This window comes from Arthrobacter sp. S2(2024), assembly GCF_036662515.1.
Taxonomy (GTDB): Bacteria; Actinomycetota; Actinomycetes; order Actinomycetales; family Micrococcaceae; genus Arthrobacter.
The window spans coordinates 337,506-510,819 of sequence record NZ_JAYKZI010000004.1 but is presented as its reverse complement, the minus strand read 5'-3'; the positions used below and the strand labels follow the sequence as shown (position 1 = coordinate 510,819).

Annotated in this window: 157 protein-coding genes, 1 tRNA gene and 1 pseudogene (1 of these 159 running past the window's edge); 105 read left to right on the top strand and 54 right to left on the bottom strand. The window is 64.7% G+C overall.

The window, feature by feature from the left end; all coding sequences use genetic code 11:
- Positions 1–86 precede the first annotated feature (86 nt).
- From VLA65_RS11815 to VLA65_RS11805, 3 genes are all read left to right on the top strand, one after another.
- Positions 87–1,553, top strand: coding sequence for a GntP family transporter (locus VLA65_RS11815; RefSeq protein ID WP_059388381.1), 1,467 nt, complete (start codon positions 87–89; stop codon positions 1,551–1,553).
- Positions 1,553–2,413: a class II fructose-bisphosphate aldolase gene (locus VLA65_RS11810; RefSeq protein ID WP_332602602.1), complete on the top strand. Its 861-nt coding sequence runs from the start codon at positions 1,553–1,555 to the stop codon at positions 2,411–2,413. The genes VLA65_RS11815 and VLA65_RS11810 overlap by 1 nt, the downstream gene beginning before the upstream one ends.
- Before the next feature lie 65 nt (positions 2,414–2,478).
- Entirely contained in the window at positions 2,479–2,871 is a 393-nt protein-coding gene (locus VLA65_RS11805; protein ID WP_284990807.1) for a DUF1304 domain-containing protein, read from the top strand.
- 104 nt (positions 2,872–2,975) lie between these two features.
- On the opposite strand, the gene VLA65_RS11800 is transcribed toward VLA65_RS11805, so the two are convergent.
- A complete protein-coding gene (locus tag VLA65_RS11800; protein ID WP_442880288.1) occupies positions 2,976–5,867 on the bottom strand; it encodes an aminotransferase class I/II-fold pyridoxal phosphate-dependent enzyme in 2,892 nt (963 codons plus the stop codon).
- A 205-nt stretch (positions 5,868–6,072) separates the two neighbouring features.
- Positions 6,073–7,074 carry an Lrp/AsnC family transcriptional regulator gene (locus VLA65_RS11795; RefSeq protein WP_332602601.1) on the bottom strand — a complete coding sequence of 334 codons (1,002 nt, stop codon included), beginning with the start codon at positions 7,072–7,074 and terminating at the stop codon, positions 6,073–6,075.
- A gap of 147 nt (positions 7,075–7,221) precedes the next feature.
- On the opposite strand from VLA65_RS11795, the gene VLA65_RS11790 reads away from it, so the two are divergent.
- The 4 genes from VLA65_RS11790 (at position 7,222) to VLA65_RS11775 (ending at position 11,803) form a co-directional block, all read left to right on the top strand.
- Positions 7,222–8,652, top strand: coding sequence for an MFS transporter (locus tag VLA65_RS11790; RefSeq protein WP_332602600.1), 1,431 nt, complete (start codon positions 7,222–7,224; stop codon positions 8,650–8,652).
- Positions 8,649–9,863: an amidohydrolase gene (locus VLA65_RS11785; RefSeq protein WP_332602599.1), complete on the top strand. Its 1,215-nt coding sequence runs from the start codon at positions 8,649–8,651 to the stop codon at positions 9,861–9,863. The genes VLA65_RS11790 and VLA65_RS11785 overlap by 4 nt, the downstream gene beginning before the upstream one ends.
- Positions 9,864–10,139: 276 nt before the next feature.
- The gene (locus tag VLA65_RS11780) at positions 10,140–11,450 is read left to right on the top strand and encodes an acyltransferase family protein (protein ID WP_332602598.1); all 1,311 of its coding nucleotides are present in this window, start codon (positions 10,140–10,142) and stop codon (positions 11,448–11,450) included.
- A complete protein-coding gene (locus VLA65_RS11775) occupies positions 11,447–11,803 on the top strand; it encodes a GNAT family N-acetyltransferase (RefSeq protein ID WP_059388386.1) in 357 nt (118 codons plus the stop codon). Before VLA65_RS11780 ends, VLA65_RS11775 begins: the two co-directional genes overlap by 4 nt.
- A gap of 208 nt (positions 11,804–12,011) precedes the next feature.
- Here the strand turns inward: VLA65_RS11775 and VLA65_RS11770 are convergent, their stop codons facing one another.
- Entirely contained in the window at positions 12,012–12,350 is a 339-nt protein-coding gene (locus tag VLA65_RS11770; RefSeq protein WP_284990799.1) for a hypothetical protein, read from the bottom strand.
- Positions 12,351–12,521: 171 nt separating this feature from the next.
- Here VLA65_RS11770 and VLA65_RS11765 point away from each other — a divergent pair, with 171 nt between their 5' ends.
- A complete protein-coding gene (locus VLA65_RS11765; RefSeq protein ID WP_332602597.1) occupies positions 12,522–13,316 on the top strand; it encodes an SDR family NAD(P)-dependent oxidoreductase in 795 nt (264 codons plus the stop codon).
- Here VLA65_RS11765 and VLA65_RS11760 read toward each other — a convergent pair.
- Positions 13,264–14,358 (bottom strand): FUSC family protein, encoded by a 1,095-nt coding sequence (locus VLA65_RS11760; protein WP_332602596.1) that lies wholly within the window; start codon positions 14,356–14,358, stop codon positions 13,264–13,266. The two genes, VLA65_RS11765 and VLA65_RS11760, sit on opposite strands and share 53 nt — an antisense overlap.
- 181 nt (positions 14,359–14,539) lie before the next feature.
- Positions 14,540–15,400 (bottom strand): sugar phosphate isomerase/epimerase family protein, encoded by an 861-nt coding sequence (locus tag VLA65_RS11755; RefSeq protein ID WP_332602595.1) that lies wholly within the window; start codon positions 15,398–15,400, stop codon positions 14,540–14,542.
- A 256-nt stretch (positions 15,401–15,656) separates the two neighbouring features.
- On the opposite strand from VLA65_RS11755, the gene VLA65_RS11750 reads away from it, so the two are divergent.
- The 20 genes from VLA65_RS11750 (at position 15,657) to VLA65_RS11655 (ending at position 36,100) form a co-directional block, all read left to right on the top strand.
- Positions 15,657–16,652, top strand: coding sequence for a substrate-binding domain-containing protein (locus tag VLA65_RS11750; RefSeq protein WP_284754399.1), 996 nt, complete (start codon positions 15,657–15,659; stop codon positions 16,650–16,652).
- 70 nt (positions 16,653–16,722) lie between these two features.
- Positions 16,723–17,772 (top strand): ABC transporter permease, encoded by a 1,050-nt coding sequence (locus VLA65_RS11745; protein ID WP_332602594.1) that lies wholly within the window; start codon positions 16,723–16,725, stop codon positions 17,770–17,772.
- Positions 17,773–17,785: 13 nt separating this feature from the next.
- Positions 17,786–18,727 carry an ATP-binding cassette domain-containing protein gene (locus VLA65_RS11740; RefSeq protein WP_332602593.1) on the top strand — a complete coding sequence of 314 codons (942 nt, stop codon included), beginning with the start codon at positions 17,786–17,788 and terminating at the stop codon, positions 18,725–18,727.
- 31 nt (positions 18,728–18,758) lie between these two features.
- Positions 18,759–20,189 carry an aldehyde dehydrogenase family protein gene (locus VLA65_RS11735; protein ID WP_332602592.1) on the top strand — a complete coding sequence of 477 codons (1,431 nt, stop codon included), beginning with the start codon at positions 18,759–18,761 and terminating at the stop codon, positions 20,187–20,189.
- A 22-nt stretch (positions 20,190–20,211) separates the two neighbouring features.
- Positions 20,212–22,161 carry a 3D-(3,5/4)-trihydroxycyclohexane-1,2-dione acylhydrolase (decyclizing) gene (gene iolD, locus VLA65_RS11730; RefSeq protein ID WP_332602591.1) on the top strand — a complete coding sequence of 650 codons (1,950 nt, stop codon included), beginning with the start codon at positions 20,212–20,214 and terminating at the stop codon, positions 22,159–22,161.
- Complete coding sequence (locus VLA65_RS11725; RefSeq protein ID WP_332602590.1) at positions 22,158–22,955, top strand: HpcH/HpaI aldolase family protein; 798 nt, start codon at positions 22,158–22,160, stop codon at positions 22,953–22,955. The genes iolD and VLA65_RS11725 overlap by 4 nt, the downstream gene beginning before the upstream one ends.
- A gap of 23 nt (positions 22,956–22,978) precedes the next feature.
- A complete protein-coding gene (locus VLA65_RS11720) occupies positions 22,979–24,196 on the top strand; it encodes a Gfo/Idh/MocA family protein (RefSeq protein WP_306964423.1) in 1,218 nt (405 codons plus the stop codon).
- A gap of 2 nt (positions 24,197–24,198) precedes the next feature.
- The gene (locus tag VLA65_RS11715; protein ID WP_306964426.1) at positions 24,199–25,215 is read left to right on the top strand and encodes a LacI family DNA-binding transcriptional regulator; all 1,017 of its coding nucleotides are present in this window, start codon (positions 24,199–24,201) and stop codon (positions 25,213–25,215) included.
- 75 nt (positions 25,216–25,290) lie between these two features.
- Complete coding sequence (locus VLA65_RS11710) at positions 25,291–26,223, top strand: hydroxyacid dehydrogenase (RefSeq protein ID WP_306964428.1); 933 nt, start codon at positions 25,291–25,293, stop codon at positions 26,221–26,223.
- 95 nt (positions 26,224–26,318) lie between these two features.
- Complete coding sequence (iolG, locus tag VLA65_RS11705; RefSeq protein WP_306964430.1) at positions 26,319–27,368, top strand: inositol 2-dehydrogenase; 1,050 nt, start codon at positions 26,319–26,321, stop codon at positions 27,366–27,368.
- 2 nt (positions 27,369–27,370) lie between these two features.
- Positions 27,371–28,150, top strand: coding sequence for an SDR family oxidoreductase (locus tag VLA65_RS11700; protein WP_332602589.1), 780 nt, complete (start codon positions 27,371–27,373; stop codon positions 28,148–28,150).
- Entirely contained in the window at positions 28,147–29,034 is an 888-nt protein-coding gene (locus VLA65_RS11695; protein WP_332602588.1) for a sugar phosphate isomerase/epimerase family protein, read from the top strand. Before VLA65_RS11700 ends, VLA65_RS11695 begins: the two co-directional genes overlap by 4 nt.
- On the top strand, positions 29,031–30,056 hold the full coding sequence (locus tag VLA65_RS11690) for a Gfo/Idh/MocA family protein (protein WP_306964437.1): 1,026 nt from the start codon (positions 29,031–29,033) through the stop codon (positions 30,054–30,056). The genes VLA65_RS11695 and VLA65_RS11690 overlap by 4 nt, the downstream gene beginning before the upstream one ends.
- Positions 30,056–31,549, top strand: a complete 1,494-nt coding sequence (locus VLA65_RS11685; protein WP_306964439.1) for a CoA-acylating methylmalonate-semialdehyde dehydrogenase — start codon at positions 30,056–30,058, stop codon at positions 31,547–31,549. Before VLA65_RS11690 ends, VLA65_RS11685 begins: the two co-directional genes overlap by 1 nt.
- 108 nt (positions 31,550–31,657) lie before the next feature.
- Positions 31,658–32,113 carry an SRPBCC family protein gene (locus VLA65_RS11680; protein ID WP_332602587.1) on the top strand — a complete coding sequence of 152 codons (456 nt, stop codon included), beginning with the start codon at positions 31,658–31,660 and terminating at the stop codon, positions 32,111–32,113.
- Positions 32,110–32,652 carry a GNAT family N-acetyltransferase gene (locus VLA65_RS11675; RefSeq protein ID WP_059388390.1) on the top strand — a complete coding sequence of 181 codons (543 nt, stop codon included), beginning with the start codon at positions 32,110–32,112 and terminating at the stop codon, positions 32,650–32,652. Before VLA65_RS11680 ends, VLA65_RS11675 begins: the two co-directional genes overlap by 4 nt.
- A 31-nt stretch (positions 32,653–32,683) precedes the next feature.
- Positions 32,684–32,887, top strand: coding sequence for a hypothetical protein (locus VLA65_RS11670; protein ID WP_284990792.1), 204 nt, complete (start codon positions 32,684–32,686; stop codon positions 32,885–32,887).
- A gap of 7 nt (positions 32,888–32,894) precedes the next feature.
- A complete protein-coding gene (locus VLA65_RS11665; RefSeq protein ID WP_332602586.1) occupies positions 32,895–33,368 on the top strand; it encodes a Clp protease N-terminal domain-containing protein in 474 nt (157 codons plus the stop codon).
- A gap of 115 nt (positions 33,369–33,483) precedes the next feature.
- On the top strand, positions 33,484–34,737 hold the full coding sequence (locus tag VLA65_RS11660; RefSeq protein WP_306964448.1) for an acyltransferase family protein: 1,254 nt from the start codon (positions 33,484–33,486) through the stop codon (positions 34,735–34,737).
- A gap of 49 nt (positions 34,738–34,786) precedes the next feature.
- Positions 34,787–36,100, top strand: coding sequence for a hypothetical protein (locus tag VLA65_RS11655; protein WP_284990788.1), 1,314 nt, complete (start codon positions 34,787–34,789; stop codon positions 36,098–36,100).
- Positions 36,101–36,121: 21 nt separating this feature from the next.
- On the opposite strand, the gene VLA65_RS11650 is transcribed toward VLA65_RS11655, so the two are convergent.
- Positions 36,122–37,690, bottom strand: coding sequence for a DUF2142 domain-containing protein (locus tag VLA65_RS11650; RefSeq protein WP_332602585.1), 1,569 nt, complete (start codon positions 37,688–37,690; stop codon positions 36,122–36,124).
- A gap of 284 nt (positions 37,691–37,974) precedes the next feature.
- On the opposite strand from VLA65_RS11650, the gene VLA65_RS11645 reads away from it, so the two are divergent.
- Positions 37,975–38,394 carry a GtrA family protein gene (locus tag VLA65_RS11645; protein ID WP_284990786.1) on the top strand — a complete coding sequence of 140 codons (420 nt, stop codon included), beginning with the start codon at positions 37,975–37,977 and terminating at the stop codon, positions 38,392–38,394.
- Here VLA65_RS11645 and VLA65_RS11640 read toward each other — a convergent pair whose 3' ends face one another.
- The gene (locus VLA65_RS11640; protein ID WP_332602584.1) at positions 38,395–38,538 is read right to left on the bottom strand and encodes a hypothetical protein; all 144 of its coding nucleotides are present in this window, start codon (positions 38,536–38,538) and stop codon (positions 38,395–38,397) included.
- 138 nt (positions 38,539–38,676) lie between these two features.
- Here VLA65_RS11640 and VLA65_RS11635 point away from each other — a divergent pair.
- Positions 38,677–40,334, top strand: a pseudogene (locus VLA65_RS11635) (IS1634 family transposase).
- Between the two features lie 14 nt (positions 40,335–40,348).
- On the opposite strand, the gene VLA65_RS11630 reads toward VLA65_RS11635, so the two are convergent.
- Genes VLA65_RS11630 through VLA65_RS11620 form a run of 3 tightly spaced genes read right to left on the bottom strand, consistent with a single transcriptional unit; the run spans position 40,349 to position 42,744 of the window.
- Positions 40,349–40,651 carry a VOC family protein gene (locus tag VLA65_RS11630; protein WP_332602583.1) on the bottom strand — a complete coding sequence of 101 codons (303 nt, stop codon included), beginning with the start codon at positions 40,649–40,651 and terminating at the stop codon, positions 40,349–40,351.
- A 9-nt stretch (positions 40,652–40,660) separates the two neighbouring features.
- The gene (locus VLA65_RS11625) at positions 40,661–42,028 is read right to left on the bottom strand and encodes a sensor histidine kinase (protein ID WP_332602582.1); all 1,368 of its coding nucleotides are present in this window, start codon (positions 42,026–42,028) and stop codon (positions 40,661–40,663) included.
- Positions 42,025–42,744 (bottom strand): response regulator transcription factor, encoded by a 720-nt coding sequence (locus VLA65_RS11620; RefSeq protein WP_059388398.1) that lies wholly within the window; start codon positions 42,742–42,744, stop codon positions 42,025–42,027. Before VLA65_RS11620 ends, VLA65_RS11625 begins: the two co-directional genes overlap by 4 nt.
- Before the next feature lie 168 nt (positions 42,745–42,912).
- Here VLA65_RS11620 and VLA65_RS11615 point away from each other — a divergent pair, with 168 nt between their 5' ends.
- Positions 42,913–43,437, top strand: coding sequence for a hypothetical protein (locus VLA65_RS11615; RefSeq protein ID WP_332602581.1), 525 nt, complete (start codon positions 42,913–42,915; stop codon positions 43,435–43,437).
- A gap of 112 nt (positions 43,438–43,549) precedes the next feature.
- Here VLA65_RS11615 and VLA65_RS11610 read toward each other — a convergent pair whose 3' ends face one another.
- Positions 43,550–45,136: an MFS transporter gene (locus VLA65_RS11610; RefSeq protein WP_332602580.1), complete on the bottom strand. Its 1,587-nt coding sequence runs from the start codon at positions 45,134–45,136 to the stop codon at positions 43,550–43,552.
- 255 nt (positions 45,137–45,391) lie between these two features.
- Complete coding sequence (locus VLA65_RS11605) at positions 45,392–46,195, bottom strand: putative protein N(5)-glutamine methyltransferase (RefSeq protein ID WP_332602579.1); 804 nt, start codon at positions 46,193–46,195, stop codon at positions 45,392–45,394.
- A 320-nt stretch (positions 46,196–46,515) separates the two neighbouring features.
- Here VLA65_RS11605 and VLA65_RS11600 point away from each other — a divergent pair, with 320 nt between their 5' ends.
- Both VLA65_RS11600 and VLA65_RS11595 read left to right on the top strand, forming a co-directional pair.
- A complete protein-coding gene (locus VLA65_RS11600) occupies positions 46,516–46,743 on the top strand; it encodes a hypothetical protein (protein ID WP_059388400.1) in 228 nt (75 codons plus the stop codon).
- Between the two features lie 72 nt (positions 46,744–46,815).
- Positions 46,816–47,076, top strand: coding sequence for a hypothetical protein (locus VLA65_RS11595; RefSeq protein ID WP_284990778.1), 261 nt, complete (start codon positions 46,816–46,818; stop codon positions 47,074–47,076).
- A gap of 122 nt (positions 47,077–47,198) precedes the next feature.
- Here VLA65_RS11595 and VLA65_RS11590 read toward each other — a convergent pair whose 3' ends face one another.
- On the bottom strand, positions 47,199–49,748 hold the full coding sequence (locus VLA65_RS11590; RefSeq protein WP_332602578.1) for an ATP-dependent DNA ligase: 2,550 nt from the start codon (positions 49,746–49,748) through the stop codon (positions 47,199–47,201).
- 38 nt (positions 49,749–49,786) lie between these two features.
- Between VLA65_RS11590 and ku the strand changes: the two genes are divergently transcribed.
- Positions 49,787–50,677 carry a non-homologous end joining protein Ku gene (gene ku, locus VLA65_RS11585; protein WP_059388401.1) on the top strand — a complete coding sequence of 297 codons (891 nt, stop codon included), beginning with the start codon at positions 49,787–49,789 and terminating at the stop codon, positions 50,675–50,677.
- 83 nt (positions 50,678–50,760) lie between these two features.
- Here the strand turns inward: ku and VLA65_RS11580 are convergent, their stop codons facing one another.
- The 4 genes from VLA65_RS11580 to VLA65_RS11565 form a co-directional block, all read right to left on the bottom strand.
- Positions 50,761–51,027, bottom strand: a complete 267-nt coding sequence (locus VLA65_RS11580; RefSeq protein ID WP_284990774.1) for a DUF7218 family protein — start codon at positions 51,025–51,027, stop codon at positions 50,761–50,763.
- A gap of 27 nt (positions 51,028–51,054) precedes the next feature.
- Entirely contained in the window at positions 51,055–51,483 is a 429-nt protein-coding gene (locus tag VLA65_RS11575) for a hypothetical protein (RefSeq protein ID WP_059388402.1), read from the bottom strand.
- A gap of 66 nt (positions 51,484–51,549) precedes the next feature.
- The gene (locus tag VLA65_RS11570; RefSeq protein ID WP_059388403.1) at positions 51,550–51,726 is read right to left on the bottom strand and encodes a CsbD family protein; all 177 of its coding nucleotides are present in this window, start codon (positions 51,724–51,726) and stop codon (positions 51,550–51,552) included.
- 96 nt (positions 51,727–51,822) lie between these two features.
- A complete protein-coding gene (locus VLA65_RS11565) occupies positions 51,823–51,993 on the bottom strand; it encodes a DUF2207 domain-containing protein (RefSeq protein WP_139359614.1) in 171 nt (56 codons plus the stop codon).
- A gap of 330 nt (positions 51,994–52,323) precedes the next feature.
- On the opposite strand from VLA65_RS11565, the gene VLA65_RS11560 reads away from it, so the two are divergent.
- The gene (locus tag VLA65_RS11560; protein ID WP_332602577.1) at positions 52,324–52,803 is read left to right on the top strand and encodes a Dps family protein; all 480 of its coding nucleotides are present in this window, start codon (positions 52,324–52,326) and stop codon (positions 52,801–52,803) included.
- A gap of 24 nt (positions 52,804–52,827) precedes the next feature.
- Positions 52,828–53,781, top strand: a complete 954-nt coding sequence (locus VLA65_RS11555; RefSeq protein WP_307053866.1) for a DNA topoisomerase IB — start codon at positions 52,828–52,830, stop codon at positions 53,779–53,781.
- A gap of 109 nt (positions 53,782–53,890) precedes the next feature.
- On the opposite strand, the gene VLA65_RS11550 is transcribed toward VLA65_RS11555, so the two are convergent.
- From VLA65_RS11550 to VLA65_RS11525, 6 genes are all read right to left on the bottom strand, one after another.
- Positions 53,891–54,169: an HPr family phosphocarrier protein gene (locus VLA65_RS11550; RefSeq protein WP_059388405.1), complete on the bottom strand. Its 279-nt coding sequence runs from the start codon at positions 54,167–54,169 to the stop codon at positions 53,891–53,893.
- Between the two features lie 33 nt (positions 54,170–54,202).
- Positions 54,203–55,912, bottom strand: a complete 1,710-nt coding sequence (gene ptsP, locus VLA65_RS11545) for a phosphoenolpyruvate--protein phosphotransferase (RefSeq protein ID WP_332602576.1) — start codon at positions 55,910–55,912, stop codon at positions 54,203–54,205.
- 34 nt (positions 55,913–55,946) lie between these two features.
- Positions 55,947–57,998 (bottom strand): PTS fructose transporter subunit IIABC, encoded by a 2,052-nt coding sequence (locus VLA65_RS11540; protein WP_332602575.1) that lies wholly within the window; start codon positions 57,996–57,998, stop codon positions 55,947–55,949.
- A 2-nt stretch (positions 57,999–58,000) separates the two neighbouring features.
- Positions 58,001–58,993, bottom strand: coding sequence for a 1-phosphofructokinase family hexose kinase (locus tag VLA65_RS11535; protein WP_284990768.1), 993 nt, complete (start codon positions 58,991–58,993; stop codon positions 58,001–58,003).
- Positions 58,990–59,802 carry a DeoR/GlpR family DNA-binding transcription regulator gene (locus VLA65_RS11530; protein WP_284990903.1) on the bottom strand — a complete coding sequence of 271 codons (813 nt, stop codon included), beginning with the start codon at positions 59,800–59,802 and terminating at the stop codon, positions 58,990–58,992. Before VLA65_RS11530 ends, VLA65_RS11535 begins: the two co-directional genes overlap by 4 nt.
- Before the next feature lie 183 nt (positions 59,803–59,985).
- Positions 59,986–60,177, bottom strand: coding sequence for a hypothetical protein (locus VLA65_RS11525; RefSeq protein ID WP_332602574.1), 192 nt, complete (start codon positions 60,175–60,177; stop codon positions 59,986–59,988).
- 719 nt (positions 60,178–60,896) lie between these two features.
- Between VLA65_RS11525 and VLA65_RS11520 the strand changes: the two genes are divergently transcribed.
- Positions 60,897–61,634, top strand: a complete 738-nt coding sequence (locus tag VLA65_RS11520; RefSeq protein ID WP_059388409.1) for a GAF and ANTAR domain-containing protein — start codon at positions 60,897–60,899, stop codon at positions 61,632–61,634.
- Between the two features lie 9 nt (positions 61,635–61,643).
- Here VLA65_RS11520 and VLA65_RS11515 read toward each other — a convergent pair whose 3' ends face one another.
- Entirely contained in the window at positions 61,644–62,075 is a 432-nt protein-coding gene (locus VLA65_RS11515) for an SRPBCC domain-containing protein (protein ID WP_332602573.1), read from the bottom strand.
- A 317-nt stretch (positions 62,076–62,392) separates the two neighbouring features.
- Between VLA65_RS11515 and VLA65_RS11510 the strand changes: the two genes are divergently transcribed.
- The 15 genes from VLA65_RS11510 (at position 62,393) to VLA65_RS11440 (ending at position 82,996) form a co-directional block, all read left to right on the top strand.
- Positions 62,393–64,444, top strand: a complete 2,052-nt coding sequence (locus VLA65_RS11510) for a hydantoinase/oxoprolinase family protein (protein WP_284990765.1) — start codon at positions 62,393–62,395, stop codon at positions 64,442–64,444.
- A 10-nt stretch (positions 64,445–64,454) separates the two neighbouring features.
- Positions 64,455–66,128, top strand: a complete 1,674-nt coding sequence (locus VLA65_RS11505) for a hydantoinase B/oxoprolinase family protein (RefSeq protein ID WP_332602572.1) — start codon at positions 64,455–64,457, stop codon at positions 66,126–66,128.
- Between the two features lie 24 nt (positions 66,129–66,152).
- A complete protein-coding gene (locus tag VLA65_RS11500) occupies positions 66,153–67,175 on the top strand; it encodes a sugar ABC transporter substrate-binding protein (protein WP_059388412.1) in 1,023 nt (340 codons plus the stop codon).
- Between the two features lie 132 nt (positions 67,176–67,307).
- The gene (locus tag VLA65_RS11495) at positions 67,308–68,819 is read left to right on the top strand and encodes a sugar ABC transporter ATP-binding protein (RefSeq protein WP_332602571.1); all 1,512 of its coding nucleotides are present in this window, start codon (positions 67,308–67,310) and stop codon (positions 68,817–68,819) included.
- A gap of 9 nt (positions 68,820–68,828) precedes the next feature.
- A complete protein-coding gene (locus VLA65_RS11490) occupies positions 68,829–69,812 on the top strand; it encodes an ABC transporter permease (protein WP_059388414.1) in 984 nt (327 codons plus the stop codon).
- Between the two features lie 83 nt (positions 69,813–69,895).
- A complete protein-coding gene (locus tag VLA65_RS11485) occupies positions 69,896–71,248 on the top strand; it encodes a methylhydantoinase (RefSeq protein WP_284990761.1) in 1,353 nt (450 codons plus the stop codon).
- The gene (locus VLA65_RS11480; RefSeq protein ID WP_284990760.1) at positions 71,245–72,327 is read left to right on the top strand and encodes a DUF917 domain-containing protein; all 1,083 of its coding nucleotides are present in this window, start codon (positions 71,245–71,247) and stop codon (positions 72,325–72,327) included. Before VLA65_RS11485 ends, VLA65_RS11480 begins: the two co-directional genes overlap by 4 nt.
- A complete protein-coding gene (locus VLA65_RS11475; protein WP_332602570.1) occupies positions 72,320–73,855 on the top strand; it encodes a helix-turn-helix domain-containing protein in 1,536 nt (511 codons plus the stop codon). The genes VLA65_RS11480 and VLA65_RS11475 overlap by 8 nt, the downstream gene beginning before the upstream one ends.
- Complete coding sequence (locus tag VLA65_RS11470) at positions 73,852–74,307, top strand: hypothetical protein (RefSeq protein WP_059388418.1); 456 nt, start codon at positions 73,852–73,854, stop codon at positions 74,305–74,307. Before VLA65_RS11475 ends, VLA65_RS11470 begins: the two co-directional genes overlap by 4 nt.
- Positions 74,308–74,324: 17 nt before the next feature.
- Complete coding sequence (locus VLA65_RS11465; protein ID WP_059388419.1) at positions 74,325–75,539, top strand: metal-dependent hydrolase family protein; 1,215 nt, start codon at positions 74,325–74,327, stop codon at positions 75,537–75,539.
- Between the two features lie 75 nt (positions 75,540–75,614).
- Positions 75,615–76,232 carry an alpha/beta hydrolase gene (locus tag VLA65_RS11460; RefSeq protein ID WP_059388420.1) on the top strand — a complete coding sequence of 206 codons (618 nt, stop codon included), beginning with the start codon at positions 75,615–75,617 and terminating at the stop codon, positions 76,230–76,232.
- Positions 76,233–76,386: 154 nt separating this feature from the next.
- Complete coding sequence (locus VLA65_RS11455) at positions 76,387–77,397, top strand: LacI family DNA-binding transcriptional regulator (RefSeq protein WP_253257245.1); 1,011 nt, start codon at positions 76,387–76,389, stop codon at positions 77,395–77,397.
- A 17-nt stretch (positions 77,398–77,414) separates the two neighbouring features.
- Positions 77,415–78,152, top strand: coding sequence for an HAD family hydrolase (locus tag VLA65_RS11450; RefSeq protein WP_284764054.1), 738 nt, complete (start codon positions 77,415–77,417; stop codon positions 78,150–78,152).
- Positions 78,153–78,192: 40 nt separating this feature from the next.
- Entirely contained in the window at positions 78,193–80,583 is a 2,391-nt protein-coding gene (locus VLA65_RS11445; RefSeq protein WP_332602569.1) for a glycoside hydrolase family 65 protein, read from the top strand.
- A 256-nt stretch (positions 80,584–80,839) separates the two neighbouring features.
- Entirely contained in the window at positions 80,840–82,996 is a 2,157-nt protein-coding gene (locus VLA65_RS11440; protein ID WP_332602568.1) for a hypothetical protein, read from the top strand.
- A 54-nt stretch (positions 82,997–83,050) separates the two neighbouring features.
- On the opposite strand, the gene VLA65_RS11435 is transcribed toward VLA65_RS11440, so the two are convergent.
- The gene (locus tag VLA65_RS11435) at positions 83,051–84,295 is read right to left on the bottom strand and encodes an FAD-dependent oxidoreductase (protein ID WP_332602567.1); all 1,245 of its coding nucleotides are present in this window, start codon (positions 84,293–84,295) and stop codon (positions 83,051–83,053) included.
- Between the two features lie 107 nt (positions 84,296–84,402).
- Here VLA65_RS11435 and VLA65_RS11430 point away from each other — a divergent pair, with 107 nt between their 5' ends.
- On the top strand, positions 84,403–84,879 hold the full coding sequence (locus VLA65_RS11430; RefSeq protein ID WP_332602566.1) for a MarR family winged helix-turn-helix transcriptional regulator: 477 nt from the start codon (positions 84,403–84,405) through the stop codon (positions 84,877–84,879).
- Positions 84,880–84,945: 66 nt separating this feature from the next.
- Here the strand turns inward: VLA65_RS11430 and VLA65_RS11425 are convergent, their stop codons facing one another.
- On the bottom strand, positions 84,946–85,356 hold the full coding sequence (locus VLA65_RS11425) for a DUF6855 family protein (RefSeq protein WP_332602565.1): 411 nt from the start codon (positions 85,354–85,356) through the stop codon (positions 84,946–84,948).
- 304 nt (positions 85,357–85,660) lie between these two features.
- On the opposite strand from VLA65_RS11425, the gene VLA65_RS11420 reads away from it, so the two are divergent.
- The 5 genes from VLA65_RS11420 (at position 85,661) to VLA65_RS11405 (ending at position 89,825) form a co-directional block, all read left to right on the top strand.
- A complete protein-coding gene (locus VLA65_RS11420; RefSeq protein WP_332602564.1) occupies positions 85,661–86,098 on the top strand; it encodes a barstar family protein in 438 nt (145 codons plus the stop codon).
- Between the two features lie 69 nt (positions 86,099–86,167).
- Positions 86,168–86,419 carry an EndoU domain-containing protein gene (locus tag VLA65_RS22005; RefSeq protein ID WP_442880294.1) on the top strand — a complete coding sequence of 84 codons (252 nt, stop codon included), beginning with the start codon at positions 86,168–86,170 and terminating at the stop codon, positions 86,417–86,419.
- Positions 86,420–86,466: 47 nt separating this feature from the next.
- Entirely contained in the window at positions 86,467–86,691 is a 225-nt protein-coding gene (locus tag VLA65_RS11415; RefSeq protein WP_332602563.1) for a MafI family immunity protein, read from the top strand.
- Positions 86,692–87,159: 468 nt separating this feature from the next.
- A complete protein-coding gene (locus VLA65_RS11410) occupies positions 87,160–88,965 on the top strand; it encodes an RHS repeat-associated core domain-containing protein (protein WP_332602562.1) in 1,806 nt (601 codons plus the stop codon).
- A 14-nt stretch (positions 88,966–88,979) separates the two neighbouring features.
- The gene (locus tag VLA65_RS11405) at positions 88,980–89,825 is read left to right on the top strand and encodes a hypothetical protein (protein ID WP_332602561.1); all 846 of its coding nucleotides are present in this window, start codon (positions 88,980–88,982) and stop codon (positions 89,823–89,825) included.
- 160 nt (positions 89,826–89,985) lie between these two features.
- Here the strand turns inward: VLA65_RS11405 and VLA65_RS11400 are convergent, their stop codons facing one another.
- Positions 89,986–90,270, bottom strand: a complete 285-nt coding sequence (locus VLA65_RS11400; protein ID WP_332602560.1) for a GIY-YIG nuclease family protein — start codon at positions 90,268–90,270, stop codon at positions 89,986–89,988.
- A 52-nt stretch (positions 90,271–90,322) separates the two neighbouring features.
- Between VLA65_RS11400 and VLA65_RS11395 the strand changes: the two genes are divergently transcribed.
- The 4 genes from VLA65_RS11395 (at position 90,323) to VLA65_RS11380 (ending at position 94,292) form a co-directional block, all read left to right on the top strand.
- Complete coding sequence (locus tag VLA65_RS11395) at positions 90,323–90,541, top strand: T6SS immunity protein Tdi1 domain-containing protein (protein WP_306960256.1); 219 nt, start codon at positions 90,323–90,325, stop codon at positions 90,539–90,541.
- Between the two features lie 157 nt (positions 90,542–90,698).
- The gene (locus VLA65_RS11390) at positions 90,699–93,233 is read left to right on the top strand and encodes an RHS repeat-associated core domain-containing protein (protein WP_332602559.1); all 2,535 of its coding nucleotides are present in this window, start codon (positions 90,699–90,701) and stop codon (positions 93,231–93,233) included.
- Complete coding sequence (locus VLA65_RS11385; RefSeq protein WP_332602558.1) at positions 93,209–93,724, top strand: Imm26 family immunity protein; 516 nt, start codon at positions 93,209–93,211, stop codon at positions 93,722–93,724. The genes VLA65_RS11390 and VLA65_RS11385 overlap by 25 nt, the downstream gene beginning before the upstream one ends.
- Positions 93,725–93,902: 178 nt before the next feature.
- The gene (locus VLA65_RS11380; protein ID WP_332602557.1) at positions 93,903–94,292 is read left to right on the top strand and encodes a recombinase family protein; all 390 of its coding nucleotides are present in this window, start codon (positions 93,903–93,905) and stop codon (positions 94,290–94,292) included.
- Between the two features lie 62 nt (positions 94,293–94,354).
- Here VLA65_RS11380 and VLA65_RS11375 read toward each other — a convergent pair whose 3' ends face one another.
- The 4 genes from VLA65_RS11375 to VLA65_RS11360 form a co-directional block, all read right to left on the bottom strand.
- On the bottom strand, positions 94,355–95,596 hold the full coding sequence (locus VLA65_RS11375; RefSeq protein WP_332602556.1) for a UPF0158 family protein: 1,242 nt from the start codon (positions 95,594–95,596) through the stop codon (positions 94,355–94,357).
- Between the two features lie 255 nt (positions 95,597–95,851).
- Positions 95,852–97,147, bottom strand: coding sequence for a macrolide family glycosyltransferase (locus VLA65_RS11370; RefSeq protein ID WP_332602555.1), 1,296 nt, complete (start codon positions 97,145–97,147; stop codon positions 95,852–95,854).
- Positions 97,148–97,175: 28 nt separating this feature from the next.
- Positions 97,176–97,889 (bottom strand): DNA alkylation repair protein, encoded by a 714-nt coding sequence (locus tag VLA65_RS11365; protein WP_148667512.1) that lies wholly within the window; start codon positions 97,887–97,889, stop codon positions 97,176–97,178.
- A gap of 33 nt (positions 97,890–97,922) precedes the next feature.
- A complete protein-coding gene (locus tag VLA65_RS11360) occupies positions 97,923–98,069 on the bottom strand; it encodes a hypothetical protein (protein WP_306960266.1) in 147 nt (48 codons plus the stop codon).
- Between the two features lie 132 nt (positions 98,070–98,201).
- Between VLA65_RS11360 and VLA65_RS11355 the strand changes: the two genes are divergently transcribed.
- The 4 genes from VLA65_RS11355 to VLA65_RS11340 are packed head-to-tail and all read left to right on the top strand — an operon-like array spanning position 98,202 to position 101,262.
- Positions 98,202–99,005, top strand: coding sequence for a hypothetical protein (locus VLA65_RS11355; RefSeq protein WP_284991101.1), 804 nt, complete (start codon positions 98,202–98,204; stop codon positions 99,003–99,005).
- A complete protein-coding gene (locus VLA65_RS11350; protein ID WP_284991100.1) occupies positions 98,989–99,738 on the top strand; it encodes a LamB/YcsF family protein in 750 nt (249 codons plus the stop codon). Before VLA65_RS11355 ends, VLA65_RS11350 begins: the two co-directional genes overlap by 17 nt.
- Positions 99,722–100,369 carry a 5-oxoprolinase subunit PxpB gene (gene pxpB / locus VLA65_RS11345; protein ID WP_332602554.1) on the top strand — a complete coding sequence of 216 codons (648 nt, stop codon included), beginning with the start codon at positions 99,722–99,724 and terminating at the stop codon, positions 100,367–100,369. The genes VLA65_RS11350 and pxpB overlap by 17 nt, the downstream gene beginning before the upstream one ends.
- Positions 100,369–101,262 (top strand): biotin-dependent carboxyltransferase family protein, encoded by an 894-nt coding sequence (locus VLA65_RS11340; protein WP_332602553.1) that lies wholly within the window; start codon positions 100,369–100,371, stop codon positions 101,260–101,262. Before pxpB ends, VLA65_RS11340 begins: the two co-directional genes overlap by 1 nt.
- Before the next feature lie 22 nt (positions 101,263–101,284).
- Here VLA65_RS11340 and VLA65_RS11335 read toward each other — a convergent pair whose 3' ends face one another.
- A complete protein-coding gene (locus VLA65_RS11335) occupies positions 101,285–102,490 on the bottom strand; it encodes a DUF445 domain-containing protein (protein ID WP_441433402.1) in 1,206 nt (401 codons plus the stop codon).
- Between the two features lie 206 nt (positions 102,491–102,696).
- On the opposite strand from VLA65_RS11335, the gene VLA65_RS11330 reads away from it, so the two are divergent.
- Positions 102,697–103,596: a glycerophosphodiester phosphodiesterase gene (locus VLA65_RS11330; protein WP_306960278.1), complete on the top strand. Its 900-nt coding sequence runs from the start codon at positions 102,697–102,699 to the stop codon at positions 103,594–103,596.
- A gap of 69 nt (positions 103,597–103,665) precedes the next feature.
- Here VLA65_RS11330 and VLA65_RS11325 read toward each other — a convergent pair whose 3' ends face one another.
- Positions 103,666–104,403, bottom strand: coding sequence for a fumarylacetoacetate hydrolase family protein (locus VLA65_RS11325; protein ID WP_059388434.1), 738 nt, complete (start codon positions 104,401–104,403; stop codon positions 103,666–103,668).
- Positions 104,404–104,574: 171 nt separating this feature from the next.
- Between VLA65_RS11325 and VLA65_RS11320 the strand changes: the two genes are divergently transcribed.
- Genes VLA65_RS11320 through VLA65_RS11310 form a run of 3 tightly spaced genes read left to right on the top strand, consistent with a single transcriptional unit; the run spans position 104,575 to position 106,120 of the window.
- Positions 104,575–105,063: a DoxX family protein gene (locus VLA65_RS11320; RefSeq protein WP_332602551.1), complete on the top strand. Its 489-nt coding sequence runs from the start codon at positions 104,575–104,577 to the stop codon at positions 105,061–105,063.
- The gene (locus VLA65_RS11315; protein ID WP_059388436.1) at positions 105,060–105,812 is read left to right on the top strand and encodes an AzlC family ABC transporter permease; all 753 of its coding nucleotides are present in this window, start codon (positions 105,060–105,062) and stop codon (positions 105,810–105,812) included. Before VLA65_RS11320 ends, VLA65_RS11315 begins: the two co-directional genes overlap by 4 nt.
- Positions 105,809–106,120, top strand: a complete 312-nt coding sequence (locus tag VLA65_RS11310) for an AzlD domain-containing protein (RefSeq protein WP_332602550.1) — start codon at positions 105,809–105,811, stop codon at positions 106,118–106,120. Before VLA65_RS11315 ends, VLA65_RS11310 begins: the two co-directional genes overlap by 4 nt.
- Positions 106,121–106,175: 55 nt before the next feature.
- Here VLA65_RS11310 and VLA65_RS11305 read toward each other — a convergent pair whose 3' ends face one another.
- On the bottom strand, positions 106,176–106,796 hold the full coding sequence (locus VLA65_RS11305; RefSeq protein ID WP_284991092.1) for a TetR/AcrR family transcriptional regulator: 621 nt from the start codon (positions 106,794–106,796) through the stop codon (positions 106,176–106,178).
- A 70-nt stretch (positions 106,797–106,866) separates the two neighbouring features.
- Here VLA65_RS11305 and VLA65_RS11300 point away from each other — a divergent pair, with 70 nt between their 5' ends.
- The 5 genes from VLA65_RS11300 (at position 106,867) to VLA65_RS11280 (ending at position 110,798) form a co-directional block, all read left to right on the top strand.
- The gene (locus VLA65_RS11300; protein WP_284991091.1) at positions 106,867–107,190 is read left to right on the top strand and encodes a thiamine-binding protein; all 324 of its coding nucleotides are present in this window, start codon (positions 106,867–106,869) and stop codon (positions 107,188–107,190) included.
- Between the two features lie 191 nt (positions 107,191–107,381).
- Positions 107,382–108,557, top strand: coding sequence for an ATP-binding protein (locus tag VLA65_RS11295; RefSeq protein WP_059388440.1), 1,176 nt, complete (start codon positions 107,382–107,384; stop codon positions 108,555–108,557).
- A gap of 57 nt (positions 108,558–108,614) precedes the next feature.
- Positions 108,615–109,298, top strand: coding sequence for an O-methyltransferase (locus tag VLA65_RS11290; protein ID WP_284991089.1), 684 nt, complete (start codon positions 108,615–108,617; stop codon positions 109,296–109,298).
- Between the two features lie 15 nt (positions 109,299–109,313).
- Complete coding sequence (locus VLA65_RS11285) at positions 109,314–109,817, top strand: GNAT family N-acetyltransferase (protein WP_332602549.1); 504 nt, start codon at positions 109,314–109,316, stop codon at positions 109,815–109,817.
- A gap of 90 nt (positions 109,818–109,907) precedes the next feature.
- Positions 109,908–110,798, top strand: a complete 891-nt coding sequence (locus VLA65_RS11280; protein ID WP_442880287.1) for a spermidine synthase — start codon at positions 109,908–109,910, stop codon at positions 110,796–110,798.
- Positions 110,799–110,887: 89 nt separating this feature from the next.
- Here the strand turns inward: VLA65_RS11280 and VLA65_RS11275 are convergent, their stop codons facing one another.
- On the bottom strand, positions 110,888–111,784 hold the full coding sequence (locus VLA65_RS11275; protein WP_332602548.1) for a LysR family transcriptional regulator: 897 nt from the start codon (positions 111,782–111,784) through the stop codon (positions 110,888–110,890).
- 129 nt (positions 111,785–111,913) lie between these two features.
- On the opposite strand from VLA65_RS11275, the gene VLA65_RS11270 reads away from it, so the two are divergent.
- The 8 genes from VLA65_RS11270 (at position 111,914) to VLA65_RS11235 (ending at position 121,179) form a co-directional block, all read left to right on the top strand.
- On the top strand, positions 111,914–113,290 hold the full coding sequence (locus tag VLA65_RS11270) for an MFS transporter (protein WP_332602547.1): 1,377 nt from the start codon (positions 111,914–111,916) through the stop codon (positions 113,288–113,290).
- On the top strand, positions 113,287–114,030 hold the full coding sequence (locus VLA65_RS11265; protein ID WP_306960732.1) for a 3-hydroxybutyrate dehydrogenase: 744 nt from the start codon (positions 113,287–113,289) through the stop codon (positions 114,028–114,030). The genes VLA65_RS11270 and VLA65_RS11265 overlap by 4 nt, the downstream gene beginning before the upstream one ends.
- Positions 114,031–114,075: 45 nt before the next feature.
- Positions 114,076–115,218 (top strand): GGDEF domain-containing protein, encoded by a 1,143-nt coding sequence (locus tag VLA65_RS11260; protein WP_332602546.1) that lies wholly within the window; start codon positions 114,076–114,078, stop codon positions 115,216–115,218.
- 166 nt (positions 115,219–115,384) lie between these two features.
- The gene (locus VLA65_RS11255; protein ID WP_307052923.1) at positions 115,385–116,821 is read left to right on the top strand and encodes a GH32 C-terminal domain-containing protein; all 1,437 of its coding nucleotides are present in this window, start codon (positions 115,385–115,387) and stop codon (positions 116,819–116,821) included.
- A gap of 46 nt (positions 116,822–116,867) precedes the next feature.
- The gene (locus VLA65_RS11250) at positions 116,868–118,202 is read left to right on the top strand and encodes an ABC transporter substrate-binding protein (protein ID WP_332602545.1); all 1,335 of its coding nucleotides are present in this window, start codon (positions 116,868–116,870) and stop codon (positions 118,200–118,202) included.
- 46 nt (positions 118,203–118,248) lie between these two features.
- The gene (locus VLA65_RS11245) at positions 118,249–119,130 is read left to right on the top strand and encodes a carbohydrate ABC transporter permease (protein ID WP_059388447.1); all 882 of its coding nucleotides are present in this window, start codon (positions 118,249–118,251) and stop codon (positions 119,128–119,130) included.
- Positions 119,127–120,050, top strand: coding sequence for a carbohydrate ABC transporter permease (locus VLA65_RS11240; protein ID WP_332602544.1), 924 nt, complete (start codon positions 119,127–119,129; stop codon positions 120,048–120,050). The genes VLA65_RS11245 and VLA65_RS11240 overlap by 4 nt, the downstream gene beginning before the upstream one ends.
- A gap of 118 nt (positions 120,051–120,168) precedes the next feature.
- On the top strand, positions 120,169–121,179 hold the full coding sequence (locus tag VLA65_RS11235; protein ID WP_442880293.1) for a LacI family DNA-binding transcriptional regulator: 1,011 nt from the start codon (positions 120,169–120,171) through the stop codon (positions 121,177–121,179).
- On the opposite strand, the gene VLA65_RS11230 is transcribed toward VLA65_RS11235, so the two are convergent.
- Together VLA65_RS11230 and VLA65_RS11225 are read right to left on the bottom strand one after the other, a co-directional pair.
- On the bottom strand, positions 121,157–121,378 hold the full coding sequence (locus tag VLA65_RS11230) for a helix-turn-helix domain-containing protein (protein WP_059388450.1): 222 nt from the start codon (positions 121,376–121,378) through the stop codon (positions 121,157–121,159). The genes VLA65_RS11235 and VLA65_RS11230 overlap by 23 nt on opposite strands.
- A gap of 2 nt (positions 121,379–121,380) precedes the next feature.
- Positions 121,381–121,632, bottom strand: a complete 252-nt coding sequence (locus tag VLA65_RS11225; RefSeq protein WP_084784450.1) for a hypothetical protein — start codon at positions 121,630–121,632, stop codon at positions 121,381–121,383.
- A 289-nt stretch (positions 121,633–121,921) separates the two neighbouring features.
- Here VLA65_RS11225 and VLA65_RS11220 point away from each other — a divergent pair, with 289 nt between their 5' ends.
- Entirely contained in the window at positions 121,922–122,572 is a 651-nt protein-coding gene (locus VLA65_RS11220) for a hypothetical protein (protein ID WP_332602542.1), read from the top strand.
- 28 nt (positions 122,573–122,600) lie between these two features.
- Here the strand turns inward: VLA65_RS11220 and VLA65_RS11215 are convergent, their stop codons facing one another.
- Together VLA65_RS11215 and VLA65_RS11210 are read right to left on the bottom strand one after the other, a co-directional pair.
- The gene (locus VLA65_RS11215) at positions 122,601–123,236 is read right to left on the bottom strand and encodes a LysE family translocator (RefSeq protein ID WP_284991077.1); all 636 of its coding nucleotides are present in this window, start codon (positions 123,234–123,236) and stop codon (positions 122,601–122,603) included.
- A gap of 78 nt (positions 123,237–123,314) precedes the next feature.
- Positions 123,315–124,796 (bottom strand): amino acid permease, encoded by a 1,482-nt coding sequence (locus VLA65_RS11210; protein ID WP_332602541.1) that lies wholly within the window; start codon positions 124,794–124,796, stop codon positions 123,315–123,317.
- 288 nt (positions 124,797–125,084) lie between these two features.
- On the opposite strand from VLA65_RS11210, the gene VLA65_RS11205 reads away from it, so the two are divergent.
- From VLA65_RS11205 to VLA65_RS11190, 4 genes are all read left to right on the top strand, one after another.
- Entirely contained in the window at positions 125,085–125,888 is an 804-nt protein-coding gene (locus VLA65_RS11205; RefSeq protein ID WP_059388453.1) for an IclR family transcriptional regulator, read from the top strand.
- Positions 125,889–126,113: 225 nt separating this feature from the next.
- Positions 126,114–127,844 (top strand): urocanate hydratase, encoded by a 1,731-nt coding sequence (locus VLA65_RS11200; RefSeq protein WP_332602540.1) that lies wholly within the window; start codon positions 126,114–126,116, stop codon positions 127,842–127,844.
- Positions 127,845–127,854: 10 nt separating this feature from the next.
- Positions 127,855–129,447 carry a histidine ammonia-lyase gene (gene hutH / locus VLA65_RS11195; RefSeq protein ID WP_306960746.1) on the top strand — a complete coding sequence of 531 codons (1,593 nt, stop codon included), beginning with the start codon at positions 127,855–127,857 and terminating at the stop codon, positions 129,445–129,447.
- A gap of 194 nt (positions 129,448–129,641) precedes the next feature.
- Positions 129,642–129,890 (top strand): hypothetical protein, encoded by a 249-nt coding sequence (locus VLA65_RS11190; RefSeq protein WP_059388455.1) that lies wholly within the window; start codon positions 129,642–129,644, stop codon positions 129,888–129,890.
- 118 nt (positions 129,891–130,008) lie between these two features.
- Here VLA65_RS11190 and VLA65_RS11185 read toward each other — a convergent pair whose 3' ends face one another.
- From VLA65_RS11185 to VLA65_RS11150, 8 genes are all read right to left on the bottom strand, one after another.
- Positions 130,009–130,230 (bottom strand): hypothetical protein, encoded by a 222-nt coding sequence (locus tag VLA65_RS11185; protein ID WP_059388456.1) that lies wholly within the window; start codon positions 130,228–130,230, stop codon positions 130,009–130,011.
- Positions 130,231–130,328: 98 nt separating this feature from the next.
- Complete coding sequence (locus VLA65_RS11180) at positions 130,329–135,233, bottom strand: NAD-glutamate dehydrogenase (protein ID WP_332602539.1); 4,905 nt, start codon at positions 135,231–135,233, stop codon at positions 130,329–130,331.
- Between the two features lie 177 nt (positions 135,234–135,410).
- A complete protein-coding gene (locus VLA65_RS11175) occupies positions 135,411–136,271 on the bottom strand; it encodes a phosphogluconate dehydrogenase C-terminal domain-containing protein (RefSeq protein WP_332602538.1) in 861 nt (286 codons plus the stop codon).
- A 1-nt stretch (position 136,272) separates the two neighbouring features.
- On the bottom strand, positions 136,273–137,073 hold the full coding sequence (locus VLA65_RS11170; RefSeq protein WP_307052916.1) for a sugar phosphate isomerase/epimerase family protein: 801 nt from the start codon (positions 137,071–137,073) through the stop codon (positions 136,273–136,275).
- Positions 137,070–137,891, bottom strand: a complete 822-nt coding sequence (locus tag VLA65_RS11165; RefSeq protein WP_284990434.1) for a triose-phosphate isomerase family protein — start codon at positions 137,889–137,891, stop codon at positions 137,070–137,072. Before VLA65_RS11165 ends, VLA65_RS11170 begins: the two co-directional genes overlap by 4 nt.
- Positions 137,875–138,345: a ribose-5-phosphate isomerase gene (locus VLA65_RS11160; protein WP_284990433.1), complete on the bottom strand. Its 471-nt coding sequence runs from the start codon at positions 138,343–138,345 to the stop codon at positions 137,875–137,877. Before VLA65_RS11160 ends, VLA65_RS11165 begins: the two co-directional genes overlap by 17 nt.
- Entirely contained in the window at positions 138,342–140,096 is a 1,755-nt protein-coding gene (locus VLA65_RS11155) for a dihydroxyacetone kinase family protein (protein ID WP_332602537.1), read from the bottom strand. Before VLA65_RS11155 ends, VLA65_RS11160 begins: the two co-directional genes overlap by 4 nt.
- 73 nt (positions 140,097–140,169) lie before the next feature.
- Complete coding sequence (locus tag VLA65_RS11150; RefSeq protein ID WP_332602536.1) at positions 140,170–141,537, bottom strand: MFS transporter; 1,368 nt, start codon at positions 141,535–141,537, stop codon at positions 140,170–140,172.
- A gap of 250 nt (positions 141,538–141,787) precedes the next feature.
- Here VLA65_RS11150 and VLA65_RS11145 point away from each other — a divergent pair, with 250 nt between their 5' ends.
- The gene (locus VLA65_RS11145; RefSeq protein ID WP_332602535.1) at positions 141,788–142,531 is read left to right on the top strand and encodes a FadR/GntR family transcriptional regulator; all 744 of its coding nucleotides are present in this window, start codon (positions 141,788–141,790) and stop codon (positions 142,529–142,531) included.
- A gap of 39 nt (positions 142,532–142,570) precedes the next feature.
- Here VLA65_RS11145 and VLA65_RS11140 read toward each other — a convergent pair.
- Positions 142,571–142,641, bottom strand: a tRNA-Cys gene (locus VLA65_RS11140).
- 212 nt (positions 142,642–142,853) lie between these two features.
- Between VLA65_RS11140 and VLA65_RS11135 the strand changes: the two genes are divergently transcribed.
- Both VLA65_RS11135 and VLA65_RS11130 read left to right on the top strand, forming a co-directional pair.
- Positions 142,854–144,587, top strand: coding sequence for a hypothetical protein (locus VLA65_RS11135; protein ID WP_332602534.1), 1,734 nt, complete (start codon positions 142,854–142,856; stop codon positions 144,585–144,587).
- An 18-nt stretch (positions 144,588–144,605) separates the two neighbouring features.
- Positions 144,606–145,361, top strand: coding sequence for an SDR family NAD(P)-dependent oxidoreductase (locus VLA65_RS11130; protein WP_332602533.1), 756 nt, complete (start codon positions 144,606–144,608; stop codon positions 145,359–145,361).
- Positions 145,362–145,446: 85 nt separating this feature from the next.
- Here the strand turns inward: VLA65_RS11130 and VLA65_RS11125 are convergent, their stop codons facing one another.
- On the bottom strand, positions 145,447–146,082 hold the full coding sequence (locus VLA65_RS11125; RefSeq protein ID WP_306960756.1) for a TetR/AcrR family transcriptional regulator: 636 nt from the start codon (positions 146,080–146,082) through the stop codon (positions 145,447–145,449).
- 185 nt (positions 146,083–146,267) lie between these two features.
- Here VLA65_RS11125 and VLA65_RS11120 point away from each other — a divergent pair, with 185 nt between their 5' ends.
- The 9 genes from VLA65_RS11120 (at position 146,268) to VLA65_RS11080 (ending at position 161,818) form a co-directional block, all read left to right on the top strand.
- The gene (locus VLA65_RS11120) at positions 146,268–147,791 is read left to right on the top strand and encodes an ABC transporter substrate-binding protein (RefSeq protein ID WP_059388462.1); all 1,524 of its coding nucleotides are present in this window, start codon (positions 146,268–146,270) and stop codon (positions 147,789–147,791) included.
- Between the two features lie 87 nt (positions 147,792–147,878).
- The gene (locus tag VLA65_RS11115; RefSeq protein ID WP_059388463.1) at positions 147,879–148,820 is read left to right on the top strand and encodes an ABC transporter permease; all 942 of its coding nucleotides are present in this window, start codon (positions 147,879–147,881) and stop codon (positions 148,818–148,820) included.
- The gene (locus tag VLA65_RS11110; RefSeq protein ID WP_332602532.1) at positions 148,817–150,667 is read left to right on the top strand and encodes a dipeptide/oligopeptide/nickel ABC transporter permease/ATP-binding protein; all 1,851 of its coding nucleotides are present in this window, start codon (positions 148,817–148,819) and stop codon (positions 150,665–150,667) included. Before VLA65_RS11115 ends, VLA65_RS11110 begins: the two co-directional genes overlap by 4 nt.
- Positions 150,664–151,524 (top strand): ATP-binding cassette domain-containing protein, encoded by an 861-nt coding sequence (locus VLA65_RS11105; protein WP_284991948.1) that lies wholly within the window; start codon positions 150,664–150,666, stop codon positions 151,522–151,524. Before VLA65_RS11110 ends, VLA65_RS11105 begins: the two co-directional genes overlap by 4 nt.
- 53 nt (positions 151,525–151,577) lie before the next feature.
- Positions 151,578–153,014, top strand: a complete 1,437-nt coding sequence (locus VLA65_RS11100) for a GH1 family beta-glucosidase (protein ID WP_332602531.1) — start codon at positions 151,578–151,580, stop codon at positions 153,012–153,014.
- Between the two features lie 41 nt (positions 153,015–153,055).
- A complete protein-coding gene (locus tag VLA65_RS11095) occupies positions 153,056–155,527 on the top strand; it encodes a beta-glucosidase family protein (RefSeq protein WP_442880292.1) in 2,472 nt (823 codons plus the stop codon).
- Positions 155,524–157,053, top strand: coding sequence for a glycoside hydrolase family 43 protein (locus tag VLA65_RS11090; RefSeq protein ID WP_332602529.1), 1,530 nt, complete (start codon positions 155,524–155,526; stop codon positions 157,051–157,053). The genes VLA65_RS11095 and VLA65_RS11090 overlap by 4 nt, the downstream gene beginning before the upstream one ends.
- Positions 157,054–157,097: 44 nt before the next feature.
- Complete coding sequence (locus tag VLA65_RS11085) at positions 157,098–160,016, top strand: family 78 glycoside hydrolase catalytic domain (RefSeq protein ID WP_332602528.1); 2,919 nt, start codon at positions 157,098–157,100, stop codon at positions 160,014–160,016.
- Between the two features lie 29 nt (positions 160,017–160,045).
- The gene (locus VLA65_RS11080) at positions 160,046–161,818 is read left to right on the top strand and encodes a DUF5605 domain-containing protein (RefSeq protein ID WP_332602527.1); all 1,773 of its coding nucleotides are present in this window, start codon (positions 160,046–160,048) and stop codon (positions 161,816–161,818) included.
- A gap of 6 nt (positions 161,819–161,824) precedes the next feature.
- Here VLA65_RS11080 and hutG read toward each other — a convergent pair whose 3' ends face one another.
- Positions 161,825–162,805 carry a formimidoylglutamase gene (hutG, locus tag VLA65_RS11075; protein WP_332602526.1) on the bottom strand — a complete coding sequence of 327 codons (981 nt, stop codon included), beginning with the start codon at positions 162,803–162,805 and terminating at the stop codon, positions 161,825–161,827.
- Between the two features lie 74 nt (positions 162,806–162,879).
- Positions 162,880–164,322 carry an NCS2 family permease gene (locus VLA65_RS11070; RefSeq protein WP_059388467.1) on the bottom strand — a complete coding sequence of 481 codons (1,443 nt, stop codon included), beginning with the start codon at positions 164,320–164,322 and terminating at the stop codon, positions 162,880–162,882.
- A 114-nt stretch (positions 164,323–164,436) separates the two neighbouring features.
- Between VLA65_RS11070 and VLA65_RS11065 the strand changes: the two genes are divergently transcribed.
- Positions 164,437–165,135, top strand: a complete 699-nt coding sequence (locus VLA65_RS11065) for a copper resistance CopC family protein (protein WP_332602525.1) — start codon at positions 164,437–164,439, stop codon at positions 165,133–165,135.
- On the opposite strand, the gene VLA65_RS11060 is transcribed toward VLA65_RS11065, so the two are convergent.
- The gene (locus tag VLA65_RS11060; RefSeq protein ID WP_059388469.1) at positions 165,132–165,800 is read right to left on the bottom strand and encodes an FAD-binding protein; all 669 of its coding nucleotides are present in this window, start codon (positions 165,798–165,800) and stop codon (positions 165,132–165,134) included. The two genes, VLA65_RS11065 and VLA65_RS11060, sit on opposite strands and share 4 nt — an antisense overlap.
- Positions 165,801–166,197: 397 nt before the next feature.
- Here VLA65_RS11060 and VLA65_RS11055 point away from each other — a divergent pair, with 397 nt between their 5' ends.
- The gene (locus VLA65_RS11055; protein WP_284991875.1) at positions 166,198–167,250 is read left to right on the top strand and encodes a universal stress protein; all 1,053 of its coding nucleotides are present in this window, start codon (positions 166,198–166,200) and stop codon (positions 167,248–167,250) included.
- Positions 167,251–167,292: 42 nt separating this feature from the next.
- Positions 167,293–170,031 (top strand): PEP/pyruvate-binding domain-containing protein, encoded by a 2,739-nt coding sequence (locus VLA65_RS11050; RefSeq protein WP_332602645.1) that lies wholly within the window; start codon positions 167,293–167,295, stop codon positions 170,029–170,031.
- A 1-nt stretch (position 170,032) separates the two neighbouring features.
- Here the strand turns inward: VLA65_RS11050 and VLA65_RS11045 are convergent, their stop codons facing one another.
- The gene (locus tag VLA65_RS11045; protein WP_284991873.1) at positions 170,033–170,542 is read right to left on the bottom strand and encodes a metallopeptidase family protein; all 510 of its coding nucleotides are present in this window, start codon (positions 170,540–170,542) and stop codon (positions 170,033–170,035) included.
- Between the two features lie 159 nt (positions 170,543–170,701).
- Between VLA65_RS11045 and VLA65_RS11040 the strand changes: the two genes are divergently transcribed.
- Both VLA65_RS11040 and VLA65_RS11035 read left to right on the top strand, forming a co-directional pair.
- Entirely contained in the window at positions 170,702–171,754 is a 1,053-nt protein-coding gene (locus VLA65_RS11040) for a LacI family DNA-binding transcriptional regulator (RefSeq protein ID WP_332602524.1), read from the top strand.
- A gap of 48 nt (positions 171,755–171,802) precedes the next feature.
- Entirely contained in the window at positions 171,803–172,723 is a 921-nt protein-coding gene (locus VLA65_RS11035; protein WP_284991870.1) for a carbohydrate kinase family protein, read from the top strand.
- 57 nt (positions 172,724–172,780) lie between these two features.
- On the opposite strand, the gene VLA65_RS11030 is transcribed toward VLA65_RS11035, so the two are convergent.
- Positions 172,781–173,314: the 3' portion of a DMT family transporter gene (locus tag VLA65_RS11030; protein WP_332602523.1), read on the bottom strand. It continues 390 nt past the right edge of the window; the window shows 534 of its 924 coding nt (coding positions 391–924); its start codon lies off the right edge, out of view; the stop codon is at positions 172,781–172,783.

Here is a 173,314-nt window from a genome sequence, read left to right as displayed (position 1 = left end):
GCGACGACGGCGGTCCCCCCTCCGCCGTCGTCGCCCCTCTCGCCGGCCTCGAGTCCAGGCCGGCTCTGTCAAAGGAGACACCCCTGATGATTCCCCTCATCAATTCCTTGGCGGTCCGGGCAGCTGATGCCCCCGCCATCAAACCGTCCGTAGCCCTTGGGACCCCGCTGCTGCTGACCATTGCAGTTGCGGGCGTCGCGCTGCTGTTGCTCATGATCATCCGCTTCAAGATCCAGGCCTTCGTGGCATTGCTGGCCGTGAGCATCCTGGTGGCCGTTGCCGCGCAGATCCCCTTGGCGGACGTATTCACCGTCGTGGCCAACGGCGTGGGCGGAACCATGGGCAAAGTCGCATTGCTGATTGCCCTCGGCGCCGTGTTGGGCCGCATGATCGAGGTGTCCGGCGGCGTGCAATCGCTGGCCAACCACTTCACCGAGAAGCTCGGTGCCAAGCGCGTCGCCGTGGCACTGACCGCCGTCGGCTTCCTCGTTGCCATTCCGGTGTTCTTCGAAGTAGGCATCATCGTCCTGGTGCCGATCGTCTACGCCTTCGCGAAGATCGCCAAGCTGCACCCCATCAAGTTCGGCCTTCCCATGGCCGGCATTATGCTCTCGATCCACGTCGCCGTTCCTCCCCACCCGGGCATCGTTGCCGGGGCAGGCGTCATGGGTGCCGACATCGGACTGATCGCGATGATTTCGCTCATCATCTGCGTGCCGCTCGGTTTCCTGTCCTACTGGGTTGCCAGCATCATGAACCGCAAGGACTACGAACTGCTCCCGGGCGTCCGCGACCAGATCGAAGAATTCGGCTCCGATTCCTTGGTGCGCGTCGGCCACGACGGTCCCGGTGCCAGCGCAGTCGCTCCGCCGCGTCCGGGCCTGATCATGTTCCTCATCGCCGCCCCGATCGTCCAGATCCTGCTCGGCACAGCCGGTACCCTCCTGATCAACAAGAAGGACTACTGGTACGGCGTCGCGTCTTTCGTGGGCAACCCGTTCTTCGCCCTGCTGGTGGCCGTTGCGCTCGCGTTCTTCCTGCTGGCGGTCCGCCGCCAGTGGTCACTCAAGGAAACCGGCGAAATCTTCGAAGGCGCGCTGCCTCCCATCGCCTCGATCCTCATGGTGGTTGCTGCCGGCGGCGTGTTCGGCGGCGTCCTGCAGGTCTCCGGCATCGGCGCGGCCTTGTCCCAGACGCTGGACTCCCTGGGCGTGCCGATCATCCTCCTCGGCTTCATCATTTCCCTGGCACTGCGTGCCGCACAGGGATCGGCCACGGTCGCCATCGTCACCACCACCGGCCTCCTCTCGGCTGCCGTCGCCCAAGGCGGCTACACCCCCGCGCAGATCGCCGTCATCGTGATCGCGATCGGCTTCGGCGGACTGGGCCTGTCCCACGTGACCGACGCCGGTTTCTGGGTGGTGGTGCGCTACTACGGCCTCACGGTGTCCGACGGCCTCAAGACCTGGACCGTGCTCACCACCATCCTGGGCGTCGCGGGCTTCCTGCTCAGCTATGTCGCCTGGATCCTGGTGGGAGGCCTGGCCCACTGATGCGTGTACGCCTTGACGAGCTTGTAGGCTCCGCGCTGGAGCGAGGAGCCGCGGTTCCGGCCTTCACCACCGCCCTCGCGGTGGTGGCCGCAGCAGAGGAGTCCGGCCGCGGAATCATTCTGCTGGTTGCTCCGAAGACCGCGGCCACCCCGTCCGGCTTGCGGCTCATTGGGGCATTGCGCGCCTTGGCCGACGACGCCCGCGTGCCGGTCTCGGTGCAGCTGGACCACGCCTCGGACCTCGAGGTCATCCGTGATTCGGTGGCAGCCGGTGCCGACGCCGTCCTGGCCGACGGTTCCTCCCTCCCATTCGAGGAAAACATCGCTTTGGTCCGCTCCGTACATGAGGTCGTGCTAGACGCCGGTGCTTCGGACATCGTCATCGAAGCGGAACTTGGCGGGCCGGCGGGCGACGAGGACAAGGCCTTCGGTGCTGACGTTCACGCTCATCCGGCCAGTGTCCATCCGGCGGGCCTGACCGACCCGGGCCAGGTACTGGAATTCGTATACCGCACTGGTGCCCAGCTCCTGGCCGTTGCCGTGGGGAATGCGCATGGCCGTTACACCGGCGAGCCCAGGCTGCACTGGGATGTGCTGGAGGACATTGCATCGCGCACTGAGCTTCCGCTCGTGCTCCACGGCGCGTCAGGCATTCCCGCGGCAGACCTGGTCAAGGCCACGTCAATGCGCGTGGGCAAGGTGAACTTCAACACGGAGCTCCGCACCGGCATCCTCGCCACGCTCGAAGCCGAGACAACCCCGCACCGGGCCGACGGCGAGAACCTCCAGGGCCTGCTGGGGCGCTGGGGTTCCTCGGCAGGGGCGTTCACCGGAGCAACACTGGACATGCTGAGTCGCTAGGCGCGGCTCGCGGGGTGGCCACGCCGCCGCGCCTCCGCGTAACGCAGGGAGGCTAGGATCAGCACATGATCGTAGCCTCCCTGATTTTTGCCCTCCTTGCCGGCTTGCTGCACGTCTACATCTTCAGCATGGAGTCCATCACCTGGACCCGTCCGGCCACGTGGAAGCGCTTTAGCGTCGCTTCCCAGTCCGAGGCGGAAACCACCAAGGGCCTCGCCTACAACCAGGGTTTCTACAACCTCTTCCTTGCCATCGGGGCGATCGCCGGGATCGTCTTCGTCGCTCTTGGTCATCCGCAGGTGGGCTGGACCCTCGTCTTCAGCTCGTGCGGCTCCATGCTGCTGGCGGCAATCGTGCTCGCCTTGAGCGGCAAGAAGTACCTCCGCCCCGCGGTTCTTCAGGGCACGACTCCGCTGCTCGCCGTCGTGCTCGGCATCCTGGCCGTGGCGCTCGGCTAAAGATGTGAGCGAGCGTTGGCGAAAATGGCGTGAGATGTGAGCGAGCGTCCTACGAGGCAAACGCTCGCTCACATATGTGCCCTCCAGGCCAGTCGCTCGCTCGCTTATGCAGGCTTTTGGCGTGACGCTAGCTCACCCGTCAACACCCTGAACCCCAATTCAGGGTTGAACCCGTGGATCTCCCGCGTGTCCAGCGCCGACATGAAAGCCAGGATCTCCTCCGTGATCACTTGCCCGGGAACCAAGACAGGGAATCCCGGCGGGTAGGGGGTGACGAAGGAGGCAGACACCATTTCCTCTCCCGCGGCGACCCTTCGCATAAGTTCGGCCGCACTGAAGTATTCGCAGGATCCGGCTTTGTAGCTCTCGAAATAGGCGTCCCGCATGTTGCCGTCCGGCGTCTGCGCATCTACCCGGAATCGTTCGGCGAAGCGGCTGAAATCCGGCAAGGGTGGCGGTGTGCTGGTCAGCGCAGTGACACGGGCAAGGCGCGCTCGCTGACCCAGACCGCTCAGGCCGGATTGCTCATCTTCAAAGGTTTCGGCCAGCTTGACCAGGACCTCAACGAGGTAGGCGACGGCACTCCGCGAGGTGCCGATGTTGGTCATGAAGAGAACGCTGTTCCTCGACGTCTTGTTGACCTGGATCCCGTACTTGTCCATCAGGAAGTCGTGCTTGAAGGTATCGCCGTCCACGCCGGTGAGGCCGATATGCAGGGTCAAACGGCTCGGATCAACAACGAATTCGTCGCGCTCCCAGGCTTCCGACATGGCCGCCAGCCCGTCGCGGAGCGGCATTTGCCGGCTCGTTTCGCGGTACTGAGGCGGTATGAGGTCCTTGGTGCCGAGGACGCGGAAGTACTTCTTCAACAAGGGATGCCTCGCCACGGCCTGGGCGATGCTGACCGCGAGATCTGCCTGCCGTTGCACCAGTTCGTATCCTTCGAACTCGACCTGCCGCCGTCCCATGTCCAAGGAAGCCAGGATCTGGTAGTTGGGGGACGTGGAGGTGTGCGTCATGTACGCCTCCCGGAAGCTCTCCTCGTTCAACTGGCCGAAGTCCTGGTCATGGATATGGATCATGGACCCCTGCCGGAGCGACGTCAGGGTCTTGTGCGTCGACTGCGTTGAGTAGACCCTCACGCGGGCCTTCGCCGGATCGGGCAGCAGTCGTGTCTTCAGGAGCAGCTCATCGCTGACGTGCCCGACGCCGGAACCCGGCCCGCCGTCGTCGGGCTCGCTGGCCGCTTGGCCACCGCCGCCCGCAGCCCCGCCCAGCGCGCCCAGCGCGCGAAGCTGTTCGGCGTGCCGCCGGGCGTACGCTGGATCCGCGAACTTTGCCTCGAGAGACCGGGCCGAAGCCATGGCCGTACGGCGGCGGTAGATGTGGTGGAAGCCCGCGAAGGCGAACCAGGCCTCGTCCCACAGGAACACCAGGTCCGGCTTGATGGCGAGGCACTCCTCCATCACTCGTTCGACGTCGTACACGATGCCGTCGAACGTGCAGTTGGTGAGGGCGAGCATCTTGACCTCGTGGAGCCGGCCTGCCCGGCGGTAATCCAGGAGCATCCGCTTGATGCTTTCCAAAGGAACGGCGCCGTAGAAGGAGAAATCGTCCAGAGGGTAGGCGTCCAAATACGAGACCTGCGCGCCGGCCAGCATGAGGGCGTAGTGGTGCGATTTGTGGCAGTTTCGGTCCACCAGAACCACGTCGCCGGGAGCCAGGATCGATTGGTGCACGATCTTGTTGGCTGTTGACGTTCCATTGGTGACAAAGAGCGATTTCTGGGCGCCGAATGCCCGGGCCGCCAGCTTCTGGGCCTGCTTGAGGGAGCCGTGCGGATCCAGGAGCGAATCGAGCCCGCCGGACGTGGCCGAGGTTTCCGCGAGGAGCAGGTTGAGGCCATAGAACTCGCCCAGATCGTTGATCCACTTGGAATGGATGACCGATCCGCCCCGGGACACCGGCAGGGCATGGAAAACCCCGGCAGGTTTGCGGCTGTATTGCTGGACCGCGTGGAAGAACGGCGCCTCATACCGTTCCGCGATGCCGGCGAGCAAGGACAAATGGAGCTCCAGCCCATCCTGGCGGCGGAAGATCCGGCGGAATTGGCGGGTCAAGGAACCGGCGAGTTCTTCGATCCCCACCCCCGCCACGAGGTAGAGATCAAGCTCGGGCCGGAGTTGGCCCAGCTTCTCCGCCAAGCTCAGGATGCGGTCCAAGGGTCGCTGGGGGAGCGACTTCCCCAGGAACCTGTCCAGGAAGCCACGCACATCCCGGCCCAGGCGCTGCGCGCTGTTGGGGACGAAGCCCGGCCGCAGTACGCACGCCTGGATGTCGGGGTTGAGCAGGGCAGCTACGATGGCGTCCTCGAAGCTCGGCACGAACACGAGCTCGTAGTTGAAGGAGTCGGCGGGACGGCGCTGGCTATGCAGTTCTGTTTGAAGGGCTTCACGGTCGGCGCTGGAGACGTCATCGATCACGAGGACCTCGAACCGCTTGCGCGACTCGGCGGGTTCTTCCACCCGTTCCGATTCGCGTTCCGGGTCCTGTGCGGGTTCCTGGGCGTGGTGGTTGTGGCCGGCAACTCGTCGCGCGACCGGTTCGATGAGGCTTAGCGCCTCAAGGTATTCTCCAGCCTCCAGGATTCGCCGCATTTCCGTGACATATTGCTGCCCCGGAGACGCCCAATACATTTCGAGGGATTCCAGCAGCGGCAACAACCTTCGGACGTCCCTTGGCAGTTCCCGCGGCGGCCGGCCGGCGCCCGTGAGAGACCGGGCGGCGGCCAGCTGTTTGACGGCGTAGCCAAGGAACTCCCAAGCGTCGGCGCGCACCCGCCACGCGCTGCTGGGGACCTCGCCGCCGGACCCGGAATCGTCGTCGGCGTTTGGCCTCGTCGCCGAACCGGGGCCAAGCGCTTGGCCGCTGGCAAGGCCGGCTGGAGCGAAGGGAAATGGGGCTGACTGCACTGTCGCGAAATCGGCGCGTGCCACGATGACTCCTTTGTCATGGATTGATAGCACTCTCTACTAAACGCCGCGAGCCGTCGCGGTGTACGGCAAATGTTCGGGTTGCCGTCTGGGTTTCCAGATGGGAGCCGCACTTCCCGTCATACGTGAGCGAGCGTTGGGGGATTTGCCGTCATACGTGAGCGAGCGTCGGGGGATTTGGCGTCATACGTGAGTGAGGGTTGGGCGGCTAGCCTTCGCGCCACAGGGGCAAGGGGACCACGCTGCGGCTGCGTCCGGACTCGTCCAACACGTGCCCGAGGCGTTTGTAGTTGCGGACCACGGCTTGCCGGGAGATGACGGCGCTTCCTGGCGCTCGCTCCGCCAGTTCGCGCTCGTGGCTTTGGACTTCGAGGTAGTCGCGCACCCACAGCGTCACGAGCAGATTCTGGGCGCCCAGAACCTGGGCGCTGAGCCTGCAATTCGGGAGGGCCGCGAAATAGCGCCCGACGGCGTCAACGTGGTGGGCGGGCACGTTGAGGATCAGGCTCACTTCCCTTAGTCCTTGTTGGGCTGAAGCGGACGTATCGCACCTCAGCGTTATGTAGCCGGACGCGAGGAACCGCTCCACCCGCCGTCGTGCCGTTTGCGGAGCGACGCCGCAGGCGGCGCCCAGTTCCGCCCAACTGGCCCGCCCGTCCCGTGCTAGTTCCTCCAAGAGGGATGCGTCGAGCCGGTCGGGAGCGTAGGCGGTCGGGGCGGGCAGCGGTTCCGCCGACATGAGCCGGGCCCGCGCCGGTTCGAGGGTGCCGCTGCGCCAGTCGGAGGCCTGCCGGTACAGCTTGGTGACGAAAACGACCTCCCGGTGGGTCACTCCGGGGAGGCCTGCAAAAGAGCCGGTGACGATCTCCATGAGCTCTTCGTGGCTTGAGGCGAAGCAGTCGATGAAGAGATCGTGCGAGCCGGACACCAGCGAAACGGTGCCGAAGGCCGGCTCCGCGCACAGCTTGTGGACCAGGGCTTCGTTCTCGCTTGGCAGCGACGAAAGGCTGATGAACGCAGACCACCCCGCGCTCAGGTAGCGCGGACCCGGGGCCGGGGTGATCCATGCCAGTCCCTGCTCCGCAAGAGAGTTCCAGCGGCGCGCGACGGTTGGCCCGGACAAGCCCAGGACATCCCCCACGCGGCTCCAGTCGGCACGGGGATTGATCTGAAGGGCATTGACGATTTCAAGGTCAGTTTCGGAGATCATGGCTGATTCCTTCAAAATTCGCGGTTCTCAGATGATTTCAAACAAATTCCTAGCCAGTGTAGACGGCGGACCTAACGTTGTGACTCGCATCACCCGCTCGCATCCGAAGACCCAGGCAACGAAGCCCCCCAACACTCAAGGAAGCACATGGCAAGCAAGACAGCACCTCCGGCGACTGCGGCCGTCGCCCGCCGGACGATCACCGGCATGATCGTGGCGATGGCCCTGATCGAATCCCTCAGCGGAGTCACCCAGGGATACCTGAACCCCATCCTCCCCGCCTTGGGGCCGGCCTTTTCGATCGACGACCCCACCATCAACGGTATTTTCCTCATCTCGAACGTGAGCTTCGCGGTGCTCACGCCGATCATCTCGCGGCTCGGCGACAGCTACGGCTACAGGCTCGTCCTGCGCTGGTCGACGGCGGTAGTCGCGGCCGGCGTCGTCATGATGGCGATGTGGCCGTCGCTGTGGACGGTGACGATCGGCGTCGTCATGCTCACGTGCGTGGTTGGTTTCATCCCTCTAATGATGGGCATCCTGCGCGTGAGCAGCCCGGCGCAGACCCGCACCGGGGTCAGCGTGATGATCGGCATGCTCATGATCATGGTCGGCGCAGGCGGCCTGCTTGCCGGGATTATCGGCGTCGACGATCCCACCCTCGGTTTCTGGGTTGCGGTGCCGTTCGCGGTTGCCGGGCTGCTTTGCTCCTTCGTCCTGCCCGACGCCGGAACCCCCACGGGCGAGGGACTCGCCCTGGTGCCGCTCATGGCATGTTCCCTGGGACTCATCGGCTTCGTGGTGGCGCTTTCGATGGGCCCGGACTGGGGCTGGTTGGATGCCAAGACCCTGGGATCCGGAATCATCGGACTCGCGCTGTTGGCTTATTGGGTGGTCCTGGACGCTCGACGCGTCAACGGGAAGCGCTTCATGGACCTGCGGATGCTTGCCATCCCGCGGATCCGGACGGTCTCGCTGGCCACCTTCTTCTTCGGCTTTGCCTCCATCAGCTACTTCGGCACCAACGGGATCTTCCTGTACTCAAACCCGGACAAGACCGGCTACGGCTTCGCGCTGAGCCCCCTCATCATCGCAATCGTCCTGGCTGCCGCATCAGTGCTCTCGCTGTTCTCCTCGCTTCTGACCTCAAAGGCGCTCAGTCTGTTTGGCGAACGGGCCACCCTGGTGTTCGCCGGTCTCCTCCTGGCGGGCGGCTTCCTGGTCATGGCGGCTGCGCACGGCTCCCTGGCCGGCTACTGCACCGGATTCGCCATGTTCAACTTGAGCCTTGGCATGTACCAGGCAGGAACCCGGGCACTGTCTGTTGAGGGTGTTCCGCTGGAGGAAACTTCGACGGCGGCCGGCCTCAACGAACTGGCGCTGTCCGTTGGCATCGCGGTGGGCGCCGCCGTCGTGAAGCTCAGCTCCTCGTCTTCAGTCCAGTCCGGGCACATCAGCGAGGGCGGGCTCCTGTCGATCTGGATTGCCCTGGCCATCGCGGCCTTGGTCGCCGCGGCAGCTGCCGCCCGCTACCCGAAGCGCAAAGCCGCGGCGACAACTGCAGGGGTCGCCGTATGAAAGCCGCGGCTGTGAAAGCCGCCTCCCTCGAAACCGCAACGCCCGTCACGACCTCTTCGGCCGCCGTCGGGCGCTCCATCTCCGCAGCGCTGGAACGCTGGGAGCCGGAAATCCTCGGCCTGAGCCACGCGATCCACGCCGATCCCGAGCTCAGCGGGCAGGAGTTCCGGGCCGCCAAGCGGGTTAGCCGGCTGCTCCGGAGCGCGGGCTTCAGCTTTGACGATCCGCAGCCTGTGCTCCCGGCTTCTTTCAGCGCGAGGTTCGGGACGGGTGAGCTGGTGGTCGCGCTGTGCGTCGAATACGACGCCTTGCCGACCATCGGGCATGCCTGCGGACACAATGTGAACGCCGCCTGCGCCGTGGGGGCCGCACTCGCGCTCGCTTCCGTCGCCGACGAGCTCGGGATCACAGTCAAGGTCCTCGGCACTCCGGCAGAAGAGACGAGCGGCGGCAAAGTCGATCTCATAGGCGAGGGCTTCTTCGAGGACGTGTCCCTGGCGATGATGGCCCACGCCGGCGCCGAGGACGTCGTCGGCGGCTCGTCCTTGGCCATGGGAATGTGGGACGTGCTTTACGAAGGGCGGCCTGCGCACGCCGCCGCCGCTCCGTCAGAGGGTGTCAATGCCCTCGACGCCCTCGTGATCGCACAGACGGCGATTGCCTTGGCCCGGCAGCAACTTCCGCCCGGCTCGGTTGTTTCGCTGATCGTGACCGAAGGCGGGAGCGCCGTCAACGTCATACCCGAGCGGGCACGGGCGAGCGTCGAAATGCGCTCACCCAGCATCAAGAATCTGCGTGTCATCGAGGAACGCGTGCGGCGCTGCCTGGAAGCGGGTGCACTTGCCAGCGGAAGCACGCTCAAGGTCACCCCCACGGGCAATGCCTACGCTGAACTCAGGCAGGACCGGTACCTTTCCGAGGCGTACCGGACAGCAATGTCCACCCGGGGGAGGGCTGTTGAGTTCAACGAAGATCCAGTAGCTTCCACAGATATGGGCAACGTCTCGCAACTGGTCCCGAGCATCCATCCGCTGCTCGGCTACGACGTCGGCGGGGCCGCCCACCACACCGCCGAGTTCGCTGCCCACGGCTCGTCGGCCTCCGCGGACCGGGCGGTCTTGGACGGCGCGTTCGGCCTGGCCTTGGCAGCCTGCGCGGCGGCCAGCGATCCGCGGCAACGGGAACGGCTGCTAACCCGCCGAACCAACTGAACTCCCCTGCAGGGACGCTCGCTCACTTATGATGCCAAAATCGGGATCCCTCGCTCAGATCATCTGAGCGAGGGCCGCAGGGCTTTCAGTCATAGGTGAGCGAGCGTCGGGGATATTCGGTTCATAGGTGAGCGAGCGTCGGGGAGGGCGGGCCGCACCCACGAATTCACCCCGTCGCCCGCTCTGGTTCCCGCCGTCAAGCGGGCGGACAATGATCTCAGCAGTTCGCAGAGGAGCGCAATGGGATTCTCGAGGCAACAAAAGATGGCGCCGGGCATGGCCGCATTTGGCCGCCCTCGTGATCCCGTGATCGATCTCGCCCGGTTCTTCTGCCTCGTTCTGGTGGTGCTCTCGCATTGCATGATGGTCAGCCCGGTCCTGCACCCGGACGGCACCGTCACCACCGAAAACACACTCATGGAACAGCACTGGTTTGAACCTGTCCTGTGGGTGTTCCAGGTGATGCCGCTGTTCTTCGTCCTTGGCGGGATCACGGGACTGGAATCGTGGCGTCGCTTGCGTGCGCGCGGAGGATCCGGCATCGACTACGCGCAACTGCGGCTCCTGCGCCTCATCCGTCCGGCAACTGCGCTGCTGGCGTCGATGTTCGTGGGGCTCTGGGCCGCGAGCCTGCTTGGCGTCGACCCGGAAGTGGTCCAGCTCATCGCGACCGGCGCGGGCATGCCCTTGTGGTTCCTGGCCGCCTACCTCGCCACCCAACTGAGCGTTCCCGTGCTGGCCCGGCTGCACGGACATTCCCCGTGGTTGACCCTCGGCGGGCTCGTTGCCGCCGTGATCACCCTGGACTCCTTGCGCGGGGCATTCCCGATGCTCGCCTTCGTCAACATGCTCTTCGTGTGGTGCGCGGTCCAGCAATTCGGCTTCTTCATCGCTGACGGCATCTTCGCTGGACGCAGCCGGGGCTGGTTCGCGGGGTTGATCGTGGGCAGCAACCTGCTCTTGGGGTTCGTGACTGGAATCGGGGTCTACTCAGGAAACATGATCGTGGACCTGAACCCGCCCAACTTCTGCATGCTGCTTCTGGGTTTGTCCCAGGCTGCAACCCTCCAATTGCTCCGCCCCGCTCTTGCCTGGGCGGCCGGCGTGCGCTGGATCCGTTGGATGGTGGCCGTGGCGGGCCGGCGGTCCATGACGGTCTACTTGTGGCATTTGCCGCTGCTCGCAGCCATGTCCGGGCTGCTTCTGCTTACGGACTTCCCCAAGCCAGCGGCAGGTACGGCCGAATGGTGGTGGGCCCGCCCGCTGGTGCTGCTGGGCGTCCTCCTGCTCTTGCTTCCGGTCCTGCTGCTGTGCGGAAGGCTTGAAGAGCGCCCGACGGCGGCCAGCCACGCGCGCGGCAGGACGCACGTCGCGGTGGTGACTGCCGGCGTCGTGGTCTTCATTCCGGTGGTGGACGCCGCGTTCAACGGACTCACGCTGGCCCTTCTGGGTGGGGGAGCGGCGTGCTTCGCGCTGGGAGTGTTGCTCCTGGGACGGATACCCGCCGGACTCCCGTCCGCGGCCGTTCCCGATGCCCCTGCGGGGCCATTGCCAGAGCCCGGTTTACGTGCGAATCTCGACTCATGACTGAGTTCACGGATTCAACCGCAGAGTCGTTCAGCCCGGACGTGACAACGGTCAGGAACGACAAATTCCACCGCTACGAGCTTCTTGTCGATGGTGAAGTAGCCGTGATCTCGCAGTTTATGGACAAACCCGGCCACATCGATTTCCTCCACACTGAGACGCGCCCGCAGTTCAAGGGCCGCGGGCTGGCGAAGGTCCTGGCGCATTTTGCCTTGGACGACGTCGTCGCCTCCGGCAAGCGGATCATCCCGCATTGCCCGTTCATCGCCGCCTATCTGCGCAGGCACGAGGGCTACGAGCTCGACGTCGATTGGCCGCCGGAACCGCCGGTGGGGGAACCGGACAACGATTAGCCAGACGCGGTTTTGCCTTAGAAAACGCCGGAAGACCACCCTGCTGACTAAGTCATGGCCCCGGCATTGAGCCAGCCGATCTCTGATTCGGAAACAATTTGCGAAGTTCGCGACACGATTCACACCCCCAGCCGCACGCCACTTTCCGTCTTTGCTGTAATCGGGCCGAACTGCCGCCCCGGGCGGGCCACCGTCGCGGTGTAGGTGCCTACTTTTGTGCCTTCCTTTTCTGCCATTGCCAGGCGTGCCAGAACAGAAGCGTCGCCAGGATCAGAGCGGTGGCTTGGAGAAGCTGCGGGGTCATGTTCATCAGGATGAACGGGAACGGCATCGTATTTCCCGGAGTGGGGGTGAGCGGGGCCATCGCCTCATTGATGATCACCATGATGCCTATGACGAGCGGCAGCTCGAGCACCCATAGCCCGATGATGAACGGATTCACCGCGGCCCTCCGCTGAGGTACCTCGACCGCGCCTAGGTGATGCTCCAGCGCATTCCCGTGCTCGTCGATTTCGCGGAATTCAATCCTGCCATGAGCCTCGTCCATGGTCTGTTCCTCCCGGTTGGTGTGCCGTGGCCCCCACAGAGGCTCGAAAGGCGCACTTTTGAGGCAAACTACCGCGAGCACCGAAAACGTACGAGTACCGCCGTCGAGATGGCATTTGACGGCCGGGACGTGCATCACCACACGGAGCGTCAACGGGACTAGTCTGGGCGCATGACAACTCGTGCCAACGAACTCACCGCCCTGGTCACCGGTGCTACTGCCGGGCTCGGTGCGCAATTCGCCCGTCAGCTGGCCGAATCCGGCCACCACCTGGTCCTCGTGGCCCGCGACGAAACCCGGCTGAGGTCAAGCGCCGAGGTGCTTGAACGGGACTTCAGTATCTCTGTGGAGGTGCTGCCCGCCGACTTGACCTCCGACGTCGGGGTTGCGGCTGTCGTGGCCAGGCTGCGGGACGCTTCGCGGCCGGTGGACGTGCTGGTCAACAATGCCGGAATCGGTTTGCTGAATTCTTTCGAGAAGAACGATGTGGAAGACGAAAAGCGGCATTTGCGGCTGCATGTCCAGACGCCCATGGAGCTGTGCCACGCGGCGTTGGGGGTCATGTTGGCGCGAAAGTCGGGCCGGATCATCAACGTCGCCAGCGTTGCGGCGTTCGCGAACCGGGGTAGCTATTCGGCAGCCAAGGCTTGGCAGGTCAGCTTCAGCCGTTGGGCGAACACTGCGTACGCGGACAGCGGTGTGAAGGTTACCGCGGTGTGCCCGGGCTTCACCCACACGGAGTTCCACGATCGCATGGGCATGGACAAGTCGGTGGCTCCGCGCTTTTTGTGGCTGAAGGCTGAGCGCGTTGTCCGGGAAGGCTTGGAAGACAACGCCAAGGGCAAAGGGATTTCCATTCCGTCGAAGCGCTACAAAGCGATCACCGCCGTCATGCGCTTCCTGCCGGCGAAGCTTACGTCGGGTCCGCCCCGCCTCGCCGCGAAGCAATCCGGGCCCGCGAAGTAAGCCGGGGCGCCTGGACCAGCACCGCCACCGCGATCCCGATCACGGCTCCCACGAACGTCTCCACCCCGCGTTCCAGGACGAGCACGCCGGGATCCGCGGGCGCCGCCAACTGAGTCATGAGCAAAATGACCGGAGTGAAGAACACCATGGCCCAGCCGTAATGCCGGGCCATGAACAACTCGGTGGGGAACTGGAACCCGATCACCAGCAGGGCAAGGATGAGGGTGGTTTGCCCGGGGAAATAGTGCAGCGGGGACAGCGGTCCTGGAAAGAGCACGACGGCGACAATCGCCAATCCGAGGAACGTCCCCACGATACGGTGAATGCCGCGGTGCAGGCGGCTCGGCACATCGGCTCCGGCCAGCGGAACGGCGGCCGCGGCCATCGCCCAGTGCGGATGCCCGCTGCCCGTGAGCACTCCGCAAGCACCTGCCGCGCCGACGGCGAGCACATACCGGGCCGCGTGGAGTCCGGCTGCTTGGCGCAGCCGCGCCGAGGATGCCGGAATGTCCCGGACGGCGCCACGTTCCCACACCCGGTACCGGAGCCACCCGGCGAAACCCACCACCATCGAAAACGCTGCCGATGCCGCGCAGATCAGGACCGCGGCAAGGAACGGGACGTGCGCGGGGATGGACGCGCATGCTCCAAGGGCCAGGATCCCGAAGAACGGGCCATTGGGTTTGAGTCGAACCTTGTCCGAGAACAGCGAGCCAACACCCGCCAGGAGCGCCTCGACTACCACCAATCCCCATGAATGGATATGGGAGACGGACAAGAACGTGCCCACCGAGACGCCGGCCAGGAGCACGGCGGCGGCCTGGGCCTGGTGCTTGAGCCGCAGTTGGTGCGATTCGGTGCGACCGTACATGCCGGTCAGGGCGCCGAACACGGCGTAGATGATGAGGTCCGCCCGGCCAATCGCAAGAAGCACAAGTGCCGGCACGGCGACGCTCAGTGCGACGCGGACGGCAGCCAGGTGATCGTTGCTTGCCGGTGGAACGGTATGAAGCGCACGGGCATGGGCAATGATTGATCGCAACGGGACACCACCAATCAACTCAGCCGATCATTGGGAAGTTATCAGCACCCCAGGATCCGCGCCATTAGCTGGGTCACAACGTTTCCTTGTGCGTCCCCACCCAACTAGCTCGCAGTTGTTGTCGTTTTGGGGCGCGGAAACGACAACTACTGCGAGTCAGTTGGGTGTGGCGGGAGGCGAGTCAGGCCGGGAAGCATCGCAATGCCGTCGAGCGGGCGGATTCCAGCGCTTCGCGAACGGGACGTTTGCGGTGTTGTTCGGAGAGGATTTCCACACCCCACGGCCCGTTGAAGCCGATGGCCTGGAGCGTTGTGATGAACCCCGCGACGTCTTGGTCGCCCTCTCCGCAAAGGCGGCGATTGTCGCGGGTGTCCTCGAAGAGTGTCCCCTTGATTTCCGCATCAGCGTCATTGAGCTCGACGCCGAAAATCTGTTCGGCGGTGAGGCTGCGGGACAGCTCATCCAAGCTTGTTCCCGCCCGGAAGACATGCCAGTAATCAACCACCAAACCGCAGTCCGACATATCGACAGATCGCATGAGCTCGGCCGCCGCCGGCATCGAACCGACCATCGAAAACGGCATTGGCTCGAGCGCAATGCGGGTCCCTCGTTGCGAGGCTTCCGTTGTCAGGTGCCGCAGCGGTTCCACCAGGAATTCGAGATCATCCAGGGGCTCACCGAACGCCGTTCCTATCTTGATGAAGCGCGCGCCCAGTGTTTCGGCCGCCTCGAGCAGCAGTTCGAATTGCGGCTTCCATTCGTGGGAGCGGGATTCGTCCCACCAGTTGCTGAGAAGTTCGACTTCAACGTGGCGGAGGCCTGCTTGATCGATGAGTTTCCTGAGCCCGGAGAAGCCGATGGTGTCGCTTGCGGCCACCAGGTCGTCGTACGCCAATCCGAACCCTGCCCATCCGGTAGAGGCGATGGCTTCCAGTCGCTCGCCCAGGGGGACCGGGCTTGTCTCGGGGTTGGTCAAAGGCGCAACGTCTCCTGCGCTGGTCCAGCAGGTCGCGATTAGTTCGGGTGTGCTTGAGTACATCATCGTTCTCCTCGCGACAGTGCGCGGCTAGTTACGGCAGGTGAGGGCGTGGATACCCAGTCACAATCTAATTGGAACGCTCCATTGACAATTGGTCAAGCCTTGATTTAGCGTTGGAGCGTTCCACAAAGCGATCTGAATCACATTGCGAAAAGTGGATCACATCCGTTCATAGCTCGATGGTTCCGGCGTCCCCTGCCTTCGACGGCACAGATACGGGGTCGACGGTCGAAGTACGCGACATCAAAGGAGATTTCACGTGGCAAAGCTCAATTGGCGGCGGGGCGCAGTGGCGCTGGCCGTAGTACCGCTTCTGGCCCTGGCAGCATGTTCCAGCGGAGGCGGGAAGCCGGCTGACACCGCCAACGCCGCCGGTGGCGGACAAGCCGCCAGCACTCCCCGGATCAAGGTAGCGCTCATCACCCACGCCGAGGCTGGGGACACGTTCTGGGACATCGTCCGCAAAGGCGCGGAGGCGGCGGCCGCGAAGGACAACGTCGAGGTTCTTTATACGAGCGACGCCGACGCGGGGCGCCAGTCCCAGTTGGTGCAGCAGGCCATCGACCAGAAGGTTGACGGCATCGCCGTCACCATCGCCAACCCGGGCGCCATGAAGGACGTGCTGAAGAAGGCCACCGACGCCGGCATCCCGGTGGTGAGCTTCAACGCCGGCGGTGACGTCTCCGCGCAGATGGGCGCGTTCACCCACTTCGGTTCCAATGAGACCCTGGCTGGCGAAGCGGTGGGCGCCAAGCTGGCTTCGCAGGGCTACAAGCACCCCATCTGCGTGATCATGTCACAGGGACAGGTGCAACTCGAACAGCGGTGCGCAGGCGTGAAGACGAAGGTGCCCGGGACCGAGATCCTCTATGTCAACGGGGCCGATATGACGGCAGTGCAGTCCACTGCGACGGCGAAACTGCAGGCCAGCAAGGATGCAGACGTGATCATCGGGTTGGGCGCTCCCTTCACCTTGACCATTCTCAAAGCCGTGGCAGATGCCAACAGCCCCATCAAGGTGGCCAGCTTCGACCTGAACCCCGCACTGGCGCAGGCGATCAACGATGGCAAGGTCCTGTTCACGGTGGACCAGCAGCCGTGGCTCCAGGGCTACTTGTCCATTGACTCGATCTGGCAGAACAAGCTTGGTGGTTTCAAGGTCGGTGGCGGGCAGCCTGTCCTCACGGGCCCGACGATCGTGGACAAGTCCAACATTTCCGACGTTCTGAAGTTCGTTCAGCAGGGCATCCGCTAATCCGATGACCGCTCGGCTCGCGCGGCACGATTTGCTTGCCGCGCGAGCTGATCGAGAAGAAAGGTATTTCATGGCTTTAGTTACTGCCCCGGCACCCAAAACTGCCGCGGATGAGCGGGTCGCGAAGCGGAGCCCGTTGAGCAAGTTGATGGCCCGTCCTGAAGTCGGCGCCCTCGTGGGGGCCGTTGTTCTCTTCATTTTCTTCGCTTCGGTGTCCGGGACATTCACCCAGCCGAATGCTTTGGCAACGATCCTGTATGGGTCTTCCACGATCGGGATCATGGCGGTGGGGGTGTCGCTGTTGATGATCGGCGGCGAGTTCGACCTTTCCACCGGTGTAGCCGTGATCTCATCGGCGCTCACCGCTTCCCTGTTCAGCTGGTATTTCTCGATGAACGCATGGGTCGGAGTGGTGATTGCACTGCTGGTGTCCCTGACGATCGGCTTCATCAACGGGTGGATCCTGGTCAAGACGAAGCTGCCGTCCTTCATCGTGACGCTCGCGACGTTCCTGATGCTCACGGGCCTGAACCTGGCCCTGACCCGGCTGATCGGCGGGTCCGTGTCCTCCCCGTCGATTTCCAAGCTGGACGGGTTCGAGTCGGCGCACGCGGTGTTCGCGTCCTCGGTCAGCATCGGCGGGGTCGAGGTGAAGATCACGGTGTTCTTCTGGATCATCCTGGTCGCGATCGCGTCCTGGGTGCTGCTGCGCACGAAGGTGGGCAACTGGATCTTCGCCGCCGGCGGTGACGCGAACGCCGCCCGCGCCGTGGGAGTGCCGGTCACCAAGACCAAGATCGGCCTGTTCATGGCGGTCGGCTTCTGCGGCTGGTTCCTGGGCATGCACAACCTCTTCGCCTTCGACTCCGTGCAGTCCGGTGAAGGCGTGGGCAACGAGTTCCTCTACATCATCGCCGCGGTCATCGGCGGCTGCCTCCTGACCGGTGGCTATGGTTCGGCGGTCGGCGGGGCCATCGGTGCCTTCATCTTCGGCATGGCCAACAAGGGCATCGTCTACGCACAATGGAACCCGGACTGGTTCAAGTTCTTCCTGGGCCTGATGCTGCTGCTAGCCACCATCGTGAACCTCATCGTCAAACGCCGCGCAGAGCTCAAGTAAAGGGGCCGGAGAAATGAATGCCAAACAGATCGACCAGCAGACCCTGCTCAAGGATGAAAAGGACCCGCTGACCCACACCCCCGTCCACCTGCTCTCCCTGGACGGCGTCGGCAAGCACTACGGGAACATCATCGCCCTGCGCGACGTGACCATGGCCGTGGACAACGGCCGCGTCACCTGCGTCCTGGGCGACAACGGCGCGGGCAAGTCCACGCTGATCAAGATCATCGCCGGCCTCCACCAGCACGACGAAGGCGTGCTGCACATCATGGGCGATGAGCGGAAGTTCAATTCCCCCAGGGACGCGCTGGACGTCGGCATCGCCACGGTCTACCAGGACCTGGCCGTTGTCCCGCTGATGCCGATCTGGCGGAACTTCTTCCTCGGCTCGGAACTGACCACCGGGTTCGGCCCGTTCAAGTCCATGGATGTCCAGAAAATGAAGGACATCACGCTCAAGGAACTGGCCGAGATGGGCATCGACCTGCGCGATGTGGAACAGCCCATCGGCCAGCTCTCCGGCGGTGAACGCCAATGCGTCGCGATCGCCCGCGCCGTGTACTTCGGGGCGAAGGTGTTGATCCTGGACGAACCGACGGCCGCGCTGGGCGTCAAGCAGTCCGGCGTCGTGCTCCGCTACATCCTGCAGGCCCGCGACCGCGGACTGGGCGTCATCTTCATCACCCACAACCCGCACCACGCCTTCCCGGTCGGTGACCGGTTCCTGCTGCTCAAGCGCGGCAAGTCCATCGGCTACTACGACAAGAAGGACATCACCCTGGACGAACTGACCGCGCAGATGGCCGGCGGCGCCGAACTGGCCGAACTCGCCCACGAACTCGAACAGCTCGGCGGACACACCGAGGCCCTCAAGGAAGTCCAAGCCGAAGTCGCCGAGGTGACCGAGGTGACCGAAGTCGCCGAGATGACAGATAGCAACAGCAAGCGCCACTAAGCGCGAACGTTTACAACCTGATGGAGCAACCATGGAAATGCTAATAGCCGGAAACTGGCGCGGCGCTGCCGACGGCAGGACCGAGGAAGTCCGCTCGCCCTTCGACGGTAGGACGATCGACACAGTCCCCGTAGCGACGGTCCAGGACGCCCAAACCGCTCTTGACCGGGCCGAGATCGGCGCCCACCTGCAAAGGACCACGCCGGCCCACGTGCGCGTCGATATCCTCCTGCGGGCAGCCGCCTTGGCGGATGAACGTGCCGAGGACATCGCGCAGACCATCAGCGCCGAAACCGGGAAGCCCATCACCGAGGCACGGGGTGAGGCCAGCCGCTCCGGGAACATCATCCGCTTGGCCGCCTACGAAGGGAGCCAGCTGTACGGCTCCACCCTTCCGTTGGACGCGAACGCCGGGACGGGTTTGGACAAGATCGGGTTCACGCTCCGGCAACCGTGCGGCATCGTCGTGGCCATCACACCGTTCAACTACCCCGCCCTGCTCGTGCTGCACAAGATCGCACCCGCGCTGGCGGCCGGTAACGCCGTCGTACTTAAACCGGCCCGCGCAACGCCGCTGACGGCGCTGAAGCTGGCCCAGTGCTTCGTCGACGCCGGCCTGCCGCCTGAGGCGCTGTCTGTGATCACCGGACCCGGCAGCTCCCTGGGCGACGTGCTGGTGACGGACCCGCGCGTCCGCAAGGTGTCCTTCACAGGGTCCACCAGCATCGGAACGCACATCAGCTCGATCGCAGGCGTGAAGAAGCTGTCCCTCGAGTTGGGCGCTTCGTGCCCGGTGATCATCCTGCCGGACGCCGACCTCGAACTCGCCGCCACCGCCGTGGCGGCCGGCGGCTACGTCAACGCCGGTCAGGTGTGCATTTCCGTGCAGCGTGTCATCGTTGACCACCGCGTCGAGAAGGACTTCCTGGATGCGCTGGTCCCGAAGGTCGAAGCGATTGCTGTGGGCAACCCCAAGGAAGATGCCACACGGCTTGGTTCGCTGATTTCCGTGGAGGAAGCATCACGCGTCCACGCATCGATCCTTGAGGCACGCCATTCCGGCGCGAGGGTCCTCACCGGTGGTGAGCGCGACGGCGCCGTGGTGACTCCCGCCGTCGTCGCCGGCGTCGATCCGCGATCGCCGCTGAGCCGGAACGAACTGTTCGGACCCGCCGTCGCCGTCTCCTCCGCGCAGGACATGGAATCCGCCATCGCCATGGCCAACGACAACGAGTACGGCCTCGGTGCAGGCATTTTCACGAACGACATCGCCGGAGCGGTGCAGGCCATGCGGCAGATCGACGCCGGCAACATCCACATCAATTGGTCGCCGCTGTGGCGGGCCGACCTCATGCCCTACGGCGGCTTGAAAGGCAGCGGGATCGGCAAGGAAGGCGTCCGTTCTGCTGTCCAGGAAATGACCGAAGAGAAGACGGTCGTCCTGCACGGACGCCCCTGGTAACCACGACAACTGGAATAAGGCAATGACCACACCATCGCAGACCATCAGGCTCACCACCGCCCAAGCGGTCATCAAGTATCTCTCGGCACAGTATTCGCTGGCCGACGGTGTCCGCCGCCGCCTGGTTCCGGCAGCACTCGGAATCTTCGGCCACGGCAACGTGGCCGGACTGGGACAGGCATTGGACGAGTTGGCCGACGATATGCCGTTCATCCAAGGCCGGCACGAGCAGTACCTGGCCCACATCTCCACCGCGTATGCCAAGGCGAGCCGCCGCCACGCAGTCCTCGCCGTCACGGCATCCATTGGCCCGGGTGCCCTCAACCTCGTGACCGCCGCCGGCCTGGCAACGGTAAACAGGATCCCCCTGCTGCTCCTGCCGGGCGATACCTACGCCACCCGGCATCAGGGCCCGGTGCTGCAGCAACTGGAGCACCCCACCGAGGCTGATGCCACGGTCAACGACGCGTTCCGGCCCGTATCCCGCTTCTTCGACAGGATCAACCGCCCGGAGCAGCTCCTGACCGCCCTTCCGCAGGCAATGCGCGTACTCACCAGCCCCACTGATACCGGCGCTGTGGTCATTTCGCTTCCCCAGGACGTGCAGTCCCACGCCTACGACTTCCCGGCCGAGTTCTTCGAGCCGCGCGATTGGAAGATCCGGCGTCCGCTGCCGGACCTGGAAGAGGTCGACGACGTTGCCCGGCTCATCCGCTCGGCTGACCGTCCGGTGATTATCGCCGGCGGCGGCATCCACTACTCCGACGCCCACGCGGCCCTTGAGGCCCTGGCAGGACAGACCGGAATTCCCGTCGTCGAGACCTTCGGCGGCAAGGGCGCCGTGACCAAAGCTGAATGGTGGCAAGTGGGCGGCGTCGGACTCGAGGGCAACTTCGCGTCCAACACCCTGGTCAAGCAAGCCGACCTGGTCCTCAGCGTCGGCACGCGCCTCACCGACTTCGCTACCGGCTCCCAGTCGATCTTCGAAAACCCGGACGTCCGGTTCGCGTCCTTGAACATCGTGGACGCCGATACCCGCAAGCAAGGCGCCACCGGGATCCTGGCGGACGCCCGCTTGGGGCTGGAAGCACTTGCCCACGCTCTGGAGGGCCACAACACCAGCGAGGCGTGGCAGGAAACCGTCCACTCCGAGAAGGCAAAGTGGGAGCCCATCCGGACCCAATGGCTCGACGCCGACACTCCCTACCGCGCGGAGGACCACCCGGACGCGCCGGTCACCGGCGCGGTCCTGACCCAGCCGCAACTGATCCGACTGATGCAGGAGCACGCCCGCTCGGGCGACACCATCATCGCCGCGGCCGGGGGACCTCCCGGTGACCTGCAAAAGGTCTGGGATGCTACGGGCAACCGGAATTGCCATTTGGAATTCGGATTCTCCTGCATGGGTTACGAAATCGCAGCCGGCATGGGCGTCCGCTTGGCCGAGGGCAATAACGACAACCGCGTGGTCACCTTCATCGGCGACGGCACGTTCCTCATGGCACCCACGGAAATCCTCACCGCGGCCCAGGAAGGCCTCAACGTCACGGTGGTCGTTTCCGAGAACCACGGCTACCAGGTCATCCACCGCCTGCAGATGAACCGCAGCGGCAAGGAATTCGGAAACGAGTTCCGGTACCGCACCACAGGAGGCAGCGTCGCCGCAGAGGACGCTCCCAAGGCGCGGCTGGACGGCGACTACCTCAAGGTGGACCTGAGGCAGATCGCCGAGGGGCTGGGCGCCCTCGCCATCCGCGCCACCACCGCGGCAGAGGTCCGGGAAGCACTGGCCTCCACGCGCGATACCCAAGGACCCGTCGTGATCGTGGTGCCCACTGTTCCCCACGTGGACCTGCCTGGCGGCGACGTCTGGTGGGACGTAGCTCCCGCGGAAGTGTCCGGACAGGAATGGGTCCGTTCATTGCGCTCGGACTACGAGAAGGCAAAGAGCCGCCAGCGGTGGTTCGGATGAGCGACTCGGGTGGCCGCAACTACGACGGCGGACCGCTCGACGGCGGCCGGCTGCGGCGCCGCTTGGCGGCCGGAGAGGTGACCCTGGGAACCTTTGTTGGCATGGCATCCGCAACCGCGGTGGAAGTGTGCGCCGCTGCCGGCGCGGACTGGGTGCTCGTCGATCTTGAGCACGGTTCCGGCGGTGAGGATGCGGTCCGCGACGGTGTCCTTGCGGCCGCAAGCTACGGCGTCCCCACCCTTGTTCGAGTGGAGAGCGGAGAACGGATACGCATCGGCCGGGTCCTGGACCAAGGCGCGGCAGGCATCATGGTGCCCCGCCTGAATTCGGTGGAGGAAGCCGGCCAAACCGTGAAGCACATGCTGTATCCGCCGTACGGCGACCGCGGCGTGGCAACGTACAACCGCGCGTGCCGCTGGGGCATGGACCGGGCTCCGCTGACCGCAGACCAGCAATCAGCCGTGGGAATCGTCCAGATCGAAACCCTGGACGCACTGGAGAACGTGGAGGAGATCGCGGCGCAGGACGGCGTGGATGTCCTTTTCGTCGGACCGATGGACATGTCCTTCGCTTTGGGTGTCCCGATGCAACTGGACAGCAATGTCTTCCAAGAGGCACTCCAGCGGGTAGTCGCGGCCGCGCAACTGCACAACAAAGCTGCCGGCATCCTCGCGGTGGACGGCATGGCGGCGGCCAAGTACGTCCGCCAAGGCTTCCGGTTCGTGGCCATCGGCTCGGACTCCACCATCATGGCGGCGGCGTTCCGGGACGCCTTCGACACAGCCCGCAACTGACAAGAATTTTCAACGAGAAAGGCATGAACGTGAGCCCAGAATCCCGCACAGTCGGTGTAGGCCTTATCAGCGTCGGATGGATGGGAAAGCTCCACTCGCGCGCCTACCAGACGGTCCCCTACGCCTACCCCGAGCTTGGCTTGACCACCAAGCTCGTCATCGCGGCGGACACAGCGCCGGACCGGGTGGACTACGCCCGCGATGTCCTCGGCTTCGCGGAAGGAACCACCGACTACCACGATGTCCTGAACCACCCGGACGTCGATGTCGTTTCCATCTGCGCCCCCAACTTCCTGCATGCCGAAATCGGCATCGCGGCTGCCAAAGCCGGCAAGCACTTCTGGATCGAAAAGCCTGTTGGACGCGGCTACGAAGAAACCGTAGCCGTGCAGGAAGCCGCCGTGGAGGCCGGCGTCGTGACCTCCATCGGCTACAACTACCGCCACGCCCCGGCCGTGGAGCACGCCAGGAAGCTCATCGCGGACGGGCGCCTTGGGCGCATCACGAACGTCCGCGCAGTGTTCTTCTCCGGATACGCTTCCGAGCCCAACGGCGCTTTGTCCTGGCGCTTTGACCGGAAACTCGCCGGCACCGGCGTGCTGGCGGACTTGTTCAGCCACGCAACCGACCTGTGCCAATATGTAGTTGGGCCCATCGCCGAGGTAACCGCGCTCACAAGCACGGTCTACACGCAGCGCCCCAAGCTGGCGATGGGGTCAGGGACGCACTTCGCGGTGATCGAAAACGGTGAAATGGGAGAGGTCGAGAATGAGGATTACGCTGCAGCGCTGGTCCGCTTCGGCCCGTCCGCCCGCGGGGCAGGCGCCGTCGGCACCATCGAATCCTCGCGCGTTGCCGTGGGACCCGAATGCGGTTACCAGATCGAAGTCTACGGGACCGAAGGCTCGCTCAAATGGGACTTCGAGCGCATGAACGAACTCAAGGTCTGCCTGGGCCGCAACAACGACGAGCAAGGCTACACCACGGTCAACGCCAGTCCCCGTCACGGCGATTACGCTCACTTCCAGCCCGGGCCCGGCAACAGCATGGGTTTTGACGACCTCAAGGTCATCGAAGCCAAGAAGTTCCTCGTCGCCGTCACTGGAGGAGCACAGGAAAACTCCAACATCCACGACGCCGCATCGGCCGCTGCCATTGTCAGCGCCGCCGAAGCGTCCTCGCTGTCAGGTCAATGGCAGAAGATCGAGGAAATCCACGGCACCACGGCAGCGCGGGCATAACCATGGCACCTCCATCCGCCCGGCGGCCGACGATCATGGACGTGGCAGAACGCGCCGGCGTTTCCAAGTCCTTGGTCTCCCTCGTGCTGCGCGACTCACCGCGCGTCAGCGACGAACGCCGCCAGCGGGTGCTCAAGGCTGTTGAAGAGATGGGCTTCGAGTTGAACCTCGCAGCCCGGTCCCTGGCAACACGGGACAGCGGAACCATCGGTGTGCTGGTCAGCGACATGCACAACCCGTGGGCCTTTGACGTCGCAGACGCCGCACGGACCGTACTTGAAGAGGCCGGGCACACCGTCCTCTTCAGTGCGGTCACCGCGGCGGGCAGGGGAGTGGACCAGTCCATCCTCCAGGCCTTCCGGGACTTGCGGGTCGCGGGCCTGCTCGTCGTCGGAACCGTGCCTGACAAAGCACCGTTCAGCCGTGCCGTTTCCGGCGGGGCTGTGGTCTTTGCAGGTGGCGGACCGGACTACATCGATACCGCCGATATCGTGCGGAGCGACGATGCCCTCGGCATGTCCATGGTTGTTGAGCACCTGATCGCCCAGGGACACGAGAACATCGTGCACCTTGGCGGCCTGGGTGGCTCGGTTGGCCGCGAACGCGTGGACGGGTATTCGGCGGCAATGGAAGAGCACGGTCTGGCCCGTTATATCCGCGTGGTCGACGCCGACTTCTTCCAGGAGTCCGGCTATGTTGCCGCCCAAAGGGCGCTTGGTTCCCGCTCCACGCACCAGCGCCCCACGGCGCTGGCCTGCATCAACGACCTCGCCGCTTTTGGTGCCATGACCGCTGCCGATGAACGCGGCGTCGAAATAGCCGTCACCGGTTATGACAACATCGCGCTCGGTGCAATGCCGCGCCTGGGACTGACCACCGTTGACCCGGACAGCTCCACCATTGGCGTCACAGGGGCCAAGACCCTCCTGGAACGCATCCATGGTGAAGGCAGCGGCTTCGTCCACCATTCCGTCACGCCCCACTTGGTCGTGCGGAAGTCCAGCCTCCTGGGCCTTTAAAACCGAGGCCTCTAACACCTCGTAACTACGCCGTTTTCGGCGCAGCCCCATACCTCCACATCTTCAAGGATGACGATGGCTTCCATAACCACACCCCAAATCTTCGTCGCTCTCGGCAGCGTTGAACCCGACCTGGTGGAACCGCTCCTCTCTGAACACCAGCGACTCATTCAGGACCCCACCGACGAGGACCTGGCCAACGCCGATGCAGCAATTGTCAGGGCCGCCTACCGCGTGGACCGGGAACTGTTGGACCGCATGCCGGCGCTCAAAGTCATCGCCCGGACCGGCGTCGGAACCGAGCTCGTGGACGTCGCCGAGGCCAATCGACGGGGAATTCCGGTGGTCATCACGCCCGGGAGCAACACCGCCTCGGTGGCCGAAGGCGTGTTCGCCCACTTGCTCGCCCTGGTCAAGAAGCTCTCTCCGCTGACCGCGCTGGTCCGTGAGGGACGCTGGGAGCAGCGGGCCGCCGTCGGCGTCGGAGACCTCGAGGGATTCACGCTCGGCATCATCGGATACGGCCGCATTGGCCGCCGGGTGGCGCGGATCGCCGAAGCCTTCGAGCTCAAGGTCCTCGCCTATGATCCGTTCGCGGAGGTTCCCCCGGAAATCCGGTGCGACACCGTAGAGGAGCTCCTTGAGGGCAGTGACTTCACTACCCTCCACGTGCCCCTGACACCCGAAAACCAGAACCTCATCAACGCGGACCGCCTCAAAGCCATGAGGCCCGGAGCGGTCCTCATCAACTGCAGCCGTGGAGGCCTCATCGACCTCGACGCCGCCCACGAGGCGCTGCAGTCGGGACACCTGTCCGGTCTAGGCCTGGATGTGTACGATCCCGAGCCACCCGCGCACCACCCGCTGTTCGACCACGAAAACGTGGTCCTGACTCCGCACTTGATGGGCTTCACACGTCAAGGCATGGCGCACACCGTCAGGGACGCCGCCCAGGGTGCGGTTGACGTCCTCGCAGGGCGCACGCCCGCGGCGGTGGCCGGGCCATGACCGGTCCCTCAGTTGAGCATGTCCCCTTCAACTCTCCAGAACCAAGCCAAGGCCCCGGTCTTCTCCGGGCAGCCCACTAGAAAGGACCACTGCACATGTCCACTGATCGACCCCTCAAAGTCGCGCTGTTCGGATCGGGCCGTATCGGGCAAGTCCACGCCCGGAACATCGCTGCCCACCCGGACCTGGAATTGGCCTGGATCGCCGACCCCTTCATCGAAGGGGCCCGCACGTTGGCGGCCGGGACCGGAGCCATCGCCGTCGAGACTGCCGACGAGGTCTTCGCGAACGGTGACCTTGACGCCGTCGTGATCGGCTCGCCCACCAGCACGCACGTCGAGCTGATCTCGCGTGCCATGGCGCAAGGCGTGGCGGCCCTCTGCGAGAAGCCAATCGACCTCGACATCGACCGTGCGCTCGCATGCCGCGACGTGATCAAGGGAAACAACACTCCCCTTATGCTCGGGTTCAACAGGCGCTTCGATCCCAACTTCGCGGCCATCCAGCGCCGTGTTGTGGCGGGCGAGATCGGCCGCCTCGAACAGCTGACCATCATCAGCCGCGACCCCGCGCCGGCCCCGGCCGCCTACATTGCCACCTCGGGAGGGATCTTCCGGGACATGAGCATCCACGACCTGGACATGGCCAGGTTCTTCGTGCCGGACATCGTCGAGGTGTCGGCCGCGGGCGCCAACGTGTTCTGCGACTACATCGAGGAAGCCGGTGACTTCGACTCCGTGGTCATCACCCTGAGGGGTCGCGACGGCGAACTTGTCACCATCACCAACTCCCGCCACAGCGCCTACGGCTACGACCAGCGACTGGAGGCGTTCGGCAGCGAAGGGATGCTCAACGCGAACAACGTGGCCCCGACGACGGTGCGCAAGTATGGTGCGGCCGGCGCCGAAGAGGCGGACGCCTACCTGCCGTTCTTCCTTGAGCGTTACGCCGAGGCCTACCGGAACGAGTTGGACAGTTTCGCCAGGGCCATCCGCTCGGGCACTGCCTGCAGTCCAGGATTCGACGACGGCCTGCAGGCGCTAGCCCTGGCCAACGCGGCCGAGGAGTCCGCCCGTTCGGGCCGCGCAGTCAGGATCGAGAACTCAGTCAAGGTCGAGAACGCAGTCAAGATCGGGCAGCCGTAGCCATGCCACTTCTCCAAGACAAAGTGATCCTCATCAGCGGAGGTACCCAAGGTTTGGGGGCCGGCGTCGCACGACGCGCAGCTGCCGAAGGTGCGGCCGGCATCGCGGTCACCGGGCGGAACGCGGACTCAGGTGAACGGCTCGCCGCGGAGCTCACAGCTTCCGGCATCGAGACCCGGTTCATCAAGACCGACCTCGCCAACGTCGAACAGGCCCGGAACTCGGTGCTTGAGACGATCAACGTCTTCGGGCAACTCGACTGCGCGGTCAATGCGGCCGGCCTGACCACCCGCGGCACCATGCTGGACACCACGCCCGAGCTTTTTGACGCGCACATCGCGGTGAACCTGAAATCGCCATTCTTCATCATGGCCGAAACCATCAAGCATCTTTGTAGCAGGGGTGTGCCAGGAAGCATCGTGAACGTCATCTCCATCGCTGAACTTGGCGGGCAGCCGTATTTGGCGCCGTATGTGGCCGCCAAGGCCGGCCTGGCCGGGGCGACCCGCAATGCGGCGCATGCGCACCGTTGGGACAAGATCCGCATCAACGGGCTGGACATCGGCTGGACCGCCACGGACGGCGAAGCCGAAACCCAGAAGAAATTCCACGGCGCAGGGGAGGACTGGCTCGAAAAGGCCAACGCATCCGTCCCCATGGGAAAGCTCGGGCAAGTGGACGAGATCGCCGAATTCATTGTCTTTCTCCTCTCCGACAGGAGCGGTGTTGTCACAGGCTCGGTCATCGACTGGGACCAAAACGTATACGGAGGATCAGATTGAGCACCATCACCAAGCGCCTTGCCGCAGCACCCATCTCCTGGGGCGTCTGTGAAGTCCCCGGATGGGGCCACCAGCTCGAGGCCGACAGGGTCTTGTCCGAAATGACCGCCCTGGGCATCAGCGCCACCGAGTTCGGCCCCGCCGGCTTCCTCCCCGAGCAGGCCACCCAACGCGCGGAGGTGCTGAAGCGGCACAACCTCCAGGCCATCGGCGGATTCTTCCCAGTCATCCTGCACGATCCGTCCAAGAACCCCTTGGATGTCGTGTCGGCTGAGCTGGACGCGTACGAAGCAGCCGGGGCCAGCGTCATGGTCCTCGCCGCGGAGACCGGCGTCGCAGGCTACGACCAGCGCCACGAGCTCGACGCCGAAGGCTGGGAGCTGTTCGGCAGGAACCTCGACGCCGTGGTCAAAGCCGCCGCTGACAAAGGCATCCAGGCGGTGGTCCACCCGCACGTGGGAACCATGATCGAAAGCACCTCGGATGTTGACCGGGTTTTGAACGACACCGCGGCAAACCTGTGCCTCGACACGGGCCACCTGCTCATCGGCGGCACCGATCCGGCCTTGCTCGTCCGCGGCTACGCTGCCCGCATCGGCCACACCCACCTGAAGGACGTGCGAACCGCCTTCGCGCAGCGGGTCCAGGCCGGGGAGATTTCGTACACCGACGGCGTCAAGGCAGGGATGTACGTACCGCTGGGTCAAGGCGACGTCGGCATTGCCGGAATCGTCCGGGACCTGCTGGATGCCGGCTACGAAGGCTGGTTCACCATGGAGCAAGACACCATCCTCGAAACCGAACCCACCGACGACGGCCCGGTCCGGGATGTCCGGCAGTCCGTGGCCTTCCTGCGTCAACTCGAAACGGAAATCGAGCGATGAGCGCGGTCCGCTGGGGAGTGCTGACCACGGCACGGATCGCCCAGGGCAGGTTCCTGCCCGCCATGAGCCGCGCCCGGAACGCCGTGGCGTCGGCCATCAGCAGCCCGAACGGAAAGGCCGCCGAAGTCGCAGAGCGCTTCGGTATCCCCGCCGCCTATTCTTCCCACGAGGAATTGCTCGCCGATCCAAGCATCGAAGCCGTCTACCTGCCCTTCCCCAACTCGCTGCACGCCGACTGGATTGTTGCGGCCGCCGAGGCTGGAAAGGACATCCTTTGCGAGAAGCCGCTCGTCGCCAACACCCACGACTACCGCCGGGTGCTGGAAGCCTGCGAACGCAACGGGGTGAACCTGATGGAAGCGTTCATGTACCGCTTCCACCCCCAGCACCAGAAGGTCCGTGAGTTCATCGACTCGGGCAAGATCGGCGAGTTGGTGTCCATGCACGCCCGCTTCCATTTCGTCATGGACCGAAGCGAAGGCGAGGTCCGCCTCCAGCCGGGAATGGACGGAGGTGCGCTCAACGACGTCGGATGCTACGCCGTCGACATCATGAACATGGTCATGGGCCGCGCGCCGCAAACCGTCTACGGCAAAGGCACAAGCCGCACGGACCCGGTGGAAACGACCATGGCCGCGATCCTGGACTATGGGGACGTCCTGGGAACACTGGACTGCGGCTTCGAAGGCCCGCGCACCAACACGTTCCAGATCATCGGCACGAAAGGCCACATCACCCTGGACAAGGCCTTCGACCCAGATCCGGGCGAAATTGCCCGCGTTACCGTGTCCTTCCGCGATGGCCGGAGCGAGTCTGTCGACATCGGGGAAGACCCGTTCAAGACCGAAATCGAGCGGTTCAGTGCGTGGGTGCGTAACTCCGGACCCGAACTCGTCCAGAGGGAATTGACCGAACAGAACCTGGCCGTCCGCCTGGCGCTCCAGGAATCACTCGCCACCGGCTTGCCGCGGGATGTCAACGACGTACATGCCGTGGAGCACCACCTACTACAGGAGCAGTAATGACCATCATCAACCACTTCATCAGCGGAGCCGAGACTGCGGGCAGCGGAACGGGTACCAAGCCCGTCTACAACCCGGCCACAGGTGCCGTGACGGCCGAGCTTCGCCTGGCCAACCTGGCTGATTTGGACGCCACCGTCGCCGCCGCAAAGAAGGCTGCTGCAAGCTGGGGCGACATTTCGCTGGCCAAGCGCACTGCCGTGCTGTTCAAGTTCCGCGAGCTCGTCGCTTCCCACGTGGACGAACTCGCGGCCCTGATCACCGCCGAACACGGCAAGGTCCTCAACGACGCCAAGGGCGAGATCGGCCGTGGCTTGGAGGTTATCGAGTTCGCTTGCGGCATCCCGCAGTTGCTCAAGGGTGAGTACTCGGACCAGGTCTCCACCGGGATTGATGTTTTCTCCTTCCGCGAGCCAGTCGGCGTCGTCGCGGGCATTACGCCCTTCAACTTCCCGGTCATGGTGCCGCTCTGGATGGCGCCGATGGCGATCGCGACAGGCAACGCGTTCATCCTCAAGCCTTCGCACCGCGTTCCTTCGGCCGCGATGCTGCTGGCCAAGCTGTTCCAGGACGCCGGGCTGCCGGACGGCGTCTTCCAGGTCCTCCACGGAGACCGCGATGTCATCTCCGGGCTCCTGACGCACCCGGACGTGGACGCCATCTCCTTCGTGGGTTCCACCCCCGTTGCCAAGCACATCCTTGAAGTGGCGACGGCGCACGGCAAGCGGGTCCAGGCTTTGGGCGGGGCGAAGAACCACGCAATCATCATGCCCGACGCCGACCTCGACAACGCCGCCGACCACCTGGCCGCAGCCGCGTTCGGTTCCGCCGGTCAGCGGTGCATGGCAATCTCTGTTGCGGTGGCCGTCGGCGATGCCGCCGATCTGCTGGTCAAGAAGGTCGAAGAGCGTGCCCTCGACGTCAAGGTCAAGAACGGCACCGACGCAGACGCGGACATGGGTCCCGTGATCAGCCCCGAATCCCGTGAGTTCATCGTCAAGACGGTGACAGAAGCAGAGCAGGCCGGCGCCGCGATGGTCGTGGACGGCAGGGACTTGGTGGTTCCCGGGCATGAGGAAGGCTTCTGGGTTGGCCCCACCGTGATCGACCACGTCAAGACCGAAATGAGCGCTTACCAGGAGGAGATCTTCGGGCCTGTCCTGGTGGTTGTGCGCGTGGAGGACCTAGATGAAGGCATCAGGCTCATCAACGCCAATCCCTATGGCAACGGCACCGCGATCTTCACCTCCTCGGGAGCGTCCGCCAGGAAGTTCCAACGTTCAGTGGACGTTGGAATGATCGGCATCAATGTGCCTCTGCCCGTTCCGGTGGCGTACTACTCCTTCGGCGGCTGGAAGGCATCGCTCTTCGGGGACAAGCACATCTACGGACCCGAAGGCGTGTCCTTCTACACCCGCGGCAAGGTCATCACCTCCCGCTGGCCCGAATCGACCCACGCCTCAGGAGCTTCGTACAACTTCCCGTCCAACTAGTCGCCACTCAACTGACTCGCAGTAGATGTCGTTTTGAGCCTTCATAGCGGCATTAACTGCGAGCTAGTCGGGTCGACGGGTGTTTCGAAACGATGGCAGGATCGAAGCATGACTGTGTCGTTCACATGCCACACGCGTATCGGGATGGAACCGGGGGAGCTCTTCGACCTCGCCCGCAATGTCGACGCGCACGTCGGCTCCATGGCCAAGTCCCGGGAACGTGCGGTTGCCGGCGTCGTGTCCGGACTGCTCTCGGAAGGCGACGAGGTCACCTGGCAGGCCTGGCATTTCGCTGTACCTCTGCGAATGAGCAGCCGCATCACGCGGTTTCGATTCCCTGAATCGTTTACGGACGAGCAAGTGCGTGGCCCCTTTCGCTTCTTCCGGCACATGCACGAGTTCATTCCCGACGACGGCGGCACGCTCATGATCGATCGCGTCGAGTTCGCGGCGCCTTTCGGCGTTATGGGCCGGATTGCGGAGAAGGCTTTCCTCGGGCGATACCTGCGGAACCTCATCGAACAGCGCAACGAATACCTTGCCCGCAACGGTGCCGCCGCATGATCAGGACGGCCCGCGCGGACGAACTGGAACGGCTCCGGGGGATCGAGTTCGCCGCGGGGGAGATCTTCCGCTCCTGTGGAATGGACGCCATCGCAGATGACGAGCCATTGACCGTCACGGAAATGGCTCTCTACCAGGCGCGCGGTGGCGCCTTGGTCTTTGCCGACACGTCAGATGTTCCCGTGGCCTATCTTCTGATTGAGCACCTCGACGGCAATGCGCACGTGGAGCAATTGAGCGTCCATCCGTCGCATGCGCGGCAAGGTCTGGGGAGCGAGCTGCTCGATGTTGCCGAAAAGTGGGCTCAGGCCCAGGGCTTGGAGTGGCTGACCCTGACCACTTTCCGGGATGTTCCGTGGAATGCGCCCTACTATCGCAGGCTGGGTTTCGAGGAGCTGGGCCCGGAGCTGTTGGACGATGGACTCCGGGGCATCCTCGAATGCGAGGGCTTGGTGGGCCTGAGCCGTTGGCCCAGGATCGCCATGCGGCGGCGCGTCAGGCCGATCCGCGGACAGGAAGATTCTGTCAGTCTGTATTGACAGGCCTGTGCCGTCAGTCCAAACTGACAGCATGAATGGTGATGAGCTGACTTCCCACATCCCGGCGACGGACCCGGCAATCGGGCTCCGCGCCGTTGGTGCCCTGCATCGCTTGGCTGAGAAGGTGGAGGCCACCAACGTGGCCCTCGCGCGGGAGCACGGTTGGTCCTGGGAGCAAATAGGTGATGCCTTGGGCGTCTCCAAGCAGTCGGTCCACGCCAAATACGGAAAGTGAGTCTGCCATGTTTGAACGATTTGCCGGCGAAGCCAGGACCGCTGTCCATGCCGGCGCCGAGGAAGCCAAACGCCGTGGAGACCGGAGAATCGGCACGGACCATTTGCTGCTGGGATTGCTTCACGACCCCGGGAGCTGCCGGACGTTGGAAACGGACCTCGAATCCGCCCGCGCCCAGCTCGATGCCCTCGACCAGCAGGCGCTGGAAGCCGTTGGCGTGACGCTGGGGGACTTCGGCCCGCTGAATGCGCCGAAGGGAAGCAGCCGGACTACCTTCACCTCGGCCGCCCGCTCAGTCATTCAGGACTCACTGATGCTGACCACGCGGGAGAAGGCCCCCAGGATCAGCACGCGGCACCTCTTGCTCGCACTGCTGGAGCGGCGCGAACCGGATCCGGCCGCCGTCCTGCTCCATAACCTGGGCGTGGATACCGCGGCACTCAAGGACAGGCTGCAGAACCCAGGTCCGGGAACTGAGTGAGGCGGCCCGAACCTGATTGTTTTGCGCGGCAATATTCCGCTCGAGTGAACCACAGCTGAGTGAATCCTGTAAGCTCCCACAGGATCACGCAGCCGCCTTTTGAGGGGAACCGCCCGTGCAGGACACCATTACCGTACGTCCATCGTGGGGTCGTCGCCTTGCCGGAATCGAAGGCCTCCGAGGCATTGCGGCCCTATCGGTGATGGTTTACCACCTTGCTTTGACGACCTCATTCCAAGTGCAGACCGGGCCGTTGGAAATTCTCTTTTCGCTTTGCAACCAGGGCCTCACCCTGTTCTTCGTCCTCTCCGGCTTCCTGTTGTACAGACCCTTCGTTTCCGCGATCGTGCAGGGCAGGCAGCTGCCGTCCATCCGCCGCTATGCATACAACAGGCTGCTGCGGATTTATCCCGCGTACATCGTGATCTTCGTTGTCACCGGACTCTTCGTCGGTTCCGTGTACCTTCATGGCAGCACTCACGGGTTCGGCCCGGAAAACATCGGCAGGCTCACGGATCCCCTCAAGATCGCAGCCAACGTACTTCTTGTTCACATGTTCATTCCGGAGTACGTCATGAGCGGCCTGCCGGTGTCGTGGTCATTGACGGCTGAGATCACCTTCTATTTTGTCCTGCCCTTGGTGGCCTTTCTTGCCCTGTGGAGGATTCGAAAAGGATCGAGGAAGACTGCCGCCTTGGTGTGCGCGCCGCTTGCCATGGTCATCGTCGGCCTGGGCATTACGCTTTGGGCCAGTGACGCGGCAAGCCGAATGAGCCCGATCGATGCGGCGAACTTCGGCTTCGGGCAGACTGGCAGTGCAGTCTTCCTTCGGAGCTTCCTTGCGCAGGCGGATCTCTTTGGATACGGAATGCTCGCCGCCGTGGCAGTGGTCGTGATCCACGAACGCGGCGTGGAGCGGGTGCAGACCCGGGTCAAGGCAGCACTAGTCCTGGTCGCGGCGCTGATCGAGCTCCTGGCCCTTGAATTCGCCCGACCCGTAATTTCCACGGTCTCCGGGGTGGCTGCGGCGTTGGTATTGCTCGCAGTCGTATTACCGTCATCCCGGGGAGACGACCTGAATCGGACGGCCCGTGTTCTCGAATGGTTGCCATTCCGCTTCACGGGCGTCATGAGTTACAGCATCTATCTCTGGCATCTGCCCGTCATTTTTTGGCTAATGGGGCATCACCGGACGTTCGGCCAAAACACTCTCGCCTTGCCGCTGAACGGGCTCCTCGTCCTGGCCATCACACTGTCCTTGTCCACTTTGACTTACTACTTTGTAGAGCGCCCGGCGATGAAGCTGAAGAGGCCGGCGTTGAAGGTACAACAACCCGAACCTCAACAGGAACTAAGCGTTAAGCGCTGAGGATGTAGAATCGGCCTCCTGTCTGCAATTTTCTTTTGGGGGTCCCCGCTTGGCTGTCCTGACCGTGCGCCGTCGCGCCTTTTTCGCTCCTACTGTCCGCTCGCGGAACCCTGTGGTGTACGCGTCGATCGTCCTGGTCTCGACACTGATTTCGCTGGCGCGGCTCCCGGGCCCGGCTATCGGAACCCTGTGGGCCGAAGATGGCGGGATCTTCATCAATGACGTGCTCAAGGACGCAGGCCTCCGGGGCATCTTCGCCCCCTACCAAGGCTACCTCCACGTCGTGCCCCGCGGGGTGGCGTGGCTGGTCGTAAGACTGCTTCCTGTGGACGCGTGGGCGATCGCGGTGACCGTGGCGGCGTGCCTGATCGTGGGCGGCGTGGCCGCGCTCGTGTTCCACTGCTCGTCCGCGCTGTCCAGTAATACCTGGGTCCGGCTTGGGTTCGCAGCGGTGCCCGTCTTGGTCGCTGCCAGCCCGGAGGAGGCCCTCGGAAACCTCGCAAACCTGCATTGGTACTTCCTGTACTTGGCGCCGTGGCTCCTTTTGAAACGGCCCCGGACATGGGCCGAGGGCGTCCTTCTGACGGTTGCGGCGCTGCTCGTGGGCCTTACCGAAATACAGGCCGCAGTGTTCGTCCCCCTGTTTCTCTACAGGCTGCGGGACGCACGCCTTTGGGGTCCGAGGCTAGCCCTCCTCGTTGGCGTTGGGGCGCAGGTTTTCACGACGCTGGCGTTCCCACGCGAAAACCCGGCCGCACCGCCGGTGAATTGGCTATCGGTCGTATACGGGTGGTTCGTCGACGGCCCGTCCGCCGTAATGTTCGGTACCGCCGGACAGATATCTCGCGTGGTAGTCCGTTTCGGTTGGGTGCCCGTGGTGCTGGCGGGGGTCCTCTTCCTTGCAGCGACCGCGCTCATCCTTGTTCGGGGTGGAACGCGCGAGAGGGTTGCCGCAGGCGCGTTCCTGGGCGGCTCGGTCGTCATAGCGTGCGCAGCCGTGGCCCTGAACTTCCGGCCGTTCCTCGACTACGCCGCTTTCGACGACGCCGGCTGGAACGCCTTGCACCTCGGGCGGTACGCTGTTGCGCCGTCCATGTTCCTGCTCGCACTCTTGCCGCTTCTGGGGGAGGTTCTGGGGCGCTCTGCACGGCCGGCGGTGCTCGGCGTTTTGGCCGTGCTGATGCTCGTCTACTTCTTCCCCGTGGCCGTGGGGCGCGAGTTCGGACCAATCTGGGCGGACCATCTCGAGCAGGCCCGAGCGGCATGCCGGACGCCCGGGGCCGAACCGGAGCAGATCGTTCCGATCGCCCCGACGGATTGGTCGATCAAAGGCGTCAAGCTCCCCTGTCGCATCCTCGACTGACCCGGATGGGGGGTCCGTGCGCTAGGTAGTGATGAGTTCGGCTTCGCTGCGCTCAACATTCCGGGGAAAACGCGGGATGCGCGGAAAGAGGATCCTGTGTGAGATGACTGCACCCGCAACAAGTACCAGGAGGTATGCGGTTGTCAGCCCTTCCCAAGTGAAGGGCGGCTGCCACAGCGGATCGAACATTTCCGTCCAGTTCGTATGGGTTTGGAGGCCTATCGTGTACCGCCGGAGGACAAACACAAAGAGGTAAACGTGTACGCCAACGGCTCCGGCAAAGAGCCACGGAGACAGGGAACGCGCCCATGGTCCCCGTGGTGTCGGGCGCATGCGCATGGCCACTCCGCAGGTGAGCAGAAGCAAGACAAACAGGGCCAGCAGGTATCTGCCCTGCCAGATGTAGCCAATTTGCTGTATTACCTGGGCCTGAAGGATGGGCGGCAGGATCAATACAGCGACAAGCAGGATCCAGACTGCGGGCCGGGCCCGCAGAGGCCGTGCGGTGAGGCCGCCGATGATGACGGCCGCAAAGGCAAAGTGCCAGAAGGCGTAGACCGCGGCGGGTGCGCCGGTGTCCAGCCAGCCCATGATTCCGATATAGCCGGACGCATAGTCGAATGAGCGGTCCAGCATCGTGACGAAGGCCTGGTCCGGTGTCACATCACTGGGGGTACCCGTCAGGCTGCTCAGGCTATTGGCCGCGACCAGCCAGGCGAGACTGGCAGCGCAACCAAGGCCGATGAGCGCGGTCATGGCCAGGCCCAATCGGTTCTTCACGACGGCGACCATCGGCTTTATTCCGAAAATCAACACGGCTGAAACTACCGCCACCGCCAGCCAGAGCAACGAAAGAGCGCGGGTATTGGCCAAAACGGCTCCGGAAATCCCGACAATAACGATGCTCGTCCGAACGTTCTTGAGATTCCGGTAATTCTCGAGAACGACGCATAGGTTGAGAAACAAGGCAGAAGTCGTAACCACTTCAAGCGCGTTGGGATTGATCGAGCCGTTGAGAAAAAGCACCATCGGCGTGATGGAAACCAGGCAGCTCGCCATTGGCCAGAAGCGACGGCGCAATGACGCCGCAGCGCCGATGGTGGCCGCAAGGAACACTGAGCAGATCAGGGCACTGATCAGGCGCATCAGGTAGATCGCGGGCTCGCCCGCCATGAACCGTGAGGGAAGGCCGACCATCGCGTAGTACATCGGGTTGTAATTGCCGGCGCTCGTTTGGGCTTGCACGAGGTCCCGCGCTGCGGGGTCGAGTGGAGGTGCGCACGCAGGCGTCATGGCGATTTTGAAAGCGAAGCAACCTTGGGCGCTGATGGTGGAAATGTATCTCGGAACCGTGACAATAGTCTGCTCGCCCTGCTTGCCTGTTGAGCTTCCCGTGAGCTCACCACGGGCGACTGCCGCGGCTTTGATGGTGTGGGCCGGCTCGTCGGGCACTGACATCAGGGGTGAGGCGAACACCCAAATCATGGAAAGCACGGCAATGATGGGGAACGCAATGAACGTGAACCGCAGTGTGGGCAGTGCGCCCGGCCTGCGTGCTGCGCGTGGCAGGGCTGGAGAAGTGGTAACCATCGTCCTGATACGTTATCGCACCCGATCGCCAACAACCCGGCTGGACGAGACCGCCTGAAGCCGGTCGAAACAGGCCATCGGCACGGTCTGGCGGTTCGATGCGCGGCGTTTCGCTGGAACCGGAGCCGTTATGATTGATCGAGCCTTGCGGTCGCTGAGGCGAGGCTGTCTCCGCCGGAAGCCGCAGTTTATATGACATTGACGATTTTGGGGTGCTAACAGTGGCGCTAGACCCGCGTGCTCAAGTGACGCGCTTGGTGGGCTTTGTCCACCGTAGCCACCTCTTGAAATTCTTGATCGTGGGAGGGCTCTCCTTCGCCATTGATCTTGGCCTGCTGGTTCTGTTGCACGAAGGCTTTGGGGTTGACTTGTGGTTTGCCACGCCAGCTGCTTTCCTCGCGAGCCTCGTCTTCAACTATTTCGTCCAGCGCTCATATACTTTCCAGTCCAATAACCGGCAGCACGTCAGCATGTTCCGGTACGGCCTCCTAGTCGTTTTCAACGTCTTCGCAACGGACATCATCGTCAATCTTTTCGATAGCCTCGCCCTCACCTATGCGGGTGGAAAAGTAGTGGCCACGGTTTCGACAATGACCTGGAATTTCTTCCTCTACAAATACTGGATTTTCCGCACCGATGCCCGTAACTCCGGGAAAGATCAACAAGACGATTCCGAATTCAGCCCCACTGCCGCAGACGGCTGATCAGCCGGCTACCAGCTCTACCTCGTAGCCGTCGGTATTCACCAGATAGGCGGCGTAGTGGCCCGGCCCGCCGGCGTGGGGATATTTGCTCTCGAACATCTCGTACCAGCCCGAGTCCGCGCCGAGCTCCCGGAGCCGGTCCACGTTCTCCCTGGTGCCGGCATGGACCTGACTTGGCTCACGGGTCGCGGCATCGCGGTCGACCGGGGCTCTGACCTGCGGTGATGTGTTCGGATTGGTGCTTTTTCACGCACTAACAGGATTTGTTCTAGTGTCGCCGGTGTGGTGTTCATCAGGCGGGTTCGGACAGCTTCCGGGGCGACGGCAGTGCAGATCGCCGAGTATGTGCGCGGTCGTCAGCGGATCGTGGAGCACGCGGTCGTCAGCGGATCGTGGAGCACGTGGGCTCGGCGCATACGGAAGCCGAGCTCGGCGTGCTGCTCCAGCGGGCCCGCGAGTTGCTGGAGAACCCTGCCCAGGGCGTCCTCGAGCTCGGCGTCGAGCCCGAGCCTCCGGTGAAGCACCTGGTCGTGCCTGCCGGGCCGGAATTGTTCGACATTGCGGGCACGGTGGCACCTCTGGGGCGTGACGGTCCCGGACGCGTGGTGGGCACGGACTCGCGGATCCTTTTCGGCGCGTTGGCCGGGGTATTCACGGCGTTGGGATTCGACGGGCTCGGCGACGAGGTGTTCCGCGACCTGGTGATCGCCCGGGTCGTCGAACCCGCATCGCTGCTGGATACCGGCAGAATCCTGCGGGACCTGGGCCAGGCACCGGCCAGCTACGCCACGATGAAACGCACTCTCGGCCGGGCTGCTGCGGGCAAGTACCGGGACCGGATCGCGACCTGGTGCTTCGAGCACGCCAGCACCAGCGGGGACGTCTCCCTGGTGCTTTACGACGTCACCACGCTCTATTTCGAGGCCGAGAAGGAAGACGAGCTGCGCAAGGTCGGGTATTCCAAGGAACGCCGCGTCGACCCGCAGATCGTCGTCGGTCTGCTCGTGGATCGCGGCGGATTCCCTCTGGAGATCGGCTGCTTCGAAGGCAACAAGGCCGAGACCGCGACCATCGTCCCGGTCATCAAGCAGTTCCAGGCCCGCCACGGCCTGGCCGACATGGTTGTCGTGGCCGATGCGGGAATGCTCTCGGCGTCCAACCTGCGCGAGCTGGATGACGCGAACCTGCGCTTCATCGTTGGCTCCCGGATGACGAAGGCCCCGAACGACCTGGCCTCGCACTTCCGCTGGCATGGCGACGCGTTCACCGACGGGCAGCTGATCGACACGATCACTCCCAGGACAGGGCACCGGAACGAGAACAACCCGGACCTGCGCGCCGAACCCGTCTGGGATCCCGCCACGCACCACGGATCATGGCGGGCCGTGTGGGCCTATTCCCGCAAGAGAGCGGTCCGCGACGCCGCCACCCTCACGGCCCAGGAGAACCGGGCCCGCGAGGTCATCGAGGGACAGAAGGCGGCCCGGACCCCGCGCTTCGTCAAGACCACCGGCGGGAAACGCAGCCTCGATGAGGCGTCACTGACACGCGCAAGGCAGCTGGCAGGCCTCAAGGGCTACGTGACGAACATCCCCGCGACGGTCATGGCCGCAGGAGAGGTGATCGGCTCGTACCACGAGCTCTGGCACGTGGAGCAGTCCTTCCGGATGAGCAAGACAGACCTGCGCGCCAGACCCATGTTCCACCGCACCCGCGACGCGATCGAAGCACACCTGACCATCGTCTTCACCGCGCTGGCCGTCTCCAGGACCGTCCAGAACAGGACCGGGCTCGCGGTGGCTAACGTCATCAAACAACTCCGGCCCCTGCGCTCAGCGACCCTCGCGATCAACGGCACCACCCAGACCTTCGCCCCCGAGATCCCCGCCGAACAGCAAACCATCCTCGAGGCCATCAACCACCAAAAATTCACGCACTAAGCAAATGAGCCAAGTCAGGACCAGCCCGAGTCCGCGCCGAGCTCCCGGAGCCGGTCCACGTTCGCCCTGGTGCCGGCATGGAAGGCGAGGTGGTTGAGCCCTGGCTCCGTCCTGCGGTGCGTGCTTCCCGTGAGGGCCGCGGACTGCTCGATTACGATGTACGTGCCTCCGAGTTTCCAACTGCAGCCCTCGGGCCACTCCTGGAATTGTTCGTAGCCCAGTTCGGCCAGCAGCCAGCCCCATTCTTCCTGCGCCCGGCTGATGTGGGGTACCCAAATTTCTACGTGGTGCAGCGAACCCACCGGAACATCAGCCATGCGCAGAGTCTACGTTTGACGGGGGCCCGCGGGAATGCCGGGCAACTCCACGACAAATGCCGCGCCGCCCTCACGCGCCGCGCGCACACTGATGCGGCCGCCCATCCGCTGCACGATCCTTGCCGCGATGGACAAACCGAGTCCGCTTCCAACCGGCCGTTCTCCGCTGTATCTGGCAAAGAGCGCACCGCGTTCGAACGCGACGGAGGCATCCGCCTCCGTGAGGCCAGGGCCGCCGTCGCGCACTTCAACGGTGAGTCCGTTGCCGGAAAGGTAAGCGGCGAGCACAACGGGAGCGCTTTCAGGGGTCACGCGCAGCGCGTTTTCCAGCAAGCCGTCCACCACTTGGCGCAGGCGCTGGCCATCGCTGCGGACCGGCAATGGCCCGGAAGGCAGTTCGAGCCGACCGGCAATTCCGTTCTGGACGCAGACCGCTTGCCAGGCCTGCCAACTCTCGCGCAGGATCAAGGATGTGTCCACAGGCTGGAGTTCCACGCGGAAATCATCGGACTCAAGCCGTGCCAATTCCAGGAGATCGCGGACAAAACGGTCCAGGCGGTTGGTTTCGGCCACGAGCGTCCGTCCGACCCCGCTCACGTCGTCTCCGCTGACAACGCCATCGGCAAGCGCTTCGGCGTAGCCCCGCAGCGCGGTAAGTGGTGTCCGGATTTCGTGCGAAATGGAGAGCAGGAACTCGCGTTGGCGGCCCTCGCTGGTCCGGAGCGCTGCATCGAGGGCCGCCAGCGCCTGCGACACCTCCACCACTTCGGCCGGGCCGCCGGGTGCTACGGCCACGGATCGTTCTCCGGCTGCGAGCCGATGGGCCGAATGCGCCGTACGCACCAGCGGCCGGCTCAACCATTGCGCCAACAGGCCACCGGCGACGATGGCGAACACCAGGCAGACCGCGAGGGCAATCAGCATGCGGCTCAGGAGGGGAGCGGCGGCCGCGCGGATTTCGGACACGGGCTGCGCCAGCACCACGCCTCCGCCGGCCGCCAAGGGCCGGGCCTCGAGGACCACGGTGTTCTGTGGACCGTTCACCGACGTCGAGACCGACTTTCCGGTCAATACCTCCGCGACGGTCTTCGCATCCACCAGCCTCGCCCCGCCGCCTGTCACGCGGCCGTCGGTGCTGATTTGCGCGAGCCTCGCGCCGTGCGTGAGCAAATCTGTGCGCAGGTCCTGCAGGCTCCCAAGGCTTGACTGCTTGCTGAGGGAATCGGCCTCGACCGCGAGGTACTTCTTGGCTTCGTCCACCGCCGTGGCGTTGACCAGCTGCGCCGCCAGAAGGCCGGCAAGTACGACGGCGACGGTCGCGACGGCGGCGATCACCGCCGTCGTGCGTCCGGCCAGTGTGCCGAACCAGCGCCTCACGTGGCTCCTCCGGCGCCGGGACGGAGCACGGACGAATGGGGAGGCGCGGCCGAATAGCCGACGCCGCGGCTCGTCGCGATGGGGGAGTGCTCGCCGAGCTTGGCACGGAGCTGCGCGATGTGCACATCCACTGTCCGCCCGGCGGCATAACTGGCCTGCCCCCACACGGCGGACAGGAGCTGCTCCCGGGAAAAGACCCGGCCAGGCTGCGCCATGAGGTACGCGAGGAGGTCGAATTCGGTGGCCGTCAGGGTGAGTTCCTCGGTTCCCGCGCGTGCGGTCCGGTTGAGCGGATCCAGTTCGACGCTGCCCAGCACGAGCGGTTTGGAACGTGGGGTTCCTTCGGTCCGGCGCAGGACCGCCTTGACCCGCGCCACTAGTTCGGAGGGCGAAAACGGCTTGGTGAGATAGTCGTCCGCGCCCAATTCCAGGCCAAGGACGCGGTCCACCTCCTCATCCCGGGCCGTGACGAACAGTACCGGCGTCCAGTCCTCTGCCTGCCGCAGTTGCCTGCAAAGCTCGATCCCGTCCAGACCGGGCAGGCCGACGTCGAGAATCACCGCGACCGGTTTGAGCCGCTTGATCTGTGCCAGCGCGGATACCCCGTCCCGCTCAACGTGTACGCCGAAACCCGCGCGGCCCAGATAGAGGCGTTGGATATCGGCAATTGCCCGTTCATCCTCGGCAATCAGCACCAATCCGCGGCTGTCTTCCATGCGTCCATTCAACAGCAAGGATCAAGCCTGTGGAGCGTCCTCGTCGGCCGCCGGGGACGGTTTTACATTCCTCGAACATTGGCCGAACAATCAATTCATGCGGCCGGACCAGAGTGTGGTGAAGAGCGCCGGCGGATCGACCACCGGCCGGAACAAAGGACACGGACCATGAACAACAGCATCCCGAGCTCCAGCACTCCCGTTGAGGGCCGCAAGCGTACCAAAGCGCGCACCGCCGTCGTCAGCGTCCTCGCAGCAGGCCTCCTGCTGGGCGGCGGCGTGATCGCCGCCAACGCTGCTACCTCAAGTAGCCCGAGCACGACGGCGGCAGCCACCTCCCAGCCCACCGCGACGGCCGGGACTGCAACAGCGGCGGCGGCCAAGACGGCGCTCGCGCGGCATCCGCTCGCGGCGGCCCTGCGGTTCTTCGTGAACGGTGACAGCAGCAAACCGAACTACGGCCAACGCGCCGCGAAGATCGCCACGTTCATCCTGGACAAGCGCCCGAAACTGGCCGCGAAGCTTCCAGCCGCGCTGCAAGCGGACCTGAAAGCGCTGAAGGACGCAGCCGACGGCGACCGGGTGGCCAAGGCAACCCACATCAGGGACACAGCCCTGAACGGCGGCTACGGCCCGAAGATCCAGGCGCAGGCAAAGCGGATGCAGGAGCAGAAAGCCGACCGCAAGGCTTAAATGGCGGCAAGGCTGGTTATTTGTGGCGGGACCGCCACAAATAACCAGCCTTGTTGTGCAGACGCGGGCCGCCCGCAGCCCCGTCCGCCCTGTGTCTGGACCGGCAGTGTGCCTAGGCCGGAACGGGGTCCCGGTCCGGATCCGCCGCTACGAGGGGACCGTCGTCGAACGGCATTTCGTCGAGGTCGATCAACGGGTTGGTGTCCTGGGTGGCAACCAGCTCGCGGGCTTCGGCCTGCGTGTCCACGCTTGGCATGGAGCCCGGAAGTGGCCGCTGTGCGGATTCGCGCAGGAAGTAGATGGCGATTGCGCCAACCACGGACGTTCCCATGAGGTAATACGCGGGCATCATGTCGTTGCCGGTGCCTTGGATCAAGGCGGCGACAATGAATGGCGTGGTGCCGCCGAAGATCGCTACGGAGAAGTTGTAGGCGATGCCCATTCCCCCGTAACGGCTCGAGGTCGGGAACAGCGCCGGAAGCGCGGAGGCGAGGTTGGCTATATAGAACGTGACCGGGAAGGCGATCAGGGCCAGGCCGGCAAGCGTGGACCAAATGTCGCCGATGCCGATCAGCAGGAAGGCCGGAACAGCGAACACGACCGTGCTGACGGCCCCGATCCACAGGACGGGCCGGCGGCCGATCCGGTCGGAGAGCTTGCCCGTCAACGGGATGCAGACTGACATGACGACCAAAACGGGGATGGTCAGCAGCGTGCCATGAATAGGGTCGTAGCCCTTGGACTCGGTCAGGTACGTGGGCATGTAGGAAGTCAGCATGTAGCCCACCGTGTTGGCGGCTGCGGCTAGGATCATGGCGAGGATGATCTGGCGCCAGTAAGCCTTCACGATGCCGATGGGACCCTTGGCTACCGCGGCGTCGCCCGCTGCGGCGTCCGCGGCGAGGGCTTCCTGGGCATCCAAAGTGGCTTGGAACTGGGGTGATTCCTCGATCTTGCTACGGAAGTACACGGCGATGACGCCGAGCGGACCCGCAATGAGGAAGGGCAGTCGCCAGCCCCAGTCCTCCATGGCCGATTGGCCGATGGTGAGCTGCAGGACGGACACGAGCGCCGCGCCAAGGGCGAAGCCGATGTAGGAGCCCATGTCCAGGAAGCTCGCGAAGAAACCGCGGCGCTTATCCGGAGCGTACTCGCTCACGAACGTGGTGGCGCCGGCGTACTCGCCGCCGGTGGAGAAACCCTGGACAAGCTTCAGGATGACGAGCAGTGCCGCTGCCCAGATACCGATTTGTGCGTAACCGGGCAGGAGTCCGACGGCGAAGGTGCTTGCCGCCATCAGCAAGAGTGTTGTGGCGAGCACCTTCTGGCGGCCCACCTTGTCGCCCAACCACCCGAAGACAACGCCGCCGAGGGGGCGTGCCACGAAGGTTGCGGCGAATGTTCCCAGCAGGAACAGGGTCTGCACGGACTTGTCCGCCTCGGGCAGGAAGACCGGCCCCATCGTGGTGATGAGGTAGCCGAACACGCCGACGTCGTACCATTCCATCGTGTTGCCGACGATCGTGCCGCCGAGTGCTTTTTTCAGCATGGGCTGGTCAACGACGTTGACGTCGGATACTTTGAGTCGACGGCGTGTTGGAAGTTTCAATTTTGAGGCACCGCGTGGTGCGTTCTTGCTCGTTGCAGCGGCGTTCCTAGCGCCTGCTGAAGAGTCGGTGATGCTTCGGTCTGTGGGCATTTGTGTTTCTCCTAGGGAGATCATTTGCTTGCGACATACAGCTGCTCCGCTCTGGGCAGGGTTTCAATTTTACGCGAGATTCGCCCAATCTTAGAGTTGGGCTCCGAATTTCGGGGCCATTCCGGACCCTTTCGGGCACAAATGTCTGACATCCGCGGACCCCCTGCAGCCCCGGAATCACGCGGATTTTGGCGTGCTCCGGAGGTGCGTTACCAAATCGTTTGATTCAGGGCCCCGGAACGCACAGTTTGCTGATCATTTCCGGTGGATTGCCCGTTGTTTTCCCAACACCACCGTGGCATCGAATTCTCCAGAATGGACCACCCGCGCGGACAGCCCGGCGTCCTCGAACAGGGCCGCCGTCGTCGCGGCCTGCCGGACGCTCGTTTCGATCAGCAGCCGACCGCCGGGAGCCAGCCACAACGGAGCCTCCCCAGCGATCCTGCGCTGCACATCCAAACCATCCGAGCCGCCGTCGAGCGCCACCCGCGGTTCATGCAGCCGGGCCTCTGGCGGCATCATCCCGATCGAGTCCGTGGGGACGTAGGGAGCGTTGGCCACCAGGACGTCAACCCGGCCGCGAAGAGCGTCCGGCAGCGCCGAATAGAGATCGCCTTCGTGCACCTGGCCGCCCACCGGGCCGAGGTTACGGCGGGCGCAGCGGACCGCAGAGGGGTCGACGTCGGCCGCGTGAAGCTCGATGCCGCCCGCCGCGGCAAGCAAAGCGGCGCCGACGGCACCCGAACCACAGCAAAGATCGACGACGACGGCGCCCGGCCGGGCGAGGCGGGCCGCCGCCTGGACGAGGTACTCCGTGCGGCGCCGGGGGACGAAAACGCCAGGGTCCACGGCGATGTGTTGGCCGCAGAACTCTGCCCAGCCCAGGAGGTATTCAAGGGGTAAACCCGAGATGCGTTGTTCTACCAGGCAGTCAAGCTCCTCGGGAGCGTGCGCCGCGGCGATCAGGAGCCGGGCCTCTTCTTCGGCGAAGACGCAACCGGCAGAACGGAGCCGTGCCGTGACGGCGGAATGGGACGGCTGGAACGTGGGTGCTGACATAGGAGAGCCTTTCGGGATACCGAGGGGTGCTCTCCGGGCCATGCTAGCCGAGGGTGGAGGCGGGAACCACGCCTGAAACGGCTTCGACGAAAGCCGGGGTTCACAAACACAGCCCGGAGTGTCTAGGGTGGGTGCATGGGAACACTGATTTTTGAATAGGCCAGCGGGTCACCGCTGAGTTTGAACCGACAAAAATCCATGCCTGTTGAGGCTTCGCCTCCGCGCCGTTCCTGTTGCTTTCACTAGACCCAGGGTCTCGCAGCGGACGTCGCGTCCCGATACCTCCTCCGGCACATCAAGAGCTTTAAGGAGTCCGCTGCATGACACCGAACACACCCGAAACCGACGCCGGGCAGGAACCAGAAGCGCAGGAAACCGTCGCCCCGGCTGCCGGTGTCAGATCGAAACTGACTGACGCCCAGAAGGAGATGCTAGCCAGCAAGTCCCGTGGCGGGGCAGGGAACGGCTGGCAAAGCACCGGAAAAGGACACAAACCCACTCAGGCGAGTGGCAAGCTGGCCAAGTCCGAGAAGAAAGTCCGCTGGTAGATCCTGCAGACAAGCGGACCGCTCCCACCTAGTATGGAAAATCCCTTCGTTTCAATGCAGAAAGGAAGAACAATGGCTGCGAAGCACGTTGAGCAACAAATCAACTCCGAGGTGGCCAGCCACTTGGTCGAGTCCATGGATAAAGCGCCCATGCCAGCCCCGGCAACGGTGGCCATGGCCCTCGGCTCGACCCAAGGACCGGCCTGGCCGGACGTCAGCGGCAAGGCCAAGCACCCCAAGGACCGCGGCGCAAGCCACGGCCGCGTAGGCCAGCAGGCGGCAGTCACCGCGGTCCACCGCACCAGCCGTCCGCAGATGCCGCACTCCTCCTAGGAACCCACCCTCCTCAGCCCAACTGACTCGCACTTAATGTCGTTCTGAGCCCTCATAACGACATCTGCTGCCAGTTAGTTGGGCTGAGTTACGTGCGGGAGGCGTAAGCGTGCGGGCCTGGGTTATGCGCGCTCGACGTCGTCGGGAGACTTGTCGGGGCGCCAGCCCCGCCAGACGGGATGGCGCATTCTCTCGGTGCCGGTCCAATCGCCGAACGTCACCTCTCCCACGAGCTCGGGGGAAACCCAGTGCGCCGTGGCGGCGTCCTCGGCCGGGATGTCGTGGAAGGGAGAGTCCGGGCGATCGAGACCTTGCAGGCGCTTCAGGATGTCGCGCAGTTGCCAGTCCTTGAACCCTGTGCCCACCCGGCCCGCGTAGCGCAGCTTGTCGCCGTCGGGAATCCCCACCAGCAACGCGCCAATGGTCCCCAGCCTCGTCCCGGAGCCGGGCCGCCAGCCACCCACCACCACTTCCTGCGTGCGTTCCAACTTGAGCTTGATCCAGGACCTGCTGCGCCGCCCCGGCTGGTACCGGCTATCCGCGCGCTTGGCCATGACGCCCTCCAAGCCAAGCTCGCCGGCGCTGGCCAGGATGTCGTCGAGGTCATGTTCCAGGATCTCGGACACATGGATAGGGGAGCCCTGGGCCGGCAGCTTGGCGCGGAACTCCGCCAGCTTTTCCCGGCGCTCGCTGAGCGGCAGGGACGTGAGGTCGGCACCGCCTTGGGACCCGGCGTCGTACAGGAGATCGAACACCATGAGCTGCACGGGGACCGCGGCCCGGGCACGTTCGACGTCGCCGGGCTTGAAGAGGTTCATCCGCTTCTGGAGCAGCTCGAAGCTGGGCCGGCCGTTCTTGCTGAGTGCGACGATTTCGCCATCTGCCACGAAGTCGTGGTCAGGCCAATAGCGCGGATCCGCCAGTTCGGGGTAGGTGGGTGTCATGTCGATCCCCGAGCGGCTGGTCAACCTGATCTTGCCGCCCGAGCCTGAAACGATCGCCCGGAAACCGTCCCACTTGAGCTCAAACAGCCAGTCGCCGGAGGAGACATCGGCGGTTGTCCCGGAGGTTGCGAGCATGGGCGCGTAGCTGGGGGTCCCGATCGGTTGGGGCCGGGAGTCAGGCAACAGCACCGTCCGATGGCCCGGTTTGTCCTTCATCAGGTGGATCAGCCATTGCGACGGCGACTCCCCGGTGTGGATGAGCGCGAAGCGGCGGGTCCCGTGCAATCCGCCGCCGGGCTTTCCGGTGAGGGTAGCGATGACTTCCTTGCCGTCGCGCCATTTTTCGCACTCGAACTCGCCGCTGTCCCAGATGCTGACCGTCCCGGCACCGTATTCGCCCTTCGGAATGATGCCCGCGAATTGCGCATACTCCATCGGGTGGTCCTCCGTGCGCACCGCGAGGTGGTTCTTGTCCGGAGTGTCGGGCACGCCCCGCGGCAAGGCCCACGACGCCAGGACGCCGTTGTGCTCCAGCCGGAAATCCAGGTGGAAACGGCGGGCATGGTGCTCCTGGATGACGAAAATTCCGCCGGGCGGGTTGGGTTCCGCGTCGGACTGGAGGGGGCGCGAACCGGCTTGGTGCTCGACGGCGGGAAACGGTTCGGGGGTCCGCTGCGGATCGCGCTTGTCCACGTAGCTGGCCAGCCGAGGGTTCAAGGCCGCGCCCCCGACGGCGGTGCTGACGCCGGCCGCGCCGGTGCCCGCGCGGTGCGAGTGGGGCGGGCCGCCGTCGTCGTTCTTGGTTCTGGAACCGCCGTTCGAGTGCGAAGTGGCGTGCCCGCCCGCCACCGCGGCGAAGGGGTCCTTTCCCTCTTTGACGCGCGCCATGACGGCCGTGAAGTCCAGATGCTCGAGCTTGGGCGATGCGAGTTCGCGCCACGTCCTCGGGGCGGCGACCATGGGGTGGGCCCGACCGCGGAGGGAGTACGGCACGATGGTGGTCTTGTTCCCGCTGTTCTGGCTCCAATCCACCAGCACCTTGCCGTTGCGCAGGGTTTTCTTCATGTCGCTGACCACGAGGTCCGGATGGTCGGCCTCAAGCGAGCGCGCCAATTCGTGCGCGAACGCGGAGACCTGCTCCCATTTGCGGGTGCCATCCAGTCCGGCGTAGAGATGGATCCCTTTGCTGCCGCTCGTCACAGGAACCGGATCGAGGCCGATGTCCTGCAGGATGCTGCGGGCCAACTTGGCGACTTCGACGCATTCGGAAAGGCCGGTGCCGGGACCGGGGTCGAGGTCCAGGACAAGGCGGTCCGGCGGCAGCATGGTCCCGTCGGCGTCCACTTGCCATTGCGGCACGTGGATTTCCAAGGCTGCAATCTGGGCCAGCCAGGTGAGCGTGGCGAGGTTGTTGACGAGCGGATAAACGTTGCTGTGTTCCCTGTGCTGGATGGTGACCCGGGGAACCCATGACGGCGTGGAGTCGTCCAGGTTCTTCTGGAAGAACATAGGCCCGGGATCCGACGTGGTCCCTACTCCGTGGACCCAGCGCTTCCGTGTGGCGGGCCGGTTGGCGGCAGCCGGGATCAGGAACGGGGCAACGGCGGCATAGTATTCGAGCACTTCGGCCTTGGTGGTGCCAGTCTCCGGGTAGATGATTTTGCCCAGGTTGGTGAGCGTCAGTTCATGGCCTTCAACGTTGACGCGTTCCTTCTGGCTGGTTGCCACCTCTTCACCTCCGCCGTGTTGTGATGTTCACTTAGTGCATGAGGGCCATATGGAAGGGTTCTATCGCGTTCGGGCTGGTCAACGTACCCGTCAAGCTCTACAGCGCCACCGAGGACCACGATGTCAGTCTCCACCAGGTCCACAACAAGGACGGGGGCCGAATCCGTTACCAGCGGAAGTGCGAAATCTGCGCCTCTGTTGTGGATTACGAGGATATCGACAAGGCCTACGAAGAGGAAGGCCGCACCGTGGTGCTGTCGGCGGCCGATTTGAAGTCGCTGCCTGCGGAGAGCAGCCGCGAAATCGAGGTTGTGGAGTTCGTTCCAGCTGAGCAGTTGGACCCCATCATGTACGAGCGGCCCTATTATCTCGAGCCGGATTCCAAGTCGCCCAAGGCCTACATGCTTCTTCTGCGCACTTTGCAGGACACCGAACGCGTGGCCATTGTGCAGTACGCCCTCCGGCAGAAGACCAGGCTGGGCGCACTGCGGGTACGGGGCGATGTGCTGATGCTGCAATCCCTGCTCTGGGACGACGAAGTCCGCGAAGCAAACTTCCCTTCGCTGGAAACCGACGTCAAGATCTCGGACAAGGAACTTGAGATGTCCTCGGCCCTGGTGGATTCCATGGCGCGCGACTTCGAGCCCGAGCAATACACCGACAACTACCAAGTTCAATTGCGCCAACTCATCGCGGCCAAACTCGAAAAGGGCGACTCCATCGACACCGAGGAGACGTTCGGTGTGGCAGCCAGCGAAGGGGAAGGTGGCGAGGTCATCGACCTCATGGAAGCCCTCAAACGGAGTCTCGACAAGAAGCGCGGCAAAGCGTCTGCCGGCTCGTCCGACGAGTCCTCCGCTGAAGGGTCCGACGACGGCGCCACAGCCAAGGCGGCCAGCAAGCCGAGGGCGAGGGTCAAGAAAGCCTGACGCGCCGCCGTCGTGCGCTTCGTGAACGCTGGGCATGCTCCCAGTGGCCTGCGCCGGAGCAAGGCACATGTCCCATGGATGGCCTAGTGGTTTCGCAACGCAGAGATCAGCTCGGATTTCTTCTTGCTTGAGTACCCTGTGAGCCCCAGTTCCTTCGCCCGGGACTTCAATTGGGGCACAGTCCAGTCTTCATAGTCGCCCGAGGTGCCGCCGCGCCGGCCGATTTCCTTGCGGCCCTCCTTGGCAGCGGCATTCGAGATCCTCGCGGCCTTTTCCTTCGAGGCGCCATCCTCACGAAGGCTTTCGTAGAGTTCCGGATCCTTGAGGCTGGGATTCTTCTTGTTTGGCATGCGATCCTCCTTTGGTCAGGATCCGGGCTAGGACGGAAGCTCCATCCGGAACCCGCAGCGGCATTGCAGCACCTTTGTGGCCAGGTACACGTCGAGAAGGTCGACGGCGGGGTCTTCGGTGGACACCGGTGCATACACGCTGTGGAATCCGGTTCCTGAGATCTTCATGGGTTCGCCGCAGTGGATGTATTCGCCGCCGAATTGCAGCACACCTGACACCGTGCCTCGCTGGTTCAGGATGGCGGCGACGTCCTGGAATGTTGCGGCATGCGCGTAGAACATATCGCATTCCACGCAGGTGTAGGCGACATCCACGAACTCTGCCGACGGTGGCTTCAGGGGCTCGATGGAATCGAGAATCACGTACTCGGCGGTGCCGCAATGGCCGCACCAGATTCGTTCCCCTTTGGGGAGGGGCGCGCCGTTGGGAACAAGCGGGTCAGAGATAGTCGGCATCGACTTAACTCCTTGAACCAGGAAGTGCGGCTCCCGCGCGAGGCGGAAGCCGCACTTCGAGCGGATTTAATCCTTCTTGAAAGCGTCCTTGACCTTTTCACCGGCCGATTTCAGGTCGCTCTTGCTCTGATCCATCTTGCCTTCGGCTTCGAGTCTCTCGTTACCCGTCAGCTTTCCAGCCGCTTCCTTGGATTTGCCTGCAAGCTTTTCTCCGGCGTTCTGGATCTTGTCATCTGCACCCATGGACGTACTCCTTTGCTGGTAAAGGGACTTTCTTCGATTCGCCAAACGGTGTGGGGCCTGGCCGACAGGGCCAGGCGTCCTCACTGCAGTTGCCGGTCAAACTCCGTGTGACCTGCGGCCGGACATGAAGCTAAGGAGCCAGCCGATGGCCGCGACAATCAGGAGGACCACGCCGACCCAAAGGAGCCAGCTCACGGCCTGCGAGAAGCCGCCGACGAGCAGAAGAACGATTGCCACAACGCCTGCAATGATCAGAAGAGTGTTCACAATGACACATTCCTTACTTCAGCGGGACCGCTGGCAAGCGCCCGGGTCCCTTGCGATGTATTCGGTTGTCAGTTCGCTTGCGAACCGTTGTTCCCCGCCAGGCCCGAAGGCCCCGTGCAAGGTCTTGCTGTAGTGATACCGCCCCGGATTTTCAGGGTTTTCGTCCGGTAAGAACCGGCATCGACTTCCTCCATGGTACTACTAAGCACCCTTATCAAATCAAGTACTAAGTACGCTTACAAAGATTTTTGGATATCGTCGTAGGCTAAACGGAAGGTCGAGCGCAGGTTTCCTGCGCTCGCATCGGACGGTCGTTTAGGAGGAGAAAACGTGAAAGCATCGCAAACCCTGGCAGGTAACCTCCAGTTGGTCCTGACGGATCTCATTGAACTCCAGCTCCAAGGAAAACAGGCCCATTGGAACATTGTTGGCCCTAATTTCCGGGACTTGCACCTGCAGCTCGACGAACTCGTCGCAGCCGCCCGGGAGTTCGCCGACGAAACCGCCGAAAGGATGCGGGCGCTCCATGCCCTTCCCGATGGCCGGAGCACCACCATCGCCGCCTCAACAAGGCTGGAGCAATTCCCCGCTGGATTGACCAAAACCAAGGACGCCGTGAAGCTGATCACCGATCGCCTGGAGCGGACGGTCCAGACCATGCGTGATGTCCACGACGAAGTAGACGAAGAAGACCCCACGACGGCGGACCTGCTCCACGCGTTCATTGCCCGTTTGGAGCAGCTCGCTTGGATGATCAGTGCCGAGATCATGTCGGCCAGTGCGTCCGTGGCAGATCCACAGGAAGCCTAGGAACCCGGCGAACGGCGTCAGTGCATGCCACGGCTCCGCCGCAGTAAACCGGGCACTCCGGGCATTTCCCGGCGAAGGTCCGGCCGCGGATTCAGCTACTACCACCCGGACGGATCGCTTATTTCGGGCGGGGAGCGCAAACGCCTCGACGCGATGGCGATACCTCCTGCATGGGCCGATGTCTGGATATGTCCGTTCGAGAACGGGCATATCCAGGCAATGGGAGTGGACGACGCCGGACGTAGCCAATACATCTACCATCCTGAGTGGCGTGCCCGCCAGGATACTGAAAAGTTCGCCCGGGCCGCGCGGCTTGGGTCCATCCTGCCGCAGGCGCGCCGCCTGGTCTCCAGGCATCTGCGGGAGTCACCTTCCGAGAAGACTAAAACCTTGGCCGCGGCCGTACGGCTCATGGATCTCGGTGCCTTGCGCGTTGGTTCCGATGGCTACGCGCGCCGCAACGGCTCATACGGGCTCACCACGCTGAGGTGCAGACACGTGAAGGTCAACGGGGAAACGGTCTCCCTGCATTTCCCGGGGAAAAGCGGCCAAACCTGGGATTCCACCATCGAGGACCCGGTGCTCGCCCGATTCCTCGGACCCTTGGCAGGCAGGCCAGGCAAGGAGCCCCTACTGGTCTTCCAGAATGGTGAGGGAAGCGTCTCCCTGAATGCCGCGATGGTCAACGAGTACCTTCGCCACATCACCGGCGGCGACTACACGGCCAAGGACTTCCGCACGTGGAAAGGCACTGCAGCGGCCGGAATGGCGCTCGCAGGCCCGGCTTCAAAAGTGCCTGCCCGCAAACGAGTCCTCGAAGCAATCAAGCAAACCGCCGAACTTCTCGGCAACACGCCAACGGTGGCGAGGGCAGCCTACGTCGATCCTCGGATCGTGGAGGGTTTCCTGGCGGGTGATCTCGAACAGCTCAAGGCCAGCGAGTCGGATATCGCGGCCTACTTGGGGTCACTGCCTTGAATAATTTGCCCTGAAAAACAAAAGAGCATGCTCCCCGTTGGCTACGAGGGATGGACAGATGAGGAATATGTCCATCCCCGAGTGCCAAGGGAGAGCATGCTCAGGGGGGTTACTCGGCGTCGTGGTCCGTTTCGAGGATCTTCACGAGGCGGTCCAGGGCTTCGTCGGCCCCGGCACCTTCGGCGCGCAGGACAACGACGTCGCCGAATGAAGCTCCGAGGCTCATCAGGGAGAGGATGCTCGCGGCATCCATGGCGTCGTCGGCGGGCTCGCCTTCGCGGGCGATGGTGACCTCGATGTCCAGCTCGCCGGCGGCTTCGGCGAAGATGGCTGCCGGGCGTGCGTGCAGGCCGACGCGGCTGGCGATGGTGGCGGTACGTTCGGACATTGTTGCTCCTTCGATTGTGGGCTTGGGGAAAGTCTAGAGACCCAACTCGTCCAGGATAGGCAGCTGGGCGCGAACGGCTTGGCGCGCGGCGGATGCACTCGGGGCGGACAGCGCCGTCGTCGCGAGCTGTTGGGCCTGCGCCACGGTGACGGTTGCCAGGACAGCGGAAACGGCAGCCAGGGCGCGGGCGCTCATGGAAAGCGTCGCGACGCCCAGTCCAACGAGTACGACGGCGAGGGCGGGGTCCGCGGCTGCCTCGCCGCATACTCCCACCGGCCGGAGGTTGCCGCCCGAGCTGGCGGCAGCGGCGCCGTCGGCGGTCAACTTCACGAGCTGAAGCACGGCCGGCTGCCAGGGGTCGTTGAGAGTGGCGAGAGGGCCGAGTTGGCGGTCCGCGGCCATGGCGTACTGGGTAAGGTCGTTGGTTCCGAGCGAGGCGAAGCTGACTTCGCGCAGCACGGAGGCTGCGGTCAAGGCAGCCGACGGGACTTCGACCATGACGCCCGGGGTTTTCAATCCGGCGGCGGAGCAGAGTGCAGCGAAATGCGCTGCTTCCTCGGCCGTGGAGATCATGGGAGCCATGACCCACACTTCGGCCTGGTTGGCGGCCTCTGCTGCCGCGATTGCCGCCAGTTGGCGTTCGAGGACGCCGGGGGACGTGAGGTCGGTGCGGTACCCGCGGACACCCAGCGCAGGGTTGGGCTCGTCCGCGTTGGTGAGGAACGGCAGGGGCTTGTCTGCCCCTGCGTCGAGGGTTCGGACCACCACTTTCTTGCCCGGGAAAGCAGCGAAGACGGCGCCGTAGGCGGCGATCTGCTCCTCGACGGTGGGTTCGTCGTCGCGATCCAGGAAACAGAATTCGGTGCGCAGCAGACCGACGCCCTCGGCACCGGCGTCGGCGGCCTTGACGGCGTCGGCACCCGTACCGACGTTGGCGAGCAGCGGAACCCGGAACCCGTCGGCCATGACGTTGCTCCCGCTGAACGCGGCAACGGTGGACGCCTGGGTGGCCCAAGCCTTGGCCGCAAGGCGGAGTTCCTCACCAGGGTCAACCGTGATGGTGCCGGCAGCGCCGTCGAGGTAGACCTCCGTGCCGTCCCCGAGCTCGTCGACACCCGGGGCGGCGACGATCGCGGGCAGGCCGAGGGCGCGGGCCAGGATGGCGGTGTGGGACTGGGGGCCGCCGCTGGAGGTGATCAGGGCGATCACCTTGGCGGGGTCAAGGGTGGCGGTGTCTGCCGGGGCGAGGTCTTCGGCGGCCAGGATGAACGGAACGTCGGACGCCGGGATGCCCGGCGCGGGCAAACCGCGCAGTTCAGAGACGATGCGGGCGCGGACGTCCAGGACGTCGGCCACGCGTTCTGCCATGTAGCCGCCAAGGGCCTTCAACGAGTCTGCAACCGTTGCAGCGGCCTCCCAGATGGCCCGTTCGGCGGTGCGTGCGCCGCCCGGAGCCTCGGGGGAGAGGAGCCTGATGGCCGATTTCACCAGCATGGGATCGGCGGCCATCAGGGCTGTTGCTTCCAGGACCTCTTTGCCTTCGCTGGACGCCGTCGCGGCCCGGGCACGGAGTTCCGCCTGCACGGCCTTGGCGGCATCCTTGATGCGCTGGGCCTGCGATTCGACGGTAACGTCCGCAGGAATATTGACGTTCTCACGGGGCTCTTGCACCGGCTTCGGCATCTGCCGGACCGGCCCCAGAACACGCCCCGGGGCAACGCCTACACCTGAAAAGGTCTGCATGGAATAGTCCTCTACTTGCTTATTGGCGGGTTGTTCAGGCCGCGACGGGAACAGGAGCCTGCTCTGCCTCGACCGGCTTCCGGACCGCCCAACGCTTGAGCGCGAGCAGGACCAGGGCGGTGACGACTACGCCGACTGCGATCGATGCGATGAACATGAACACGTTGCCGATAGCGAAGAAGACGAAGATGCCACCGTGGGGTGCCTGGGAGGTAACTCCGAAGGCCATGCTCAGCGCACCGGTCACGGCGCCACCCACCATGCTTGCGGGGATCACGCGGAGCGGGTCGGCAGCGGCGAACGGGATGGCGCCTTCAGAGATGAAGGAAGCACCCAGCAGCCAGGCGGCCTTGCCATTCTCGCGCTCGGCGAGGCTGAAGCCCTTCTTGTTGAGCACGGTTGCCAATGCCATGGCGAGCGGCGGCACCATCCCGGCGGCCATGACGGCAGCCATGATCTGGAGCGGGGCCGGGTTGGCGAGGCTGCCGGCGCCGAGGCCGGCTACGGCGAAGGAGTACGCAACCTTGTTGACCGGACCGCCCAGGTCGAAGCACATCATGAGGCCAAGGATGATGCCAAGCACGATCGCCGAAGTACCGGTCATCCCGGAAAGCCAGGTGCTGAGGCCCTTGGAGATGGCCGCGATCGGGCCGCCGAGGAAGAGGAACATGGCGCCCGAAGCGACGATCGAGGCGACGAGCGGGATGATGACCACGGGCATGAGGCCGCGCAACCAGCGTGGAACGGAGAACGTGCCGATCCAGTGTGCCGTGAGGCCAGCGAGCAGGCCACCTACCAGGCCACCGAGGAAGCCGGCGCCCATGTAGCCGGCGACAGCACCGGAGACGAAGCCCGGGGCGATACCAGGCCGGTCCGCGATGCCGTAGGCGATGTAGCCAGCCAGGGCAGGGACGAGGAAGCCGAGGGACAACGCGCCGATCTTGAACAGCACGGCTCCGAGGTAGGCGCCGAACGGACCCCATGCATGGACCGGGTAATCGGTGGGCAGGTTGACGAGGGTGTTCGCGGCAAGGATCTTGTCCGCAACTCCGGCGATTTCGTAGCTGCCCAACAGGAAGCCGAGGGCTATCAGCAGGCCGCCACCGGCGACGAACGGGATCATGTAGCTGACGCCGGTCAGCAGGACCTTCTTGACCTTGGTGCCGAGGTGCTCGCTTGCAGCTGCGGATGCCTGTTCGGCGCTCTCTTCGGCACCGAAATGCGGGACGCGGTGTGCATGTGGGTCGGATGCGGCGGCGAGGGCTTCTTGCACCATCTTGGCCGGCTCGTCAATGCCGCGCTTCACGGGAGCGTTGATGACGGGCTTGCCCGCGAAGCGTTCCTTGCCGCGGACATCGACGTCGACCGCGAAGATCACGGCGTCAGCAGCGGCAATCACAGCCGGGTCCAACGCGGTGAATCCGCCCGAGCCTTGGGTTTCAACCTGCAGGTCGACGCCCGCTTCCTTGGCAGCGGCCACGAGGGAATCGGCTGCCATGTAGGTGTGGGCGATGCCAGTGGGGCAGGCCGTGACGGCGACGATGCGCTTCGGGGCCGCGGCAGAAGCGGCACTCGCCGAAGCCGGGGCGGCCTCGGTGGCCTGTGCCGCCGACCCTGCCGTATGGGCAGCCGGCTTGTCTGCCAGTGCGCCGTCAACCAGATCGACGATGTCCTGCTCGGTGGCAGCCGCACGCAGGGCCGCAGTGAAGTCCTTCTTGATGAGGGAACGGGCCAGCTTGGAGAGCAACTTCAGGTGCTCCTGGTCCGCTCCTTCCGGAGCAGCGATGAAGAAGATGATGTCCGCGGGGCCATCCTTGGCACCGAAGTCCACCTTGTTCGAGAGGCGGGCCATCGCAAGGGCGGGCTCGGTTACTGCGATTGAGCGGCAGTGCGGGATGGCGATGCCGCCGGGTACGCCCGTGGCAGTCTTTTGCTCGCGGGCGAAGGCGTCCGCGAAGAGCCCTTCAACCTCGGAGGCGCGCCCGGCTGCGGCAACTTTGCCTGCCAGGAAGCGGATGACATCGGCGGGGGAATCGCCGAGGTTCTGGTCGAGGGCGACCAGTTGGGGGGTGATGAGCTGGGTCACTGTTAGTCCTTCTGAAGGGCCGTGATGGTAACGGCGTCGGGAGTTGTTTGGTGGACCGCCGGGACAGTGGAGCCCGGCAGCGAAGCAGCGGCGGCACCATGTGCCACAGCCTGACGGAGGCAGTCCTGCGAGGTTCCGCCGTTGGTGGCGGCCAGCAGATAGCCAGCAAGGGATGAATCGCCGGCACCAACTGTGCTGACGGCTTGGATCGGCGGATGCGTGGCGAACCACGCGCCGTCGGCGGTTACCAGGACGGCGCCCTTGGAACCGAGTGTTGCGAGTACTGCACCCACACCGCTGGCGACGACGGCGGCAGCGGCCCTGGCGGCAAGGCCCGGGTCCGCTTCCAGTTCGTCAGCCGTGTGGACGTCTGTGAGGCCTGCTGCGGCGGCCAGTTCGGCCAGTTCTTCCGCGTTGGGCTTCAGGAGATCGGGCTTGCCGCTGATGCCGTTGGAATCGCCACTGATGGCGGCTGCCAGCGGGGCGCCGGAGGAATCGATTGCGATAAGCGGGGCGTCGCCGTCGTGCGTTGAACGGAGCCTGCGGGCGACCGTGGCGTAGAAATCCGCCGGAACTCCTGGTGGGAGCGATCCGGCGAGTACCACCCAGCTGGCGCCACGGGAGCGGTCCAGCAGCAGCCCGATCAGGGCTTCCTGCTCGTCCAGGCTCAACTCCGGGCCGGGTTCGTTGATCTTGGTGGTGACGCCGTCCGGTTCGGTGAGCGTCACATTGCTCCGCAGCGGCGCGCTGATGGGAAGCGCCGCGTAGGGGACGCCGTCGTCGAGCAGTCCGGCGAGGACGGGATCGGAATCCCCGCCCGGCAAGACAGCAACGGTGTCCAGGCCCGAGGCGACAAGCGCCCGGGAGACATTGACGCCCTTGCCGCCGGAGTGCTGGTGGACGGCGACGGCGCGTTGAACCTCGCCGCGGGCCAAGGGGGCCGGGAGCTCCACGGTGCGGTCCAAGCTCGGGTTGGCGGTCAGGGTGACGATCATGCGATCACCACGTCGACGCCGGCCTCAGCCAACGCGGCAGAGAGCTCTTCAGAGGGTTCGTGGTCAGTAATCACGGTGTCCACATCTTTTAGGGCGGCGAACTGGACGAGGGTTTCCGCGTCCAGTTTGGAGGAGTCCGCGAGGACGACGACGCGCCGTGCGGACGTGACGAAGGCGGCCTTGACGGCGGCTTCTTCGGGGTCAGGGGTGCTGAGCCCGAACGTGGCGTGGATACCGTTGGCGCCGACGAAAGCGATGTCCGGGCGGAGCCGGGAAGCGGCCTCGACCGTGGACTGGCCGACGGCGGCCTGGGTGAGACCGCGGACGCGGCCGCCCAGGATCTGGAGTGCGATGTGCGGGTTGCCGGAAAGCCGTCCGGCAATGGGGATGGCGTGGGTGATAACCACCAGTTCTTCACGCGGGGCGTTCCCGTTCAGGGACGCCGTGCGCTGGGCGGTCCGCTGGTCGAGTAAACGGGCGAGCGCTTCCGTGGTGGAGCCGGCATCGATCAGGATGCTGCCGGCTCCGTTCTCGGGGATGAGGGCAAGGGCGGCCTCGGCGATGCGGACCTTTTCCGGCTGGCGCTGGATGGCCCGCTCAACCACGCTTTCCTCGCGGGTGCTGAGGCGGTCCGACGGGACGGCCCCGCCGTGGACGCGGCGAAGGTTGCCGGCGGATTCGAGGGCAGCGAGGTCACGGCGGACCGTCTCTGTGGTGATGCTGAATCGGTCTGCAAGGTCCGTGACGCTGACCCGCCCACGCTCGGCGACGAGCTCGGAGATCAGCTGTTGGCGCTCCTCGGCGAACACATACCCTCCATTGCGTACAAGCTGTAAGTACACCAGTGACAGTCATCACATGATGTGGAATTGCTTGACTCTATCTTTGTTCATGTTGGTCTGTCAACAGAAAACAACATAAACAAAGATCTTTGCTTTGGTTTGGGTTTGTTGAGGTGTGGTTTGGGTGCTAACGCCGGACCGGAGGCCGCCCTATGGCCACTCGATCTCCCCTAGGCCCGGGTAGTCGATGGGGAGGTTGTCCGGGTCTGGGGGATCGGGCAAGCGGGACTGGGTAGGGGAATCCGGTTCGTGCCGGTTCTTGTTCCTCTTTTGGTCCAGTCGATCGGAATCTTGCCCGGAGTCGTCTTCGGGCCGGCGCTGCTGTGTACTTTCAAGCTTCATGGTGTTTCCTTCGGGTAATGCTGCACGTTGTTGGCTAAGCAGGTATTTCCAGCTCGAACCCGCAACTGCATCTCAAGACCTTGGTGTGGAGCCGGGCTTCCGGGGGAGAGCTGCGCGATCGGGGCACGCCCGTCTGCGGTGCCCTGAAGCTTCGCAGCGCGGTTTTCACCTCACGGAGTGGTTCGCTGCAATGGAAATAGTGGCTTCCGAACTCCAGGAGGCCATCCTGAATCCCCCGACGATTCAGGATGGCCCCCGCCTGCTGGACGGTGGCCGCGTGGCTATAGGAAAACCCGCAGGAAGTGCACGTGTAGAACACGGCAAGCTGTTGGGAAGACCTTGGAGACCGGGCCTGGATGGACTCGATGATCAGGTGCCTGTCCGTTCCGCAACGGGCACACCAAAGGGGGGCAGCCCCAGGCTGATGTGGTTCGTGGGGGACGGCGGATTCGGAGACGGTCGACATCGACTAGCTCCGCGCCGGTAACAGGCATTTGCTCATCAGGCAGCACCTTCACATTGAGTGACATGGCGCCCGGCTGCTTGAGCGAAAACAGGCCGAAGGCTCGGCCCCTGTCCGGAGTTCTGCACGGACTGTAGAAGAATTGTGCACTCTGTACCCCCGGCGCGCAAGACCGGCGGAACGTTTGTCCAGTTGGTGGACGCTGCATCGTGCGCCTTTTTCTGCCATTGCCGCCCTGCTGCTCGTAGACTGAGCCATGGACGAAATGGGCCTGAATGCCTCGGTAGTGGGACAACTCCAGGATTTGGTCATCGACAGTGAAGACGTCAGCGGCTTCCTCGAAGACCTTGCGGTGTTCACGGCCTCGTCGGTGTCCGCTGCGCGCGGCCAGGACGTCCTGTGCGGGGTCACGTTGAGCCGGCGCCGCCGATCGATGACGGTCGCGGGGAGCAGCCACGAAGCGCGCCTTATTGACGAAGTGCAGCAAGCCTATGGAGACGGGCCATGCCTCGAGGCGATGAGAACCGGGAAGTCCGTGCTCGTCCGGGATACGTCGACGGACTCCCGGTGGCCTGAATACTGTTCCACGATCGCAGAGCGCGGGCACTTGGCGGTGCTCTGCGTCCCCTTGCGCCTGGAAGAGGGCGCGACGGCGGCGATCAACCTTTTCGCTCCGCACTCCGATGCCTTCGACGAGGCCTCCATCCGCAGTTGCGAGCAATTCGCGAGCCAGGCAGAAAAGGCTCTGCGGCTGGCGGTCCGAATCGGTGCCAGGCAGCAACGCGCAGAGGACCTCGAGCAGGCCATGCGTTCCCGGACCGCCATCGATCTGGCAACCGGCGTCATCATGGGCCAGAACAGGTGCAGCCAGGAGGAGGCCTTCAGGATTCTAAGTAAGGCCTCGAACGGCAGGAACCAGAAACTGAGGGACGTTGCGGAATCCCTTCTCCAGTCCTTGACGAACGAAACGCCCGTCTCACACTTCGACGCATAGAGGGCCCCGCTAGCTGCGCTCCGCGATATTTTTGACGCTCTCCACGAGGCTGTCCCACATGCCCTTCGAATGCGACGCTTCTTCCGCGCTGGCGTTGTTGTCCTGCGCCAAGGTCAGCTTGGTCATCCCGCCTTCCGGCTCCAAAGTCCACGTCAGCGTGTGGTAGTTCCCGGGAGTGTCTTCTTGGTCGGACAACGGACTGAAATGGGTGTTTACCAGCCGCTTCCCTGGCTCGAACTCAAGGATGACACCCTTGTCCTCATAGTCTTTGCCCTTCCAGACCCCGCGCCAAACAATAGGTCCGCCAACCGTCCAGTCGGTGACCACCTCGGTCCCGAACATGAACTCCTTGATGGCCTGGGGATCGGTGAGTACCGACCACACCCGATCGGCGCTTGCATGGATCGTGATGGTTGAACTCGCAATGAAGTTGCCTGCCATGTCCATCTCCTTTTCACGTGGTCGGCGTCCGGGCGCCGGCGCAACAGAGTCTACGCCCGGGAGCGACGGCCGGCGGAGAGATGCCGAATTGCGCTCTCCGTCACGTCAAGAGATTCAGGGTGTTTTCTCTTAGGCTCGCAGCACGTCTCAGAATTGTGGCTCTGAACTGCGGCGATAGTCGGATTTCGATGGTCGTTAGGCAGTTCGCCCTCGGGGTAGATGCAGCATCGTGCAGTTTGCCCACGTCCGGAAAAGCCGGGTCCGTAGCGTGATGTCTCACACATCGAGTTCCCATTCAGAACCATGAGGAGACATACATGCCGAACTACAGGGTGTCCATGGACATCGGTGGAACGTTTACCGACATTGTCGCTTACGATCAGCACGCCGGAACCTATACGGCCACCAAATCATCCACTACGCCGGGGAATCTGAGCGCGGGCGTCATCGCCGGCCTCGAGTCCATTGTCGACGACCTGTCCGACATCGAGTTCCTGGTCCACGGCACCACCCAGGGATTGAATGCCTTCCTTGAGCGTCGCGGCGTACCGGTGCTGCTGCTGGCCACCGCCGGAGTCGAAGACACTTATCACATTGCCCGCGGCCCGCGCCTTGAGCTCTACAACGCCCAGTACCGCAAGCCTTCCCCGCTGCTCGAGCGCAAGGATGTCATCGGTGTGGGAGGGCGCCTGGATGGGCAAGGCCTCGAGATCAGGCCATTGGACGAAGTTGCCGTCCGTCAGGCAGGCCGTCGGGCAGTGGCCGAAGGTTATGGCGCAGTCGCCGTCGCATTCCTGTTCAGCTACAAGAACCCCGCTCACGAACTTCGGGCCCGGGAAATCCTGCTCGAAGAACTAGGCGAAGATTTCACCGTTTCGCTTTCCCACGAGGCCGCGAAGGAATGGCGCGAATACGAGCGCACCTCATCCGCCGTCGTCGAGGCCTACACCGGACCAGTGGTCCGCAACTACCTCCTGGACCTCGAAAAGAAGCTCGGGGACCGCGGTGTGGAAGCCCCGCTGCACATCATGCAGTCCTCCGGCGGGGTGCTCACCGCTGAGTCCGCACGGAAGCGCCCGCTCCAGACCCTTCTCTCGGGCCCGGTCGGGGGCGCCATGGGCGACGTCGAACTGGCCGGCGTTTCGGGAAACCGCAACCTGATCGGCGTCGACATGGGCGGAACGTCCTTCGATGTCTCATTGGTAGTCGACGGCAAGCCCGACGTCTCCACGGAGGCACATCTTGAAGGCCTTCCAATGCTCATGAGCGTGGTCAATATTCACACCGTGGGCGCTGGCGGCGGCTCGGTCGCCTGGCTCGAAGCCGGTGGCCTCAGGGTCGGCCCGCGTTCCGCGGGAGCCACTCCCGGACCTGCCTGCTACGGACGTGGAGGCACGGAACCTACCGTCACCGACGCCAACCTGGTGCTGGGGCGCGTGGACCCTGACTGGTTCGCAGGCGGACAGGTGTCCTTGGACCGGGAAGCGGCGATCGCCGCCCTGAAAACGGTTGGCGACCGGCTCGGTCTGGACCCCATTGCCATGGCCGAAGGGATCTGCGACGTCGCCAACTCCCAGATGGCCCAGGCGATCCGGACCATCACGATCTCCCGCGGGATCGAACCCCGGGACTTCGCGCTCGTGGCATTCGGGGGTGCTGGTCCCATGCACGCAGTCTTCCTCGCCAAGGAACTGGGCATCCCGGAAACAGTCGTCCCCCGGTTCCCCGGAGCGTTCTCGGCCTGGGGCATGCTGCAGACCAACATCCGCAAGGACTTCTCGGAGCCGTATTTCTACCTCGACGAGGATATCGACGTGGCCCACATGGCCGGCGTGCTGCGGTCGATGGAGTCTGAGGGCCTGAGCTCCCTGGCCTCCGAGGGCGTGCCGGAGGACAGCCGCCTCACCAATGCATCAGTGGATGTCCGCTACCAATCGCAGGAATTCTCCCTGAACGTTCCGCTCGCCTCCGCTGACGAACCGGAATCCACCGACTTCGTTGCCGCGTTGGCCTCGCGTTTCTCAGCGATGTACCACGAGCGCTATGGGCATTCCAACCTCGGGGCGCCCATCGAAATCGTGGCGCTACGGACGCAGGCCGTCGGCGACCTGGGCCGTCTTGATGCGCCACGTTTCGCCACCGCACAGAGCGCTGAGTTCAAGCATGAAATCCGCCCGGTGGTGTTTGAGCACATCGAACACCAGACCACCGTGGTCCGCCGTGACGACTTGGCCGCCGGCCATGCCTTCGAAGGCCCCGCCATCATCGTGGAACAGACCGCCACAACCGTGGTGCCCCCCGGCTTCGACGTCATCGTCGACGAATTCGGCTCACTGATCATCCGCACTCAAGACGTCGAAGGAAACTGAGGTACCAACAATGACAATCACTGCAGTCAAGACCCTGGATCCAGTCACCGTGGAGATCATCCGCAACGCGCTCACCAGCGCCGCGGACGACATGAACGCCACCCTCATCCGCTCCGCCTACTCACCCATCCTTTACGAAGGAGGGGACTGCGTCGTGGCGCTCCTGGACACCGAGCACCGCGTGCTCGGACAGTCCGCTGGGCTGCCACTGTTCTTGGGCAACCTGGAAACCTGTTCCATCGCGGTGGAAGAACTGTACGGCCGCGACGTCTGGAAGGAAGGGGACGTCTGGATCCTCAACGATTCCTATCTTGGCGGAACCCACCTGAACGACGTCACCATTTTTGCCCCGATCTTCGACGATGGCGCTGTGGTCGGCTTCGCAGCCACCCGTGCGCACTGGATGGACATGGGCTCCAAGGACGTCGGCGGTTCCATGGATGCGACGGACATCTTCCAGGAGGGCTTCCGGATGGGCCCGGTCAAACTGATCGAGGCAGGCATTGAAACCTCCGTCGTGGATCTGATCCGAACCAATGTCCGCTTCCCCTACCAGACCATCGGTGACATGCACGCGATGATCGCCGCCCTTCGGATGGGCACCACCCGGATGAAGGAGCTCGTGGGCCGTTACGGGATGGACCAACTGGACGCTGCCCGGGATGAGATCTTCCGTCAGACGGAGGAAATCGAGCGCGAGACCGTCCGCAACATTCCCGACGGCGTCTACGAAGCCGAAGGCGTCCTGGACAACGACGGCATCAACCTGGACACCCCGATTCCGATCAGGCTAAAGATCACAGTCTCTGGCGACACCGTTGATTTCGACGTAACCGGATCGGCTGACCAGACCATGGGGCCCGTCAACTGTGGCGCCGCCCAGGCAGTCTCCGCACTGCGGGTCGGCTACAAGCTCCTTGTCAGCCCGGACTCCAACTCGAACGGCGGGTCTTTCCGGCCGTTGACCACCCAGGTGCGTTCAGGTTCAGTTCTCGGCGCGGTGGCGCCAGCCCCGTGCCAGTGGTACTTCTCCCACCTCGGACTACTGATCGACCTGGTTTCCAAGGCCATGGCACCGGCCATGCCCGAGCGGGTTGCCAGCGCCAGCCACGGCGACTCGATGATCATCACTGCAGCCGGTTTCGATCCTCGCTTCGGCCGGAACTTCGTGACCATGGAGGCCACACTGGGCGGTTGGGGAGCCTGGCAAGGCACCGACGGCGAGTCCGCGATGATCAACAACGTCAACGGCTCCCTCAAGGACCTGCCCATCGAAATGATGGAGACCCGCTACCCATTCCGCATCAACGAATACTCCATCCGACCCAACTCCGGCGGCCCCGGCCAGTGGCGCGGCGGAAACGGAGTCATCCGTGAATACGAGTTCCTGGCCGACTGCGTCGTGGGGCTCTGGTTCGAAAGGTCCAAGACCCCGGCCTGGGGACTGTTCGGCGGCTCAGACGCCCAAGGGCCCGAGGTTGTGTTCAACCCAGGTCGCAGCGATGAGGTCCGCACTCTGAAAGCCAACGCCCGCAAGGTCAAGGCCGGCGACATCGTCCGGCTCGCAGTCGGCGGCGGCGGCGGCTTCGGGGACGTCTCCCAGCGCTCCCCGGACGAGATCACCTACGACATCGTCAACGGCTTCATCACCGAGGACTTCGCCAAGACCCACTACGGATACTAAGCCCCGCCCACAGAAGGACACCCAATGAAAAACATAAAGAAATCAGCCGCAGCCGCGGCGCTCATCGGGCTAGCGCTCCTGACGTCAGCCTGCACCCCACCCACGCAAGCGGCCGCGGGACCAGCTTCGACGGCGGACGCCGGCAAACCCCTCAACGTCGGATTCTTCGGCTTCGCCAAGTCGAACGGCTTCGCCCAAGGAACCTTCCTCGGCGTCCAGCAGGCGGCCAAGGCCAACAACGCCAGCGCTACGTTCGTGGACCCCAACTTCAACGCCCAGACCCAGGTCCAGCAGATCCAGGACGCGGTCACCTCAAAACAGTTCGAGGTGATCGTTATCCAGGCGAACGACAACCAGGCCCTCATTGCGCCACTGCAGCAGGCCGTCCAAGCTGGCATAACGGTGGTGGTCGAGTTCTCCGTTATCGGTCCGAAGTTCGACACTATCCAGCCCCAGGTCCCCGGTGCGATCAGCATCGTTGACCTTCCCACCAGCAACGGCAAGATGCTCGGCCAAATGGGCAAGGATGCCTGCGCCAAAGTCTCCAAAGACACCTGCAAGGTGGCCTACCTCGAGGGATTCAAGTCCCTGCCGCTGGATAACGCCCGGACCGAAGCAGTGAAAGCTGAGCTGGCCACTGATCCGAAGATCAAGCTGGTGGCCAGTGTCGAAGGCGGATACACCCAAGACAGCGGCCGGCAGGCGTTCCAGAACGTTTCCCAGGCCAACCCGGACGTCGATGTCGTCATCGGTGCATCCCAGGCGATCACGGGTGCGGCCGCTGCGGCTGGCAATAGCAACATCAAGTTCATTGGCAACGGTGCATCTACTTCGAATGTCGAGGCCGTCCGATCCGGTAAATGGTTCTCCATCTACGTCAGCGACGTGGTGGCGAACGGCGCCAAGGCCACGGAACTCGGCCTTGCCAAGGCCCGGGGACAGCAGGTGGAGACGGCAGTGGACGAGGCGAGCTTGGCTCCCAACAAGGCCAAGGGCACCAAGGAAGCCCTCGACGCCGTGAACTACGTCTCGAAGTACTCTGACTAGCCGACTTATCACCCTCGTGGTCCTGTCTTGCCGGGGCTGAAATCCCGGCAGGGCAGGAGCCCCCGCCCCGGTCCCGGCAGGACCGGCCAAACGTCCATTCCATCTCCCGAGGTCAATATGGCTATACAACAGTTGGATACACCAGAGCGAGTCAATCGGAGTGCCGCTCCGGAAATCACCGTCTCCGGAATCGGAAAGCGGTACGGTGCCAGCACTGTGCTCCGCGATATCACGTTGTCGGTGGCTCCGGGGGAAATCCACGGCATCATGGGGGAAAACGGTGCTGGCAAGAGCACGCTGCTGAAGATCCTCGGCGGCGCCATCGCGGCAGATTTCGGCGTCGTCAAGCTTGATGACCGGGAGGTGAAGATCGCCGAGCCCAGGGACGCCATCGCACAAGGAATATCCCTTATATCCCAAGAGCTGGCACTCGTTCCTGGCCTTTCAGTGCTGGAGAACGTCTTCCTGGGCCGATGGGCCAACACAGGAAGCCTGCTCCGTTCGCGGCGGGACGCCGATCACTTGGAGCGCCTCCTGGCCGAGACCGGCTTTGAGCTTGACCCCCGGGCGATGGCGGGGGACCTCCCGATCGGTCAGCAGCAGCAGGTCGAAATCCTGAAAGCCCTCGCCCGTGGCGCCAAGGTGCTGTGCATGGACGAGCCGACGGCGGTCCTGAACGAGGCCGAGAAAGCAAAGCTGTTGAAGGTGATCAGGAGCCTCGCGCGTTTAGGCACCACCGTCATCCTCGTATCGCACTATCTGGAGGAAGTCCTGGGTCTAGTGGACCGAGTGACCATTCTCCGCGACGGACAGCACATCACCACTGAGGACGCCTCGGGGCACACGCCCGAGTCGCTCGTCGGCCTGATGGTCGGCAGGGAGGTCGATTTCCTCATTCCGGAGGTTCGGCCGGTACCCCCGGAAGCAAGAACGGTGGTCCAAGTGGCGGGACTGAGCAGCTCAAAAGTGAAAGACGTCTCCTTCACGGTCCGCCAAGGCGAAATCCTGGGTATCGCTGGCCTGGTGGGCAGTGGCCGCAGCGAGACCCTGCTCGCCATGTTCGGTGCTGATCGAACCACCAGTGGATATGTCCAGATCAACGGCCGACGCCTCCGTGCCAACTCCATCCGGCAAGCCATCAAAGCCGGAATGGCCCTCGTCCCCGAGTCGCGGAAAGAACAGGGCCTAGTCATGTGCCGGCCGGTGGACGAAAACATCGCTCTTTCCACCTTGTCGGGCCGATCACTGGGCGGTTTCGTCAGGGTAGCCCGGGAAAAGGCAGCCGTATCCGAAATCAGCCATTCCGTCGACCTGCGCGGCGCCCGCCGCGGCTCGCTAATTGCCGATTTGTCCGGAGGAAACCAGCAGAAGGCGCTCTTCGCCAAGTGGCTGCTCAATCCTCCGGCGGTGCTGCTGGTGGACGAACCCACGCGTGGTGTCGACATCGCGGCCAAGGCTCGCATCCACGGCATGATCGCTGACCTCGCAGCAAAGGGCACGGCTGTCGTCGTTGTCAGCTCCGAACTCGAGGAAGTCATCGGCCTATCCCACCGTATCCATGTCATGAGGCAAGGCCGCATCGTTGCTGAATTCGACCGGAACGCCTCCCGCGATGAAGTCATGGCTTCCGCATTTCTGAAATAGGTGAATCAAATGACCACAGTTACTGCTGCCGTGTCCGAGCCGGCCGAGAAGAAATTCAAGCTCAATGTCAGGGATTTCGGGATCGTCTTCGGACTGATCGCCATCATGCTGCTACTGACCCTCAATACCGGAACGTTCCTCACGGGCCGAAATTTCATCAACCTGTTCGACCAAGCTGCCATCGTGGGACTGTTGGCCGCTGCCGCCACACTGTGCATCGTCAGCGGTGTCTTCGATCTTTCCTCCACCGCAAACTTGGCTGTCTCCGCCATCGCCGGAGTGATGATCACCCAGCACTTAGGGGTGATCGCGGGATTCGTCGGCGCATTGTTGGTGGGAGCCGCCCTGGGAACCGTCACCGGCCTGATCGTGGTCAGTACGAAGGTGAATTCCTTCATAGGCACGCTGGCGGTGAGCATCATTTACCGCGGCCTGGCCATCGTGATCACGGGCGGAGCCATCGTCGCGCCGCTGCCCGAGCAACTTGCCGCCTTCCAGACGTGGACCTGGCCCAGTCTCTTCGGCCTCACTGCGGGCTCCGTGCTCATGGTAGCCATGACGATCGTCCTAGGCATCGTCCTCTGGCGCACTACGTTTGGCCGCAGGATTTACGCCGTGGGCGGCAACAAGGAAGCGGCACGCCTTAGCGGTATCCGCACCGGTTCCATCCACGTCGCCGTCTTTGCCATCAGCGGCCTGTGCTCCGCGATGGCCGGCATGATTCTTGCTTCGCGCGCAGGCTCAGCCCAGCCAGCCATGGCCATCGGCATCGAACTCACGGCCATTGCCGCCGTGGTCATCGGAGGCACCAGCATTCTCGGCGGACACGGTGCTATGTGGCGGGCATTCGTCGGAGTCATGATCCTGACCGTCATCGGCAACGGCTTCAACCTGCTCCACTGGGACACCACCTACCAGCAGGTTGTCACCGGCGTCCTCATCCTGCTTGCAGTCGCCGCGGACGGATTGTTCTTCCGCAAGCGCACGGGCTAGGCCCTATCGGGGGACGCTATATACATGGAACATGGTCATGACCCGGTGAGGGAACTGCGGCAGGCTGAACAGGAGGCCGAACAATGCGCATAGGGCTGCGGTTGCAGGGAACAAGCTGCCGGACCTTGGTGCTCGACGGGCACAGCGTGGTGGCCGCCGCGGCTGCGGAGCGATGCAGCACGCTTGCGGAGGCCGTCGACACCACCTTCGAAGAGCTTCGCCACGAGCTTGGTGCGGAAATTACGAAAGTAACGGATATTACCTCCGACGCCGGAAGCGTCCTCGCTGCGCGGAAACTAGCCTCGGTCATCGCGATCCGGATTTCGCCCCGCCCGCCTGCGGACGCGTTCCACGTGACTGGGCTGCCGGCACTCGTGGTACCCGTGGTGGCCCGGACAGTCCACGTCGGCGGAGGCCACGACCTGCGAGGACGCCCCCTCGCTCCGCTAGGTTTGGAGGCTTTCCTGGCCGAACTTCCGGACATCCTCTCCGGAGACGTACGGAACATTGCAATCACCTCCGTGGGGTCGACAGCGTCGAAGGATCACGAAACGCGCATTGCCGATGCCATCCTGTCCAGTGACAGCGAAATGCGCATCAGCATCTCCAGCGACTTCTATTCCAGTGTTTTCCGCGACCGTGACTACACAGCCATCCTCAACAGCGCCCTCATGGAAACAGGAGAGGACCTGGTCGCGATGCTGGAAGCGTCGGGACGGCGGCATTTTCCCTCCGCCACGATGTGGTTCGCCAAGAACGACGGCGGCCGCGCGCCGCTCGCGCGGCTGGCAGTGATTCCGATTCACGGGTTGCGCCCCGAACCCGCTATGCAGATCCTCGGCGCGGCTACCTTGGCCGGCGCCCCGGATGGGGAGGTCGTCATCTGTGCGGACTCTGGGGTCACCGTGGGCCAAATCCGCGGGGGTCTCCCTGCTACGCGAAGCGTCATCCGCCAAGGGTACGAGGCGAGCCTCGCCAGCAACGCCGCCGTCGTCGAACCGTACACGGCCGACCATCCGGTCCGCCCTGCGGTCCCCTCGGTGGTTGCGGACCTCCGAAGCGGGCAGGACACCCCGCTCCCGTTCGGGCTGGTTCCCACGCTGGCAGCTGAGCACGACGCCGCGCAGGTGGGCTCCGCCGTCGCGCCCCTGACCGCCTGGATCGACAGGTTGGAGACTGTTAGCGGTCGGGCGGACCTCCAGTTGGTGCAGCGTCGCGCGGAAGAAGATGCCGAGTCGGCAGCCGTTCAGTTGGGGGCGAGCCCCGGGCTCACGCGGATCATTGAATCGAACGTCTATGCCATGCCGTATGGCAACCCCGGCATCGTGCGGATCAGGGTCCAAGCCGCTGGTGAAGCCTCCGGGGACACGATTGAAGATGCCCCCGAAATACAAGGACGGGCACCCTTCGGGGCGGAAGAGGGTGTCATTCGATGAGCGCCCTGCTGACGGTGGAGGATGTCCGGCACCTGCGGACCGGCGCCCACTTCCTGGCCTGCACCATCGACCCGACAGCCATCTACGTTTACGCGGAGATGATTGAAAGGGCCATGGAAAACCGCGTGTTGGAACTCATCTCGATTGACGAGCTGGCCCCCGATGACCTCGTGGTTGCGATCGGAATGGTCACTCAGGGTCTCCTCATCGCGGATATGCCTCCTGTAGGTGATGAGTTCATCGGGTGCATCCGTGCCATCGAGGCCAACCTTGGCCGGCAGGTGCGGGCGATCTATTCGCTCGCCGCCGCCAACATCAACGGAATTGTTCCCCTTATGGTCGGGCTGCAGTCCTCGCTGCCGGTGATTGATTCCGACCCCATGGGCCGTGTATTTCCCTTGATCAGCCAAACAACGCTGAACATCGGCCACGTCCCCATCAGTCCGATCGCCCTCATGGGAGTTACCGGCGAACGGGCTGTGGTGGAGGCTGAGAACCCGCAGCGGGCCGAAACCCTGGTGCGGGCACTCGTCACGGAGATGGGTGGGTGGGCCGCTACAGCCATGTATCCGTGCTCAGCGGGCCAAATGCGCGAGCACGGAGTCCACGGCTCCATCAGCCGGATGATCCGAATCGGGGAGATTCTCGACGGCGAAACGTCGGTTGGACGCAAGTTCCAGCAGCTCGCTGAATTTCTGGGTGCCACCCGGATTGCCCGGGCCCGGGTGAGTCACGTCGAAGGCCTGTCGCGCCCTTCGGACCTAGGCCTTCCGGCGCTGCCGTCCAGCGTGACGCTCGTGGACGAACGATCCGGGCAGATCATCCGCTTGGAGATCCAGAACGAAATCTTGCTGGCCCTCGTCGACGGCGCCATCGCAGCTGCCGTCCCGGACATCGTCTCGCTGCTCAACTCCGAGCACGGCACGGTCGTCAACATCGACGATGTGCGGGTGGGCGATGTCATTGACGTCCTGAAGATCAAGGCCGCGGCGCAGTGGTACTCGGAGGCAGGCCTTGATCTTGCTGAACCAAAGGCCTTTGGTATTCCGATCGAGCACCCAAGGCGGCAACATGCGTAGGTCGAAAAGCGAGAACCATCTGGATGTCGCCGCGCTCCTGGCGCACGGCTCCCTCCGCGGCACCACCCCGCTGTATCTCACTCCGTCCAGCGCGGCAATCGATGGCGTCGTTCTTGTCTCCCAGCTCGATGCCATCCAGCGGGTGCGGCCCAACACCGTCATCGTCCTTTCAGCGGAGATGGGCTCCGGCGGCTGGCTGGTGTCCGCAGCTCTGCGGCACGCCTGGGAGCGGAAGGCCAGCGCCGTCGTCGTCGCTGGAAGTACCTACTCCAGCGCAGTGATCGGCCTCGCCGAGCGGCTGGGTATCACCTTGCTGGCCGCCGAGGGCGACACGTCAGGCATTGCCCTCGCACTCGCCGCTGAAATCGGCGCTGCCCTTTCCGTGGTGGACGCTGAGCTGGCGCGGTTTGCCCGAGCGGTCGCGAAGGACACGACCTTGGGAGCTGTCCTGAATACCATCTCCAGGGAGCTGGACGGTATTGAAATCTTGCTGGAGTACGACGGCGTGAGCCTGGCGTCCGCGGGAACGCCCACCCGGGAGGCAGTCGAAATCATCACCGTGGATGTTCGCGGTTCGAATAGCTCCATCCCGTCCAGGCTCACCGCGAGGGTACCAAGATCCGGAGTCCACAACCTGCAGCTCGTCCGGTCGATCCTCGAGGTGGCAACGCCGTCGGTAAACGCTGCGTGGCTGTTGGGAGATGTCCTCGACACTGCGCGTGCAGTACCCACGGCGGCCCTTGTCGGCTTGAACCACGACCCCGGCTCCTCCTGGACCACGTTCGTGGAACGTCACCGGCACTTGCTCTCCCAGCTGGGCTGGCGTGGGGAGGAGCAATATGTGGCCGTGTGGATCCGCAGGGCGTCGTTGGAAGCTCATCGCCCGGAGCTCACAGCGGTGCTGCGGTTGCTCTGGCGGAAGGTCACAGTCCGCAGCCCCCTGGCCGAAGTCCACGGTGGCTGGCTCGCCCTTGTTCCCGTCAGTTACCAAGAGTCGGCGGACCAGCTCGAAGCGCGGATCCGGGTCCGTCTCGGGAAGTCTTTAGAGGAACTGGGGCTGGGGGCAGGACTCTCTCGGTGGCGCGAGGAACCCGTGGCACTGCCGAATATCGTCCGTGAATCCCGTTTGGCCGCTGAATCCGCTCTCTCGACGGGACCCGGCACCGTGGCAGGCTTCGCCAACCTCGACGTTGCGGCGGCCGCGACGTTCGTCGATGAGGACTCGGTCCTGCTCGTGGCCGAACTGACGCTGCCGCTGCTCATGGCCAGCCCGGACAGAGACCTCGTCATTGCGGCTGCAGGGGCCTTCCTCGACCACCACGGCTCCGTCAGCCTCGCAGCAAGCTCCCTTGACCTGCACCGGAACACCCTGCAGAGCCGGCTAAACCGTGCCCGCGAACTGGGCGTCCCCCTCGACACCCCAGCCAAGCTCTTGTCCGTCCATCTCATCCTCAGCACACTTCGTCGCTCAATCCACAACAAGACGAGTTCCGCCAATCCCGGCTATAACCAGAAAGGACTCCCATGAGTTCCCAGTTCGAAAACTTTGACGATGTCTATGCCGCCGCACAGGAAACGCCCGGCGTCATCCTGTTCACCGCTTCCGTAGTCGCCGACGCAGGCACCAGCATGGCGCGCATTTACACAAGCCACCCGGGGGTCTACCCCGTGGGCGGAAGGAAGACCCTGGGCGGGGACACCAACCCGGTGTGGCTCGAGCAGGTCCTCAAGGGCCAGCAGCCGTTCCTTGGGGCGGACAAGGAAGCAGTCCGGGCATTCTTCTTCGACTCCGCGACCATTGAGTCGCTGGGTTGCGGCGCCATCGTCAACGTTCCAGTGGTAAGCAACGGTGAGACCATCGGATCCATGAACTTCCTTGCCGCTGAGGGTAGCTACGGGCAGACATCGGTGGATGCGGCCGTGGACATCGCCCAGCGCTCTGTCCCGCTGTTCGAACAAGCGATTGCCACCACTAACTAGGAAAGGAATCTCCACACGTGACCACTACGCCGCCGGGAACACTGACCATCCGGAACGCCCTCATCTTCGATGGCGAGACCCGGAACCTGATCGAAGGCTCCATCACGGTCCGCGAGGGCCGGATCACCGAAGTGGGGCGAGACGTGGAAGAGGCCGGAAAAATCGTTGACGCCGACGGCCGTACCGTGATTCCCGGGCTCATCGATGCGCATTTCCATGCCTACGCGCTCAGCTTGACTGCCGCCAAGAACGAAACGGGGCCGTTGAGCTACTCTGCGCTCGCAGGGGCCCGGCGACTTGGGGCAGCCTTGAACCGGGGCTTCACGAGCGTCCGTGACGTGGCCGGGGGAGACATAGGCCTTGCCAATGCCATCGACGAAGGCTTGTACGCAGGTCCGAGGTACTTCTTTACCGGACCGGCCCTGAGCCAGACAGGTGGCCACGGTGACATCCGGGCCGCGGACGACGGCGGGTGCTTCCATGGCGGCCACATGTGCGAAGTGGTGGACGGCGAGGATGAGCTTCTGCGGGCCGTGCGCAACCGCTTCCGCACCGGAGCCACGGCCATCAAGCTCATGACGTCCGGCGGAGTCATTTCGCCCGTCGACCCCATCAGGGTTCCGCAGTACAGCTCGGCCGAAATCCGCACTGTAACGGAAGAGGCCTCCCGCCGGGGCAGTTATGCGACGGCCCACGCTTACTCGCCCGAGGCCATCCGCCATTCGGTGCTCAACGGGGTGCGCTGTATTGAGCACGGCAATCTGCTGGACGCCGAAACTGCCCGCTTGATGGCTGACAATGAGGTCTACCTGGTTCCGACTTTGGCGACCTACGACGCGATGGCACGGCGCGGCGAAGAAATCGGTCTCACGGAGATAGGGGCGGCCAAGAACCGGGAAGTGCTGAATGCCGGCCGGAATGCCGTCGTGTTAGCACGCGACGCGGGGGTCCGAATTGGATTTGGTACCGACCTCATGGGGGAGCTGGAGGACGAGCAATTGGCCGGGCTCCGCCTGCAATGCGAAGCACTGGGTGTCTACGATGCGCTCCGCTCTGCGACATCGACCAACGCAGCCCTGTTGCGTCGCGATGACCTGGGCCGCATAGCCGAAGGAGCCTTTGGAGACCTGGTCATCCTGGACGGAAACCCTGTCGATGAACCGTCGGTGCTCTGGGACGAAAGTCGCACACGTACGGTCATCAAGGCCGGACAGGTCATCACAAGGCAGTAGCCAGCCGCTAGAGGCGGCCTTGAACCGAGGCCCGTGCGGTCGAACGGGCCGCCGGCCCCCACTAAGCTGTGGCCCATGGAAACTGTCGTCTGGTCCAGACCGGAAAATGAGCGCGCAGGGACGCCGCTCCTGGTGATGATGCACGGATACGGCACGGACGAGCAGCGAATGGTGAATCTCTTTCCGCAGCTCCCCAAAGAATTCACTTGCGCTGCGCTCCGTGGGCCCGTGGCGATAGGGGACCACTACGGCTGGTTCCTGCTGGACTACTTCCTCGCCAACGACTTCGCGGACGTCATCACGGCCACTAACAAGGTCTTCGCCTGGATCGACTCCGTCAAGCGGAATCACAGCAGCGTGAGCCTCCTGGGCTATTCCCAAGGCATGGCCATGGCCAGCACGCTTCTGCGTCTCCGTCCGGAAGGCTTCAAAGCGACAGTGGGCCTCTCCGGATTCGTGCTGGAAAACGACCTTCTGGCGCTCAGCGAGTCCTTCGATTCGCCGCCGCCGTTCTTCTGGGGCAGGGACAAAGCCGATCCCGTGATCTTCAGGGATGCCATTGAGCACACCGAGGAATGGCTCAACAAGAACATGGCTCTCACCTCGAGAACCTACCCCGGCATGGGCCATCGGATCGAGGCCCGGGAAATGGCGGATGTGAGCGCGTTTCTGCGGTTTTACGTCCTTCGTTGAAGTGAGGTCCGCGTCACATTCGGGGATGCCGGAAAACAACTCTTGATTGCCAAAATTGTAAGCGCTTACACTCTTCTTCGGCGGTGCAAGGATGTGCCGCCAAATCCAGAAGATGAAAGGGTTGAGGCCGTGTTGAATGGTTAAGGCTCACCGCGTGACAATCCAGGACGTTGCCGTCCTCTCGGGCTTGTCCATCTGCACCGTTTCACGCGCCCTGCGGAACCTGCCGAACGTGTCCGAAAAAGCACAAGCCAAAGTGGCCGACGCCGCAGCCAAGCTCGGCTACAAGGCATCCTCCGCGGCGGCCCGGCTGGCCGGCGGAAATACCGGTTCCATCGCCATCATCACTCCTACCGCCACCGCGTGGTTCTTCGCCCAGGCCGTTGAGGCGGCCGAGGAAGTGTTCGGAGACAGCGGTTTCGACACCGTCCTGATCAGCCTGCGCGGCAAGTCGAGCGTCAAGCGGAAGATCTTTGGCGACCTCCTTGGACTGTCCCAACGCGTGGATGGCGTGCTGCTCCTCAACGTCGATTTGAGCGAATCCGAGGTTGCCCTCCTGGCCGCGTCCGGCCTTGCAGTTGCGAGCGTGGGGATGACTTCCGTACCGTGGGACAACGTAGGGATCGACGACGAACTCGCAGCTTGGCAGGCCACCTCCCACCTGCTGGGGCTGGGCCATTGGGATCTGGCGGTGCTTTCCGGCCGCGAAACCCAGGAGAACTCGGTGTTGACGGCCAGCGACAGGCTCAAGGGATTCAGCCGTGCATTGAAGGACCATCACCTGACTGTTCATCCGGACTTGGTCATCAATTCGGATTCCACGATCGACGGCGGCCGTATAGCCATGAACGAACTCATTGCCCACAGAAGCCTTCCCACCGCGGTCTTCGCACACTGTGACGAGGCGGCGTTCGGGGCACTGATGGCCTTGCGAGAGCATGGGCTGTCCGCACCAAAGAATGTCTCCGTGATTGGAATCGACGACCACCCCATGAGCTGGTTCCTCGGCCTGAGCACGGTGGCGCAGCCAGTGGCGGACCAGGGTGCCTTCGCCGCCAACCTCCTGGTGGACCGGCTCCAGAACGCCGACGCCCCCAACGAACCCTCCCACCATTTCCTTGACACGAAACTCATTGAACGCAAAACCACGCGCCGCCAGCGCTGAACGGACCACTCCACACCATGACTGATACCCGAGCCACCCAGAAGACCGCCTGGACGGGCGCTACCGCGCTCCTTTTCGACCTCGACGGCGTGCTGACGCCCACCGCCGTGGTGCATGAGCAGGCTTGGCAGGAGCTCTTCGACGGCTACCTGGCCGAAACGGGCCATCCGGACGGCTACCAGGAGAGCGACTACTTCGACCACATCGACGGCAAGCCGCGCTTCGATGGCGTGCGTGATTTCCTCACCTCCCGTGGAATCACGTTGCCGGAAGGACCCACCGACGACGATCCCGCCAACACCAGCGTGCAGGGCCTGGGCAACCGCAAGAACCGGATCTTCAACGAGATCGTGGATTCGCGTGGCGTCGAGCCCTACGCGGGCTCCGTCCGCTTCATCCACGCCGCATTGGAGCTGGGACTCAAGCTCGCCGTCGTGTCCTCTTCCCGCAACGCGCCCGCCGTCCTGAAGGCGGCCGGACTGGATGGCTACTTCCCGGTAGTCGTCGACGGCCAGGTGGCAGCCGCCGTCGGGCTCCCCGGCAAGCCGGATCCGGCCACGTTCCGTTACGCCGCCGAACTGCTGGACGTTCCCGCCGAGGGCTGCGTCGTCGTCGAGGACGCAGTGTCCGGCGTGCAGGCCGGCAGTGCCGGGAACTTCCGCGCCGTGATCGGGGTGGACCGGGGAGCCGGCCACCAGACCCTGCTCGACGCCGGCGCAACGTTCGTGGTCGACGACCTCGATGACCTCCTCTAACCAAGCCGTTTCACCAGAAACAGAAGGAACCCAACAGTCCATGGCACTCATCAGCTCCGACCGGCTGCGCTTCCCCTGCGAACCGTGGAAGCTCGTGGAGAGCATCCACGTTCCCGGCGACGCCGGTACGCTCGAAACCCTCTTCAGCCTCGGCAACGGCCACCTGGGCATCCGCGGTGCCCATTGGGCCGGGGCGGACGCCGAACTCCCCGGCACGTTCATCAACGGTTTCCACGAAACGTGGGACATCAAGCACGCCGAGAACGCGTATGGCTTCGCCCGCACGGGACAAAGGATCGTCTATGTGCCGGATGCCAACAACTTCAACGTTGTCATCGACGGCGAGCAGCTGAGCCTCACAGAGTCCGCGGTGCAGAATTACCGCCGCAGCATCGACTTCGCCACGGGTGTGTACGAATGCGCCGTTACCTGGGAGTGCCGTTCAGGCGCCATTGTCACCACCCTGGAGCGCCGCGCCGTCGGGATCGATTCAAGGGGTTCCCTCGGCATCGAGCTGAGCCTCACCGCAGACCGCCAGGTGTCCGCTGACATCACGTCCTTGGTGATCAATCGGCAGGACCAGCCTGTGGAGGACCACTCGGCCCACGACCCCCGCCGCTCCGGCCGCCACGCTGGCCGGGTGTTGCTTCCGCTCCACCTCCAGGGCTCCGACGGATCGCTGCGCATGGCTTGGGAAACCGCTGAATCCCGGCAGCGCATCGGCATGGCCGTGGACCATTGGATATCCGCCGAAGGCCAGCCCTTCGAAACCGTGGTGGGGGAGGACGAGTCAACGGTCCGCTACGTCATGGCCGTGAATGAAGGCGAGACGTTCCGCTTGGAGAAGAGCGTCAGCTACGTCGTGAACAGCGCCGATGCAAGCGAATCAGACCCGGGCGAGATCCTCGCGTCCGACGCCGAATTGGGCCTCGTGCCGTTTGACGCGCTCCTCGCCGAAGGCACGGCGCACTACCGGGATTACTGGTCTACGGCGGATATCACCATTGGCGGCCAGCCCGAACAGCAGCAGGCCGTGCGCTGGAGCCTGTTCCAGCTCGCCCAGGCCACCGCGCGGGCCGGCGTCGCGGGCATCCCGGCCAAGGGCGTCAGCGGCTCCGGCTATGAGGGCCACTACTTCTGGGACCAGGAGGTGTACCTCCTGCCGTACTTGACCTATACCAACCCGGCCGCCGCGCGCCAAGTGCTGGAATCCCGCCACGCCATGCTTCCCGACGCCCGGATTCGGGCCAAGGAACTCAGCGTGGACGGTGCGCTATTCCCGTGGCGCACCATCAACGGGCTCGAGGCCAGCGCGTACTACGCCGCCGGCACGGCGCAGTTCCACATCGCCGCCGCCATCTCCTTCGCCGCCAACCGGTACCAGTGGGCCAGCGGTGACGCGAGCTTCCGCGCCGAAGTGGGCGCCGACCTGTTGATCGAGACGGCCCGCATGTGGGCTTCGCTGGGCTTCTTCGGCAAGGACGGCTTGTTCCACATCCACGGCGTCACCGGCCCGGATGAATACACGGCGGTGGTCAACGACAACCTCTACACCAACGTCATGGCCCGCTTTAACCTGCGGGCCGCTGCGGCACTGGAACACCCGGACGTCCCCGACACCGAGCGGATGGTGTGGCAGCAGGCCGCCGCGCGTATGTCCCTTCCCTACGATCCGGACATGGAGATCTACAGCCAGGACAACGACTTCATGACCCTGGAGCCGTGGGACTGGAACACCCCTAAGTCGAAGTACCCGCTGCTGCTCAACTTCCACCCGCTCGTGATCTACCGGCACCAGGTCCTCAAGCAAGCGGATACGGTACTGGCGATGTTCCTCCAGTGGCAGGACTTCACGGCCGAGGAAAAGCAGCGCGCGTTCGACTTCTACGATCCCATCACCACCGGCGACTCCACCTTGTCCGCCTGCGTGCAGGGCATCATGGCGGCCGAGGTGGGCTACTCCGACGTCGCGCTCAAGCACTTCACCGAGGCCTTGTTCATCGACCTGGACAACACGCACCACAACACCGTTGACGGCGTGCACATCGCGTCCACCGGCGGCATCTGGAGTTCCCTGGTGTGCGGTTTCGCGGGCATGCGTGACCAGGGCCAGGTCCCGCACTTCGATCCGCGGTTGCCGGCCGAGTGGGACAGCCTGTCCTTCCGGCTCAAGATCCGCGGGCGGCTGTTGTCCGTCGAGCTGCGGCCGGCGACCATCAGCCTTGCGCTGGTTCCGGATGCAGGTTCTCCTGGGCTAGGGTCCGACGCCGGTTCCGCACCTTTGGAGGTCAGCGTGCGCGGCGAGCGGCTCGTCGTCGGCGTCGAGACCGTCACCGTGCCCCTCGACGAAGTGCCGGTCCCCGCGCCGTCGGTCTTCCCGAGCCTCTTCCCGACGGCGGGACTTCCGGTGATTGGGAGCGCGCGGGTCTAGGCGGGCCCCCAAGCTCAGCCGGGGGCCCGCAGTCCATCAGCGTCTTGCTTCTGGTAGATTGTCGCAAAAATGACGGTGATCCATGCCGTCGGGGTATTTGGGGGTCTCCTTGAGCGTGCGTGGATTAAGGTTCTTGGCTGTTTTCTCTGTCCTGCTTGGATTGCTCGCCTCGATAGGGATTTCTGCCCTCCCAGCGTCCGCTCGCGTTCCGGAGAGTTCCCCGGCATCTGCTGCAATGCGCGGTCCAACGGAACCGGTGGACCCCGGCACCTTTGTGTCGCTTTCACCGTTCCGCGCCCTGGATACGCGTGGTGGTTCGGCTGTGGGTGCTGATTCGCCTGTGTCCTTCCAGGTGGGTGGGGTTTCGGGGATTCCGGCGAATGTTTCGGCTGTGGTGTTCAATCTGACGGTGACGGGGCCGAAGTCGTTCGGGTTTGTGAGTGCGTTTGCTTCCGGGACTGAGCGTCCGAACGCGTCGAATGTGAATTTCGGCGTTGGTCAGACGGTGGCGAACTCGGTGACGGTGCCGGTGGGTGCTGACGGGAAGGTGACGTTGTTCAACCGGTCCGGCGGTTCCACCGACCTGATTGCCGACGTCTCGGGCTATTACCTGTCCGGGGCTCCGGTGGTTCCGGGTGCGTTTGCGCCGTTGGCTCCTTCACGGATGTTGGATACGCGTGGCGGTTCGGCTGTGGGTGCTGATGGGCCTGTGTCGTTCCAGGTGGGTGGAGTTTCTGGGATTCCGGCGAATGTTTCGGCTGTGGTGTTCAATCTGACGGTGACGGGGCCGAAGTCGTTCGGGTTTGTGAGTGCGTTTGCTTCCGGGACTGAGCGTCCGAATGCGTCGAATGTGAATTTCGGTGTTGGTCAGACGGTGGCGAACTCGGTGACGGTGCCGGTGGGTGCTGACGGGAAGGTGACGTTGTTCAATCGTTCTGCCGGTTCCACCGACCTGATTGCCGACGTCTCGGGCTGTTACCTGTCCGGGGCTCCGGTGGTTCCGGGTGCGTTTGCGCCGTTGGCTCCTTCACGGATGTTGGATACGCGTGGCGGTTCGGCTGTGGGTGCTGATGGGCCTGTGTCGTTCCAGGTGGGTGGAGTTTCTGGGATTCCGGCGAATGTTTCGGCTGTGGTGTTCAATCTGACGGTGACGGGGCCGAAGTCGTTCGGGTTTGTGAGTGCGTTTGCTTCCGGGACTGAGCGTCCGAATGCGTCGAATGTGAATTTCGGTGTTGGTCAGACGGTGGCGAACTCGGTGACGGTGCCGGTGGGTGCTGACGGGAAGGTGACGTTGTTCAATCGTTCTGCCGGGACCACCGATCTGATTGCGGATGTTTCGGGTTACTTCATGGGCCAACTCATGCCGCCGGCGACGCCGGTCATCTCTCCGCCCACGAGCATTACGACCTTCGCTGGAAGTGACTGGGGTACGGTCAATGGCGGAGGGACTGTTGGTGAAGGGCAATACGATTTCACCATTAGTGAGCCGGGCACGTATCCGGCAAAGGGTTTTATTTACTCGGTCAGTGGTGCTCCAGTTTCGTCATTCCCGGTCAATCTCGGCTGTGACACCCCTCGGGTCGCGCAATTTGTGGTGGTCTGTCCGGCCGAAGGACGGAAAGCGACAGCGACGGTGGGGTCTGTTGATTACTTCACTTTTATAAGCGTTTGGGCGTTCAACGACGCCGGCTTTAGCAATCCGACGACCTATCGGTTCAGTGTGGCAAATGCCGTGCCCGTGCCCACGACCGTGCTCCCGATCACCGCACCGAGCGGAGGGAATTGGGTGCCCGTTGCTACCCAAGTCGGCGGCAGGCCTATAGCCACCGGTTCTTGTCAGGGAGATACGAGCGCGGGATACCCCGGGAGCACCAAAATGAACGCCCTTCAACTGAATGGGGCACCAGGCCAGTTCGGGGAGACGGCGTCGCTGGCAGTGAATACGCTGGAGAGCTTCAGCGTCTCAGGATGGTTCTGCCCCACAAAAGTAGCAGGTGGAACAACCCAGTCGCTGATAGCGCAGGTTGCTGATAGCGGGGCCATGGGCGGGGCGCTGCGGCTGGATCCAAAGGGCTCGCCCGAGCTGGATACCTGGACCACGGGCAACACGCTGGAACAGGTGCAGACCCGGCCACAGTCGGACAATGCCTGGATGTTCATTTGCGCTGTTTATGACAAGGTCAATCAACAGTTGCGCATTACTGTGACCTCGGGAGGTACCACTTCAACCTGGACCACGGCCGCAACCTCGACCCAAAGCCGCCTTCCCTCCACTTCCGGACCTGCGCGTCTCGGAGAAGGCTTCACGGGTCAGATCCTCAACCCCGTCATGACCCAAGGCATCCTTACAAACGATCAGTTCAGCAACGTACAGAACGTTTTCACGCCCAGCTCCCAAGGGGTGCTCAGATGAGCAAACTGCAGCCAAGCGGCTAGGGATCGGTGGCTCCCCACCGGCACGCTGACCTTACTCAGCACCGGCTTCACTACGGACGGCAGGCACCGTCTCCGGCGCATCCCAGTCGATGTGGTGGCGATAGACCCAGTCGAAGTTGTCGGCCGTCTTCCGGGCAAGTGAGCGGAAGACGGCCTTCAGCACAAGGTCCTCGAAGACGCGCTTGAATTGGCCGCGGATCTTCGGGGCGGCATTCCGGCGGCCCCATTCCACCACCGATTCCGCCCGGTTCCGGCGTTCGGCCTCGTAGCGGACGAGGGCACCGGGGATGTCGCCGGGCGAGGTGCGCCGGAGCGATCGGCCCAGCGCGATCGCGTCTTCGATGGCCATGGAGGCGCCTTGCCCGGACGACGGCGATGCAGCGTGCGCAGCGTCCCCCACCAGCACCAGCCGGCCCCGGTGCCAACTGGGGATGCTCGGAAAATCGGAGGTCGTGTACGGCCGGATGATGCCGTCGGTGGCGGTGATGATCTCGGCCATGGGTGTGCGGTCCCCGGCCACGAGCTGTGTCAGCCAGGACTTGCGGGCCCGGTGATCCAGCGCGGCCGGATCCTCCGATGACCGTTGCAGCGGGTTGGCGAACCACCAGATCCTGCCCTCCGGATCCTGCATGTAGCAATAGAAGCACCGCTTGCCGAAAACCATCTTCATGCGTCCCGGTTCGACGTCCAACAGCCCGGCCGGAATCACACCGGACTCGACGATCCCGCCGGTGTTGAGCAGGGGGATATTGCGGGGTGCCGGCGACGAAGGGTCGATCAACGGCCGCACGGCCGAGTGGAGCCCGTCGGCGCCCACCACCAGGTCTCCGTGCGCGGAGGTGCCGTCCGCGAAAACGGCCGTTACGCCGTCGGGCGCTTCCTTCACCGTTGCGAGCCGCTTTCCGTACTCGATGCGGATCCCGCGGGCACCTGCCGCCTCGCGGAACATGCGGTACAACTCCGAACGCGTCATGGTGCGGGCGGTGGTGCCGTCCGGGAGGGATCCGCCGTAGTCGAAATCGATGAGGTGTTTTCCGGTGCTGCCCAGGTACATGGACATCTTCGGGGTGCTGAAGCCCAGATTGGCAGCCGCATCCTTAAGCTCGAGGGTTTCCAGGGCATCGAGCCCATTGACGGCCACAGTCAAGAAGCCGCCGATGCCGTCCGAGGGTCCGCCGTAGGCCTCGAAAACGGTGGCGTGATGGCCGGCTTTCTGTAGCGAGATGGCTGTGGCGAGTCCGGAGATCCCGGATCCGATGACAAGGCAGTTCAACATGGCAGAGTCCTTTGCGATATATTTCGTTCGGATGAAAGAAATATATGACTCGGACTGAGGGTCGTCAATCCTTTCGGTGGGACGAAATAATTTGCTAGCCTCGGAGGATGGAGAACCAACCGGGAGTCAGTGGGCGGCGCCAAGACTTGCTTGAGGCGGTCTTTGCCTCGGGACGGGAGCTTTCGACGGCGGCCGTTATGTTCCACACCAAGCTGTCCGAGCTGCGCGGGCTGTCTGCGACGGAGGGCAAGGCGATCGACATCCTGCTGCGCTTCGGACCCATGACGGCGGGGGAATTCGGCGAACGTTCCGGGCTGGCGCCGGCCTCGGTCACGGGATTGATGCAACGGCTCGAGAGCAAAGGCGTGGCGCGCAGGGTCCGGCACAAAGCGGACAAGCGGAAGGTGCTGATCGAGCTCGTGGGGGACCAGGTGACTGCCGCGATGCCCCATTTCGTAGACTTCATGGGCGGGCTCGCGACCCTGTTGGAGGGATACAGCGACGAGGAACTCCGCGTCATCGCGGACTATTCCTCGAAAGCCGCGCGCATCCAGCAGGACGCGGCGGGACGGCTGGGTGCCTGAGCCCGGCGGGAACGCGCACGACGACGGCGGCCGCGCGCCGTCGTCGAACCCCGACTGGGGTGCTCCCTACTTCGGCGCGATGCCCCGTATGCTGTTGTTCCGCTTCTCATGGGTAAGTTCCGCGAGCCCAAGGGCTTCCAGCAGGGGCGGCATGTACATGCCGAAGCGGCCGCGGTACCCCTTGCGCAGGCCGTACCAACCGCCCACCGGGTTGCTGTCGTCGCGGGCCCAGGCCTCAACGGTGCCTTCGGCGGCAGGCTTGTTCTCGTCGGCGGCGCCGAGCGGCACCCAATCGCCTTGCTGGAGTAGCCACGCATGGAGGTCCTCGATGGCGCTCAAATGGTATTTGAGAGTGGTGGAACCCACTTGGCAAACGATCGCGGGCGGGTCACCTGATTCGTCCCGATACATCGTGTAGTCAGAGGAGCCTGGCGGGGTGGTGAGCGTCCAGGGGTCTTCCTTGGATCCAGCGGCCATGTGACGGTGTCCTTCCTGGCGGGCGTCGCTGCAGGCGTCGCGCGGTGTTGGCTACACGCTACACAGGACCTGGCCGAATGTCTGCGGGGCGAAGGGCGGGTGGTAGCCGTCCGGTAGATTGACCGCTAGGGGCGGTCCGACCCGGGCTTCCGGGCCGGTGAATGCCAGGGGATCACATACCGTAAGTGGGGAACTGGACCCGGCGCGGACAACCCCAAGCCCGGCGGCGAGCGAATCGTTACTGGCTCGGACGGTTCAATTACTATTCACCCGACCACTACCGCACATTCATGAGGTGGGAAAAATGACAACTTGGAGTGAGGTCCTGCTTTCCGGGGGCCCTTGGGTGCATAGAGCTGACGCGGCAGAACTCCCCCTGATCAGGGAAGCGGCCGGAACCACTGACGTGCTGCTGGTAGAACTCGACGGCGCGCGAATGAGCACCGTCGACGAACTCTTCCGGGAATACGTTCGTGAGTTCTCGTTTCCGGAATACTTCGGCTGGAATTGGGACGCTTTCGATGAGTGCATGCATGTTCTGGAGGAACGGCCTGCTCGTGCTTACTTGACCATAGTGATTCACGCAGACCACGTCCTGTCAGCGGAGCGCGAGGACCTGGCTACGTATCTTCGCCAGTTGGAGGACATCGGCCATGGTTGGAGTTCTGCCTTTGGCCTACGCCCGGAATGGGGAGGCGGCGAAGTGCCATTCCATACTGTCTTAATCGACCCAGACTACTGATCTCACGAAAGGGTTATCGGCCCTAATTTGTGACCGCTGGTTGAGAATGGCGGTTAATTCGCAGTCCGGATTGGCGGCGAGGCAGGCAACACTTGGTTCCCGCATAGCTGGTCCGACGATAAAATCATGCATGAGGTCTCTGATATTGCGACGGACCCGTCGCTTACATGGGTTCAGCAGACGGGCAGCCTCGGCGCTGATTTCACCCGAGCGGGAGACCCCGTCAAATACAGGGTTGAAGGAGTTCGTGACGGTTTGAAAATCCGTGTCATTATTCAGCCGGGCGGCGAAGGAATCATCACAGGGTTTCCGATCCCATGACCACTAATCAACCACCCAACGAAATTATAGTTCGGCTCCATCGAGCGATGGATGCCGCAACCGGCCTCCCGGACGATGACGTCGAGAACGTCCAGCTGCTCATTGAAGTGGGCGAGTCGCTGGAAGCATTCGAGACGCTGTGCACACAGATCTATGAACGGGAGATTTCCCTTCCATCGGAAGAGGTTCGGGACTTGGAATTCCTAGGCGGCGTTCTAGGGGCAAACAGACGCTTTACCGACTACCTCTGGGAGGACGCATCTGAGGCGTAGCTTCGGTATCTGGCTCTGGACAGCACGCCCGAACCTTGGGCACCGGCAGCCGTCTTGCTTCTTATCCGCCATTCATTGTGGGACTCCTATTTGGGGGTTGAGCAGGTGTGGGTGGCGCCTTCGCTACGGTTTCCTACCGGCACACGAACCAGGCCTGACATCGACCACGCCGTCAGCATGCGGACTGGGATTCCACATGTCGCCGAAGCCTGACGGCGACAACGCACCCTAGAGGTTGCCGACGCTCCGCACTATCCCGCCTGACGCCGGGTTCGACCCTGAATTCAGTATCTGGCTCTCTGTGGTTCGTGGTGAGTGTTCTGCCGCGACGAAGGCGCGCGACGACGGCGGCCAAGTGCCGTCGTCGAACCTCGCTAGGTCACCGGACCGGTCGGGCCGGGGCAGACGATCAGTGTGAAGGTCACCGGCCGCGGCGGTCTCCCGGCGACCGGTGTGTCGGCGGTCGCGATGAACATCACCGTTGCGAACTCGACCTCCTCCGGGGTCATCACCGCCTTCGCGGGCGGGACCGCGAAACCGGGGACGTCGAATCTGAACTACACGGCCGGGCAGATCATCCCGAACTTCGCGATCACCGCGGTCGGGGCGGGCGGGACGATTTCGTTCACGAACGATTCCCCGGGCACGGTGCAGCTCATCGCCGACACCATGGGCTACTTCAACGGCCCCGTGACCGGCGGCCTGCCCGGGCCGCACCGGCTCCAGTCCATGACCAGCACCCCCGCCACAGGGACACCCGCCACCAGCACCTTCACCTGGGATGCCGCGGGCCGGATGACCGGCCGGGCCGGGGAAACCCTGTCCTACACTCCGGACGGGAAACTCGCCACCACCACCGGCAGCAGCACCCTGCCGGCGAACCCGAACCCCTCCGCGGCCGCGGGCACCCCGCCCGCACCCGTGTCCGGGACCGCGGGCAGCACCGGGACCCGGTATTACGACGCCGGAGGGAACCTCGTCGGCATCACCGACGGCACCGGCACGACCGTCACCATCGGCTCCATCACCGCCCACGTGACCCCGACAGGGGTAAAGACCGCGACCAAGACCTACAGTTTCGCCGGGAAGGCCGTGGCACAGCGCACCGCCGCCGGCGGGACCGTGAAGCTCGCCTTCATCATCAGCGACAGCGTCGACACCGCCCAAACCATCCTCCAGGCCAGCAGCGGGACCACCCCCGTCACCGCCCAAACCCGCTACACCGACCCCATCGGCCTCGCCCGCGGCCCCACCCAGACCGCGCCAGGAACAGGAGCCTTTGCCACCGCCGCTTCCAGTGTCACCGGGATGGGCTCCAACGCGGCCAACCCGAACGGGTACGGGGCCGTCAACGGGTACATCGGCGGACTCGCCGACACCATCAGCACCCTCACCCACCTCGGCGCCCGCGACCTCGACCCCGTACTCGGAGTGTTCACCGCGCCGGACCCCCTCCTGGATCCGACCGAACCGAGCAAATACAGCCCCTACGCCTACTCGGGCCAGGACCCCGTCAACCACAGCGACCCCTCAGGACTCGACTACGGCATCGACGATGCCATCGGAGTCGGGGTAATCATGGGAATTGGCATCATTGGCGAGTGGATGTCGACAGTTCATCTACCGGCGTACCAGTGGCACCACCCCTCATTCATGATGCCCGCAACGCCCGGACGAGCACCGGCAGCAGACGCCAGCACCAGCTTCCCGGCAATACCCGCATCCGCGGACAGCACCATCTCCTTTGACCGGCCAATGGTCGGTACCATCGGCGCTGACGACGGCTACGTCGCCGACTACCCCGAGGCCACAGGAACCTACTTCCCCGCCATCCCTCAAAGACCCTCGTCAACCAACGACGGGGCAGGCAACGACGGGGCAGCCCTCGCAGCAGCGAACGCCATCATGCACGCCGCGAGCCAAGCCGCCACACAAGCAATCGGCAACCAAAACCAGGCAGCCGCGGCCGCAAAGTCGGTACTTGCGATAACGTCCGGCATCTATGTAGTAAATTCGGTCGACGGAGTGTATGTGGGTCAGTCCAACAACATCACGCGGCGCCTCAGGCAACATGTGAGGTCCGGGAAGTTCACCGCGGACGAGGTCGCGAACGCGGCCCGGCAGGCCGTGAGTGGGAGCAAGACCGCTCGTGAGATGGCCGAGCAGACTATGATTGACCGGATGGGCGGCATTGATAACCTGCTTAATGCCGTGAATCCGATTGGCCCGGGCCGCTTCGGCTTGATGCCTGACCAGCCCTACTTGCGGTACTAGCGGTGGGAGTGGTTATGAGCGATCGTGGAGATGCCGGGGAGATGGTCCTCACCGGTCCCTGGACGCCAGAGGCGGCGGAAGCAGTTCGAGATGGGCATGTCGATCGGCTCGTCCTCAATTACGCCCTCGGCTTCACTGAGCCGTCGTTGGACTTCCTGGAAGGTCTACCTTTGCGTGAGCTGGTGATCCTCGCGCCGCAACTGTCGGATCTGGAACCAGTCCACACTCTGGCGCCGACTCTGCAGGCATTGCATGTCTCCACGAACTCAACGCTTAAACTCGACCTTGGCCGGCTTCCACGTCTGCAGGAGTTGGCTGCCGCTTGGCCGCAGGTCGTCAGCAGCATTGACGCGCTCGCGGGCCTGCGCGTTGCGTTCCTGCGTGGATATCAGCCAACAGACCTGAGGCCGCTTGCACCACTGACTGGTCTGACCGATCTCGTGATGAAGGATCGGCCCAAGATCAAGTCGCTCGTGGGGCTATCCACTCTTTCGAGTCTGCGACTGCTCGGAATCTACTTGGCCAAGGATCTGGCCGACGTCGAGGATCTGGACGGTCGGTCAGCGATCGAGGATCTTGCGTTGGAGAGCTGCCGGAAGATCCAGCGGCTCGATGCTCTGGCTGGATGCACCGGGCTGCGCAGACTCAATCTGAGTGAGTGCGGCGATCTGGCGTCGCTGGCTCCGATCCGCGCTTTGACGAAACTTGAACAGGTCTCGATGTTCGGATCGACCAAGATCAAAGACGACGATCTGGAGCCGTTGTTGGCCCTTCCGCGGCTGCGGCAACTGCGGATGCAGAGCCGGCGCTCGTACCGGCCCAGCTTGGAGGAGATTCAGGCGTTGTTGCCCCGAGCTTGAGACTCAGCAACGGCGCCGGTGATGAGGTGGAGTTTGGTTTTGGTCACAGTCGATCGATGATGCCGGCGACGGTGGTGCACCTTTGTCGGTCTATCGATCCAGCATTGTGCCACAGCCCATGGCGCGATTGAGAGTTTTATCTCGATTGTCAACCTGCCGCCTAATGCCTTTCGCTGGGAAGGCCACGCGCCAGGGACTGGAAGTATTCGGTCGCCTCAGCCTCTTCCGTGAACTCGAGGAGATTGCCGGCCTTGCTTGCTAGGACGTCCCGCACCTCGGCCGGTGTGGCGAAGAAGACCTCCTTACGGGCGTTCGCCTGATTCAGAGCGCGGTCTGCGAAGTGACTTTGTGGATCGGCTTCGAGGGTGACGGCGTCCTCGGAGAAGTAGATGGTGTGGACGTCGAAGCGGAAGGGGTGGCGAGTTGAATCATGGCTGGTCCACATAGAAGTAGTTCTCGGAGTCCTTGATTACCTGGGCTAGCCAGGATCAGTACCTATGATTGGATTGGCGAAGGCTCCTGACGAAGCGGGGCTGAAGCCAAGTGCCTCCGAGGTATACGGGTTCGAAATCCCACCGGTTCTCGGTGGTGCGACCGAACTGAACAACATCGAAGTGAGCGACTTTGTCGTTTCCCTCAACCCCACGGGTCAAATTCACAGCCAAGTTCGAGGCCTTCCACCGGGAACACCGATTAGCGGCATTTCACTGACCTAAGGGCCGATCTCCACTCGGGCTGCGATGCGTCGGGCGCAAGCGCTGGCTGAGTCTGTGGAGTGGCGTTCGATGGTTGTCGGCGGCTGGTGCCGCAGCCTGACTTGCATCCGAATCGCCGTGGGACGGGAGTTTTCGCAGCCGCTTCTGCTGCCGCCCTTTGAACGCCGATAACGCCGGGAACCTGGCCACCACGGACTACGCCTACCCGGGCGGCCCCTCGGCCCCGGGTGCGTTTTCGGCCCAGACCCCGTTCCGGACGATGGATACCCGCGACGGCACGGGCGGGGTCACGGGCCCTGGAGGCCCCAACCAGACCATCAGGGTCAAGGTCACCGGCCAAGGAGTCATCCCCGCCACCGGCGTGTCCGCGGTCGCGATGAACATCACCGTCGCGAACTCCACCTCGTTCGGGGCCATCACGGCATACGCGGGCGGGACCGGCAATCCCGGTACCTCCAACCTGAACTACTCAACGGGGCAGATCGTCCCGAACTTCGCTATCACACCGGTCGCGTCCGACGGCACGATCGCGTTCACGAACAATTCCTCCGGCACGGTGCAGATCATCGCGGACACCTCCGGGTATTTCCTGGGCGGCACGGCCACGGTCCCGGGTGCGTTTTCGGCCCAGACCCCGTTCCGGCAGCTCGACACCCGCAACGGCACCGGCGGGGTCAACGGACCGGTCGGGCCGGGGCAGACGATCAGCGTGAAGGTCACCGGGCGCGGGGGCCTCCCGGCGACCGGGGTCTCCGCCGTCGCGATGAACATCACGGTGGCGAACTCGACCTCCTCCGGGGTCATCACCGCGTACGCAGGCGGGTCTCCGAAACCGGGGACCTCGAACCTGAACTACACGGCCGGGCAGATCATCCCCAACTTCGCGATCACCGCGGTCGGGGCGGACGGGACGATTTCGTTCACGAACGATTCCCCGGGCACGGTGCAGCTCATCGCCGACACCATGGGCTATTTCAACGGCCCCGTGACCGGCGGCCTGCCCGGGCCGCACCAGCTCCAGTCCATGACCAGCACTCCCGCCACCGGGTCCCCCGCGACCAGCACCTTCGCCTGGGACGGAGCAGGGCGGATGACCGGCCGGGCCGGGGAAACGCTGGCCTACACCCCGGACGGGAAACTCGCCACCACCACCGGCAGCAGTGCCCTGCCGGCGAACCCGAACCCCTCCGCGGCCGCGGGCACCCCGCCGGCACCCGTGTCCGGGACCGCGGGCAGCACCGGGACCCGGTATTACGACGCCGGAGGGAACCTCGTCGGGATCACCGACGGAGCAGGCACGACCGTCACCATCGGCTCCATCACCGCCCACGTGACCCCGACAGGGGTAAAGACCGCGACCAAGACCTACAGTTTCGCCGGGAAGGCCGTGGCACAGCGCACCGCCGCCGGCGGGACCGTGAAGCTCGCCTTCATCATCAGCGACGGCGTCGACACCGCCCAGACCATCGTCCAGGCCAGCAGCGGGGCCACCCCCGTCACCGCCCAAACCCGCTACACCGACCCCATCGGCCTCGCCCGCGGCCCCACCCAGACCGCGCCAGGAACAGGAGCCTTTGCCACCGCCGCTTCCAGTGTCACCGGGATGGGCTCCAACGCGGCCAACGCGGCCGGATTCGGTGCCGTGAACGGGTACATCGGCGGACTCGCCGACACCATCAGCACCCTCACCCACCTCGGCGCCCGCGACCTCGACCCCGTCACCGGCACCTTCACCAGCCCGGACCCGGTCCTCGACATCGCAAACCCAAACAACTACTCCCCGTACGGGTACGCGAACGCGGACCCCGTCAACGGCAGCGACCCATCAGGACTGATGATCAACTGCGAATGCGGGATCGGTATCGGCTTCGGCTCCTGGAGCATGCCCAGCGGCGGCGCCGCCGCCGGCGCCGCCGCCGTTGGGGCAGTGGGGGTGGGGGCGATCATGTCCCTGCCCACCGTCTTCCAGAAATTCTCCGACTGGCTAAACTCATTGTTTGCCTCAAGCGGCGCAACAGCCGCTGCGGAAGCCAACGGATTCGCCGCCGACCAGTACATCCCCTGGACGCACATCACCTACCCCGCCGCTCCCGCCGGGCCTGCGGTCTCCACCACCCCGGCCGACACGCCGGAATCATGGGGACTGGCCGACGGCTACACCGCCGGATACCCGGAAGCCACCGGAACATCCTTCCCCGCCATCCCCCAAAGACCCTCGTCAACCAACGACGGGGCAGGCAACGACGGGGCAGGCAACGACGGGGCAGGCAACGACGGGGCAGCCCTGGCAGCCGCGAACGCCATCATGCACGCCGCCAGCCAAGCAGCCACCCAGGCAATCGGCAACCAAAACTTGGCAGCCGCTGCGGCGACTGGTCTCGCGCTACCCGCTGCGTTGGCAGGCGGACCGGCCAATACGGACGTATATCTAGGCAGCTCGGCTGGTAGCGACGTGTATGCAGGAATCACGAACGATGTCGACCGAAGGGCCAGACAGCACGGCGACCGGTTCTCGATACGGGCGATAACGGCCTATCCTTTAGTCCGAGGTGCAGCGCGCGCGATCGAGCAAGCGCTGATTGCCCGCAATCCGGGCTTCGAGAATAAGATCAATAGCATCTCTCCCAACCGGCCGTTCTACCAGGACGCGGTGGACTGGGGCGAGGCATGGTTGAAGGGGAAAGGTCTCTAGTGGGTTCGGTTCAGACCAATATGCGCATACTCAAGCCCACGAGGAAGAAACCTCGGCTGGGTGATGTTTTCGTGCTGCAGATGCCTGACGATAAGTACTCCTTCGGACGCGTGGTTAGTACGTCGGCGATGGTCGGGGGCCGGATTCAGTCACAGCTGATTTACGTTTTTGAGATCCGTTCCGCTTCGAAGGATCTTCCCGCGCGTTCGGAACTTCGGAGCGACCACTTGTTGGTCCCTCCGATGATGACCAATCTCTTACCGTGGTCACGAGGTTACCTGGAGACAATCGCGCACCTGCCCTTTGAACCCGGCGAGGTCCTTTCCCAGCATTGCTTCTACGATTCTTTCTTCCAGAAGTACGTTGACGAACTCGGCAATGACCTTCCAGGGCCGGTGGAACCGGTCGGGGAATTAGGCCTTCAGAGCTTTAGGACCATCGACGACGCCGTAAGCGCAGGGTTGGGTATTCCGCTTGTTCCCGAAGGCTGATCATGAATGTGGTTTGGGTTTCCGCATGAAATCCTTGACTGTCAGTCTGGGGTATACCCCAAACTGACGTCAGGACAGAGTGTCCTGCATGTCAGGTTAGGATCTGTTTTCTTTTTATTGACGCCCGTCCTCCGACGTCTTGGATTTCAATCTGACGATCTTTGTGAGGACCGGAAACATGACAGGCAGCGCATCGGGTATGCGAGTTTCAATCCGGGCTCAGTCCACTGACAGGCATCAGGCGGACCTGTTGGCCGCGGGCGTCCGACGCGACCTCGACGCGGACCACGGCGTATCCCGGGCCTGGGTATCACGACCCCAGTTCGACCGCGGACTCGATGCGCTGATCGAAGGAGACACTCCCGTCATCACCACCTTGGACCGGCTCGGGCGCTCCACCCAGGACATGCTCACCTTTATCGGTGGCCGGCCCCGCCGAATCATCGACAGCCAGATTCGAAACGCTATCCGCCTGGTCGTGGGTGGCGAGCCTGCCGCGCAGGTCGCCCGCGGTCTCGGCATGTCCAGGGCAACGTTCCACGGGCGATCGCGGGCTCTTCCCCGCTGACTGGGCGGCCCGTCCGCCGGAAGGGCGACACACTCGCGCCGGCACTGACCGGGCCCGGATTGTCAGCCCACGCGGATGTCATTATCAGCGAGGAACTCGCGGGAGCGGCCCATCTGGCGGTCGGTGGAGAAGGCGTACCATTCTTCGCTGAGGTTCTCGCCGTGGACGATGTCGCGGAACCGGGCGAAGGCACCTTTGCCTTCGATCGCGTGCTCAAGACGCTCTCGGAGGGCCTTATCGTGCTGCCGTTCCGCAAAGGCCGCCATGTCACGCCAGCCGTCCCGGGAATCTATGCGGTCGATTCGAAGCCAACGCTCCGGATCTTCCTCTGTATCGACGGCTGCGTCCTCCCCGACGATCATCGGGTCAGTGGCGGCGTCGTCGTACACCTGCCCGGTACACAGGTCGAGGTAACCGCCGGATGACAGTCCGGGATCCCCCTCCAACACGGCACTGAGCATGTCGAGGTCGACAGGCACCGCCCTGCCTGTCGGCGGCACACCGCGCAGACACGCCAACAGGTCCTCGGCCAGCAGCTGGTCACCGGCTCCGCCGCGCCACGTCAGCCGGTTGATGACCGACAGTGCCACCGGCTCGGCCTCCCCACGGCGCTGCTCCAGGGCCATTGGTATCCCGGCCCCCACCTGCTGCAGAACGTCATCGATATCGTGTCCCATCACCGCTGCGAGGAAACGAGCCGCATTTGCCGCAGCGATGGCTCCCCGCAGTTCGGACAGGTCAATCCTGGGCACCTGCACCTGTTCGGGCCAGGCATGCAGCTGCATAGGGTGCGACTGGCTCGGCTTCCGCGGCGCCCGGCCTTCCCCGTCGTCATCTGCCCACCGGCGCCCGTACTGGTCCGGGATACTGCCCCAACCCCAGTACGGCAAGGGGACCTCAGGGCGAATACCCAACACATCCAACGGGTCCACCTTCACCTCCCCGACCGCGCACCGGTGTATCCAAGCGTCACCGAGGTCAAACGTAAACTGAAACTCAGCCCCCGGCTCCACCGTCCGGACGACCTTGACAGCAGCAATGTCCATCGGCGCGATGATCGGGCCGCCGATCGATCCGGCCATCTCAGCACCCGTCTCTTCATCAGTAATAACCCGGCCATCGGCCAGGGTAAACAGTGACAGGTGCGAGCGGTCCCACCGGGCGAAGGCATCATTGATGGCATTGGCGAGATCCATGAAGGTATGCGACGGTCCGACCGCGAAGACGCGCCCGGGCCACGGCCAAAGCTCCTCCCCACGACCGCCGAGCAGTTCCACCGTCACCGATAACCAGGTTCGTGCCATGCCCCAAGGATGGCACGAACCGCTACGTAGCCATAACCGCCTAACCGCCAGATTCCGCCCATTCCGTCTCGTGAAAACGTCTCCTCCCGAACCACCGCATAACCGATGCTCCCGCATCGACATCCATACCCTCGTCACAGGCAATTTTCGCTTTTGTGGGCGTGCTTAAGGTGATCGTCGGTTCACGCGGACAAGCCGGCAGCGTGAACCCCTGTACGCGTACTCCGCCGCGACGCGGCCAATTTCTTCGACCCCTCAGGCTTGGACTGGCAGACCAGAAGCGGATGGCGCCAGGAACCCCTCAATCGCGTCCGCCGCAGCCGGTGCCCCGCCGGAACCGCGGACGCGGGCACTCATCGCCTCGAGCTTGCCCCGGATCGCCTCGTCGCCGCTGACGTCAAGGACAGTTTCCCGGATCAGTTCGGGGGAAAGCCCCTCCAGGGGGAGCCGTCGCCCGAGTCCCAGATCCTCCACCCGGCGTGCATTCGCGCCCTGTTCGGGCTGCAGCGGGAAGGCAACCAAAGGTACCCCAAAATAGAGCGCCTCCATGGTCGAGTTCATCCCGGTGTGGGAAAGGAACGCATCGGCGCGGGCTAGGACTTCGAGCTGCGGAAAGAACGGCCGTACCTCAATGTTGTCCGGGATATCCCCCAGCTCGGACTCCTCGACGCGCTCTCCGATTGCCATGGCGACTTGCCAGTCTGTGCCCGCAAATCCTTCCAGGCACATCCTGAAGAAATCCGGCCGGTCATTCAACGGGGTGGTGCCCAGCGAGATGAACAACAGCGGCCTGTCCTTGGCCCGGGGCCGCCACGCCTCCTCGTTGCCCCGTGCGCCAAGGCATGGACCCACGAAGTGGAACCTGCCGTCGAAAGTCTCTCCCGAGGGCTGGAATTCCCTCGGGATGAAGGAGATGTTCAACGACGCAGGAGGTCCGCCAATGAACTGCAAATGGCCCACGCCCTGCTCCGCGGCGAAATCATGGATCCGTTGGCCAACCTGTGTCCAGGCCTCGATCATGCCCGGCGGCGGCGGGCCCGGCATGAGGTCCCGCATCGAGAAATGTTCATTGGTGGCGTAGCTCGGTAGCAACGCAATATCGGGCAAGGCCAGCTTCGCGGCAGCCATCTTCCCCGAGAGCGTCATGGCGTCGTAGGCCACCCCGTCCGGCGGGTCCTCTGCGAGCCGGGCCAGCAGCGCCGGGAATTCCTCCCTTGCGCCCTTGAGAATCCGATCGAGCAGTCCAGACATCATTCCGGACGGCATTCCCGCGAACATCCCCGACATCGGTGACGGACCTCCACTAGCGGGCGCTGCGCCGCCCTCTCCAGTCGCTGCGCCGCCCTCCGCCAAACGCTCGCGTGGCGGGAGGAAGGCCGCCAGATCCTCTCCGCTGGGAAAGAACACGGCACCAGCAGATTCGACCGCTTTCGCATACTTCGCCGACGTCGCATAGGTGACCCGGTGGCCCCGGCGAACCAGCTCGGCGACCACCGGCAACGTCGGGTTCACATGGCCCGCCGCGGGCAGACAGATGAAGGCTACGTGCATGCCTTCGCTCCCAAGATCGGTGGACGCTTCATTGGGAAAGATCGGTGCTGTGAACGCTGCGCCGCCGCGATTTCAGCCCGGTCTCCAACTTGGTCCGCACCTCGCGCTTCACCCGGGCGGCAAGCTCAGTCTCATGCATTTCCAGGAAGGTTCGGACTGCGCGCGGATCCCACGGCACCAAGGACCGCAACGCCCAGCTGACTGCCTTGACCACGGTGTCGTCGCGATCGTTGATCAAGATGCCGACGACGCCGAGCGTCCGCTGCGTATCTCCCGTTCCCCAGCGTGACCTCGTGTTGAGCACCGTTGTGGAGACAAGCGCTATGCGCCGCCACCAATGATCCGGGCTCCGCGCCCAGCCGTCGACGTCGGCGTCCGAGATGAGCCCTTCGCGCCACGCGGGTCCCACCAAAACGGTCGCAAAAGCATCAGCCTGCCCCCACGTAGTGATGCCTTCTCCCAAGTGTTCAAGCCGGGCCCGCGTCAGCTCAGCGAAAGCCGCCTGGTGGGCGTTGATGAACTCCCAGCCCTCCCAGTCAAAGCCCGCTTGGACGAGCCCTTCGGCGAGATTGAAGACGACGGCCGCGTCCATCGTGGCGATTTCCGCGGAAACCCTGCGGCGGACGGCGCGGAAGCTCGCGGCGTCGTGCTTCTCCAAAGCGCGCAGCTCCTCAAGGACGCGCGCCAACAATTGCCCCGGTTGAGTATCCCCCGGAGACACGAGCACCCCGTGCGAAGCCACTTTCGGCCCCCCGATTTCGCAGCCTCAACGCTACTATGCGGGGGCGTCGTCGGTATCCGGCCCTTCGGCAGGTTCCTGGCTGTGAAGGCCGGTATCGTGCGACACCCAACCCTCCGTTTCCCCTTCGGCAGGGGCGTCGCTGTGATGGCGGACTTCGTTCGGATCTGGTGCCTTGTTCATTCCGGATGCTTCCTGTCCTTCGTTGGACTGTTCCCGCGAACGCCTTAAAGTCTACGCCGGGGAGGGGGCGTGTGGCCTAGGCTAGGCAAGGAACTACCGAACGAATTCAACGGCTGAATGCAGAGGTGAAGAATGGCAAAGCGACCCAACCAGGCAGTAAAGATTGCGCAGGAAACGGCCCACAACGCCATGTTCGACGCCAGCGGCAATGCCAAACCCGGTGTCCACAACGTGCTGCTCCGGGCCGTCGAGGTCCAACGTCCCCTTGTCCTGGCCAACCTGCGCCGCCTGCAACGCAAACACCCGCAGGCCACAGCGGCGCAGCTGGCCGCCAAACTGGAGCGCGACTACCTCGCCGCAGTCACCGGCGGGGGAGCCGCCGTCGGGGCAACCGCCGTCGTGCCCGGCATCGGCACCGCGGCCTCGCTGGGCCTTTCCGCGCTTGCCACCATCGGGTTCCTGGAAGGAACCGCTCTGTACGCCGCTTCCTTGGCCGAACTCCACGGAATCCGCCTCACCGATCCGGACCGTGCGCGAACCATGGTCATGGCCATCATGCTCGGCGAGGAAGGCACGGCCCTGCTGGGTGCCCTGAGCGGACAATCGCTCGGCAGAGGCAAAGGAATCACCCAGGCCTGGGGCATGACCCTCACCAAGAAGCTGCCCGGCGGAGGATTCGGGGTCATTCGCGATGCCATCCAGCGCGCCTTCCTCAAGCGGCTCGTTAAGCGCCAAGGCGCGGCCTTCCTCGGCCGGGCCCTGCCTTTCGGCGTGGGGGCCGTGGTGGGCGGAGTCGGAAACCGCGTCATGGGGCGTGCCGTAGCGGCCTCGGCGAGGGAAGCATTCGGTCCCATGCCGGACTTCATTCCGGGCGAGCTGCTCCCAGCCGCCCGCCAGAACGCGCTGGAAGGCGGGAATAGTGGATCTCAACGCTGATTCGGGGGAGTCGTTCGGCTCCTGGACCATGGGGAACGACGCATCAATGTTCCGGATCGTCAGCAGCGCCAACGTCGCCTGCGGCTTCCACGCCGGGGACCCGGTGACCATGCTGGACAGCTGCCGTGCCGCCTTCGAGCTCGACGTCCGGGTGGGCGCCCACGTGGGCTACCGGGACCTGCACGGCTTCGGGCGCCGATCGATGGACATGTCCTTCGATGAGCTCTTCGGCGACGTCCTCTACCAGCTCGGTGCCCTCGACGGCATGGCCCACGCGGTGGGCGCCTCCGTGGACTACGTCAAACCCCACGGTGCCCTGTACAACAGGATCGTCAACGACGTCGAGCAGGCCGAAGCAGTAGTGGCTGCGATTCACGCCTACGATCCCGGGCTACCCGTCCTTGGCCTGCCGGGCTCGGCGCTGCTGCGCCTCGCCGAGGAATCCGGCCACCCGGTGTTCCGCGAGGCGTTCGTGGACCGCGGCTACATGCCGGACGGAACGTTGGTGCCGCGCTCGCAGGAAGGCGCGGTGGTGCACGACGCCGGCGCGGTAGTCGAGCGGGCTGTGCGCTTTGCGGTGCGGGGCGAGGTGCTGGCCGTGGACGGCACAGTGGTGCGGGTTCAGCCCGATTCGTTGTGCATCCATGGCGATACCCCGGGTGCTGTCGAACTGGCGGCGGCGGTGCGCGCCGGCCTCGAGGAAGCTGGAGTGGAGATTGAATCCTTCGCTTGAGCGGGAGCTTTTGCCCTGCGGCGACAGCGCTTTTTTGGTGGAACTGCCCGAGCTGACCGCCGTCGTCGCGTACTACCGCGGGCTGACCGGGGCCGGCGCTTCGGTTGGCAGTTCAATGCCGGAGGGGATCATCGACGTCGTGCCGGCCGCCCGCACTGTCCTGGTCACCTTCGACTCGGAAACGATCCGTCCTTCCGACGTCCGCGACTGGCTGGAGTCCGCAGAACCGGCATACGACGTCGCCAGTTCGGGCCGCGAAGTGACCATCGAGGTCTCCTACCGTGGCCCGGACCTTGCCGAAACGGCACAATTCCTCGGCATGAGCGAGGCCGAAGTGGTCAAGCTTCACACGAGCTCGGAGTGGACTGCCGCATTTTCCGGCTTTGCGCCCGGCTTCGTGTACCTGGTCACCACGCACGAGCGGCTCCGCGTTCCGCGCCGGAACACCCCACGCACGGCCGTGCCGGCTGGTTCAGTTGGCCTCGCCGGCGAGTTCAGCGGGGTCTACCCGCGATCCTCTCCGGGCGGGTGGCAGCTGATTGGAACCACGACGGCGGCGCTGTGGGACGCGTCCAAGGCCGAGCCCGCGCTGATCCGGCCGGGTGACCTGGTCCGATTCGTGGAGGCCTGATGGGGATTGTCGTGGTGAACCCCGGCCCCCTCACCTTGGTGGAAGACCTTGGCAGGCAGGGCTGGGCTTCCTTGGGGTTGAGCCCTTCCGGCGCGCTGGACCGGCAATCGCTTCGCCTTGCCAACCTGCTGGTGGGGAATCCCGCGGAGGCGGCCGGGCTGGAGATATTGCTGGGTGGGCTTCGCCTGCGGTTCGTCACGGCGTCGACGGTCGCGGTGGCGGGTGCCGAGGGAATCGTGAGACTCAACGGGGCCGAGATTCCGCTGAACCAAGCCGTCCGGGTGGCCCCGGGCGCCGTGCTGGACTTCGGTGCCCCTCTGTTCGGACTGCGATATTACCTGGCGGTACAGGGCGGCATCGACGCGCCAAAGCTCCTCGGTTCAAGCAGCACGGACATGCTCTCCGGTGAAGGCCCAGCGCCGTTGACATCGGGTGAGCAGCTAGGAATCGGGCATGTTTCCGCGGGCAATGGCCTGGTTTCGGGTACGGGTTCGGGGGCCGTTAACAATGCGCATGTCCTCCCTGCAATCCGCCGCGCTCCTGATCCGGGGCGCGCCATCACAGCCCGCGTCGATCGCGGCCCCCGGGGGGACTGGTTCGACCCCGACTCCTGGCGCCGCTTGGTCAGCCAGGAATGGACCCTGTCGCCCGATTCCAACAGGATCGGTGCCCGGCTGGTGGGCCGCCCGCTCACCCAGGCCCGGCTCGAGGAACTGCCCAGCGAAGGCATGGTGCTCGGCGCACTGCAAGTGCCGCCGTCGGGCCTTCCCACGGTATTCCTGGCAGATCATCCCGTGACGGGTGGCTACCCTGTGATTGCCGTGGTGCGTCGCACCGATCTGGACTTGTTGGGCCAAGCCCGCCCCGGCCAGCGGATCCGTTTCCTCGGCTGAAGGTCCCCTCTACCGGACTGCGTCAGCCGAACACCAAGTGCGCTACCGTGAAGATCGCGAGCCCGGCCAGCGACCCCACTACGGTGCCGTTGATGCGGATGTATTGCAGGTCCTTACCTACCTGGAGCTCGATTTTTTGCGAGGTTTCCTCGGCATCCCAGCGCGCCACGGTGTCCGTGATGACCCCAGCGATATCGGAACGGTACGTTTTGACGAGGTACCCGGCAGCATCACCGATCCAGGCATTGACCTTGCCCGCCAGCTCGTCGTCGTTGACAAGCCGCGAACCGAAGTCCCGGACGGCGCTCTTGAAGCGCTGTGTCAGTTCGCTGTCGGGATCGTCGACGGCGGTGAGCAGCGCGTCCTTGATAGTGCCCCACGTGCGGGAGGCAAGTTCGCGGACCTCGGGATCGCCGAGGACCTGGGTCTTGATTGCCTCCGCGCGGGCGATCATTGCGGGATCGTGCTGGAGATCCTGGGCAAGATCACCGAGGTATGTATCGATCGATTGGCGCACTTGATGGTCGGGATCCTGCTGCACCGCCCGGACGAACTTGGAGATTTCGTTGTAGACCCTGTCTCCCACGATGTCGTCCACGAAGGAAGGAACCCAGAGGGGCGAACGGTCGGACACGAGCCGGTTCACCGTGGAGTGGTTCGCTTCCACCCAATCAGCCGCCCGGTCAACCAGCAGATCGACGAGTTTGTGGTGGTGGCCGTCGGCAAAGATCCGTTCGGCCATCCGGCCTACGGGCGGTCCCCACGGCGGGGTGAGCAGGTGCTTGCGGACCATGCCCTCGATCACTGCCTGGACGTCGTCGTCGTTCAGCACGGTGAACGCCCCGCGGATCAGTGCCGAACCTTCCTTGGCGATGCGCTCCGGACCGCCCGGGGATGCGAGCCACGTGCCGGCTTTCCGGGCGATGTCGATGCTCGCGAGCTTCTCCTGAACCACCTGCTCGGACAGGAAGTTGGTCTCCACGAATTCCCCGAGCGAAGCGCCGATCTGGTCCTTGCGCCGCGGAATGATGGCGGTGTGCGGGATCTTCAGGCCCATGGGGTATTTGAACAGCGCAGTGACGGCGAACCAGTCGGCCAGCGCTCCCACCATGCCGCCCTCGGCAGCGGCCCGCACGTATTCCAGCCACGGATACTGCCTCTGCAGGGCGAAAGCGGCCGTGAAAACCACCGCCATCACAATCAGGAGCGCCAGCGCCACCGACTTCATCCGACGCAGGGCAGCCGCCTTTTCGGCGTCGCCGTTCCGTTGCCCGACGCCGGATCCAACCGTGGAGCTGTTCCCGGCACCTGCGTTCCGGGTGGCCTCCGCCGTCGGGTCGCTATCGCTGTCCGTCACCGGGATTTGTTCAGAGTTCACCTGCATGTGCCCAGCGTAGCCCCGTCGCTGTCATGGACGTGGGCTACCGTGTCCCCATGACGAATGACGAGCCCGGTCGCCCAGACCAAAGCGCAGAGCAAAATACGCGGCCCATGGTCTACGCCCACCGCGGAGCCAGTGCAGCATTTGCCGAGCACACGCGTGCCGCCTACCTGAAGGCAATCGCCGACGGCGCCGACGGCGTCGAGTGCGACGTCCACCTGACCCGGGACCAGCACGTTGTCCTGCTCCACGACGCGAACTTGGACCGTACCTCCGACGGTACCGGTCCCGTGGCCGAGAAGACGCTCGAAGAACTGCGGCAGCTGGATTTCTCTTCCTGGAAGGGCGCCCGGATCCCGGACCAGTACGGCGCAAAATCGGACCAGCTCCTGACGCTCCCGGAGTTGCTGGAGATCCTGCGTGGTGCCGGCAGGACCATCGGCCTGGCCATTGAACTCAAGCACCCCAGCCCGTACCAGCTCAAGCTTGAAGACCGCGTGCTGGAGCTTCTCGGCCGGGAAGGGTGGAACGCGGAGACCTCCATGCTGGACAACATCCAGGTTTCCTTCATGAGTTTCAGCCCGGATTCGGTCAAGCACCTGCTCCAGTTCGTTCCCGCGGAGCACATCTGCCAGCTCGTGGACGACGTCACGGTGGAGGAAGTCCGCGATGAACTGGGCCTGGGAGTCATCACCGGAGGAGCGGTGGCCAACGTGATGAAGGCGGCCCAGCAGGAAGGCGAACGGATCCTGGACGACTGCGAGGTTGGACTGGCCGGGCCGGGCATCGACTACGTCCGCAAGCATGCCCGCACCGTCCAGCGCTGGCTGGAATCAGGCCGCCGCTTCCGGGTGTGGACCGTTGACTCGGAGAACGATGTTGCCCTCTGCCAAGGCCTGGGCATCCACGAGATCACCACGAACAAGCCGGCGCAGGTCCTGGCCCAGCTTTAGGCGCCACGCGCACCCAACTAGCTCGCAGTTGTTGTCGTTTAGGGGCTCCAAAACGACAACAACTGCGAGTCAGATGACCGTGTTGCTGAGGGTTCCGATGCCGCCCAGTGTGATGTCCACCCGGTCGCCGGGCTGGACAGCCACGAAGGTGTTCGGAGCTCCCGTCATGATGATGTCGCCGGGCTCCAAGGTCAGCCATTCGGTGACATAGACGAGGCAATCCGTGATGGAGGATGGCAGGTTGAAGGACCCGGACCGGGCCTTGACCTCGCCGTTGACTACTACCTCGGTGCTGACGTTGTCCGGGTCCTCGATCCCGGTTTCGATCCACGGTCCGAGCGGCGTGTAGTTGGTGCCGGACTTGCCCTGGAAGAGCTTTTCGTCGACGTGGTTTTGATCCACGTTGGTGACGTCGTTGACCACGGTGTAGCCCAGGACGTGGCTCAAGGCGTTCTCGGCAGTGAGCTTTTCCGCCCGCTTTCCGATGACGGCGGCCAACTCGCCTTCCACGTTCACCGTGCCCGCGTTGCGCACGGCCACGATGCCGTCACCGGGTCCGGCGATGCTGTGGACGGACTTGTGCCAGGCCTGGATGGGCAGTACGTGGTTGTTGTTGCCCAGGTTGTGCCCGATGCCGAGCACCACGGAAGGCCTGACCGGGGCGAGGAGCTCGGCGTCGTCCGCGGAACTGGATTCTCCGGTGAAGGATAGGACCTCGGCAAAGGGATCCTCGATGTGGTCCCAGCGTCCATCGCGCAGGACAGCGTGCTGGGGGCCGGAAGGGGTCTTCAGTCGGGCGATGCGCATGGAACTCCTCGTTGAATTTCTTGTGGCGGTGGACTGTGGCGGTGGACTGTGTCAGGCACGGCCTAGAAAGAAACATACATCATACTGAACTGAGTCCAATACTCTGAACGCATAACTCAGTCCGAAACCTTCCGGTTACCGCGCTGGGCAGGGCTGTGGTTGCATGAATACATGCCTTTTTCATGGTCCGCCCGGACAACACAGACAATCTCCGCGGCGGCCATGAGTGCACTGTTACTCGTCAGTGCCAGGAAGCACTTCCGGCAGCCGAAATTCTTCGCTCCCGTGGTCCCGGACTATCTCTGCCGCGAGGACTACGCAGTCGGGCACGCTGAAGCCGGCCAGGACAAGACCAAACCAACCGCACCGCACAACGGCGCCTTGGCGGTCATGTCGAGGGAGGAATGGATCGCGGTGAGTGGACTGCTTGAGGCGGTTGCCGCCGTCGGACTCCTCATTCCTGCCACGCGTAGGGCTGCAGCCCGCGGCACTACGCTGATGTTCACGGCGTTCCTGGCCGGCCACGTGGACGCGCTCCGCCGCGCCTACTCGCCTACAGGGACGGTGTCCGCTCGGCGGATCCACACACTGCGGCTGCCCTTGCAGATCCCTCTGATCCTGTGGGCATGGAGCTTGGCCGGAGCGAAACGGGGCGCATGAAACTCCTCGAATCCCCGGCGGTGAAGGTGGGCCTCTCCATCAGCATTGCAACGGGTCTCTACGGCATCTCGTTCGGGGCATTGGCCTCGGCCTCGGGGTTCAGTTTCTGGCAGACCATGGCGTTCAGCCTGCTCATGTTTAGCGGCGGCTCGCAGTTCGCCTTCATCGGCGTCGTGGCTGGCGGAGGTTCCGGCATTGCGGCCATGACAGCGGCCGCGCTGCTGGGGTTGCGCAACGGCATCTACGGGATGCAGATGAACGCGCTGCTGCGTCCCAGCGGTTGGCTCAAGTACCCGCAAGCCCACATCACCATCGATGAATCCACGGCCACTGCCTCGGGACAAAGCGATTCCGACGAACAACGCCGCGGCTTCTGGACAGCCGGACTCGGCATTTTCGTGCTGTGGAACATCTTCACGGCTGTGGGCGCACTGGCCGGCGATGCCTTGGGCGACCCCAAGCAGTGGGGTCTCGACGGCGCCGCCGTGGCGGCGTTCCTCGGCCTTCTTTGGCCGCGGCTCAAGGGCCGTGAGCCGTGGGCGATTGCGGCGGCAGCTGCCCTGGCGACCATCATTGCGGTCCCGTTCGTTCCGGCTGGGGTGCCCATCCTCGTGGCCGCCGTCGTGGCCGGAGCCATCGGCTGGTTCAGCCACGGACGCAGCGACGAAGGGATGGAGCCCGACGTCGATCCCTACCCGCGCGGTCATTCCAGTGCTGACGCTTCCAGCCGCGAAAGGAACGCCGAATGAACCTCTGGGTTTGGATCCTCATTGCCTGCGGACTGGCGTACCTGACGAAACTTTCGGGCTATTTCGTGCCGGCGAAACTGCTGGAGAGTCCCCGGATGATGCGTGTGGCCGGCACCATGACCATCGGACTGCTGGCATCCCTGACCGTGGTCAACGCTGTGGCGTCCGGGCAGTCCCTGGCCTTCGACGCCCGGCTCGGCGCGCTGGCTGCGGGTGCCGTCGCACTGTGGCTCCGTGCCCCGTTCCTGGTAGTGGTCATCGTCGGGTCGGCAGCGGCCGCTGGGCTCCGGCTGCTCGGTTGGCGCTGAACCGCGACGCGCGGTTCCAACCATCGCCGCGGCGCGCAACGCCGTCGTGCGCTGGTTACTGGAAATTCATCCCGGGTATGGGGGTCTGCTGCGGCAGCGGGCGCGACGGGCGCTCGGTGCGGATGGCGTCCTCAAGGAGGGCAACAGGCCGTTCCCAAGCGCGGGACCCCGGCTCCATGGTGTCCACGGCGCCGATCAGCATGGCAACAAGGCGCACCATGTCCTCGATGGAAATGTCCCGGCGCAAAGAACCCTGGCCCTGGCCGCGGCTAAGAAGTTCAGCCATGGAATCGATCAAGCCGCCCGTGATGCCCACCAGGAGTCCGCGGCGGCCGGCGACGGCGCCCAGCAGGTTGGCGTCTTCGCTGGCAACCTGCACTACGGCGTCGATCACGTTGATGAGCCCGACGGCGGCATCCATGCCCGCGAGGGACTCTTCCACGACCGGGTCGACATGAAGCCGGAGTTGCCGCGACAGGGCGGCCAGGACGAGTTGTTCCTTGTCAGCGAAGTTGCGGAACAGTGTAGCCGGGCCAACACCCGCGGTGGTGGCGATCGTCTGGAGTGGAACCTCCGGGCCCAGCTCGCGGAAGCACTGGCGCGCCGCCGTGATGATCTTGTCTACATTGCGCGCAGCATCAGCTCTAAGTGGCTTGCGTTCCAAGGGCCGGTCCATGCTGCTCACAGTAGCAACGGAGGGGCTCCAATCACTTTTGTGACATTCTTGCCCGTGAAAGACTGGATTCATGTTGCTTGCCTTTTCAGTCGCCCCGTCCGGCCAGCCCGCTGCTGGCGCCGCATCCGTTGATGGCTCGGTGCACGATGCCGTTGCCGAGGCCGTGAAGATCGTCCGCGAATCCGGGCTTCCCAACCAGACGGACTCGATGTTCACCACCATCGAGGGTGAGTGGGATGAAGTGTTCGACGTCGTCAAGCGCGCCACCGAGGCGGTGAGCAAGTACGGGAGCCGGGTGTCCCTGGTGATCAAGGCGGATATCCGGCCGGGATATGCGGGGGAGATTACGGGCAAGGTCGAGCGGCTCGAGAAGGCGATCGCCGGCGGGGAATAGGCCCTTCGGCGGCGCGCAGGTTCCACACTCGGACTTTGATCAGCCGGGGGTCTCTGATGCCTGCTTATTGTTGATGGCAATCGCCTCCGATGACTATTGAAACGCCCTTGAGTCGGGAGCTTAAGCTAACAAAATGCGATGCGCGATAACAAGTATTGTTATAAGTTCGCATAAGTTCGTGTACTCACTCCATGGATCCTTCATTGAACCCATTCGCGCCAGGCTCTGGCGTGCGACCCCCGGAACTCGTTGGACGCGACAGTGAGATTAGGGCATTCGATCTGCTGATCGCTCGGACGCGGTCCAACACAACTGGGGATCGCGGAATGGTCCTCTCGGGCCTGCGAGGGGTGGGTAAGACGGTCCTGTTGAATGTCTTCGCTGAGCACGCCCGGCAGAACGACTGGCTCGTAATCCAGCTCGAAGCCCAGCCAGGGGAAGCCGGTAAGGGTGCGACGCGCGCGAAGCTAGCACGCGAACTTGAAGTTGGTGCTCGGCGGCTTCGGGGCAAGCCCGCTTGGGCCTATCTAAAAGAGTCGATGGCTAGTATTGGCAACATCTCCGCCAGCCTCGGCGCTACAGGCGTTTCGGCCTCCGTGACCACGAATCAGGGCAGGGCCGATTCGGGGAATCTCGACATCGATATTGAAGAGCTGGTCGAAGATGTATCCCTGGCCATGCGCAAGGCCCGGGCTGGATTCGGCCTATTCATTGATGAAATGCAGGATCTGGACGAGGAACTACTGACAGTCCTTCTGTCGGTTCAGCATCTCGCCGGGCAGAGGGGATGGCCCTTCTACATCGTCGGTGCAGGTCTCCCCAACCTTCCAGGCAAGATATCAGAGGCCAGGACTTACGGAGAGAGATTGTTTCTCTACAAGACCATCGGCCAGCTCACCGAAGAAGCGGCCGCAGAAGCCCTCACCCTGCCGATCAGCAGGCTAGGCGCATCGACGGCACCCGAAGCATTGTCGATATTGTTGTCCGCGGCCAACGGATACCCCTACTTCCTCCAAATTTATGGGCGTTCCGCGTGGGACGAGGCGCCGGACAAGGTCATTACCGCCGAGGACGCCCAGGTGGCGGTCCGGTACGGAACAAGCGATCTTGACCATGGTTTTTTTGAGGCTCGATGGCAGCGTGCCACTCCTGCTGAACGGGTATACCTGAGGGCGATGGCTCTTGACGGTGAACAGCCTTCGTCCACGGGCGAAATTGCCGCGAGGCTGGGGAAATCTACGAACAAGCTCGCGGTCATTCGGCAGCGACTCATTACAAAGGGCGTGGTCTATGCGCCCGAATACGGATCGATTCAGTTCACGGTCCCGGGAATGGCTGGCTTCATTGAACGCCAGACGGAAGGCTGAGAGGGTCTCCGCTGCCGGTCCTTCCCTCCGGCCCGTGCCCGGTGCCAGACTGGGGCCATGTTTGAACACAAGGCCCAGCCCGGCTGGGTGGCCGTGGAGGAATACTTGTCCAACGCCGTCGTTCGCCCGAACGCCGCGCTCAAGCATGCGGTGCAGTCCGCCCTCGACGCCGGGATGCCGCCTATCGAGGTGGCGCCCAACGCCGGCAAGCTGCTCAAGATGCTGGTGCAGTTGTCCGGGGCGCGACGCGTGCTGGAAGTCGGCACCTTGGCTGGCTTCAGCGCGATCTGGATGGCCCAGGGGCTGCCCGACGACGGCCGCCTGGTCACGTGCGAATACCTCCCGAAACACGCCGAAATCGCCCGGGCGAACGTTGACATGGCAGGGATCGGCCACAAAGTAGACATCCGGATCGGCCCGGCTCTGGAGACCCTTGCGGCGCTGGCCGAAGATCCCACGCGGGACGGTCCATTCGACTTTGTCTTCATCGATGCCGACAAGGAGAACGATTCCAACTACCTGGACTGGGCCATCCGGCTCGGGCGGCCGGGGACGGTGATCGTGATGGACAACGTCATCTGGGAGGGTGCCATCCTGGATCCTTCCATGGACGAGGTGAACGCTCCGGGCATCGTGGGGGCTTTGGAGATGATGGGCAAGGATCCGCGCCTCGACGCAACGGCCATCCAAACGGTTGGATCCAAGGGATGGGACGGCTTCGCGATAGCCCGCGTGGTGTGACGCTAGGCTGAGCGAATGGAATTTACCCTCCGCCCGGCAACCGTGGACGACGCCGAGCCCCTGACCCGCATGCATGTGGCTGCCTGGCGGGAAAGCTACGGGCACCTCTTGCCCGAGGAGTTCTTCGCCTTCCGTGAGGCCACCATCAACACGCGGATCGAGAGGCAGCGGGAAGCCTTGGAGGGCTCATACAAGCCGATGCTCGCCCACGACGCCGGCGGTGCCTTGGTGGGCATCGCCTTCGCCCGCGAGGCCCCGGAGGAGGACCGGCCGTGCGAGCGGCAACTGCAGGTGATCTACACCCTGCGTCGCGTGCACGGTTTGGGCGTGGGGCAAGCATTGGTCGACGCCGTGATCGGCAATTCTGCCGCCTTTCTTTGGGTGCTCGAAGACAACCCGCGGGCCCAGGCTTTCTACCGCAAGAACGGCTTCCGGCCTGACGGAACACGCCAGCTCTTGCCGCCCGAATGGCACGAACTGCCGGAGATCCGGATGGTGCGTGCCGCCGTCGGGGGCTGACCGGCGGATGGTGCGCGCCGCCGTCGGGGGCTGACCGCAAGGCTGCGGCGTCAACTAGGGTTGAAGCATGACCGGAAGAGGGCGGCAGTAGTGGCGAAGCGTGGCAAGGGCAGGGGAGCCGGGCAAGCTGCCGGGGTCATCGAGGTGCCCGCGGGCACCAAGCCGAACGGTCCCATGGAGGGCGTCTACTACATCGACACCGGCGACTGCGAGTTGGTTGCCGACCCCGACAATTCCAACGGCTGGCTCCTGAAGATCAACGGCGTCATGAGCTCGCATATCGATGTCGCAGAGCCGCTGTTCCTGGACTTCGAGTACATGCGCTGGATAGCCGCGCTGGTTGAATCCAAATGGCCGCCCGAATCCAAGCCGAAGTTGCGGGCCCTGCATCTCGGCGGCGGAGCATGTTCCCTCGCCCGGTACTTCCACGCCGCCTACCCGGACGCGCGCCAAGTGGTGGTGGAACTCGACGGCAAGCTGGCCGAATACGTGCGCGGCTGGTTCGACCTCCCGAAGGCCCCGCTGCTTCGAATCCGGGTGGGCGAAGCCAGGGAAGTCACGGAAAGCCTCACGCCGGACACCCGCGACCTCATCATCCGGGACGTCTTTGCCGGCGCCCTCACCCCGAGGGCGCTCACCACCCGCGAATTCAACGACAACGCGTCGAGGGTGCTGGCGCCGGGCGGGCTCTACGTGGTGAATTCCGGAGATGCGCCCGACCTCAAAAACGCCCGCGAGGACGCCGCCACCATCGCAGACACCTTCGCGCACACCATGATCATCGCCGATCCCGCGATGCTCAAGGGCCGGCGGTACGGGAACATGATCATGGCCGGCAGCCACGAGCCCTTCGGCGACGATCCGCAACTGGCCCGGAAGCTCCTCGGCGGGGCGGTTCCCGCACATATCTGGAACGACGCGAAAGTCCGGGCATTCGCCGTCGGCGCGCAGATCCGGCACGACCCGCGGCCAGCCGCCTGACCGTCGCTCACCGAAGGGCTCATTTGTGAGCGAGCGTCGGCCGGGGAAGGCTTATATGTGAGCGAGCGTCCGCCGGGGCGCGCCGCACCTTAGCGGCGGGCCAGAAGCAGCTCGCGGTGGGCGGCCGTCTCCTCTTGGAGGGCGTGCACGACGGCGGCGACGGCGGGGCGGCGCATCGAGTCGGGCCGCAGGACCATCCAGTAGGGGAGCAGCTCGGCGAAATGCGCGGGCAGCAGCCGCACCAGGTCCGGGTGCCGGTCGGCCATGAAGCATGGCAGGAAGCCGATGCCGGCCCCGGCACGCGTGGCCTCCACGTGGACGAAGACGTTGGTGGAGCTCAAGCCGTCGCGCATGGACGGGACCAGCCGGCGAGGGGCATCGAGATCGTCCACTTGCAGCATGGAGTCCACGAAATAGACCAGCTGATGCCGCGTCAGCTCCTCCACGGTTCCGGGTACGCCGTGAAAAGCCAAGTACTCGCGCGAGGCATACATTCCCAGCATGTACTCACCCAGCAGCACAGCCTCGGCCCGGTGCACCTGCGGTTCGCCCACCACCACTTCCACGTCCAGGCCGGAACGCTGCTGGAGCGCCCGGCGGGTCACGGTGATGATCTCCACGGTGAGGCCGGGATGCGATCGGCGCAATCGCGCCACAGCGGGTGCCGCGATGTAGGCGCTGAAACCGTCAGTTGCGGTCATGCGCACGACGCCGGCAATGGGGTCCGGCGCACGGTCCTCCGGTCCCAGCGTGCCCACCGCCGCTTCGATCCGCTCTGCAACGCCCACGGCCTCGGCTCCGAGCTCCGTGATTTCCCAGCCGCCGGCCGCCCGCGCGAGGACCCGGCCGCCGAGCGCCTTTTCGAGCGCGGCGATCCTGCGGGAAACGGTGGTGTGGTTCAGTCCCAAGGCTTGGGCCGCCGTCGTGAACTTACCTGAGCGCGATACTGCGAGCAGGACGAGGAGGTCATCGGGATTCGGATTCATATCTGCAATTCTGCACACACTTGGTGCCATTTTGGCCATTGAAGCAGCACTGATGTGCGGCAATACTCATTGGAGCATTTCGTGTTGTGGATCACAACGCGTGTCAGTGTGGACACTAAGGAGATGGACATGAGCGTAGGACAACGCTCCGCAGCAGGGGCCGCCACCGGCAAAGGCGCAGGCCTCAAGAAGATCGTCGCCGCCTCGATGGTGGGCACCGTGGTGGAATGGTACGAATTCTTCCTCTACGCCACGGCCGCAACGCTGGTTTTCGGCAAGTACTTCTTCCCGCCCACGGGCAACGACCTCGACGGCATCATCCAGGCGTTCCTGACCTACGCGGTGGGCTTCGTGGCCCGGCCCCTGGGCGGCATCGTCTTCGGCCAGATCGGCGACAAGCTCGGCCGCAAACCCACGCTGCAGCTCACCATCGTGATTGTCGGCGTGTCCACCTTCCTCATGGGCTGCCTCCCCGGCTTCGCCGACCTCGGTTTCTGGGCGCCGGCCATGCTCGTGGCACTCCGCTTCATCCAAGGCTTCGCGCTGGGCGGCGAATGGGGCGGCGCGGTGCTGCTGGTGGCAGAACACAGCCCCAAGGAATCCCGCGGATTCTGGTCAAGCTGGCCGCAGGCCGCGGTTCCCGTCGGGAACCTCCTCGCCACGCTGGTCCTCTTCATCATGTCCACCACTCTGAGCAGCGCAGCCTTCCTCGGCTGGGGATGGCGCGTGGCCTTCTGGCTCTCCGCAGTGATCGTCTTCGTGGGCTACTACATCCGCACCCACGTGACCGAGGCCCCGATCTTCCTCGAAGCGAAGGCCCAGGTGGAGAAGGAACAAGCCATCAGCTACGGCGTCGGCGAAGTCATCCGTAAGTACCCCAAGGGCATCCTGCAGGCCATGGGACTGAGGCTCGCCGAGAACATCATGTATTACCTCGTGGTGAGCTTCTCCATCGTGTACCTCAAGAGCGTGGACAAGTACGACACCTCGTCCTTGCTGCTCGCCCTCCTGATCGCGCACGTTGTCCACTTCGTGGTCATCCCGCAGATCGGCCGGTTGGCAGACGCGTGGGGCCGCAAGCCGGTTTACCTGATCGGTGCCATCAGCGGTGCCACCTGGCCGTTCTTCGCCTTCCCCATGTTCGACACCAAGAATCCCGCGGTGATCGTTGCCGCCGTGACCATCGGCCTCTGCCTGCACGCCTTCATGTACGCAGGGCAGCCGGCCATCATGACCGAGCTCTTCCCCACCCGCATGCGCTACTCAGGAGTCTCCCTTGGCTCGCAGGTCACCTCGATCTTCGCCGGTTCGCTGGCCCCGCTGCTGGCGACCCAGTGGCTCAAGGACACCGGATCCTGGATGCCCACGGCAATCTACCTGGTGATCTCCTGCGCGATTACCGCCGTCGTCGTCTTGACGCTCAAAGAGACCCGCGGTGTGGCGCTGGAAGACGTTGACAATGCCGATGCCGTTCGTCACGGCCTCCCCATGGGTGCCCGCGCATGAGCCTCGAGGGCCGCAAGGCCCTGGTGACCGGCGGGGCGGGGGGCATCGGAGCGGCATGTGCCACGGCCCTCGCCGCGCGCGGCGCGAAGGTTGTAGTGGCCGACGTCGATGCCGCCGGAGCCGCGGCCCTCGCCGATAAGCTGGGCGGCACTGCCTGGGGCGTCGACTTGCTCGACACGGAGGCGCTCGCCGGACTCAGCCTGGATTGCGACATCCTCGTGAACAATGCCGGGATCCAGAAGGTCGCTCCCATCGAGGAGTTCGAGCCGGCGGACTTCCGCCGCATCCTGACCCTCATGCTCGAGGCCCCTTTCCTGCTTATCCGGGCCGCACTCCCGCACATGTACGCCAACGGATTCGGCCGGATCATCAACATCTCCTCGGTCCACGGGCTGCGGGCCTCGGCGTTCAAGAGCGCCTATGTCTCGGCCAAGCACGGGCTCGAGGGGCTGAGCAAAGTGACGGCCCTCGAGGGCGGCCAGCACGGCGTCACCTCCAACTGCATCAATCCGGGATACGTGCGTACGCCCCTCGTCGAAAGGCAGATCGCGGACCAGGCACTGCTGCACGGCATCCCCGAATCGGAAGTCCTGGCGAAGGTCATGCTGACGGAGTCCGCCGTGAAGCGCCTCGTAGAGCCCGAGGAAGTCGCGTCGCTGGCAGCGTGGATAGCATCCGACGACGCCGGCATGGTCACCGGGGCAAGCTACACGATGGACGGGGGTTGGTCCGCCCGCTAACCCGCCCCTCGATGTCGTAGGCTGGTGCGCACGAGGGGAGCGAATATGGGTCTCGATCCGGCCAGCCTGAAGATAGCCCTGGGCATTGTCGCGTCTACGCTCTGCCTGCTGTTTTTCGGATCGTTCCGCCGGACCCGCTCCGCGTACAGCGGTTGGTGGTGCCTCGCCCTCGTTTTCCTGCTCTCGGGGAACATGGCGTACCTGCTCGCCGGGACTCCCCAGCAAATCTGGGCGGGGCCACTCGGCAACGCTTTGCTGGTGGCCGGGGCGTTCAGCGTGTGGGCCGGCTCGCGTTCCCTGCGCTTGCTTCCAACGCCGCGATGGCAGCTTCTCGCCGGACCCGTTGCCACGGCGGTGGCCGCCTCGCTGGAGAACCCGGCCACCAACGCATGGTCCGGCGGACTGGTGTATTTGGCCATGATGTCCTTGGGCATGGGTCTGGCAACGGTTGAACTCTGGCGGTTGAAGCCCAGCGTTTCACAGGCCCACCGCTCCTTGGCGCTCGCCGCAGGAGTATTGGCGTCGTTCTTCCTCTGCCGTGGAATCGCCTATGTCCTGGAAGGTCCCGACGGCCCGGACTTCGGCACCTATCTCAGCTCGGCAACCACCAGTGTGGTCACTATCGTGCTTCTGGTCACCGTGTCCTTCAGCATGACTGCGCTGAGCAACGAGCAGCTCATCAACGGGCTCAACGAACGCGCCACCCGGGACGGCCTGACGGGGCTCCTCAACCGCACCGCCTTCATGGAGCTGGCCACCCAGGAAATCAACAGGCTGCACTCTGCGGGGTCGATCTCCACCCTGATCCTCGCCGACCTCGATCATTTCAAGGCCCTCAATGACAGCCATGGCCACGCCGCGGGCGACACTGCCATCCAGGCCTTCGCCGCCGCGTGCCAGGCTTCGGTCCGCCACACAGACCTCGTCGGAAGGTATGGCGGAGAGGAATTCACCATTCTGCTTCCAGGGGCCGACCTGGAGAGCGCGGAAATCATTGCCAACGAAATCAGCCGCCGTCTGGCCGCGGCAGAACCACCGGACGGCGTCACCTTCCCGACGGTGAGCTATGGCATTGCTCCCAGCACCCTCGCCAACGCCGAGGTGGACCATATGATCGTGGCCGCCGACAAAGCGCTCTACCAGGCCAAGTCCCTCGGACGGAACCGCGCGGTCTGCGCAACTTCCTGACTGCGCACCGCACCGCCGTCGTGCGCCGACTAACGTCGCGCTGAGCCGATCCTGCACCGCTGGGATCGGTCCGCTAAAGCAATCTGCTTAAACGCTTGATCAAAAGTGTGACCTCGGTTACGCTTGCAGTGATCAAACGCTTTAGCAGAAATGGACATCAACGCCGATGACTTACTCAGTCTTCTTCCAACCCACCGATGGATGGGTCGGAGACGTGATCCCGTTCCAGAAAGACGGGGAGTTTTGGCTTTTCTATCTGCACGAGGTGCGGAACGACCCGAAGCCGGGAACGTCCTGGAATCTCGTGACCACCAAGGACCTCACGCGATTCGAGGACCATGGAGTGTCGCTGCACCATGGCGGAGAGGGCGAAGCGGACTTCAACGCCTACACGGGCAGTGTTGTGTGCGACGAGTCCGGGACGCACCACCTGTTCTATACCGGACAGAATCCCCGGCACCTCGGCTCCGACGGTGCCCCCCTGCAACTCGTCATGCACGCCACGAGCACGGACGGAATGCTGACGTGGATCAAGCATCCGGAACTGACGTTCGGCGCCCCGGCCGGCTATGAATCCGGCGACTGGCGCGATCCTTTCGTTTTCAAGGACGAGGCCAGCGGCCTGTGGCGGATGCTGCTGGCCGCGCGGCACGCGGACGGCCCGGACCGCCGTCGCGGGCTGATCGCCCAATGCGTTTCCCCGGACCTGATGGATTGGGAGCACACCGAGCCGTTCTGGGATCCCCGCCGGTACATCACGCACGAATGCCCGGACGTTTTCGCCTGGGGCGACTGGTGGTACCTGGTCTATTCGGAATTCTCCGAGTCCTTCACCACCCGCTACCGCATGGCGAAAAGTCCCGATGGGCCTTGGATCGTGCCGCCGCGGGACAGCGTTGACGGCCGCGCCTTCTATGCCTCGAAGACGGCCGAGCGGGACGGTCGCCGGTTCTTCTTCGGCTGGGTCGCCAGCAAGGAGGGCAACCACGACGACGGCGCCTGGCAGTGGGCGGGCACGATGTCCGTCCTCGAGGCCCGCCAGAACGACGACGGCACCCTCGCTTTTTCCCTCGCCGACGAACTCGTCGAGAGCTTCTGGGACGACATCCCGGTATCCCTCGGGGATGACTTTCCGCTGGTACTGCATGCTCCAGACGGGTACACCGCCATGGTGTCCGATGAGGTCCTCCCTCGCCAGTTCTACGCCCGGGCGGTTTTGCAGATCGAAGCCGATACCAGCGAATGCGGCCTGCTGTTCCGCTCAAGCGCGGACGGAGACGAGTCCTACATCATCCGCCTGGAACCGAAGCGCGGCCGCATGGTGTTCGACCGATGGCCCCGCGAAATCAGCGGCGACGCGCAATGGCACGTCTCGGGGGATGTCCCCTTCGAGATCGAGCTGGAACGCCCCTGCGAGCTGGCCTCCGGAGAGCACACCCTCGAACTTGTCGTCGACGGGGACCTCTGCGTCGCCGTCGTCGACCGGCAGGTCGCCCTCAGTACCCGGATCTACGGGCTACCGGACGGCCGCATCGGCGTATTCGCCGGTGAAGGCACCGCAACTCTCACCGATCTTGAGATACGTAAGCGCACAGACAACTAAATACCCAGCGCCAGACCTCCGTTCAAATCAAAGGAGATTTTCCCCCATGAAGAAACTCATAAGAACGGCCGCCGTAGCAGCGGCCGCAGCCCTCGCCCTCTCCGCTTGCGGCGGTGGAGGGGCAGGCAGCGCCTCCAACGTCAACCCCACCGGGGACATCAAACCGCGGCAAATCTCGTGGCTTCTGTCCCGGCCGGCAGACGGTGCAGTCATCAACGTCATGAAAAAGGTGGCCGACGAGTACGCCCAGACCCATCCCGGCTTTTCCCTCAACCTGATCACCACCCCTGACCGGCCCTCCTACATCCAGAAGTACGAAACCCTCGCCGCCGCGAACAAGCTCCCGGAGCTGTTCGACACGGACGCCACGCCCTTCGCCCAGCAACTCGCCAAGCAGGGCAAGATGGTGGATGCCGAGAAGCTGCTCAAGGACCTCGGTGTCTACGACAGCTACCGGACGAACGCACTGAATTACCAACGCTTCGACGACGGATCCCTCTACATGGTCCCGTTCCAGTTCGAGCTCGAGTACTTTTGGTACAACAAGGCTCTCTTCCAGCAGGCTGGAGTATCAGTGCCGAAGTCACTCGACGACATCCCCGCGATGTGCACGGCCCTGCGCAAGGCCGGGATCACGCCCGTCGCCCTTGACGGCCAGGACCAGTGGCCCCTTGAGCGCTACGTCTCCTACCAGCCCTTCCGCGACGCCGGACCCGACTTCGTACAGAAGCTCAAGAAGGGTGACGCGAAGTTCAGCGACGCCACCGGCCAGAAGACAGTCAACTGGATAAGCCAGCTCGGAGGGGCAGGTTGCTTCCAGGACGGCTTCTCCTCGCAGGGTTACTCCGACGCCCAGAACCTCTTCACCTCCGGCAAGGCCGCCATGTACAACATCGGTACCTGGGAACTGCCCAGCCTCGCGACCGACAAGCTGAACCCGGCGGTGCGTAACGACGTCGACTACTTCACGCTTCCGGCCACGCCGAGTTCCGCGACGGCCACCAACGAGTACGTGGCAACCTCAGGTATCGGCATGGCGGTCAACTCGAAGACCTTCGACCCGCTCGTGAGCGACTTCCTGAAGTTCGCCCTCGCCAAGTACCCCTCGGAATACGCGGCCACGGGCGCCCTCTCGCCGACGACGAATGTCCAGACGACGATTCCAGCCAACGCCACGCCGCTGTACAAGAAGGCGATCGACCAGGCGAAGGATCTCGGATCGAAGCTCGCGATGCCTTGGGACACGCAGCTTGATCCGACCACCAACAGCAGGCTGCAGCAAGAGCTCGTGCTCTTGGCCCAGGGCAACGTCAAGCCTGCGGAGTTCACCAGCACGATGGATAGCACCATCGCACAGAACGCTCCCAAGTTCTTCAAATAACACGCAGCGGTGGGGGGCCCAGGCCCCCCACCCGAAAGGCCCTCCCATGCTTCCCAATCGATCACGACTCTCGGTCTTGGTCTTCCTGCTCCCGCCGCTGCTTCTCTACGGCGTTGCAGTGCTGTTCCCGATCCTGCAATCGCTATTCCTCAGCTTCTTCTCCTGGAACGGCATCAGTGACATGGAGTTCGTGGGCTTCGCGAACTACGTGCACATGCTCACCGGTGACGGCGTGTTTTGGCGTTCCTTCTTCAACGCCCTCGGCTACCTCGCCATCTGCCTCGTCCTCCAATTGGGCGGCGCGTTGTTCGTCGCCAGCCTCCTGACCTCGCTGCGAAGAGGCCGCGAGCTCGTCAAAACCCTGTATCTCCTGCCTGCGGTGATCTCGACCGTGGCCATCGCCTTCCTCTTCGTACGGATCTACTCGATCGATCCGGTGGGTCTCCTCAACCAAGTCCTCGGCTGGATCGGCCTCGGCAGCCTCGAGCGCCCTTGGCTTTCCGACGTCAATACTGTCCTCGCGGCAGTTTCGGCACCCGAAGGCTGGCGGTTCACGGGACTCTACATGCTCATCATCTACGCGGCGCTGCTCGCCGTCCCGCAGGAACTTGAAGAAGCGGCACGCCTGGACGGCGCCAACAGATGGCAGCTGTTCACCAAGATCAGGTTCCCCCACATCAGGCCGGTGTGGATCACCACCACCATCATGGCAACAACCTACGGCCTGCGCGGATTCGATATCCCGTACCTCATGACCAACGGCGGTCCCGGCCAGTCCTCGGAGCTCCTGACGACGTACATGTACAAAACCGCATTCACCAGCACCGACTTCGGCTACGCCAGCACCATCTCGGTCTTCATCGTGGTGGAGTGCCTCGTCGCGGTCGGATTCATCTTGCTCATGCTCAAACGAAAGGCTGACGCATGACCGCGCAAACAGCCCCGGTTAACCGGCCGATCCCTGCTCCACCAAACAACCCGGCCCCGCCAAGCCCGCCGGCGCCCCGACGTCGGCGGCGTAAACCAAACGCCTTCCGAAGCTTGTCGAGGGTGCTGATCGTCCTCATCGTCGTGGTGCAGGTCTACCCCCTCGCCTGGCTGTTCCTCACGAGCCTGCGCAATGAGCACGACTTCGCGACCGGTGATCCTTTTGCGCTGCCGGGCTCGATCAGCTTCGACAACTACGTCCGTGCGTTCCAGACCGGCAACCTCGGCCAGAACATCCTGAACAGTTTCATCGTCACGATGGGCGCTAACCTCCTGATCGTCCTTCTCGGGATGATGGCAGCCTATGCCTTGCAGGTCCTCGGATTCCGGTTCAGCAAATTCGTCCGGGGCCTCTTCCTGATCGGCATCATCGTGCCGGTGCAGATCGCGCTTGTGCCGCTGTTCATCGACTATTCGTCCGTGAACCTGCTGGACACCTACCAATCGATGATCATCCCCCTGGCGGGGTTCGCCCTTCCCATGTCGATCTACCTCTTCTCGTCGTTCTTTGAGTACATTCCCCGCGAGACCTACGAGGCAGCGTCGTTGGACGGCGCCGGCCCGTACCGGATCTTCGGGCTGATCACCCTTCCGCTCTCGACCAACACGGTAGTGACAGTGGTCCTGGTGAACAGCATCTTCATCTGGAACGACTTCATCTTCGCGAACACCTTCGTTCTGTCCGAAGGGCTCAAGACCATCCCACTGGGGCTGCAGAACTACATCGGAGCAATGGGCAAGGTCGACTGGACAGCGACATTCGCCGCTGTCTGCATCACCATCACTCCTTTGCTGCTCGTGTTCCTCGTCCTCAACAAGGCGATGATCCAGGGCCTCGAGAGCGGGGCGACGAAGGGGTGAGAAAGCCGCCACTGGATAGACTGTGGGAGGAGGGCCAATGACGTCTGAAAAAAGCTTGAAAGAACCCGAGGTGAACCCCTCGCATCCATCGACTCCGAGGGCGAGTCATCCGGTGACGATGCGGGAGGTAGCGGAAGGGGCTGGAGTCTCCGTTGCCACGGTTTCCCTCGTTATCAACAACAAGAAAGACGCCAGGATCGGCGCCGCGACCCGCAAACGCGTCCTGGACACCATCCGCGAACTGGGGTACCGCCCGAACGCCCTCGCGAAGAACCTCGTGAGCGGCAGTTCACGGTTCATCGGACTCGTCGCTGACGCGATCGCCACAACCCCCTTCGCTGGGCAAATCATCCACGGCGCCCAGGACGAAGCGTGGAAACACGGATTCGTGCTGTTGGTCGCCAACACCGAGGGCGACGAGCCCGTGGAAAAAGACGCCATCTCGATGATGCTCGAGCACAAGGTTCGCGGCATCCTGTACTCCACCTGGTTCCACCGCCCAACCAAGATCCCCGCTGCGTTGCAAGAGACTGACTTCGTGCTGGTGAACTGCTTCTCCCCGGACTCCGACGCCCTGGCGGTGGTCCCGGACGAAGTCCACGGCGGACGGGAAGCCACTGAAATCCTTGTGCGCAAGGGGCACCGACGGATCGCCTTCATCAACGCCACGATTCCTGCTCCGGCGAAGGACGGACGCCTCCAGGGCTACCGGGAAGCGCTCGAATCTGCTGGAATCGCCTTCGATCCGCACCTCGTGTTCGACGCGTATCCTGACCAGGAGGGCGGCTACGGAGCAGTCGAGGAGCTCCTCAAACGCGATGTCACGGCAGTCTTCTGCTACAACGACCGTATGGCCATGGGCCTCTACGACGGGCTGAAGCAACTGGGGCTGTCCATTCCCGAGGACATGGCCGTGGTGGGGTTCGACAACCAGGAAGTCATCGCGGCGCACATGCGGCCGCCGCTGTCCACCGTCGCGCTGCCGCACTACGAGCTTGGCGCCGCGGGCGTGCGCTTGCTGCTCGGCGTTGACGAACCGGCGGGCAGCCCTGTGGTAAAGCTTGAATGCCCGCCAGTGGAACGCGACTCGGTTGGACCGAATACCCTTACGGCTCCCCGGCTGCCTTAGGCTCAGCCTCGTCCACCGCCGAGTGCTCAATGTAGGATTCCACCGCCGACTCCGGAACGCGGTATGACCGCCCGAACCGCACGGCGTGGATGGCGTGCGAGTTCACGAGGCGGTAGACGGTCATTCTGGATACCCGCAGGGCCTCGGCAACCTCGGCGATCGTCATGAACCGGTTGGCTGGAACGCCGGCGGCGGACATATTCACCAGGGCCTCCTCAATTGGCGGTAGTCGTAGTAGACCAGGGTGCCGCCCCTCGGCACGACGGTTCTCAAGCCAATCGATGGGCCTTTGATGACGGCCACCACCCCTTCCTGGGACCCGTTGAAGGGGTCGTCGCCAGCTACGTAGTCGCCCACCTTGAAAGGGGAAGCAGTGCTTTTGGCCTGCGTGGCTGCCCTGGTAAATATCTGGCAAAGTCGCGAAGCCAGCGCATGGCGGCGCTGCTTGCGCATCCGAGCAGCGTGCCTTGAGTAAGGATCGAACATCGGAATCACTCCTTTGCAAGTCGCGATCATCCAACGGTAGGCGTGGACCACACGCAACACATGAGTGACTTGCACCCGTTATGGCCCACGGGCCACTCACGTCACTTGGACCACTACTCGGACAAGGACCCCAGGGCGAGCAAGTGGTGATCCGAGTAGTCCGGTCAAAAGACGGGTAGGGGTTACGCATGCCAGGCCGGGTGAACAGTCCATACGCTCAAGGCAAATGTTCCGTCAGGTCTGGGAGGGGGGAACAATGCGACGAGCGGCAAAAGCAGGAATTGTCGTTGCAGGTGTGGTGGCGGTCGGGCTGGCAGGGGCGATCACCCTCAACGCGACGCAGACATCATCTACCTCGATTGCCGGCGCCCCGCCGTCAGCCACCGTCAGTGCGGCAGCTTCTCCGCCCGGTCCCACCAAGACGCCAGCCACGACGCCGAGTGCCACCGCTTCAGCGTCAGCCGCCGTCGCCTCTGCCAGCGCTTCCGCTAGTGCTGCGCCTTCAAGTCAAGCCCCGGTTCCTGCTCCGCCGACGAGTGCCAAGCCCGATGCCCCCGAGCCGGCGCCAGCTGCGCCGGCTCCGGCTCCCGCGGTTCCCGCTCCTGTGCAGCAGGGCCTCGACGCAGCGGGGATCCAACGCATCAAGGACAGCTGCAGCGCCCGGCTGCAAAGCGATGCCGCCCACTCCTCAATTGTGACCGGAACGGTGGTGCCCCGGCCATTTTCAGTGGTGTCCATCGCGTTCTCCGGGAACCCGGTGCAGTCAACGGCGGCCTCCGGCCTGTCGTCGTACGACATCCTCATGAAGGTCACCCTCAAGCTGGTTGATGGTCCTGCCCAGGACAGCGTGCGGGTTTGCCGGGTCTACGACTCGGACTCGCACGTGGATTGGCTTCCCGCCGGCTGAGTCCGCGGTTGCTCCCCGTCCTACGGCCCTAAGACTTGGCGCCTGTGAGCGCCAGCGTCCCGCCGAGCCCGATCATCATGACGCCGCCCATGGCACCCAGGGTGGAGATCCGCCGCGGCGAGCGGGCAAACCAGTGGCGTGCCGTGCCCGCTGCGAGGGCCCAGATGCTGTCGGAGATGAGGGCGATCACCAGGAAAACAGCTCCGAGTTCGGCGAGTTGAAGCGGAATGCTGCCGCTCGAATAGTCCACGAACTGCGGCAGCACAGCCACGAAGAACACGATCGATTTCGGGTTGCTCGCACCAACGATGAAACCCTCGCGGATGAGCCGCCACATGGACCGCGCCGGCGCTGGACCAGTCGCCGTCGAACGCCCGCCGCGGTGGCGGATCGCCTGCACCCCGAGGTAGACCAAATACGCTGCGCCCCCGAACTTGATGATGGTGAACAGCACGATCGACTGCGCAAGGATCGCGCCGAGCCCCAGCGCCACGGCAATGATCTGCGGAACCATGCCGAGGGCGTTTCCGAGCACGCTCAGGAGCCCGCCTTTGCGGCCAAGGGCGAGGGAACGCCCAATCACGAACAGGACGCTGGGACCGGGGACTGCGATGAGGACCAGTGCGGCCAGCGCAAACGCCAGGAGGTTGGTGAACGGAACCATCCCTGATGATAGCGCTGGCCTGCGGTGACGGTCGATGGCTCGTGGCGCGCCGCCGCCGTCGTCGTCCTCCTCAAGGCACTACGGGCGCTCGGCGACCATGCGAATCGAGGCTGTTTCGTCGACGAGGTCGGCGCGCAGGCGCCCGCCGCCGCGGACCCAGAGCTTGTAGGCCAGCACCAGCAGTCCGAGCCACACGGCGCCTACGTACAGAGCCACGCGAGTGTCCTCGAAGACGCCAAGGATCACGATCACCAGGGCCATGAAGGCGATGGTCACCACGGACGCGGCGGGCCACCACGGCGACGCGAATTCCGACGCCGGAAGTCCCTTGCGCTTGATTTCGCGCTTCATGGCGACGTGCGAGGCGAGGATCATGACCCACACCCACACTGTCGCGAAGGTGGCGATGGATGCGATCACCAGGAACACGTCCTCGGGGATGACCGCGTTGAGCACCACGCCCACCAGCAGGATGCCGCCCATGAGGACCACGGTCATCCAAGGAACACCATGCCTTGAGATCCTGCCGAAGCTCTTCGGAGCGTGTCCCTGCTGGGAAAGCCCGAAGAGGATGCGTCCGGCGCCGAAGATGTCGCTATTGATGGCTGACAGTGCCGAGGTGATGACCACGGCATTGAGGATGTGGGGCGCCGCGGGGATGCCGAGGCCACTGAAGATCTGCACAAACGGGCTGCCGTTGTTCCCGATTTCATTCCAGGGGAACAAGCTCATGAGCACCCCGAGCGTCAGGACGTAGAACAGCAGCACACGCACGGGGACGGTGTTGACAGCCTGCGGGATGACCTTCTTGGGGTCTGCGGCTTCGCCTGCGGTGATGCCGATCGTTTCGATCCCGCCAAAGGCAAACATGACAACGGCGAACGAGGCCAGGAGCCCTTCGAAACCGTTGGGGAACAGGCCGCCATGGTCAACGAGGTTCCCCAGCCCCGGTGCCACGCCGCTGTTGCCGGACTGGAAGCCGAACACGATGATCGCAGCGCCGCCCGCAATCATCGCGATGATCGCCACGACCTTAATGAGCGAGAACCAAAACTCGAGCTCGCCGAAGACCTTGACGCTCAGGAGGTTCATGGCTCCGAGGAGGAGGATGATCGCGAGGACCCAGATCCATCGGTCCACCTGCGGGAACCAGAAGCCCATATAGATACTGAATGCCGTCACGTCCGCGATCGCCACGATGGCCATTTCGAAGACGTAGGTCCAGCCGGTGATGAACCCGGCCAGCGGTCCGAGGTAGCGGCTGGCGTACTGGCCGAACGAGCCTGAGACGGGGTGGCGCACGGCCATTTCGCCGAGGGCACGCATCACCATGAAGACGGCGGCGCCCCCGATCATGTATGCGAAGAGAACCGATGGGCCGGCCTTTTGGATCGCGGACGCCGAACCGTAGAAGAGGCCTGTCCCGATGGCCGAACCGAGCGCCATGAAGCGGATGTGGCGGACATTGAGGCCGCGGCTGAGAACGGTTGTTACCGCGCCTTCGACGCCTTCGACGACTTTGGCGGCCGGCGTCCTGACGGCTGTTGGGGCTTGCTGCATACGAATACCTTCTCGTCATTGGGAGGGGTGGACTGTTAACCAGCAGACCATTCCGCAGCATGCTGTGATGGGCCTCACGGGACATCGTTGTCTCGGTTCTCAGACGCTGCGCCGTGGACTGGTTGTTTCATGCACAAATGTCTGGTATTCCAGACACCTTAATGTTCTGATTGGCTTTCCGATCCGCTCGGTGGGGCGCACGCTTAAGTACGGGATCCCGGACACCCGCCTTGCCGGCTTTGTGGCAGAAGGGCGGGCCGGGCATTACCGTGCACTCGAAGAGGAGCCATGACCACACAGCCGTCCACCCAAGGCCGGGCCGCTTCCAAAGTCCCGGCCGCCGAGAACACCCTGCGCATCCTGAAGTTGCTCGCGTCCCGGCGTGGCCCGATGGCAGCGTCCAATATCGCCACGGCGCTGGGCTTGCCCCGTTCCAGTGTCTATCACCTGCTTGGCGTCATGGAGGCCAACGGCTTTGTCCTGCACCTTCATGAGGAGCAGCGCTACGGGCTGGGGATCAGCGCCTTTGAACTCAGTTCGGCATACTCGCGGCAAGAGCCTTTGTCGCGGCTCGGCCGCCCCATGCTCGCCGCCCTCGTGGATGCGATCGGCGAGAGCGCACACTTGGCCGTCCTGCACGGCCGCGATGTGCTCTACATCGTGGAGGAGCGGGCCAAGAACCGCCCGTCCCTCGTGACCGACGTCGGGGTCCGGCTTCCCAGTCACCTCACGGCCAGTGGCCGCGCGATCCTGGCCGCCCTGCCAAAATCGCAGGTCAGGGCCCTGTACCCGAATGCTGCAGCCTTTACGGCCCGGCATGAAATGGAATCGCCCATCATGAAGTACTCGGCCCTGTCCTCGCATTTGGACCAGGTCCGGCAGCGCGGCTACGCCACCGAACACGGCGAAGTCACGCCCGGCTTCGGTTCTGTGGCCGCCGCCGTCACCGACCATCTGGGATGGCCGACGGCGGCAGTCGCCGTGACATTCCTCGAGGACCGGGTGCCGGTGGAGGAGTGGCCCGCACTGGCCGCCCGCATCCAGAAGACAGCGGACGAACTCTCGATCCGCATCCACGGCCGCCCGTCCTAGCCCGCCGCACCCAACCCCGCCCTGCTCACCAACCCGACCCCCAATCCCAACTGACTCGCAGTTGTTGTCGTTTTGGGCCCTCAGAACGACATCTACTGCCAGTTAGTTGAGTCTGGTATTCCGGACAGCACCCTCCATAAAGCCATTCCAAGACCCTTGCGGAGGGGCTCTACTGGATACAGAAGGAACTTCCACCTAGCAACCTCCAGAGACGAAGGAGTCATCATGGCACCCGCTGATTTCACTACCGGAGCCCGTCCGGTCAAGGCCGCGCGCGGCACGGAGCTGACCGCGAAGAGTTGGCAGACCGAAGCGCCGTTGCGCATGTTGATGAACAACCTGGACCCGGAGGTCGCCGAGCGTCCGGATGACCTGGTCGTGTATGGCGGCACGGGCCGGGCTGCCCGGTCCTGGGCCGCGTTCGACGCGATCACCCGGACCCTGGAGACCATGGAGAAGGACGAGACGCTCCTGGTGCAGTCCGGCAAGCCCGTGGGCGTGTTCCGCACGAACGAGTGGGCGCCGCGGGTGCTGCTGGCCAACTCGAACCTCGTGGGGGACTGGGCGACCTGGCCCGAGTTCCGCCGCCTCGAGGCAGAGGGACTGATGATGTACGGGCAGATGACCGCCGGGTCCTGGATCTACATCGGCACCCAGGGCATCCTGCAGGGCACCTACGAGACCTTCGCCGCCGTCGGGAACAAACTCGCCGCCGCAGGCCGCCACCCGGCGCCGGCCCCGGAGGGTTCCACCGAGGGGCCGTTGGCGGGGACGCTGACGCTGACCGGCGGGTGCGGTGGCATGGGCGGGGCCCAGCCGCTCGCGGTGACCCTGAACGACGGGGCCTGCCTGATCGTGGACGTGGACGAGTCCCGGCTGCGCCGCCGCGTGGGCAAGCGCTACCTGGACGAGGTCGAAACCGACCTGGACACCGCGATCGCCAAAGTCCAGGAAGCCAAGGCCGAGCGCCGCGGCTGGTCCGTCGGCTACGTGGGCAACGCCGCCGAAGTCTTCCCCGAACTCCTGGCCCGCCACCGGGCCGGGGAGATCAGCATCGACGTCGTGACGGACCAGACCTCCGCGCACGACCCGCTCTCCTACCTGCCCGAAGGCATCACCGTGGACGAGTGGCACGCCGAGGCCGAAGCGGACCCGGAAGGGTTCACCAAGAAAGCCCAGGCCTCCATGGCCCGCCACGTCCAGGCCATGGTCGAGTTCCAGGACGCCGGGGCCGAGGTCTTCGATTACGGCAACTCGATCCGCGACGAGGCCCGCAAGGGCGGCTACGGCCGGGCGTTCGAGTTCCCCGGCTTCGTCCCGGCCTACATCCGGCCCCTGTTCTGCGAAGGACTGGGCCCGTTCCGCTGGGTCGCGCTCTCCGGGGACCCCGAAGACATCGCCGTCACCGACAAGGCGATCAAGGAACTGTTCCCGGAGAACACCCACCTGCACAAATGGCTCGACGCCGCCGCCGAACGCGTCGAGTTCGAAGGCCTCCCGGCCCGGATCTGCTGGCTCGGCTACGGCGAACGCGCCAAGGCCGGGCTGCTGTTCAACCAGCTCGTCGCCGAGGGCAAGGTCAAGGCCCCGATCGTGATCGGCCGGGACCACCTGGACTCCGGCTCCGTGGCCTCCCCGTACCGGGAAACGGAGTCCATGAAGGACGGCTCCGACGCGATCGCCGACTGGCCCCTGCTCAACGCCCTGACCGCCGCGTCCTCCGGGGCGACCTGGGTCTCCATCCACCACGGCGGCGGCGTGGGCATCGGCCGCTCCATCCACACCGGCCAGGTCTCCGTCGCCGACGGCACCGAGCTCGCCGCCCAGAAACTCGAACGCCTCCTCACCAACGACCCCGGCATGGGCGTCATCCGCCACGCCGACGCCGGCTACGACCGAGCCATCGAAGTCGCCCACGAACGCGGCGTCCGCATCCCCATGGAAGAAAGCAAGTAGGAACACCCCGATGACAACCATTACCCACGAACCGCTGACCGTTACCCTCGGCTCCAGCGGAGTCACGCCGGAGGACGTCGTCGCCGTCGCTCGCTACGACGCCAAGGTGACCATCTCCCAGGAAGCCCTGGACACTGTTGCCAAGGTCCGCGCCCACATCGACGGCCTCGCGCACAGCGAAGTTCCGGCGTACGGCGTTTCGACGGGCTTCGGCGCCCTGGCCAACCGCCACATCCCCAATGAACTCCGCACCCAGTTGCAGAAGTCGCTCATCCGCAGCCACGCCGCAGGCATGGGCCCGGCAGTGGAGCGCGAAGTGGTCCGCGGCATCATGTTCCTGCGTGCCAAGACCCTGGCCTCGGGCCGCACGGGCGTTCGTCCCGTGGTCCTGCAGACCATGGTGGACGTCCTCAACGCCGGCATCACCCCGGTAGTCCGTGAATTCGGCTCCCTGGGTTGCTCGGGCGATCTCGCGCCGCTGTCCCACTGCGCTTTGGTCCTGATGGGCGAAGGCGAAGCCACCGGCCCCGACGGCGAGCTCTACGGCGCCGCCGGAAAGAAGCCGGTTGCCGAACTCCTCGCCGCGCACGGCATCGAGCCGGTGGTCCTCGCGGAAAAGGAAGGCCTCGCGCTCGTCAACGGCACCGAGGGCATGCTCGGCATGCTCCTCATGGCCATCGCCGACCTGCACCTGCTGCTTACGACGGCGGACATCACCGCGGCGCTCAGCGTCGAGGCGCTGCTCGGCACCGACCAGGTGTTCCTGCCTGAGTTGCACGCGGCCCTGCGGCCCCACCCGGGCCAGGCCGCAAGCGCGGACAACATGCTTCGGGTGCTTTCCAACTCGCCGATCGTCGCTTCGCACCGCGTCAACGACACCAAAGTCCAGGACGCGTACTCGCTCCGCTGCGCACCCCAGGTGGCCGGCGCGGTCCGCGACACCGTGACGCATGCCGAACTCGTGGCTTCCCGTGAGTTGGCTGCAGCCATCGACAACCCCGTGGTGCTCCCGGACGGCCGCGTGTCCTCCAACGGAAACTTCCACGGCGCCCCGGTGGCCTACGTCCTGGACTTCCTGGCGATCGCCGTGGCGGACCTGTCCTCCATCGCCGAGCGCCGCACGGACCGCATGCTGGACCCGGCCCGTTCGCACGGACTCCCGGCCTTCCTCGCAGACGATCCCGGAGTGGACTCGGGCCTCATGATTGCCCAGTACACCCAGGCCGGGCTCGTCTCGGACAACAAGCGGCTGGCCGTCCCGGCATCGGTGGACTCCATCCCGAGCTCCGCCATGCAGGAAGACCACGTCTCCATGGGTTGGCACGCTGCCCGTAAGCTCCGGAAGGCCATCGAGAACCTGCGTCGCGTCCTGGCCGTGGAACTCGTGACGAGCGCCCGCGCCCTCGACATCCGCACCAAACTGTCCGGTGGAGAACTCACTCCGGGGCCTGCCGGCACCGCCGTGATCGAGGTGCTGCGCGGCGTCGTCGACGGTCCCGGAACTGACCGTTTCCTCTCACCTGAACTGGAAGCGGCAGACCGTCTTGTAGGCGCTGGCGAGGTGCGGACGGCCGCCGAATCCGCCGTCGGAATTCTCGCCTGACGCCGAACAAAATACTGTTCGAGTGAACAATAGGAAGCGCCCCGGAAATGTTTGGCAATACGTGCCCCGGGGCGCTTTCTGTGTAGTAGAACTTATGGGGTACGGCATGTCCACGCCGACGATGTCGTGGGCCTGCCGGGGAATATCCGTTTACAACTGAAAACAACGAACATCCACAAAGGGGTAGAAGTTCAATGAAGGCACGCGGGACAGTCCTGTCCAGGCGAATCGCACAGTCCGCCGTCGTTTCCAACTGGGGAACGTTGAAGGTGGGGGAGCGGATCGAAGTCGTAAGGCACGCACATGTGGTCGCGGCGGGGGAGGTGCAGGAAGTCTCGGGCAGCGGCAACGTTGTGTGGCTTGAACCCGCAGGACCTGGCGCCGATGAAGCCGCCAAACAGCTTTTCATGAAGTCCGACGGCGTGGAGTTGCGCCGGGTGTAGGGACTCCGCAAAAACCGGGTTAAAGGACCGGGGCTTGTTTCCCATTCCGCGCCGTCTTGGCGTGGTCTGGAAAACAAGCTCCGGTTTTTCTTGTCTGTACCTATTTCAGGGCCTGTCCTTAGGCGGCGAGGACCTCACGGGTCTGGCCGAACGGGACGGACTCGTCCAAGGCGACCGTGTAGCTTCCGGGCTCCCGGCGGGTCACCAGGATCCCGCAGCGGCCGTCTTCGGCAGCGGCTTCGATGAGCGTGCTGACGGCTTCGTCGAGTCCGGCATGGACTTCGTCGACGGACGCAAAGGACAAATGGATCTCGTTGTTTTCTATCGTGGCAGTGCTCATTGGGGGCCTCCTTCTGCAGGATGCCGCGTTGGGGAGCGGCAATTCCTGCATAAAAGATAGCAAAGAGTCGTCGGATGTCTGTCATTCTGGGATCTGGATCACCGGCGTACCATCGCTCGCAAGAGCTTCACGGCCACGGAGAGTGCGGCTATATCCACCGGGCCGGGCTTGATCGCTTCCTTGATGGTGTCCTGGATGCGGGCGAGTTGTTCGATGTTTCCGCGTTCCCAATCCTGGATCCTTCCTATGGGGTCGGCGCTTGCCTCGGGGGAGCGGGGAGTGTGCCGGACCACGGCCTTGGTCATGTCGGCAAGGACCAGATACATGTCGTCGCGAAGGGCTGCGCGCGCCAAGGCTTCCCAGTGGGTGTCCCGCGGCAACAGCGTGATGTGTTCCAACAGGGGAATGGCCGAAATCCGTTCGAACACGGCGAAGTACACCTCGGCGACGTCCTCAACGGGCTCTTGCAATTCCTCGGCGATCGCGGAAATGTCCAAAAGGCCGTAGCTGACCAGGAGTTCCGAGGCTCGAAGGCCCAGTTCGTGTGGCAAGCCCACTGAATCCGAATGGGCAAGGCGCGTCAACGAGTGTTGGAGGTTTATCCCGTGCAGGAAGCGCGTGAAATTTGCCCGCATCAGCGACATGGGCCGCTCTAGCCGCGCAAAGGCGTCCGCAATGGGCTTGTCGCGGAAATCGTGGGTGACGTACCAGCGGGTGGACCGGTCGAGGAGCCGGCGCATGTCCAGGGCCACGGCGCATCCATGTTCGCTCGGGACGCTTGCCGGTACCCGCGCGATGGCTTCAGTGACCGAATCGAAGTCCCAGATTCGGCGCATGACCACGAATCCGCGCGCCACCGCGGCCGCCGAAACCGTGGTCTCCTCCATGGCGCGGAACGCGAAGGCTATGCCGCCGAGGTTGATCATGTCGTTGGCCACCACAGTGGCAACGATTTGGCGGCGCAGGGGATGCGTGGAGAGGTCCTCGCCGAACCGTTCCGAGAGCTGACGGGGAAAATAGTCGCGCAGCGTTTTCGAAAACCATGGATCGTCCGCGAGCCCGCCCTCCGTCAGTTCCCGCGCGAGCTCGATCTTCGCATAGGCCGCCAGCACTGCGAGTTCAGGTGAGGTCAGTCCAACTCCGGTCCTTACTCGCGCCTGGATTTCCTTGGTTGTCGGCAGGCATTCGAGCTCCCGGTCCAGGTCCGTGGCTGACTCGAGCCAGTCCATGGTCCGTTCGAAGCTCGGGCTCCACTCGAGGACCAGTTGCCTGTCATTGAGGAGGAGGACGTTTTGGTCAACGTTGGTTTTCAGCACGAGCCTCCCCACTTCGTCCTGGAGTGAGTGCAGGAATTTCGTCCTTTCGTTGGGGGACATCTTGCCTGCGGCGATCATCCGGTCCAGGAAGATCTTGATGTTTACCTCGTGGTCCGAGCAGTCCACGCCGGCGGAGTTGTCGATGGCATCGGTGTTTACGCGGATTCCGGCCAGCGCAGCCTCGATCCTGCCGCGTTGGGTGATGCCGAGATTGCCGCCCTCGGCGATGATCCGGGTACGCAGTTGGGCGGCGTCCACCCGGATGGCATCGTTTGACTTGTCTCCGACGTCGGCATGCGTCTCGGCGGAAGCCTTGACGTAGGTGCCGATCCCACCGTTGTAGAGCAGGTCGACGGGGGCCGTGAGGACGGCCCTGAGCAGCTCAGGCGGGCTCATCGCCGTCGTGCCCTCCTCCAATCCCAAGGCGAGGCGGACAGGCTCGGTGATGCCGATTGATTTGTCGGCCCGGGAGAACACTCCTCCACCGGGACTGAGCTTCGCGGGGTTGTAGTCGGCCCAGGATGAGCGGGGGAGCTTGAAGAGCCGTTTCCGCTCGGCGAAGGAAATGGCCGGGTCCGGGGTGGGATCCAGGAAGATATGCCGGTGATCGAAGGCCGCCACAAGCTTGATGTGGTTCGAGAGCAGCATGCCGTTGCCGAACACGTCGCCGCTCATGTCGCCGATGCCCACCACGGTGAAATCCTCGGCCCGGGAGTCGATGAGCAGCTCGCTGAAATGGTGCCGCACGGACTCCCAGGCGCCGCGGGCCGTGATGCCCATCTGCTTGTGGTCATAACCCACGGAACCGCCGGACGCGAACGCATCGCCCAGCCAGAATCCGTACTCTGAAGCGAGGTCGTTGGCGATGTCGGAGAACGTGGCTGTGCCCTTGTCCGCGGCCACCACGAGGTAGTAGTCGTCGCCGTCGTGCCTCACCACGCGCGCCGGCGGGACGACGCGTTCGGCAACCAGGTTGTCCGTGATGTCCAGTAGTCCACGAACGAAGATCCGGTAGCTTTCCTGGCCCTCGGCCAGCCAGTCCGCCCGGTCTTCGGCGGGGTCCGGGAGTTGTTTGGGGTAGAAACCACCCTTGGCTCCGGTGGGAACAATGACGGCGTTCTTCACGGTCTGGGCTTTCACGAGCCCCAGGACCTCCGTGCGGAAGTCCTCCCGGCGGTCGGACCAACGCAAGCCGCCGCGGGCAATGGCGCCGAACCGCAAGTGGACGCCTTCCACGCGTGGCGAGTAGACCCAGATTTCGAATTGTGGCCGGGGTGCAGGTGCAGCCGGGATGGAGGAGGGGTTCAGCTTGAAACTCAAATACGGTTTGTTGAGGTAAAAGTTAGTGCGCAGGGTGGCCTCCACCAGGCTCGCCAGGGAACGCAACAGGCGGTCGGCGTCGAGGACCGGTACGGCGTCGATCGCTTCGGCCAGTTCCTTGCGCGCGGCGTTGGTGGCTTGCGTCCGCGAGCTGTACTTGCCGCGGTCCGTTTCGAACAGGTCGCTTCCAGCCGCCATCTGCTCAGCAGGCGTCTTGTCAGCGGGCGCCGGCGCCCGCAGTTCAGGATCGAACAGATCGGGGTCGAACCGGTCCGGATCGAACTTCGCCTCGAAGAGCGAAAGCAGAGCGCGGGTTGCCCGCACATTCTCACGAAGGGTATCCGCGATGAACCCGTACGAATTGGTGCTCCCCAGCTGCCGGAGGTACTTCGCATACGCGCGCAGGATGGCTGTCCGCCGCCAGTCGATCCCCTCCCGGATGACCAGGGCATCGAAGGCGTCGGACTCCGCATCTCCCCGCATCGCGGCACAGAACGAAGCGGCCAGGAGCTCGCCCGTTCGCACGGGATCAACTCCGCGCGGATACACGAGGCCAAGGTCGTAAAGGAAGAAGGACCGCCCGTCGGCACGCTGCACGTCGAATGGCCGCTGGTCCAGGACGCGCAAGCCTAGGTTGTGGAAGAGGGGCAGAATCTGGCTCAGGCTCTGCGGGCGGGTCAAATAGAGCCGAATCCGCGCATCCTCGGCGAGGACAGCGGTTCCCTGGCGCCTGTAGACGGTGAGCAGCGGGTCCGCGGTGTCGCCGTCGGCCGGGTCCCCGTCCATGGGCGCGAAACCCTCGAACCGGACGATGTCCTGAACGGCGTCTTCCACCTCGTAATCGGCCTTGTAGCTGGCCGGAAAGGCGGCAGCCCATTGCCGGGACAGCCGGGCGGCCTCGTCTGCGGGGAACCTTGCCCGCAAGGCTTCGTCCAGGCCTTCCGTCCAGGACCGCGTCGCGGCGATAATCCGCTGCTCCAGTACCGCACGGTCGACGACGGCGGGCGCCCCCTCGCGTGGCAACAGGACCCGGAAGAACACCCGGGCCATGGCGGATTCGCCCAGGCGGAGCTCGAACTCGATGGCCCCGGAACCGAAGGCCTCGCGAAGTTCGCGTTCAATGTTGAGCCGGACGGCCGTGCTGTAGCGCTGCCGCGGCAGGAAGACCAATGCCGTCATGAAGCGGTTATGCGAGTCCGGACGAAGGAACAACCGGGTGCTGTGCCGTTCTTGGAGGCGCAAGATGTCCCGCGCGTGCTCCGCCAACTGCCCGGCGTCGATGTGGAAGAGCTCGTCGCGCGGATAAGCCTCCACCACGGCCAGGAGTTCCTTGCCGCGGTGTGATGCCGGCGGGTAGCCGAACGTCCGCAGTACCTCGTCCACAGTGTCCCGGATGACGGGAATCTGGAGTGCCGAACGGGACGCCGAGCTGGGAGCGAAAAGGCCGACCCAGGTGCGCTCGCCGATCTTGTCAGCCCCGGCCAGGGTGATTTCGTCGAGGTAGGCACGCCGGAGTACCGTCGAGCGGAGCGTCGACTTGGTGAGCGTCAGGAGGGGCTTTGCGCTCGGCCCACCTTCGGACGGCCCACCTTCGGGCGGCCCACCTTCGGGCGGCCCGGCCTCGGACGCGTCGCCCGCCACCTTCCGGAGCAGTCCGAGACTCCTCCGGCCGCGGTAGCCGAGGAACACGAAATTCCCGTCGTCCAGCCAGCGCAGCAACTCCCGGACCTCCCCGCCGCCGGACAAACCCGCCAAACCCCCGATCTCGTCGGCAAGTTCCTGGTGGATGGCAGCCGCGTCTTCCGCCGCGGCCCGGACATCGCCAAGGACGCACTGCAGCCGTTCAACGAGGTGTTCGGCACTCGTTTCGTCCGGAAGCCGGGAAATCTCGACGGCGATCCAAGCCTCCGTCAGCGGCCGGCCGTCGTGCTCCAGGGGGGTGACCGGGACGGAAGGCTCGACGCCGGACGGCAGTCCGGTCCGCAGGGGGCCGCGGCGGACGTCGGTCAGGCGGTGGGTGGCTGGATCCCGGGTGACGGTAAAAGTGGGGTGGACCAGGAGCCCGATGGAGGCGTTGTCCCTGGCGATTTCCGCAGTGACCGACGGTACGAGGTAAGGCATGTCCTCGGTGACAATCGCTACGAGGCTCGCGTCGGCCTCGTTCAGGACGCCGATCACAGCTTGCCCGGGAGCCCGCCGTTCAGCCAATGAGCGGTGGTACCGGGCACGCTCGAGGAGCGTGTCCGTGGTGTAGTTGCGGACATCATCATCGGCCACGTGTTCGTAGTAGTCGGTCAGGAATCGGTCCGGGGCGCCGGGGGCAGTGCCTCCCAGGGCGTGGTCCGTGGGCTCGATCCTGGGTGACATGTCGCTGCGCCTCCGCTGCGCAAGGAGCGGCCGTGCTGTAGCGGTCGGCGAAGTCCTGCGCCTGATTTCATGATGGCTGGCGCGGGGCGGGCAGTAAACCCCTGGAATGCGCCGCGAGATGGCACTTCACGTCAGTAAGTGCCGTGAACTGCCATCTCGCGGGTGGTGATGAATCGCCTAGCGCTTGACGGCGTCCAGCTTGAGCATCTTGGCGATGACGCCGTCGAGCTCGGAGTCGTCGAAGATCTTCTTCCAGTCGTCCTTGATGATGGTGTCCTTGCCGTACTGGATGGCAATTTCGCAAGCCTCGGAGAACGGGTTGGAGCCGCGCAGGGCGTTGGTCAGGGCAATCTGGACGTGACCGAACAGCATGGCCTTGGCTGCTTCTTCGGGGACGCCGGCGGTGTGCACGGTTTCGTGGAGTGCTTCGTTGAGCAGGGTGCCGATCATGCAGGCCACGGTCTCCACGAGGGTGGGTTCCAGGATGGCGAGCTGCTTCACGGTGACCCAGTGGACGTCGATGACGGGGGCGTAGATGGTGCGGATGGTCGCCTCGGCTGCGTCGCGGGTTGCCGCGGGTGCGTCCTCGTCGATCGCTGCCACGACGTTCTGCGGGGCGCCCTGGCCGCCGAAGGTGTCGGCCCATTCTTCCTTGGTGGTCCGCTCGAGGAACACGGAGGGGTGGCACGGGTGGGCGACGGCCTGGACGACGTCGTCGCGCTTGGCCAGTAGTCCGGCGTAGGCGGCGGCCGGGTCCAAGGTAAGGAGGATCGAGCCGGGCTTCATCTGCGGGACGACGCCTTCGGACACGATGCCGAGGACGGTGTCCGGCACGGCAAGGATCACGACGTCGGCGCCCTTGACGGCGTCGTCCGTAGCGGTGATCTCGCGGCCTTCGGCGCGGACGCGCTCCTGGCCGGCGGCGGAGTTCTCGCTGTAGGTGACGGTGTGGCTGCTCTTCTGGAGGTTGGCGGAAACGCGCATCCCCATCTTGCCACCGGCTCCAATAACGGCGACGGTCAATTGTTCTGCTGACATTTCACTTGCTCCTTAGGAATTCGAGGCTTTGTTGGGTCCACTGGTTTTCGAGGCGGATGGTTTCCGCCTCGGAGTCCTGCCAGGGCAGCCAGTGTTCGACGATCTGGTTGATGTTTCTTTGCGAGGGCTGGATCTTGCCGGCCATGTAGTCGTAATCCAGGAGGCCTTCGCCGAGCGGCGCGCCGGAGTACGTGAACCCGACCCACCCCTCCTTGCGGCTGAACGCAAAGTCTTTGATGTGCATATTCAGGACGTAGGGCGCGACGGCGTCAATCACCTCGCGCGGCATCTCCAGCGCCGCGACGGTGTTGGCGGGGTCGCTGCAGATCCCGAGGTACGGGCTGTCCACCCGGCGGATCACGTCCAGGATCCGAGCGGTAGGCACCTGTTCGTAGGTCTCGACGGCGATCCGCACGCCTGCCGCTTCGAAGGCCGGCAGGACCTCGGTGAAGATCGCGGTGGCTTCGTCGGCGTCGGGCGCGTGGCCGGGGACGTTGAACATGGTCCTCAGTAGCTCCGAGCCAAGGATCCGGGCGATGTGCAGGAACTTGCGCAGGTGCTCCGGACGGATGCCCTTCGTGCCGAGTTCCAGCGTGATGCCGAGGGAGTCCGCGGTTGAGCGGACGGCGGCGAGTTCGTCGTCGGACATGTGCTCGAGGGGAGCATAGTCGCAGATCTGGAACAGCTCGACGCCCAGGTCCGCAGTGCAGGCCAGCGCGTCGTGGATGCTCAGCGGCGCCGAGACGGCGTCCGAGAGTTGCCAGAAGAACGCGTAGCTGCTCAGGCCGATGGTCGAGCTCATACTGTCACCCCTTTCCCAACAAGGCGTGCGGCAGCCTCGTCCAGGATGGTCTTGAGGGCTTCCGGATCGTGCGCGAAGCGGCCGAGGAACAGGCCGGCAACGGACATGTCCAACTGGCTGATCAGCCCGGGGCCCGCGCTGCCGCCGTAAATGACACGGCTCCCGGCCTGTCCCGGCAACGAGCGGAGGTGCTCGTCGAGGCCGCGGACCACGGCGCTGATGTATTCGGGCGTCGCGGGTTCCGGCGCGCCGATGGCCCACTGCGGTTCGTACGCCACGATGGTCCGGCCTGCGGGACCGAGCGATTGCGCCCGCTTGAGGGCGGCGTCGATCTCGGCGGAGCAATGGGCGATGGCCTCTTCGGCTGAACCGGAGTTCAGTTCGCCGACGCACAGAACCGGGGTGAGGCCGTTGCGGTAGGCTGCCGCGGTCTTGAGCCCGATGACCCGGTGGTCCTCGCCGAAGATCCTGCGGCGTTCGGCGTGCCCGATTTCGACGTAGCTGCCGCCGATCTCGGCCACCATCTTCCCGCTGACCTCGCCGGTGTATGCGCCTTCGTCTTCCCAGAAGATGTCCTGCGCGCCCGTGCCTGCGCCGGACGTTTCGAGGAGTCGGCCGGCGTCCGCTAGAACGGGGAAGGCCGGCAGGACGAACAACTCGACCTCGCCGCTCCGGACCGCGGGATGCGCGGCCGCGATGGACGCCACTTCCCGGCAGTATTCGAGCGTGCGCTCGTAGCCGAAATACATCTTCAGGCTGACGCCGATGATCGCCTTCTCATTCGTCCCGCCGACGGCGGGTTTAGCAGGAAGTGACACCCTCGTAGTCCTTAATAAGCGTGACTTTCTCGGCGGAGGCTGAGGACTCGTCGAACGTGTAGGTGAGCCACTCCTTGGCGAGGCGGCGGGCCAATTCCAGGCCGACGACGCGCTGTCCGAAGGTGAGGACCTGCGCGTTGTTGCTCAGGACGGCCCGTTCCACGGAAAAGCTGTCGTGGGCGGTGACGGCGCGGATGCCGGGGACCTTGTTGGCTGCGATGGCCACCCCCAGCCCGGTGCCGCATACCAGCAGGGCACGGTCGGCCTTGCCAGCGGCGATGAGCTCGGCAGCAGCGATGGCCACGGACGGGTACGGGGTGTGGCTGACGGCATCCACCCCGACGTCGGTCACGGATTCGACCAGTTCACTGGCCTCGAGGTCGGCCCTCAGGGCTTCCTTGTACTCGAATCCGGCGTCGTCCGATCCGATGACCAGGCGCAGTTTGGTGCTCATGCTGTCTCCTTCATGCTGTTTTCGATCGTGTTCTCCTGGAGGAGGGATTCGTGGACCGCCTTGACGATCAGGGCCATTGAGACGGCTCCGGCGTCCGGGGTGCCCAAGCTCTTCTCGGCATGCGGGCGGGCGCGGCCCATGAGCGGCAGCAGGTTCGCGGTTGCCTCGGCGGCCTGTTGGGCAGCCACGACGGCGGTGCCCCACGCGTCCGTCAGGGACCGGCCGTCCTGCACGCCGGCTTTGAGGGCGTCGCGGAACGGGACCAGGACGTCCACCAAGGTCTTGTCGCCCACTTTGGCTTTGCCGAAGTTCATGATGGCTGCGGCGGCGTCCGCCACGCCGGTGGCTACAGCACCGCCGTCGGGCGCGTTGGCGTCGCCCAAAGCGTCACCGACGGCCCTCAGCGCCATGCCCCACAGCGCACCGGAGGTTCCGCCGGCCTTGTCTGCCCAGGCGTCTCCGGCGAAGTGCAAGGTGGTGGCCGCACCGGCACCGCGTACGACGGCGTCTGCCGCGGCTTCGACCGCGGCGCGGACTCCGCGTTCCATGCCGATACCGTGGTCGCCGTCTCCGGCGATCGCGTCGATCCTGCCAAGTTCCTCGGCGTTCGCGTCGACGACGTCCTTGGCGGCGCCAAGTGCGGCGAGGACGCGGACGGCGGCCGCGCGGGACTCAGCCGAGGCGGCAGGGATGGAAAGTTCGACGTCGGCCAGCCCGCCGTCGTCGGACGCCAGCGCCTGGGCCGTGACCGCGCCGCGACGGAAAGCAGGCGCGTCGGCCGGCGCGAGCCACAGTTGTTCGAGTTCCTCGTCCAGCCAGAAGAGGGTCAAGGATGTGCCTGCCATGTCGAAGCTGGTCACGAGCTCGCCCACCTGCGGATCCACGACGTCGAGTCCTGCCTCAGCGAGGAGCTGCGCGACGCGGCGGTACACGACGAACAGTTCCTCGTACTTCACGCTGCCCAGGCCATTGAGGATCGGGACGACGCGGGCACCACTGATCTGGACACCCTCGGGGATTTCGGCAAGGAGCTTGGCGACCATCAGCTCGGCGAGCTCATCCGCCGTCGGGATGTCCGTTTCGCCGATGCCAGGTTCGCCGTGGATTCCCATGCCCACCGCCATCCGGCCCTCGGGGACGGTGAAGAGCGGCCGCTCCGCGCCGGGCAGCGTGCACCCGGTGAACGCGACGCCGAAGGAACGAGTGCGGTGGTTGGCACGTTCGGCGATCTGCACGACGTCGTCCATGGTGTAGCCGGCCTCGGACGCGGCGGCGGCGACCTTGAAGACGGTCAGGTCCCCGGCAATACCCCGGCGCTTGTGCATCTCGCTTGCGGGGGCGGAGGAGATGTCGTCCGTCACGGCGATGCTGCGGCAGTCGATTCCCTCCTTGCGGAGCTTCTCCTGCGCCTGGGTGAAATGCAGGACATCCCCGGCGTAGTTGCCGTAGCCCAGGAGCACGCCACCGCCGTTGTCCGACGCCTTGGCCACGTTGTAGACCTGCTGCGCGGACGGCGAGGCGAAGAGGTTGCCCATCGCTGCGCCGTGCGCCAGGCCCTGGCCGACGAGCCCCCCGAAAGCCGGGTAATGGCCCGAACCGCCGCCGATCACCAGCGCTACCGTGCCGGGAGTGCTCCGGGTGCTGCGGGCCACGCCGCCGGAGACGCGCCGTACCCAGCGGCCGTGCGATGCGACGAAACCTTCGATCATTTCGTCGGCGAAGGCTGCGGGTTCATTGAACAAGCGGGTCATGCGGAACTCCTGGACCTGTCGGTGGAAATCATGGTGGGAACTGGCGCCTGCCTGGGGGCAGGCCGGGCGGGGGTTAGGGCTCTGCGTGGTGGCCGGCGACTGCAGGGTCAAGAGTCTCGATAGGGGCGCCTTCGCTGGCTTTTCCCCGGCGGCTGAGGACGACCATGAGGATCGAGGACAGGAGCATGAAGCCACCCACCACGAACATGGGCACCACGTAGCTTCCCGTCCAATCCTTGAGCCAACCCGTGATGTAGCCGGCGCTGAAGCCTGCGAGGTTGCCGACGGTGTTGATCAGCGCGATTCCGGCTGCGGCCGCCGCCCCGGTGAGGAACTGCGTGGGCACCGTCCAGAAGTTCGGCAGGGCCGCGAAGATGGACACGGCGGTGATGGTGATGACGGCGATCGTCGCGGCCGGGGACCCTGCGAACAGCGCCAACGGAATGCTGACGGCGCCGGTCAGTGCGGGAAGCGCGATGTGCCACGTCTTGACGCCGCGCTTGGTGGCGTCCCTGGACCAGAAGTACAGGGCGACGGCGGCAGGCAAGTACGGGATGGCTGTGATGAGGCCTTGCTGGAAGACGTCGAATTTCGTGCCGAACTGGGACTCGAAGCCCTTGATGATGGTCGGCAGGAAGAACCCGAGGGCGTAGAGGCCGTAAATGAAGCCGAAGTAGATCAGGGAAAGCATCCAAACGCGGCCGTTGCCGAACACGGTGCGGACGCTGACGTGCTTGTTGCTGGCAGAAGTCGCCGCCTTTTCCTTTTCGAGCGCACCGGTCAGCCAGGTCTTTTCCTCCGACGTCAGCCACTTGGCCTTGGCGGGGGAGTCTGCCAGGTAGAACCAGGAGATGACGCCGATGGCGATCGCCGGGATGGCGACGCCGAAGAACATGAACCGCCAGCCCTCAAGGCCGAAGAACACGCCGTGCTGCTGGATCAACGCGCCGGCCAGTGGAGCGCCGATCACCGTGGTCAACGGCTGTGCCAAGTAGAAGAGGGCGAGGATCTTGCTTCGGTGTTTTGCGGGGACCCAGAGGCTCAGGAAGAGGATGGCGCCGGGGAAGAATCCGGCTTCCGCCACACCCAGAATGAAGCGCAGGACGTAGAGCTGGTCCACGTTGCCCACCCAGGTGAACACGAGGGACACAATGCCCCAGCTGACCATGATTCGGGCCAGCCAGCGGCGCGCGCCGAACTTGTGCAAAGCAAGGTTGCTGGGAACCTCCAGCAGGATGTAGCCGATGAAGAAAACTCCGGACGCGAAACCGAACTGCGCTGCGGAGAGCGCCAGGTCCTTGTTCATGCCGTTCGGGCCGGCGAACGAGATGGCCGTCCGGTCCAGGTAATTGATGAAGAACATCAAGGCGACGAACGGCACCAGCCGGATCGCGACTTTCTTGATGGCCGATCTTTCGACCACCGATTGTGTGGTGTCCACATTGACTCCTAGAGGTTGCCGGAGCGCGTTGTCCTTCTGTGGACCAGGCGGCTCGGGTTTTCTTAGTGCCGATCCGTGGACTTCGATGCCTCAGGACCGAGCTAAGCGTGTGATAAAAACCATAAACCCCAGGGAGTAAATTGGTCAACCGGTTGACTGATCTTAATTTTCGCGCGCCGGATTCACGTGACCCCCGCACCTACGAATTCGGTGCGGGAGAAATTGGTCATCCGGTTGCTACGCTGTGAAGATGTCAGCGAATTCCGCCGCCGCAGCGGCCCATATGACGGCAGCCCTTGCTCCGATGGAGCACGGCTCCGTCGTCTCCGAGGTCGCCGAGAGGTTGCTCGCGTACTTCACCAGCGGCGACATAGCGGCCGGAACCCGGCTCCCGGCCGAGCGCCAATTGGCGGCTTCGCTCGGCGTCGGGCGTTCGGCGGTTCGCGAGGCGTTGGCCGCGTTGGAAATCCTCGGCATCGTCATCGTCCGGCCGGGGTCCGGAACCTATTTGCGCGACGGCGTCTCCGAACTTCTGCCCCGCACCCTCAGTTGGGGACTCATGCTCGGCGAGCCGCGCACACGCGAACTCGTGGAGCTGCGCAGTGGATTGGAGGTCCAAGCGGTTCAGTTGGCCGCGGCCCGCATTACCCACGAGGCCCTGGAGCGCATGCGAGCCAACCTTGATTCGATGGAGGCCGGGCTGGATAACCTCGCGGTTTTCGTCGAGGCCGACGCCGCGTTCCATAAGGAAATCGCGTCCGCTTCCGGGAACCAGGTCCTCCAGGAACTCCTGCAGAGCATTAGGTCGCTCTTGCGAATCTGGGTGGACCGGGCACTGACCGATGAAGGCCATGCCGCCGCCGCGCTCGCCGAGCATCGCGCGATCTTCAAGGCGCTCGAGTCCCGGGACGCCGCCTTGGTGACAGAGGCCATGGTCTCGCACATGGGCACAGCGTCCCGCCGCCTGCTGGCGGGCTACGACGCCGCCCAATAGCTCGGCCCCTGGGCGTTTCGCCCCAGGACAACACACGAGACGTGGTGGCGGGATTCGAACCCGCGTGCGCTGCTTTGCAGGCAGCTCCCTGGCCTCTCGGGTACACCACGTGCATCGAGGTTAGGCAGGCCGCGGCGCGCCAACCAATAATGGTTTCGAAGCCTTTCGCCGGGTTGCGCGGCGTTGCTCCAAGTGACCTCCCGCGACGCTAACCGCAGCGCGCGAGTTCTCAAATATTGGTCAACCGGTTGACTCATCGCATGGCGCGCATCACAATTGATTCCAATTACGCCTACTTCCGTCCTCGCTGCAAAGGCCCGCTGTGATCAATGACGAAAACCGCGCCAGGCTGTTCGCCCTATCGGAAACGGTGGAAGCCGCAGCCTGGCGGGCCGAGCTACGCAACGATGAAATCTCGGACATCACGTTCAATGGCATGCCAGTACTCCGGGCCGTTCGCGCAGTGGTCCGCGACCACGACTGGCGCACCCTCGTGCCCACGGTCAGCAGGGTCGCGCAACACTCCCGCGACGGCGGTGTCACCCTCCTGCTCGACATCGACTTCGCCGGTTTCGGCTCCAGCTACACCGGCGAGCTCGCCATCCACTTCACGAAGAACAGCGTCAAAGTGACGTTCGACGGCGTCGCTCCCGCTGCCTTCCGCAGCAACCGGATCGGACTCGTGGTGCTGCACCGCCCCGACGACGCCGGCCGCGCGGTGACCATCGGCAGTCCCGGTGGCGCCAGCACGCCGTCGTTCTTCCCCGTGGACATCAGTCCGCACCAGCCCTTCATGGACGTTTCTTCCATGGAATGGGAACGCGACGGAACCCGGTTCAGGCTCGACTTCCATGGCGACGTCTTCGAAACCGAAGACCAGCGGAACTGGACGGACGCTTCCTTCAAGACGTACAGCACGCCGCTGTCCAAGCCGTTTCCGGTGGAAGTTTCCGCCGGCGATCGCGTCCACCAGTCGGTGCTCCTGACGGTGACTCCCGGTTCCGCGACGGCGGTTCCGCGGCCGGCCTCGAAAGGCGTCTTCACGGTGCTCGACGGCGGCACGGCCCGGGTGCCGGCGCTTTCGCTTTCGGCTACTTCGGCCACAGCACCCAGAACCCGTTCCGAGCCCATCCCCGGCCTGGACGCCCTGCTTCTGGAGCTGGCACCCGGACCGGACAATGAGCGCACGGTCCGTGGGGCCGCGGATGAGGCCGCGGATCTGGGCGTTCCGCTGGATGTGCGGCTCTCCGTCGATTCGCCGCAGCGCATCGGGGAACTCCTCGAGCTCCTGCCCTTGGACAATGTGCTGCGGCTCGCGGTGTTCGACGCTTCCAGCCACGTCACGGAGCCGGAGCTCTGGGCTGAACTCAGGGATGAGGCTCGGCGGCGAGAGTTTACCGGTGCACTGCTTGCCGGAGCGCGGTCGCACTTCACCGAGCTGAACCGCAGCGCGGATCGCCTCCCCCCGGGCGCCGACGCCATGTCCTTCAGCATCACGCCGCAAATGCACGCCACCGAAGTGCCGCACGTCGTGGAGACCCTGCCGATGCAGCGTCTTGTCGCCCTCAATGCCCTCCGGATCGGCCAGGGGCGGCCGCTGCACCTCGGCCCGGTGACCCTGAAGGGGCGGTTCAACGCCGTCGCCACAGAGGGTGACGATGCGGCAGCCGAAGCCATGGCCACGGACCCGCTGCAGCCCGACGGTTTCACGGCCGCTTGGCTGCTGGGCAGCATCGCAGCGCTCAGCGTTCCCGGCGTCGAATCCGTCAGCTATTTCGAGGCAACGGGACCGCGCGGGATTCGCGGACCCGACGGCCTCACGCCCGCGGGCGAGCTGCTGGCTGCCCTCGCCGCCGTGCGCGAGTGCGAGGTCCTTGAGGTAGCTGGCGAGGTGCCCGGCGTCGTGCTGTATCCCGTGCGCGACGGCGGCCGGACGGTTTTGTTTGCCGCCAACCTCACTGCCCAAGCGCTGAGCGTCGTCGTCCGGCTCCCGGGTAGCCACACCACCAATCTTGAATTTGAGCCGTGGACTGCGGTTGTCCGCCGCGTCGACTGAACTGAAAGAGGAACAACAATGAGCAAACGGCTGGACGGCAAGACCGCCCTTGTCACGGGAGCAGGCTCCGGCATCGGACTGGCCGCGGCCCAGCGTTTCGTCGCCGAAGGCGCCCGCGTGTACTTCGCCGACATCAACCTGGAAGCCGCCGAGAAGGCTGCCGCTGTCACGGGATCAGCCCTCGCACAGGCTTTGAGCATGGATATCTCGGACGAAGCCAGCGTCATTGCGGCCTACGCTGCCGTGGCGGAAGACGGACCGCTCGACGTCGTCGTTGCCAATGCCGGCGTGCAGCTGTTCGGGCAGGACGCCCGTGTCGGGGACCTGGACTTGGCGGTTTGGGAAAAAACCGTCGCCATCAACCAGCGCGGGGCCTTCCTCACACTCAAGCACGCAGTCCGGGCCATGGAAGGCCGTGGCGGATCGATCATTTGTACCGGCAGTCCCACCGCGGTGGTGGCCTGCGGGCAGACCTTCACCGCGTATACGAGTTCCAAGGCCGGGGTACATGGCTTGGCCAGGGTCGTCGCCGCGGACTATGCCGCAGCCGGAATCCGGGTCAACACCGTAGTGCCCGGCTACACCGAGACCCCGCTCGTGCAGACCATCGCAGACGATCCCGTGAGCCGTGCCGGCCTGGTCAACTCCACGATGCTCGGCCGCCCCGGAACCGCGGCCGACGTCGAGGGCATCATGGTGTTCCTCGCCAGCGACGAGTCCGCCTACGCCACGGGCGGTCTGTTTACCGTGGACGGTGGCCTGACGGCGCTGTGACGCCTGAGCCCCCGGCCCACCCAACTAGCTAGCAGTAGATGTCGTTTTGAGGGCTCATAGCGACACTTACTGCGAGTTAGTTGGGCTAGAAGCTCTCGGTCGTGACGGCGTTGAGGTACGCCGCGACTTCGGAGGGCATGTCCACGGAATCGTTGTCGAGAAGCCACTGGACCTGCAAGCCGTCCATGAGCGCGGTCAGCTGGCGTGCCGCTGCGGCAGGCGCGACGCCGGGCCGTAACGTGCCTTCGTCCGCCATGTGCGAGAAAGCATCGCTCAGCAAGCCGCGTACCCGCTCGTACCGTTCAAGAAAGTACTCGTGGGCCGGGTGCTCGGGGTCAGTGGCTTCCGCGGACAGTACGCAGTACAGCGCCACGAGGCCTGGGATGGTGGTGTTGTGCCGGGTCAGATCCACCATGGCGTGCAGCAAGTCCGCACCCTTGGCATCCAAGGCCCCGGTGTAGATCGCGGACTCGTCGTCGCGGAAGGTCAAGACTGCCTCAAGCAAGGCTTCCTTGCTGGGAAAGTGGTGCAGGAGCCCTGCTTGGGTCAGGCCCACTTTGTCCGCCACGTCCTTCAGCGAGCCCGAGCGGTATCCCGAGGATGAAAAGACGTCGAAGGCGGCCTTCAGGATTTCCTGCCTCCGGGCCTCCGTCTTGGCATAAGTCCCGCGGCGCCCTCGGCGCACCGTTTCGGGCTGGATGCCGCCCGCCGTCTCTTTCATGGATCAACCCTAACAACGTCGATTTTCAATAAGTCCATCAATTGGTCAACCACTGTGCGCATCGTCACATTTCATAACGATTCAAAAAGTTCGGCAAAAACCTAGTGGTCACTAGGTTTTTGATGTTACGGTCTTTCCCAATGGCCGTCCATGGTGGACGCCACTGATCGTGAAAGGGACCAAAGATGTTCCGATCCAAGCGAATGGCCGCAGTCATTGCGGCTGTTGCCCTGGGGCTCACTGCTTGTGGTGGTGGCGGAGCCGCCGCCCCCCAGGACCAGTCCTCCCAAACCCTGACCCTGGGCGCGCTGTTGGCGCCCAAGACCTTCGCTGCAAACCAGTCCGAGTTCGCCAACCTGTCGCCGTTCTACCAGGCCGTGTACGACACGTTGATCCGGATGAAGCCGGATGGCTCGCTCGTGCCGATGCTGGCCAAAGACTGGAAGTACAACGCGGACAAGACCGTCCTGACGCTCACCCTGCGTGACGACGTCAAGTTCACCGATGGCACCCCCTTCAATGCCGACGCCGCGAAGCAGAACCTTGAGCGCTTCAAGGCAGGAACGTCTCCGGATGCACAGTTCATGGCAGCCCTGAAGACCGCCAAGGCCGTGGACGCAACCACGCTGGAACTGACCCTGTCCGCCCCGGACCCGGCGTTCCTGAACTACCTGTCCAAGGACGCGTCCTTCATGCAGAGCCCGGCGTCCTTCGGCAACGCCGACATCGCCACCAAACCCGTCGGCTCCGGTCCGTATGTGCTGGATACCGCCGCCACCGTGACCGGCACGTCCTACAGCTACCACCGCAACCCGAATTACTGGGACAAGAGTTTGGTGCACTACGACAACCTTGTCCTCAACGTCTACGGTGACCAGACCTCCCTGCTGAACGCCATCAAGTCCGGACAGCTCAACGCCGCCAACACCGCCGACAACAACACGCTCACGGAGATCCAGGCTGCCGGGTACAAGGTCAACCCACTCCAGCTGAACTGGGCAGGGCTCATCCTGTTTGACCGGGCCGGAACCACCAACCCCGCGCTCAAGGACGTCCGCGTCCGGCAGGCACTCAACTACGCCTTCGACACCAAGGCGATGCTGCAGTCAATCGGCCAGGGCTATGGCGAGCTGACCACCCAGGTGTTCCCGCCGTCGTCGGCTGCCTATGACAAGTCCCTGGACTCCCGCTACGCCTACAACCCTGCCAAGGCCAAGGAACTGCTTGCCCAGGCCGGATACGCCAGCGGGCTGACCCTGAAGCTGCCGTCCTCGGCGCTCATGGGCAACACCCTCCCTGCGCTCATCACGCAGCAGCTCAAGGACGTCGGCATCACGGCGGAGTTCACGGACACGGGCAACAACTTCATCGCCGACCTCCTGGCACCGAAGTATGGCGTGAGTTACATGATCCTGGAGCAGCAGTCCGACTGGCAGCTGATCAACATGAAGATCGCTCCCGGTGCCCCGTGGAACCCGTACAAGTACGAGGACCCGAAGGTGGACGAGCTGATCAACAAGATCCATGTCGGTTCTACCGATGAGCAGACAGCCGCCGCGAAGGAACTGAACAAATACATCGTGGAGCAGGCATGGTTCGCTCCGTGGTACCGCCCGCAGTCCAGCTTCGTCACCGACGCCAAGACCAAGGTCGAGGTCCAGACGGGTAACGCCTACCCGTTCATCTGGTCCTTCTCTCCCGCCTCCTAGCGGACAGCCGCCGGGACCGGACCACGTGCTGACCCAAGCCGCGGTCCGGGCCCGGCGGCCCCAGGAACCTTCCCTTAAGGAACTTTGATGTACCGTTTCGTGCTGCGCCGCCTGCTTTCGGGCGTCCTCCTGCTGTTCGTCATTACAACGGTCGCCTACTTGCTGCTGTACGCGGGTGGCGGCGACATCGCCCGCCGCATCGTGGGCCCCACAGCCAGCCAGGCCCAGGTGACCCTGAAGGCTTCCCAGCTGGGTCTGAACCGCCCGCTCGTGGTCCAGTACTGGGATTGGCTCACCCACGCCGTCACCGGCGACCTTGGACGCTCGTGGTTCAACGGCCAACTGGTCAGCACCGGCGTCACCAGCCGGGTATCGGTGACCCTCTCCCTGGTGTTGGGCGCCACCATCATCGCGGCCGTGATCTCCGTGGTCATCGCTGTCCTGGCCGCAGTGCGCCGGGGCTGGGTGGACCGCGTGGTCCAGTTCGTGGGCGTCCTGGGATTCGCGATTCCCGGCTTCCTCATCGCTTTGGGACTCGTGTCCCTGTTCGCCTTGAACCTCAAGTGGTTCAAGGCCACCGGCTATGTACCGATTACGACGTCGTTCGGCGGCTGGGCGGCCACGGTCACCTTGCCGATCATCGCCCTTTCGATCGGCTGTATCGCCTCGGTGGTCCAGCAGGTCCGGGGCTCCCTGATCGATGCGCTCCGCCAGGATTATGTCCGCACGCTCCGGGCCCGCGGCCTCTCCTTCAACCGGGTGGTGTACAGGCACGTGCTGCGCAACGCCGGCGGTCCTGCCCTGGCAGTCCTCGCGGTCCAGTTCATCGGCCTGCTCGGCGGTGCCGTGATCGTTGAACAGATCTTCGCCCTGCCCGGCCTCGGGCAGATCGCCGTTGCCGCCACCAGCCAGGGGGACATCCCGGTGGTGATGGGCGTCGTCGTCGCCACCGCCGCCATCGTGGTGATCGTCAACCTCATCATCGACCTCGCCCAAGGCTGGCTCAACCCGAAAGTTCGGCTGTCATGATCGACACTTCCATCGCACTGCCCACCCAGGCAGCCAAAGTCTCCTTGTTCCGCAAGCTCCTCACGAACCCCACCGGCGCCGTATCCATGCTGGTCCTCGCGATCGTGGCTTTGGCCGCGGTGCTGGCACCTGTGCTCGCAACGCACGACCCAGGGCTGGCCAGCCTGCAGGCGGTCCTGGCCAAGTCCGGCCCTGACCACGTGCTGGGTGCGGACAGTGCCGGCCGTGACGTCTTCAGTCGTCTGCTCTTCGCTGGACAGTTCAGCTTGGCCGGGGCGCTGTTGGCGCTGGTTGTCGCCGTCGCGATCGGCGTCACCGGCGGCCTGGTGGCCGGATACTACGGCGGCTGGTTCGATTCGGCGTCCTCCTGGCTCACCGGCCTGCTCATGGCGATGCCCGGCATCGTCATCCTGCTGGCCGCGCGGGCCGTCGTGGGGCCATCGATGTGGTTGTCCATGATGATCTTCGGCGTCCTGCTTTCCCCGGCCTACTTCCGCTTGGTGTACGCCTGCGTGACGGCGGTGCGCAACGAACTGTACGTCGACGCGGCACGGGTCTCCGGGCTCAGTGATTTCCGGATCATCGGCCGCCACATCCTCACCGTGGTGCGCGCACCCGTCATCATCCAGTCCGCCATGGTCCTTGGCATCGCCATCGCCATCCAGGCCGGCCTGGAATTCCTCGGCTTGGGCGACCTCAACATCCCCACGTGGGGGAGCATGCTCAACGACGGCTTCATCAACCTCTACAAGGCACCCACCCTTGTCCTGTGGCCAAGCCTCGTCCTCGGCGTCGTCTGCATCGCGCTGACCCTGCTGGCCAATGCGATGCGCGACGAACTCGAGCGCAGCCGCGGGCCGGTCAGGCGCCGCCGCAAGGGGGCCGCCGTCGTCGACGCCGCAGAAGCCGCCGCCAAGCGCGGGGAGCCTGCCGTGGTGCATCCCGAAACGCCGTCCGGGAACGCCGGTGAAGTCATCCTGGAGGTCACCGACCTTGGCATCGGCTACGACCAGCCCGATGGTTCCACCACCCACGTGGTGAACCATGTGGGCCTCACGGTCCGCCGGGGCGAGGTTCACGGGCTGGTGGGCGAGTCCGGCTCGGGCAAGACCCAGACCGCCTTCTCTATCCTCCGGCTCCTGCCGCAGGGCGGACGCGTCACCGGCGGCTCCATCATCTTCGACGGCACGGACCTGGCCCGCCTCTCGGAAAAGGAAATGACGAAGGTCCGCGGCCAGCGCATCGCCTATATCCCGCAGGAACCCATGAGCAACCTGGACGCCGCCTTCACGATCGGCAGCCAGCTCATGGAGCCCATGCGGGTATGCCTCGGCATCTCCAAGGCGGAAGCCCGGAAGCGTGCACTGGCCCTGCTGGCCAAAGTGGGGATTCCCCACCCCGAACGGACCTTCAACGCCTATCCGCATGAAATCTCCGGAGGCATGGCGCAGCGGGTGCTGATCGCCGGCGCGGTCTCCTGTGAGCCGGACTTGCTTATCGCGGACGAGCCCACCACGGCATTGGACGTCACGGTGCAGGCCGAAGTGCTTGACCTGCTGCGCGAACTCCAGGACGAGCTGAAAATGGGCGTCATCCTGGTGACCCACAACTTCGGTGTCGTCGCCGATCTGTGCGACCGCGTGACCGTGATGCAGACAGGCCGTGTCGTGGAAACCGGGCCCGTCCGGACCATCTTCAAGGACGCCCGCCACCCGTACACCCGGCAACTGTTGGAAGCGATCCTCGAGGATGCGGCACCGCGCGGCCCGCTGGGCGCCGCTGGTCCCCGCACAAACGGTGCAAGCACCGACGGATCCCTCACCAGCCTGACAGGAGTGAAGCCATGACCGAAACACTGCTCGACGTCCGGGACGTCGTCGTCGAATATCCCCTCAAGGGCTTCCGGAAGGAACCGTTCAAGGCCCTCAAGGGCGTTTCCCTCGACATCCGCCCCGGCGAGACGGTGGGCCTGGTGGGGGAGTCGGGCTCCGGCAAGACCACGCTGGGCCGCGCCGTGCTGGGGCTCGCCCCGGTCACCGGGGGAAGCATCAAGTACCGCGGCCAGGAAATCTCCCAAGCCACGCGCGCCCAGCGCAAGGAGCTCAGCCACGAGATCCAGGTGGTGTTCCAGGATCCGTACACCTCGCTCAACCCGTCCATGACCATCGAGCAGATCCTCACCGAGCCGCTCACGGTCCGGAAAGTGGAACGCCAGGCCGCCAACAAGCGGGTCGCCGAGCTGCTGGACCAGGTCCGGTTGCCGCACGGCGCCGCCCACCGGCTGCCGCGCGAGTTCTCCGGCGGGCAGCGCCAACGCATCGCCATCGCCCGGGCCCTGGCACTGGATCCGAAGCTGATTGTGTGCGACGAACCCGTCTCGGCCCTGGACCTCTCCACCCAAGCCACGGTGCTGGACCTTTTCATCGAGATCCAGGAACGCACCGGCGTCGCCTACCTCTTCGTCTCGCACGACCTCGCGGTGGTCCGCCACCTCAGCCACCGCGTCGCCGTGATGTATCACGGCGAAATCGTCGAATGGGGCGACGGCGGGCAAGTCACCGGAGAACCGGAGCATCCCTACACCCAGAGGCTCTTCATGGCCGCCCCGGTCCCCGATCCGGACCGGCAAGCCCAGCGCCGCGCCGACCGCCTGCGCTTGCTGGACATCCAGCACCAGCAGAACGTCCAGGCCGGCGTGGCCTGACCCGCTGCCAGCCCCACCTTCAGAACAAACACAGACCCACGAAAGGCGAGCCCATGACTCAGCCGCCACTGTCCGCGAGCCCGGAACTCTCCCCGGCCGCAACGTTTCCCGCCGACTTCGCCTGGGGCGTGGCCACCGCCGCGTACCAAATCGAAGGTGCCGTCAACGAGGGCGGACGCGGCCAGAGCATCTGGGACACCTTCTCCCACGAGCCGGGCACCACCATCCACGGTGACAACGGGGACATCGCCTGCGACCACTTCCACCGCTGGGAACAGGACCTTGACCTCATGGTGGAGCTGGGCATCCCCTCTTACCGGCTGTCCTTGTCCTGGTCCCGGCTGCAGCCCACCGGCGTCGGCCCGCTCAACCCCGAAGGCGTGCGCTTCTACCGTGAGCTGCTGGCGGGCTGCGCCGCCCGCGGCATCATCCCGTACGTGACGCTCTACCACTGGGACCTGCCGCAAGCACTACAGGACGACGGCGGTTGGCCGGCCCGGCACACGGCCTACCGTTTCGGGGCGTACGCCGGACTCGTGGCCGAGGCCCTGGGTGACCTCGCCGAGCACTGGATCACCATCAACGAGCCGATGTGCGCGGCCTTCCTTGGCCACTCCTGGGGAATGCAGGCCCCGGGCTTCAAGGATGACCGCCTCGCCGTGCGCGCAGCCCATCATTTGCTCCTGGCCCATGGCTTGGCGCTGGCCGAATTCCGTGCCCGCCGCCCTGAGGCCAAGGTGGGCATCACCAATATCATCGGCAACCTCAACCCGGCGAGCGATTCCGAAGCCGACCGCAAGGCCACGGAATACTGGGACGCCGTCAGCAACCGGATCTTCCTGGACCCCGTCTACCGGGGCCGCTACGCCGAGTCCACCCTTGCGGCCTACGGCCAGTACGGGCTGACCGCCACCGGTGAGGATGCCTCGGCGGAAGACCTCGTCCAGCCCGGGGACCTGGCCATCATCTCGGCACCCGGGGACTTTGCCGGAATCAACCACTACACCAACATGCTGGTTTCCGCGGACGAAGCAGCCCCTGGAGGGGCAAGGTGGACGCACGTGCTGCCAGCGCCGTCGTCGTTCGGTTGGTCCAATACGCCCGCGGCACTCAAAGCGGTACTCAAGCGGGTCGCCGCCGAGTACACCTCCCTTCCGCTGTACGTCACGGAAAACGGCGCCACGTTCCACGACTACGTGGATCCGAACGGCGAGGTCCGCGACCCCGAACGCATCGACTACCTGCGCGGCTACATTTCGGCGGTAGGCGAGGCGATCGCCGACGGCGTGGACGTCCGCGGCTACTTCGCGTGGTCCTTCATGGACAACTTCGAATGGGCCGAAGGCTACGACAAGCGCTTCGGGCTGGTCTACGTGGACTACGGCACCCAGGCCCGCATCCCCAAGTGGAGCGCGTACTGGTACCGGGACATCATTGCCGCCCGGCGCGAAGCCGCCGGGGCCGCAGTCACCACAGGTGCCACCGCATGAGCATCGACACTTCATCCCTCAAGACAGACAAGAAAGCCACCATGGAACTCCTCACCGACCAGACCATCGACCAACGCCTCGAGTCCCTGCTGGCCCGGCTGAGCCTGGAGGAGAAGGTGCGGTTGCTGACGGGCCGGGATTTCTGGACGACGTGGCCGGTGGAGAAGATCGGGTTGCGGCGGATGTTGTTCTCGGACGGGCCAACGGGGGTGCGCGGCGAGGTGTGGGATGAGCGGCAGCCGTCGATGAATTTCCCGTCCGCGACGGCGATCAGCTCGTCCTGGGATCCCGCGATGGCGGACCGTTTGGGGGCTGCCTCGGCGGTCGAGGCCCGCCGGAAGGGCGTCGACGTGGTGCTGGGCCCGACGATCAACCTGCACCGTTCCCCGCTGGGCGGCCGGCATTTCGAGGCGTTCAGTGAGGACCCGGTCCTGACCGCGGAGCTCGCGGCGGCGTATGTGGCCGGGGTGCAGCGCAACGGCGTCGGTGCGACCCCCAAGCATTACGTGGCCAATGATGCGGAGACGGACCGGTTCACCGTGGATGTGAAGGTGGCGGAGCGGCCCTTGCGGGAGCTGTACCTGCTGGCGTTCGAGAAGGCCATTGTGGACTCGAAGGCGTGGCTGGTGATGAGCGCGTACAACTCGGTCAACGGTGCCACGGCCACGGAGAACGAGCTGCTGGAAACCCCGCTGAACACGGAGTGGGGTTTCGACGGCGTGGTGATCAGCGACTGGACCGCGGTGCGCAGCGTGGACAGCGCGAAGCACTCCCAGGACCTCGTGATGCCGGGTCCGGACGGTCCCTGGGGTTCGGCGCTGGTGCTGGCGGTCAAGTGCGGCACGGTTCCGGAGGCCGCGGTTGACCGGAAGGTGTTGCGGATCCTGCAGCTCGCCGCCCGGGTGGGCGCCCTGGAGGGTTTCGAACCCGTGGCAGCGGAGCCGGCGGAGCGGGAGGACCCGGTCGCGTTCGCCCGGGAGGCGTCCGTGGCCGGGACCGTGATGGTAAAGAACGACGGCGTGCTGCCGCTGGCTCCCGCCTCCGTGACCGGCGTCGCGGTGATCGGGCACAATGCCCGCCATGCCAGGACCCAGGGCGGCGGGTCCGCGACCGTGGTCCCGGAAAGGATCGTCACCCCGCTGGACGGGATCCGTGCCGTGTTCGGGCCGGAGAACGTCAGCTACACCGTGGGCGCGGTGGTGCAGGAAGGCATCGCCGAACTGCCCCTGGAACAGCTCAGGAACCCTGTCACGGGCGAGCCGGGGCTGCGGGTGCGCTTCTTTGCCTCCACCGGCAAGGAACTGTTCGCGGAGGACCGCCGCTCCACCGCGCTGGTCTGGTTCGGCGGGGACGCCCCGATCGCGGAGTCATCCATGGTCCAGTTCCACACCCACTACACGCCCGAGGAGACCGGCACCATCCGGCTGGGCTTTTCCACCGTGGGGCACGGGCGGATCTTCGTGGACGGGGTCCTGGCGCATGAGGCGTCCATCGAGGCCACGGGCACGGACCTGGGTGCGGCGTTCCTGGCCCCGCCCTCCGCTTCCGTCCCGGTCGAGGCCACGGCGGGTGTTCCGCTGGAAGTGACGGTGGAACTGGACCTCGCCGGGCGCGCCGGCGCCCTGGGCAACGCCCTGGCTGTGACCATCGGGCTCGAAGCGGACAACACCGACCCCGAGGCACTCATCAACGACGCCGTCGCCGCGGCCCGGGCGGCCGAGGTCGCCGTCGTCGTGGTCGGCACGAACTCGCGCGTCGAATCCGAAGGCTACGACCGCACCACCCTGGAGCTTCCGGGCCTGCAGGACCGCCTGGTCCGCGCCGTCGCCGCGGCCAACCCGCGCACCGTGGTGGTGGTGAACTCCGGGTCCCCGGTGCTGCTGCCCTGGCGGGACGAGGTGGCGGCGATCCTGATCGGGTACTTCGGCGGGCAGGAATTCGGCACCGCCCTCGCCGACATCCTCACCGGCGCGGCCGAGCCCGGGGGCCGGCTTCCGACCACTTGGCCCGGGGCCCAGGAGGACGTGCCGGTCCTGAACACCACCCCGGACGCGAACGGGGAACTGGCCTATGCCGAGGGGATCCACATCGGTTACCGGGCCTGGCTGAAGGCAGGAGCCGTTCCGGCCTACGAATTCGGGCACGGACTCGGCTACACCCGCTGGACCCTCGACACAGCCGAAGCGCCCGCAGCGGCGGTGCCCGGCGCCGTCGTGCCCCTCACAGTGACCCTCACCAACACCGGCACCCGCCCCGGCAAGCAGGTGGTGCAGGTCTACGCCGAACGGCCCGGCTCCGCCGTGGACCGTCCCGTGCGCTGGCTCGTCGCCTCCGCCCCCGTATGGGCCGAACCCGGCGAAACCCGCACCGCGGTGATCAATGTGCCCACCCGGCTGCTGGCCTACTGGGACAACGGCTGGACCTACGAACCCGGTGACTACCGCCTGCGCATCGGCACCTCCGTCACCGAACTGCCGCTCGAAACCGTTCTCACCCTTGGAGGCGCTGCATGAACTTCCCCAACCCACTGATTCCCGGCTTCAACCCCGATCCCAGCATCGTCAAGGTCGGCGAGGACTACTACCTCGCGACCTCCACGTTCGAATACCTCCCCGGCATTCCGGTCTACCACAGCACCGACCTGGTCACCTGGGACCGGATCGGCCACGTGGTGGACCGGGAAGGGCAACTCGATTCAAGGGACGTGCCCACCCTTGGAGGCGCGTGGGCACCCACCATCCGTTTCCACGACGGCCTCTTCTACGTCGCTGTCACCGACGCCATGGCACGCGGGACCCTGGTGTTCACGGCAGAGGACCCTGCCGGGCCATGGAGCGACGGACTCGCCATCGAGGGCGCCATCGGCATCGACCAGGACCTTGCCTGGGACGAGGACGGCACCGCCTACATGACGTACTCGGGACTCGACACCGTCACCGGGAACATCGGCGAGCACGGCGGCATCCTCCAAGTCCGCGTGGATCTGGAAACCGGCAAGGCCCTTGAGGTGCCCCGTAGCGTGTGGTCCGGGACCGGACTGATGTTCCCGGAAGCGCCCCACCTTTACCGGCATGGCGACTACTGGTACCTCATGATCGCCGAAGGCGGGACCGAGCGCGGACACAGCGTCAGCATTGCCCGCGGAACCTCGCCGGCCGGTCCTTTCGAGGGCAACCCGGCCAACCCCATCTTGAGTGCCCGCAGCACCGAGCGTCCCATCCAGAACACCGGCCACGGCGACCTCGTGCAGACGCCCGACGGCGGCTGGGCCATGGTGCTCTTGGGCATGCGGCCCAAGGGCATGACCCGGGCCTTCTCCGCCCTGGGCCGGGAAACCTTCATCACCCCGGTCACGTGGGAGGACGGCTGGCCCGTCGTCGAACCCGTCATCCTCAACCCCCGCCCGGGCGGCGGCGAGTTCGAGGACAACTTTGCGGAAACCGAGCTCGACGGCGGCTGGATCGCCGTGCGGCGATTCCCCGGCACGTTCGCCTCCACCGAGAAGAACCCCGGGCGCCTCACCCTGGTCAGCGACGGCGCCAGCCTGGACGATCCAAGGCCTTCCTTCCTGGGCCGCCGCCAGCGGTACCAGGTGGAGACCATCTCCGCGCTGGTGGGCACCGGATCGTCCGAAGACCTGGACCCCCTTGACGGGGGAAGGAATGCCGGCGGCCTCGCCGTCCGCTACGACGAGGCACACCACTATTCGATCGAACTGAGCGGAACCACCCTGACGGCGCGGGCCCGGATCTCCTCGATCGAACAAAGCTGGACGCGACAGGTTCCCGCCGGGCCGCTGGAACTTCGCATCGCAACCCGACAGCCGGATTCGGGCGCGGGATTCGGGCACCTGAGCTCGGACACCATCGCCCTCCAGGCAGTCGTCGACGGCGAACTGCTCACCTTGGCCGAACTGGACGGCCGCTACCTCTCGGCGGAAACCGCAGCCTCCTTCACGGGACGCGTTGCCGGCGTCTTCGCGAGCCGCGGCGCGGTCACGTTCGACTGGTTCCGTAGCGAAGGCCGCGAACCACAGTAGAAACTCCAGCGCCCATCCACCCACCGCTTCCGAAAGGCCCCTCCGTGACATCAACATCCCTGGCACCGCAGCCAGCAGGTCTCCGCCAGGCTTCTGTCAGCCGGTTCAGCGCTGAGTACCGGACCGATACCGCCTTCGTGGCCAATCCGCGGCCGCGGCTCAGCTGGGTTGTCGCCACGGAGAGCACCGATTGGCAGCAGACCCGTGCCGAACTGCGGCTGACCCGTGCGGGGGCTGCCGAGTCGGCAGTGCACGAAGGCCCTGACTCGGTGCTGGTGGAGTGGCCTTTTGAGGCCATCGACGCCGGGGAGCAGGTGGCAGTCGAGGTGCGCGTCTCGGGGAACGACGGCGGCACCACGGCTTGGAGCGCACCCTTGGCTTTGGCGGGTGGCTACCTTGAAGGGCCGTGGCAGGCCGAAGCGATCGGCCTGCCCGTCCTTTCCCGGGCGGAGATTCCGCTCGGACAGCCCGGCCAATTGCGGCACGAATTCACGGTGGGCCCGGGCTTGGCCAAAGCCACCCTCTTCGCCACCGCGCACGGTGTCTACCAGGCCGAAATCAACGGCTCGGAAGTGGATGACCAGGTTCTGAAACCGGGCTGGACGGCTTACGCTGACCGCCTCAACCACGAAACCACCGACGTCACCGCGCTCCTTAAAACGGGGGCCAACGCCATTGGTGTGTGGCTCGCGGGAGGCTGGTACACCGAAAAGTACGGCTTCCACGGCTTCGCCACACCGTTCTACGGCGAGCAACCGGCCGTCAAAGTGGAACTGCATCTCGAATACGCCAACGGCACACGTCAAACCGTGGCCAGCGGCCCGGAGTGGCGGGGCACCACGGCGGGCCCACTCGTTTCCAGCGGCATCTACGCGGGGGAATCCTTCGATGCGCGGCGTATCGAGGCCGGCTGGTCATTGCCGGATTTCGACGATTCGCGCTGGCTTCCCGCATCCGTGGACTCCGGAGCTGCGGATTCCAGGGCCCCGGGCGCCAAGCCGTGGGCGGAGGCAACTCCCGCCGTGGCGCCTCCGGTCCGCCGGATCGAAGAACTGCCGGTCAGGGAAGTCCTGACCACGCCATCCGGCGCCACCGTCCTGGACTTCGGCCAGAACCTGGTGGGCCGCCTCCGGATCCGGGTAAGCGGCGACGCGGGACGCCGGATCACACTCCGCCATGCCGAGGTCCTGGAGGATGGTGAACTGTCCCTCCGTCCGCTTCGCCTGGCGTCCGCCACGGACAGCTTCACGCTCGCCGGCGGCGGGGAGGAGGAATGGGAGCCTCGCTTCACGTTCCACGGGTTCCGCTATGCACAAGTAGACAACTGGCCAGGCGAGCTGGACCCGGCGGCGATCACCGCCGTCGTCATCCACAACGACATGCGCCGCACCGGCCGGTTCGAGTGTTCGGACCCGATGCTGAACCGATTGCACGAGAACGCCTTGTGGGGAATGCGCGGCAACTTCCTGGCGCTGCCCACCGACTGCCCGCAACGGGATGAGCGCCTGGGGTGGACCGGAGACATCCAGGTCTTCAGCCCGACGGCCAGCTACCTCTACGACTCCTTGGGGTTCCTCAGCTCCTGGCTGCAGGATCTCGCCATCGAGCAAAGCCACCGTAATGGCGTGGTGCCCATTGTCGTTCCTGCGGTGCTCGGCATGCTGGAATCGCCCGTGGCCGCCTGGGGTGACGCCGCCACGGTGGTTCCGTGGGTGCTCTATGAACGCTTCGGCGACCTCGGACTGCTGGGCCGGCAGTACCGAAGCATGTGCGATTGGGCTGATGCGTTGCTCCGCGTCCGGGACAGCTCCGGCTTGTGGCAGGGCCAAATGCAGCTGGGCGACTGGCTGGACCCGGCAGCACCGCCGGACAAGCCCGGCGCCGCCCGCACCCATGGAGACATCGTGGCCAGCGCCTACCTTTTCCGTTCCCTCGAGCTCACGGCCAAGGCCGCGGCCGTGCTGGGCGCCGACGACGACCACGGCAAATACTCAACTCTCGCCGAAGACGTGCGCAGCGCGTTCCTCGCCGAATACGTCACGCCCTCCGGCCGTATGGTTTCCGATGCGCAAACGGCCTACTCGCTGGCACTCATGTTCGGGATCAGCACGGATCCCGTTCAGCGCCAGGCACTTGGTGACCGGCTCGCCGAACTCGTTCGGCTGGGCGGCTACAGGATCGCCACCGGCTTCGTCGGCACGCCCCTCATCGCGGACGCCCTCACCGTCACCGGACACATGGAGGCCGCCGAGCGTTTGCTCACCCAGACCGAATGCCCCTCCTGGCTTTACCCGGTCACCAAGGGCGCCACCACCATCTGGGAACGCTGGGACTCCATCCTGGAGGACGGCACGGTCAACCCCGGCGAAATGACCTCCTTCAACCACTACGCGCTCGGCGCCATTGCCGATTGGATGCACCGGACCGTTGCCGGCCTGGCTCCTGCTGCGCCGGGCTACCGGAAACAGCACATCGCTCCGCGTCCGCTCCGCAGCCTGCAGCATGCCGGCACCTCACACGAGACGCCGTACGGCCTGGCCAGCGTGGCCTGGAAGCGTTCCGGCGAGCGGATCCTTGTGGAAGCCGTCGTGCCTCCGGGGACCACCGCCGTCGTTTCCTTGCCTGACGGATCCGAGGAGTTCGAGGTGGGATCCGGCCGGTACGCCTGGGACGTGCCCGACGCCGCTCCTGCCGCGGCGCACGGTGCCGTGTCCCTGGACTCGCCGCTGTCCGCCATCATGGACGATCCCGGGGCCTACGCGGCAGTCTGGCAGGCCATCGACGCGCACGATCCCGCCGCGGCCGCCCAATTCCGCAAGGACACCGTCTGGTACCGCCAGACGTCCCTGAACCAGGGGCTGATCTTCACTCCAGCGCCCATCAAGCGAGAGATCGGCTCCGCATTGTCGGCACTGAGTGGCACACGCACCGATGTCCCGTCCCTTGCTCCACGAGAACACTGACCTGAGAACCCTGAACCGAGAAGGCAAAGATGACCACTTTCACCGCTGAAAGCCCCCTGTACTTCGTGATGCGGCACGCCGAAGGAAACCGCATCCTGAGCGAACGCGTCCCCACGCTTGTGAACAGCCCGGCGCTGCACACGCTCTACTTCCACGAGGTGGGCACCATCCTCGGAACCGAGGAGGCCCTGCAGGGGAAGCCCAGGGAAACCGCGGAAATCCTGCGCCTCCTCGGCGAATTGGAACCCGAGGATCTTGCAGCCCAGCGGGCCGCCGAGGCGGCGGCTGATCTTCCCGCTCCGGCCGGGGACTATGAGCCGGGCTCGGTGGTGCGCGGCAGCACGGCGGCGGAGTACCCGACGACGGCGGCCGCCCAGGAGCGCTTCGAGCTCACCCTGGCCGGTCCGTCGCACGGCAACCCATTCACCGACGTCGAACTCCGTGCCGTGTTCACTTCTCCGTCAGGTGACACGCTCAGTGTGCCCGGTTTCTACGACGGCGACGGCTTGTACCGCGTGCGGTTGTTGGTGCCGGGCCCGGGGGAGTGGACGTTCACCACCACCAGCAACGCGCGCTCGCTGGACGGCGTTACCGGCGCGTTCACGGCCCGCGAGCCGGTTGCCGGGGCGAAGGGCGTGGTCCGGGTGGCCAAGACCTTCCACTTCGCCTATGAGGACGGCAGCCCGTACCTGCCCATCGGCACTACGTCCTACGCTTGGACGCACCAGGGCGATGCGCTGGAGAAGCAGACCCTGGATACGTTGGCGGCTGGTCCGTTCAACAAGATGCGCATGTGCGTTTTTCCGAAGTCCTACCTGTTCAACGAGAACGAACCGGAGTTCTACCCCTTCGAAGGATCCCTCGCTGCCGGATTCGACTATGACCGGCCCAACCCGGAGTTCTACCGGCACCTGGAACACAGGATCGGGCAGCTGGACGAACTGGGGATCGAGGCGGACCTCATCCTGTTCCACGCGTACGACCGCTGGGGTTTCTCCACGATGAGCCCGGGCCGGGATGACCGCTACCTGAAGTACGTCGTGGCCCGGTTGGCTTCGCACCGGAACATCTGGTGGTCGCTGGCCAACGAGTACGATCTCCTGTTCCGCAAGACCACCGAGGACTGGGAGCGCTTCGCGGGCATTGTCCAGGCCAATGACCCGAGCGGGCACCTGCTGTCCATCCACAATTGCCATGCGTTCTACGACTACTCCCGGCCGTGGATCACGCACAGCAGCATCCAGCGCCAGGACGTCCACAAGACGGCCGAATTCACCGGGGAATGGCGGGAGCGCTGGCAGAAACCGGTGGTCATCGACGAATGCGCCTACGAGGGCAACATCGACCAGGGCTGGGGAAACATCACCGGCGAGGAAATGACCCGGCGGTTCTGGGAAGGGGCCGTCCGGGGCGGCTACGTGGGCCACGGCGAAACCTACATGCATTCCCAGGACATCCTCTGGTGGGCCAAGGGCGGCGAATTCCATGGCAGCAGCCCGGAGCGGATCGCCTTCCTGCGCCGCATCCTCGAGGAAACCCCGGGCGGATTCCTCGAGCCGCTGCCCAGCGCCTGGGACGTCCCCACCGCCGGCATCCGGCACGAGTACGAAATCAGCTATTTCGGTTTCAACCAGCCCACGTACCGGAACTTCGTCATGCCCGCCGGCCGCCGCTACGAGGTGGACATCATCGACACCTGGAACATGAGCATCGACACCCGGCCGGACGCAGTGGAAGGGCGCTTCCGCGTGGAGCTCCCCGGCCGCCAGTTCATCGCCGTCAGGCTCCGCGCCGTCGGCTAACCCCGCCTACCCCAGCAGCGTGTTCACCAAGCGCGCGGCCACCTTGGCGGTCCGCGAGTCGATATCGAACTCGGGGTTGAGCTCGGCGACGTCCAGGTGCATGAGTTTTCCGCTCGTGGCAACTTGCTTGCACACCGCGCTGATAACGGGCAGCGGCACCCCATACGCCGCAGGCGCGCTCACGCCGGGAGCCACCGACGCCGGTAGCACGTCCAGGTCGATCGTCAGGTACAGCACGTCCACGCTGTCCAGGAACCGCGCCACGAACTCCTGAACGGCCTCCGCGGAGCACTCCTCGTCCAGCAGGTACTTCACGCCCAGCCGGTCCGCCGTCTTGAAGAGGGTCCGCGTGTTGTTGGGCTCAGAGATTCCGACGACGGCGTAGTTCAGTTCGCGGCCCTCGGCGGCTTCCGCCCGGGCCATCTGCAGGAACGGCGTGCCTGAGCTCGGCACCGGTTCGTCCCGCAGGTCGAAGTGCGCGTCGAGGTTCAGGACTCCGAGTCGCTTGCCGCCCCTCACGGCCTCCGAGCCAGCCACACCCAGGTAGCTGGCGAAAGCAGTTTCGTGCCCGCCGCCGAGCAGCACCGTGAGCTTGCCGCCGTCGAGCAGTTCCGAAATCACGCGGCCCGCGCGCGCTTGGCCTGCCTCCAGGGAGCCAGCCTCCAGCGAGCCGTCCTCCACCACGACGTCGCCGGCGTCGAACACGTCCCGGTCCAGATGGAAAGCCAGCGTACCCAGGGCCTGCCGGATGGCCGCCGGAGCGGCGGCGGCGCCCATACGGCCCTTGTTGCGCCGCACGCCCTCGTCACTGCGGAAGCCCACGACGACGGCGGCCCGGGAGCCTGCGTCCCGCGCGCCGGGGGCGGCTGCATCGGGAGTGTGGGGCGCCACGGCCTGCCACCAGCGGCGGTGCTCATCGCCATCGCCGTCGAAGCGGCCGGTCCACGGCGTGGGGCGGACATCGGCAACAGCGCGGGAAATCTCCATGGTTAAAGCTCAACGCATGGCGATACCGAAAAACATCGCTTGGGGGCGGAGGGTGTCCGGTATTCCGGAAAGGCCTATTTGACTCCCAGGATTTCCTCGACGGGACCGATCCCGAAGAACAACAGGAACGCAGCGGCCACGGCCCACATGAGCGGATGGACTTCGCGGGCCCTGCCCTGGAACGTGCGGATGAGTGCGAAGGAGATGAACCCGGCGCCCAGGCCGTTCGCGATCGAGTAGGTGAACGGCATGAGGGCCATGGTCAGAAACGCGGGAATGCCGACTCCCCAGTCCTGCCAGTGGATCTTGCCCACCTGGGACACCATCATGAAGCCCACCACCACCAGGGCGGGGGCGACGGCCTCGAACGGGACCAGGTTGATGAGCGGGGTGAAGAACATGGCCACGAGGAACAGCAGGCCGGTCACGATCGACGCCAAGCCGGTGCGGGCACCCTCGCCGATGCCGGCGCCGGATTCCACGAAAATCTGGTTGGAGGACACGGACGAGCCGCCGCCGATGATCGCGCCGAGGGCGTCCACCTGCAGGACACGGTCAACGTTGGGGATGTTTCCGTGTTTGTCGATGTTTCCTGCTTCCCTCGCCAAGCCCACCATGGTGCCCATGGCGTCGAAGAAGATACTGAGCAGGATCACGAACGCCAGCAGGGTGGCAGCGATGATGCCAAGGTGCTGGAACGCCCCGAAGGGGTTCGCCTTGCCAATGAGGGACAGGTCCGGAGCGGCCCACTCGGTGAACTTGGGCGCCACCAGGGACCAGCCGCGGGGATTGTAGGTTTTGCCGTCGAAACTCGGGCCGATGTGCAGGGTGAATTCCAAGATGGCGGCAAGGGCCGTGGAGACGATGATGCCGATCAGGATGGCGCCACGCACCTTGCGGACCACCAAGGCGATGGTCAGGACGAGGCCCACGACGAACACCAAGGTTGGCCAGCCCAGCAGCTTCCCGTCGACGCCGAGGCCCAGGGGGACCGTGGTGCCGGCGGCGTCCGGGATGCGGCGCACGAAGCCGGCATTGACGAGGCCGATCAGCGCGATGAAGAGGCCGATGCCCACCACGATCGCGGTTTTCAGGGCCTCAGGGACGGCTTTGAAGACCGCGGTGCGGAAACCGGTGAGCACCAGAATCAGCATGGTGAGGCCCGAGAGCATCACGAGGCCCATCATGTCCGGCCATGTCAGGCCGGGGTGTGAGGCAATGGTGACTGCCACGAAGGCGTTGACGCCCAGCCCGGTAGCGATGGCGAAGGGGTGCTTGGCCCAGGCTCCCATGAGGATCGTCAGGATGCCGGCGACGAAGGCGGTGGTGGCGGCGACGGCGGCGAAGCCAAGGGAAGCGCCACTCGAGTCCGCCCCGGAGAGGATCAAAGGATTGAGCACCACGATGTAGCTCATGGCAAAGAAGGTCGCGAAGCCGCCTCGGATTTCTCGCGAGTAGTTGGATCCGCGTTCCGAAATCTTGAAGTAGCGGTCGATGGCTGAGCCCTGCTTGAGCATGGAAGTCTCCGGGGATCGGGGAAGTGTGCTCTCAAATCCTATGCCCGCGGCTTCGGCACTCCCGCGAATTCGCCTAGTCTGTAAGGAATCCAACACCAAGGGAGTTATTCGCTCATGCGCCCTATCCGCCAGTTGCTGGCCGTCGTCGTCGCTGCCACGGCGGTTCTTTTCTCTGCCGCCCTGTTCTCGGCGGCACCCGCCTTCGCGCACGATGTCGCCGAGTCAACGTCACCGGCCAACGGCTCAACGGTTGCCAGCGTCCCGGACTCCGTGTCCATCACGTTCAACAACCGGCCGCTCCTGCTCGGCTCGCAGATCCGGGTGAACGACGCCTCAGGGCAGAACTGGGCAGATGGTTCCGTCGAGATTGTGGACGCCGTGGTGTCGCAAAAGCTGCGGCCTGGCGCGCCCGCCGGCGCATTCACCGTCATCTGGCGCGTCGTCAGTTCGGATTCGCACCCCATTGAAGGCACCTTCACGTTCACCGCCAAGGCAGGAAGTACGACGGCGGGCGGCGGCTCCGCGAGCACTGCACCTTCGGCGGAGGTACCCACCGCCGGCACCGCAGCCCCTGGTTCGACCACGACGCCCGAAAAGGTGCCCGATGCGTCCCAGCCGTTCCCTTGGAGCATTGTGATCTTCGCCGTGGTGGCTGCGGGCCTGCTGGTCTTCCTCGGCATCACCGCACGACGCCGGCTGGCAGGCGTGGGTTCCGATGATTCTGATGATGCTGGCGATTCCGGGGACGCTGATGACGCTGGCGATGAAGAGGACGCCGAGGTTGAGCCCGGCAGCCCGGAGAAGAAGCCCTAGGCCAGGGCGGGAACAGCTGCAAAGGTGCCCGTGAGCGCCCCGTGGACGCTGTCCGGGTAGACCTTGGCGGAAATCGCCTGGCCCACCACCTTGGCTTGGCGCAGGACTTCCTTCGGTGTGGGTGTGGCAAGTTCGCCGACACCAACCAAGTACATTCCGATCGCCCGCATGGCCGCGACGAGGTTCTGGCCGATGGCGAAGCCGAGCTCGGCAAGCATTCGCCGCAACTGGCTCTGTCCACAACGGGTGACAACAACGTGGTCGGCCAAAAGCACTCCGTTGGCCGTGTGAACGGCCCATTGGTACGAGGCGACGCCCGAGGACCCTGAAACTACCGATCCGGAAATCACGGACCCCGCGGCAGCTTCGTCCAGGCGATCGAGCCGGACAGCACGCGTGGTGCTCCGTACGTCGAGCCCGTGACTGGTTGCGTAGTTGCGCAGGTGCCGCAGGATTTCGCTGCGCTCCTGGAGGCACGCGGCGTCGGCGGCGTCGCAACGCTGCAGGATGCCGGTGTTGAGCGGCTGCAAAGGTCCGGGGACGTACATTCCGTCCACCACGATGGCATCCACACCGTAGCGGCTGAGTTCGCTGGCCACGGCCAGGCCGGGCATGCCGGCACCGATGACCACGGTGGTGGTGCGTTCCGTACTCGCAGCAGGCATGGTTGACACAGCTTGGCTCCTCTTTGAAGGTGCGTTGCCGAGGCAACAGCGGGGTGGCGTCCGGGTCCCCAAGCGGTCGCGAATGATGGCCGTTGATGTGTTGAAAAACACGATCCCCGGTCACCAGTGCCTCGAACATTACAGAAGAAATCGCGTGGTGGATAGCCCCGGCATCGGCATGTCCGACGATGCGTTTTTCGCGCCCCGATTCGGCGGATTTCCACGCCCTCGGCGGGGTTTCCACATACGCTTCTTCCGGCTTGATTCGGCCCTTGCAAACGAGAATAGTGAGCATTGGAGACCGCAACTCACGGCAGTCAAGCGAGAAACACGTTGTGGGCGCGGCCTCTGGCAGAATAGCCGCAACATCAGCCAGCAGTGCGAGGAGGCAGGCCCCATGGACCAGCACGGCAAACACTCTGAGAGCCATCAACCAGAGACCGAAGGCAACGGAGAGGAACCCTCCATTGCCCCCGGCGGAATTGTAGTGGGCGTTGACGGCAGCGAACACGGCCAATGCGCCCTCGTTTGGGCCGCCCGCGAGGCTGAACGCAGGCAGCTGCCCTTGCATGTGGTCACGGCCTACTCCGTGCCGATCTTCGCGGCTTCAGGGCTCGACGGCGGCTACGCGACAGTGGATGACTCCGTGATCCGGGACGGCGCCGAGGCGATCGTCAAGCAAGCCCTGGAGAAGGTCTCCGGCTACGCCATCGACGTCGATGGCTCGGTGGAGAACGGAGATGCCGCCGGCGTGCTGCTCGATCTGTCCGAAACGGCCGAACTCCTGGTCTTCGGCACCCGGGGACGCGGCGGCTTTGTCGGCAGGCTCCTGGGCTCCGTGAGCAGTGCCCTGCCGGCGCACTCCAAATGCCCCACCGTGACGGTCCCACTCTTCTGCGCGGACCGGCTGGGTGAAACCACGGAGGACAAGCACATCAAGGCCGAGCGCGCGAAGTCCGGCTCCCGCGTTGTCGAGAATGTGGTCGCAGTCGGCGTGGACGGCTCGGAACAGGCGCGCGTTGCCGTCCTGGAGGCCGCGGAGCAGGCTCAACGCATGGGCGCCAAGCTGCGCGTCATCTGCGCCGTACCCGAATACAGCGGCTCCTTGGCGTGGGTTCCGGCACCCCTGGACCGGGAGGCACTCTTCAAGGACATCAGGATCCAGTTGGACGCAGGCTTGGCGTGGCTCAAGAGCCACTTCCCCAAGCTTCCGGCGGAAACCCAACTGCTCGATGGTTCGCCAGTGGAAGTCCTCGTGGAAGTGAGCCGCAGCGTCGAACTCGTGGTGCTGGGCACGCGCGGGCGGGGAGGCTTCGCAGGAATGCTCCTCGGATCGACGTCGGATGGAGTCCTGCACCATGCCAAAGGACCCGTGCTGGTTGTTCCAGACCGCGAGGACCCCAGGCTGGCGGACCGCGCCAACTTCGGTCCCATGCTCGGCGCCGCATAACAGGCAAGCCCAAGGACCGGTGGACGCAGGCAGACGGTAATGATGGAGCACGCAGAGCCCAGGGAGGCATCGCGCTTGATCGTCGAGCTGCGCCGGATCCGGGCAACCATGCTTCCAGAGGTCGGCGGCAAGGCGGCCAATCTCGGCGAGCTGATCTGGGCGGGACTTCCGGTCCCGCCCGGGTTTTGCCTGACCACCGAGGCCTACCGGCGCGCATTGCAGCCGGATGGAAGCCCCGAGCCAGCCGTCCGGGACATTCTCCGTGGCCTTGAGGCCGTGGAACCCGGCGACCTTGAGGGGCTCGCTTCCCTCGCGGCCCGCGCCAGGGAAACAGTGCTCGACGCCGGGATCCCGGCCGACGTCGAGGGCGCCGTTCGCTCGGCCTACTCCGCGCTTGGCCCGGATGTCCCTTTGGCCGTCAGGTCCTCTGCCACCGCCGAGGACCTGCCCTTTGCCAGTTTCGCGGGACAGCAGGACACCTACCTGAATGTCGTCGGGGCAGATGCCGTCCTGCAGGCCGTCCGGAAGTGCTGGGCTTCCCTGTGGACGGACCGGGCGGTCAGCTACCGGGCAAGCAACGGGATCGACCACGCCACGGTGACGCTCGCCGTCGTCGTCCAACGGATGGTGGACGCTGAGGCCGCAGGGGTGTTGTTCACCGCCAATCCGGTGACCGGGCGCCGCCGCGAGGCGGTCATCGACGCCAATCCCGGGCTCGGTGAGGCCGTGGTCTCCGGCGCCGTGAATCCGGACCACTTTGTGGTGGATTCGCTCACCGGCAGGATCACGGAACGACGGATCGGGGACCGGAAGCTGGTGATTCGCTCCGTTCCCGGCGGCGGGACCGAAAGGCTCGACGCCGAGCCTCGGGCCGAAGGCGGAACCGCGCGGGGTGCCTGCCTTGCCGACTCCCAGATCAGGGCGCTCGCGGTCCTCGGCCAGCGCGTCGAGGAGCACTACGGAGCACCGCAGGACACTGAATGGGCCATCGACGGCGACGGCAAACTGTGGCTCACCCAAGCGCGCCCCATCACCACGCTCTACCCGCAAATGACCCGGCAACCAGCAGTCCCCGGTCCCCACGCGTACCTTTGCTTCAGCCTCGCCCAAGGCCTCACCCGCCCCCTCACTCCCATGGGACTCGCGGGCATCAGGCTCATGGGGTCCTCGGTGGCCGGCGCGGCGGGATTCCGGGTTCCCGAACCGCGGGACGGGCCTTCGCCCTACTACGAGGCGGGGCAGCGGATCTATTTTGACCTCACTTCGGTGCTCAGGAGCAGGGCCGGGCGCGCCATCGTGCCCAGGATTTTCGACGTCATGGAAGCACGTTCGGCGTCCATCATGCGTGCCCTGTTCGAGGACCCGCGTTTCGCCGTCACCAGCAAGACGCCTTTCAAACTGCTCAGGCACGTTGGCCCGATCGTGCTCCGCTTCCACCTTCCGGAGACGCTGTTGCGTGCTCTCTTTCGGCCGGACGTTGCCCTTGGCAAGGTGGAACAGCTGGACGGGAACCTGAAGGCCACGCATGAAGTCCCCACCAATGCCACCCCTCGTGAAAAACTGGACCACGCCGAGCGGATACTGCGCACGGAATTGTTCCCCATACTGCCCAATATCCTGCCCCCGGTAGCGCTCGGCTTCGCGATGATGGGGCTGGTACGGAAGCTGCTTGGAGAACAGGCTTCCTGGGGTGAGCTCCAAACCATCATCCGCGGCCTGCCCAACAACGTCACCACCGAAATGGACCTTGCGCTGTGGCGGCTCTCGGCCAGTATCCGTGACGATCCCGCTTCCGCGGTGGCGTTTACCGGTGGCGATCCCGCTGCGCTCGCGGAGAGCTACCGCGATGGCAAGCTGCCGGTCGTCGCGCAATCGGGATTGGCCTCGTTCCTGCGCGACTACGGGCACCGGGCCATCGCGGAAATCGACCTGGGCATGCCCCGCTGGTCCGACGACCCCACCCACATCATCGGAGTCCTGGTCAATTACCTTCGCCTCGATGATCCCCGCCTGGCGCCGGACAAACAGTTCGAAAAAGCAGCCCGCGACGCCGAGGAACAAGCCGCCGTGCTGGTGGCCCGTGCGCGGTCCAAGAGTCCGCTCCACGCCAGGATCGTGAAAATGGCACTCGAACGGACACGCATGTTTGCCGGGCTCCGTGAACTTCCCAAGTACCACCTCGTGCGGGGCTTCGCCGCGGTCCGAGCACAGGTTGCGGAAGCAGGGGAGGCCTTGGCGGAAGCGGGAATCATCGACGATGCCAGCGACGTCTTCTTCCTGGATTTCAACGACGCCCGCCGCGGCTTGGACGGCAAGGATCTCCACGAGCTCGTGGCGCAGCGCCGCGAAGCCTATGAGCTTGAACTCAAGCGCCGCCACGTGCCACGCGTGCTGCTCTCCGACGGCACCGAGCCGGAAGCGCTGCCAGCCGGTCTCCTGAGCGGCGCGACGGGGGCACCGGCGTCGGACGGCATGCTGTTGGGAACCCCGGCTTCGGCGGGAACCGTGACGGCGGTGGCAAGGGTGATCATGGACCCGGTGGGCGCGCATCTTGAACCCGGAGAAATCCTGGTGGCGCCCTCGACGGATCCCGGCTGGACGCCCCTCTTCCTGACCGCCGGGGGACTCGTGATGGAGATGGGCGGTCCCAACTCGCATGGCGCCGTCGTGGCTCGTGAGTACGGGATTCCGGCAATCGTGGGCGTCCCGGATGCCACGTCCCGGATCAGCACAGGACAGACGATCACGGTGGATGGCGCCGCGGGGACGGTGGCTTTCTAGCCTATCCCCAGCCGAGTTCGTGCAAACGGTCGTCGCCGATGCCGAAGTGGTGGGCGATCTCATGGATCACCGTGATGGCCACTTCGTCGATTACTTCCTGGCGGGATCCGCAGATATCCAGGATCGGCTGACGGAAAATGGTGATCCGGTCCGGGAGGGAACCGGCATCCCACCAAGAATCCCGTTCCGTCAACGGCACGCCCTCATACAGGCCCAGGAGTACGGTGTCCGGTTCGTCTCCAGGCTGCGGGATGTAGTCGTCCTCGATGAAGACGGCCACGTTGTCCATGGCCCGGGCAGCTTTGTCCGGGATGAGGAGCAATGCATCGCTGACGGCTGCCTCGAAGTCTTCCGGCGACATACTGAACGGAACGGTACTGGCCGCCGCGGCGTCAGCGCCAATCCCGGGACCCCCGGATCCGGGGCCGGGGAGCGGAGAGGAAATGCGCTGGCCGCCAGGGGCATCGCCGTCGGGAACAATCGGCAGGCCGGGAGGTAAATTCGCGGGCATGATCCGACTCTAGTCCGCGGCGCGGTCGTTGACGCCGGATGTGATGACAGCTACAGTTTTCCGGGCTGGTAATTCGTATAACCCAGCCCAGGTTAAGCCCAGCCAGTCGTGCGGATCCTGTGACAAGCACCCCGGAGTTCCCAGTAGACAGGCCAGCCCATGACCCGCCCCGGCAACCGCTCAGGCACGACGATGAACGACGTCGCTGCCGCTGCCGGTGTTTCCCAGGCCACGGTTTCCTTGGTGCTCAATGACGCCGCAGGAACCAGGTTCTCTGATGAAACCCGACGCCGGGTCCATGCCGCCGCCAACGAACTGGGGTATCGGACCAACGCCCACGCCAAAGTGCTCCGCGACGGCGTTGCCGGGATGATCGGCTTCGTCGGCGACTTCGTGGCCACGGCGCCATTCGCGGGCAAGATCATCGAGGGCGCCCAAGCCCGGGCTTGGGAGGCCGGACTGCTCCTCCTGACCGTCAACACCGGCGGCGACAAGGCCCTCGAGGCCGTTTCGCTGGAGACCATGCTGTCCTACAAGGTGGCCGGAGTGGTCTACGCCGCCATGTACCACCGGGTCCTTGACGTGCCGGACGTCCTGGCCGAGGTGCCCGCCGTCGTGCTCAATTCGCGCGACCGGTCCGGGCGGTTCCCGAGCATCGCTCCGCAGGAGGAGCTGGGCGGCTACACCGCCACCAAACGCCTGGTGGACGCGGGTCACCGGCGTATCGCGATGATCAACATCGGCGCGGTGGACGGCGAGCTGCCTGCCGCCGTCGGACGCCATGCGGGCTATCTCCGGGCACTCAAGGAGGCCGGCCTCGACGCCGACCCCCTGCTCCACAAGATCGGCGACGGGCATGAATCCGGCGGATTCGAGAATGCCCTGGCGCTCATGACCGGTCCTCAGCCACCCACTGCCATCTTCTGCGCCAACGACCGCACCGCCTGGGGCAGCTACCAGGCGCTGGCCCAACTCGGATTATCGATCCCGCGCGATGTGTCGCTGGTGGGTTTCGACAACCAGGAAACGCTTGCCCCGCACTTGCGGCCCGGACTGACCACGCTGGAACTGCCTTTCCTTGAGATGGGCCGGCGCGCCATCGAACTGCTGCTGGCCGGCGCGGAACGTGATGGCAGTACCGAATACTTTGAATGTCCCCTGGTCGAACGCCATTCCGTGGCGGCGCCTCCGAAAACCACCATTAGCCCCTGAAATTCACTAGCAGCCAGTGAAACTCCCCAACCAAGGAACAGGAAACGCATGAACCACTCGCACCTTGCGTCCGAGCCGCTCGACGTCGTCGTGGTCGGCGAAGCGCTCATCGACATCGTCAACTCGCCTGGAGGCCAGACCGAATACCCGGGCGGCTCGCCTGCGAATGTCGCCTACGGCCTCGGGCGGCTCGATGTGAAAGCAGGGCTGCTGACCGCCGTCGGGCGCGACTCCCGGGGCGAGTCCATCGCGGCCCACCTGGCAAGCGCCGGCGTGGTTGTCCTTCCGGGCTCGCAATCGCTTGCGAAGACCGCGACGGCGACTGCGGAGATCGCCGCGGACGGTTCGGCCAAGTACACCTTCGACATCGAGTGGAACCTGGGCCCCGCCGCACTCCCTTACGCGCCAAAGGTGCTCCACACGGGCTCGATCGCCACGTTCCTCGAGCCCGGCGCGGCTAACGTCAGGACGCTCCTGGAGCAGGCCCAGGGTGGGTGCATCGTCACCTACGACCCCAACATCCGCACCGACCTCCTGGGCAGCCACAGCGAGGCCCTCCGCATTTTCGAGGAGCTCGTACCGCTGACCAGCGTGGTGAAGCTCAGCGACGACGACGCGTTCTGGCTCTACCCCGGCAAGTCCCTGGAAGAGACTGCAACACACATCCTGGGCCTCGGTGCGGGCCTGGCCGTCGTCACCCGAGGTGCCCAGGGTTCCTTGATGGCGACGCCGCACACCCAGTTGACGGTTCCGGCGGTGACCTCGGTGGTGGCGGACACCATTGGCGCCGGCGATTCCTACATGTCTGCGCTGATCCTCGGGCTGCTGCTGCGCGGTAGCCAAGGGCTCGCGCCCACGGTTCTCGAACGCATCGGACAGACCGCCTCCATGGCCGCGTCCATTACCGTGGGGCGCCCGGGAGCCAATCCGCCCACGCACCGCGAGCTTCTCGCCGGGATGGCAAGGTAGCCGCGGCGGAGGTGCGACGGCGGTGCGGCGCACCTTGGCGCCGGGCCGCCCGGCTTCTTAGCGGGGGGTGATCCCGCGGGAACGGCGCCGCGTCAACCCGACGCCCACAAGGCAGATGACGCCGCCCACAAGGCCCCAGATGGTGGGGATTTCCTTGAGGACCGCCCAGGAAATCAGGATCGTGGTGCCCGGAACCAGGTACGTCGTGGCGGCGAGTTTCCCGGCCTCGATGAGGGACAGTGCGTAGGCCCATGTGGTGAAAGCGATGGCGGTGGGGAAAATTCCGAGGTACACCAAGCCGAGGGTGGCCGGAAGGGGTGCGGCCTGCACTTCGGCCACTAGTTGGCCGGCCCACGGCAGGCAGCACACGGCGCCCACCATGATGCCAAACCAGGTGGCCTGTGCAGCGGAGAAGGTGCGCAGCACCGGCTTCTGGACAATCACGCTCACCGCGGCGAGCACAGCGGCAAGGAGGCACAACAGCACTCCGGCGACATCCGCCGTCGAGCGCTGTCCCGAACCGAGCGCGATCAGCGCAACGCCGCCGAACGCCACGAGGCTGCCGATGATCAGCCAGCGCGGAAAGCCTTC

What these genes read in the sequence shown, in the direction of transcription:
- VLA65_RS11815 (WP_059388381.1), top strand. Translation starts at nt 87, where the DNA reads ATGATTCCCCTCATCAATTCCTTGGCGGTCCGGGCAGCTGATGCCCCC.
- VLA65_RS11810 (WP_332602602.1), top strand. Translation starts at nt 1,553, where the DNA reads ATGCGTGTACGCCTTGACGAGCTTGTAGGCTCCGCGCTGGAGCGAGGA.
- VLA65_RS11805 (WP_284990807.1), top strand. Translation starts at nt 2,479, where the DNA reads ATGATCGTAGCCTCCCTGATTTTTGCCCTCCTTGCCGGCTTGCTGCAC.
- VLA65_RS11795 (WP_332602601.1), bottom strand. Translation starts at nt 7,074, where the DNA reads ATGATCTCCGAAACTGACCTTGAAATCGTCAATGCCCTTCAGATCAAT.
- VLA65_RS11790 (WP_332602600.1), top strand. Translation starts at nt 7,222, where the DNA reads ATGGCAAGCAAGACAGCACCTCCGGCGACTGCGGCCGTCGCCCGCCGG.
- VLA65_RS11785 (WP_332602599.1), top strand. Translation starts at nt 8,649, where the DNA reads ATGAAAGCCGCGGCTGTGAAAGCCGCCTCCCTCGAAACCGCAACGCCC.
- VLA65_RS11780 (WP_332602598.1), top strand. Translation starts at nt 10,140, where the DNA reads ATGGCCGCATTTGGCCGCCCTCGTGATCCCGTGATCGATCTCGCCCGG.
- VLA65_RS11775 (WP_059388386.1), top strand. Translation starts at nt 11,447, where the DNA reads ATGACTGAGTTCACGGATTCAACCGCAGAGTCGTTCAGCCCGGACGTG.
- VLA65_RS11770 (WP_284990799.1), bottom strand. Translation starts at nt 12,350, where the DNA reads ATGGACGAGGCTCATGGCAGGATTGAATTCCGCGAAATCGACGAGCAC.
- VLA65_RS11765 (WP_332602597.1), top strand. Translation starts at nt 12,522, where the DNA reads ATGACAACTCGTGCCAACGAACTCACCGCCCTGGTCACCGGTGCTACT.
- VLA65_RS11755 (WP_332602595.1), bottom strand. Translation starts at nt 15,400, where the DNA reads ATGATGTACTCAAGCACACCCGAACTAATCGCGACCTGCTGGACCAGC.
- VLA65_RS11745 (WP_332602594.1), top strand. Translation starts at nt 16,723, where the DNA reads ATGGCTTTAGTTACTGCCCCGGCACCCAAAACTGCCGCGGATGAGCGG.
- VLA65_RS11740 (WP_332602593.1), top strand. Translation starts at nt 17,786, where the DNA reads ATGAATGCCAAACAGATCGACCAGCAGACCCTGCTCAAGGATGAAAAG.
- VLA65_RS11735 (WP_332602592.1), top strand. Translation starts at nt 18,759, where the DNA reads ATGGAAATGCTAATAGCCGGAAACTGGCGCGGCGCTGCCGACGGCAGG.
- iolD (WP_332602591.1), top strand. Translation starts at nt 20,212, where the DNA reads ATGACCACACCATCGCAGACCATCAGGCTCACCACCGCCCAAGCGGTC.
- VLA65_RS11725 (WP_332602590.1), top strand. Translation starts at nt 22,158, where the DNA reads ATGAGCGACTCGGGTGGCCGCAACTACGACGGCGGACCGCTCGACGGC.
- VLA65_RS11720 (WP_306964423.1), top strand. Translation starts at nt 22,979, where the DNA reads ATGAACGTGAGCCCAGAATCCCGCACAGTCGGTGTAGGCCTTATCAGC.
- VLA65_RS11715 (WP_306964426.1), top strand. Translation starts at nt 24,199, where the DNA reads ATGGCACCTCCATCCGCCCGGCGGCCGACGATCATGGACGTGGCAGAA.
- VLA65_RS11710 (WP_306964428.1), top strand. Translation starts at nt 25,291, where the DNA reads ATGGCTTCCATAACCACACCCCAAATCTTCGTCGCTCTCGGCAGCGTT.
- iolG (WP_306964430.1), top strand. Translation starts at nt 26,319, where the DNA reads ATGTCCACTGATCGACCCCTCAAAGTCGCGCTGTTCGGATCGGGCCGT.
- VLA65_RS11700 (WP_332602589.1), top strand. Translation starts at nt 27,371, where the DNA reads ATGCCACTTCTCCAAGACAAAGTGATCCTCATCAGCGGAGGTACCCAA.
- VLA65_RS11690 (WP_306964437.1), top strand. Translation starts at nt 29,031, where the DNA reads ATGAGCGCGGTCCGCTGGGGAGTGCTGACCACGGCACGGATCGCCCAG.
- VLA65_RS11685 (WP_306964439.1), top strand. Translation starts at nt 30,056, where the DNA reads ATGACCATCATCAACCACTTCATCAGCGGAGCCGAGACTGCGGGCAGC.
- VLA65_RS11680 (WP_332602587.1), top strand. Translation starts at nt 31,658, where the DNA reads ATGACTGTGTCGTTCACATGCCACACGCGTATCGGGATGGAACCGGGG.
- VLA65_RS11675 (WP_059388390.1), top strand. Translation starts at nt 32,110, where the DNA reads ATGATCAGGACGGCCCGCGCGGACGAACTGGAACGGCTCCGGGGGATC.
- VLA65_RS11670 (WP_284990792.1), top strand. Translation starts at nt 32,684, where the DNA reads ATGAATGGTGATGAGCTGACTTCCCACATCCCGGCGACGGACCCGGCA.
- VLA65_RS11665 (WP_332602586.1), top strand. Translation starts at nt 32,895, where the DNA reads ATGTTTGAACGATTTGCCGGCGAAGCCAGGACCGCTGTCCATGCCGGC.
- VLA65_RS11650 (WP_332602585.1), bottom strand. Translation starts at nt 37,690, where the DNA reads ATGGTTACCACTTCTCCAGCCCTGCCACGCGCAGCACGCAGGCCGGGC.
- VLA65_RS11630 (WP_332602583.1), bottom strand. Translation starts at nt 40,651, where the DNA reads ATGGCTGATGTTCCGGTGGGTTCGCTGCACCACGTAGAAATTTGGGTA.
- VLA65_RS11620 (WP_059388398.1), bottom strand. Translation starts at nt 42,744, where the DNA reads ATGGAAGACAGCCGCGGATTGGTGCTGATTGCCGAGGATGAACGGGCA.
- VLA65_RS11615 (WP_332602581.1), top strand. Translation starts at nt 42,913, where the DNA reads ATGAACAACAGCATCCCGAGCTCCAGCACTCCCGTTGAGGGCCGCAAG.
- VLA65_RS11610 (WP_332602580.1), bottom strand. Translation starts at nt 45,136, where the DNA reads ATGCCCACAGACCGAAGCATCACCGACTCTTCAGCAGGCGCTAGGAAC.
- VLA65_RS11605 (WP_332602579.1), bottom strand. Translation starts at nt 46,195, where the DNA reads ATGTCAGCACCCACGTTCCAGCCGTCCCATTCCGCCGTCACGGCACGG.
- VLA65_RS11600 (WP_059388400.1), top strand. Translation starts at nt 46,516, where the DNA reads ATGACACCGAACACACCCGAAACCGACGCCGGGCAGGAACCAGAAGCG.
- VLA65_RS11595 (WP_284990778.1), top strand. Translation starts at nt 46,816, where the DNA reads ATGGCTGCGAAGCACGTTGAGCAACAAATCAACTCCGAGGTGGCCAGC.
- ku (WP_059388401.1), top strand. Translation starts at nt 49,787, where the DNA reads ATGAGGGCCATATGGAAGGGTTCTATCGCGTTCGGGCTGGTCAACGTA.
- VLA65_RS11580 (WP_284990774.1), bottom strand. Translation starts at nt 51,027, where the DNA reads ATGCCAAACAAGAAGAATCCCAGCCTCAAGGATCCGGAACTCTACGAA.
- VLA65_RS11575 (WP_059388402.1), bottom strand. Translation starts at nt 51,483, where the DNA reads ATGCCGACTATCTCTGACCCGCTTGTTCCCAACGGCGCGCCCCTCCCC.
- VLA65_RS11570 (WP_059388403.1), bottom strand. Translation starts at nt 51,726, where the DNA reads ATGGGTGCAGATGACAAGATCCAGAACGCCGGAGAAAAGCTTGCAGGC.
- VLA65_RS11555 (WP_307053866.1), top strand. Translation starts at nt 52,828, where the DNA reads ATGCCACGGCTCCGCCGCAGTAAACCGGGCACTCCGGGCATTTCCCGG.
- VLA65_RS11550 (WP_059388405.1), bottom strand. Translation starts at nt 54,169, where the DNA reads ATGTCCGAACGTACCGCCACCATCGCCAGCCGCGTCGGCCTGCACGCA.
- ptsP (WP_332602576.1), bottom strand. Translation starts at nt 55,912, where the DNA reads ATGCAGACCTTTTCAGGTGTAGGCGTTGCCCCGGGGCGTGTTCTGGGG.
- VLA65_RS11535 (WP_284990768.1), bottom strand. Translation starts at nt 58,993, where the DNA reads ATGATCGTCACCCTGACCGCCAACCCGAGCTTGGACCGCACCGTGGAG.
- VLA65_RS11525 (WP_332602574.1), bottom strand. Translation starts at nt 60,177, where the DNA reads ATGAAGCTTGAAAGTACACAGCAGCGCCGGCCCGAAGACGACTCCGGG.
- VLA65_RS11520 (WP_059388409.1), top strand. Translation starts at nt 60,897, where the DNA reads ATGGACGAAATGGGCCTGAATGCCTCGGTAGTGGGACAACTCCAGGAT.
- VLA65_RS11515 (WP_332602573.1), bottom strand. Translation starts at nt 62,075, where the DNA reads ATGGCAGGCAACTTCATTGCGAGTTCAACCATCACGATCCATGCAAGC.
- VLA65_RS11510 (WP_284990765.1), top strand. Translation starts at nt 62,393, where the DNA reads ATGCCGAACTACAGGGTGTCCATGGACATCGGTGGAACGTTTACCGAC.
- VLA65_RS11505 (WP_332602572.1), top strand. Translation starts at nt 64,455, where the DNA reads ATGACAATCACTGCAGTCAAGACCCTGGATCCAGTCACCGTGGAGATC.
- VLA65_RS11500 (WP_059388412.1), top strand. Translation starts at nt 66,153, where the DNA reads ATGAAAAACATAAAGAAATCAGCCGCAGCCGCGGCGCTCATCGGGCTA.
- VLA65_RS11490 (WP_059388414.1), top strand. Translation starts at nt 68,829, where the DNA reads ATGACCACAGTTACTGCTGCCGTGTCCGAGCCGGCCGAGAAGAAATTC.
- VLA65_RS11485 (WP_284990761.1), top strand. Translation starts at nt 69,896, where the DNA reads ATGCGCATAGGGCTGCGGTTGCAGGGAACAAGCTGCCGGACCTTGGTG.
- VLA65_RS11480 (WP_284990760.1), top strand. Translation starts at nt 71,245, where the DNA reads ATGAGCGCCCTGCTGACGGTGGAGGATGTCCGGCACCTGCGGACCGGC.
- VLA65_RS11475 (WP_332602570.1), top strand. Translation starts at nt 72,320, where the DNA reads ATGCGTAGGTCGAAAAGCGAGAACCATCTGGATGTCGCCGCGCTCCTG.
- VLA65_RS11470 (WP_059388418.1), top strand. Translation starts at nt 73,852, where the DNA reads ATGAGTTCCCAGTTCGAAAACTTTGACGATGTCTATGCCGCCGCACAG.
- VLA65_RS11460 (WP_059388420.1), top strand. Translation starts at nt 75,615, where the DNA reads ATGGAAACTGTCGTCTGGTCCAGACCGGAAAATGAGCGCGCAGGGACG.
- VLA65_RS11450 (WP_284764054.1), top strand. Translation starts at nt 77,415, where the DNA reads ATGACTGATACCCGAGCCACCCAGAAGACCGCCTGGACGGGCGCTACC.
- VLA65_RS11445 (WP_332602569.1), top strand. Translation starts at nt 78,193, where the DNA reads ATGGCACTCATCAGCTCCGACCGGCTGCGCTTCCCCTGCGAACCGTGG.
- VLA65_RS11435 (WP_332602567.1), bottom strand. Translation starts at nt 84,295, where the DNA reads ATGTTGAACTGCCTTGTCATCGGATCCGGGATCTCCGGACTCGCCACA.
- VLA65_RS11430 (WP_332602566.1), top strand. Translation starts at nt 84,403, where the DNA reads ATGGAGAACCAACCGGGAGTCAGTGGGCGGCGCCAAGACTTGCTTGAG.
- VLA65_RS11425 (WP_332602565.1), bottom strand. Translation starts at nt 85,356, where the DNA reads ATGGCCGCTGGATCCAAGGAAGACCCCTGGACGCTCACCACCCCGCCA.
- VLA65_RS11420 (WP_332602564.1), top strand. Translation starts at nt 85,661, where the DNA reads ATGACAACTTGGAGTGAGGTCCTGCTTTCCGGGGGCCCTTGGGTGCAT.
- VLA65_RS11415 (WP_332602563.1), top strand. Translation starts at nt 86,467, where the DNA reads ATGGATGCCGCAACCGGCCTCCCGGACGATGACGTCGAGAACGTCCAG.
- VLA65_RS11410 (WP_332602562.1), top strand. Translation starts at nt 87,160, where the DNA reads ATGAACATCACCGTTGCGAACTCGACCTCCTCCGGGGTCATCACCGCC.
- VLA65_RS11405 (WP_332602561.1), top strand. Translation starts at nt 88,980, where the DNA reads ATGAGCGATCGTGGAGATGCCGGGGAGATGGTCCTCACCGGTCCCTGG.
- VLA65_RS11400 (WP_332602560.1), bottom strand. Translation starts at nt 90,270, where the DNA reads ATGTGGACCAGCCATGATTCAACTCGCCACCCCTTCCGCTTCGACGTC.
- VLA65_RS11395 (WP_306960256.1), top strand. Translation starts at nt 90,323, where the DNA reads ATGATTGGATTGGCGAAGGCTCCTGACGAAGCGGGGCTGAAGCCAAGT.
- VLA65_RS11385 (WP_332602558.1), top strand. Translation starts at nt 93,209, where the DNA reads ATGGTTGAAGGGGAAAGGTCTCTAGTGGGTTCGGTTCAGACCAATATG.
- VLA65_RS11380 (WP_332602557.1), top strand. Translation starts at nt 93,903, where the DNA reads ATGACAGGCAGCGCATCGGGTATGCGAGTTTCAATCCGGGCTCAGTCC.
- VLA65_RS11375 (WP_332602556.1), bottom strand. Translation starts at nt 95,596, where the DNA reads ATGGCACGAACCTGGTTATCGGTGACGGTGGAACTGCTCGGCGGTCGT.
- VLA65_RS11370 (WP_332602555.1), bottom strand. Translation starts at nt 97,147, where the DNA reads ATGCACGTAGCCTTCATCTGTCTGCCCGCGGCGGGCCATGTGAACCCG.
- VLA65_RS11360 (WP_306960266.1), bottom strand. Translation starts at nt 98,069, where the DNA reads ATGAACAAGGCACCAGATCCGAACGAAGTCCGCCATCACAGCGACGCC.
- VLA65_RS11355 (WP_284991101.1), top strand. Translation starts at nt 98,202, where the DNA reads ATGGCAAAGCGACCCAACCAGGCAGTAAAGATTGCGCAGGAAACGGCC.
- VLA65_RS11340 (WP_332602553.1), top strand. Translation starts at nt 100,369, where the DNA reads ATGGGGATTGTCGTGGTGAACCCCGGCCCCCTCACCTTGGTGGAAGAC.
- VLA65_RS11335 (WP_441433402.1), bottom strand. Translation starts at nt 102,490, where the DNA reads ATGAAGTCGGTGGCGCTGGCGCTCCTGATTGTGATGGCGGTGGTTTTC.
- VLA65_RS11330 (WP_306960278.1), top strand. Translation starts at nt 102,697, where the DNA reads ATGACGAATGACGAGCCCGGTCGCCCAGACCAAAGCGCAGAGCAAAAT.
- VLA65_RS11325 (WP_059388434.1), bottom strand. Translation starts at nt 104,403, where the DNA reads ATGCGCATCGCCCGACTGAAGACCCCTTCCGGCCCCCAGCACGCTGTC.
- VLA65_RS11320 (WP_332602551.1), top strand. Translation starts at nt 104,575, where the DNA reads ATGCCTTTTTCATGGTCCGCCCGGACAACACAGACAATCTCCGCGGCG.
- VLA65_RS11315 (WP_059388436.1), top strand. Translation starts at nt 105,060, where the DNA reads ATGAAACTCCTCGAATCCCCGGCGGTGAAGGTGGGCCTCTCCATCAGC.
- VLA65_RS11310 (WP_332602550.1), top strand. Translation starts at nt 105,809, where the DNA reads ATGAACCTCTGGGTTTGGATCCTCATTGCCTGCGGACTGGCGTACCTG.
- VLA65_RS11305 (WP_284991092.1), bottom strand. Translation starts at nt 106,796, where the DNA reads ATGGACCGGCCCTTGGAACGCAAGCCACTTAGAGCTGATGCTGCGCGC.
- VLA65_RS11300 (WP_284991091.1), top strand. Translation starts at nt 106,867, where the DNA reads ATGTTGCTTGCCTTTTCAGTCGCCCCGTCCGGCCAGCCCGCTGCTGGC.
- VLA65_RS11295 (WP_059388440.1), top strand. Translation starts at nt 107,382, where the DNA reads ATGGATCCTTCATTGAACCCATTCGCGCCAGGCTCTGGCGTGCGACCC.
- VLA65_RS11290 (WP_284991089.1), top strand. Translation starts at nt 108,615, where the DNA reads ATGTTTGAACACAAGGCCCAGCCCGGCTGGGTGGCCGTGGAGGAATAC.
- VLA65_RS11285 (WP_332602549.1), top strand. Translation starts at nt 109,314, where the DNA reads ATGGAATTTACCCTCCGCCCGGCAACCGTGGACGACGCCGAGCCCCTG.
- VLA65_RS11275 (WP_332602548.1), bottom strand. Translation starts at nt 111,784, where the DNA reads ATGAATCCGAATCCCGATGACCTCCTCGTCCTGCTCGCAGTATCGCGC.
- VLA65_RS11270 (WP_332602547.1), top strand. Translation starts at nt 111,914, where the DNA reads ATGAGCGTAGGACAACGCTCCGCAGCAGGGGCCGCCACCGGCAAAGGC.
- VLA65_RS11265 (WP_306960732.1), top strand. Translation starts at nt 113,287, where the DNA reads ATGAGCCTCGAGGGCCGCAAGGCCCTGGTGACCGGCGGGGCGGGGGGC.
- VLA65_RS11260 (WP_332602546.1), top strand. Translation starts at nt 114,076, where the DNA reads ATGGGTCTCGATCCGGCCAGCCTGAAGATAGCCCTGGGCATTGTCGCG.
- VLA65_RS11255 (WP_307052923.1), top strand. Translation starts at nt 115,385, where the DNA reads ATGACTTACTCAGTCTTCTTCCAACCCACCGATGGATGGGTCGGAGAC.
- VLA65_RS11250 (WP_332602545.1), top strand. Translation starts at nt 116,868, where the DNA reads ATGAAGAAACTCATAAGAACGGCCGCCGTAGCAGCGGCCGCAGCCCTC.
- VLA65_RS11245 (WP_059388447.1), top strand. Translation starts at nt 118,249, where the DNA reads ATGCTTCCCAATCGATCACGACTCTCGGTCTTGGTCTTCCTGCTCCCG.
- VLA65_RS11240 (WP_332602544.1), top strand. Translation starts at nt 119,127, where the DNA reads ATGACCGCGCAAACAGCCCCGGTTAACCGGCCGATCCCTGCTCCACCA.
- VLA65_RS11235 (WP_442880293.1), top strand. Translation starts at nt 120,169, where the DNA reads ATGCGGGAGGTAGCGGAAGGGGCTGGAGTCTCCGTTGCCACGGTTTCC.
- VLA65_RS11230 (WP_059388450.1), bottom strand. Translation starts at nt 121,378, where the DNA reads ATGTCCGCCGCCGGCGTTCCAGCCAACCGGTTCATGACGATCGCCGAG.
- VLA65_RS11225 (WP_084784450.1), bottom strand. Translation starts at nt 121,632, where the DNA reads ATGCGCAAGCAGCGCCGCCATGCGCTGGCTTCGCGACTTTGCCAGATA.
- VLA65_RS11220 (WP_332602542.1), top strand. Translation starts at nt 121,922, where the DNA reads ATGCGACGAGCGGCAAAAGCAGGAATTGTCGTTGCAGGTGTGGTGGCG.
- VLA65_RS11215 (WP_284991077.1), bottom strand. Translation starts at nt 123,236, where the DNA reads ATGGTTCCGTTCACCAACCTCCTGGCGTTTGCGCTGGCCGCACTGGTC.
- VLA65_RS11210 (WP_332602541.1), bottom strand. Translation starts at nt 124,796, where the DNA reads ATGCAGCAAGCCCCAACAGCCGTCAGGACGCCGGCCGCCAAAGTCGTC.
- VLA65_RS11205 (WP_059388453.1), top strand. Translation starts at nt 125,085, where the DNA reads ATGACCACACAGCCGTCCACCCAAGGCCGGGCCGCTTCCAAAGTCCCG.
- VLA65_RS11200 (WP_332602540.1), top strand. Translation starts at nt 126,114, where the DNA reads ATGGCACCCGCTGATTTCACTACCGGAGCCCGTCCGGTCAAGGCCGCG.
- hutH (WP_306960746.1), top strand. Translation starts at nt 127,855, where the DNA reads ATGACAACCATTACCCACGAACCGCTGACCGTTACCCTCGGCTCCAGC.
- VLA65_RS11190 (WP_059388455.1), top strand. Translation starts at nt 129,642, where the DNA reads ATGAAGGCACGCGGGACAGTCCTGTCCAGGCGAATCGCACAGTCCGCC.
- VLA65_RS11185 (WP_059388456.1), bottom strand. Translation starts at nt 130,230, where the DNA reads ATGAGCACTGCCACGATAGAAAACAACGAGATCCATTTGTCCTTTGCG.
- VLA65_RS11180 (WP_332602539.1), bottom strand. Translation starts at nt 135,233, where the DNA reads ATGTCACCCAGGATCGAGCCCACGGACCACGCCCTGGGAGGCACTGCC.
- VLA65_RS11175 (WP_332602538.1), bottom strand. Translation starts at nt 136,271, where the DNA reads ATGTCAGCAGAACAATTGACCGTCGCCGTTATTGGAGCCGGTGGCAAG.
- VLA65_RS11170 (WP_307052916.1), bottom strand. Translation starts at nt 137,073, where the DNA reads ATGAGCTCGACCATCGGCCTGAGCAGCTACGCGTTCTTCTGGCAACTC.
- VLA65_RS11160 (WP_284990433.1), bottom strand. Translation starts at nt 138,345, where the DNA reads ATGAGCACCAAACTGCGCCTGGTCATCGGATCGGACGACGCCGGATTC.
- VLA65_RS11155 (WP_332602537.1), bottom strand. Translation starts at nt 140,096, where the DNA reads ATGACCCGCTTGTTCAATGAACCCGCAGCCTTCGCCGACGAAATGATC.
- VLA65_RS11145 (WP_332602535.1), top strand. Translation starts at nt 141,788, where the DNA reads ATGTCAGCGAATTCCGCCGCCGCAGCGGCCCATATGACGGCAGCCCTT.
- VLA65_RS11130 (WP_332602533.1), top strand. Translation starts at nt 144,606, where the DNA reads ATGAGCAAACGGCTGGACGGCAAGACCGCCCTTGTCACGGGAGCAGGC.
- VLA65_RS11125 (WP_306960756.1), bottom strand. Translation starts at nt 146,082, where the DNA reads ATGAAAGAGACGGCGGGCGGCATCCAGCCCGAAACGGTGCGCCGAGGG.
- VLA65_RS11120 (WP_059388462.1), top strand. Translation starts at nt 146,268, where the DNA reads ATGTTCCGATCCAAGCGAATGGCCGCAGTCATTGCGGCTGTTGCCCTG.
- VLA65_RS11115 (WP_059388463.1), top strand. Translation starts at nt 147,879, where the DNA reads ATGTACCGTTTCGTGCTGCGCCGCCTGCTTTCGGGCGTCCTCCTGCTG.
- VLA65_RS11110 (WP_332602532.1), top strand. Translation starts at nt 148,817, where the DNA reads ATGATCGACACTTCCATCGCACTGCCCACCCAGGCAGCCAAAGTCTCC.
- VLA65_RS11105 (WP_284991948.1), top strand. Translation starts at nt 150,664, where the DNA reads ATGACCGAAACACTGCTCGACGTCCGGGACGTCGTCGTCGAATATCCC.
- VLA65_RS11100 (WP_332602531.1), top strand. Translation starts at nt 151,578, where the DNA reads ATGACTCAGCCGCCACTGTCCGCGAGCCCGGAACTCTCCCCGGCCGCA.
- VLA65_RS11095 (WP_442880292.1), top strand. Translation starts at nt 153,056, where the DNA reads ATGGAACTCCTCACCGACCAGACCATCGACCAACGCCTCGAGTCCCTG.
- VLA65_RS11090 (WP_332602529.1), top strand. Translation starts at nt 155,524, where the DNA reads ATGAACTTCCCCAACCCACTGATTCCCGGCTTCAACCCCGATCCCAGC.
- VLA65_RS11080 (WP_332602527.1), top strand. Translation starts at nt 160,046, where the DNA reads ATGACCACTTTCACCGCTGAAAGCCCCCTGTACTTCGTGATGCGGCAC.
- hutG (WP_332602526.1), bottom strand. Translation starts at nt 162,805, where the DNA reads ATGGAGATTTCCCGCGCTGTTGCCGATGTCCGCCCCACGCCGTGGACC.
- VLA65_RS11070 (WP_059388467.1), bottom strand. Translation starts at nt 164,322, where the DNA reads ATGCTCAAGCAGGGCTCAGCCATCGACCGCTACTTCAAGATTTCGGAA.
- VLA65_RS11065 (WP_332602525.1), top strand. Translation starts at nt 164,437, where the DNA reads ATGCGCCCTATCCGCCAGTTGCTGGCCGTCGTCGTCGCTGCCACGGCG.
- VLA65_RS11060 (WP_059388469.1), bottom strand. Translation starts at nt 165,800, where the DNA reads ATGCCTGCTGCGAGTACGGAACGCACCACCACCGTGGTCATCGGTGCC.
- VLA65_RS11055 (WP_284991875.1), top strand. Translation starts at nt 166,198, where the DNA reads ATGGACCAGCACGGCAAACACTCTGAGAGCCATCAACCAGAGACCGAA.
- VLA65_RS11050 (WP_332602645.1), top strand. Translation starts at nt 167,293, where the DNA reads ATGGAGCACGCAGAGCCCAGGGAGGCATCGCGCTTGATCGTCGAGCTG.
- VLA65_RS11045 (WP_284991873.1), bottom strand. Translation starts at nt 170,542, where the DNA reads ATGCCCGCGAATTTACCTCCCGGCCTGCCGATTGTTCCCGACGGCGAT.
- VLA65_RS11040 (WP_332602524.1), top strand. Translation starts at nt 170,702, where the DNA reads ATGACCCGCCCCGGCAACCGCTCAGGCACGACGATGAACGACGTCGCT.
- VLA65_RS11035 (WP_284991870.1), top strand. Translation starts at nt 171,803, where the DNA reads ATGAACCACTCGCACCTTGCGTCCGAGCCGCTCGACGTCGTCGTGGTC.